The sequence below is a fragment of the Cognatishimia coralii genome, from assembly GCF_037478305.1.
GTDB classification, from domain to species: domain Bacteria; phylum Pseudomonadota; class Alphaproteobacteria; order Rhodobacterales; family Rhodobacteraceae; genus Cognatishimia; species Cognatishimia coralii.
Genome location: NZ_JBBGAZ010000001.1, coordinates 1 through 226,321 on the forward strand (window position 1 = coordinate 1; position 226,321 = coordinate 226,321).

At 57.5% G+C, this 226,321-nt stretch carries 221 protein-coding genes, 2 tRNA genes, 1 other RNA gene and 2 pseudogenes (1 of these 226 cut by a window edge); 131 read left to right on the plus strand and 95 right to left on the minus strand.

All coding sequences use genetic code 11. The annotated features are described in order from the left end of the window. Positions 1-210: pseudogene (locus tag WG622_RS00005) on the plus strand (4-hydroxy-2-oxo-heptane-1,7-dioate aldolase); the annotation flags it as partial. A 24-nt stretch (positions 211-234) separates the two neighbouring features. Here the strand turns inward: WG622_RS00005 and WG622_RS00010 are convergent. Next, positions 235-1,161, minus strand: a complete 927-nt coding sequence (locus WG622_RS00010) for an AEC family transporter (RefSeq protein ID WP_339401705.1) — start codon at positions 1,159-1,161, stop codon at positions 235-237. A 184-nt stretch (positions 1,162-1,345) separates the two neighbouring features. Here WG622_RS00010 and WG622_RS00015 point away from each other — a divergent pair, with 184 nt between their 5' ends. Continuing rightward, positions 1,346-2,713, plus strand: a complete 1,368-nt coding sequence (locus WG622_RS00015) for a DUF3179 domain-containing (seleno)protein (protein ID WP_339401706.1) — start codon at positions 1,346-1,348, stop codon at positions 2,711-2,713. Positions 2,714-2,783: 70 nt separating this feature from the next. Here WG622_RS00015 and WG622_RS00020 read toward each other — a convergent pair whose 3' ends face one another. Beyond that, positions 2,784-3,947 (minus strand): M20 aminoacylase family protein, encoded by a 1,164-nt coding sequence (locus WG622_RS00020; RefSeq protein ID WP_209355878.1) that lies wholly within the window; start codon positions 3,945-3,947, stop codon positions 2,784-2,786. 41 nt (positions 3,948-3,988) lie between these two features. Continuing rightward, a complete protein-coding gene (locus WG622_RS00025) occupies positions 3,989-5,821 on the minus strand; it encodes an ABC transporter ATP-binding protein (protein ID WP_339401707.1) in 1,833 nt (610 codons plus the stop codon). A gap of 425 nt (positions 5,822-6,246) precedes the next feature. Here WG622_RS00025 and WG622_RS00030 point away from each other — a divergent pair, with 425 nt between their 5' ends. From WG622_RS00030 to rfbD, 6 genes are all read left to right on the plus strand, one after another. Continuing rightward, the gene (locus tag WG622_RS00030; protein ID WP_339401708.1) at positions 6,247-7,944 is read left to right on the plus strand and encodes a peptide ABC transporter substrate-binding protein; all 1,698 of its coding nucleotides are present in this window, start codon (positions 6,247-6,249) and stop codon (positions 7,942-7,944) included. Positions 7,945-8,051: 107 nt separating this feature from the next. Beyond that, the gene (locus WG622_RS00035; protein ID WP_339401709.1) at positions 8,052-9,059 is read left to right on the plus strand and encodes an ABC transporter permease; all 1,008 of its coding nucleotides are present in this window, start codon (positions 8,052-8,054) and stop codon (positions 9,057-9,059) included. Next, positions 9,052-10,032 carry an ABC transporter permease gene (locus WG622_RS00040; RefSeq protein ID WP_209355882.1) on the plus strand — a complete coding sequence of 327 codons (981 nt, stop codon included), beginning with the start codon at positions 9,052-9,054 and terminating at the stop codon, positions 10,030-10,032. Before WG622_RS00035 ends, WG622_RS00040 begins: the two co-directional genes overlap by 8 nt. 67 nt (positions 10,033-10,099) lie before the next feature. Next, a complete protein-coding gene (gene rfbC, locus WG622_RS00045; protein ID WP_339402673.1) occupies positions 10,100-10,666 on the plus strand; it encodes a dTDP-4-dehydrorhamnose 3,5-epimerase in 567 nt (188 codons plus the stop codon). Then, positions 10,663-11,703 carry a dTDP-glucose 4,6-dehydratase gene (rfbB, locus tag WG622_RS00050; protein WP_339401710.1) on the plus strand — a complete coding sequence of 347 codons (1,041 nt, stop codon included), beginning with the start codon at positions 10,663-10,665 and terminating at the stop codon, positions 11,701-11,703. Before rfbC ends, rfbB begins: the two co-directional genes overlap by 4 nt. Further along, positions 11,700-12,548, plus strand: a complete 849-nt coding sequence (rfbD, locus tag WG622_RS00055) for a dTDP-4-dehydrorhamnose reductase (RefSeq protein ID WP_339401711.1) — start codon at positions 11,700-11,702, stop codon at positions 12,546-12,548. The genes rfbB and rfbD overlap by 4 nt, the downstream gene beginning before the upstream one ends. On the opposite strand, the gene WG622_RS00060 is transcribed toward rfbD, so the two are convergent. After that, positions 12,545-13,921: a phosphomannomutase gene (locus WG622_RS00060; protein WP_339401712.1), complete on the minus strand. Its 1,377-nt coding sequence runs from the start codon at positions 13,919-13,921 to the stop codon at positions 12,545-12,547. The genes rfbD and WG622_RS00060 overlap by 4 nt on opposite strands. Before the next feature lie 86 nt (positions 13,922-14,007). Beyond that, complete coding sequence (locus WG622_RS00065) at positions 14,008-15,057, minus strand: DUF2793 domain-containing protein (RefSeq protein WP_339401713.1); 1,050 nt, start codon at positions 15,055-15,057, stop codon at positions 14,008-14,010. Positions 15,058-15,244: 187 nt separating this feature from the next. Between WG622_RS00065 and rfbA the strand changes: the two genes are divergently transcribed. Next, entirely contained in the window at positions 15,245-16,135 is an 891-nt protein-coding gene (rfbA, locus tag WG622_RS00070; RefSeq protein ID WP_339401714.1) for a glucose-1-phosphate thymidylyltransferase RfbA, read from the plus strand. A gap of 71 nt (positions 16,136-16,206) precedes the next feature. On the opposite strand, the gene WG622_RS00075 is transcribed toward rfbA, so the two are convergent. The 5 genes from WG622_RS00075 to WG622_RS00095 all read right to left on the minus strand — a co-directional run bounded on the left by WG622_RS00075 (position 16,207) and on the right by WG622_RS00095 (position 22,552). Beyond that, positions 16,207-17,601, minus strand: a complete 1,395-nt coding sequence (locus WG622_RS00075) for a TRAP transporter large permease (protein WP_339401715.1) — start codon at positions 17,599-17,601, stop codon at positions 16,207-16,209. A gap of 6 nt (positions 17,602-17,607) precedes the next feature. Continuing rightward, a complete protein-coding gene (locus WG622_RS00080) occupies positions 17,608-18,273 on the minus strand; it encodes a TRAP transporter small permease (protein ID WP_339401716.1) in 666 nt (221 codons plus the stop codon). A 91-nt stretch (positions 18,274-18,364) separates the two neighbouring features. Continuing rightward, positions 18,365-19,369: a DctP family TRAP transporter solute-binding subunit gene (locus tag WG622_RS00085; protein WP_339401717.1), complete on the minus strand. Its 1,005-nt coding sequence runs from the start codon at positions 19,367-19,369 to the stop codon at positions 18,365-18,367. A 241-nt stretch (positions 19,370-19,610) separates the two neighbouring features. Further along, positions 19,611-20,834: a sigma-54-dependent transcriptional regulator gene (locus WG622_RS00090; RefSeq protein WP_339401718.1), complete on the minus strand. Its 1,224-nt coding sequence runs from the start codon at positions 20,832-20,834 to the stop codon at positions 19,611-19,613. Then, positions 20,831-22,552, minus strand: coding sequence for a sensor histidine kinase (locus WG622_RS00095; RefSeq protein WP_339401719.1), 1,722 nt, complete (start codon positions 22,550-22,552; stop codon positions 20,831-20,833). The genes WG622_RS00090 and WG622_RS00095 overlap by 4 nt, the downstream gene beginning before the upstream one ends. 106 nt (positions 22,553-22,658) lie before the next feature. On the opposite strand from WG622_RS00095, the gene WG622_RS00100 reads away from it, so the two are divergent. Further along, complete coding sequence (locus WG622_RS00100) at positions 22,659-24,044, plus strand: FAD-binding oxidoreductase (RefSeq protein WP_339401720.1); 1,386 nt, start codon at positions 22,659-22,661, stop codon at positions 24,042-24,044. Between the two features lie 43 nt (positions 24,045-24,087). Here the strand turns inward: WG622_RS00100 and amaB are convergent, their stop codons facing one another. Genes amaB through WG622_RS00120 form a run of 4 tightly spaced genes read right to left on the minus strand, consistent with a single transcriptional unit; the run spans position 24,088 to position 30,038 of the window. Then, the gene (gene amaB, locus WG622_RS00105; RefSeq protein WP_339401721.1) at positions 24,088-25,590 is read right to left on the minus strand and encodes an L-piperidine-6-carboxylate dehydrogenase; all 1,503 of its coding nucleotides are present in this window, start codon (positions 25,588-25,590) and stop codon (positions 24,088-24,090) included. A 12-nt stretch (positions 25,591-25,602) separates the two neighbouring features. Further along, a complete protein-coding gene (locus WG622_RS00110; RefSeq protein WP_339401722.1) occupies positions 25,603-26,628 on the minus strand; it encodes an ACP S-malonyltransferase in 1,026 nt (341 codons plus the stop codon). After that, complete coding sequence (locus tag WG622_RS00115; protein ID WP_339401723.1) at positions 26,625-28,814, minus strand: dehydrogenase E1 component subunit alpha/beta; 2,190 nt, start codon at positions 28,812-28,814, stop codon at positions 26,625-26,627. The genes WG622_RS00110 and WG622_RS00115 overlap by 4 nt, the downstream gene beginning before the upstream one ends. Positions 28,815-28,823: 9 nt before the next feature. Then, entirely contained in the window at positions 28,824-30,038 is a 1,215-nt protein-coding gene (locus tag WG622_RS00120; RefSeq protein ID WP_339401724.1) for an acyl-CoA dehydrogenase, read from the minus strand. A 121-nt stretch (positions 30,039-30,159) separates the two neighbouring features. On the opposite strand from WG622_RS00120, the gene WG622_RS00125 reads away from it, so the two are divergent. Continuing rightward, complete coding sequence (locus tag WG622_RS00125) at positions 30,160-31,071, plus strand: LysR substrate-binding domain-containing protein (protein ID WP_339401725.1); 912 nt, start codon at positions 30,160-30,162, stop codon at positions 31,069-31,071. A 38-nt stretch (positions 31,072-31,109) separates the two neighbouring features. Here the strand turns inward: WG622_RS00125 and WG622_RS00130 are convergent. After that, a tRNA-Gly gene (locus WG622_RS00130) sits at positions 31,110-31,183 on the minus strand. Between the two features lie 157 nt (positions 31,184-31,340). Continuing rightward, positions 31,341-32,231, minus strand: a complete 891-nt coding sequence (locus WG622_RS00135) for a LysR family transcriptional regulator (RefSeq protein ID WP_339401726.1) — start codon at positions 32,229-32,231, stop codon at positions 31,341-31,343. 138 nt (positions 32,232-32,369) lie between these two features. Here WG622_RS00135 and WG622_RS00140 point away from each other — a divergent pair, with 138 nt between their 5' ends. Beyond that, complete coding sequence (locus tag WG622_RS00140; protein ID WP_339401727.1) at positions 32,370-33,365, plus strand: phytanoyl-CoA dioxygenase family protein; 996 nt, start codon at positions 32,370-32,372, stop codon at positions 33,363-33,365. Positions 33,366-33,380: 15 nt separating this feature from the next. Here the strand turns inward: WG622_RS00140 and WG622_RS00145 are convergent, their stop codons facing one another. The 6 genes from WG622_RS00145 to urtA all read right to left on the minus strand — a co-directional run bounded on the left by WG622_RS00145 (position 33,381) and on the right by urtA (position 40,409). Beyond that, a complete protein-coding gene (locus tag WG622_RS00145) occupies positions 33,381-34,328 on the minus strand; it encodes an NAD(P)-dependent oxidoreductase (protein ID WP_339401728.1) in 948 nt (315 codons plus the stop codon). A 191-nt stretch (positions 34,329-34,519) separates the two neighbouring features. Next, a complete protein-coding gene (gene urtE / locus WG622_RS00150; RefSeq protein ID WP_339401729.1) occupies positions 34,520-35,215 on the minus strand; it encodes an urea ABC transporter ATP-binding subunit UrtE in 696 nt (231 codons plus the stop codon). A gap of 1 nt (position 35,216) precedes the next feature. Continuing rightward, positions 35,217-35,957: an urea ABC transporter ATP-binding protein UrtD gene (urtD, locus tag WG622_RS00155; RefSeq protein WP_339401730.1), complete on the minus strand. Its 741-nt coding sequence runs from the start codon at positions 35,955-35,957 to the stop codon at positions 35,217-35,219. Further along, positions 35,957-37,135, minus strand: a complete 1,179-nt coding sequence (gene urtC, locus WG622_RS00160; protein ID WP_339401731.1) for an urea ABC transporter permease subunit UrtC — start codon at positions 37,133-37,135, stop codon at positions 35,957-35,959. Before urtC ends, urtD begins: the two co-directional genes overlap by 1 nt. A gap of 4 nt (positions 37,136-37,139) precedes the next feature. Then, positions 37,140-39,083 carry an urea ABC transporter permease subunit UrtB gene (urtB, locus tag WG622_RS00165; protein WP_339401732.1) on the minus strand — a complete coding sequence of 648 codons (1,944 nt, stop codon included), beginning with the start codon at positions 39,081-39,083 and terminating at the stop codon, positions 37,140-37,142. 63 nt (positions 39,084-39,146) lie between these two features. Further along, the gene (gene urtA, locus WG622_RS00170) at positions 39,147-40,409 is read right to left on the minus strand and encodes an urea ABC transporter substrate-binding protein (RefSeq protein WP_339401733.1); all 1,263 of its coding nucleotides are present in this window, start codon (positions 40,407-40,409) and stop codon (positions 39,147-39,149) included. A gap of 173 nt (positions 40,410-40,582) precedes the next feature. Between urtA and WG622_RS00175 the strand changes: the two genes are divergently transcribed. Further along, positions 40,583-41,476: a LysR family transcriptional regulator gene (locus WG622_RS00175; RefSeq protein ID WP_339401734.1), complete on the plus strand. Its 894-nt coding sequence runs from the start codon at positions 40,583-40,585 to the stop codon at positions 41,474-41,476. 34 nt (positions 41,477-41,510) lie between these two features. Here the strand turns inward: WG622_RS00175 and WG622_RS00180 are convergent, their stop codons facing one another. The 4 genes from WG622_RS00180 to WG622_RS00195 all read right to left on the minus strand — a co-directional run bounded on the left by WG622_RS00180 (position 41,511) and on the right by WG622_RS00195 (position 44,924). Then, positions 41,511-41,996 carry an SRPBCC family protein gene (locus tag WG622_RS00180; protein ID WP_339401735.1) on the minus strand — a complete coding sequence of 162 codons (486 nt, stop codon included), beginning with the start codon at positions 41,994-41,996 and terminating at the stop codon, positions 41,511-41,513. Continuing rightward, positions 41,997-42,872: an alpha/beta hydrolase gene (locus WG622_RS00185; protein WP_339401736.1), complete on the minus strand. Its 876-nt coding sequence runs from the start codon at positions 42,870-42,872 to the stop codon at positions 41,997-41,999. 30 nt (positions 42,873-42,902) lie between these two features. Further along, entirely contained in the window at positions 42,903-43,958 is a 1,056-nt protein-coding gene (locus WG622_RS00190; RefSeq protein ID WP_339401737.1) for an alpha/beta hydrolase, read from the minus strand. A 69-nt stretch (positions 43,959-44,027) separates the two neighbouring features. Further along, positions 44,028-44,924, minus strand: a complete 897-nt coding sequence (locus WG622_RS00195; RefSeq protein WP_339401738.1) for an alpha/beta hydrolase family protein — start codon at positions 44,922-44,924, stop codon at positions 44,028-44,030. A gap of 199 nt (positions 44,925-45,123) precedes the next feature. Between WG622_RS00195 and WG622_RS00200 the strand changes: the two genes are divergently transcribed. Next, the gene (locus WG622_RS00200) at positions 45,124-45,708 is read left to right on the plus strand and encodes a TetR/AcrR family transcriptional regulator (protein ID WP_339401739.1); all 585 of its coding nucleotides are present in this window, start codon (positions 45,124-45,126) and stop codon (positions 45,706-45,708) included. Positions 45,709-45,714: 6 nt separating this feature from the next. Here the strand turns inward: WG622_RS00200 and WG622_RS00205 are convergent, their stop codons facing one another. Continuing rightward, the gene (locus tag WG622_RS00205; RefSeq protein ID WP_339401740.1) at positions 45,715-46,449 is read right to left on the minus strand and encodes a GntR family transcriptional regulator; all 735 of its coding nucleotides are present in this window, start codon (positions 46,447-46,449) and stop codon (positions 45,715-45,717) included. 184 nt (positions 46,450-46,633) lie between these two features. Between WG622_RS00205 and WG622_RS00210 the strand changes: the two genes are divergently transcribed. The 7 genes from WG622_RS00210 to WG622_RS00240 all read left to right on the plus strand — a co-directional run bounded on the left by WG622_RS00210 (position 46,634) and on the right by WG622_RS00240 (position 53,674). Next, positions 46,634-47,650: a transporter substrate-binding domain-containing protein gene (locus tag WG622_RS00210; RefSeq protein ID WP_209355911.1), complete on the plus strand. Its 1,017-nt coding sequence runs from the start codon at positions 46,634-46,636 to the stop codon at positions 47,648-47,650. A gap of 87 nt (positions 47,651-47,737) precedes the next feature. Continuing rightward, positions 47,738-48,907, plus strand: a complete 1,170-nt coding sequence (locus WG622_RS00215) for an amino acid ABC transporter permease (RefSeq protein WP_339401741.1) — start codon at positions 47,738-47,740, stop codon at positions 48,905-48,907. A gap of 4 nt (positions 48,908-48,911) precedes the next feature. Continuing rightward, positions 48,912-49,982: an amino acid ABC transporter permease gene (locus tag WG622_RS00220; RefSeq protein ID WP_339401742.1), complete on the plus strand. Its 1,071-nt coding sequence runs from the start codon at positions 48,912-48,914 to the stop codon at positions 49,980-49,982. A gap of 12 nt (positions 49,983-49,994) precedes the next feature. Then, entirely contained in the window at positions 49,995-50,738 is a 744-nt protein-coding gene (locus WG622_RS00225; RefSeq protein WP_339401743.1) for an amino acid ABC transporter ATP-binding protein, read from the plus strand. 5 nt (positions 50,739-50,743) lie between these two features. Further along, on the plus strand, positions 50,744-51,697 hold the full coding sequence (locus WG622_RS00230) for an aminotransferase class IV (protein WP_339401744.1): 954 nt from the start codon (positions 50,744-50,746) through the stop codon (positions 51,695-51,697). After that, on the plus strand, positions 51,694-52,521 hold the full coding sequence (gene proC / locus WG622_RS00235; RefSeq protein ID WP_339401745.1) for a pyrroline-5-carboxylate reductase: 828 nt from the start codon (positions 51,694-51,696) through the stop codon (positions 52,519-52,521). The genes WG622_RS00230 and proC overlap by 4 nt, the downstream gene beginning before the upstream one ends. A gap of 106 nt (positions 52,522-52,627) precedes the next feature. Then, positions 52,628-53,674 (plus strand): Hint domain-containing protein, encoded by a 1,047-nt coding sequence (locus WG622_RS00240; protein WP_339401746.1) that lies wholly within the window; start codon positions 52,628-52,630, stop codon positions 53,672-53,674. Here the strand turns inward: WG622_RS00240 and WG622_RS00245 are convergent. Beyond that, positions 53,671-54,561, minus strand: coding sequence for a LysR family transcriptional regulator (locus WG622_RS00245; RefSeq protein ID WP_339401747.1), 891 nt, complete (start codon positions 54,559-54,561; stop codon positions 53,671-53,673). The two genes, WG622_RS00240 and WG622_RS00245, sit on opposite strands and share 4 nt — an antisense overlap. 109 nt (positions 54,562-54,670) lie before the next feature. Between WG622_RS00245 and WG622_RS00250 the strand changes: the two genes are divergently transcribed. The 5 genes from WG622_RS00250 (at position 54,671) to cueR (ending at position 60,003) form a co-directional block, all read left to right on the plus strand. Then, the gene (locus tag WG622_RS00250) at positions 54,671-55,426 is read left to right on the plus strand and encodes a class II aldolase and adducin N-terminal domain-containing protein (protein WP_339401748.1); all 756 of its coding nucleotides are present in this window, start codon (positions 54,671-54,673) and stop codon (positions 55,424-55,426) included. A gap of 24 nt (positions 55,427-55,450) precedes the next feature. Continuing rightward, positions 55,451-56,437: a sterol desaturase family protein gene (locus WG622_RS00255; RefSeq protein ID WP_339401749.1), complete on the plus strand. Its 987-nt coding sequence runs from the start codon at positions 55,451-55,453 to the stop codon at positions 56,435-56,437. Positions 56,438-56,443: 6 nt separating this feature from the next. Further along, positions 56,444-57,292 (plus strand): 3-methyl-2-oxobutanoate hydroxymethyltransferase, encoded by an 849-nt coding sequence (locus WG622_RS00260; RefSeq protein WP_339401750.1) that lies wholly within the window; start codon positions 56,444-56,446, stop codon positions 57,290-57,292. Positions 57,293-57,358: 66 nt separating this feature from the next. Further along, positions 57,359-59,620, plus strand: a complete 2,262-nt coding sequence (locus tag WG622_RS00265; RefSeq protein ID WP_339401751.1) for a heavy metal translocating P-type ATPase — start codon at positions 57,359-57,361, stop codon at positions 59,618-59,620. Next, positions 59,617-60,003, plus strand: a complete 387-nt coding sequence (gene cueR / locus WG622_RS00270; protein WP_209355922.1) for a Cu(I)-responsive transcriptional regulator — start codon at positions 59,617-59,619, stop codon at positions 60,001-60,003. The genes WG622_RS00265 and cueR overlap by 4 nt, the downstream gene beginning before the upstream one ends. Here the strand turns inward: cueR and WG622_RS00275 are convergent. Together WG622_RS00275 and nrtS are read right to left on the minus strand one after the other, a co-directional pair. Next, positions 60,000-61,634 carry a sulfatase-like hydrolase/transferase gene (locus WG622_RS00275; protein WP_339401752.1) on the minus strand — a complete coding sequence of 545 codons (1,635 nt, stop codon included), beginning with the start codon at positions 61,632-61,634 and terminating at the stop codon, positions 60,000-60,002. The genes cueR and WG622_RS00275 overlap by 4 nt on opposite strands. 72 nt (positions 61,635-61,706) lie before the next feature. Beyond that, positions 61,707-61,955, minus strand: coding sequence for a nitrate/nitrite transporter NrtS (nrtS, locus tag WG622_RS00280; protein WP_339401753.1), 249 nt, complete (start codon positions 61,953-61,955; stop codon positions 61,707-61,709). Between the two features lie 170 nt (positions 61,956-62,125). Here nrtS and WG622_RS00285 point away from each other — a divergent pair, with 170 nt between their 5' ends. The 15 genes from WG622_RS00285 (at position 62,126) to glpK (ending at position 82,713) form a co-directional block, all read left to right on the plus strand. Further along, positions 62,126-62,992: a ribokinase gene (locus tag WG622_RS00285; protein WP_339401754.1), complete on the plus strand. Its 867-nt coding sequence runs from the start codon at positions 62,126-62,128 to the stop codon at positions 62,990-62,992. Positions 62,993-63,421: 429 nt separating this feature from the next. Then, the gene (locus WG622_RS00290) at positions 63,422-64,738 is read left to right on the plus strand and encodes a nucleotide sugar dehydrogenase (protein ID WP_339401755.1); all 1,317 of its coding nucleotides are present in this window, start codon (positions 63,422-63,424) and stop codon (positions 64,736-64,738) included. 30 nt (positions 64,739-64,768) lie between these two features. After that, entirely contained in the window at positions 64,769-66,232 is a 1,464-nt protein-coding gene (locus WG622_RS00295; protein WP_339401756.1) for a glycosyltransferase, read from the plus strand. Continuing rightward, complete coding sequence (locus WG622_RS00300; RefSeq protein ID WP_339401757.1) at positions 66,229-67,326, plus strand: hypothetical protein; 1,098 nt, start codon at positions 66,229-66,231, stop codon at positions 67,324-67,326. The genes WG622_RS00295 and WG622_RS00300 overlap by 4 nt, the downstream gene beginning before the upstream one ends. Before the next feature lie 45 nt (positions 67,327-67,371). Then, on the plus strand, positions 67,372-68,805 hold the full coding sequence (locus tag WG622_RS00305) for a mannose-1-phosphate guanylyltransferase (protein WP_339401758.1): 1,434 nt from the start codon (positions 67,372-67,374) through the stop codon (positions 68,803-68,805). Next, positions 68,805-70,235, plus strand: coding sequence for an MBOAT family O-acyltransferase (locus tag WG622_RS00310; RefSeq protein WP_339401759.1), 1,431 nt, complete (start codon positions 68,805-68,807; stop codon positions 70,233-70,235). Before WG622_RS00305 ends, WG622_RS00310 begins: the two co-directional genes overlap by 1 nt. Positions 70,236-70,242: 7 nt before the next feature. Further along, positions 70,243-71,262, plus strand: coding sequence for an alginate O-acetyltransferase AlgX-related protein (locus WG622_RS00315; protein ID WP_339401760.1), 1,020 nt, complete (start codon positions 70,243-70,245; stop codon positions 71,260-71,262). 104 nt (positions 71,263-71,366) lie between these two features. Continuing rightward, positions 71,367-72,563 carry an alginate O-acetyltransferase AlgX-related protein gene (locus WG622_RS00320; protein ID WP_339401761.1) on the plus strand — a complete coding sequence of 399 codons (1,197 nt, stop codon included), beginning with the start codon at positions 71,367-71,369 and terminating at the stop codon, positions 72,561-72,563. A gap of 19 nt (positions 72,564-72,582) precedes the next feature. Then, the gene (locus tag WG622_RS00325; protein ID WP_339401762.1) at positions 72,583-73,200 is read left to right on the plus strand and encodes an alginate O-acetyltransferase AlgF; all 618 of its coding nucleotides are present in this window, start codon (positions 72,583-72,585) and stop codon (positions 73,198-73,200) included. A 130-nt stretch (positions 73,201-73,330) separates the two neighbouring features. Then, positions 73,331-75,451, plus strand: coding sequence for a tetratricopeptide repeat protein (locus tag WG622_RS00330; RefSeq protein WP_339401763.1), 2,121 nt, complete (start codon positions 73,331-73,333; stop codon positions 75,449-75,451). Further along, positions 75,451-76,422, plus strand: a complete 972-nt coding sequence (locus tag WG622_RS00335) for an alginate lyase family protein (RefSeq protein WP_339401764.1) — start codon at positions 75,451-75,453, stop codon at positions 76,420-76,422. Before WG622_RS00330 ends, WG622_RS00335 begins: the two co-directional genes overlap by 1 nt. A 65-nt stretch (positions 76,423-76,487) precedes the next feature. Next, positions 76,488-77,102 (plus strand): LuxR C-terminal-related transcriptional regulator, encoded by a 615-nt coding sequence (locus WG622_RS00340; RefSeq protein WP_339401765.1) that lies wholly within the window; start codon positions 76,488-76,490, stop codon positions 77,100-77,102. A gap of 89 nt (positions 77,103-77,191) precedes the next feature. Beyond that, entirely contained in the window at positions 77,192-78,988 is a 1,797-nt protein-coding gene (locus tag WG622_RS00345; protein ID WP_339401766.1) for an ABC transporter transmembrane domain-containing protein, read from the plus strand. 224 nt (positions 78,989-79,212) lie between these two features. Next, positions 79,213-81,090 carry an acyl-CoA synthetase gene (locus WG622_RS00350; RefSeq protein ID WP_339401767.1) on the plus strand — a complete coding sequence of 626 codons (1,878 nt, stop codon included), beginning with the start codon at positions 79,213-79,215 and terminating at the stop codon, positions 81,088-81,090. Positions 81,091-81,225: 135 nt separating this feature from the next. Further along, positions 81,226-82,713 carry a glycerol kinase GlpK gene (gene glpK / locus WG622_RS00355; RefSeq protein WP_339401768.1) on the plus strand — a complete coding sequence of 496 codons (1,488 nt, stop codon included), beginning with the start codon at positions 81,226-81,228 and terminating at the stop codon, positions 82,711-82,713. Between the two features lie 25 nt (positions 82,714-82,738). Here glpK and dtd read toward each other — a convergent pair whose 3' ends face one another. The 7 genes from dtd to WG622_RS00390 form a co-directional block, all read right to left on the minus strand. Then, positions 82,739-83,188: a D-aminoacyl-tRNA deacylase gene (gene dtd / locus WG622_RS00360; RefSeq protein ID WP_339401769.1), complete on the minus strand. Its 450-nt coding sequence runs from the start codon at positions 83,186-83,188 to the stop codon at positions 82,739-82,741. A 9-nt stretch (positions 83,189-83,197) separates the two neighbouring features. Beyond that, positions 83,198-84,325, minus strand: coding sequence for a TFIIB-type zinc ribbon-containing protein (locus tag WG622_RS00365; RefSeq protein ID WP_339401771.1), 1,128 nt, complete (start codon positions 84,323-84,325; stop codon positions 83,198-83,200). Beyond that, on the minus strand, positions 84,326-85,456 hold the full coding sequence (locus WG622_RS00370) for an SPFH domain-containing protein (protein WP_339401772.1): 1,131 nt from the start codon (positions 85,454-85,456) through the stop codon (positions 84,326-84,328). A 10-nt stretch (positions 85,457-85,466) separates the two neighbouring features. Beyond that, positions 85,467-86,264 (minus strand): DUF2927 domain-containing protein, encoded by a 798-nt coding sequence (locus WG622_RS00375; protein ID WP_339401773.1) that lies wholly within the window; start codon positions 86,262-86,264, stop codon positions 85,467-85,469. A 141-nt stretch (positions 86,265-86,405) separates the two neighbouring features. Beyond that, on the minus strand, positions 86,406-87,599 hold the full coding sequence (locus WG622_RS00380; RefSeq protein WP_339401774.1) for a toxic anion resistance protein: 1,194 nt from the start codon (positions 87,597-87,599) through the stop codon (positions 86,406-86,408). Positions 87,600-87,623: 24 nt separating this feature from the next. Continuing rightward, positions 87,624-88,514, minus strand: coding sequence for a 5-bromo-4-chloroindolyl phosphate hydrolysis family protein (locus tag WG622_RS00385; protein WP_339401775.1), 891 nt, complete (start codon positions 88,512-88,514; stop codon positions 87,624-87,626). A gap of 199 nt (positions 88,515-88,713) precedes the next feature. Continuing rightward, the gene (locus WG622_RS00390) at positions 88,714-89,685 is read right to left on the minus strand and encodes a pseudouridine synthase (protein WP_339401776.1); all 972 of its coding nucleotides are present in this window, start codon (positions 89,683-89,685) and stop codon (positions 88,714-88,716) included. A 63-nt stretch (positions 89,686-89,748) separates the two neighbouring features. Between WG622_RS00390 and WG622_RS00395 the strand changes: the two genes are divergently transcribed. Continuing rightward, positions 89,749-90,201, plus strand: a complete 453-nt coding sequence (locus WG622_RS00395) for a nucleoside deaminase (protein WP_339401777.1) — start codon at positions 89,749-89,751, stop codon at positions 90,199-90,201. Between the two features lie 74 nt (positions 90,202-90,275). Here the strand turns inward: WG622_RS00395 and WG622_RS00400 are convergent, their stop codons facing one another. Next, a complete protein-coding gene (locus tag WG622_RS00400) occupies positions 90,276-90,968 on the minus strand; it encodes a metal-dependent hydrolase (RefSeq protein WP_339401778.1) in 693 nt (230 codons plus the stop codon). A 53-nt stretch (positions 90,969-91,021) separates the two neighbouring features. On the opposite strand from WG622_RS00400, the gene WG622_RS00405 reads away from it, so the two are divergent. The 6 genes from WG622_RS00405 to rnpB all read left to right on the plus strand — a co-directional run bounded on the left by WG622_RS00405 (position 91,022) and on the right by rnpB (position 95,119). Then, on the plus strand, positions 91,022-91,678 hold the full coding sequence (locus WG622_RS00405; protein ID WP_339401779.1) for a ceramidase domain-containing protein: 657 nt from the start codon (positions 91,022-91,024) through the stop codon (positions 91,676-91,678). Positions 91,679-91,708: 30 nt separating this feature from the next. Then, entirely contained in the window at positions 91,709-91,996 is a 288-nt protein-coding gene (gene gatC / locus WG622_RS00410; protein ID WP_339401780.1) for an Asp-tRNA(Asn)/Glu-tRNA(Gln) amidotransferase subunit GatC, read from the plus strand. After that, positions 91,996-93,483: an Asp-tRNA(Asn)/Glu-tRNA(Gln) amidotransferase subunit GatA gene (gatA, locus tag WG622_RS00415; RefSeq protein WP_209355943.1), complete on the plus strand. Its 1,488-nt coding sequence runs from the start codon at positions 91,996-91,998 to the stop codon at positions 93,481-93,483. The genes gatC and gatA overlap by 1 nt, the downstream gene beginning before the upstream one ends. A gap of 35 nt (positions 93,484-93,518) precedes the next feature. Beyond that, on the plus strand, positions 93,519-94,190 hold the full coding sequence (locus tag WG622_RS00420) for a hypothetical protein (RefSeq protein ID WP_339401781.1): 672 nt from the start codon (positions 93,519-93,521) through the stop codon (positions 94,188-94,190). Continuing rightward, positions 94,190-94,666, plus strand: a complete 477-nt coding sequence (locus tag WG622_RS00425) for an N-acetylmuramoyl-L-alanine amidase (protein ID WP_438838698.1) — start codon at positions 94,190-94,192, stop codon at positions 94,664-94,666. The genes WG622_RS00420 and WG622_RS00425 overlap by 1 nt, the downstream gene beginning before the upstream one ends. Positions 94,667-94,757: 91 nt before the next feature. Beyond that, positions 94,758-95,119, plus strand: an RNA gene (gene rnpB / locus WG622_RS00430) — RNase P RNA component class A. Here rnpB and WG622_RS00435 read toward each other — a convergent pair. Further along, entirely contained in the window at positions 95,118-96,272 is a 1,155-nt protein-coding gene (locus WG622_RS00435; protein WP_339401782.1) for a phytanoyl-CoA dioxygenase family protein, read from the minus strand. The genes rnpB and WG622_RS00435 overlap by 2 nt on opposite strands. A gap of 92 nt (positions 96,273-96,364) precedes the next feature. Between WG622_RS00435 and WG622_RS00440 the strand changes: the two genes are divergently transcribed. From WG622_RS00440 to WG622_RS00450, 3 genes are all read left to right on the plus strand, one after another. Further along, the gene (locus WG622_RS00440) at positions 96,365-97,420 is read left to right on the plus strand and encodes a LacI family DNA-binding transcriptional regulator (protein WP_339401783.1); all 1,056 of its coding nucleotides are present in this window, start codon (positions 96,365-96,367) and stop codon (positions 97,418-97,420) included. Positions 97,421-97,550: 130 nt separating this feature from the next. Next, complete coding sequence (gene rpmG, locus WG622_RS00445) at positions 97,551-97,718, plus strand: 50S ribosomal protein L33 (protein WP_007814563.1); 168 nt, start codon at positions 97,551-97,553, stop codon at positions 97,716-97,718. 99 nt (positions 97,719-97,817) lie between these two features. Then, entirely contained in the window at positions 97,818-98,339 is a 522-nt protein-coding gene (locus WG622_RS00450; RefSeq protein WP_339401788.1) for a GNAT family N-acetyltransferase, read from the plus strand. 15 nt (positions 98,340-98,354) lie between these two features. Here WG622_RS00450 and WG622_RS00455 read toward each other — a convergent pair whose 3' ends face one another. The 3 genes from WG622_RS00455 to WG622_RS00465 all read right to left on the minus strand — a co-directional run bounded on the left by WG622_RS00455 (position 98,355) and on the right by WG622_RS00465 (position 100,030). Then, positions 98,355-98,807, minus strand: coding sequence for a hypothetical protein (locus WG622_RS00455; protein WP_339401789.1), 453 nt, complete (start codon positions 98,805-98,807; stop codon positions 98,355-98,357). Positions 98,808-98,960: 153 nt separating this feature from the next. Then, positions 98,961-99,698: a Bax inhibitor-1/YccA family protein gene (locus WG622_RS00460; protein ID WP_209355950.1), complete on the minus strand. Its 738-nt coding sequence runs from the start codon at positions 99,696-99,698 to the stop codon at positions 98,961-98,963. 122 nt (positions 99,699-99,820) lie between these two features. Continuing rightward, positions 99,821-100,030 carry a DUF1127 domain-containing protein gene (locus tag WG622_RS00465; RefSeq protein ID WP_339401791.1) on the minus strand — a complete coding sequence of 70 codons (210 nt, stop codon included), beginning with the start codon at positions 100,028-100,030 and terminating at the stop codon, positions 99,821-99,823. 126 nt (positions 100,031-100,156) lie between these two features. On the opposite strand from WG622_RS00465, the gene WG622_RS00470 reads away from it, so the two are divergent. Then, the gene (locus tag WG622_RS00470; RefSeq protein WP_209355952.1) at positions 100,157-101,044 is read left to right on the plus strand and encodes a LysR family transcriptional regulator; all 888 of its coding nucleotides are present in this window, start codon (positions 100,157-100,159) and stop codon (positions 101,042-101,044) included. On the opposite strand, the gene WG622_RS00475 is transcribed toward WG622_RS00470, so the two are convergent. After that, the gene (locus tag WG622_RS00475; RefSeq protein WP_339401792.1) at positions 101,041-102,003 is read right to left on the minus strand and encodes an NADPH:quinone oxidoreductase family protein; all 963 of its coding nucleotides are present in this window, start codon (positions 102,001-102,003) and stop codon (positions 101,041-101,043) included. The two genes, WG622_RS00470 and WG622_RS00475, sit on opposite strands and share 4 nt — an antisense overlap. A gap of 304 nt (positions 102,004-102,307) precedes the next feature. Between WG622_RS00475 and WG622_RS00480 the strand changes: the two genes are divergently transcribed. From WG622_RS00480 to WG622_RS00495, 4 genes are all read left to right on the plus strand, one after another. Continuing rightward, the gene (locus WG622_RS00480; protein WP_339401793.1) at positions 102,308-102,673 is read left to right on the plus strand and encodes a helix-turn-helix domain-containing protein; all 366 of its coding nucleotides are present in this window, start codon (positions 102,308-102,310) and stop codon (positions 102,671-102,673) included. 52 nt (positions 102,674-102,725) lie between these two features. Continuing rightward, on the plus strand, positions 102,726-103,523 hold the full coding sequence (hisN, locus tag WG622_RS00485; protein ID WP_339401794.1) for a histidinol-phosphatase: 798 nt from the start codon (positions 102,726-102,728) through the stop codon (positions 103,521-103,523). A gap of 133 nt (positions 103,524-103,656) precedes the next feature. After that, positions 103,657-104,991 carry an 8-oxoguanine deaminase gene (locus tag WG622_RS00490; RefSeq protein ID WP_339401795.1) on the plus strand — a complete coding sequence of 445 codons (1,335 nt, stop codon included), beginning with the start codon at positions 103,657-103,659 and terminating at the stop codon, positions 104,989-104,991. A gap of 4 nt (positions 104,992-104,995) precedes the next feature. Then, complete coding sequence (locus tag WG622_RS00495) at positions 104,996-105,439, plus strand: CAP domain-containing protein (protein ID WP_339401796.1); 444 nt, start codon at positions 104,996-104,998, stop codon at positions 105,437-105,439. Here the strand turns inward: WG622_RS00495 and guaD are convergent. After that, positions 105,436-106,725, minus strand: coding sequence for a guanine deaminase (gene guaD, locus WG622_RS00500; RefSeq protein WP_339401797.1), 1,290 nt, complete (start codon positions 106,723-106,725; stop codon positions 105,436-105,438). The genes WG622_RS00495 and guaD overlap by 4 nt on opposite strands. A 132-nt stretch (positions 106,726-106,857) precedes the next feature. Here guaD and mgtE point away from each other — a divergent pair, with 132 nt between their 5' ends. From mgtE to WG622_RS00520, 4 genes are all read left to right on the plus strand, one after another. Continuing rightward, positions 106,858-108,249, plus strand: coding sequence for a magnesium transporter (gene mgtE / locus WG622_RS00505; RefSeq protein ID WP_339401798.1), 1,392 nt, complete (start codon positions 106,858-106,860; stop codon positions 108,247-108,249). Between the two features lie 9 nt (positions 108,250-108,258). Then, a complete protein-coding gene (locus tag WG622_RS00510; protein ID WP_339401799.1) occupies positions 108,259-108,825 on the plus strand; it encodes a 5-formyltetrahydrofolate cyclo-ligase in 567 nt (188 codons plus the stop codon). 78 nt (positions 108,826-108,903) lie between these two features. Next, on the plus strand, positions 108,904-109,725 hold the full coding sequence (locus WG622_RS00515; RefSeq protein WP_339401800.1) for a TIGR00282 family metallophosphoesterase: 822 nt from the start codon (positions 108,904-108,906) through the stop codon (positions 109,723-109,725). 57 nt (positions 109,726-109,782) lie between these two features. Beyond that, positions 109,783-111,561 (plus strand): SLC13 family permease, encoded by a 1,779-nt coding sequence (locus WG622_RS00520; RefSeq protein ID WP_339401801.1) that lies wholly within the window; start codon positions 109,783-109,785, stop codon positions 111,559-111,561. 62 nt (positions 111,562-111,623) lie between these two features. Here WG622_RS00520 and WG622_RS00525 read toward each other — a convergent pair whose 3' ends face one another. Beyond that, entirely contained in the window at positions 111,624-113,396 is a 1,773-nt protein-coding gene (locus WG622_RS00525; RefSeq protein WP_339402674.1) for an SLC13 family permease, read from the minus strand. Between the two features lie 153 nt (positions 113,397-113,549). On the opposite strand from WG622_RS00525, the gene WG622_RS00530 reads away from it, so the two are divergent. Continuing rightward, complete coding sequence (locus tag WG622_RS00530; protein ID WP_339401803.1) at positions 113,550-114,290, plus strand: YebC/PmpR family DNA-binding transcriptional regulator; 741 nt, start codon at positions 113,550-113,552, stop codon at positions 114,288-114,290. A gap of 45 nt (positions 114,291-114,335) precedes the next feature. On the opposite strand, the gene WG622_RS00535 is transcribed toward WG622_RS00530, so the two are convergent. Both WG622_RS00535 and WG622_RS00540 read right to left on the minus strand, forming a co-directional pair. Next, positions 114,336-115,238: a COG3904 family protein gene (locus WG622_RS00535; RefSeq protein WP_339401804.1), complete on the minus strand. Its 903-nt coding sequence runs from the start codon at positions 115,236-115,238 to the stop codon at positions 114,336-114,338. Positions 115,239-115,292: 54 nt separating this feature from the next. Then, positions 115,293-116,177: an ArgP/LysG family DNA-binding transcriptional regulator gene (locus WG622_RS00540; protein WP_339401805.1), complete on the minus strand. Its 885-nt coding sequence runs from the start codon at positions 116,175-116,177 to the stop codon at positions 115,293-115,295. 84 nt (positions 116,178-116,261) lie between these two features. Here WG622_RS00540 and WG622_RS00545 point away from each other — a divergent pair, with 84 nt between their 5' ends. Then, positions 116,262-116,864 (plus strand): LysE/ArgO family amino acid transporter, encoded by a 603-nt coding sequence (locus WG622_RS00545; protein WP_339401806.1) that lies wholly within the window; start codon positions 116,262-116,264, stop codon positions 116,862-116,864. On the opposite strand, the gene betI is transcribed toward WG622_RS00545, so the two are convergent. After that, positions 116,861-117,442 carry a choline-binding transcriptional repressor BetI gene (gene betI / locus WG622_RS00550; protein ID WP_339401807.1) on the minus strand — a complete coding sequence of 194 codons (582 nt, stop codon included), beginning with the start codon at positions 117,440-117,442 and terminating at the stop codon, positions 116,861-116,863. The genes WG622_RS00545 and betI overlap by 4 nt on opposite strands. A 186-nt stretch (positions 117,443-117,628) precedes the next feature. Here betI and betB point away from each other — a divergent pair, with 186 nt between their 5' ends. After that, the gene (gene betB, locus WG622_RS00555; RefSeq protein WP_339401808.1) at positions 117,629-119,080 is read left to right on the plus strand and encodes a betaine-aldehyde dehydrogenase; all 1,452 of its coding nucleotides are present in this window, start codon (positions 117,629-117,631) and stop codon (positions 119,078-119,080) included. 11 nt (positions 119,081-119,091) lie between these two features. Then, a complete protein-coding gene (betA, locus tag WG622_RS00560) occupies positions 119,092-120,747 on the plus strand; it encodes a choline dehydrogenase (RefSeq protein WP_339401809.1) in 1,656 nt (551 codons plus the stop codon). Here betA and WG622_RS00565 read toward each other — a convergent pair. From WG622_RS00565 to WG622_RS00575, 3 genes are all read right to left on the minus strand, one after another. Beyond that, a complete protein-coding gene (locus WG622_RS00565) occupies positions 120,744-121,574 on the minus strand; it encodes an alpha/beta hydrolase (RefSeq protein WP_339401810.1) in 831 nt (276 codons plus the stop codon). The genes betA and WG622_RS00565 overlap by 4 nt on opposite strands. 66 nt (positions 121,575-121,640) lie before the next feature. Further along, the gene (locus WG622_RS00570) at positions 121,641-123,041 is read right to left on the minus strand and encodes a helix-turn-helix domain-containing protein (RefSeq protein WP_339401811.1); all 1,401 of its coding nucleotides are present in this window, start codon (positions 123,039-123,041) and stop codon (positions 121,641-121,643) included. 61 nt (positions 123,042-123,102) lie between these two features. After that, the gene (locus WG622_RS00575; protein ID WP_339401812.1) at positions 123,103-124,296 is read right to left on the minus strand and encodes a multidrug effflux MFS transporter; all 1,194 of its coding nucleotides are present in this window, start codon (positions 124,294-124,296) and stop codon (positions 123,103-123,105) included. A 219-nt stretch (positions 124,297-124,515) separates the two neighbouring features. On the opposite strand from WG622_RS00575, the gene WG622_RS00580 reads away from it, so the two are divergent. The 7 genes from WG622_RS00580 to WG622_RS00610 all read left to right on the plus strand — a co-directional run bounded on the left by WG622_RS00580 (position 124,516) and on the right by WG622_RS00610 (position 130,121). Then, positions 124,516-126,048 carry an acyl-CoA carboxylase subunit beta gene (locus WG622_RS00580; protein WP_339401813.1) on the plus strand — a complete coding sequence of 511 codons (1,533 nt, stop codon included), beginning with the start codon at positions 124,516-124,518 and terminating at the stop codon, positions 126,046-126,048. Positions 126,049-126,081: 33 nt separating this feature from the next. After that, complete coding sequence (locus tag WG622_RS00585; protein ID WP_339401814.1) at positions 126,082-126,438, plus strand: hypothetical protein; 357 nt, start codon at positions 126,082-126,084, stop codon at positions 126,436-126,438. Continuing rightward, the gene (locus WG622_RS00590; protein ID WP_339401815.1) at positions 126,431-126,823 is read left to right on the plus strand and encodes a DUF6497 family protein; all 393 of its coding nucleotides are present in this window, start codon (positions 126,431-126,433) and stop codon (positions 126,821-126,823) included. Before WG622_RS00585 ends, WG622_RS00590 begins: the two co-directional genes overlap by 8 nt. A 214-nt stretch (positions 126,824-127,037) precedes the next feature. Beyond that, positions 127,038-127,181: a hypothetical protein gene (locus WG622_RS00595; RefSeq protein WP_209355976.1), complete on the plus strand. Its 144-nt coding sequence runs from the start codon at positions 127,038-127,040 to the stop codon at positions 127,179-127,181. Between the two features lie 84 nt (positions 127,182-127,265). Continuing rightward, positions 127,266-127,628 (plus strand): hypothetical protein, encoded by a 363-nt coding sequence (locus tag WG622_RS00600; protein ID WP_339401816.1) that lies wholly within the window; start codon positions 127,266-127,268, stop codon positions 127,626-127,628. 139 nt (positions 127,629-127,767) lie between these two features. Next, complete coding sequence (locus tag WG622_RS00605) at positions 127,768-127,974, plus strand: hypothetical protein (protein ID WP_339401817.1); 207 nt, start codon at positions 127,768-127,770, stop codon at positions 127,972-127,974. 116 nt (positions 127,975-128,090) lie between these two features. After that, complete coding sequence (locus tag WG622_RS00610; protein ID WP_339401818.1) at positions 128,091-130,121, plus strand: acetyl-CoA carboxylase biotin carboxylase subunit; 2,031 nt, start codon at positions 128,091-128,093, stop codon at positions 130,119-130,121. A 47-nt stretch (positions 130,122-130,168) separates the two neighbouring features. Here WG622_RS00610 and WG622_RS00615 read toward each other — a convergent pair whose 3' ends face one another. Further along, a complete protein-coding gene (locus WG622_RS00615; protein ID WP_339401819.1) occupies positions 130,169-130,618 on the minus strand; it encodes a DUF4174 domain-containing protein in 450 nt (149 codons plus the stop codon). 99 nt (positions 130,619-130,717) lie between these two features. On the opposite strand from WG622_RS00615, the gene scpA reads away from it, so the two are divergent. The 5 genes from scpA (at position 130,718) to WG622_RS00640 (ending at position 135,795) form a co-directional block, all read left to right on the plus strand. Then, the gene (gene scpA / locus WG622_RS00620) at positions 130,718-132,844 is read left to right on the plus strand and encodes a methylmalonyl-CoA mutase (RefSeq protein WP_339401820.1); all 2,127 of its coding nucleotides are present in this window, start codon (positions 130,718-130,720) and stop codon (positions 132,842-132,844) included. A 145-nt stretch (positions 132,845-132,989) separates the two neighbouring features. Then, entirely contained in the window at positions 132,990-133,595 is a 606-nt protein-coding gene (locus WG622_RS00625; RefSeq protein ID WP_339401821.1) for a VOC family protein, read from the plus strand. Next, the gene (locus WG622_RS00630; protein ID WP_339401822.1) at positions 133,592-134,071 is read left to right on the plus strand and encodes a GNAT family N-acetyltransferase; all 480 of its coding nucleotides are present in this window, start codon (positions 133,592-133,594) and stop codon (positions 134,069-134,071) included. The genes WG622_RS00625 and WG622_RS00630 overlap by 4 nt, the downstream gene beginning before the upstream one ends. A gap of 39 nt (positions 134,072-134,110) precedes the next feature. Continuing rightward, the gene (locus tag WG622_RS00635; RefSeq protein WP_339401823.1) at positions 134,111-134,791 is read left to right on the plus strand and encodes a TerB family tellurite resistance protein; all 681 of its coding nucleotides are present in this window, start codon (positions 134,111-134,113) and stop codon (positions 134,789-134,791) included. Continuing rightward, positions 134,791-135,795 carry an endonuclease/exonuclease/phosphatase family protein gene (locus tag WG622_RS00640; protein ID WP_339401824.1) on the plus strand — a complete coding sequence of 335 codons (1,005 nt, stop codon included), beginning with the start codon at positions 134,791-134,793 and terminating at the stop codon, positions 135,793-135,795. The genes WG622_RS00635 and WG622_RS00640 overlap by 1 nt, the downstream gene beginning before the upstream one ends. Here WG622_RS00640 and WG622_RS00645 read toward each other — a convergent pair. The 6 genes from WG622_RS00645 to WG622_RS00670 form a co-directional block, all read right to left on the minus strand. Next, entirely contained in the window at positions 135,792-137,330 is a 1,539-nt protein-coding gene (locus WG622_RS00645; protein WP_339401825.1) for a Ppx/GppA family phosphatase, read from the minus strand. The two genes, WG622_RS00640 and WG622_RS00645, sit on opposite strands and share 4 nt — an antisense overlap. 77 nt (positions 137,331-137,407) lie before the next feature. Continuing rightward, positions 137,408-139,594, minus strand: coding sequence for an RNA degradosome polyphosphate kinase (locus WG622_RS00650; protein ID WP_339401826.1), 2,187 nt, complete (start codon positions 139,592-139,594; stop codon positions 137,408-137,410). A gap of 73 nt (positions 139,595-139,667) precedes the next feature. Further along, the gene (locus tag WG622_RS00655) at positions 139,668-140,333 is read right to left on the minus strand and encodes a P-loop NTPase family protein (RefSeq protein ID WP_339401827.1); all 666 of its coding nucleotides are present in this window, start codon (positions 140,331-140,333) and stop codon (positions 139,668-139,670) included. A 1-nt stretch (position 140,334) separates the two neighbouring features. Continuing rightward, positions 140,335-141,408, minus strand: a complete 1,074-nt coding sequence (locus tag WG622_RS00660) for an AI-2E family transporter (RefSeq protein ID WP_339401828.1) — start codon at positions 141,406-141,408, stop codon at positions 140,335-140,337. Positions 141,409-141,613: 205 nt separating this feature from the next. Beyond that, positions 141,614-142,129: a fasciclin domain-containing protein gene (locus WG622_RS00665; RefSeq protein WP_339401829.1), complete on the minus strand. Its 516-nt coding sequence runs from the start codon at positions 142,127-142,129 to the stop codon at positions 141,614-141,616. A gap of 120 nt (positions 142,130-142,249) precedes the next feature. Further along, complete coding sequence (locus tag WG622_RS00670) at positions 142,250-143,683, minus strand: Hint domain-containing protein (protein WP_339401830.1); 1,434 nt, start codon at positions 143,681-143,683, stop codon at positions 142,250-142,252. Between the two features lie 193 nt (positions 143,684-143,876). On the opposite strand from WG622_RS00670, the gene proS reads away from it, so the two are divergent. The 5 genes from proS (at position 143,877) to WG622_RS00695 (ending at position 148,489) form a co-directional block, all read left to right on the plus strand. Continuing rightward, on the plus strand, positions 143,877-145,229 hold the full coding sequence (gene proS / locus WG622_RS00675; RefSeq protein WP_339401831.1) for a proline--tRNA ligase: 1,353 nt from the start codon (positions 143,877-143,879) through the stop codon (positions 145,227-145,229). A gap of 5 nt (positions 145,230-145,234) precedes the next feature. After that, on the plus strand, positions 145,235-145,855 hold the full coding sequence (locus tag WG622_RS00680; protein ID WP_339401832.1) for a GDSL-type esterase/lipase family protein: 621 nt from the start codon (positions 145,235-145,237) through the stop codon (positions 145,853-145,855). Between the two features lie 122 nt (positions 145,856-145,977). Continuing rightward, on the plus strand, positions 145,978-146,484 hold the full coding sequence (locus tag WG622_RS00685) for a DUF2937 family protein (protein WP_339401833.1): 507 nt from the start codon (positions 145,978-145,980) through the stop codon (positions 146,482-146,484). A 51-nt stretch (positions 146,485-146,535) separates the two neighbouring features. Beyond that, the gene (locus WG622_RS00690; protein WP_339401834.1) at positions 146,536-147,819 is read left to right on the plus strand and encodes a lipoprotein-releasing ABC transporter permease subunit; all 1,284 of its coding nucleotides are present in this window, start codon (positions 146,536-146,538) and stop codon (positions 147,817-147,819) included. Next, positions 147,812-148,489 carry an ABC transporter ATP-binding protein gene (locus WG622_RS00695; protein ID WP_339401835.1) on the plus strand — a complete coding sequence of 226 codons (678 nt, stop codon included), beginning with the start codon at positions 147,812-147,814 and terminating at the stop codon, positions 148,487-148,489. The genes WG622_RS00690 and WG622_RS00695 overlap by 8 nt, the downstream gene beginning before the upstream one ends. Here WG622_RS00695 and WG622_RS00700 read toward each other — a convergent pair. Together WG622_RS00700 and WG622_RS00705 are read right to left on the minus strand one after the other, a co-directional pair. Beyond that, entirely contained in the window at positions 148,486-148,923 is a 438-nt protein-coding gene (locus WG622_RS00700) for a DMT family transporter (RefSeq protein ID WP_209355997.1), read from the minus strand. The two genes, WG622_RS00695 and WG622_RS00700, sit on opposite strands and share 4 nt — an antisense overlap. A gap of 85 nt (positions 148,924-149,008) precedes the next feature. Further along, a complete protein-coding gene (locus WG622_RS00705; RefSeq protein ID WP_339401836.1) occupies positions 149,009-149,671 on the minus strand; it encodes a DNA-3-methyladenine glycosylase I in 663 nt (220 codons plus the stop codon). A gap of 213 nt (positions 149,672-149,884) precedes the next feature. Here WG622_RS00705 and WG622_RS00710 point away from each other — a divergent pair, with 213 nt between their 5' ends. The 3 genes from WG622_RS00710 (at position 149,885) to WG622_RS00720 (ending at position 152,368) form a co-directional block, all read left to right on the plus strand. Beyond that, positions 149,885-150,508 (plus strand): ATP-dependent Clp protease proteolytic subunit, encoded by a 624-nt coding sequence (locus tag WG622_RS00710; protein WP_339401837.1) that lies wholly within the window; start codon positions 149,885-149,887, stop codon positions 150,506-150,508. 150 nt (positions 150,509-150,658) lie between these two features. Further along, a complete protein-coding gene (clpX, locus tag WG622_RS00715) occupies positions 150,659-151,927 on the plus strand; it encodes an ATP-dependent Clp protease ATP-binding subunit ClpX (protein WP_339401838.1) in 1,269 nt (422 codons plus the stop codon). Positions 151,928-152,011: 84 nt separating this feature from the next. After that, positions 152,012-152,368: a RidA family protein gene (locus WG622_RS00720; protein WP_209356001.1), complete on the plus strand. Its 357-nt coding sequence runs from the start codon at positions 152,012-152,014 to the stop codon at positions 152,366-152,368. A 17-nt stretch (positions 152,369-152,385) separates the two neighbouring features. Here WG622_RS00720 and ureG read toward each other — a convergent pair whose 3' ends face one another. The 9 genes from ureG to WG622_RS00765 form a co-directional block, all read right to left on the minus strand. Beyond that, complete coding sequence (gene ureG / locus WG622_RS00725; RefSeq protein ID WP_339401839.1) at positions 152,386-153,027, minus strand: urease accessory protein UreG; 642 nt, start codon at positions 153,025-153,027, stop codon at positions 152,386-152,388. After that, complete coding sequence (locus tag WG622_RS00730) at positions 153,024-153,701, minus strand: urease accessory protein UreF (protein ID WP_339401840.1); 678 nt, start codon at positions 153,699-153,701, stop codon at positions 153,024-153,026. Before WG622_RS00730 ends, ureG begins: the two co-directional genes overlap by 4 nt. After that, on the minus strand, positions 153,652-154,155 hold the full coding sequence (locus tag WG622_RS00735) for an urease accessory protein UreE (RefSeq protein ID WP_339401841.1): 504 nt from the start codon (positions 154,153-154,155) through the stop codon (positions 153,652-153,654). The genes WG622_RS00730 and WG622_RS00735 overlap by 50 nt, the downstream gene beginning before the upstream one ends. 1 nt (position 154,156) lies before the next feature. Then, the gene (ureC, locus tag WG622_RS00740) at positions 154,157-155,917 is read right to left on the minus strand and encodes an urease subunit alpha (RefSeq protein WP_339401842.1); all 1,761 of its coding nucleotides are present in this window, start codon (positions 155,915-155,917) and stop codon (positions 154,157-154,159) included. A 188-nt stretch (positions 155,918-156,105) separates the two neighbouring features. Then, a complete protein-coding gene (locus WG622_RS00745; RefSeq protein ID WP_209356005.1) occupies positions 156,106-156,411 on the minus strand; it encodes an urease subunit beta in 306 nt (101 codons plus the stop codon). Further along, on the minus strand, positions 156,408-156,575 hold the full coding sequence (locus WG622_RS00750) for a peptidase M23 (RefSeq protein ID WP_209356006.1): 168 nt from the start codon (positions 156,573-156,575) through the stop codon (positions 156,408-156,410). Before WG622_RS00750 ends, WG622_RS00745 begins: the two co-directional genes overlap by 4 nt. Before the next feature lie 10 nt (positions 156,576-156,585). Beyond that, on the minus strand, positions 156,586-156,888 hold the full coding sequence (locus tag WG622_RS00755) for an urease subunit gamma (RefSeq protein WP_339401843.1): 303 nt from the start codon (positions 156,886-156,888) through the stop codon (positions 156,586-156,588). A gap of 3 nt (positions 156,889-156,891) precedes the next feature. Beyond that, positions 156,892-157,656, minus strand: a complete 765-nt coding sequence (locus tag WG622_RS00760) for an urease accessory protein UreD (protein WP_339401844.1) — start codon at positions 157,654-157,656, stop codon at positions 156,892-156,894. A 304-nt stretch (positions 157,657-157,960) separates the two neighbouring features. Next, positions 157,961-158,590, minus strand: coding sequence for a Hint domain-containing protein (locus WG622_RS00765; RefSeq protein WP_339401845.1), 630 nt, complete (start codon positions 158,588-158,590; stop codon positions 157,961-157,963). Positions 158,591-159,175: 585 nt separating this feature from the next. Here WG622_RS00765 and dusA point away from each other — a divergent pair. The 5 genes from dusA (at position 159,176) to WG622_RS00790 (ending at position 164,130) form a co-directional block, all read left to right on the plus strand. Then, positions 159,176-160,183, plus strand: coding sequence for a tRNA dihydrouridine(20/20a) synthase DusA (dusA, locus tag WG622_RS00770; protein ID WP_339401846.1), 1,008 nt, complete (start codon positions 159,176-159,178; stop codon positions 160,181-160,183). Position 160,184: 1 nt separating this feature from the next. Next, positions 160,185-161,009 (plus strand): sulfite exporter TauE/SafE family protein, encoded by an 825-nt coding sequence (locus WG622_RS00775; protein WP_339401847.1) that lies wholly within the window; start codon positions 160,185-160,187, stop codon positions 161,007-161,009. After that, the gene (locus tag WG622_RS00780) at positions 160,999-161,799 is read left to right on the plus strand and encodes a hypothetical protein (RefSeq protein WP_339401848.1); all 801 of its coding nucleotides are present in this window, start codon (positions 160,999-161,001) and stop codon (positions 161,797-161,799) included. The genes WG622_RS00775 and WG622_RS00780 overlap by 11 nt, the downstream gene beginning before the upstream one ends. Positions 161,800-161,968: 169 nt before the next feature. Next, positions 161,969-162,925 carry a calcium-binding protein gene (locus tag WG622_RS00785; RefSeq protein ID WP_339401849.1) on the plus strand — a complete coding sequence of 319 codons (957 nt, stop codon included), beginning with the start codon at positions 161,969-161,971 and terminating at the stop codon, positions 162,923-162,925. A gap of 374 nt (positions 162,926-163,299) precedes the next feature. Further along, positions 163,300-164,130: a calcium-binding protein gene (locus tag WG622_RS00790; RefSeq protein ID WP_339401850.1), complete on the plus strand. Its 831-nt coding sequence runs from the start codon at positions 163,300-163,302 to the stop codon at positions 164,128-164,130. Between the two features lie 75 nt (positions 164,131-164,205). On the opposite strand, the gene WG622_RS00795 is transcribed toward WG622_RS00790, so the two are convergent. The 3 genes from WG622_RS00795 to ccmI are packed head-to-tail and all read right to left on the minus strand — an operon-like array spanning position 164,206 to position 166,146. Next, a complete protein-coding gene (locus tag WG622_RS00795) occupies positions 164,206-164,439 on the minus strand; it encodes a DUF1289 domain-containing protein (RefSeq protein WP_209356013.1) in 234 nt (77 codons plus the stop codon). Positions 164,440-164,454: 15 nt separating this feature from the next. Further along, the gene (ruvX, locus tag WG622_RS00800) at positions 164,455-164,928 is read right to left on the minus strand and encodes a Holliday junction resolvase RuvX (protein WP_339401851.1); all 474 of its coding nucleotides are present in this window, start codon (positions 164,926-164,928) and stop codon (positions 164,455-164,457) included. Further along, a complete protein-coding gene (gene ccmI, locus WG622_RS00805) occupies positions 164,929-166,146 on the minus strand; it encodes a c-type cytochrome biogenesis protein CcmI (RefSeq protein WP_339401852.1) in 1,218 nt (405 codons plus the stop codon). Between the two features lie 173 nt (positions 166,147-166,319). On the opposite strand from ccmI, the gene WG622_RS00810 reads away from it, so the two are divergent. The 7 genes from WG622_RS00810 (at position 166,320) to WG622_RS00840 (ending at position 172,989) form a co-directional block, all read left to right on the plus strand. Next, the gene (locus WG622_RS00810; protein WP_339401853.1) at positions 166,320-167,567 is read left to right on the plus strand and encodes a sarcosine oxidase subunit beta family protein; all 1,248 of its coding nucleotides are present in this window, start codon (positions 166,320-166,322) and stop codon (positions 167,565-167,567) included. Then, entirely contained in the window at positions 167,567-167,749 is a 183-nt protein-coding gene (locus WG622_RS00815) for a hypothetical protein (protein ID WP_209356017.1), read from the plus strand. Before WG622_RS00810 ends, WG622_RS00815 begins: the two co-directional genes overlap by 1 nt. Beyond that, positions 167,749-168,081 carry a sarcosine oxidase subunit delta gene (locus WG622_RS00820; protein ID WP_339401854.1) on the plus strand — a complete coding sequence of 111 codons (333 nt, stop codon included), beginning with the start codon at positions 167,749-167,751 and terminating at the stop codon, positions 168,079-168,081. Before WG622_RS00815 ends, WG622_RS00820 begins: the two co-directional genes overlap by 1 nt. 71 nt (positions 168,082-168,152) lie before the next feature. After that, complete coding sequence (locus WG622_RS00825; RefSeq protein WP_339401855.1) at positions 168,153-171,164, plus strand: sarcosine oxidase subunit alpha family protein; 3,012 nt, start codon at positions 168,153-168,155, stop codon at positions 171,162-171,164. Then, on the plus strand, positions 171,157-171,714 hold the full coding sequence (locus WG622_RS00830; protein ID WP_339401856.1) for a sarcosine oxidase subunit gamma: 558 nt from the start codon (positions 171,157-171,159) through the stop codon (positions 171,712-171,714). The genes WG622_RS00825 and WG622_RS00830 overlap by 8 nt, the downstream gene beginning before the upstream one ends. Positions 171,715-171,867: 153 nt before the next feature. Then, positions 171,868-172,269, plus strand: coding sequence for a lysozyme inhibitor LprI family protein (locus WG622_RS00835; protein WP_339401857.1), 402 nt, complete (start codon positions 171,868-171,870; stop codon positions 172,267-172,269). Between the two features lie 120 nt (positions 172,270-172,389). Beyond that, a complete protein-coding gene (locus WG622_RS00840; protein ID WP_339401858.1) occupies positions 172,390-172,989 on the plus strand; it encodes a superoxide dismutase in 600 nt (199 codons plus the stop codon). 81 nt (positions 172,990-173,070) lie between these two features. Here the strand turns inward: WG622_RS00840 and WG622_RS00845 are convergent, their stop codons facing one another. Beyond that, complete coding sequence (locus WG622_RS00845) at positions 173,071-173,613, minus strand: LOG family protein (RefSeq protein WP_339401859.1); 543 nt, start codon at positions 173,611-173,613, stop codon at positions 173,071-173,073. A gap of 99 nt (positions 173,614-173,712) precedes the next feature. On the opposite strand from WG622_RS00845, the gene WG622_RS00850 reads away from it, so the two are divergent. Then, on the plus strand, positions 173,713-175,185 hold the full coding sequence (locus tag WG622_RS00850; protein ID WP_339401860.1) for a LysM peptidoglycan-binding domain-containing protein: 1,473 nt from the start codon (positions 173,713-173,715) through the stop codon (positions 175,183-175,185). A gap of 109 nt (positions 175,186-175,294) precedes the next feature. Further along, a complete protein-coding gene (locus tag WG622_RS00855) occupies positions 175,295-177,133 on the plus strand; it encodes an ABCB family ABC transporter ATP-binding protein/permease (RefSeq protein ID WP_339402675.1) in 1,839 nt (612 codons plus the stop codon). On the opposite strand, the gene WG622_RS00860 is transcribed toward WG622_RS00855, so the two are convergent. Beyond that, a complete protein-coding gene (locus tag WG622_RS00860; RefSeq protein ID WP_339401861.1) occupies positions 177,103-177,477 on the minus strand; it encodes a hypothetical protein in 375 nt (124 codons plus the stop codon). The two genes, WG622_RS00855 and WG622_RS00860, sit on opposite strands and share 31 nt — an antisense overlap. Positions 177,478-177,718: 241 nt before the next feature. On the opposite strand from WG622_RS00860, the gene WG622_RS00865 reads away from it, so the two are divergent. Continuing rightward, positions 177,719-178,351 carry a LysE family translocator gene (locus WG622_RS00865; RefSeq protein WP_339401862.1) on the plus strand — a complete coding sequence of 211 codons (633 nt, stop codon included), beginning with the start codon at positions 177,719-177,721 and terminating at the stop codon, positions 178,349-178,351. 184 nt (positions 178,352-178,535) lie between these two features. Here the strand turns inward: WG622_RS00865 and WG622_RS00870 are convergent, their stop codons facing one another. Together WG622_RS00870 and WG622_RS00875 are read right to left on the minus strand one after the other, a co-directional pair. Further along, positions 178,536-182,243: an efflux RND transporter permease subunit gene (locus WG622_RS00870; RefSeq protein ID WP_339401863.1), complete on the minus strand. Its 3,708-nt coding sequence runs from the start codon at positions 182,241-182,243 to the stop codon at positions 178,536-178,538. Beyond that, positions 182,240-183,490 carry an efflux RND transporter periplasmic adaptor subunit gene (locus tag WG622_RS00875; protein ID WP_339401864.1) on the minus strand — a complete coding sequence of 417 codons (1,251 nt, stop codon included), beginning with the start codon at positions 183,488-183,490 and terminating at the stop codon, positions 182,240-182,242. Before WG622_RS00875 ends, WG622_RS00870 begins: the two co-directional genes overlap by 4 nt. A 206-nt stretch (positions 183,491-183,696) precedes the next feature. Between WG622_RS00875 and WG622_RS00880 the strand changes: the two genes are divergently transcribed. The 4 genes from WG622_RS00880 (at position 183,697) to WG622_RS00895 (ending at position 188,462) form a co-directional block, all read left to right on the plus strand. Further along, on the plus strand, positions 183,697-184,371 hold the full coding sequence (locus WG622_RS00880; protein WP_339401865.1) for a tetratricopeptide repeat protein: 675 nt from the start codon (positions 183,697-183,699) through the stop codon (positions 184,369-184,371). Between the two features lie 34 nt (positions 184,372-184,405). Then, positions 184,406-185,710, plus strand: a complete 1,305-nt coding sequence (locus WG622_RS00885) for a PQQ-like beta-propeller repeat protein (protein ID WP_339401866.1) — start codon at positions 184,406-184,408, stop codon at positions 185,708-185,710. A 46-nt stretch (positions 185,711-185,756) separates the two neighbouring features. Next, positions 185,757-187,220 carry a ribosome biogenesis GTPase Der gene (gene der, locus WG622_RS00890; protein ID WP_339401867.1) on the plus strand — a complete coding sequence of 488 codons (1,464 nt, stop codon included), beginning with the start codon at positions 185,757-185,759 and terminating at the stop codon, positions 187,218-187,220. Between the two features lie 105 nt (positions 187,221-187,325). Then, the gene (locus WG622_RS00895) at positions 187,326-188,462 is read left to right on the plus strand and encodes a T6SS phospholipase effector Tle1-like catalytic domain-containing protein (RefSeq protein ID WP_339401868.1); all 1,137 of its coding nucleotides are present in this window, start codon (positions 187,326-187,328) and stop codon (positions 188,460-188,462) included. Here the strand turns inward: WG622_RS00895 and serS are convergent. Further along, positions 188,459-189,751, minus strand: coding sequence for a serine--tRNA ligase (gene serS, locus WG622_RS00900; RefSeq protein WP_339401869.1), 1,293 nt, complete (start codon positions 189,749-189,751; stop codon positions 188,459-188,461). The genes WG622_RS00895 and serS overlap by 4 nt on opposite strands. A gap of 217 nt (positions 189,752-189,968) precedes the next feature. Between serS and yajC the strand changes: the two genes are divergently transcribed. From yajC to WG622_RS00950, 10 genes are read left to right on the plus strand one after another with little or no spacing between them, the layout of a single operon-like run. Next, complete coding sequence (gene yajC / locus WG622_RS00905; protein WP_209356032.1) at positions 189,969-190,253, plus strand: preprotein translocase subunit YajC; 285 nt, start codon at positions 189,969-189,971, stop codon at positions 190,251-190,253. A 21-nt stretch (positions 190,254-190,274) separates the two neighbouring features. Beyond that, on the plus strand, positions 190,275-191,936 hold the full coding sequence (gene secD / locus WG622_RS00910) for a protein translocase subunit SecD (RefSeq protein WP_339401870.1): 1,662 nt from the start codon (positions 190,275-190,277) through the stop codon (positions 191,934-191,936). A gap of 3 nt (positions 191,937-191,939) precedes the next feature. Then, a complete protein-coding gene (gene secF, locus WG622_RS00915) occupies positions 191,940-192,908 on the plus strand; it encodes a protein translocase subunit SecF (protein WP_339401871.1) in 969 nt (322 codons plus the stop codon). Beyond that, a complete protein-coding gene (locus WG622_RS00920; protein ID WP_339401872.1) occupies positions 192,901-193,653 on the plus strand; it encodes a sulfite exporter TauE/SafE family protein in 753 nt (250 codons plus the stop codon). Before secF ends, WG622_RS00920 begins: the two co-directional genes overlap by 8 nt. A gap of 10 nt (positions 193,654-193,663) precedes the next feature. Beyond that, complete coding sequence (locus tag WG622_RS00925) at positions 193,664-194,026, plus strand: Mth938-like domain-containing protein (RefSeq protein ID WP_339401873.1); 363 nt, start codon at positions 193,664-193,666, stop codon at positions 194,024-194,026. Continuing rightward, positions 194,027-194,641, plus strand: a complete 615-nt coding sequence (ccmA, locus tag WG622_RS00930) for a heme ABC exporter ATP-binding protein CcmA (protein WP_339401874.1) — start codon at positions 194,027-194,029, stop codon at positions 194,639-194,641. It abuts the gene before it with no gap. Next, positions 194,638-195,294 (plus strand): heme exporter protein CcmB, encoded by a 657-nt coding sequence (gene ccmB, locus WG622_RS00935; protein WP_209356039.1) that lies wholly within the window; start codon positions 194,638-194,640, stop codon positions 195,292-195,294. The genes ccmA and ccmB overlap by 4 nt, the downstream gene beginning before the upstream one ends. A gap of 37 nt (positions 195,295-195,331) precedes the next feature. Further along, positions 195,332-196,087 (plus strand): heme ABC transporter permease, encoded by a 756-nt coding sequence (locus WG622_RS00940; RefSeq protein ID WP_339401875.1) that lies wholly within the window; start codon positions 195,332-195,334, stop codon positions 196,085-196,087. Further along, positions 196,084-196,239: a heme exporter protein CcmD gene (ccmD, locus tag WG622_RS00945; protein ID WP_339401876.1), complete on the plus strand. Its 156-nt coding sequence runs from the start codon at positions 196,084-196,086 to the stop codon at positions 196,237-196,239. The genes WG622_RS00940 and ccmD overlap by 4 nt, the downstream gene beginning before the upstream one ends. A 13-nt stretch (positions 196,240-196,252) precedes the next feature. Continuing rightward, positions 196,253-196,762 (plus strand): DsbE family thiol:disulfide interchange protein, encoded by a 510-nt coding sequence (locus WG622_RS00950; protein ID WP_339401877.1) that lies wholly within the window; start codon positions 196,253-196,255, stop codon positions 196,760-196,762. On the opposite strand, the gene WG622_RS00955 is transcribed toward WG622_RS00950, so the two are convergent. After that, a complete protein-coding gene (locus WG622_RS00955) occupies positions 196,759-197,103 on the minus strand; it encodes a DOPA 4,5-dioxygenase family protein (protein WP_339401878.1) in 345 nt (114 codons plus the stop codon). The two genes, WG622_RS00950 and WG622_RS00955, sit on opposite strands and share 4 nt — an antisense overlap. Positions 197,104-197,287: 184 nt before the next feature. On the opposite strand from WG622_RS00955, the gene WG622_RS00960 reads away from it, so the two are divergent. Continuing rightward, the gene (locus WG622_RS00960; RefSeq protein WP_339401879.1) at positions 197,288-198,001 is read left to right on the plus strand and encodes a DUF1223 domain-containing protein; all 714 of its coding nucleotides are present in this window, start codon (positions 197,288-197,290) and stop codon (positions 197,999-198,001) included. On the opposite strand, the gene WG622_RS00965 is transcribed toward WG622_RS00960, so the two are convergent. From WG622_RS00965 to purB, 3 genes are all read right to left on the minus strand, one after another. Beyond that, a complete protein-coding gene (locus WG622_RS00965; protein ID WP_339401880.1) occupies positions 197,993-198,922 on the minus strand; it encodes a lysophospholipid acyltransferase family protein in 930 nt (309 codons plus the stop codon). The two genes, WG622_RS00960 and WG622_RS00965, sit on opposite strands and share 9 nt — an antisense overlap. Before the next feature lie 60 nt (positions 198,923-198,982). Next, a complete protein-coding gene (locus WG622_RS00970) occupies positions 198,983-199,510 on the minus strand; it encodes a tetratricopeptide repeat protein (protein WP_339401881.1) in 528 nt (175 codons plus the stop codon). Positions 199,511-199,643: 133 nt separating this feature from the next. After that, complete coding sequence (gene purB, locus WG622_RS00975; protein WP_339401882.1) at positions 199,644-200,951, minus strand: adenylosuccinate lyase; 1,308 nt, start codon at positions 200,949-200,951, stop codon at positions 199,644-199,646. A gap of 48 nt (positions 200,952-200,999) precedes the next feature. On the opposite strand from purB, the gene WG622_RS00980 reads away from it, so the two are divergent. After that, positions 201,000-201,362 carry a hypothetical protein gene (locus WG622_RS00980; RefSeq protein ID WP_339401883.1) on the plus strand — a complete coding sequence of 121 codons (363 nt, stop codon included), beginning with the start codon at positions 201,000-201,002 and terminating at the stop codon, positions 201,360-201,362. A 60-nt stretch (positions 201,363-201,422) separates the two neighbouring features. Here WG622_RS00980 and WG622_RS00985 read toward each other — a convergent pair whose 3' ends face one another. Both WG622_RS00985 and dddP read right to left on the minus strand, forming a co-directional pair. Beyond that, on the minus strand, positions 201,423-202,640 hold the full coding sequence (locus WG622_RS00985; protein ID WP_339401884.1) for a bifunctional alpha/beta hydrolase/OsmC family protein: 1,218 nt from the start codon (positions 202,638-202,640) through the stop codon (positions 201,423-201,425). 99 nt (positions 202,641-202,739) lie between these two features. Further along, entirely contained in the window at positions 202,740-204,080 is a 1,341-nt protein-coding gene (gene dddP, locus WG622_RS00990) for a dimethylsulfonioproprionate lyase DddP (protein ID WP_339401885.1), read from the minus strand. A 43-nt stretch (positions 204,081-204,123) separates the two neighbouring features. Here dddP and WG622_RS00995 point away from each other — a divergent pair, with 43 nt between their 5' ends. Further along, on the plus strand, positions 204,124-204,969 hold the full coding sequence (locus WG622_RS00995; protein ID WP_339401886.1) for a heme-dependent oxidative N-demethylase family protein: 846 nt from the start codon (positions 204,124-204,126) through the stop codon (positions 204,967-204,969). Between the two features lie 223 nt (positions 204,970-205,192). Here WG622_RS00995 and glnA read toward each other — a convergent pair whose 3' ends face one another. After that, complete coding sequence (gene glnA, locus WG622_RS01000; RefSeq protein ID WP_339401887.1) at positions 205,193-206,599, minus strand: type I glutamate--ammonia ligase; 1,407 nt, start codon at positions 206,597-206,599, stop codon at positions 205,193-205,195. Between the two features lie 35 nt (positions 206,600-206,634). Beyond that, positions 206,635-206,973 (minus strand): P-II family nitrogen regulator, encoded by a 339-nt coding sequence (locus WG622_RS01005; protein ID WP_209356060.1) that lies wholly within the window; start codon positions 206,971-206,973, stop codon positions 206,635-206,637. A gap of 303 nt (positions 206,974-207,276) precedes the next feature. Between WG622_RS01005 and WG622_RS01010 the strand changes: the two genes are divergently transcribed. The 4 genes from WG622_RS01010 to tig all read left to right on the plus strand — a co-directional run bounded on the left by WG622_RS01010 (position 207,277) and on the right by tig (position 210,482). Further along, positions 207,277-207,361: transfer RNA gene (locus WG622_RS01010), tRNA-Leu, on the plus strand. Positions 207,362-207,479: 118 nt separating this feature from the next. After that, positions 207,480-207,752 (plus strand): spike base protein, RCAP_Rcc01079 family, encoded by a 273-nt coding sequence (locus WG622_RS01015; protein WP_339401889.1) that lies wholly within the window; start codon positions 207,480-207,482, stop codon positions 207,750-207,752. Positions 207,753-207,766: 14 nt separating this feature from the next. After that, complete coding sequence (locus WG622_RS01020; RefSeq protein ID WP_339401890.1) at positions 207,767-208,957, plus strand: sialate O-acetylesterase; 1,191 nt, start codon at positions 207,767-207,769, stop codon at positions 208,955-208,957. Positions 208,958-209,147: 190 nt separating this feature from the next. Beyond that, positions 209,148-210,482, plus strand: coding sequence for a trigger factor (gene tig, locus WG622_RS01025; RefSeq protein ID WP_339401891.1), 1,335 nt, complete (start codon positions 209,148-209,150; stop codon positions 210,480-210,482). A 243-nt stretch (positions 210,483-210,725) separates the two neighbouring features. Here tig and WG622_RS01030 read toward each other — a convergent pair whose 3' ends face one another. The 7 genes and pseudogenes from WG622_RS01030 to rpsF all read right to left on the minus strand — a co-directional run bounded on the left by WG622_RS01030 (position 210,726) and on the right by rpsF (position 214,316). Then, the gene (locus tag WG622_RS01030) at positions 210,726-211,538 is read right to left on the minus strand and encodes an acyl-homoserine-lactone synthase (protein ID WP_339401892.1); all 813 of its coding nucleotides are present in this window, start codon (positions 211,536-211,538) and stop codon (positions 210,726-210,728) included. A 207-nt stretch (positions 211,539-211,745) separates the two neighbouring features. Beyond that, positions 211,746-211,931 (minus strand): annotated as a pseudogene (locus WG622_RS01035) (response regulator transcription factor); the annotation flags it as partial. 24 nt (positions 211,932-211,955) lie between these two features. Then, positions 211,956-212,447, minus strand: coding sequence for an autoinducer binding domain-containing protein (locus WG622_RS01040; RefSeq protein ID WP_339401893.1), 492 nt, complete (start codon positions 212,445-212,447; stop codon positions 211,956-211,958). Positions 212,448-212,478: 31 nt separating this feature from the next. Then, entirely contained in the window at positions 212,479-212,877 is a 399-nt protein-coding gene (locus WG622_RS01045) for a helix-turn-helix domain-containing protein (protein ID WP_209356067.1), read from the minus strand. 199 nt (positions 212,878-213,076) lie between these two features. Next, complete coding sequence (rplI, locus tag WG622_RS01050) at positions 213,077-213,694, minus strand: 50S ribosomal protein L9 (protein WP_339401894.1); 618 nt, start codon at positions 213,692-213,694, stop codon at positions 213,077-213,079. A 12-nt stretch (positions 213,695-213,706) separates the two neighbouring features. Then, positions 213,707-213,934: a 30S ribosomal protein S18 gene (rpsR, locus tag WG622_RS01055; protein ID WP_009805008.1), complete on the minus strand. Its 228-nt coding sequence runs from the start codon at positions 213,932-213,934 to the stop codon at positions 213,707-213,709. Between the two features lie 25 nt (positions 213,935-213,959). Further along, entirely contained in the window at positions 213,960-214,316 is a 357-nt protein-coding gene (gene rpsF / locus WG622_RS01060; protein ID WP_339401895.1) for a 30S ribosomal protein S6, read from the minus strand. Positions 214,317-214,694: 378 nt separating this feature from the next. Between rpsF and WG622_RS01065 the strand changes: the two genes are divergently transcribed. Both WG622_RS01065 and WG622_RS01070 read left to right on the plus strand, forming a co-directional pair. Further along, positions 214,695-215,048 (plus strand): hypothetical protein, encoded by a 354-nt coding sequence (locus tag WG622_RS01065; RefSeq protein WP_339401896.1) that lies wholly within the window; start codon positions 214,695-214,697, stop codon positions 215,046-215,048. Positions 215,049-215,151: 103 nt separating this feature from the next. Continuing rightward, a complete protein-coding gene (locus tag WG622_RS01070; protein WP_339401897.1) occupies positions 215,152-215,724 on the plus strand; it encodes a YceI family protein in 573 nt (190 codons plus the stop codon). Between the two features lie 52 nt (positions 215,725-215,776). Here the strand turns inward: WG622_RS01070 and WG622_RS01075 are convergent, their stop codons facing one another. Further along, positions 215,777-216,961, minus strand: coding sequence for a cytochrome b/b6 domain-containing protein (locus WG622_RS01075; protein WP_339401898.1), 1,185 nt, complete (start codon positions 216,959-216,961; stop codon positions 215,777-215,779). A 157-nt stretch (positions 216,962-217,118) separates the two neighbouring features. Here WG622_RS01075 and fabD point away from each other — a divergent pair, with 157 nt between their 5' ends. The 6 genes from fabD to mltG all read left to right on the plus strand — a co-directional run bounded on the left by fabD (position 217,119) and on the right by mltG (position 222,821). Then, positions 217,119-218,057 (plus strand): ACP S-malonyltransferase, encoded by a 939-nt coding sequence (gene fabD, locus WG622_RS01080; RefSeq protein ID WP_339401899.1) that lies wholly within the window; start codon positions 217,119-217,121, stop codon positions 218,055-218,057. A 30-nt stretch (positions 218,058-218,087) separates the two neighbouring features. After that, positions 218,088-218,825 carry a 3-oxoacyl-[acyl-carrier-protein] reductase gene (gene fabG / locus WG622_RS01085; protein ID WP_339401900.1) on the plus strand — a complete coding sequence of 246 codons (738 nt, stop codon included), beginning with the start codon at positions 218,088-218,090 and terminating at the stop codon, positions 218,823-218,825. 229 nt (positions 218,826-219,054) lie between these two features. Next, the gene (locus tag WG622_RS01090; protein ID WP_209356079.1) at positions 219,055-219,288 is read left to right on the plus strand and encodes an acyl carrier protein; all 234 of its coding nucleotides are present in this window, start codon (positions 219,055-219,057) and stop codon (positions 219,286-219,288) included. Positions 219,289-219,516: 228 nt separating this feature from the next. Next, complete coding sequence (locus WG622_RS01095) at positions 219,517-220,260, plus strand: 1-(5-phosphoribosyl)-5-[(5-phosphoribosylamino)methylideneamino]imidazole-4-carboxamide isomerase (RefSeq protein WP_339401902.1); 744 nt, start codon at positions 219,517-219,519, stop codon at positions 220,258-220,260. Between the two features lie 149 nt (positions 220,261-220,409). Then, a complete protein-coding gene (gene fabF, locus WG622_RS01100) occupies positions 220,410-221,666 on the plus strand; it encodes a beta-ketoacyl-ACP synthase II (protein WP_339401903.1) in 1,257 nt (418 codons plus the stop codon). 3 nt (positions 221,667-221,669) lie between these two features. Beyond that, complete coding sequence (gene mltG, locus WG622_RS01105) at positions 221,670-222,821, plus strand: endolytic transglycosylase MltG (RefSeq protein ID WP_339401904.1); 1,152 nt, start codon at positions 221,670-221,672, stop codon at positions 222,819-222,821. A 6-nt stretch (positions 222,822-222,827) separates the two neighbouring features. Here mltG and WG622_RS01110 read toward each other — a convergent pair whose 3' ends face one another. Then, positions 222,828-223,616 (minus strand): siderophore-interacting protein, encoded by a 789-nt coding sequence (locus WG622_RS01110; protein ID WP_339401905.1) that lies wholly within the window; start codon positions 223,614-223,616, stop codon positions 222,828-222,830. Positions 223,617-223,687: 71 nt separating this feature from the next. Beyond that, complete coding sequence (locus tag WG622_RS01115; protein ID WP_339401906.1) at positions 223,688-224,101, minus strand: VOC family protein; 414 nt, start codon at positions 224,099-224,101, stop codon at positions 223,688-223,690. 237 nt (positions 224,102-224,338) lie between these two features. Between WG622_RS01115 and WG622_RS01120 the strand changes: the two genes are divergently transcribed. The 3 genes from WG622_RS01120 to WG622_RS01130 form a co-directional block, all read left to right on the plus strand. Then, positions 224,339-224,677 carry a hypothetical protein gene (locus tag WG622_RS01120; RefSeq protein WP_339401907.1) on the plus strand — a complete coding sequence of 113 codons (339 nt, stop codon included), beginning with the start codon at positions 224,339-224,341 and terminating at the stop codon, positions 224,675-224,677. Beyond that, complete coding sequence (locus WG622_RS01125) at positions 224,586-225,956, plus strand: DNA-packaging protein (RefSeq protein WP_438839012.1); 1,371 nt, start codon at positions 224,586-224,588, stop codon at positions 225,954-225,956. Before WG622_RS01120 ends, WG622_RS01125 begins: the two co-directional genes overlap by 92 nt. A gap of 168 nt (positions 225,957-226,124) precedes the next feature. After that, positions 226,125-226,321, plus strand: partial view of a phage portal protein gene (locus WG622_RS01130; protein ID WP_339401909.1) — the start only. The gene runs 955 nt beyond the window's last position; 197 of the gene's 1,152 nt are visible here — the first part of the coding sequence; the start codon lies at positions 226,125-226,127; its stop codon lies off the right edge, out of view.

Sequence of the window (226,321 nt, forward strand, 5' to 3'; positions counted from 1 at the left end):
TATCCGGGTCAGTTCGATCATCCTGAGGTCGTGAAAACCATCGAGCAGGCCTTTGAGAGGTGCAAGGCCATCGGCATGCCCATTGGGCTCATGGATCTCAATGTAGAAGCCGCGAAGCGCTGGATCGCATTGGGCTCAAGCTTTACGGCTGTGGCTGTAGATCAAGTTTTGCTCAGCCAGTCCATACACGCGCTTCGTGCTGAGTTTTAAATCCGCGAAACCCCATGTGCTCAACTAGGGGAGAACCAATAGCCAGACTGATGCGGTGATCACGGTCAGTGTGGTCCCGATCAAAACAGACGACGCAATCACGCGCCGTGCCACCCCATACATATCTGCAAAGAGATAGGCGTTGATCCCGGGCGCCATTGCGGCGGTCACGACCACCGACCGGAGCTTGGCGGTTTCCAGCCCGCCCAAATGCGCAAGTCCAAAAGCCATCGCAGGCTGAACCATCAGGGACAGACCACAGAGGAATAAGATCGTTCGCAGATCTCCCTCAGGCTTATAGCGAAACAGAACACCACCCATGCCAAAGAGCGCGGCTGGCAGGGCGGCGCGGATCATAAGGTCCAGCGCGTCGGCAAAGATCAAAGGAATAGGGAGGCCGCTGACGTTGACCAAAAGGCCAAGCGCGATGCCGATCATAATGGAATTATGGAACATGGCGTTGGCCACGGTAAAGACCAGAGCGCGGCCGCGCGTTTTGGCCTGAATGAATTCCATGGTGGAAATGCCAATCAGATAGCAGGTTGCGGCGTTCAAGGCGACGATGGTGAAATTGGCCTCTAAGGCGTCGACGCCATAGGCGCGCTCCATAACCGGCAGGCCAAGCAAGACGGTATTGGCAAACATCGCCGCAAAGCCAATCGCGACACTGTCTGGCCAAGGGCGCGAGAAGATGTGGCGGGCGACAGCAATGCCGATGCAAAAACATCCAATCGCGCTGGCGAAATAGGCGAAGAGGACCTTCGGGTCAAAAGCGGTGCTCAAATCCAGCTGCGCCATGGCCGCAAAAAGCAGACAGGGAATGGCGAACTTCTGGGAAAACACCATCAGCCCGTCGACTGCTTGATCAGAAAATAGCCCCTGCCACACAGCGACATAGCCCGCGCCGACCACCAGAAAGACCGGTGCAACAATCGTGAAAATATCCAACATATGCGTAGCCTCAGTTTCTGCGCGATCTTCGCGAAGACCATGCGCCATTGGCAGGGAAAGGTCTACCTGAGGCCGTTAAAATAGCACGCCGCCAAACCTCTCACCGCTTGTTGAGGTAAACGTGATTGGCTCTGTGAACGGAATCTATGGATGCTCTGGGCAACGAACCCTCCGAGGAAGATCCATGACGTTCAAACAGCTCACCGCATCTCTTTTGGCCGGAGCCCTGGCGCTTGCCCCCATCGCCGGGGCCGCTCAGGCGCAAGAAAGGGTGACAGACTACGCGATCGCGCAATTTGGCGAACCACCTGCCATTCCCACAGGCGACCTCTCACCCGAGTTGCAAGAGGCGGTGCGTGTGGTCTTTGTCGAGAGCCTCGAGAATGGCCGCTGGGGCACCGATCAAAGCGAGGCGTTGGACGTCATCGCAGCGTCTGGCGACCCGCGTCTGGCGTGGACAATTGCTGACATGATGCGCTTTACATGGCGGCTCGAGTTCCACAATGCGCTCTCTGATACTGCAGGCGAGCTGCTTGGCATTTCATTTGACAGCTTTGATCGCTGGAACAAGATCACAAACCACCTGATCGCTTGGGATGTGCCGTCTTATCCGGGCTATCTCAATGAAAAGCGGACGATTTTTACCCGCTTTGTCCCCGGATGGGACCGCATCTTTGTTGAAGGCGACATTGACTGGCGGCTTGTCTCATGGGGAGGGGTTTTGATCGATGACAGACCGTTCGGGCTGGAAGAGATCTGCAACAACTGTATCCCCGCCGCCGATGATCCGGCCGTCAGCACTGCGGAAGAGGCGACGTGGCTCAAGGACAGCGACATCGTCTTTGGTGTCGAAGTAAACGGCGAAACCCGCGCCTATCCGCGCCGCATCATGGAAGTGCGCGAGATGGTCAATGATACGCTGGGCGGGCGTCAGTTGGGCATTCCTTATTGCACCCTCTGCGGCGCGATGCAGGCTTATTTCACGGACAATATGCCAGCGGGTGTCGAGCGTCCGGTGCTGAGGACCTCGGGTCTTTTGATCCGCTCGAACAAAGTCATGTATGACCACAATACCTACTCCGTCTTTGACACCTTCCTGGGTCACGCAGTCACCGGCCCCTTGGCCGAGATCGGCCTGAAACTGGATCAGGCCACGGTCATCACCACCGACTGGGGCACATGGAAGGCACAACATCCTGACACCACCGTCCTCGTCGAAGAACTGGCGCTGGGCCGAGACTTTGACTTCCGCAACAACCGCGACAAAGACGGGCCGATCTTTCCCGTCGGAGACGTCGACCCGCGTCTACCCATCCACGAAGACATCATCGGTGTGACCACGGCCTCGGGCAAACCGGTGGCTTTCCAGCGTGCGACCGCCTTCCTTGCGCTGCAAGCAGGCGAAGAGATCGGTTTTGAAAATGTGCGCCTGAAATTAGAGGCAGGCGGGATCAAAGCCGTCGATGCGGATGGGTCCGACCTTGGCAGCCATCAGGCGTTTTGGTTCGCTTGGTCTCAGTTTCATCCAGACACAGAGCTGTGGACCCAATAGAGAATAGCAAGACAGGCAAAGAAAAAGGCGCGCCAACCCTCGGGCGCGCCTTTTTTTATTTGTGAGCGACTTAGCTGGCGATAGGCATCCGCTGTTCAATCATTTCAGCGAACCAGCTGCAGCCCATCGGGATCACGTCATCGTTGAAGTTGTATTCCGGATGGTGCACCGCCGCGGTGTCTCCATTGCCCATCAGGATATAAGCACCGGGGCGTTCCTCGAGCATATAGGCAAAGTCCTCGCCGCCCATGACCAGAGGCGCGTCAGAGCAAGAGCCAGCCACATCCGCCGCCGCCTTCGCCGCGTATTCGGTTTCGGTCTCGTGGTTGGCCATAATCGGATAGCCGCGCATATAGTTCACATGGGCCACGCCACCAAAAGTGGTCGCGATGCCTTCGCAGATCTCGGTGATGCGTTTTTCTGCCAAATCACGGTTTTCTTTGGACAAAGTCCGTGCCGTCCCGCGAATGGTCACCGTCTGAGCGATCACGTTAAACGGCATGGTCGGCGTTTGAATGCCGGTGACAGAGACCACGATCTGCTCGACCGGATCTGCGTTGCGGCTGGCGATGGATTGCAACGCCACGATGGCCTGTGCGGTCATCAAAGTGGTGTCGATGGTCTCATGAGGCTTGGCCGCGTGGCCGCCTTTGCCCTCAAACACCACCTCAAACTGATCGGCCGCCGCAAAAAACGCGCCCGGACGGATCGAGAAGGACCCCGCCGGAGCCCCTGGCCAATTGTGCATGCCGTAAACCTCTTGGATGTTCCAACGGTCCATCATGCCGTCCTCGCACATCTCACGACCTCCGCCGCCGCCTTCTTCGGCAGGTTGGAAGATCACCACAGCGGTGCCGTCGAAATTGCGGGTTTCAGCCAGATATTGCGCCGCGCCCAAGAGCATCGCCGTATGGCCGTCGTGCCCACAGGCATGCATTGCGCCCTCGTTTTTGGAGGCATACTCAAGCCCCGTCGCCTCATGGATCGGCAGCGCATCCATGTCGGCACGTAGACCCACGACCTTGCCGCTGTCCGTGCGGCCTTTGATCACGCCGACAACGCCCGTGCGGCCAATGCCTTCGACCACCTCATCACAGCCAAAGGCGCGCAGTTTTTCAGCGACCAAGGCAGAGGTGCGGTGGGTTTCAAACAGGATTTCAGGATGGGCATGAATGTCGCGTCGCCATTCGGTGATATCCGCGTGCAACTCGGCAAAACGGTTCTTTACTGGCATATTTCTGGTCCTCGCAAAATCAGATCAAGCAGTGGGGCGGATCAATAGCCGCTGTCGGTGGTCAGAACGAAATGGCCGGGGGCGACTTCGTCGTATTTGGATGGCTCGGGCTCGTGGCCAATCGGATGAATAGGGGAGGGGATCGGCTTGAAATTCAAGTCTTTTTCCTCTTTGCGCTGGCGCGGATCGGCGATGGGAACGGCCTTCATCAAAGCTCGCGTATAAGCGTGTTGCGGGTTCTCAAAGACCTGCGCGCGCGAGCCCATTTCAACGATGCGGCCCAGATACATGACGCCAACTTGGTGGCTGACACGTTCCACGACCGCCATGTCGTGAGAGATAAAGAGATAGCTCACACCAAGTTCTGCCTGAAGCTCCATCATCAGGTTCAGAACCTGCGCTTGCACGGACACATCCAGCGCCGAGACCGCTTCGTCCGCAACGATCAGTTTCGGGTTCAGGGCCAAGGCGCGCGCGATGGCGACACGCTGGCGCTGACCACCCGAAAGCTCATGCGGGAAACGGCGCATAAAGCTGCGGGGCAGTTCCACGCGATCAAAAAGCATCGAGACACGATCCGAAATCGCGGAGCCTTTGAGCGTGCCAAAGTTATGGATCGGCTCGGCCACCTGTTCGGCGAGTTGCATTTGCGGGTTCAGGCTTGCGAAGGGATCCTGAAAGATCATCTGCATATCGCGACGCATGTCCCGCAGATCGCCGGGGTTCAGCGCCATCACATCGGTGTCGCCAAGAGTGACTTTGCCCGACATCGGCTCGACCAACCTTAGGATTGAACGCCCCGCCGTGGACTTACCACAGCCGGATTCCCCAACCAGCGACAGGGTCTGGCCCTTGTTCAATGTAAAGCTCAGATCCTCAACAGCGTGAACATTCGCCACTGTCCGGCGGAAGAACCCGCCTTTGACGGCAAAGCGCGTGGTGAGGTTCTCGACCTTGAGCAGAGGTTCTTGTGTGCCAATGATCGGTTCGATCTTGCCTTGCTCGCGACCCAAGAGCTTCATGGGTTCTGGATTAGCCTTCTCGCGCATTTCGCCCAGCTTGGGGACTGCGGCCAGAAGCGCTTTGGTATAAGGGTGTTGCGGGTTCTCGAAGATCTCTTCGACGGTGCCTTCTTCGACCTTATTGCCGCGGAACATGACGACCACGCGGTCAGCCATCTGGGCAACCACGGCCATATCGTGCGTAATGAACATCACCGCCGTACCAGTCTCGCGTTTCAGACGGTCCATCAAAGCAAGAATCTCGGCCTGAATGGTTACATCCAGCGCTGTGGTCGGTTCATCCGCGATCAGAAGGCGCGGTTCACAGGCCAGAGCCATCGCGATCACGACCCGTTGGCGCATGCCGCCCGACAATTCATGCGGATATTGCGCCAAACGCCGCTCAGGTTCCGGGATTCGTACCTGCCGCAGTAATTCCAACGCGCGCTCATCGGCCTCAGATTTGCTGAGACCTTTGTGCAGACGCAGCCCTTCTGTCAGCTGTCGCCCCACTGTGAAAACCGGGTTCAGCGCCGTCATCGGCTCTTGGAAAATCATGCCGATTTCGTTGCCGCGGATCGACCGCATCAGATCTTGAGGTGCTTTGGACAGGTCCATTGGCTCCGACTCACCGCGGTCAAACAACAGCCGTCCGCCCGCAATATCACCGCCGCCAAACTCGACCAGCCGCATCAAAGACAGAGACGACACCGACTTGCCAGAGCCCGACTCACCAACGACACAAACCGTCTCTCCGGGGTTGATTTTAAAGGAAACATCTTCGACGCCGACCACCGGGCCGTCTTTGGTTTGAAACTCCACACGCAGGTTTTCAATCTGCGCGATTGGCGCGGAGTCTTGGACATCAAGCATTAGGTACCCTCACTGAATTGAGCTCAGGCTACGCCTCATTTCGTCGAACTGTCAAACAAAGTGACCTTGGGTCCAAGATGACCTTACGGCGTCTGGTCAGAACAGAATTTTCTGACTTATTTTCGCGAAGAAAAGAAACAAAAGGCTAAAAATTTGACCAAAAAGGAAAGAAGTTGATCCTCTGAATGCCCGTATTTCGGCAGTTCGTCGGGAAATCCTCCTAAGTCGGCGGAAAAAGGGGAATGATTGTTTTTTGACCGCTTGCTTTTTTCTTAATTTGTGCTTCGATGGCTATGCAACTTGAGGGGTAAAAGTATTAAACGAATGTTCTTATTAGCGTTTGATCTTTCTCGGGGTTTGCGCGGAGACGATCCATCTAGAGACGTCCCAACCGGCACACGCATGTGTCCAACTAGGAGTATGATATGAAAATTAAGACCCTGTTAATGGGAGCAATTGCTGCAACAGCATTTGCGCCAGCTGCCTTTGCTGAACGCGGAAGCGATGGCAATGTCAGCATCATCTATTGGCAAGCGCCATCCATCCTGAACCCGTTCCTGTCGGGCGGTACCAAGGATGTTGAATCCGCTTCCATGATCATCGAGCCTCTGGCCCGCTACAACCAAGATGGCCAGCTCGTTCCTTGGCTGGTGACAGAGATCCCAACAACCGGGAATGGTGGCGTGTCCTCTGACCTGACTTCCATCACCTGGAACATCACCCCAGGTCTGAAATGGTCTGACGGCTCTGACTTCACCTCGGCAGACGTGAAATTCACCTATGACTATTGTACCCACCCAGAAGGTGGCTGTGCGCAGGTGACCAAGTTTGAGGGCGTTTCCTCTGTTGAAACTCCAGACGCGACCACAGTTGTTGTGAACTTTGCAGCGCCGACGCCAAACCCATACGGCCCGTTTGTTGGTGGCGAAAGCCCAATCATTCAAGCGGCGCAATTCGCAGACTGTCTCGGTGCCAAAGCGCCTGAGTGTACAGACGCGAACTTTGGCCCAATCGGCACCGGCCCATTCGTTGTCACCGAGTTCCGCCCGAACGACGTGATCACCATGGAAGCCAACCCGAACTACCGTGACCCAGCGAAGCCTGCCTTTGCGTCCGTGACCTTCAAAGGTGGCGGCTCTGCAGAAGATTCCGGTCGTGCGGTTATGGAAACCGGCGAATTTGACTATGGCTGGAACCTGCAGCTGGCACCTGACGTGATCGCAAAGATGGCAGAAGGCGGCAAAGGTACACCGGTTGCGGGCTTTGGCCCACTGGTTGAGCGTCTGATGCTGAACCAAACCAACCCATCGCCAGATCTGGCGGAAGGCGTGCGCTCTACGGCTGCAGAACCACACCCATTCCTGCGTGATCCAGCGGTTTACAAAGCGATGTCCATGGCGCTTGACCGCCCACTTCTGGTTGAAGTCGGCTACGGCACCGCAGGCAACGTGACCTGTAACTGGGTTCCAGCGCCAGCGGCGTTCAACTCTGACACCTTCACCTGCGACACCCAAGACATCGCGGGCGCGAACGCAATGCTGGATGCAGCAGGTGTCGTGGATACCGATGGCGACGGCGTGCGTGAAAAAGACGGTGTGCCTCTGAAGATCCTCTATCAGACCTCAACCAACGCTGTGCGTCAGGACTTCCAAGCTCTGATCAAAGCATGGTGGGCTGAGATCGGTATTGAAACCGAACTGCGTAACATCAACGCATCTGTATTCTTCGGTGGTGACCCAGGCTCCCCTGACACCTTCCAGAAGTTCTACGCAGACGTTCAGATGTATGCGAACACCTTCAACGGCACCGATCCTCAGGCGTATCTGGGTAACGGTCTCTGCGACAAGGCACCAAAGCCTGAGTCCCAGTGGCAGGGTGAGAACATCTCTCGCTTCTGTATGCCAGAATATGACGCTCTGCATGCTCAGCTGACCACCACAGCAGGCATTGATGAGCGCGCCAAGATCGGCAAGCAGTTGAACGACATGCTCGTGTCCAACGGCGGTATGATCCCGCTGGTGCAGCGTGGTCGTGTCTCTGCACACGCAAATTCCCTCGGCGGTGTTGTCCTGAACGTATGGGACTCCGAGCTGTGGAATGTGGCCGACTGGTACCGCAAGTAATCTACACTTGATCTGACAAAGCCCGCGAGGCGCAACCATATTGCGCCTCGCGGATCTTTCGTCCTAACGTACCCAATAGTTAATAATGCTTGCGTAAGGGGAAGCGTATGCTGACCTATACCATTCGCCGCTTGGTTCTGGCCGTACCGACGCTGATCTTCATCAGCCTGGCGATTTTCCTGCTTTTGCAGTTGGCCCCTGGAGACCCGATGGCCCAGGTACCTCTGACCGTCCCCCCCGAAGTCAAACAAAAGATGCGCGAGGCGTTGGGACTGGGTCAGCCTGTTCATGTTCAATACTACAAATGGCTGGTGCAGATGTTCTGGGTCGAACCTCAGGTTCTGATCGATTACTACTTTGGCACCGGATTTGCCGAGGGCAAACTGCGGGTGATTTCCTGGCAGACGCGTTCTCCGGTGATGGACATCGTTGTGCAGCGTATCCCCCAGACGCTCTGGGTTGTGGGCACCGCTTATGTGGTTGCGATCCTGATTGCTCTGCCGATCGGGATTTACTCGGCCTACAAACAATATTCTGTCTTTGACAACGTCGGCACCTTTGTGTCGATGATCGGCTTTTCAATCCCGCCGTTCTTCACCGGTCCTCTGTTGATCGTGATCTTTGCGGTCCAGCTTGAATGGCTGCCTTCGGTCTATAACACGGTCCATAAAGTCGTGGATTGGGACAGTTTTGTCATACAGCTCAAACAGATGGTCTTGCCGGTGATGGTGCTGGCCTTGCAGATCACGGCGCAGCTCAACCGCTTTATGCGGGCCTCGACGCTGGATAATCTCAACCAGGACTATGTGCGGACGGCGCGCGCCAAGGGCCTGCGGGAACGCACGGTGGTTCTGGCCCATGTGGTTCGCAACTCGATGATCCCTGTTGTGACGGTGATCGCGCTGAACGTGCCGCAGATCTTTGGCGGAGCGATCATCACCGAGGTGATCTTTAAGGTGAACGGCATTGGTCAGCTTCTGATCACGGCGCTTTTCGCGAACGATCTGCCGATGGTTATGACCCTGACCTTCATCTTTGCAATCCTGATCGTTGTCTTCAACATCATCGCGGACGTGCTTTACGGCGTCCTAGACCCGAGGATCCGCTATGACTGAGACCTCTGAAAACACCGTGGAAACCTACGGCGCGCTGCAGGACAAAGTGCCGGATCAGCCGCCCACCAGCCAATGGAAGGACGTCTGGCACCAGTTCCGCAAACACAAAGGCGCGGTCTGGGGCGGGGGGTTCCTGCTGTTCATCACTTTGGCGGTGATCGTCGGGCCTTATGTCTGGACCATAGACGCGCAGAAACTGGACATCCGCGCCAAGGACATGCGTCCGATCTATGTTGCACTCTGGGATGGAGACGCCAAGACCGGGTGGAACCATCCCTTTGGCACCGACCAACTGGGCCGCGATATCCTCGCAAACCTCTTGGAAGGTGGCCGTGTGTCCATGGCCGTCGGCTGGCTCGCCATGGCGCTGACCATGGTGATCGGCACCTTTGTGGGTGTGACCGCGGGTTTCTTCCGCCGCGCAGACGGCCTCTTGATGCGATTCACCGATCTGGTGCTGTCCCTGCCGATCCTGCCGATTACTCTGGTGGCTGTGACGCTGTTCCGCCAACCTTTGGTCAGCCGTTTCGGCCCCGAAGGTGGCATGTTCATTATGATCGTCGGCATCATTGGCATCACGTCATGGATGCAAACCGCACGGATCGTGCGCGGCGAAGTGCTTGCGCTAAAGGAACGAGAATTCGTTCTGGCCGCGCGCTCTATCGGCACGTCGTCTAGCGCGATCATCCGTCGGCATCTTCTGCCCAATGTGATCTCGCCGATCATGGTCTCGGCCACGCTGGGCCTCGCCGCGGCGATCATTACCGAATCCGCGCTCTCATTTCTGGGCGTCGGCTTCCCCTCAGACTTCCCCACCTGGGGCAAACTCTTGGCGGATGCTGTATCGCGGATGGAGGCCTTCCCCGAACGCGTCATGCTCCCGGGCATCGCGATTTCCCTGACGGTTCTGTCGGTGAACTACCTCGGAGACGGTCTGCGCGACGCATTGGACCCAAGAATCCGCGGAAGGTAAGCAAAACCTACTGTCCTTCAGCACGCGCATTGCCTAGATTGCGAAAAACAATCGAGGGCAGCGCGTGCTGGAGATTTCCAAGACAAAGCTTGATGGCGTTCTATTGCTAACGCCCAAACGCCACGGCGACGCCCGTGGCTATTTTTGTGAGACATGGAACAAGGCGCGGATGGCCGAGCAGGGGCTCGACTATGACTTTGTGCAGGACAATCAAAGCCTTTCGGCTGAAGTCGGCACGGTCCGTGGTCTGCATTTCCAATCGCCGCCCCACGCGCAGGCGAAACTGGTGCGCTGCGGGCGCGGGGCGCTCCTCGATGTGGCCGTAGACATTCGCAAAGGCAGCCCAACCTATGGGCAGTGGATCTCTGAGGAACTCAGCGCCGAAAACGGCCGGCAGCTCTTGATCCCCGAAGGCTTTCTGCATGGGTTCATCACACTGATGCCCGACACAGAAATCCTTTATAAATGTAACGATTACTACAGCCCAGAATGTGACGGGGCCGTGCGCTTTGATGATCCCGATATCGGGGTCGACTGGGGCAGCGACACCTCCGGCGCAACGCTGAGCACCAAAGACGCGAACGCCCAGAGCTTTGCAGATTTCAATTCCCCATTTGAATGGACCGCATCATGAAACTTCTCGTCACCGGCGGGGCCGGATTTATTGGATCTGCCGTTGTGCGCCTCGCCATCGAACGCGGCCATGAAGTGATCAACCTAGACGCGCTGACCTATGCCGCCTGTCTGGACAATGTGGCCCCTGTGGCGCTCTCGCCAAACTACACTTTCGTGCAAGCCGACATTCGCGATGCACTGGCCATTCAGACCGCGATCAATGGCCATAAACCCGACGCCATCATGCATTTGGCCGCTGAATCCCACGTCGACCGCTCCATCGACGGACCCGGCGATTTCATCGAGACCAACGTCAACGGCACCTATGTGATGCTCGAGGCCGCGCGCGCGTACTGGGAGGCTCAAGGGCGGCCCGACAGCTTCCGTTTCCACCATGTCTCAACCGACGAAGTCTATGGCACCCTCGGCGCAACCGGCATGTTCACCGAGGACACGCCCTACGCACCCAACAGCCCGTATTCCGCGTCCAAAGCCGCCTCCGACCACCTTGTGCGTGCATGGGGCGAAACCTATGGCCTGCCGGTTGTCATAACCAATTGCTCCAACAACTACGGGCCTTATCAGTTCCCCGAAAAACTGATCCCCGTGGTGATCCTAAACGCCCTCGCAGGCCAGCCGATCCCGGTCTATGGCAAAGGCGAGAACATCCGCGATTGGCTCTATGTCGAAGACCACGCCGACGCGCTTTTGCTGGCGCTTGAAAAGGGCGAGCTGGGCCGCAGCTACAACATCGGCGGCGAGAACGAAGCCACCAATATCGACCTCGTCCGCCAGATTTGCGCGATCCTGGACGATCTGCGCCCGGGGGACGCGCCCTATGCAGATCAGATCACCTTTGTCACCGACCGCCCCGGCCACGATCTGCGCTACGCCATCGACCCGACCCGCATGCGTGAAGAACTCGGCTGGCGGCCCTCCGTGACCGTCGAGGAAGGCCTGCGCAAGACGGTTCAATGGTACCTCGAAAACGGCGACTGGCTCGAAGCGCTCATGGCGCGTCACGGTGTCGGAGAACGGCTCGGGCAGGGCGGATGAAGCTCCTCGTCTTTGGCAAGACCGGACAAGTCGCGCGGGAATTGATCCTGCAAGGCGGTGCGCATGAGATCATGGCTTTGGGCCGCGATCAGGCGGATCTATCAGACTCCGAGGCCTGCGCCGCAATCATCGCCCAAAGTGACGCAGACGCAGTGATCAACGCCGCGGCCTACACGGCGGTCGACAAGGCCGAAGAGGAAGAAGCCCTCGCCACGATTATCAACGGCGACACCCCCGGGGCCATGGCGCGGGCCTGTGCGGTCAAGGGTATCCCGTTTCTGCATGTCTCAACCGACTATGTGTTTGACGGAGAAGGGGAAAAGCCTTGGTCGCCAAATGATCCCGTAGCACCCCAAAACGCCTATGGCCGCAGTAAACTGGCCGGCGAAGAGGCCGTGCGCGCGGCAGGTGGAGCGCATCTCATTCTGCGCACATCCTGGGTGTTTTCGGCCCATGGCAATAACTTCGTCAAAACCATGCTGAGGCTATCTGAAACACGCGACCAACTCACCGTCGTCGCCGATCAAATCGGAGGCCCAACCGCCGCACGCGACATCGCAAAAGCGCTACTCGCGATTGCGCCCCAGCTCGGGGCCCGCAAGGGCGGCACCTTTCATTTCGCAGGTCATCCCGCCGTCAGCTGGGCCGATTTCGCCCGCGAGATTTTCGAGAAATCAGGTCGCGACACGCAGGTCGCGGATATCCCAACCTCGGACTATCCAACCCCCGCCAAACGACCGCTCAATTCCCGCATGGAATGCAGCGATCTGACCAAAGATTTCGATGTCGACATCCCCGATTGGCGCGAGGCTTTGGACGAGGTTTTGCGCGACCTAGAGGCCTAAGCCAAACGCGCCTTGAGCGATTCCAGATGCCTTGTGACCAAAGCCGTCGCGGCATCGGCGCTGTCACTTTCGGCATAGCATCGAAACTCTGGCGCATTGCCTGAGGGCCGCAGATGCACAATATCACCGCCTTCAAACGTAACGCGAAGCCCGTCCGTTTGGTCCACAGCCGTTTCCATTGGCATACCCTCAAAAAACGAAGCCCGAGCGGTCGCGTCGGTGCTGAGTTCCGCCAGAAACACCTGCGAGGCCTCCGTCGCGATCCCTTGCAAGCGATCTGCGGCTGTGAACCGCGGTGGCAGATCCGCCACCAAATCCCCCAGTGAAACACCTTGGGACTTGGCCAACGCCAAAGGCGCAAGGATCGGCAAGACGCAATCGCGCGTCATCAACGGCGCGAGGCCTTTGGCCTCAAACCCCAACAAAAAGCCCCCATTGGCCTCATAGCCTACAACTCGGGCGGCTCTGTCATCCGCCAAAGCCTCTTCCATCGCTGCAATCACATAGGGCGAACCGATGCGGGTCCGGTGGATGGTGGAAAACCCCTCCATCGCTTCGATCATCGTATTGCTGGAAACAGGAGTCACCAACACATCCGCCTCAACATAATCCGCCGTCAGCGCGCCAAGCACGTCGCCAGGCACGATCTCTCCCGGAGCAATCGCCAGCATCGGACGGTCTGCGTCCCCGTCAGTTGAGACAATGGCATCAAGACCATGTGCACGTACCCAGCCCGTCAACATACCTCGGGTCTCTGGATCGACCGCTTCGGTGTCCACCGGAATAAAGACTTCGGAACGCGCCAGCGGCGTGACCTCTGCTCCCAAGGCCTCAAGGATGGTCATCAAGAGATCGCGCGCGACCGAACTGTGTTGATAGACCCCTATGCGCAAGCCGCTTAGTGCATCTTTCGCGAAAGCATCGGTGTAGCGAGCCACAAAGGCCGCGGCGCTATCCTGCTGAGAACGCGCGCCTTTTGCCGCCTTCGACACGCCGCCCAAAGCCGCAACAATCGCCGTCTCGTCAGCCTTGCTGATCTCGCCGCTTGTCACATAGAATTTCAACCCGTTGCGATCTGCCGGGATGTGGCTGCCGGTGATCATAATCGCGCCATGCCCCTGCGCCATCGCCGAAAAGGCCAGAGCAGGCGTCGGCAGCACCCCGCAATCAACGGCCTCAAGTCCCGCAGCCTCAACGGCTTTCAAGACCTCGGATGCAATCTCAGGAGACGAAGGCCTCAGATCTTGCCCCACATGCACAGCACCGCCGGTGTCACAGCTCGCGATGAACGCCTGTGTGTAGTCTTGCACCAAGTCAGCGGTCAGTTCCGTCACCAACCCGCGCAAGCCGCTCGTACCAAATTTCGGAGCCATAATTCCACCCAATCCAAATACTTGCTTGGGTTTTAGCGCCTCAGGTCAAGTGGTGCGAGGGGAAATCCCCCTGAGGTCAGGAAAACCTAGAACCAGCGGCCAAAGGCGATCAGATGCACGGTTTCTGCCTGTCGCGTGCCGGAGATATCCCAGCAGTCGACGTCGGTCTGAGTGGTGCTAGACGCGCCTGTCGTGGTGAACCTTGGCACGCTGGCTTGGGCACTTGCGACACCGCTTGGAGGCGTCGAAAACGCGATCGGAAAGCTCCAAGTTGTCACGCCCGTGCCACTTGTGGTCAGGGTCTGCGCACAAATTTGCGTGCCGTCCGCAAAGCGCGTGTAGCTACCATTCGCGGTTGATCCGGTCTCGATCACAGCGCCAGTCGGCACGCCGGCCGCCTCCGCGACACTGCCAACCAAATTGCCTGGCCCATATCCGTAATCCGCCCGCATCAACCGACCCGCCGTCGTATCGGTCGCTGAGGCCATCACCGCAGCCCCCGTCACATACCCGTTGCTGCCATCCACCCGCAAAGCATCCACCCAAGTGCTGCCATCTGCCGAGACCTTGATCGTCAGATCATCGTTTCCGGTCGTCCCAACCTCGGCGCGCCCGCCATATCCGGTTTGAAACAGAAAGCTTGCGGTGTCGCGCGCTGTGGCCTTGTTCAACGTCAGCCGATGCCCCGCACCATCATGGGTGAACAGCGTCGACGCCCCGCTGAGGATCATCTGATTGTTGGCATCAGGCGTTGCATTCACGCCAAGGCGTTCGATTTCCAAGGGCAAATCGCGGGCGGTCTCCCACAGGTTACTTGTGCTCAAGACCGCAATCTCCGCCTCATCCACCACATAGGCCCGCCAACCGGGCTGGGGCGCGATAAACCAATAGGCTCCGCCCTCATAGATCGCGATCTCTCCGTCATGGCCCACCCAAGCGCCAGTCGCCGAAGCCGCGACAATATAACGATGTCCCTCAGCGTCCGAGGCAGGTGGCGTCGTCAAGGAACGACTTTGCACCACCAGTTGCACCGCAATATCCAACAGCCGAATGCCCTCATTATGGGTCACATGTTTCTGCGCCTGTGCTGCTTGAATATAGGGCAGGGCGAGGATCGGGGATGTTTCTATAGGCATGACATAGCTCCGGCTTGGTTTCGCCAAAGCTGCGCAAAGCATCTTGCGATCTCCTTGGCACGGCGCACGCTGGTCAGGCAAAATGCGCAACGCCTGCCGCCGTGCCTGCGGGTTTTCGCAGTTTTCCTTGCCAAACCGGGGCGTTACTGGGCACAAGAAGAAAAGACATTAAAAGCAGGCACAGATCATGACGAAGCGCAAAGGCATTATTCTTGCAGGTGGCACGGGGTCTCGCCTGTTCCCCATCACTAGCGGCGTCTCAAAACAGCTCTTGCCTGTTTATGATAAGCCTATGATTTATTACCCGATTTCGGTTCTGATGCTGTCAGGCATCCGAGAAATCGCGATGATCACCACGCCGCAAGACCGTGCGCAATTTGAACGGGCTTTGGGCGATGGCAGCCATTGGGGTGTGTCGCTTACCTATATCGAACAACCCAGCCCCGACGGCCTCGCGCAGGCTTATATTCTGGCTGAGGATTTCCTGAATGGTGCGCCAAGTGCGATGATTTTGGGCGACAACCTGTTTTTCGGCCATGGCCTGCCAGATCACCTCGAAGAGGCCGCAAAACAGGCGCAGGGCGGCACGGTCTTTGGCTACCGCGTCACCGATCCCGAACGCTATGGCGTCGTAGATATCGATGCCGACGGCAAAGTTACCGCCATCGTCGAAAAACCCGAGGTCGCGCCGTCACCTTATGCAGTCACGGGCCTTTATTTCCTCGACGGCACAGCGCCTGCAAAAGCCAAATCGGTTAAACCTTCGGCGCGCGGTGAGCTTGAGATCACCTCGCTTTTAGAACTCTATTTGGACGAAGGCTCGCTCACCGTTCAGCAACTTGGCCGAGGTTTTGCATGGCTCGATACGGGCACCTACGCCAGTCTTCTGGACGCAGGAAACTTCGTTCGTACCTTGTCAGAGCGTCAGGGGATGCAGGTTGGCTGCCTTGAGGAAATCGCCTTCGACGCTGGCTGGATCGACCGTGATGCCTTGGCAGAACGCGCCGAATACTATTCCAAGAACGCCTATGGTGCCTACCTGAAAGGCCTTCTAACCGAGACCTCGAAAATCAAATAAGCCACTCTTCTAAAAACAAAAAAGCCGCGCAAAGTCTCCTCTGCGCGGCTTAAGTTTGAGTGGGAGTGTTATTAGTTTAGTATCAGCTCCGGTCCCATGATCGAGTTCGGCAGGAATGTCGAAATCGCTGGGATATAGGTGATCATGATCAGGAAGATGAACAGCACACCGAGGAACGGAAGGGCCGCACGGACAACGCTCATCATTGGCATGCCAGCCACACCCGAGGTCACAAAGAGGTTGAGACCAACTGGCGGCGTGATCATACCGATCTCCATGTTCACAACCATGATGATACCCAAGTGGATCGGATCAATGCCCAGCTCGATCGCGATTGGGAAAACCAGCGGTGCCACGATCACCAAGAGACCCGAGGGCTCCATGAACTGGCCACCAATCAGCAAGATGATATTGACCACCACAAGGAACATCACCGGACCAAAGCCTGCGGACAGCATGGCGTTTGCCACCGCCTGAGGGATCTGCTCTTCGGTCAGAACATGCTTGAGGATCAGGGCGTTGGCGATCACGAACAACAGGGTGACCGTCAGCTTGCCTGCTTCAAACAGGGTCTTGCGGGTGTCTTCGTGGAACCAAGCCGTGACGATCGCCTGAGGCGCCTGCAGCAGCGACTTGCGCTCTTGCCCGTCGCGTGCGGCCAGCGGCCCCATATCGCGATAGATGAAGCAGGCCACAAAGAAGGCATAGACAGAGGACACAGCCGCCGCCTCAGTCGGCGTAAAGAACGCGCCTGTGACGCCCGGAATGCCGTAGATCCCAACCATGATGATCACGATCAGCAAGAGACCCCAGGACGCATCGCGGAAGGACGCTCCGATCTCGCCCCAGCCTTTCCACTCACCTTTTGGCATATTCTTGATACGCGCCATCACATAGATCGCGATCATCAACATCAGCCCTGCAAGGATCCCAGGAATAACGCCTGCGAGGAACATCCGGCCAACAGAAACCTCAACAGCCGCTGCGTAAACCACCATCACGATAGACGGGGGAATAAGAATACCCAAAGTACCTGCATTACAGATCACGCCTGCTGCAAATTCTTTGGTGTACCCCGCCTGTCGCATAGCAGCAATGACGATAGTACCGATAGCGACGACGGTTGCAGGGGATGATCCTGAGAGGGCTGCAAACATCATGCAGGCAAATACACCCGCAATCGCCAAGCCTCCGCGCAGATGTCCCACGCAGGCAATCGAAAAGCGGATGATGCGTTGGGCAACACCGCCAGTCGACATGAACGACGACGCCAAAATAAAGAATGGGATCGCCAGAAGAGTGAAGTGACCTACGAATGCCTGCATCAGCGTCTGTGCAATAGAGGCCAGGGAGGTGTCACTAAAGATCAGCAGAAACAGGATTGAGGACATGCCAAGCGATACAGCGATAGGGACGCCGATCAGCAAAAAGCCAATGACCAGTAGGAATAGAAATAGGACTGACATGGTCAATTAGTCTCCGATTTTTTCGCGTGCTTCATCGATTTCGTCTTCGACTTCGTGGCTTGCGACGATTCGATCTGTTTCGCCTTTCCAGATGGCGATGCCAGCTTGGATGAAGCGGAAGAGCAGAAGGGCAGAGGAAATAGGCAGAACCACATAGGGAATAAGACGTGGCATTTTGTTATAGGCTTCGCCTTCGTTAAAGACGTCTTCCATCCACTTCAGGATCGTCGGATGTGGGATGTCATCAAGCTCGTACCAGCCTTTGGCGAGGAACTTGTCTTCAAAGCCCAGTGGGAACCAACGGCCTTCTGTTTTCGGAAGGTTTGCGAAGTTCGCCCAATAGTCCCAGCTGCCCTTCAACAGAAGGAAAGAGAAGGCAATACAGACGCTTATGGCAATCAGTCCGGTCACGCGACGCGCGCTCTCGGACATGCCGTTGATCATGACGTCAACGCCCAGATGCGCGCCTTTCTTGACCGCATAAGATGCGCCCAGCAGGACCAGCCAGCCGAACAGGAAAACCGTCGCCTCAAGCCCCCAGAGAATGTTTGAATTGAACCCTTTGCGCGCAACAACATTGGCAAATGTCAGCAATGTCATGGCACCCAGCAGAGCAGCGATGAGGTTTTCTTCGAGCTTGTCGACGAACCCGGAAGAAGGTTTCGACTGCATGTCCCAGCTCCTTTTCAGTGTGGCCTATCTTGCGATCAGGCATAAAAAAAGAGCCCACCCAAAGGATGGGCTCTTTCAACGTTACATCAAATTACATGCTTGCGTTAATCGCTTGCGCTGCATCGATGTTGTCTTGGCCTACGTCATCTTTGAACTGTGCCCAGACAGGTTTCATAACTTCAACCCATGCCTGACGCTGCTCAGGTGTCAGCTGGCGCACAACGCCGCCTGCTGCGATGACAGCTGCTTTGGCTTCTTCGTTCACGGCAGTGGATTCCGCGTTACGAGTCGCTGTGACTTCGTCCAGGATGGTCATGAACTGGTCACGAACGTCCGCATCCAGACCGTCGAGCCATTCTGTGGAGGTCACAACCAGATAGTCGATGATACCGTGGTTGGTCTCGGTGGTGCCGTCCTGAACTTCGAAGAATTTCTTGCCGAAGATGTTGGACCAGGTGTTTTCCTGACCGTCCACAACGCCCTGTTGCAACGCGCCGTAAACTTCGGAGAAGGCCATTTTCTGTGGGCTACCACCGATGGCTTCCATCTGAGCAACCAAAACGTCAGAGGACTGAACGCGGAAGCGCAGGCCGTTTGCGTCAGATGGCTCAATCAGAGGCACGTTCGCAGACATCTGCTTCATGCCGTTGTGCCAGAACGCCAGACCTTGCAGGCCGCGGCGCTGCATGGAGTCTTTCATCGCTTGGCCTGCGTCCGACGCTTGGAACGCGTCAACTGCGTCGACATTTGCGAACATGAACGGCAGGTCAAACAGGCGGAACTGCTTGGTGAAAGCTTCAAACTTGGACAGTGAAGGCGCCGCCAGTTGAACGTCGCCCTGAAGCAGCGCTTCGAGAACTTTGTTGTCATCGTAAAGGGTAGAGTTCGGGAAGACTTCCATACAAGCCTTGCCGTTCATCTCTTCGTTTACGCGCGCTTCCAGCAGGGATGCCGCGATGCCTTTAGGGTGTTTGTCGGTGTTGGTGACGTGGCTGAATTTGATAACCACTTCGCCTGGATCACATGCGCCGGACGCGGATGCTGTGGTTGCGCCAAACGCGATGGTGGCCGCAACGGCTGCGGTGATGAATTTCATAGTGTTTCCTCCCAAGTGTTAAACACTGTTAGCAGACAGGAAGTCTGTCCCTGCCTTAATGAAAAGCAGGCAGGTTGAGCGAACAAGAGAAACTCTAAATTTTTTGTGAACTTCGGAAAAAATTAAAGAAAACAAAGGGTAGGGCGCGGTTTTCGCGTGGTCACGCATATCCGTATTTCTACTGTGTGCGGATTTTCGCACATGGTGCTTTAGGAGCTGTGCGAAAATCCGCACAAATCCGTTAGCGGTAAAGCTCTGCGCGAATCTCGTGGCGCGTCAGCTTGTCATAAAACGTCTTGCGCGGCAGCTTCAGCGCCTTGGCCGCTTCGGTCGCATTCCCACGGAAACGCTTGAGCGCATCTGTCAGCAAAGAGCGCTCAACGCGCGCCAGTTGTTCTGCCAGCCCAAGGTCTTCGCCGCTCTCGCCATCCGAGACCCCAAGCGTAAATCGCATCGCCGCATTCATCAGCGCCCGCGCATTGCCGGGCCAATCTTGGGCCATCAATGTGCTGATCGTTTCGGGCGTGACCTCGGGGGCAGGGGTGCCGGCCTGCTCAGCGGCGATATTCACATAGTGGCGGAACAGGTCGGGAATGTCCTCGGGGCGTTCCTTGAGCGAGGGTACCCGCAAGGTCATCACGTTCAGGCGATAAAACAAATCGCTGTTAAAATTCCCACCCTCATGGAAAAATTCAGGACTCTCATAAGTGCCCCCGATGATTGTCGGAGCATTCGGCGCGTCCAGCGCATCGTTTAGGGCAAACTGCACGTCCTGGGGCAGGGTCGAGATCTCATCCAGAAACAACGTGCCGCCTTCTGCGGTTTTCAACGCCTCTGACAAAGTCTCAGGCGTCAGCCCCGCCGCCGTGCGTTTCTCAAACGCCGCAGAGGAGGCATCTGACAACAAATGCACCACCTCGGCCACTTTGAAATTTCCAGACCCCGGCGCACCAAAGATCATGGCATTTGTCCCAGCCTTGGCCGTCTTGCGGGCCTGCGCCCTCAGACCTTCGGCCAGATCCGATGTGCCAAACAACAGTCGAGAGGCCGCATCGCCCTGTTCCAGTTTCTGCTTAAGGACGCGGTTCTCCATCACCATCCGGCGCGACCGCAGAGCGTTTTCGACCACTGATAGGAAATCCTGCGTCTCACACGGTTTCTCAAGGAAATTGAAGGCCCCGGCCTGCAGCCCTCGGACAGCCATCGGGATGTCACCCTCGCCGGTTAAAAGAACCACAGGCAGATCGGCGTCTACCCCACGCGCAAAGGCCAATAGGTCAAAGCCATCTTTGCCCGGCATGCGAATATCGCTGACAATCACGCCGCCAAAGTCGGGCGTGATATGGTCTTTGGCCTCGATATAGCTCGCCGCCAACGTGACGTCATAGCCATCCAGCATGAGGGTCTGAGCCAAAGCATCCCGCACCGCGCGATCATCATCCACCAAAAGCACCGATTTGCTCACGCCACACCCTCACTTGCCGCCAGTTCCACCGTAAAGACCGCGCCACCTTCGGGGCGGTTTTTCCCGTTGATCGCCCCGCCAAAGCTCTGAACCAAACCATAGGAAATGGAAAGCCCAAGCCCCATGCCTTCGGATTGCCCCACCTCTTTCGTGGTGTAAAACGGATCAAAGATCTTATCCGCATCGTCCAGCCCGGGGCCCGTGTCACTGACCGAAACATGCACAGCGGATCCGTCCCGCATCACCTTGATATCAAGCTGCTTTGTGTCGCTTTGCAACATGGCATCCGCCGCGTTGGACACGAGGTTCATAAAGACCTGCTGCAGGCGCACCTCACCGCCACGCACCCAAACATCCCGAGACGGGCCACTTCGGTTCACCACAACATTCTCGGTATTCAGCCGAGGCTCCGACAGCTCCATAACCGCATCCAGAACGCTATTGATGTTCACATCCGTAACCGGCTCGCTCTCCTGCCGTGCAAAGGCGCGCAGGTTCTTGATGATCCGCCCCATGCGATGGCTCAGCGCGCTGATGCGAGAGAAGTTCTCTGCCGCCTGCGTCGGGTTTTGTCTCTCCAAAAACAGCGAGCCATTGTCCGCAAAGGACCGGATCGCCATCAGCGGCTGATTGAGTTCATGGCTAATGCCGGCAGACATCTGCCCCAAAGCCGTCAGCTTGCCCGCCTGAATCAAATCCGCCTGCGCCTTTCGCAAAGCTTCTTCGGCCTCCTGCCGTTCTGCAATTTCATGCCGAAGGTTCACGTTCACCGCCGTCAACTGTGCCGTCCGCGCCGTCACACGTTGCTCCAGCAACAGGTTATCCCGCGCCAAAACCCGCCGCCGTTCCCGCGCCAGATAAAGAAACGCGCCAAAGGTGATACAGACCGCCGCGGCCACCAATGCCTGCAGTGACGCCAGCCGCTCTGCCGGAGCTGTCGAAATCAAAGTATGCCCTGTCATCCCAACAACCGGCCGCGGCAATTCCATATAAAGCGCGCGGTTCGGCAGATACCGTGCGTCCGGCAGAGTCCAGACTGTATTCGTTCCGGCTGCACGCACGCGCATCGGTGCAAAAACACCTTCTGTCGGCTCGGTAGAAAACCCCTCAAACAGAACTTCGGAGCGGTTCGTAACAAAGACCCGCGCGTCCTCGTCTGTGAACAAAACCACTTGCGGGGCAGAGCGCCAGTCGGACTCCTCGATGGTCTCCATATCCACCTGCACCATCACAGCGCCCGCAGGTTTACCGTCTACCCGCACCGGTGCCATGAACGAGAAAATCCGCCGGTCTGCCTCGTCGACAAAATGCTCAAACCCCATGGCGCCGGTCATGGCACGCTCGAAATGGTCGCGGTCGCTCCAGTCTTGCCCCGAGGCGCTGTCGGCGGACGCCAGTACCAACCGCCCATCGGCATCCAAAAGCCCAACCTCCAAGGCCCCCGTACTGTCCGCAGAGCGCGTAAACAGCGGCAGGATATCCTCGGGTGGGATCTCTCCGCTGGTCACTGCAATGGCTTCGGGGTGGTGCGCAATCAGGTCGGCCAACTGGCGAAACCGTTCCAGTTGTCCCACCAAACGATCCGAGGCCGACTGCAGGTAAACCCGCCCTTGATCCGCCACGCCCGTCAGCGCCGTGCGGTAGCCAATATTCCAGATCGCGCCGGAAAAAATCGCCACTGCGAGCAAAAATAATATGATTGTCAGGCTTCTACGCACGGCTCTCCCCTATGCGCGCCACATTAGGGGTAAGCGCAATCCGGGCACAAGGCCCCTTGTTTTTGCCGTGTCGATGGCCATGATCGCCCACAAGAGGGAGACACGCATGGCACTTGATTCAATCGAAACGGTGATTTCAGAGCTCAAGGCTCTGCTGGGTGAACGCCTGTCCACAGGCAGCTCGATCCGCAATCTGCACAGTCATGATGCGGCCTATGCTACGCCTGCTCAGCCTGACGCGGTGGCCTTTCCTGAAACCACCGAAGAGGTCTCACAGATCGTGAAAGTCTGCGCGCGCTATAAATGCCCAGTGGTGCCTTATGGGGTCGGGACCTCTCTGGAAGGGCAGGTGATACCAATCCAAGGCGGCATCTCGATCGACACCAGCCGCATGAACAAGGTTCTCGCGGTTAACCCCGAGGATCTGGACGCCGTGGTGCAACCAGGCGTCACGCGCAAGCAGCTCAACACCGAGCTGCGCGCAACCGGCCTTATGTTCACCGTCGATCCCGGAGCCGATGCCACCCTCGGCGGCATGGCGGCGACGCGTGCATCCGGCACGAATACGGTGCGCTACGGCACAATGCGCGAGAACACCTTGGCGCTAGAGGTCGTTTTGGCGGATGGCACAATCATCGAAACCGGCTCCCGCGCGCGGAAATCTTCGGCTGGGTATGATTTGACTAAGCTGATGATCGGCTCGGAAGGCACCCTTGGGATCATCACCAAGCTGACTGTTCGGCTCTATGGTCAGCCAGAGGCGATCTCAGCCGCAACCTGCGCCTTTCCAACGGTTGATGATGCGGTGAACTCGGTGATCCTCGCCATTCAATCCGGCCTGCCCATGGCGCGGATTGAGCTTTTGGACGAGGTGCAGATGAAGGGGATGAATATCTATAACCCCGACTTGAGCTTCCCCGAAAAGCCGCATCTTTTCCTAGAGTTCCATGGATCAGACGCCGGTGTCGCCGAGCAAGTCGAAGCCTTCGGTGACATCGCATCCGAATTCGGCGGAGAGGCCTTTCAATGGGCCACCAAAACCGAGGACCGCAACCGCCTTTGGGAAGCCCGCCACAACGCCTATTACGCCGCCATGAGCCTGCGTCAGGGCGCGCGCCCCGTTGTGACAGACGTTTGTGTGCCGATTTCCGCGCTGGCCGAAGCCATCAACCGCACCAAAGCCGAGATCGCAGAGGCTGGCCTTCTGGCCCCGGTTGTCGGTCACGTTGGGGATGGAAACTTCCACCTTTCCATCCTGATTGATCCCGAAGACCCAGGGGAATTGGCAAAGGCGAAATCGCTGGCCTCGTCGCTGAACAAGATGGCGCTGGAACTCGAAGGCACCGTAACCGGAGAGCACGGGGTCGGCACAGGCAAAATGCCCTATCTGATCGAGGAACATGGCGCAGCGATGAATGTCATGGCGACAATCAAAAAAGCACTTGATCCAGACAACATCATGAACCCAGGCAAAATGGTTCAGATCAATTGAAAAAGGCCCGCAGTGCGCGGGCCTTTCTTTTTATTACAAGGGTTTAGAAGTCGAACTTGATCCCCTGAGCCAGTGGCAGCTCTCGGGAATAATTCACTGTATTGGTTTGACGCCGCATATAGGCTTTCCACGCGTCCGACCCACTTTCACGTCCACCACCGGTGTCTTTTTCCCCGCCGAAAGCCCCACCAATTTCCGCACCCGAAGGCCCGATATTCACATTGGCAATCCCGCAATCAGACCCCGCAGCGGATAGGAACAATTCCGTCTCGCGCACGTCAGTTGAGAAGATGCAGGAACTCAGACCCTGCGGGACTTCGTTCTGCATCTCAATCGCCTGTTCCAGCGTCTTGTATTTCACCACATAGAGGATCGGCGCGAAGGTCTCGTGATGCATGATTTCGCTCTGGCTCGGCATCTCGACAATCGCCGGATTGGCATAGGCCGCGGCCCCGTGGCTGTCGCTCAGAGCCTGGCCGCCGCCATGCACCGTGCCGCCTTCTGATTTCGCCTTCTCAAGTGCCGCATCCATTGCACGCAGCGCCTGATCATCGATCAGAGGCCCGACAAGCGTGCCATCCGCCAGAGGATCTCCGATGGGCAGCCCTTCGTAGGCTTTGATCAGACGCGGTACCAAAGCGTCATAGACGTCCTCATGCACGATCAAACGGCGTAGCGTAGTGCATCGCTGCCCCGCAGTGCCAACGGCCGAGAACACAATCGCCCGCAAAGCCATCTCCAGATCCGCTGAAGGGGCCACGATCATGGCATTGTTGCCACCCAGTTCCAGAATGGTTTTGCCAAGACGTTTGGACATATCCGCCGCCACCGCGCGGCCCATGGGCACAGAACCCGTCGCCGAAATGATCGCGACCTTCTTGTGCGCGGTCATTGCTTCGCCGAGCTCGCGTTCGCCAACCAAGACTTGGGTCAGCCCGTCGGGTGCGTCATCACCAAATTGCGCAGAGACCCGCTCGCAGATTTTTTGCACCGCCAGCGCTGTCAGCGGGGTTTTTTCCGAAGGCTTCCAGATCACCGGATCCCCGCAGACCAGCGCCAAAGCCGCATTCCAGCACCATGGCGCAACAGGGAAGTTAAAGGCGGTAATCACGCCACAGACCCCCATCGGATGCCAGGTCTCGCGCATGGAATGCCCCGGGCGCTCTGAGGCAATCGTCAACCCGTAAAGCTGACGCGACAGACCCACCGCAAAGTCGCAAATATCAATCATTTCCTGCACTTCGCCGAGGCCTTCCTGAAGGATCTTCCCGCATTCCAGCGTCACCAAAGCACCCAGATTGTCCTTCTCGCGCCGCAGTTCTTCGCCCAGCAGACGCACATATTCACCACGCCGCGGGGCAGGGACCGTGCGCCATTTCAGGAAGGCGTCATGGGCCTTATCGATCATCGCATTGGCCTCAGCCACCGAATGCTCAGACAGCTTGGCGATCTCGGACCCATCCACGGGGGTTGCGACCGACAAAGTGCCGCCACCAAGCTCTGCCTCGCCAAAACCAGAGGCCTTCAGGATTTCCATATGAGACATGTTTTTCTCCTCTTAGGTGACCAGCGCGCGCTGGCTCTCCATTCCCATGGACACAAGCAGAGGGCCTGCGTCCTGTTTCTCTTTGAAATCGGTTTTGTTGCGCATGCCCTGCCAATCGGCTTGGATCAGCGATTGCGCAATGGCGCCGCCCAGCGTGGTGCCGGGGCCGGTCACGATGAACATATCCGGCGCGAATTCACGCGCAGCGGTGGTGATCGCGGCGGTAAAGTCATAAGTTTCAGTGACTTGGTGTCCCAGGGTATAGTCCCACAATCCGCTCGGATCGCTCGCACCGGGCCACCAGATATGTCCGCGCCCGTCGATCATCGGCAGATCCGGCTGCCCGAAAAGCGCAGCGTGCAGGGCAGCCCGCCCGCGCTCGGACACAGGAGCCTGAAGCGCGGAATGAAACCCCGCATGATTGCCCAATCGCATCGGAAACCGCTCCTGCGCGGGCTCAACCGCCTGCTCAAAAGCCTCGAGCCCCTTGGCATTCCCAGCCAGCACCAACATGCCACCCAGATCAATCGAGACGCTCAGAACGTGATCCGCGCGCGCATCAATCTCGGCTACCAAACCCAACAGCGTTTGACGCAACGCAGGCAGAGGCACCCAGTTCTCATCCACCCAGGGGTATATCAACTGCCCGCCAATCATCGCCTCTTGCATGAAGCTGCCCATCGTATTGGCTATCTTGAACCCGTCCTCAGCCGTCACGGCCCCCGCACAGGCCAGCGCGGAATACCAGCCCATCGAATTCCCCGTCACCGCGACCACCTCGATGTCGCCCTTGATCGATACAAAGTCCCCATAGGTCGCGGCATAGATCAGACCCGAGGCATTGTCCCCCCGCGTATGTTTGGACAGGGTGAAACGATCCGCACCATCCAACGCACGCAGACTTTCCTGTCCCAAACCCGCGCGTTGCGCATCAAAAGCGTCCAACAGACCCGCGTCGGGGAAATTGCGTGCCAAATACCCCAGCTCCGCCGCATTATAGGTCCCGCGTCCAGGGCAAATCACTACAACGGTCGTCATCGCGCGCCCTCCACCAAGGCCAGAGCTGCTTCCGCAATGCTCTCCGCCGATGGCATGGTGGCTGCAAAGGCCGGCCCTGTCGCAATAAAACTGTCCTCAGAGGTTTCCCGCGCCAGTCGCGCAACGCCGATCTCATGGAAATGCGCCATCAGGGCCTCGGCCACACCGCCAGAATGACGGGTTTCGTCGACGATCAATACGTTCTTACAGCCCTCAACCGCCGCAGTCAGCGCGTCTTTCGGCAGGGGAGATATCCAGCGCAGGTCGATAATCCGGGTTTTGATCCCCCTGGCCTCAAGAACTTTACGCGCTTGGTGGCTAAGGTAGGTGCCATTCCCGAAGGTGACGATGGCCAAGTCAGCTCCATCCCCATCCAAGCCCACTTCGCCAAGCGCGATGGTCTCATCCGGAGCGGGGTAGGTCTGCATCCAGCCCCCGTCTTTGTCCTCATGCAGATCCCGCATCGGATAGAGCGCAATCGGCTCGAGGAAGGCCACAACCCGCTGCTCTTCGCGCGCCAACCGCACGCATTCCCGCAGCATTTTCGCGGCATCCGCGCCATTCGACGGGATCGCCAGGACCACCCCGGGAATGTCGCGCAGAACCGCAATCGAGTTGTCATTGTGGAAATGCCCGCCAAAACCCTTTTGATAGCCAAGCCCCGCAATCCGCAGCACCATCGGGTTGGTGAACTGTCCCTTGGAAAAGAACGACAGGGTCGCGGCCTCTCCGCGGATCTGGTCCTCGGCGTTGTGCAGATAGGCCAGAAACTGGATTTCAGGCATCGGCGTAAAACCGTTCTGCCCCATGCCAATCGCCAGCCCAAGGATGCTCTGCTCATCCAGCAGCGTGTCGATCATCCGGTCCGCTCCAAACCGCTGTTGCAGCTTTTGCGTCACGCCATAGACGCCGCCTTTCAGGCCCACATCCTCGCCCATCATGACGATATCTGGATGGGTCAGCATCAGATCTGTCATCGCCCAGTTGATGAGCTTGGACATGATCTGCGGCTCGCCCATGGCGCGCAGGTCAGAACCAAAAGCCTCAGCCCGCGCGGCCTCAGAGGGCCCGTTGGTCGACGCGCAGTGGCGTTTGGGTGGGATCAGCGAGCCCATGACGTCCCTGGCGGTTTTCAAATGCGGGCGGGTGACGACTTCGCCAGCGATCCGAGCCACGCGTTTGCGGGTGTCTTGATAGATCTTTAGGCAGTCGCTCGGCGCGGCCGCGTCTCGCTCTTTGAGCAGGCGCACCGAATGCAACAGAGGGTCATTGGCCTCCTGCGCCTCAACCTCGGCTTTGGGCAAGTAAGAGGTCGCGACATCGGCACCGGCGTGGCCGTAAAGGCGGATGGTTTTGACATGCAAAAGCGCGGGTTTGCGCAGGCTGCGCACATAGGCGGCGGCCTCTTGCGCGACACGGTAGGTCTCGAAGATGTCGAGCCCGTTGCAATGGAAATACTTGATCCCCGGGCGGTTCTGGAAATTCGCGGCAATCCAGCCCGTGGGCGTTTTGGTCGAAATCCCGATCCCATTGTCTTCACAGCAAAACAACAGAGGCATCGGCACCGACTGATAAGCCGCCCAGCCCGCCGCATTGAACGCACCTTGGGCTGTGGAATGGTTTGCGGAGGCATCGCCAAAGCTACAGTAGACGATTGAATCCTCAGGGAATTCCGTATGTTCGGGCCTCAGCCGCTTTGCCGCCCCAATCGCATAGGCCGCGCCCACCGCCTTAGGCAGATGACTGGCAATCGTCGAGGTCTGTGGCGGGATATTCAGCGCCTTGGACCCCAACACCTTATGCCGCCCACCAGAGATCGGATCCTCGGACGAGCAGGCAAAGGACAAGAGCATATCCCACGCTGGATTTTGCCCCGGCACCTGCATAGACCGCGCGATCTGAAAGGCCGCATCGCGATAATGCAAAAAGGCCGTGTCGGTGGGGCGCAAGGCCCATGCAATGGCCGATAAACCTTCGTGGCCCGAGGAGCCAATCGTGTAAAACCCCTGCCGCTTGCTCTGCATGGCACGGCTCTGCAGATCCAGCGCTCGGCTCAGACATTGCGCATGAAACAGGCCAACCGCATCCGCATTCCCCAGCGGCCCTGCGGCAGGCGCGCCCTCCGGCATATCGCCCGCTGCCACGCGCCTCAGGAAGTTCTCTTCGACAATCGCCGCGCGATCCATCAAAGCCTCCTAGAAAAACGCCTGCAGGCCCGTCTGCGCGCGGCCAAGGATCAACGCATGCACATCGTGAGTGCCTTCATAGGTGTTCACCGTCTCGAGGTTGGCCGCATGGCGGATCACATGGAATTCCTGGCTAATGCCATTGCCGCCATGCATGTCTCGTGCATGGCGCGCGATGTCCAATGCCTTGCCACAATTGTTGCGTTTGATCAGGCTGATCATCTCAGGCGCGGCCTTGCCCTGATCCATCAAACGCCCCACACGCAGTGCTGCCTGAAGGCCCAAGGTGATCTCTGTCTGCATATCTGCGAGCTTTTTCTGAAACAGTTGCGTCTGCGCCAGAGGCTTGCCGAACTGCTTGCGATCCAGACCGTATGAACGCGCCCGATGCCAGCAATCCTCTGCGGCCCCCATCGAGCCCCAGCCGATCCCGTACCGCGCCCGGTTCAAACATCCAAACGGCCCCTTAAGCCCTTGAACTCCGGGCAAAAGCGCATCTTCGCCGACCTCGACACCCTCCATGACAATCTCGCCCGTGACCGACGCGCGCAGCGAGAGTTTGCCCTCGATTTTCGGCGCAGACAGCCCCTTCATGCCCTTTTCCAGAACGAAGCCACGGATCTTGCCGTCATGGGCATCAGACTTGGCCCAAACCACAAAAACATCCGCAATCGGGCTGTTGGAGATCCACATCTTGGAGCCGTTCAGCACATAGCCGCCATCGACCTTGGTCGCGCGGGTCTTCATTCCAGCAGGGTCTGATCCCGCGTCTGGTTCCGTCAGGCCAAAACATCCGATCCATTCACCCGAGGCGAGCTTCGGTAGGTATTTCTGGCGCTGGGCGTCCGATCCATAGGCGTCAATCGGATACATCACCAAAGAGCTCTGCACCGACATCATCGACCGGTACCCGCTATCGACCCGCTCAACCTCGCGCGCGATCAGGCCGTAAGTCACGTAATTTGCGCCCAAGCCGCCCAGATCCTCGGAAATCGTGGCGCCCAAAAGCCCAGCCTCACCCATTTCGGCAAAGATTTCAGGCTGGACCCGTTCCTCGGCATAGGCCGCTGTCACGCGCGGCAACAGCTTCTCCTGCGCGAATACATGCGCGGCTTCTGACAGCATCCGCTCGTCTTCATCCAGCTGATCTTTCAGCAGAAAAGGATCCTCCCAATCAAAACTTGCAAGGTCGGGACCGAAACCAGGTTGATCAGAATGCGCCACGCCTATCTCCCTTTTGGCTGAACATCTTGCGCCCTCTCGGGCGCGTCGTGGGGATCTTACGTGCGCCTTTCATGTATAAAAATACTGGTATTTTGCATAAATGCGTGAGTATTACTCATGAATGAAGCCCGATAACCTGCCATCTACCTCGGTCCTCCGCTGTTTTGAGGCGGCCGCAAAACACCAAAGCTACACCGTCGCGGCCGAAGAGCTGCAGGTGACCCAAGGCGCGATCAGCCGTCAGATCAAAGAGCTGGAGGCCCTGATGGGCGTGACGCTCTTTCGCCGCGAAGGACGCGGGATTGCCCTGACGGACGCGGGCCGCAGTTTTGCAGATCGCCTGTCGCCGGACTTGGAGCGCCTCAGGCAGTCGATCACACTGGCCCGCGCGGCTGGGCAGGGGGGCAAGATCCTGTCCATCGCAGTGCTGCCCACCTTCGCGACCCGTTGGCTGGTGCCGCGTCTTCCGAGTTTCCAAAAGCAATACCCGGACGTGCAGCTCACCTTCTACAGCCGCGCCGAACCCTTTGATCTGGCCGCCGAAGGCATTGATCTGGCAATCCAGTTTGGCCGCGAGGAATGGGGCGGCATCACGCTTGCCGAACTCTGCCCAGAGGACCTTGCCGTCGTCGCCGCGCCGGACTTGGTCGCGCGGTTTCAGGTGACGTCTCCCAAAGACATTATTCGCTTACCCCGCCTGCACCTTCTCAGCCGCAAGAGCGCCTGGCCTCAGTACGTCGCGGATCTCGGGCTCACGCGGGATGATATCATGCGGGGGACGCTCTTTGATCAGTTCTCAACTATGATTGCCGCCGCAATCGAGGGTATGGGCGCAGCAATTGTGCCCAGTTACCTGATTGAAACCGAACTCACCGGGGGCGCTCTGAAAGTTCTGGGGCGGCCAAAATCGCAAGGGCAATCCTATTTCGTAGCAACACGTGCAGGTGAGGTGAATCTCATGGCCGAGGCCTTCAAGACCTGGATTCGCCGCGAAGCCCGTGCGTCGTTCAAACAGCGTAGCACTGCAAGCTAAGAGCTTGGCAAATATCGCTTAATTCATTGGGGAGTTTCTGGAGCGGGTAGCGGGAATCGAACCCGCACCTTAAGCTTGGAAGGCTCTTATGATACCATTTCACCATACCCGCTCAGTAGGATGACGAAGTATTTTATCCGCAAATTGAGGTCAACACCTATTCGCCAGAAATCTGGGTCTTTGCCATGCAAGAGTAAGTTTGGTCAGATTCCCTCGGTTTTTCTATGCGCTCTGGGTGTAGTTTGAACGCTGCGCTTTAGTGGCTTGCGCTAAGGCACCAACCTGTCTTTTAGCCAGTTTTCAAACAGCACCGCGCTGGCATTGCGCGGCTCCGTTGTAACCGGTGTCAACAAATACATGGCCTCGTCCGGCAGCACGCTCAGATGTGATAAAGCGACGAGCCGACCGCTCGAATGTACCCGCGCCGCGAGCTTTTCCTGCATTAGAGTCACGCGATTGCTGGTCAGGGTGATCTCTGAGGCCCCCATGGAAGAATCCACGCCGATATCCGTGGGGTTGGTTGGACGATCCACGTCGTAGTGGGCAAAGAACTTGGACCATTGATCCTCGGGGCCCATCACATGCACCAGCGGGTGCTGGGCAATGGCTTGCGGCGTCGCAGGGATACCCAGTTCCTTCGCCGTCTCGGCAGAACAGACTGGCACCAACGCATCATGGAACAAGGGTCGCGCCTCATAGCCCGGCCAATGACCGCGCCCAAGGCGCAGCTCGATATCGGTGCCTCCAACTGCAAGCCGATCCACCCATATGGAACTGGACAGATTGACCCGGATGCTCGGAAATTCCCGCGTGAATTCCGTGACCAAAGGCCCAAGCCACAGCGCCGTATAGCTGACCGGTGCCCGCAGATGCAGTGTCTTGCCGCCGCGATGGCCAAAGACGCCGGATGTGGCGCTGAGAATATCCTCAAACGCCCGCCGCACCGATGGCAAATAGGCCTTGGCGGCCTCGGTCAGTCGCAACCCGCGGGGCAGGCGTTCAAACAGCGGATAGCCCAAATGATGCTCGAGCCCACGCACCCGATGACTGACCGCCGATTGCGAGAGGTTCAGCTCTTGCGCAGCGGCGGCGAAGTTCTCATGGCGGGCCGCAGCCTCAAAGGCCTGAAGAGCGGGAAGAGGGGGCAGTTTATTGGGCATTGGGCGTGTGCACTCTGACAGAGCCTCCAATTTTTGGGGGTCTTTTGGGTGAAAGATTACGTTTGATTAGCTGCGGAGGCAATGCCACGCTTTATTCAAGACAGAACGCCACATCGAAGCCCGCGCAAGGAGATCGACATGTCCGAACCTTCAGCCCTGACGTCCGCCCAAATCGCCGCTTTCGAAGAAGATGGGTTTCTCGCCATCGACAGCCTTGTGCCGCCCGAGGATCTTGTTGCGATTGAAGAGGAATATGAGGCGCTGCTGGATCGACTGGCATCGGAACTTTTTCAAAAGGGCAAGATCAGCAAGACCTATGAAGACCTTGATTTTGGGGTGCGATACGCCGCGATGATTGCGGAGTATCCCGACCTGACCAACTATTTGAACATATCATTGCCCTTGCTCAACGAAGGCATTGATCCGGAAACCTTCCATGTACACGCGGGCCCTGCAGTCTTTGATTTGATGCGCCATCCCAAGGTGCTCGATGTGGTTGAGGCTCTGATTGGGCCCGAGATTTACGCAAGCCCGGTCCAGCAAATGCGGATGAAGCCGCCTGCCAAAGGCCTGCATGATGCGGTAGCGGGCCACTCCAACGTGGGCGCAACAACTTGGCATCAGGACATCGTCGCCTTGTTTGAAGAGGCTGATGACACGCATCAGATCACGGTCTGGTTGGCGATCACAGAGGCGACGATTGAAAACGGCTGCCTTACGTCCATTCCGGCGTCGCATCGTGAGGGGCCGAAAGTGCATTGCTCCAACGCCGCCATCGCGCGCGAACCTCAAGTGCCTGACAAAGTCATGGGTGGCCGCGAAGGTACGCCTTTACCTGTGAAAAAGGGTGGCGCGGTTCTGTTTCACAAGATGAACGTGCATCGCGCCTTGCCCAACCTCTCAAACGGTCTGCGCTGGAGCATGGATCTGCGTTATCACCCGACGGGTCAGGCCAGCGGACGCCCGGCTTTTCCCGGGTTTGTTGCGCGCAGTGCTGAGCGCCCTGATCAGGTGCTTACCGATGCCGCGGCATGGGCTGCGTCATGGGAGGCCGCGCGACAAAGAATTCTCACGGGCCAGCACAAGGGCCGGTTGTTTGAGGACACTCGTTGGAACGACGCGGCGGTGTGTTAAGCCGCCGCGCTTGGGTCATTTGCCCTGAGGCACGACCTCATAGCCTGGCTCTTCGGGTTCATCGTCCGTCATTTCCGGCGGGAAGCCCGGCGCGCGGATGTCCAGACCCGTGGCCTCTTCGAGCCGTTTGATGATGTTCGGAGAAAGCTCGCGTTCCCCATAGCGCGCGATCCCGTCGTCAAAAATATTGATCAGCATCGGCGAAATTTCCAACGGCACATTGGCGCGATCCGCGACCTCTTGAAAGAGGCCTACGTCCTTTTTCACAAGGTCCATGGTAAAGGAAATGTCACGCGAGCCGTTCAGGATGACCTGACTTTCTGTTTCATGCACAAATGAGGTGCCCGAGCTGATTTTGATCGCCTCATACGCGGTGTTCAAATCCATTCCCGCCGCCTTCGCGGTCACCAAAGCCTCGCAGCAGGTCACAAGGTTCGCCGTCGCCAGATAGTTGGTCACGACCTTGAGGATTGAGGCAGAGCCAAGCTCGCCCGTATGCAAAATCCGCCGACCCATGGTTTTTAGAAAGGGTAGGATCCGGTCAAATGTCGCGCGATCACAACCCGCGAATATGGCGATATTGCCGGTGTCCGCGCGGTGGCATCCGCCAGAGACCGGACAATCCACCGCCGCGCCCCCGCGTTCGATCACCTTGGCGCCCAGACGTTTGACTTCGGCCTCATCAGTCGTGGACATCTCCATCCAGATTTTGCCGTCAGTGACCTCTGGCAGCATTTCGTCCATGACGGCCGCCGAGGCTGCGGGCGAGGGCAGGCAGGTGATCACCGCATCACAATCGGCCATAAGTTGTGCAGGCCCTTCGGCCTTTTTGGCACCTTTTGCCACAAAGGCATCAACCAATTCCGAGTTCAGGTCATGAACCGTCAGATCGACCCCATTGCGCAACAAAGACCCCGATAGCTTTCCCCCGACATTGCCGAGGCCAATAAACCCAACTTTCAATTTCGCACTCCCTTGTCTGGCTCACGCGCGTGACTCATTTGTATTTTGTGTCAGCGTTGCACAGGGACGGGTCTTAAAGAAATGCATTTTGCATGTGCTAAGGCCCAAGATAATTGGCCGATCGATGAGGCTACAAAAAACGCCCTCTTGGCGAGGCCAAGAGGGCGCGGAAATTTTGTTTTTCGCAAGCCTTAAACGCTCAGTGTTTTCAAGACTTTGGACTTTGGAACTGATCCTTTGGCGGCGTCCAGAATGATCTCACCGCGGCGCATCGAGTAAAAATGATCCGCAAGCCCATAGGCGAACTCGAAATATTGCTCCACGAGAACAATCGCCATTTCGCCTTGGTCCTTGAGATAGGAAATCACCCGGCCGATCTGTTGGATGATGTTGGGCTGAATGCCCTCTGTGGGTTCATCCAACAAAAGGAGCTTAGGCCGGGTGATCAGCGCGCGCGCAATAGCGAGCTGCTGTTGTTGGCCGCCGGAGAGGTCTCCGCCGCGACGGTGTTGCATTTCCTTGAGCACAGGGAAAAGTTCAAACATCTGCTCGGGCAGGCTGTGTTCGGATTTATCGAGACAGGCAAAGCCGATTTCCATGTTCTCGCGCACAGTGAGCAGGGGGAAAATGTCGCGCCCCTGAGGCACATAGCCCACGCCACGTCGTGCCAGAACATGTGCGGCTGCGCGACCTTGGTCTTCGCCATCCAACTTATAGGTGCCGCCGGAGTGGGCGTGGGTGCCCGAGATGACTTTCATCAAAGAAGTTTTGCCGACGCCATTCGTGCCCATGAGGCAGGTGATCTTGCCGGTCTCGGCCTGCAGGTTCACATCGTAGAGGATTTGGCTCTGACCATAATGCAGAGTGATATTTTGCAGATCCAGCATGTCAGCGTCCCAGATAGACGTCGATGACGTCCTTGTTAGAGGTCACGAAATCCAGCGAGCCTTCGGCCAGCACTGAACCTTCGTGCAAGCAAGTCACTTTGCAGTCGAGGTTACGGATGAATTCCATGTCATGTTCCACCACCACAACGGCGCGTGTCTTAGCGGCGCGCTTGAGGATTTCTGTGGTCTTGTTGCGCTCATCCACGGTCATGCCGGCGGCGGGTTCGTCCACCAGCAAGAGCTGTGGGTCTTGCGCCAGAAGCATGCCGATTTCCAGCCATTGCTTTTGCCCGTGAGAGAGGTCTCCGGCGCGGCGGTCCAGCGCGTCTTTGAGGCCGATCTCGGCTGCAAGCTCTTCGATCCGTGCCGTCTCGCCATCGCTGCCGCGGTGAAACAGAACCGCCCAAGGGGTGCGTTTGGCTTTCAGCGCCATCATCAGGTTGTCGCGGACGGATTGGTCTTCAAAAACCGTGGGCTTTTGGAATTTGCGGCCAATGCCGAGGTTGGCGATCTGGCTTTCGGATTTCGACAAAAGCGAGATGGATTTCTCACCCCAAAGCACGGAGCCTTCATCAGGCCGCGTTTTGCCTGTCACGATATCCATGAAGGTGGTTTTGCCAGCCCCATTCGGTCCAATGATCGCGCGCAACTCGGCATAGCCAATGCTAAAGGCCAGATTGTTGATCGCCTTAAAGCCGTCAAAGGTGACAGAGATGCCGTTCACTTCGAGAAGTTCAGCCATTATGCGTCTCCTTTGCGGACGAGCCGGTCAAACAGGCCGCCGATGCCTTTGGGGAAGTAGAGGGTGACGATGACAAAGCTGAGGCCCAAGAGGACGAGCCACCAGTCGACCCATTTGATGGTGTAGAAGCCCAGCGGGATGTCGGGCGCTTGACCGCCCGTGAACCAGGTGGACAAGAGCGAGACAAAAGCCGCGCCAATAACCGCGCCATAGATGCGGCCACGCCCGCCGATTGCGACCCAAACCGCCAGATAGATCGAGGCGATCGGTGCGATTTCCGCCGGGTTGATGATCCCCGCCTGCGGGTAATAGAGCGCGCCTGCAATGCCAGCGATAATCGCCGTTAGCACGAAGACAAAGAGCTTATAGCCTTCGACGTTATAGCCCAGGAATCGCACCCGTGCCTCGTCATCCCGAATGCCGCGCACAATATTGCCGAGTTTGCTTTCGGTGATCAGTTTGACCAACAGGTAACTCAGACCCAGTGCAAAGGCGGACGCCCAGAAGAACCACATGGACACGATGTCTTGGGAGACATCATCCAGACCAGGCAGGTTTTGCAGGCCTGAGAGACCGTTGTTGCCTCTCAGGCCGCTGTCGTTCTGAAACAGGTAAAGCGAGAGTGCCAGGGTCATCGCCTGAGTCAGAATGGACAGATAAACCCCGGTCACGCGGGAACGGAAAGCAAGCCAGCCAAAGACCAGCGCCAGAATGCCGGGCACCAGCACAACCAGCGCTAGCTGCACCCAGAAGAGATGCGCAAAGGCCCAGATCATCGGAAAGTCGGATCCACCCACAACACCAAAAATCTGCGTGCCGATGGCGTCGATGACCTCTTGATCGGTGGGGGGAATGACCTCGTTGGACATTGCAGTCTGCACGATGATCTCGGTGCGGGCATACATCAGCCACATGCCCAGCATATAGCCGCCCAGCCCAAAGAAGGCGAAATGCCCGAGGCTGAGGATGCCGCAATAGCCCCAGATCAGATCCATCGCGATGGCAATCAGGCAGAAGCAGAGCGTCTTGCCTAAGGTCTTGACGAAAGAGGTCGAGATAAAGCCCCAGCCAAAGGCCTCTGATCCAACAGAGACAAAGGCGGTGAAGAGAGCGAGGGCGCCAAGGAACACCAGGACTGAGGGGTTCTTCAGCAGGAATTTGGTGAGAAGTCCGTTCATTGGATCAATCTCCTGCCGCGCGGCCTTTGAGGGCGATGATGCCCCGCGGCCGGAATTGAATGAAGATGATGATGAAGATGATCATATAGGTCTGCGCCGCCAATGTGTTGGACGGGTTGAACCATTCGATGCCCTTCTGAAGGAAGCCGATCATTGTGGCACCTGCGAGCGTGCCAAAGATATTGCCGACGCCGCCGACAACCACGGTCATAAAGCTCTGGACGATATAGTCCGAGCCAAGCTCCGAGGTCACTTTGGCGAAAAGGCCGATGGCGATGCCAGCGATGCCCGCGATGCCAGAGCCGAGCCCAAAGGTCAGCATATTGATGCGATCCGGGTTGATGCCCATGGCAGCTGCCATACGCGGATTTTGCGTGACCGCGCGGGTTTCAAGGCCCAGACGGGTGCGGTTCAGCACGAACAGAAGGCCAAGGAAGAAGATCACCGACAGCACAAAGATCGCAATACGGATCCATGAGATGGCGATCACATCGTTAAACACCAGCGCTCCATCCAGCCAGCCCGGAGAGGTGAGGGGGCGCGCTTGTGTGCCAAAGATGTTCTTGGCGATCTGTTGCAGCGCAATCGAGATGCCGAAAGTCGCTAGCAGAGTTTCCAGAGGACGGTGATAGAGGTGACGGATCACCAGACGCTCCATCGCGACACCAACTGCGAAGGTGATCACGAATGCCGCCGGGATCGCGACGATCAGAGATACGGTGTAGTTCGGGATGATCTGCTGCACGACGTAGCCCGTGTAAGCGCCCATCATGATGAATTCACCATGAGCCATGTTGATCACGCGCATGACGCCAAAGGTGATCGCCAGACCAATCGCTGCAAGGAAATAGATCGACGCGAGTGAGATCCCATCGAGCACAAGGTCTATGAATTGCGAAACACCCACGGCCGTGCTGATAGAGCTCAGCGCCTCTACAGCGGCGGCTGTCACGGCGGGGTCAGCCTCGGCATAGACCTCGTAATAGGTGGCGCTCGCCAAAAGTTCGGCTTTGGCCTCAGAGGTGAGGATCGCGGGCACTTCGCCAGAAGCGGCCAGGGCCATATAGGCCGCCAGACGGGCCTCATCGGTGCCAAGGTCTGCGACCATCACCCCCCCAACAGTGTCGCCATCGATATTGGCTTTCAGAGCAGCTTTGATGTCGTCCTTAGTTGGCTGGGCCTGAGCAAGACCAGATGCTACCAAAAGGGCAAAGGCCTCCTCTTCGCTGATGTCATTGCCAAGTCGCAAGGTTTTAGCGACGTTTTCATCCACGCCGACTTCGGGCGCCGCCTTAAGCTTTGTTGTAACCAGAGGGTTCAGAACCGCGCGGGCATCGAGACCCAGATCGCCGTCAAAACTTTCGATAGCTGCGACGCGGGCCTCGGTTGTGTCGCCAAAACTCACGGTCAGAATGCGCGACAGGCGCTCCATGCGCGCTTTCAGGTCGGGGTCCGTTTCGCTCGCGAGAGCTGCAGTCAAAGGCGCAAGATCTTTCGCCTTGGGATCGCGGCTGATGCCGACCAAAGCCGCATCGCGCACCGCAGGGTCTGCGTCGGTCAGACGAAAGGCGACCAAAGCCCCGTCGATCTTGGCACGCACGCCAGAGTTCGGTTTGATCTGTTTGATCTCTTTCTTTGCGACCTCGGCCACGACCTCACCGCTTTCGATATCGATCAGGCGGTAGGTCTTTTTGTCGTCGGTCGCGACAAAGAAAAATTTGTCATCAGACTTGCGGTACCAGACCTCTTTGCTTTGCAGCTTGGTCAGGAAATTCGCGACACCAGGGGCGCCGCTGTCTTGCAGACCCGAGATCACAGTCTCGATGGTCTTGGAGGACGGTTTTTTAAGGCCAGCTGTCTGGTCAGCCAGAGCGTCGTAAAGGGAGGATTGCGCGAAGGCAGGGACGGCCAGCAGCAAGCCCAAGAAAAGCGTCAGGACACGGAGCATAGGGGAGTATTCCAAGAAAAAGGCCCCGGGGATCGCGCCCCCGGGGCCAGAGGTCAGGTCAGATTAGTAGTTGGATTTGATCTGAACACAGGTCTCGGTTTCGGTGTTGTACATACCGCAACCCAGGTCTTTCCAGTCAGACTTCAGTACCGCAGATTCTGGCAGGAAGTCGGTCCATGCGTCGCCTGGAACTTCTGCAGTCTGCGAGATGATATCGAATTGGCCGTCTTCTTGGATTTCACCAATCAGAACTGGTTTCGCCAGGTGGTGGTTTGGCAGCATAACCGCTGTACCGCCGGTCAGGTTCGGGAATTCCTGGCCGTACATTGCGGAACGAACTGCGTCCACGTCAGTGGTGCCTGCTTCTTTGACCGCGTTCACCCACATGTTGAAGCCGATGTAGTGTGCTTCCATTGGGTCGTTGGTCACGCGCTCTGCACCCATGGTTTCTTTCCATGTGTCGATGAAGTCCGCGTTCGCGTCACCTTCTGCGGACTGGAAGTAGTTCCATGCTGCGAGGTGGCCAACGAGGTTGGTGGTGTCCAGACCTGCGAGCTCTTCTTCACCCACAGAGAAGGCGACTACTGGGATATCATCTGCAGAGATGCCAGCCGCTGCCAGCTCTTTGTAGAAGCCGATGTTCGCGTCACCGTTGATGGTGGAGATCACGCCAACTTTTTTGCCGTCTGCACCCAGAGCCACAACGTCAGCAACGATCTTGGACCAGTCGGAGTGACCGAATGGGGTGTAGTTCACGAAGATGTCTTCAGCTGCGATACCTTTGTCTTTCAGGTACTGCTCGAGGATCTTGTTGGTGGTGCGTGGGTAAACATAGTCGGTGCCCAGCAGCGCGAATTTCTCAACACCCAGTTCTTCCAGGTAGTAGTCAGTCGCTGGGATCGCCTGTTGGTTTGGCGCAGCACCGGTGTAGAAGACGTTCTTGGAAGACTCTTCGCCTTCGTACTGAACAGGGTAGAACAGCAGGCCGTTCAGTTCTTCGATCACAGGCAGAACGGACTTACGGGAAACAGACGTCCAGTTGCCGAAGATCACGTCGACTTCGTGGACGGTCAGCAGCTCACGTGCTTTTTCAGCAAACAGTGGCCAGTCAGACGCAGGGTCCACAACGACCGCTTCCAGCATCTCGCCGTTGATGCCGCCTTTTGCGTTTTGCTGGTCGATCAGCATCAGCATGGTGTCTTTCAGAGTGGTCTCGGAAATCGCCATGGTGCCGGACAGAGAGTGCAGAACACCGACTTTGATGTCAGCGGTTGCAGCGGATGCGGCGACTGCGGAAATGGCAGAAGCGAGCAGTAGTTTTTTCATCACATGTACCTCCTTGGGGGCATTTTCGTAGTTCGTCAGAAGCGCCGCCTTCGGGATAGAAAGGACTGGTGGCGTTCCCCAAAAGCTTCATTAATTCGTTAATGTGCGTCGGTCTGCCTCAAAGATTTGCGCAAGGTGTTGCGTTTTTTGCACCACTTTGGCAGCTAGATCACATGAAACACCTGCAAAGCTTCAAATATGTAAGGGCCATCGCCGCATCTGGCTCGATCCGAAAAGCGGCTGAAACTCTGGCAATTTCGCCCTCTGCGCTGAACAGACATATCCAAACTTTAGAGTTGGATCTGGATATTCAGATCTTTGAGAGGGTCACAAAGGGCGTGCGACTCACCTCGGAAGGGGAGCTGTTTTTGAACTTCGCAATGAACCAATTGTCGGGGTTTAATCGCGTACGCCAACAAATCTCGGCGATGAAAGGTCTGCGAGTCGGTGAACTGCGGGTCGGCATCAGTGAGGACTTTGATCAGTCGATCCTGCATGACATGATCGCCAAATTTCAGCGCGACCATTCCCAGATCGATGTGACCATCGAGCGGCTGATGTCGCAAGATGCCCTCTATCGCGCGCTGGACACGCAAAGCATCGAGCTGGCGCTTTTTGTGAATCCTGTTCTGCGCAAAGGCATTCAGATCCTCCATGGCGCAGACGTGGATATCGCGGCTTTTGTGCCATTGGGTCTGGGATTGGGCAAAAACGACGAGCTGAGGATCTTCGAGTTTCAAGGCATTCGACTGGCCCTGCCGCCGGCCAATACTGAAGTCACCAAGAGGATCGAAGCCGCCATTGACAAGAACCGGATCGACACGCTGATCCATTACCGAGGCCCCGATATGTCGCGCTTTCTTGAACATGCGTTTTCGGCGGTGATCGGGATTTCTGTTGTGGTCAATCCGGGGCCGGCACCTCTACAGATTTCGGGCTACAAACGCACAAGCTTGCTGCGCCGAGAGATCGGGACCTGTAACTTCTGTCTCGTGGGATCAGATGATCACGGGTTAAGTTTCGCAGCCCACGCCTTTCAGGAAATCTTTAGCGAGGCGTTTCAATAAAAAGAAACGCGCCGTTTCGGGCGCGCTTCGTGTGTTATTGTGCCTCAACCCGCGCCTTTAAGGCTGCGCTGGTTTTGGCATAGGCTGGCTCGATCCAGTCGGAATTCCAGAACCAGAGGTAAAGCCCACGGTCGACCTCGTGTTGGGTGACTTTTGTGCCGCCTTCAACGGGTTCCAAAATCCAGCGATGGTCAAAGGTGATGACCAAAGGCACGCCCCCTTTTTGACGCAGCTCGCGCGCGGGCACTAAAGTGGCCACAGTGGCGGTCATCTCAAGCACGCTGCCCGAAGGATCCTGAACCTTGTTTAGAACCTTGCCGCCTTGTGCATATGCGCCCTGAACTTCAACAAAAGTCGGGTTCCAGTCAGGGTAGGCCGCGGTATCCGTCAGAACGTCCCAGATCTGCTCGGCGGGGGCTGCGATCACCGTTTCCACATGGAACGTCTTGGTGGTCAAAGCACCAACCGCCGCCGCCAAAGCGACGGCGATTGCGCCATAGGTTAGGATGTTGGCCAGCATTTACAGATGCTTGTCAAACCAAGCCTGAACGTCGGCCGCATTGGTGCCAACCCAGTTATAGGCGGCAAAGCGGCTTTTCTCGATGTCCAGCATCTTCAGCTCTTTGGTGGTGTTCAGACGATTGTAATAGTCGTTCACCATGTCCAGTTGAGTCCAAGGGTCATTCTGGTTTTGCACAACCATCGTTGGGATGTTGATGTTTGGCACATGATCCAAAAAATTTGGCTCGGCCAGATCAAAACCCAGACGTTCTTTGGTCACCTTGGCACCTGCACGTTGCAAGAAACCAGGCATACCAAGCGCGTCGACAAAGCAGCTATAGAGCAGCGGCTGAACCGCTACCAAAGCCTTGACGTTCTTGCGCGTCTGCATGCCGTCTTCCAGACCATAAGAATAGGTGGTCGCACCCGAGCCCATGCAGATCGACAAAAGGCCGATCGAGGCATTGGCAAACTCCGGACGGCCCGAAATATAGTCGACCGCGCCCAGAACGTCTTTGGCTTCTTCTGGGCCCCAGCTGACCCATGGTTTTGGTCCAAGGTCGCTTTCGCCGTGACCGCGCAGGTCATACATCAGGAAGGAATAGCCATTGTCGACGAAGTGCTTCGCCTGACGCAGGAACTTGATGTCTTCTTTCCAAGGCTTGATCGGGCCTTTGCCTTCGGGGCTCCAGCCGCCGCGGTTGCATTGCACACCAAAGTGGCTTTCGACGATCACCTTGTCGGTGCCGCCTTTGATCAACCAGCCGCGCAGGATCGTGCCGTCTGTCGCTGGGAATTCTACGTTTTCATAGTCCAGACCATATGCCTCTGGGCTGTCAAACAGCGGAGACTGATAGGGTTTGGTCATCATATTTGAGATCATATTGCCGAACATGGGGAGTGTCCTTTCTGTGGGGAGCGCTGCCTACAGCAGCCTGTCAAACGCGGCTGCCAAGTCTCGCGCGAATTGGGTGGTTAGGTTTGTTCCCGGGAATCCGTCAAAGGCGTGGACTGCACCGGGATATATATGGAATTCACAGGGTACGCGGGCACGGGTTAGCGTCATCGCATAGGCTGTGTCTTCTTCAAGAAAGAGGTCAAGGTTGCCGACGGCCATAAAACAAGGCGGCAAGCCTTCGTGCGAGACCGCATGTGTTGGCGAGAAGTGCCCGATCCGGTTGTCATCGATGGCGTAGTCCCCGCGTAGACTGTCCCAGCCAAAACGGTTGGCCGCTCGGACCCAGATGAATTCGCCCGTCGTCAGGTTGTTGACGGGAGCCTCTGTGGTGGCTGTGCGGTAATCCAGCATTGGATAGATCGGGAATTGCGCTTTCACCGGTACTTCACCGCGGTCGCGGGCCAGGATTGCCAGGGACGCACAGAGACCTCCGCCGGCGGAATGCCCCATGATGCTGATCCGCGTGGGGTCGATGCCAAGGCTGGCAGCATTCTGATAGGCATAAGTGAGCACATCGTAACAATCCTCAACCGGGCCAGGGAATGGGGTTTCTGGCGCCAGTCGATATTCCACGTTCAGAACAACAGCCCCTGAGGTCTGCGCGAGATCATAGCAATAGCCATCATATTGCTCTGCTGTGCCAAAGACATAGCCGCCGCCATGGATGTAGATAATCGCAGGCGCAGGTGTCGCGCGCGGCGTTTCCGGGCGGAACAGGTTGAAGCTGGCCGTGCTTCCAGGCATCTCAAAATGTTCCAGCGTTGGATTTTGTGTGCCTTGCCTTGGGCCATTCTCAAGCGCCTGGCGCAAAACTGCAAGGGAGTTAGAGTCCGGTACAAAACCCGCCATAGACTGCGCGAATTCGCGGTACTGAGGATCTACCAAATCCAGTGTAGAGGCTGTGATTTCAGCAGCGGCCGGAGCCGAACTTGCAAGGGTGATCTGCGGAAACCCAAAGGCTGCACCAGCGGCAAGCCCACTGGTTGCGGTCAAAAAGCCTCGGCGCGTTGTGGTCTTGGTCATGGGATATCTCTCTGTCTGAATGCGATGGGAGCTGATCCCATTGGGATCAGTCGATTTTCTAGGTATAACCTAAAGGTGCGCGTCGTACCAAGCGACCATCTCAGCTGGGTTCTTGCTGAAATAGCGATAGCCTTCGTAGCGCACAGGGGTTCCTTCGATCCAAAGCAGTTTCTTGTCTGGGTTTGGCAACAAGTCGTGGATGCCCTGCGCGTCAGATGGTTTTGTGGTCATGTCGTCTTTGACCTGAACAACCATAGTCGGCACTGTCACCTTGTCCGCACGTGCAATCGCGTTGGAATCTGTGTGACGGAAGCTGCAGTAATAGCTGTAGCGCTCGTTAAACCGCTCAACCGCGTTCTCAACACCCTGATCAGACAACGCACGTTCGATGAAAGGTGCGGCAGACAAAGGCTGAAGCGCGATCATGCAAGAGATGTGCTCGAATTCCTCTGGGTGTTTTTCCATCGCAATGAAGGTGGAGTTGCAGCCCATGCACTGGCTGTGCAGCGCGACTTTGGCATTCGGGAAACGCTCTTTTGCATAGCGCACAGAGCCGATCACGTCGCGCCATTCAATTGCGCCAACGCCGGTGATGTTGTCGGCACCAGCTGCGGAATGGCCGTGGCCGCGCAAATCATAGGCCAGAACGCTGTAGCCTGCGTCATGCAAAGCTTTATAGGCCTCGATAAAGTTGACTTCAAAACCGCCTTGGCCGGTCCATGGCTCCAGATGGCCGGGATAGCCATAGCGGTTCGCACCAATGAAATGGTTCACAATGATCAGCTTGTCGCCTTTGCCGGCAGGAATATACCAGCCGTCCAGCATCACGCCGTCCATGGCCGGGAAGAACACATCCTCATATGCCATGCCGAAATCAGACGGGCGGCGCAGAATTGGGGTGCGGAAAGAATAGCTCACGCCTTTGGCGATAGCGTCGATCATTGCGTCTTCTTGTGCCGTGTCCATTTTAGGTCCTTTCACTGTGTCAGCCATCAGGCTGCGATAGGGCAACACACCTGCTACGACTGCAGCGGTGCTTGATTGAAGAAAGTGTCGCCGGGTTTGGGTCATATCGTTAACTTTACAATTGGAGTAAACGTGTCCAATTGTATTTTACACTATTACCCCACTTGTCAAGTGGTAAAGTGTGAATTATTTTAGACCCATGACAGTTTTACAGCCAGATACCCCGACCGAGACCGAAGCCAAGATCGTCGCCGCTGCGATCCAATGCTTTGTGCGTTACGGTGCCCGCAAGACGTCCATGGCGGATATCGCCTCGGCCGCCGGCGTGTCACGACAGACGCTTTACGATTCCTTTGATGGCAAGGATGGGCTCATCCGCGCCGCGATCCGCTTTGTGACGGATCAGAACTTGCAGAAAGTGCGCGAGGGCGTTGCAGGGCTAAGTGATTTCGCGGATCAACTGGATGTCTATTTCCAACACACCGTGATCGAAAGCTTTGAGCTGTTGCAAACCGCAGCAGACATGGAAGACCTCATGGCTGGCCATAACGCTGCTGGGAAAGAAGAAATTAAAGCGTCGCATCAACGTCATGAGGCTCTGATGACCGAGCTTTTGATACCCTATGCGGTACCGCTGAAATCGCATGGTTTGTCGCCAGAGGCCCAAGCACATTATCTGATCGTTGTGATCATGAACCTGAAATACAGCGCTCAGACGCGGGCGGATCTGGATGGTCTCTTGGCAACGTTGAAAACCGGAACGCTTTCCGTGCTCAAAGGGTAGGGCGGTCTAAAGCTCTAACTCAAAATCGTCCTGATATTTCGCGCGCAGGAATTCAAAGAAGCGGTCGTGGAACAGAGCGGTGTGTTCATGCGCCAACCGGTCTGCATCTGCGACATCGCGCCGTTCTATTGCATCAATCATGGTGAAATGCTCGGGGCCCAGACTGCGCCCCTTTGCGCTGTCGCGGGTAAATTCAAAGTGCATATGAAGGATTCTGCGCCCTTCATCCAACAGTCGTCCGTAGCCTGCGGTGAAATAGGGGTTCTTGCCCGCGCGCGCCACGGCCATATGGAAATCCTTATTGGTCGCGGACATCGCCAGATGGTCTTCTTCAAGGCAGGCCGCATCATAGGCGGCCGCGCGGGATTTCATCTCGAGGATGTCGTCCGCCGTGCGATGCTGGGCCGCGAGGCGGGTGGTCATGCGCTGCAACAGATCCAGCGCTTCGACATAACGCGGGAACTCCATCAGGTTGATAGGGGCAACAAGAGTGGTGCGATTGGACAGCATTTCGACCATGCCTTCAGCCGACAAACGCACCAGAGCCTCGCGAATTGGCGAGCGTGACATAGAGAATCGCTCGGCCAATGCAGCCTCGTCCAAAGGCTGTGCCGGGGCGAGTTTCAGTTCGAGGATCTCGCGTTTCAGCGTTTCATAGACAAAACGACCGCCACCACCTCGCGCTGGCTTGGTTGAAGGGGAGGATTTGCTATTTTTCGTTGCCCCAAGGTCAGTTGCCATGACGCCCTCTGATGAATTTTTGAACATGTGCATCCTGAATCTACAGAATTTTCCTGCAATCCAGAGCGCCTAATTGAAATATATTGACGAGTCGACGAACTGTCGACTATTTTCCCAGCATCATTCACGTCGACACTTTGTCGACAAATGATCCCGACATTCGGGTCAACAGAGGAGAACACCTATGAAACTTAAAATGCTTGGCCTTGCCGCTGCTGGCCTTCTGGCTGCAGGCGCTGCTGCAGCTGATAGCCGTCTGGACGCGGCTCTGGACCGTGGCAAGCTGCTTTGCTCTGGCCACAACGGCTCTTTCCTTGGCTTCGCGGAAGTCGACGACAAGGGCAACTGGAAGGGTATGGACATCGACCTGTGTAAAGGTCTGGCCGCATCCCTGTTCGGCAAGTCCGAAGGCAACCTGGAAATCGTTCCTATTTCCTGGGCGCAACGTTGGCCTGCGCTGCAGTCCGGCGACATCGATGTGGTTATCAAACTGTCCGGCTGGACCCAGTCCCGCGACACCGAGCTGAACCTCGCATACTCTCTGCCTTACTTCGTTGGCGCATTCCACGTGATGGCGCACGCTGAACTGGGCGCAGAATCTGTGGCAGATCTGGACGGCGGTTCCATCTGCGTATCCGCAGGTACCTCCACCGAGCGCGTTCTGGCGTCCTACCTTGAAAACAACAACATCGACGCAGAAGTCGTTGTTTTCGAAAAAGGCGACGAAGTTAAGACCGCCTATTTCAACCAGCGTTGCGACGGACTGATCCTGTTCGCTCCGCCACTGGCCGCAACCCGCGCAACCTCTGACAACCCAGAAGCACACGTTATCCTCCCTGACGTGCTGGGTCTGGAGCCAGAAGCGATCATCGTCCCTGAAAATGATCCAAAATGGCTCGACGTTCAGAACTGGATGCTCTCCTCCCTGTGGTTTGCTGAAATCAACGGCATCACCCAAGCGAACGTTGACGAGATCCGCGCAAACCCTGGTTCCGCGCAAATCGGCAAATTCCTGGGCGTAACTCCAGGCTATGGCGAGCGTCTGGGTCTGTCTGATGACTGGGCTTACAACCTCATCAAAGAAGTCGGCAACTATGGCGAAATCTTTGAGCGCAACATCGCGACACCATACGCGCTTCCACGCGGTATGAACGAGCTCTACACAAACGGCGGTGTTTTCTATCCGCTGACTGTGGACTAAGTTGCTCCCTGCTCTGGGGCCAGACTATCGGCCCCGGAGCCCCTTTGAGTTCCAAATAAATGAACGTTCTGGCTTTAGGAGATGCGGATGCTATCGCTTCTCAGAAATAAAACTGTCCGTGACAATGCCATGCAGATTGGCTTCGTCGGTGGTCTGGTCTTGTTGATCTTGATCTTTATCATCACCGCGCGCACCAATCTTGAAGCACAGGGCATGACGTCGGGCTTCGGCTTCCTCAATCGCGCCACGGGCTGGGGCGTTAACTTTTCCCTGATCGAGTTCACCACGTCGGACACCTATTTCAAGGTGATCTGGGTCGGGATCCTGAACTCTATGTTCCTAGGGGCGATCGCGCTGACCATTGCGACTTTCCTTGGCACTTTGGTCGGCATCATGCGGGTGTCGGGCAATAAAATGGCCGAGCTGATCGGCACGACATTCGTTGAGATTTTTCGCAACCTGCCGCTGCTTCTGCAGCTGTTCTTTTGGTATTCGCTGCTGACCAGTCTGCCAAAACCAAAGCAGGGCATTTCTATCTTTGACGTGGCCTTCATTAGTGGCCGTGGGTTTTATCTTCCGGGGCTGAACGTCTCGGGTGGGTATGTGTTTGTTGTGTTCCTGATCCTTGTCGCGACCATCTCCCTGGCACTCTGGATTCGGCTGGCGAAACGCTTCAAGCGCATACCCGAGGTTCGCAAGACCATGATCACACGGATGTTGTGGCTGGGCTTTGTGGTGCTGACTGTTGTGATCTTCTGGCTCGGCCGGATCCCTGACACGCCGCTTCTTAATATCCCGTATCTCAAGGGTCTGAACTTCCGCGATGGCATCCGTGTCTCACCCGAGTTGCTGGCCTGTATCATCGCAATCTCCCTATACGGTGCCGCCTATATCGGTGAGATCGTGCGCGCAGGTTTCAATTCTGTCTCTAAAGGGCAGGGCGAGGCCGGTCACGCGCTGGGTCTGAGCCCCTGGCAGAACTTCAGCCGGATCAAACTGCCTCTGGCGATCCGGGCGGTGATGCCGACGCTGATCAACCAATATGTCTGGCTGTTTAAAGCCACCACCATTGGTATCGCGATTGGCTTCGTTGACTTCTTCATGGTGATCTCTACCTCGATCAACCAATCCGGTCAGACACTCGAACTGATCGCGATCCTGATGGGGGGCTTCCTGATCATCAACTACTCCATGGCCTGGGTTCTGAACCGCGTGAACGACGCGATCAAACTCAAAGGCAATCAGTTGCGGACCTAAGATCATGGCAAAGACTTATGTAGAACCAACCCTGATCGACCGCATTCGCGCCGATTACTTCTCGTCCCGCATGGACACGGCGATGACCACCGTCTTTGGCGCGCTGGCTCTGTGGGTGATCTATAACCTCGTCAGCTGGGGTATCGTGAACGCTGTGTGGTCCGCGGAAAACCGTGACCTCTGTGCCCATGGCTCTGGCGGAGCCTGCTGGGGCGTGATCGACAGCCGTTGGCGTCTGATCCTCTTTGGCCTTTACCCATACGAGGAACAATGGCGATCGGCACTGGCCTGTCTGGCGATTGTTCTGGTGGGCGGCCTGTCCTGCGTGCCGTATTTCTGGAACGCTAAACGGATCACCGCACTTTGGCTGACAGGTTTCGTAACCTTCTATGTTCTGATGCGTGGCGGCTATTTCGGCCTGACACCTGTCTTTGAACAGAACTGGGGCGGGCTGTCGCTGACGATCTTTATCTTTGCGGCAACGTCCTTGCTGGGCATGCCCCTGGCGATCATCTTCGCGCTCTTGCGTCGCTCTGAACTGCCGGTGATCGCCAAAACCATGGGCATCATCATCGACACCATCCGCTCGCTGCCATTGTTGTCGATCATGTTCACCTTTGCGATTGTCTTGCCTTTCGTGCTGCCCGACTGGCTGACTGGCGACAAGCTCTACCGCGTCATCGTTGGCTATGCGCTCTTCTTTGCCTGCTATCAGGCCGAGATCATCCGAGGTGGCATGCAAGCGCTGCCGGCTGGTCAGGAAGAGGCCGCCAAGGCGCTCGGCATGGGATACTGGCACCGCATCGGCTATATCGTGCTGCCACAGGCCTTCCGCAACGCGCTGCCGCCAACCATCAACCAGTTCGTGATCACCTTTAAGGAAACATCCCTTGTGGCGATCATCGGCTTCTTTGAAGTGGTCAAATCGGGCGATGCAGCCTTTGGCAACGCAGAATGGAATTTCGCCCATGTCGAAGTCTATAGCTTCGTCGCCCTGATCTATTTCGTCTTTGTTTTCGCGCTGTCCCGCTATGGCGCTTATCTCGAGCGGCGCTTGGCCGTGGCTGAACGCTAGGAGGTTACCCTAATGTCTACTCAAACCGCCGTCCAAATCTCTGATATGGACAAATACTACGGCAGCTTCCACGCGCTGAAGAACATCAACCTCGAGATCAAAAAGGGTGAGAAAATCGTGGTCTGCGGCCCATCTGGGTCCGGTAAATCCACCCTGATCCGTTGCCTGAACAAGCTCGAAGACTACCACGGTGGTTCGATCAATGTTCTGGGCACAGAACTGGATGATAACCTCGACAATATCGACGAGATTCGCCGCGAAACGGGCATGGTGTTTCAGCACTTTAACCTCTTTCCGCATATGACGATCCTGGAAAACTGCACCCTCGCGCCGATGCTCGTGCGCAAGCAGTCTCAGGCCGAGGCGGAAAAGATCGCGATGGAGTATCTGACCAAGGTCAAGATCCCAGAGCAGGCCGACAAATACCCAGGCCAACTTTCCGGCGGTCAGCAGCAACGTGTGGCCATTGCCCGCGCGCTTTGCATGAAGCCCGAGATCATGCTCTTTGACGAGCCGACCTCTGCTCTGGACCCCGAGATGATCTCTGAGGTGCTGGACACAATGGTCGAGCTTGCCAAAGAGGGTATGACCATGATCTGTGTCACCCATGAGATGGGCTTTGCCCGTCAGGTTGCAGATCGTGTGGTCTTTATGGCCGACGGTGAAATCGTTGAAGAGGCCGACCCACAAACTTTCTTTGATGCGCCCAAGCAAGAGCGCACAAAAACCTTCCTGAGCCAAATTCTAGGACACTAAGAACAATGAACGCAGAAGCTGTACACAGCCACTCAACCCACGACGCCCAAGCTGATGATCGCAACGAGAACATCAAGATCTGGGTGAACGGAGAGCTCGTCCATAAGGATGAGGCCAAAGTGTCGGTCTATGACTCTGGTTTCATGCTGGGCGACGGCATGTGGGAAGGCATGCGTCTTTATGACGGTGAGTGGGCCTTCTTTGACGAACATATGGACCGCCTGTTTAACTCGCTGAAATCCGTCTCTATTGATCTGGATATGGGCCCACAGGACATCCACAACCTGCTGAACGAAACCGCGGCCGCCAATGGTATGACTGACAACGCCCATGTGCGTTTGATGATCACCCGGGGCCGCAAAGCAAAGCCGTTCCAGCACCCGGGTCTGTCCCGTTTTGGTCCAACCGTTGTAGCGATCATCGAGCATTCCAAACCGGCCGAAAGCCTGATGGGGCAGGGCATCCGTCTAGCAACTGTGCCGCAGGTGCGCGGTTTGCCGATGTCTCAGGACGCAAAATACAACAGCCACTCTAAGCTGAACTGCATCATCGCCTGCCTTCAGGCAGAACAGGCCGGCGCTGATGAGGCGCTGATGCTGGATCCCAATGGCTTTGTGAACACCACGAATGCGTGTAACTTCTTCATCGTGCGTCGTGGCGAGGTTTGGACCTCGACTGGTGACTACTGCATGAACGGCGTGACCCGTCAGAAGGTCATCGACCTCTGCCGCGCGAACGACATTCCTGTGAAAGAGAAAAACTATTCCCTTTACGAGGCTTACGGCGCGGACGAGGCATTCCTGACCGGCACATTCGGGGCACAAACCCCGGTTGCTGAGATTGACGGCAAACGTATCGGAACCCATGATGGCGCGGGACCAATGACCCTGAAACTGCGCGCGCTGTATAAAGAGCTCGTCGCGCAGGATGTGGCGAAACAAAAGGCAGCGCGTGCATGAGCATAGGTGAGAAAATCGGGAATGGCGGCCTCTTGCTGCTGGGATGCGGCAAGATGGGCGGCGCGATGCTGCGCGGTTGGCTTGCGCAGGGTCTGGCGGCCGATCAGGTCACGGTTCTCGATCCTTATCCAGCGGATTGGTTGGTGGCGCTTGAAGCAGACGGTCTGCGTCTGAACAAACAGCCAGAGACCGCGCCCGATATCGCTGTGATCGCGACCAAACCGCAGATTATGGCCGACGCTATTCCTGGCGTTGCCGCCTTTGGCAATGGCCCGACCATGTTCATCTCTGTGGCGGCAGGTACGCTGATCTCGACCTTTGAAGAGATGCTTGGCGATAAAACTCCGATCATCCGCGTGATGCCAAACACACCTGCGGCCATTGGGGCAGGGATCTCGGCGTTGGTGTCCAATCACTCTGTGTCTGGCGACCAAATGGCTTTGGCCGAAGAACTCTTGGCCGCTGTGGGTCAAACAGTCCTCTTGGACAACGAGGACCAGATGCATGCGGTTACGGCCCTTTCGGGCTCTGGCCCGGCCTATGTCTTTGCCATGGCAGAGGCGATGACCTCTGCTGGTGAAAAGCTTGGCTTGCCGTCTGATATGGCGAAAAAGCTCGCGCTTGGCACCATCGCCGGCGCAGGACGGCTGATGCTGGAAAGCGGCACAGAGCCTGCCACCCTGCGCGAACAGGTGACCTCACCCAATGGCACGACGTATGCCGGGCTTCAGGTGTTGCAACAAACGCCTGAAGGGCTGCAAGACTTGATCGACGCGACGCTCAAGGCTGCGTCTGATCGCAGCGAGGATCTGGCGAAAGGTTGACGAAACGGGCCCTTCGGGGCCCTTTTCTTTAACCTTTGTTTAGCCCCAAAAGCCTCGACCCTCACTTGTTTTCAGGTCATACTTGGGCCAATGCTGGAGAATTGGTGTGCCCTTTCTATACGTCTATAGCCCAAGCGATTTCGTAGAGACTCCACCTGCAGAGTCCGGCGCGATGGCCGCAGGGTCTGGCACGTTCACGCTCGAGCTTGCGCCCGGCGCGACGCCCACGCTGATCGAGGTCAACGACGCCGACGGCGTGCTAGACGAAGTCGATTATAGTCAAACACTCGACAGTGGCGTGAACATCGACGGCACAGAATACGCCGAAGGCACAACGATCCATTCGGCCTATGACCTTCTGAACACCGACACGGGCCACAAAGTCACCAGCCTGCATTTCGGCGGAGACGGCTATGAGCAGGGTGCCATCCACGGCATGGTCTCGACTGTACGGTTTGAGCCCGGCCAAACCTATACATTCAACGTCGAACGCACCTCGCACAGGAAGAACAACCAATACGAGGACTATGTTGCCTGTTTTGCTGCTGATACGCTGATCAGAACCATAAAGGGCGACATCCGCGCCATCGACCTGAACGCCGGTGACATGGTGGAAACGCAAGACGCCGCGGCGCAGGTTTTGCGCATGAAGCTGTCTCGCGAGGTAGGGGCCGAGGAACTTGCCAAGCGTCCCAATCTACGCCCGATCTGCATCACCGCAGGGGCTTTGGGGCAGGGGCTGCCGAAACGCGATCTCTGGGTCTCGCCTCAGCATCGGATGTTGGTAGACGGCCCTTTGTGTGAACGCATGTTTGGTCGCGCCTCAGTGCTGATCCCTGCGCGGAAAATGTGCGCGTTGCCAGGGGTTTACGAAGATACATCCTGCACATCCGTCACTTATGTGCATCTGGTCTTCGACAGTCACCAACTGGTGTTCGCCGAAGGCGCGCCGTCCGAGAGTTTCTTTAACGGAGCCAAGGAATTGGCCGGCATGACGGACGAAGCGCGCCAAGAGTTCCTGTCGCTTTTCCCTCAGGCCGAGACGCGCCGCATCAACTCTAACGCCGTGCGCCCGATCCTTGAAGGTGCGCAGGCGCGGGCTTTGGCGCGGCGGCTTGGCAAAAACAACCAGCGTGTTCTGAAACAGGGCTAGCCCGCCTGAAACGCCGTCATTTCCTCTTCGATCCACCCTTGAAACGCGCGGGACGCAGGGGTGCTGCCGTGTTCTGGGGCAGGTTGCAGGAAATAGCCCTCGGAGAGTTCCGGACGATGATCGAAGGGCTCTAACAGGTCGCCGCGTGCCAGAATATCGCGCGCAAGCGTGTTATGCGACATGGTGATCCCCGCGCCATATATGGCCGCTTGCATGGAAATGTTGAACGTCGAGGTCAAATTCACCGCGCGGGGGGGCAGGGATTGCGGGCTTTTTGATTTCAGCCACTTGCCCCATGACCCTGTCACGCCAGCACAGTCAAAAAGAGTCGCTGTCGTAAGATCGATGTCGCCGTCTTGATAACTCGGCGCACAAACCGGGAAGAATTGCTCGCGCGTCAGCCGGATTGACGCGCGCGACATATCCTCGGACCGGCCAAAGCGGATGTCGATGGTGGCACCGGCCGCATGACGATCTGGATCCCAGATGGGGGTGACGATGTTCAGCACAAGCCAAGGATGCTGTGCATAAAGCCGCGCCAGACGGGGTGCCAACCAGAACACCGAAAACGCCAGATTGCATTGCAAGACCATGCTGCGGCCTCGGTCGCCTCCAATGAAGGCTTGCGTACCACTTGCCAGCAAATCGAAGGCTTCGCGCACCACGGGCAGATAATTGCTGCCGTCTTCGGTCAGTTCCAGCGCCCGCGTTTTACGCACAAAGAGCGCGCGATTGAGGAAACTCTCAAGGCTGCGCACATGCTGGCTGACCGCAGATTGGGTCAAGTTCAACTCACTCGCGGCGCGTGTAAACGACAGATGCCGCGCACTTGCTTCAAAGGCACGCAGCCAGGTCAAAGGGGGCAGGGATTGCGTCGTGTCGGCCATATGCGATGCACCTATAAGTTTTCTTAATGCATTAGCCGCAAATTCATCGTTTGTCAGCAGGGGCTTTCCTGAACAGAGTAGAGGCAAGCTAAGATCAAAGGACTTTCCCATGCGCGACGAACACCATTCAGCCAACCTCACTCATTGGGATGAAAGGGTGGATATGGCCGCAGCCTTCCGCTGGACCGCGCGACTGGGCATGCATGAGGCCGTGGCGAACCATTTCAGCCTCGCGGTGAATGAGGACGGCACCCAGTTTCTGATGAACCCGAACCAGCGCCATTTCAGCCGGATCAAAGCTTCTGATATGCTGCTTTTGGACGCCAACGATCCAACCACCATGGATCAACCCGATGCGCCCGATCCAACCGCTTGGGGGCTGCATGGCTCGATCCACCGCGCCTGCCCACATGCGCGCTGTGTGATGCATGTGCATTCCATCCACGCCACAGTTCTGGCCTGTCTGGCAGACAGCACCCTGCCGCCAATTGACCAGAACTGTGCGGCGTTCTTTAACCGTTATGTGGTGGATGACCAATATGCGGGACTAGCCTTTGAAGAAGAGGGCACGCGTTGCGCGGCCATGCTCAGCGATCCCAAGATCAAGACCATGATCATGGGCAACCATGGCGTGCTGATCATTGGCGATACCGTCGCCGATGCCTTCAACCGGCTTTATTATTTCGAACGCGCCGCCGAGACCTATATCCGCGCGCTGCAAACCGGACAGCCTTTGCGCGTCCTTTCGGACGAAATTGCTGAGAAAACCGCGCAGGAACTGGATGACTATCCGGATCAAAGCGGGCGTCACCTAGCCGAGCTTAAGGCGATCTTGGACGAAGAGGGCAGCACCTACGCCAATTAACACTGCGACCATGGAGGAGGAGACATGACCGCAACAGATCCAGAAAGCGACCGCTGGCATTATCGGCCAGACCACCTGGTGCCGCTAAATCCGCTGTTCAGCTGGCCGCCCAGCCCCCGCGCCGTGTGGAACTGGTATCGCGGGGCGTGGTTGCAGATCACGTCATTGACGCTCTGTATGGTCATGGCGCTGGTGGTATACTTTGCGGTTTTGCCGCCGCTTGAGAGCATGCAAAGTTTCGCCTTTGGCTGGATGTTTCGCATCTGGCTGATCAATATGGTCGCTCAGACCCTGGTGGCGGGCACCCTGCATTGGTGGCTTTACATCCGCAAAGGTCAGGACATGAAGACCAAGTTCGACCGGCGAGATCTGACGCGGAACAACGGTGTCTTTACCTTCAACAATCAGGTCTATGACAACATCTTCTGGACGCTTGGCAGCGCCATGACCGTGGCGACCGTCTATCAATGGATCATCTGGTGGGCGATGGCGAATGGCTTTGTGGCGACGGTGACCTTTGCGGAAAACCCAATCTGGTGTTTTGTCTGGATGGCCTTTATCCCAATGTGGTCAGGCCTGCACTTTTACTGGGTGCATCGGCTGTCCCATCACCCAAAGCTCTATAAATACGTCCATGCTGTGCATCACCGGAATGTTAACGTGGGGCCATGGTCGGGGATCTCGAACCATTGGTACGAAAACATCCTCTACTTCACGACCTATTTCATCCATCTGATCGTGCCCAGCCACCCTCTGCATCTGTTGTTTCACAATATGTTCCAACAGGTTAGCCCGATCCTGTCGCATTCAGGGTTCGAAAAGCTGATCGTAAAGGAAAGCGAGGCCGCGCGGTCCGGGGATTTCTTCCATCAGCTGCATCACCGCTATTTCGAGTGCAACTATGGCACCTCGGAAATCCCTTTTGATCGCTGGTTTGGCACCTATCACGACGGCACGGCCGAGGCGACGACGCGCACGCGCGCCTTCAAGAAACAGATGTATACCAAGTGAGTGCCCATGAAACGGATCTATGATTTCAGCCGCAGCCCCGCCGAGCGGAACTACACCATCGCCGATCTGCAGGCTTTGAAAGGCTCGGGCAAAAAGCTCTCGATGTCCAATCCCGCCAATGCCGACGAGCTGCGCGCCTGTATCGAGGCGGGGATCGACCTTTTGGTTGTCTGGGAGAGCCAGATCGAAGAAGTCCGCCAGATCGCGCCCACGCATTTCGCAGGCGTCAGCTCGACCTGGGCGCAGTTCGGCTCGGCGCAGGAAATCATGGACCATGCTTTTGATATGATGCGCAAAGGCGGGGACATGTATTATACGCTCCGGTCCTTTGATGTGATGGAGATGCTCGCCAAAGAGGGCATTCCGGTGCAAAGCCACATCGGCCTGATCCCGACCTTCAGCCACTATTGCGGTGGCCTGCGCGGGTTTGGTCGCAAGGCGGATGAGGCGATGGAGATCTATAAGACGCTGAAACGTATGGAAGACGTGGGTGTCTTTGCGGTCGAGGCCGAATGCATCGCCGAAGAAGTTCTTGAGGCGGTGAACGACAAGACCTCGATCGTGACCTTTTCGTTGGGATCGGGCATGGCGGGCGATGTGATTATGTCCTTTGTGGCAGATGTCTGCGGTGAGGCCAGCGAAGAAGACACGCCGCCCAAACACGCCCATGCCTTTGGCAATGTTGGGCGCTTGCACAAGCAAATCCACGAAGAACGTGTCGCAGCCCTTGGTGAATTCCACCGCGAAGTCGTGGCCGAGAAATTCCCCTATGCCAGCACCAACATCGGCATGCATGCAGGCGAGAAAGAAAAATTCCTAGAAGCCTTGGACAAATGGACGCCCACGCATCAATAAAGGCCCCTTGACCTTCCAGTAACTGGAGGCCCTATTTAGTCATGGACGTCACTCAATGAGGATCCCATGGCACAGGCAACGCGTGTTCAAATTGACATCACCGGTATGAACTGCGGCTCTTGCGTGGGCCGGGTGGAGCGGGCTTTGACCGACGTGCCAGACGTCGCTGAGGCCTCGGTCAACCTTGCGAGCGAAAGCGCACTAGTGTCGCTTGCCTCCAAAGGGCATGTGGATCGAGTGCTCGCGGCTTTAAATGAGGCGGGCTACCCCGGAAGCGTCCGTCAGGCAGAAGCGCCGAGACGGGATAAATCCGAGGAAATTGAAAACCTTAGGCGGTCGGTCATCCTGGCGGCAATTCTGGCCGCTCCGGTGTTCTTTGCCGAAATGGGCGGGCATCTTTATCCACCGTTGCACCATTGGATCGCAGCTAACATCGGGCTTGGGACATCTCACGTTCTTCAGTTTCTGTTGACCGCGCTCATCCTTATTGGGCCGGGGCGTCAGTTCTATCAGCTTGGCATCCCATCCCTCTTGAAGGGGGCGCCAGACATGAACGCTTTGGTGGCGCTTGGCACTTTGGCGGCCTTTGGGTTTTCTGTGGTGGCCACCTTCGCACCGTCAATTCTGCCTGCCGGAAGCGCCAATGTGTATTATGAGGCCGCCGCCGTCATCGTGGTTTTGATCCTGTTTGGACGTTATCTTGAGGCCCGCGCCAAGGGCCGCGCCGGAGATGCCATCGCCGAATTGGTCGGCCTCGCCCCCAAAACCGCGCGCGTTTTGCGAGGGGGTGGGCATAAGGATGTTCCCATTTCAGACATCGCAGTCGGAGACCTGCTGCAAGCCCGACCCGGTGAACGGATCGCTGTGGATGGCGTGGTGACAAAGGGCAGCTCTTATGTGGATGAGGCCATGTTGACCGGAGAGCCTGTGCCCGCTGCCAAGGGCGCGGGCGATGATGTGATCGCGGGCACTATAAACGGTCAGGGCGTTCTGACCTATCGCGCCGAAAAGATCGGGGCAGAGACAGTTCTGGCGCGGATTGTAGCGATGGTCGAAGAGGCGCAGGGGGCGAAGCTGCCCATACAGGCCTTGGTGGATCGCATCACGCTGTGGTTTGTTCCCGCAATCATCGGAGTGGCCGTGGTCACGTTTGGGATCTGGCTGCTCTTCGGTCCGTCTCCGTCCCTCATCTCAGCGATTGTGGCGTCGGTATCGGTTCTGATTATTGCCTGCCCCTGCGCCATGGGGTTAGCGACGCCCACCTCGATTGTTGTCGGAACGGGGAGGGCCGCGCAGTGGCACGTTCTTTTTCGGCGCGGAGATGCGCTGCAGCGTTTGCAGAACGTGGATGTTGTGGCTTTGGACAAAACCGGGACGCTTACTATGGGGCGTCCAGAAGTGTCGGGAATTTTCGTTGCAGAAGGTCTAGAGGAAGACGAGGTCCTGAAGGTCGCGGCCTCTGTCGAGCAACATTCCGAACACCCTCTGGCCCGCGCCATTGTCGATGCAGCGCAGGCGCGAGGTCTTGCGCTCTGTCAATCCACCGTTGTGACCGCCCACACAGGACGCGGCATCGAAGCACGCACGGATGAGCATCACATTCACTTGGGATCAGGCCGTTTCATGGCAGACATCGGGGCCAGCACGCAGGACTTTGAGCAGCAGGCTCAAACAGCGGCGCTTGCGGGGCAAACTCCTATCTTTCTTGCGGTGGCGGGGCGCTGTCTCGCCCTCATTCTCGTGTCTGATCAACTGCGAGACACCACACCCGCGGCGATTGGAAACCTCAAGGCGCGTGGCCTTGAGGTGGTCATGATCACTGGTGACACAGAGGCGACGGCTCAGGCGATTGCGCGGGATCTCGGCATCGATCGCGTCATTGCGGGCGTTTTGCCCGAAGGCAAATCAGAGGCCATCCGTGCGCTGCAATCAGGCCAACGCTCTGTGGCCTTCGTCGGAGACGGTATCAACGACGCACCCGCTTTGGCGCAAGCTGACGTAGGGATTGCGATTGGGACAGGGACCGACGTGGCGATTGAAACCGCTGACGTGGTTCCGATGTCGCCGGATCTGAACGGTGTGATCAATGCGCTGGACGTCAGCAAGGCCACCATGCGCAACATTCGCCAGAACCTGGGCTGGGCCTTTGGCTATAACGTCTTGCTGATCCCGGTGGCGGCAGGCGTTCTTGTGCCCTTCGGGGGGCCGCTCTTGTCGCCCATGCTTGCGGCTGGCGCGATGGCACTGTCCAGCGTCTTTGTCGTCACCAATGCGCTGCGGTTGCGCCTGTTGCGCCCCGCGCTGCCCTCGAAAGGAACCCTGTCATGAACATCGGACAAGTTGCGAAGTCCTCGGGGATCCCGGTGAAAACCATTCGCTACTACGAAGAGATCGGCTTTATCCGCCCGGATCGCGACGCCAATGGCTATCGGAATTTCGACGACAGAGACCTGCATAAACTGGCCTTTATCGGTCGCGCGCGGTCTTTGGGGTTCACCATCGAGGAATGCCGCGCGCTATTGGCGCTCTATGAGGACCAATCCCGCGCCAGTGCCGATGTGAAACGCCTTGCCATGGATCACCTGAAGGACATCGACGCCAAGATCGCCGCGCTGAAATCCATGCGGGACACGCTGTCTGACCTTGTGACCTCTTGCGCGGGTGATGACCGTCCCGATTGCCCGATCCTGAATGATCTTGCAGGGCGCTAATCAGGCCATTTTGGCGCGGGGCCCACGTATTTCTGGATCCACTCTTCAGGCACCTCAGAGCCATCATAGAGGAACGGCAAAATCCCGCGCCGTCCGCTTTTGCCGCGCATGGCTTTGATGTCGTCTTCAGACTTTGTCACCCGCTGCGACAACCTCCGCCCCCATTGTGCGAGATAGCCATAAAGCCGGTCAATCTCAGCCTGATGCGCATCGGTTTTGGCGAGGTCATGGAATTCCTCGGGATCGGTTTCCAGATCAAACAGCATAGGGCGGAAGCCACCCTCGGCGTGGATCAGTTTGAACCGCCCGTCAAAGACCATGAACAGCCGCGCATCCCGCGGCTCCAGCCCCAGTTTTACACAGACAGAGGTCGCCGAAAAATCATATTCGCTGATCGCATAGCTGCGCCAATCAGGCGTTTCCCCGTGCAGCCAAGGGGTTAAGGCGCGTCCCTCTAGGATGTGATCCGCCACCTTGCCCCCAGCGGCTTCGACAAAGGTTGGGGCAAGGTCGATGGATTCCACCAAAGCGTCACAGACCGTACCCCGCGTGGCGTCAGCCTGTCGACGTGGGTCATAGACAATGAGAGGCACCTTCACAGACTGCTCGTGGAACAGTTCCTTCTCGCCCATCCAGTGATCGCCAAGATAGTCGCCATGATCCGAGGTCAGCACGATCATCGTTTCTTTCATACGATCGGTTTGTTCCAAATAGTCCAGCAAACGTCCAAGCTGATCATCGCATTGCTTGATCAGCCCCATATAGGCAGGGATCACCTTTTGGCGGACCTCATCACGCTGAAACGCGCTTGAGATCGCGTTCTGCATATAGGCCCCAAAGACAGGATGGGCGTCCTCGCGTTCAACATCGTGGCGCAGCGGGGCTGGCACGTGATTTTCGCCATACATATCGTGATAGGGTGCGGGCACGATAAACGGCCAATGGGGTTTGATATAGCTGACATGAGCGCACCATGGCCCCTCGGCCTGTTCGATGAAATCGATGGTGCGGTCGGTCAGCCAGGGCGTCTCGCTGTGTTCCTCGCGAATGTTGGCAGGCTTGTCGGCGTTCTGAAACATCCAGCCTGAGGCGATTTGCCCGTCTGTGACCCCTGCATTGGCGAAGTCGGCCCAGGGGTTTTCGCCCTCATAGCCCTGCGCCTTCAGGTATTCATTATAGGGGCTGCGTTTCTCGTCATAGAACCCGTCAGGCCCATAGCCCCATAGCCCATCGTCTCTGATCCAGACGTCAAACCCGCATTCCGCCTGCCGCGCGCCGATCACAGAGTCAGGCGCAAGGCCCAGCCGCGCCATACCCTCGGCATCGGCCTTCATATGGGTCTTGCCGATCAGCCAACACGCCATCCCTGCTTTGCGCAGATGATCGCCCATGGTCAGCTCTCCGACCCGCAGGGGATAGCCATTCCACGCCGCTCCGTGGGACGAGACATAGCGGCCCGTATAGCTGCTCATGCGCGAAGAGCCGCAGATGGGGGACTGAATATAAGCGTTGGAGAACCGCACGCCCATCGCCGCCACGCGGTCGAAATTCGGCGTATGCAGATGCGGATGGCCCGCACAGCTTAGGTAATCAAACCGTAGCTGATCATACATGATGTAAAGGATGTTCATGCTCTGAGGACCTTTTATCCGCGCGGCTTTAACCGCCTTGGGCCCAGTCCTAACATTTGAGCCTGCCCGAGGCTACTGCGCCTCGCGCATGCGCTCGCGGATCGTCAGGACCGCGGAATAGGTCGAGACGCAATAGGGCACCAAATAGGTCATCAGGATTTTGATCACGACCTCTGAAGAGATATCACCAGAAATCAACCTGTCCCCATGGTTGATAATCGCCAAGATCGTGCCGACCACCAAAGCAATTATCGCAGCGCGGCGCATGACGGCACGCCGCGTGCAAAGGGCGATCAGGCTTGGCTCTTGCTCGGTGGTCATAACTCTGTCCCCTGGTCTATTGCCAATCTATGGCAAGCCGCGCGCCGTGGCACCAGCCACTTTCCGGTGAACCTCGCGGAATTTACAAAGACTGCTTCGCCCAAAGCGCAATTGTCAGGCAGCGTGCTTCATGGCATGCAACATATTCGGCCCACCCTAAGGAGCGCAGGATGACCGTCTATAATCTGGGATCTATCAATATCGACCACGTCTATACGATGGAGGACTTCCCGCGCCCAGGCCAAACCCTCAGCGCGGAGAGCATGGTCACGAACCTCGGTGGCAAGGGTTTGAACATTTCAGTTGCGCTTAGCCGGGCGGGTGCAGATGTGCGCCATATCGGGGCTGTTGGGGCAGGGGATGCACTGGTGCAGACGCTGCTCGCGCCGTTTGATCTGAATCTGGACAGTGTCGCCTTGCTTGAGGCCCCCACGGGCCATGCCATTATCTATCTGGACAAGACCCGCGAAAATCAGATCGTAATCTTTCCAGGCGCCAATGGGGCAATCACGCAGGCGCATGTTGAAGCCTCTTTGGCGGATGCAGGCCCGGGTGACTGGCTGGTTCTGCAAAATGAAACCAACGCCAATGAGATCGGCCTTTCGGTCGCACGCGCCAAGGGCATGAAGGTCGCGCTTGTGGCCGCGCCCTTTGACGACAGCATGCCCGATCTGATGCGGCGGGTGGATTTGGTGTCGGTCAACGAAGAGGAACTGCGCGATTTTGAGGCCGCCATGGGCGGCTCCTTCCGCGATCACCGCGACATGTCTTTCCTTGTGACCTATGGGGCTGAGGGCGCTGAATTCGTCTCTGGTGATGAAACCTACCGAGTGGACGCCCATAAGGTTCAGGTCGCTGATACAACCGGAGCGGGTGATACCTTCTTTGGCGGTTTCATGGCGCATTATGCGGCTGGTGCGAGTGTCCCTGAGGCTCTGGAGTTCGCCTCGGCGATGGCGGCCTTACAAGTCCAAGCGCTGGGCGCGGCGGTGGCCATTCCGGCGCGCGATGATGTTTTGGCCTTCTTGAAAGGTTAAATTCGCGGCTGCCGCCCGTTCAAAATGCGGGCGGGTTTATCCACAGATAGGTGAGTCTCTGTCTTGGGGTATCTGCGCCCAATTGACCTGCCCAAGTGGTTAACTGTTGCGGATTTTGGGTACAGGCTCAGAGCCTTCTGCCACTGTTTCCAGTATTGTAACACAAGGCGAAAAAAACTCTGACTCGATCTGCGGGGCTCGTCAAATATCGGTCATAGATATTAATGCACTGTGAATAAGTTAAATTAAATAAAAACAAATATTTAAGTCGAATTTTCGCCTGTCCGCTGTGCCTGCTAGCCACATTTGCTGACAGCTTGTAGGCAAAACCCCTACAAGGTCCCGTTTTTTCCCGACTTATCGGCGCGCCGTGCCAGCGCCACGCTTTCCTCAAATCTGGTTAATCGCCTCACGAGGATTTCTCTAAAAATGGCTCGAATTAGTGTATTTGGAATTGGGTATGTTGGCGCAGTTGCAGCAGCCTGTTTGGCGCGTGATGGACATAAGGTCATCGCGGTCGATGTCGATGAAGACAAGGTCGATCTGATCAACCGCGGACAATCTCCGATTGTGGAGGAAGGTCTTGGCGCTCTGATCGCCAAGGGCATTGACAATGACCGGCTCTTTGCCACCAGCGACGCGAGCTTTGCCATTGATCAAACCGACGTCAGCCTGGTCTGCGTGGGCACGCCCAGTGACCCGAGCGGTGCTTTGGATCTGACCTATATCAAAGAGGTAAGTCGCCAGATCGGCCAGGAAATGCGCGAGAAAGAGACGCTGCATTCCGTGATTCTGCGCTCCACCGTCTTGCCCGGCACGTCTGAGGACATCTGCATTCCTCTGATCGAGCGTCATTCGGGCAAGACCGCCGGACGGGGCTTTGGCTTTGGCTATTACCCCGAGTTCCTGCGCGAAGGCAGCGCGATTGACGATTACGACGACGCGGGCCTCGTGGTCTTTGGCGCGCTGGATGAGGCGACGCGGAATTTCCTGCATATGGTGAACGCGACACAGGACTGCTGCCTGCATGAGGTCGGATTGCGCACCGCCGAGATGGTGAAGTATACCTCTAACAGCTGGCGTGCGACCAAAGTCACATTTGCCAATGAAATCGGCAATATTTCAAAGGCTTGCGGCCTTGACGGGCAAGAAGTGATGGATGTGCTGTGCGCCGACCACAAAGTCTCGATGTCGCCGAAATTTCTGCGTCCGGGCTTTGCTTTCGGAGGCTCTTGCCTGCCCAAGGATATCCGCGCGTTGAAACATCTCGCGGATCGCACACAAACGCCGACCCCGCTTTTGAGCGCGGTTCTGGATGCCAATGACGCGCAGGTGGCGCGGGCGGAACGTATGGTGCGAGACTCTGGCGCGCGCCACGTCGGTTTTGTCGGCATTTCCTTTAAGCCCGGCACCGATGATCTGCGCGAGAGCCCTCTGGTGGAACTGGCCGCGCGGCTGGTGATGCAGGGTATCACTGTCTCGGTTTTTGATCCCTATGTGGCGCAATTGGCGGCGCAACAGGATGGCGATCCGTTTCGCAACAGCAAGCTGCCCTATCTGAAGCAGATGCTAGTGCAAGAGCTGCCCGCGCTGGTCGCGGCGACAGATGCGCTTGTGATCGGCAATTTCTATGCGGAAACTGTTGAAATTCTGGGTGCAGCCTCGGTGACCAAGCCCACGATCGATCTGACGCGCTTGCGGCGCGATATGGTCAGCACGGGCACCTATGAAGGCATCTGCTGGTAAGTCTTGATGCTGGGTCACGCGACATATCTCATGAGCCTTGCGCTTTTGACGATCCTTGTCAGCGCGACGGATTTGTCCGGCGCACGCGAGGCATTTGTCGTGATCGGAGCGCTCGGGATCTGGCGCTATAGCTGGGCGGTTTTGAATTTCTCCCGCGCCATTTGGTTTCGTCGGGTCGCTTACCCGCGTCGCAAGGCGCGCGCGCTCGCGGCCTATGCCGAACGCGGACGCTCCGCGCGGGCACATTTTCTCGTGACCTCTTACCGTATCCCCACCGACGTCACTCTTCGCGTCTATCGCAGCGTCTTTGCCGCAGCGATGGCCGCGAAGGGTGGTGCGCAGGTGGTGGCCTCGGTTGTGGATGCCGCTGATGCGCGGCTCATCCGAACCTTGTTTGATCGCCAATGTGCGGGGGCACACTCCGTCAGTCTGGTGATGGATCGCATTCCCGGAACCGGCAAGCGTGATGCTTTGGCAGCCGGGCTGCGCCACATAGCCAAAACCTGCCCAACCAGAGAGGACGTTGTCCTGCTCGTGGATGGGGATAGCTGTGTGCCCGTTGATATCGTTGAAAAATCTGCGCCGTTCTTCACGGATCATAGGGTGGGGGCCCTGACCACGGATGAGGCGGCAGAGATCGAGGAAGCGGGTCTTTTTCAGGACTGGTTCCGCCTGAGGTTTGATCAGCGTCAGGTGATGATGTGCTCGATGGCGCTGGCGCGGCGGGTCTTGACCCTGACGGGGCGTATGTCTGTCTTTCGCGCGGATCTGGCCACCAATCCCGATTTCATTCGCCTTGTGCAGCATGACCACATCGACCACTGGCGTTTTGGCCGCCTTGCCTTCCTGACCGGAGACGACAAATCCACCTGGTTCTGGCTGCTGAAGCAGGGGTTTGAGATGACCTATCTGCCGGACGTCCAATCGATCTCGATGGAGAGCCAGCCAAAGGCGGGGTTTGTGACGAGCGCCGTGACCCTGATGACCCGCTGGTTTGGCAATATGCTGCGCACCAATGCGCGCGCTTTGGCATTGCCGCGCAAGGACATCGGCACCTTTGTGTGGTGGTCGCTGCTGGATCAACGCATCTCGATCTGGACGACGCTTGCGGGCCCAAGCGCTGCGGTGCTGGCTGCGCTTTTGTATGATCCGATGATCCTTGTGGCCTATGCGGCCTGGGTTCTGTTCACCCGATATGTCTTTTGCACGGCGCTCAGCGCCTTTCGCGGGCGTGGTTTTCCGGTCACCTATCCGGTCTTGCTTTACTTCAGCCAGCTCATGGGGGCTTTGGTCAAAAGCTATGTCACATTCCGTTTGGACCGTCAGAAATGGACGCGCCAGACCACAGTTTCCAGTTTCGGGGTGGGGGCACCCCAAGGGCCCGGCTGGCGTAAAATCACCCGCCAGCTGGGCACCGGCTATCTGCACGCGCTAGCGGTTGGATGGCTTTTGTTGGGGGTCTTTTATCTTGTTGGATTTGAGGGTGCCCTATGACAACCGATACGCTTCTGAGGGAGCAAGATTTAGGCTATGAGTCCGAGGACGTTGACGCGGAACTGGCGTTCCACAGCGAGTTTCCGCAGGTCCACCTGCCGTTTCAGATCACCATAGGCGGTCTGACGATGGAGGGGATCAGCATATCCTTGACCAAAGCGCTGGTCGCTGGCCGTCTGCCGCCGGATCTGGAATATCAGGACGAGCTGGTCTCGCTGAGGTTTGATTTCGACGGGTTTTCGGTGACCCTATTTGCCGATGCGATCCTGTCTCAGGACGTCCAAGATCCGCAAGCGCCGGTGTCGGTGTTCTTCACCCATCCCACCGACGGGCATCTGTCGCCGCTGCGCTATCTGGTCAACAGTTTTATTGCGGGTGATACGATCACCTTGGGCCAGTTGCTCAGCACAGGGGCGACGCACTCGCATGTCACACCGCATGTGGCGCGCAAGGCCAAGGGCGGGTCATTGGTTTCCTGGACCACAGTGATGCTGGCTCTGCTTGGCTTGCTTTTCGGATTTGCCGCGGCGGATCTGGTCTATCAACGAGTGATCCTGACACAGGAAGCGCGCCCCTTGGTGATCACACAGGATGTGCAAACCCTACGCGCCACGGCCTCGGGCCAGATCGCCATGGTCAACCCCGACGCCGCCGAGGGCGAGGTTGCCTATACTCTGATCACAAACCGAGGCGATTTTCTCAGCCTGCGGATGCCCTGCGACTGCGCCAGCGAACTGGCCGATGGAGCCTTTGCAGGGGCCACGGTTCTGGGCGGAGACCCTATTCTCACGCTTTTGCCTCAGGACAGCACGCCTGTGGCCCATGCGCTGCTGTCTCAACGCGGTCTAGAACGCTATCTCGCCGGAGACCAGGCCGAGGTGGTCTTTGCAACTGGCCAGGTCGTTCAGGTGGCGCTTCGGATGGACACCTCAAAGGCGCAGCCCACGGCCACAATCGTCTGGCCACAAGGCGCCCCTGTGCCCTCGGACGGCACCATCGCGCGTCTTCGCTTTAATAAACTCAACGGTCGCATGGCCCGCTCTGTGAAATCCCGTCTTTCAGAGCTAGCCGCGCTGGCCTCAGAAAGGAACTGACCCCCTAGAAACGCCAACACGTGGCACTCACATCGGAGACCCGATATGAAAGACATTACTCCAGTTATCCTTTGCGGCGGGTCAGGGGCGCGGCTTTGGCCGATGTCGCGGGATTTGAATCCCAAGCAATTTCAGCCAGTTGAGGGCGTGGGGTCTCAGACCTTCTTTCAGCAAACCTTGCTGCGCCACGTGGCGCCGGGGTTCGGTGTGCCCTTTGTTGTATCGGGCAGCCGATACGCACATGTGGTGACGCAGCAATTAGCGGCACTCGGCCGAAAGGCGCATGTGCTGCTAGAGCCATTGCCCCGGGGAACTGGCCCCGCGGTGCTTGCTGCGGCGCTGACACTGGCGCGCAAAGACCCCAAAGCGCTTATGTTGGTCGCGCCTTCAGACCATGTGATCAGAGGCGATGTGACCAAGGCCATCAAAACCGCCGCGACTGCGGCCCAAAGTGGCCATATCGTGGTCTTTGGAGTCACGCCCCGCTACGCAGAAACCGGTTTTGGTTATATCTTGGACACAGGACGCGTCGCTGGATTGGACGGCGTACGGCGCTGTGGCGGCTTTGTTGAAAAACCTTCTCACTTCAAAGCCTCGCAGTTGATCGCGTCGGGGTCAGCCTATTGGGCCAGCGGGATTTCGCTTTTTACTGCGGAAACCCTGATCACAGAGTTCGCCCGCTTTGCACCTGAAACGCTCGAGGCCGTGAAGGCCGCTGTTTGCGGCGCACAGGAAAACCTTCTGAGCCGTCCGTCTTATGCACGAGCAGCAAATGGCTCGACAGAGCAGATGATCTTTGAACGCTCTGATCGCATGCTGATGATGCCGCTGGACGTAGAATGGGATGACGTCGGCTGTTGGACTTCGATGCATGCGATTGGCGATCAGGACGCCGAGGGCAATCTCTTGCATGGGGATGTCCTGAGCGTCGAGACCAAGAACTCGATGGTGCGCGCGGATGGTAAGCTTGTCGCGGTGGTTGGTGTTTCTGATCTGATCGTCGTGGATACGCCCGATGCTCTGCTGGTTACAAAACGCGGCCGCTGCCAAAGCGTGCGCCATGTTGTGGAACGTCTGAAAAAGACCCGACGCCAGGAAGCGCGCAGTTTTCCGCATGATCCCACCCAAAGCGCGCCGTCCGATTTCAGTTGGGGCGAAAGTCTGAGGCTGAAGCAAGCAGGGCAGGTAGATATGTCCCTTCTGCGCATTGCCGGAGGCAGCGCGATAAACCTGAAGGGCACGCCAGATCGTCAGATCGTCTTGTTGGCAGGGCGTTTGAACGTGATGCAGAACGGCAAAAGTTCCTGGCTTAGCACCAAAGACCAATTGGTGCTTGAACAGGGCGCGCAGGCCCATCTTGAAAACCCCGATGACAGCGAAGTCGAAGCCCTGATGATGACCCATCGCGGTTCAGCGCAGGTTCATGCTGTACCGGAGGTGACCCATGTGGCCTTAGACCTGCACCGCGAGGTTCAGTAATGGTTTTCTCATCTGAAACCTTCCTGTTCCTGTTTTTGCCTGTGTTTATGGCAGTTTACTTCCTGACCCCCAGCCGATGGAGGTCCCTTACGATCCTGATCGGCAGCTATGTGTTTTATGGCTGGTGGCGGATGGATTTCCTGCTGCTTTTGATCGCCACGACGGGGTTTACATTCTGGATCGGCCAACGGATCGCTTTTTACCGAGCCTTGCCGCTGGGGCGGCTCTATCTGGCCATAGGCGTGATCGGATGCCTCGGGGTTCTGGCCACCTTTAAGTATCTGAATTTCTTCATCGATAGCGCAACAGCCTTGGTCGGAAGAACGCCCGAAGAGATCGGCGTCCACTGGCGCCTGATCCTGCCGATTGGCATTTCCTTTTATGTGTTTCAGGCCATCAGCTATCTGGTGGATGTCCACCGCAGCGACGCCCGTGCAGCGCATCGCTTGCTGGATTTCGCGGCCTTCATCGCGCTGTTCCCGCAGCTGATTGCTGGACCTATTCTGCGCTACAAAGACCTAGAGGCTCAGTTTCAACATCGCAGCCATTCCGTCACGCAATTCAGCGAAGGTCTGGCGCGGTTCTTGATCGGTCTGGGCAAAAAGGTGCTGCTGGCGGATTCCATCGCGCCTTTGGTGGATGCAGGGTTTGCGGCTGACAGCCCTTCTGCGACGCTCGCCTGGCTCGCGGCCATTGCCTATGCCCTGCAGCTCTATTTTGACTTTTCGGGTTATAGCGACATGGCTATCGGGCTAGGACGCATGATGGGCTTCACCTTCCCTGAAAACTTCCGCTTTCCCTATATCTCGCGCTCAATCACCGAGTTCTGGCGCCGCTGGCACATCTCTTTGTCGACCTGGCTTAGGGATTATCTCTATATCCCCTTAGGCGGCAATCAGCTTGGGACAGGGCGCACCTATGTCAACTTGATGATCGTCATGCTTTTGGGAGGGCTCTGGCACGGCGCCAATTGGACGTTTGTTTTATGGGGCGCATGGCATGGGGGGCTGCTGGCGCTCGAGCGCAAGATTGATTGGGCACGGCGCGCTAAACATATTGCCGGGGCGCGCGTAGTGACGCTTTTGGCAGTTTTGGTCGGTTGGGTCATGTTTCGCGCAGCCACCGTGCCGGACGCCGTCTCGATGTATGCCGGGATGGCCGGGCTCAACGGCATCGAGCTAACCTTTGAAAAAGTCCTCACGATCACGCGGGAAAGCTTGGTGATGACGGTGCTTGCCGCCTTTGTCGTCTGTCTTGAACCAAATATCGTCGCGCGCCCAACCCGTCGTGATGCCGGCAGTCGGCATTCCACGCCGCAAGGACAGACCATCGCGCTCTGGGTCACGCCGACTGTGCTTTTGATCGGAGCAGCGGCTGTGTTGAAGCTGGCCGAGCAAAGTTTCTCGCCGTTCCTCTATTTCCAGTTTTGAGGTCTCAATGCCCTTGAAGAAATTGCATATCACTTTGATCCCGATCATTTTTTTCGGATACGCGGTTCTGGTGAATATGATGCTTTTGGTTCCCAATGCCTCTGCACCCAAACCTCTCGTTTGGGATCATTCTTTGAGCCACTCACTCGATCAACTCTATGCGGATCAGCAATTGCACGCCCCCTTTGCTCAGGCCGCTATCGGAGCGCTGCGCTATGCCCTGCTGCGAGAAGGCCGAGAGGGCGTGCGCGTTGCGCCTGAAGGGTGGCTTTTGTCGGAAGAGGAATTTCGCCCCCCTCTGCCCGAGGAGTCGGCGCGTGGTCTGCGACATCAGATCGTTGATTTCGCTCAACACATTCAGGCCCAGGGCGGGCAGGTCATCGTTGTCTTGTTGCCACCCAAAGCCGAGAGTCTGGGGCTCACGCTGTCGCCGGAAGTGGCGCGGCAAAAACATCGCTTGGTTGCGGCATTGCGCGCGGGCGGTGTCGCCTATTTGGACGCAGCGCCTGCTTTAGAGGGGCAAAACAGCTTTTTTAAAACGGACACGCATTGGACACCCAAAGGCGCGCGGTTTGTTGCAGATCTCATGGCTCGGAGTTTTCCATCCCTTACAGGCAACGCAGATGTCCAAGTCACTGTGCCCACACCCGACCATTTCACCGGAGACCTTATTCCCTTCGTAACCCACGCAAGGTTGGCCCCATTCGTAGGTTTGCCGCGCGAAACAGCGAATGTGTTTCGGGCGAGGATCAAACTCGGTGAATCCAAGGATCTGTTCGCCGAACCTCGGGGCGCGCATGCGTTGGTGGGCACCAGCTATTCGGCAAATCCACGTTGGGGATTTGAGGATGCTTTGAAAGTTGCACTGGCCCGCGACATTCTGAATTTTGCGACCGCAGGGCAGGGGCCTTTGGTGCCGATGAAAGCCTATCTGGAGCGAAAGGATCGCGACCCGCAGGCCACGGTGATCTGGGAATTTCCGGTCAGATATCTGACAGACCCGAATGTCCTGGAGCGCGTGCAATGAGGAGGCTCGCCGGCTGGCTTACGTGGGCTTCTATGCCGCTTTGGGTTCTTGCATGTGTCCTTTGGGCCAGCAGTGCCGCTGCCTCGCAATATGGGTGTAAGGGTTTGGCACTACTCAAGGAAACGGCGGTGCTTGAGGGCAACGACGGCGTGTTCTATCGCATCCAGTCGGATCTGCGCATGGATCATCGTGTATCGCAGCAAGCCATCGAATATATGGCAGAGCTGTCGCGCGCCTTGGCAGAAAATGGCACGCTGCTTGTCTATTTGCCTGTTCCGACAAAAGGGCTTGCGATGCCCCAGATGTTGCCAAGAGATGCGCGGCTCTATGGCTATGACGCAGCCCTTGCTGGGCGTGTGTTTCAAGGCCTCATCGCAAGATTTGAGGCCGCCGGGGTCGCGACAGTCGATGCACTGCCGCAGATGACCAGCCTTGCCTCGGCAACGCCACCATTTTTCAAAGCGGATTTTCACTGGACTAGTTTTGGCGCGCGTGCCGCCGCCATGGCTGTGGCTGAACGCTTGCAGCGCGAGCCCAACTATCAAGCGATGGAGAAAGCCCGCTATACCAGTCAGTCCGTGGGCCCAAAAACCGCCTTTTCTGGCTTAAGGCGGCTTTTGCAACTTTCCTGCCATGACGCTCTGCCACCCGTGGTTACAACGGGTTTTGAAACGGACAAAACGCCGGAGGGCGAAACTGCGTCGGTAGACTTGTTCGCAGAGGCGGAGAGTGCCCAGATCGCTTTGGTCGGCACGAGCTTTTCTGACAGCGACATCAATAACTTCGCGGGGTTTATTTCAGAGGCAACGGGGCTTGATGTGGTCAACTATGCGCTGACGGGTGGCAATCAGTTTGGGGCAATTCAAGACTACCTGACGTCTCGCGAGTTTCACGAAAACCCGCCCGCAATATTGCTCTGGGAAAACCCTATCTACAATTCCCTAACACGGTTTGGAGATCAGCCGATGCGCGAGCTTATTGCGGCGGCGCGGGGCAAGTGTCGCAAGGAATTGGTCGGCTCTGATGGCGGAGGCCCGGAGGTGGACATACCGCAAGATGCGACTACGCGAGATACCGTTCTGCTGGATCTTGGTATGGCTGATGCGCGCCGCGTGGCGTTCAATTTTGAGATGCCAGATGGCTCAACCCGACGGCGGGTTGTCCAGCGCAGTTCCCGCCAGACCCCGACCGGACGCTTTTTCATGCCGTTGTCAGGCTTTGGGACCGAATTTCCGACACAACTGCGCGTGGAGGCGCCAAATGCCAACACCACATCGGCGCGCTTTTTCTTGTGCAATTAGCCCAAAAAAGGAGACGACAATGACCCGATTTTTCAAACTGGCGTTGCTTTGCCTTTTCACGAATCCGCTGAATGCAGGCGATGTGGGTCTTTATCCTGAGGCGATTGATCCCGACGCGGGTTTTCTGCGCGTTCTGATGACGGGTACAGGTTTCGTGAATATCGCGGGCAAGTCCCACAGGATCGACGCGCCAGGGCTCAGCCCATTTCATATTTTACCCTCTGGACGCACAGAGGTTGCATGGGCTGAGGGCCAAACCTGGGTCGATCTACCGTCGGGACGCCATGTGAACCTATTGATCCGTGAAGGCGGGCAGGCCGAGGCTGTCGAGGATCCCATCGCCAATCACCCCGCCAAGGCGGATGTGACTTTGATCAACCTGTCAGACGTCGAGGATCTGGCGCTCTTTGTTCCGCAGGCCAAGACCGAAGTGTTCACAGATGTTGCACCCGAAAAATTCGCGACCCGTGCGGTACGCGCGCCATTGACGCTGGACTTCGAGTTCCGCGCGAGCGATCGAACGCTGGCCGTCTTGTCGGGTGTCGACCTAGCCCGTAAATCGGGCGTCACGTTTTTGCTGACAGGATCGGGCGGAGACTACACTGCACAAGCTCTGCCGAACCGCTATGAACGCTAGGGCATTTCTTCTGGTCTTGATCTGCGGCTTGCCAGAGTTCGGCTCGGCCCAGCCCATAGATCTGTCTTTCCCTCCGCCGTATGTGCCCAAGCAAGACCAATGTGCTAACGGGCGCAGACTTGATCAGATCATGGACACGTGGGCGGTGCAGGGATGGCCAGAAGGCCTATCTTCAGCAACGGCATCGCGCGACATAGCAACTTTGCGTAAAGAAAACGCAGCGGAGCATGTGGCGCTCATTCTGAGGATCATCGCTGAACTGGCCAAACGCGATCCGAAGTTTGTGGGAAAACGCGCTTTGTTGGCCGAGATCGAGGTTTTGCGCGCAGCAGGTGCGGATCAGGACATTCGTGCGCGGCAATTGGTGCCAGAGCTCGCAGCGCTCAGCAATGGAACCTCGGCGCAGGTGTCTCGGGCTTTGGCACGCTACTATGGCGATGGGCTAGGGGTGAAAACCGACCCGGTTTTGGCGGATCAGTATCTGGTGACAGCAGCGCGCTTGGGACATCCTGATGCACTACTGACGCTCGCCAGCCGCCACAGCAAAGGGACCGCGCCAGTTCAGTGGGACATGCCGGCCAAAGACAGTGTCCTGACGGCCTTTAAAACCTTGATCACACCTCTGAATTCTGGCGTCTGCGATCGCAGCAGTCGTATCGCGCGGGCCTATCTCACTGGCGACCTTGTGCAGCAGAATGCTGAATTGGGACAGGCCTGGCTGCGCTTTGCGGCCGATCTCGGAGATGCCAATGCGGCTTGGAAGGTCTATGAATTGCAGCGCCTGGCCGAAGAGGTCCTTCCCGACACGCAGGTGCGCATAAGATACCTTACACAGGCGGCCGAGGCGGGTTTGCCATTCGCGCAAGTGGCTTTAGGGCGAGTTTATGAGCGCGGCGCATTGGTGGCGCAGGATCTGGAGCGCGCGAAAGAGCTTTTTACCCGAGCGGCGGATCAAGGATATCGCGCGGGTTTGGTGCGACTGGCCTTGTTTCTTGAAGATCACAATGAGTCTTTTCCCAATTCCGGTCCGCACTGGCACTCCGCCTTAGAACGCCTAAGCGAAACAGAGGATCCGCCCGCCTGGGTCTTTACCAGATTGGCCAACGCGCGTCTGAAAGCAGAGAAAAGCCCGGATGCTAAAATCATTGGTCTCTATCGAAAAGCTGCGGATCTCGGAGATCGCGAAGCCATGACACGTCTTGCCGAATTGTTGCTGTCAGATCGCTCGATAGCTGACGGGTTTGGGCAAGCGGTGGATTTGCTTGCAGAGGCCGTTGCTGTTCACGGCAGTACGGGCGAGGCCAAAAAGCTGTTTGACGCTTATATGTGTAAATCAGCAGACAGCCCACATGTGGATGAGGCCTTGTATTGGCGCGCGCAATATGAGGCCGCAGATCCGCCTTTGCCTCAAAGCGAGGGTGATTTGATCGCGGCCCTCCAATCGCAAGCGCTTTATCGTCGGCACTCTGCCCTAGAGCTTTGGTTCCCGCATGTGAAAGCCCAAAACGACATCGCATCTGTCGCGTTCTGGGATCTGTATACGCAGGGTTTCGGACAGCTTTTGGAGCAGCAGGCCGCTGTTGAAGCGGATCGTCTTGCCTCGGCGCAATGGCGAGAGGATGCCAAGCGGTTGCTCACCCAAATCCACGACAGGGATGGCACAGCCGCGATGATGGCCTTCTCAAATGCGATAATCATGGAAGGCCCCGCGCTTGAGGCTCGTTTGATCCAGGAAACCTCACAGGGATCTGGCGCTGCTCTGAGAATGCTGGCCTCTGTGCGCGGCGAGGGTGTTCACAAGATCTTGCCGCCGCATTTGAACGACCTTTTGCGAAAAGGCGACTTTGATGCCCTGCTATTGGCGACGCCCAACGCGGATAGGCCGCTTAGGGTTCTGGACCTTGCGATCGGCAAAATGCCCTGTGACTTCAAGTCTGCAATGGCCGTCGCGCGCGTGTCAGGTCGTGTCGGGGCCTTTGAACGACTTGCTCAGTTCCTTGAGATCGCAGAACATCTGCACGGCGACAAACCCTGGGCATTGATGCATCTCGGCGAAGCTCGGCTGAAGTGGTTGGGGATGCAAGAGGCACAGTCCGCCGTACAATTATTTTCTGCGGCCTTTCAAGGTGGAGAGCTGACAGCGGGAAAACGCCTGCTCGCGCTTTTGCAAAACCCCGAGACGCCGCTCTATGACCCTATCGAAGCTGGGATACTCCAGAGCAAAATCGCAGAGCTAACCGAGTCATTGTGATGCGCTTCCTTTGGGTTCTGTTTCTCGGGGTCGCGGATCCCTTGGTTGCATGTCCGGACTTTACGGATGTGCCCAGCACTCTCAGCTATCCAAGCCCCTACGTGGCAGGAGATCCGACGAAGTCTCAGATATCAAAATCGCAACATGCGCAGATGAAAGCTGCGGTGGCACCTATAGATGATGCTCTGCGGGCTTTGGCGCGTGTTGCGGATGATTTGCCAGATCCAGATGCACAGGGGTGTTTGATATCGCACTTGCAGCATTGGGCGCAGCAGGATGGGTTTGCAGAGCTTCAAACACTACAGGCCCGTTTGACAATCGGGGCGCGCCTTGCCGGTTTTGCCATCCTTGCGCGGCGCTTGAAGGCGGCTGGCGCGACGGAGGCTGACTTGAGAGATGCCACGCAATGGCTTTCGCGACGCGCTCGGGCGCAGGTGTCATTCTGGGAGGCCGAAGCCCCACCTTTGGCCCGTAAAGGCAACTTGCGGGCTTGGGCCAGCCTAGCGGTTTGGGTGATCGGAGAGCTACAGGGATCAACGATTTTGATGGAGTGGCCCAGGGCCGGGCAAGCGCAAGTCATTTGCGCTGCCAACGCGGATGGCAGCCTGCCAATCGAGATGCGTCGCGGGCAATTTAGTTTACATTATCAACTGCATGCGGTTGCGCCGCTTGTTGTCTTGGCGGCGTTTCAAAAACAGGCGCAGGTGCCAGTGCCGTGCGAGGCGGCGCTACGGCGCGCGGCGGAATACGCGCTTTCGGACATAGAGAGTGGCGCAAAAACCGCGGCTCGCACCGGCGTTATTCAGAGTTACTTTAATGGAACGGAAACGCTCGCGCAGCATGAACTCGCATGGATCGAGGCATACTTTACACTAGAGGCCTCGGGACCTGCACGAGAGCTTGCGCGTGATTTGCGCCCGCTAGGCAATTCAAAACTCGGAGGAAATCAGACCAAACTCTGGGGTCATTAACCGACCATAAAGAATTTCCTGAGAGTTTTGGGAAAAATAAAAAGAGCAGTTTTAGGAAGTTATTTGTGCAAACGGTTTTAATCATAGATCGGAATCCGTCTTTGGCAGAGGCTCTCGCCGCACAGCTTTCGGTGCCAGGCGAACGTATGTGCATGGGGTCGGCTTCGGACAACCCAATCGCCCGCATTCGTGAGGCAGAGGTCGATCTGGTTATTCTGGACCCCTGCGATCTGGAAGAGGATCTGGAGCAGTTTTGCACAACGCTTCTGAATGGTTCCGGGAAACCTCGGTTGCTGTCCTATAGTTTCACCGTCTCGCGCCCTGCGATCCAAGAGGCTTTGGCCGCAGGGTTTCACGGTTGCATGTCAAAATACTCGACCCTCATCCAGCTAGAGGCAGCGATTGCAGCGGTGCTTGGGGGCGGCGTTTATTTTGACCCAAGGTTCGCGGAACTTTTGTGGCCCGCTCAGAATAAATTGCCCGACGACGTGCTGAGCCTGCGCGAGAAAGAAGTGCTGGTGCGCACAGCCAAGGGGCTTGCGAGCAAGCAAATCGCGATGGATCTGGATATCAGTGCCAAGACGGTCGAAACCTATAAGGCGCGCGCGGTGCAGAAACTGGGGCTGTCTGATCGCTCCAAGGTATTTGACTATGCACTCGAGCAGGGCTGGATCAACTAAACTGCTTCCAATTGGCGCGCAGGCCCTTTGCCTCTTGACCCGCGTCCGCTTTGTGACCACTTACGCTTGCACCAGCAAGCGAGGACTCTATGGCGCGCCAACCCACCCCCTATGCCAGCGACGAAGAGCGCGAGAAATCCAAGCGCATCGGCGCTTTGCGCGAACTTGCGCCATTTCTGGCCCCTTATAAGTGGCTCGTGTTCTTTGCGGGTGTCGCGCTGGTTCTGACAGCCAGCGTGTCGCTGGTGCTGCCAATTGCCGTGCGCCGCGTGGTGGACAATTTCAACACAGCCAATGCGGAACTTTTGAACGGCTATTTCCTTGCCGCTATTGGCGTCGCAGGCTTGCTCGCCGTGGGCACGGCGCTGCGCTATATGCTCGTGACGAAACTCGGCGAAAGCGTTGTGGCCGACATCCGCAAAGCGGTGTTTGATCGCGTGATCGGCATGAGTCCCGCGTTCTATGAGCGCATCATGACCGGCGAAGTCCTGTCTCGGATCACCACTGACACCACACTGATCCTCTCGGTCATCGGCAGCTCGATTTCCGTGGCGTTGCGCAATGTTCTGATTTTCGCAGGCGGTTTGGCCCTGATGCTTTGGACCTCGGCCAAGCTGACAGGCCTCGTTTTGCTGATCGTCCCTCTGGTCATCGTGCCGATTGTGGTATTGGGCCGTCGCCTGCGCGTGATCAGCCGCGAGAACCAGGACAAGATCGCCGAAAGCTCTGGCAACGCCTCTGAGGCTTTGCTGGCTGTCCAAACCGTGCAGGCCTTTACCCATGAGGCGCAGTCTCGCAAGAGCTTCTCGGATGTGACGGACCAGTCCCTTGTGGCAGCCTACAAACGGATTACCACCCGCGCGGTCATGACGATGATCGTGATTTTCCTGATCTTCTCCGGCGTGGTCGGCGTCCTGTGGATTGGCGCCAATGACGTGCGCACAGATGTCATGAGCGCAGGTGCTTTGATCCAATTCGTGATCTATGCGGTGATGGTCGCGGGCTCTGTCGCGGCGTTGTCCGAAATCTGGGGAGAGTTGCAGCGCGCAGCGGGCGCGACCGAGCGTCTGGTTGAACTCTTGCAGGTCGAAGACCGCGTGAAAGATCCCCAAGCGGCCAAAGCCCTGCCCAAACCCGCGCGTGGTCAGATCGACTTTGACGCGGTCAGCTTCAACTACCCCGCGCGGCCCGATATCCCGGCGCTCAAGGACGTGACGCTGTCCATTCAGCCCGGAGAAACCGTGGCCTTTGTCGGCCCCTCAGGCGCGGGCAAGACCACGATCATTCAGATGCTGCAGCGCTTCTATGATCCTCTGGCGGGCGAGATCCGCATTGACGATGTGGCGCTGACCGATATGGAGCGCTCCGATTTCCGCTCGGAAATCGCGCTGGTGCCGCAGGATCCGGTGATCTTTGCAACCACGGCGCGTGAAAACATTCGTTTTGGCCGCCCTGAGGCCACAGACGCCGAAGTTGACGCCGCCGCCAAAGCCGCCGCGGCCTATGACTTTATCTCGGCCTTGCCCGAAGGCTTTGACAGCTATGTCGGCGAGCGCGGTGTGATGTTGTCTGGTGGTCAAAAGCAACGCATTGCTATCGCCCGCGCCATCCTTCGCGACGCACCGATCCTGTTGTTGGACGAAGCCACCTCGGCGCTGGATGCGGAAAGCGAACGTCTGGTGCAGCAGGCCGTCGATGGCCTGTCTAAGGACCGCACGACCCTAATTGTGGCCCACCGTCTGGCGACCGTTAAGAAAGCCGACCGCATCATCGTGATGGAGGCCGGTCAGATCGTCGCGCAAGGCACGCATGCGGAATTGGTCGCCCAAGGCGGGCTTTACGCGAAACTGGCGCGTTTGCAATTTACAGCCGAAGACGCCGCTTAATCGCGAATTTTTGAACTTTCGCACCGCGCGGTTCTTTAGATTTGTTGCGCGGTGCCTAAATCTCTGTAACCCTGTGAAAAGAGGGGCGTCGGACAAACCGACGCAGCGTCTTTTGTCAGATCGGCCAAGGTTGACCCAAAGGTAACCTTGATCCGCAAAAGTCGCATATGGTGAAAGTCCAAGGCGCGCAAACGTCTAAGAATAGGGCGCTAGGGGAGGAATATATGAGTTTCGACAATATTGGTGACATCCAGCAGATCAACGCAACGCCGCTTGCGGATCGCAATCTGCCCACCACCATCCACGAGATGCTGCTGCGGTCCAAAGAGACCCACGGCAGTCGTCGCGCGGTCAGCTATCAGATCACCTCTGGCCCCAAAGACAAGGCCGAGACCATCACCTGGTCCGAGTTCTATGACAAATCCGTACAGGCGGCGAACCTGTTCCGTAGCCTGGGCGTCGGGGAAAACGATGCGGTGGCGTATATTACGCCGAACACCAACGAGACGCTCTATACGCTCTTTGGGGGTATGATCGCGGGTATCGCGAACCCGATTAACCCGCTCCTGGATCCGGAACAGATCGCGGGCATCCTGCGTGAGACCGGCTGTAAGGTCGTTGTCACCATCAAGGCCTTCCCCAAGACCGACGTGCCTCAGAAAGTGGCCGAGGCGATTGCCATGGCGCCAGACGTGCACACGGTTCTGGAAATCGACATGCTGCGCTATCTGACGCCGCCCAAAAGCTGGATCGTGCCGCTGATCCGTCCAAAGAACCCGGTGACCCACAAGGCCAAGGTGCTGGATTTCGTCACCGAGATGAACAAGCACAATAAAACGCTGGATTTCGCGGACAGTACCGGCGACCGCGTTGGCGCTTATTTCCACACCGGTGGTACCACGGGAACGCCTAAGGTGGCGCAACACCAGTATAGCGGCATGATCTACAACGGCTGGATCGGCAATCATTTATTGTTCACCAATGAGGACAACATCATGTGTCCTCTGCCGCTGTTCCACGTTTTTGCTGTTCACGTTATCATGATGGCCGCCATTCAGGCAGGCTCTCATGTGGTCTTCCCAACGCCTGCGGGCTATCGCGGCGACGGGGTATTCGACAATTTCTGGAAGCTGATCGAACGCTGGAAGATCTCTTTTATCATTACTGTTCCCACGGCGGTTGCCGCCCTGATGCAGCGCGAAGTGAATGCGGATATCTCCTCAGTGAAAACCGCCTTCTCAGGCTCGGCCCCAATGCCGATGGAGCTGTTCAAGCGTTTTGAGAGCGTCTCTGATGTGGCCATCGTCGAAGGCTATGGCCTGACCGAAGCAACCACGCTTGTGTCCTGTAACCCTCCGGGTGGTGAGAAGAAAGTCGGCTCTGTCGGCGTGCCGCTGCCCTATGTGGACGTCAAGATTTACAACACTGACGCTGACGGCAAACCGGTGGATGTGCCGACCAATGAGATCGGCGAGATCTGTGTCTCGAGCCCCGGTGTCTATGTGGGCAACACCTATACTGAGGCCGAGAAAAACGCAGATCTATATCATGGCGACTACCTGCGCACGGGCGACTTGGGTCGTATTGATGAGGACGGCTATGTCTGGATCACGGGCCGCGCCAAAGACCTGATCATCCGCGGCGGTCACAACATTGACCCAGCCGAGATCGAAGAGGCTCTTGTGCAGCACCCTGCTGTCGCCGTGACCGGCGCCATTGGTCAGCCTGACGCCTATGCAGGTGAGATCCCCTGCGTCTACGTCGAGCTGGTTGAAGGCGCGTCTGCGAGTGTTGACGAGCTGATGGAGCACTGCAAATCCACCGTCATGGAAAAAGCGGCAATGCCGAAATACGTCGAGATCCTGCCCGAGGTTCCAAAGACTGCGGTCGGCAAGGTCTTTAAGCCTGATCTGCGGAAAATGGCGATCGAGCGCATCTATAATGAAGCGCTTGAGGCGGCGGGCTCTCCGGCGCGCGTGGTGAGCGTCTCTGACGACAAGAAACGCGGTCTTGTGGCGCAAATTCAGCGCAATGACGCGACTGAAGAAGACATGACCCGCATCCTTGGGGCCTTCACACGCCCGTGGGAGTGGGCGGCTTAGCGCCTCGCAAATAATTTGCGACAAGGGCGAAGGTCGGTGCGGCCTTCGCCCTTTTCTTTTGAATTTGTTCGCGCTAACGGTTTTGGATCAGCGAAATCTCACGTGCGTATGTACTTGTTCCAATAGGTGAAACTCATGACCCATATCCTCGCAATCGACCAAGGCACCACCTCTACACGGGCGATCATCTTTGACGCGGATATGAAGATCACTGCGGTGGCGCAGGAAGAGTTTAAACAACATTTTCCGGCCTCTGGCTGGGTGGAGCACGCGCCAGAGGATCTGTGGGACACGACGTTGTCGACCTGCAAAGCTGTGTTGGAAAAGGCTGGGCTGGCCGCAACTGACGTCACTGCGATTGGCATCACCAACCAGCGCGAAACGACGTTGGTCTGGGACCGCGCAACGGGCAAGCCCGTGCACAAAGCGATTGTTTGGCAGGACCGGCGGACGGCCGACACTTGCCGCGCTTTGAAAGAGGCGGGGCATGAAGAGCTGGTGACTGATGTCACCGGGCTATTGCTTGATCCCTATTTCTCGTCCACCAAGATCAAGTGGATTTTGGACCAAGACGACACCCTGCGAGACCGAGCGCGGGCAGGGGAGCTGGCCTTTGGCACCGTGGACACTTGGGTCATCTGGAACCTCACCGGCGGCGCGCGCCATGTGACGGACGCGACCAATGCCGCGCGCACGATGCTCTATGACATCCATAAGGGGAAGTGGAGCAGCCGCATCTGTGATCTGCTTGATATTCCTATGGAAATGCTGCCCGAAGTGCTAGATTGCGCCGCTGATTTCGGCGTGACCGATGCGGGCATTCTGGGCGCAGAGATCCCAATTCTTGGTGTCGCGGGCGATCAGCAGGCCGCCACCATCGGGCAGGCTTGTTTTGAGCCGGGCATGATGAAATCCACCTATGGCACGGGATGTTTTGCGCTGATGAACACCGGCGGCATGTCGGTGAAATCTCACAACCGTTTGTTAACGACAATCGCTTATCAATTGGATGGTAAGACGACCTATGCTCTGGAAGGCGCGATCTTTATCGCGGGCGCTGTGGTGCAATGGCTGCGCGATGGGCTGGGGATCATCGAGAATGCCTCAGAAACGCAGGCTTTGGCGGAACAGGCCGATCCGGCGCAGGATTTGGTGCTTGTGCCTGCTTTTGTAGGTCTCGGCGCGCCATACTGGGCGCCGGATTGCCGCGGTGCGGTCTTTGGGCTGACACGCGGCTCTGGCCCTGCGGAATTCGCACGCGCGGCGTTGGAAAGCGTTGGCTACCAGACCCGTGATCTGATGGAGGCAATGAAAGGCGATATGGGCGAACGCGCGCAATCCGGCGTGTTGCGCGTGGACGGCGGCATGACGGCGAGCGATTGGACGATGCAGTTTCTCTCGGACATCATCGGCGCACCTGTAGACCGCCCAGAGGTGCTCGAGAGCACCGCGACCGGCGCTGCCTGGCTCGCGGGCATGCGGGCAGGGGTCTATCCGTCGATGGAAGATTTCGCGAAGTCCTGGGCGCGGGATCGGCAGTTTGAGCCCGCGATGGACCGTGACACCCGTGATGCGAAATATGCGGGCTGGAAAAAGGCCGTAGATGCGACCTTGTCGGTGTAGTGCTGCGGTGGAGTAAAACCCCACCCTACGACCATTGATCTGTGTCCATCCAGATGGTCACGGGTCCATCGTTCAACAGCGAGACCTTCATATCCGCCCCAAAGCGCCCTTTGGCGATAGGCACGCCTGTTGCGGCCAGTTGATCGGCAAAGAACTCATAGAACTTGTTGCCTTCCTCCGGCCCGCAAGCGGTTGAAAACCCGGGCCGGTTACCGCTTTTAGTGTCCGCTGCGAGGGTGAACTGGCTGACAACCAAAGCCGATCCTCCAATATCCAGAACCGACTTGTTCATTTTGCCCGCCGCATCCTGAAAAATCCGCAGTTTGCTGATTTTTCCGGCCAGCTTCACGGCCTCAGCCTCGCTATCCCCACGCATCGCGCAGATCAGCACCAAGAGGCCTTGGCCAATCTCGCCAACAACGTCACCGTCCACACGAACAGAGGCCTCCGAGACCCGCTGGATCAAAGCTCGCATATAACTACCTTATTGATTTTGAGCTACAAAATAGCCTATTACACCTGCCACGATCAGCCCCAAAACAACCGCAAAGCCGATCTTCCAGGCGGACCAAGGCCGCTCGCCCTGAACCCGTCCAGTGCGGCCGTTCACGACAAAACGATAGGTCTCGCCACGGTATTTATAGGCGGCCATCCAGACCGGCAGCAGGATATGTTTGAAGGTCACATCCGAGATCGTGGTGTCCACGTCATGCACACGTTGGCGATCCCCTCCAATGTCGAATTTCACATCGCGTAGGATGACGCGGTCCATATGGGCGCGGGCTTCGACAAAGCCCTCATCCAGCTCCACCGCATAGGCCTCGGCACGGAAGCCGGCGAGGAATTCCGGTCGATAAGGCTCAAGCGCTGCCAAATCCCAAGGCGCGAGCGCGTCGGTGTATTTCTTGGGCAGGCTTTTGGACGCCAGCACCAGCACATCGTCAAAGAACCGCGCCACGCGGCCCGAGACCGCGCGCCAGCGGACTTTGACCTCGCTGATGGTCTCGGTCTTGCCGTTGCGCGTCACGGTGCGGTTGACGCGATACTCGGTGCCGCGCTCGCCGCGATAGCTGGATTTCGTGTCCGCATCAAAAGTCCAATAGGGCACATAGATGCCGTCCATCTTGCGGCCCTTGCGGGCGTATTCCTGCAAGCCATTGGGCGCAAACCACAATTTGCCTAGCCAGTCTTCCATGGCCTTATGTGCGGAACGCTCGTTCAGGTGGAACGGCAGCACGCCACGGGGTTTGATGTGGCGGTGCATGCCGGTGTCGGTGACCACGGGCGTGGCGCAGAACGGGCATTCTTTGGAATGGGTGATCGAGTCAAATTCCACCTGTGCTGCGCAGTTCGGGCATTTGGAGACCCGCGTTTCTTCGATCTCTTGCGCGGGCAGCTGGTTTTCAATCGCGCGGCGGAAATCCAGTTCCTTGATCGAGCCTTTCCAGGGGCCGACCTCGTCGATCTGGCTTTCGTTGCCGCAATGGTCACAGACCAGTTTCGAGGCGGCCGGATCAAACCGAAAATCCGCCCCGCAATTGTCGCAAGGAAAACGGTGCTGGCTGCTCGGCTCGGCGGGAACAGTTGGCGGTGGAGGAGGGGCGTCCTGCATTTATGCGCCCGGCGGAGGTGGTGGTGGCATGATGGTGAAGAGCTGCGCCAGCTCGGCCACGTCTTCGGCCTTTTTCCAGCCATCCTGACCAGCCGTCCAGACATAGGTCTCGCGGGTCAGCCCGCCTTCTTCGGCCATGCGTCCCAGACGCGCTTTGGAGAACGGCCCGGAAGTCTGTCCATTTTCCGCAATGTGCCACACATGCTCCACGGGCGGAGGCGGCGGGGCCGGTGCCGCCGTTGCAGGCGCCGTCGCCTGACCCGCCGCGCCCCAGGGTCCGGAATTCGTGGCACCGGTCGCCATCGCGCCCATCTGCATGCCAAGCGCTGCGCCCATGCCGGCTTCCATAGCACCACCAGCCATGCCGCCTTGGCCCAGGGCTTCGGCGGCTTTCCATTTCATGTGGTCATTGAGGTTGCCCGCGATGCCGCGCGAGGTGCGGTCATCGAGAGCCGCTTCAACAGCAGGCGGTAAGCTTATGTTTTCAATATAAAGTTCAGGAATGGATAGCCCATATTGCGCGACCACAGGATCAATCGCCTCTGCAACGACCTTGCCGAATTCCCCGGTATTCGCGGCCATATCCAGCACCGGAATACCAGAGCCCGCGATAACCTTAGAAAACTCCTGCACGATGATATTACGGATCTGAAAAGAGATCTCATCCATGGTGAATTCACCATCGGTCCCAACGATCTCGGTCAGGAAACGCGCCGGGTCGGTCACACGGATCGAATAGGTGCCGTAAGACCGCAGACGCACCGGCCCAAACTCTGGATCCCGCGCCATGATCGGGTTTTTCGTGCCCCATTTCAGGTCATTAAAGCGCGTCGTGTTGACGAAATAGATCTCGGATTTGAATGGGCTTTTGAAGCCGTGATCCCAATGCTGCAACGTCGTCATGATTGGCATGTTGTTGGTCTCAAGCATGTAGAGACCGGGCGTAAACACATCCGCCAGCTGACCCTCATGAACAAAGACCGCGGCCTGGCCTTCGCGGACCGTCAGCTTGGCGCCATATTTGATCTCATGGCCCTCGCGTTCAAACCGCCAGACCATCGTGTCGCGCGTGTCATCGACCCAATGGATGACGTCGATAAACTCTCCGGACAGAAAATCAAAAATACCCATGGGATCTCCTTTAGGTTTCGGCACCGTCGCCCATTCTTTCGCGGGCGAGGGTTTGAACAGTTGGGCGGGCCTCGGCTGCGCTCATACCGATGCGCAACCGAGGGTCATATAGCATAGCCAGGAGCGCTTCGTCATGGCTGGTGAGCAGGGCGAATTCGTCGTCATCGTTGAAAATGGACGGCCGCGCGAAGGGGCTGTCGTTTACGATGCCGAGGCCTTGCGCGATTTCCTCGTGGTAGCAGGCGCGGCGCAGCAAATCAGGGTGCTCTGCGCGCACAACGGCAACGGCGGAAAGGATGCGCGGGGCGGGGCCTTCGGCGTGGCTGACGACCACCAGACAATGGGTGGCGCGCGGTGGCGAGATGATCTGGGCCAGCGCCGAAGCACTCAGGCTGGGCAGCAGGGCGCGGACGCGCGCCGTCATGGCGCTTTTGTCGTCTTCGCCAATCACGAGAATATGGAAATTCGGGCGCAGGCGGCCTGCAGAAATCGGATGGCCCGTGATACGGGACAGGCGGCCTGCGTATTCGCGGATCATCGCTGTGTCCTGCGCGCGGACCTCGTCAGAGACGCTCGGGCCATATTCGACGTTGATGCGCACAGGCTGATCCCAGCGGCTCAGCAGCCGTTCCTGACCCGTGCCACGCTGGACGCGTGTTCCGATGGTGTGTTCGTCGTAAAACGTCACTTTCTCGAAGTTTCGGGCAAGCATGGCCGACGTGTAGGGCGTGTCCGGCCCGCCACCATCGACCCGCAATAGGCCGCGTACCAAGAGGTCACTTTCCACACGCTGGTAGTAGCGTGCCATGTCGGCGCTCTTGAGGCTTTGCTTCGGGCCCTGAGGTGCAGACGCGGATTGTGGCACCGGCTGGGCAACCGGAACGAGCTGACAGGCCGCGAGGCCTGTCATGAGGGCAAAAGCCGTTATGCGTTTGAAAACACGCACCAATTAGCCAGCAGAGGTCCCGACCGTATCGCCCAGGCCAGTCTTTTTGGCCTTGGCCGCCGCGAGCGTCTCGCGCAGTTCGGATTCCATCTTTTTCAGCTCTTCTTCGGCTTCGGCACGTTTGGCTTTGCCTTCGTCCGCGATCTGCAGGCTTTCCTCAATCGTGCCGATCAGGTCCGCATTCGCCTGTTTCACCGCCTCGATGTCAAAGACGCCACGCTCCATTTCCTCGCGGATCATCTTGTTGCTCTCGCGCAGGTTCGCGGCGTTGGCAGTCAGAAGCTCGTTGGTCAGATCATTCGCATCACGCACCGCAGCGGCTGCTTCGGCAGAACGCTGAATGGTCACCGCCTGCGCCAGTTGGGTTTCCCAAAGCGGCACGGTGTTGACCAAAGTCGAGTTGATCTTGGTGACCAAGGATTTGTCGTTTTCCTGCACCAGACGGATCGAGGGCAGGGATTGCATCGTCACCTGACGGGTCAGTTTCAGATCGTGCACCCGGCGTTCCAGATCATCGCGCGCGGCGCGCAGGTCGCGCAATTCCTGCGCCACCATGACCTTGTCTTTTTCCTCAGCGGCCTCGACCGCGGCCTCTTTTGCTGGAATATCATTGGCATCCAGATCCGCGATCTTGGCTTCGCCCGCCGCAATATAGAGCGCCAGCTCGTCATAGAAGTTGAGCGTCTTTTCATAGAGCAGATCGAGGGACTTAATGTCCTTCATCAGCGTGTGCTCGTGATCCAAGAGGTTGTCGGTGATCCGGTCGATCTGGCCCTGCACCTCTTCAAATCGGGCGGTGAATTTCGCAAATGGCGCGGCGCGGCCCAACAGTTTCTCCCAGAAACTGGTCTTGCGGCGCGTGTCGAGTTCGCTGACAGAGAACCCTCGGATCGTCGTCACGATATCGCGTAGGCTGTCGCCCGCAGGACCAACGTCCTTGTTGCGCACGCCGTCCAGCATGGATTGGCTGATGGTTTGCAACTCCGCTTGCGCAGCAGAGCCGAAAGAGACGATGGAATTCGTGTCGCTCATATCAAGTTCCGCGATACGCTTTGTGATCTCTGCAGAGGTCGCTTTATCGGCCTGTTCCAACGGCACAATCTCGGTCGACCCTACGGGTTCCGGCAGGATTACAGCGTTGATGGCTTCGACTTCGGCCAGCGCGGCCTCGGCTTTTTGACGAACAGTGTCAGACATTAAAATTCCCTCGTTTACAGTGTGTTACGCATCGTCGCGGATGTCTTCGCGTTGCAACCTTTCGCGCAACACATCGATTTCGACCGTTAGGTCAGAATGGTCATTCAATAGGAGCTTCTGAGTGCGGGAGGCGAAGTTTTGCTCCAGATCATCCAGCAGCGCCTCATAGTCCGAACGCGCCTGAGCGTCTCTGTTCCGCGCGTAGATATCGGAAAACTTCGCGGTCGCGTCACGCGCGCCTTTCAAATAGACCGACAGATATTTGCGCGCCGAACTCAGATCGAGTGGGTCATCTTCGATGGTGCGAAAGAGATCCCGCGCTGTGGTGCCAAACTGCGCAACTCTGCGTTCCAAGGCACGATCTCCGGCGCGCAGAATGGACTCTTTCATAGCCTCAAGGTGCTTTTCCGCCTCGTCCACAGCCCGCGCGACACGGTCTGTCTGGAAAGTGTCGATGCCATCCATCCCTTTGTCGCGCATAGGATCAATGCCAAAGGCAAAGCTGTGCAAAACCGCGCCCAGAACCGCAAAGATCACCGCATCGATCAGACCATGGCCGGCAATGCCAACCAGACCAAGTCCCACGCCCGTCAGAACAGATCCCGCCAGCTTGCGTGGCATAGCCGGACGCCGTGCGACTTTGCGCGCCTCATAGGCCTCTTCAGCAATCAGACCTTCGCGGGTCAGCCAGCCAGCCAAGAGCAGCACACCAAGGGCTGCCAGATATTGCGCCATGACAATTGGCTCAGAGGTGAAGGCCTTCCAGATCAAGGGCAGAGGCGCGAGGAACAGAAGGTTGACGCGAAATCCGACCTTGCTGCGTTTTGCGTTTTGAAAGCCGCCCTTGGGTGTCGACGCCGCCGCAGTGTCGCTCGCACTGTCAGGGCTGAATTTACCACCATATCGCTGAGCCATCACGCACCTCCTGTGAAAGAGACGTAAAGGATCAATATGACAAGCAGCACAAAGGACAGGCGCTGCAATCCGTTTGCTGACATTAACAATTTACCCCCAAAGACCTTTGACAGGAATCTAGGGGCTAAAGGGCGTTCTTGCTAGGGGGAACTCTGGTGAAAGCGCATCAAAGCTGAGGTTTGCCGAAGCTTTGGTCAGGTTAGCGTGACTTACGCGGCCCGCGCGCCTGTGGCTTGCCGCTCCGACTGGGCGAGGGGCGCTTGCCGGGCTCTCCCATAGGTTTTTTGCCGGGCTTGCCGCTGGCTGCGAAAGGCTTGCCGCCCGGTTTGCCAGCTGGCTTTCCAGAGGTCTTGCGATTTCGCGAGGGTTTCTTGCGGTCCTCTATGGGAGTGACGTCCTCTAGGCCGAGATGCGCCCGTACCGCGCGGCGACGGATCTCATCGACCTCGCCGGGTTTCAGATCACCCAGTTGGAACGGCCCATAAGACACGCGGATCAGCCGGTTCACCGTCAAGCCAACCGCGCCCATCGCACGCCGGATCTCGCGGTTCTTGCCTTCCTTCAGAGACACAGTCACCCAGGCATTCGCCCCTTGCTGGCGGTCCAGAGAAATCACCATCGGCGCAAATTTCTCGCCATCAACCTCAATACCACGACGCAGCGGCGCAAAGGTATCCTCAGTCGGCCGCCCATTCACCCGCACACGGTATTTGCGGATCCAACCTGTTGAGGGCAGCTCCAGCTTGCGTTTGACCGCGCCGTCATTGGTCAGCAACAACAGACCTTCAGAGTTCAAATCCAAACGCCCGACGGTCATCACTCGTGGCAGGTCCTCGGGCAGCTCATCAAAGATCGTCTTGCGGCCTTGCTCGTCTTTGTGGGTCGTGACCAATCCCAGCGGCTTGTGATACAGCCAGATGCGCTCTGGCTCGGCGTCCGCAATCGGCGCATCATCCACGGTGATCTTCTCATGCCCCATGATGTTGAGGGCTGGGGACGTCAGCACCTTGCCATCGACCGCAACACGACCCGCCTCGATCATACGTTCGGCTTCACGGCGCGAGGCGACCCCTGCGCGGGCGAGAACCTTAGCAATGCGGTCACCTTTAGAGGTGTCTTTGCTCTTGCCTTTAGTGGCGGCTTTGGGCTTGGGGGGCTGTTTCTTGGTCATGCAGGGGCTTTAACCGCCAATTGACGCTTGCGAAAGGGGGAATGCGCGGGCATCTGAGGGGGTATGCAGTTTAAAAGCCACATGGATAAGGCCCTTGAGGCGGCCCGAGACGCCGGTGCACGCGGCGAAGTGCCTGTAGGCGCGGTGCTCGTCGCCTCTGACGGGGTTCTCCTTGCTGTGGCAGGCAACCGCACGCGTGAGCTGAATGATCCGACGGCGCATGCCGAGATGCTGGTGATCCGTGAGGCCTGCGCCAAGCTGGGCAATGAACGCCTAACCGGCTGTGATCTCTATGTGACGCTCGAGCCATGCCCTATGTGTGCCAGCGCCATCAGCCACGCCCGTATTGCGCGGGTGTACTACGGCGCCTCCGATCCAAAATCCGGCGGCGTCGCCCAAGGCCCGCGGGTCTTTGACCACAGCCAAAGCCACCACACCCCAGAGGTCTACGATGGCATTGCTGCTGAGGCCTGCGAGACCTTGCTCACAGATTTCTTCGTAAACAAACGCCGGTAGGATTTCTCTTGCCTAAAGTATCCTGGGGTGAATTCGAGCGATTGCTTGCAATCGCGGGAAGAGGGGCAAAGCCCCTAAAGCGTGATCGCCTCCATCACCTCTGGCTCAATGACATCCACACCCGGTAAGGCATCCACCAGCGCCTCCGCCGATTGTTCCAGCAACGGAAATGTCCGGTAGTGGCAAGGGATCACCACCTTGAAATCAAAGAACTTCTTGGCCGCATAGGCTGCGCGTTTCATATCCATGGTAAAATGCCCGCCCGCACAGAGGATCCCAATGTCGGGCCTATGCAAATCATTAAAGATCTCCATATCCGCCATCACATCCGTGTCGCCCGAGACATAGATCGTGCGTCCTTCACCTGAAATCATGAAACCACATTCGGTACCCGGCACAATCGGCCCATCTGGCCCACGGAAACTCGTGGAATGCACCGCATGCACCATGGTCACAGCCACATTGCCAAGCTGTACGGTACCGCCTTTGTTAAAACCAATCGTGGTCAGCTCTTCATGCTCGGCCCAATAGCCCATGAGGTCATATTGCCCAACCAACGTCGCGCCGATCTCGCGCGCGATGTCGCGACAGTCGGCGACATGGTCAGAATGCGCATGCGTCAGCAGGATGTGGTTCACGCCCTCAATGGCCTCGGCACGGCGGTCTTCTGGAAAGACCGGATTGCCGGTGATCCAAGGATCGATCAGCAGGACTTGCCCATCGATCTCGATGCGAAAACTTCCGTGTCCCAGCCAGATGACTTTCATGATTTGCTCCTTATGTTTCCTGCAACCTTATCAAAGAAAGCGAGTCGGCAAAGATGGATCTGACAGCCCAACTGGATGGCTATTGCGAACGCATTGACCCGAGTTTCTGGTCCGAGCCCGTGAACGCCATCACAAACGCCGCATTTTTAATCGCGGCACTTTATATGTGGCGCAAATCGCGCGGCCTGCCTATGGCGCAGGCGCTTTGCGTTGTGCTCTTTGCAATCGGCGTGGGCAGCTTCCTCTTTCACACCTATGCAACCACTTGGGCCGCAATCGCGGATGTCGCCCCGATTGCCGTCTATGTTCTGCTCTATATCTTCCTCGCGACCCGCGACTTCTGGGGGCAGAACACGCTTACCTCCTTGGGCGCAGTTTTGCTGTTCTTTCCCTATGCCTATGTGACCTTGCCACTGTTTGAGATGCTCCCCATACTCAACGTCTCCGCAGGCTATGGCCCAGTGCCATTACTCATTCTGATCTACGCCTTCGGCCTGCGCCATCGCGCGCCTGAAACGGCTCGCGGCTTGGCCATTGGCGCGACGATCATCCTCATCTCTCTGACCTTCCGTTCGCTCGACATGCCTGTCTGCGAAAACCTGCCATTGGGCACGCATTTCATGTGGCATATCCTCAACGGTATCGCGCTGGGCTGGATGATCGAGGTCTACCGTCGCCACATGCTTGCACAGCCTGCCAAGCAAGGCTAAACGCATTGCAAGTTTAATCGGAGTTTTCGCATGTCCATTGACAGGGATACCGCTGCGCGCGTGGCCAAACTGGCGCGCATCAAGGTCGAAGAAGACGCGCTGCCGGCGCTGGCTGAGGAATTCAACAATATCCTTGGCTTTATCGAGCAGCTCAATGAGGTGGATGTCGAGGGCGTCGAGCCGATGACCTCTGTCACGCCGCAACGTCTGAAGCGTCGCGTGGACGAAGTCACCCAGGGCGATATGCCAGAGGCGGTGCTGAAGAACGCGCCAGATTCCCGCGAAGGCTTCTTTGCCGTGCCGAAGGTGGTTGAATAATGTCTGATCTGAACAAACTCACCCTGGCCGAAGCGCGCGACAAACTGCGCGCGAAAGACGTGACATCGGTTGAGCTGACCGAGGCCTGCCTGACCGCGATTGAAGGGTCCAGCGCGCTGAACGCCTTCGTGCACAACACGCCAGAGATCGCGATGGAGCAGGCCAAAGCCGCCGATGCGCGTTTGGCTGCTGGCGATGCGCCTGCCATGTGCGGCCTGCCCATCGGCATAAAAGACCTCTTCTGCACCAAAGGCGTTCCCTCTCAGGCGGCCAGCGGCATTCTTGAGGGTTTCAAACCAGAATACGAAAGCACCGTCAGCCAGAACCTGTTTGACGACGGCGCGGTCATGCTGGGCAAGCTCAACATGGACGAATTCGCCATGGGCAGCTCGAACGAAACTTCGGTCTATGGCAACGCGGTCAACCCATGGCGTCGTGGCAATGACGATGCCGAACTGACACCGGGCGGCTCTTCTGGGGGCTCGGCGTCTGCGGTTTCTGCCGATCTTTGCCTCGCCGCCACCGGCACCGACACCGGCGGCTCGATCCGCCAGCCGGCAGCTTTCACCGGCATCACCGGCATCAAGCCGACCTACGGCCGTTGCTCTCGCTGGGGCATCGTGGCCTTCGCGTCCTCTCTGGACCAAGCGGGCCCTATGACCAAAGACGTGCGCGATGCGGCGATCATGCTGGAAACAATGTGCGGCCATGACCCAAAGGACAGCACATCGGCAGACCTCGCCGTGCCTAATTTCGAAGCCATGCTGACCGGCGATATCAAAGGCAAAAAAATCGGCATTCCAAAGGAATACCGTATGGACGGCATGCCAGAGGAAATCGAAAAGCTCTGGGCCGATGGCACCGCCATGATGAAAGACGCGGGCGCCGAGATCGTGGATATCTCGCTGCCGCATACGAAATACGCTTTGCCAGCCTACTACGTAATCGCGCCTGCCGAGGCCTCCTCAAACCTCGCGCGCTATGACGGTGTGAAATACGGCCACCGCGCCAAGCTGGAGGCAGGGGACGGCATCACCGAGATGTATGAAAAGACCCGCGCCGAAGGCTTTGGCCCCGAGGTGCAGCGCCGTGTGATGATCGGCACCTATGTGCTGTCGGCAGGCTTTTATGACGCCTATTACAACCGCGCCCGTCGTGTGCGTGCGCTGATCAAGAAAGACTTCGACGATGTCTTTGCAGCAGGTGTGGACGCGATCCTAACGCCAGCCACGCCTTCCGCCGCCTTCGGTCTCGGAGAGATGGCCGATGCGGACCCGGTGCAAATGTATCTGAATGACGTCTTCACCGTCACCGTGAACCTCGCAGGCCTGCCGGGTATCTCGATCCCAACGGGTCTGGATAAACAGGGTTTGCCTTTGGGTCTGCAACTGATCGGCCGCCCTTGGGAAGAGGGCGATCTGCTGAATTGCGCCTATGCGCTTGAAAACGCAGCCGGTTACGTAGCAAAACCGAACAAATGGTGGTAAAACGCCGCCAACGATAAGGCGAAAGAGGCGTTAAAATGCGGGTGATCTTAGGCTTCGGAGTGGCTCTGGCCCTGACGGCGTGTGACGTGCCGGTTCCCGATAGCGGCGTCGGTTTCGACAATGGCAACTTCAAGCCCCGCATCTCGGACGAGCCTCTGGGCGCAACGGCGACGAGCTTGCCGCCCGCGGAATCCGTCAGCAGCGAGACGCTGGATGTCCTCGCAGCCACTGCGCCTGTGCCTAGCCAGCCAACCGGAGGCGAGTCCGCTTTCGTTGAGGCCAGCCCATCTAATCCAGCGCCCGTTCGGGTCGAGAACTCTGGCATCTCGGATGAAAACGATTTCGCTGCTGTCGACGCGCGCCGCTCAATTGAGGATGACGCACAGCGTCGCCAACAAATTGCGGCGCAGTATCAACAGGTTGAGGCCACAGATCTGCCAGAACGCGATGGCGGAGCAGGGCCCAACATCGTCGAATATGCAGTGCTTAGCAAAAACCCAGTGGGCAACCGCATCTACCGTCGCATTGGCCTGAATGCCGCCAACCGCTTTGCCCGCAACTGCCGCGCCTATCCAAGCTCGGATCAGGCGCAGATCGATTTCCTGTCGCGCGGTGGCCCTGAACGAGATCCTCGCGGCCTGGACCCAGATGGCGACGGCTATGCATGCGCCTGGGACCCAACGCCCTTCCAAAAGCTCGGCGGCTGATGGGCCCTCAGCCCGACATCATTCAAACCCCCTCGCCGAACTTCGGCCCCCGCAAAGGCGGCGCAACGCCCAGCCTTATTGTCTTGCACTACACGGCCATGGACACGGCCACGGCAGCACTTAAGCGGCTCTGTGACCCTCAGTTCGAGGTCTCAGCCCACTATCTGATCTCAGCCCAAGGAGAGATCCACCAGCTGGTCGCGGAAGAGATGCGCGCTTGGCATGCCGGGGCAGGGCAGTGGGGCGATATCACGGACGTCAATTCCCACTCCATTGGCATCGAGTTGGACAATCGCGGCGACCACCCCTTTGCCCATCCTCAAATCGAAGCCCTCTGCGCTTTGCTGCCCGCCATCATGACCCGCTGGAATATCCCCTTTGAAAACATCATCGGTCATTCCGACAGCGCGCCCGGGCGGAAAATCGACCCGGGTCCGCGTTTTGACTGGCAGCGCCTGAGGCGCGCGCTCACCTGATTTCATCTTGCCAAAAATACTCAAAATCCGACCCGCGCCCCACGCGCCTTCGATTGACGCATGCCCCAAACCATCGTAACCACGCCTTCACGCAGGGGGCTGGATGACCGCGCAAATGCGAGGAAAGTCCGGACTCCACAAGGCAACGGTGCCGGGTAACGCCCGGCCGGGGAAACCCGAGGGACAGCGCCACAGAAATCAAACTACCCGACTTGTTTGGGTAAAGGTGAAACGGCGAGGTAAGAGCTCACCGCGTCCTTGGTAACAAGGATGGCACGGCAAGCCCCACCGGGAGCAATGCCAAATAGGGACCGCACGCCGCAAGGCAAGGACGTCTTGGCCCAGTGGTCCGGGTTGGCAGCTAGAGGGGCCTTGGTAACAAGGTCTCAAGATGAATGGTCATCCAGGAGGGCAACCTCTGGACAGAATCCGGCTTATAGGCCCCCTGCGTTCATGCTTTTTGTCGTTCGGCCATGGCGGCGAGCTCAGTCGCCAAGGTGGTCTTATCCCAGCCAGAAAGCACGGCCTCTTTCAGCAAGGCTTGCTGCGTTCTAGGCGCAAGCCCACCGACCGGAGGATCACTATCCAGATTGGTCGGAAAAGAATAGCCCTCTGCTGTTGAGGCAATCACCGCATCGAGCGACACCTCATCCATCTGTGCGGCCTTGAGCGCGTCAAACACTGCGAGGCACATGGCTGTGCGGTCTACAGTCTCCATCGCCCGCCCAAAGGCCGACGAGATCTGCAAGAGGTTCACCATTCGCTCTATATCTGCCGAACGGTTCTCGCCCGCCGCATGAAACAGCGCAGGGTTGAAAAAGATCGCATCGCCTTTTTCGAGCGGTAACTGGATATACCTTTCCTCAAAATCCGCCCGAAAATCCTCGCGCCGCCAGGCTGCATAGCCGGGGCGATAGAGCTGAGAGTAGGGCAAAAGCTTGGTCGGCCCGCTCTCAATCGGCACATCGCAATGGGCGATGCCACCTTGTAGGGTCATCAATGGCGAGAGGTCATGCACATGCGCCGGATAGGTGGCCGAAACCTCGGCCGTCTGAAACCCCAGATGATAATCCCGATGTGCCTGCTGCGCTTGCCCGCCCGGATGCACCAGATTGACCTGCGCGGTCATTTGATAGTTCGGCCCCAACCACGCCTCACAGGCAGCATCTATCATCGGGGACGCAAAATACTGCGCAAATACCTCAGGCGCGGTCAGGCAGAGCTTTTGCAGAGAGTTCCAGATGCGGTCATTGCTCCCCGCCGCAGCGAAATGGTCCGCCCCTGATCCAGATGCTGCCTTTTCCTTGGCGATGATCTGCAAATAGGTCTCGGTGGCTTGATCGATTGCTGCAAGGTTGGGCTGCGCGCCTTTGATGACAAAGACGCCGGGGCCTTGCCCCAAGACCCACGCCCATTCGCTGAGCACTCTTCGGCGCTCTTGCGCAAGGTCAGAGGCCAAGGATTGGGCCGCATAGATCGGGACATTCTTCTGAACGTCTGATGCCAATGGCACATCTGCGTGCGAGGTCTGCTGCGTTGTCAGCTCTTGGAAGTCTTTCAGGCTGCAAACGGCTGGATCGTAAAATCCGATGTGATCTTGGGGCATATCATTTCCTCCATCATGAAATGCGTGGTCTTGACCTACTCTACCCAACCGCGCGCATTGATTGCCGCACAAAACACATCAATAATACATCAATGACCCATCGCTTCCCGATCAAAGAAATCGCACTTCAGTCTGGTCTCAGCACGGCGACCATCGACCGGGCCCTCAATGGGCGCGCGCATGTCAGCCCGCAAACGCAGGAGCGCGTGAAGGCGGCGATCTCTGAACTAGAGGCGCAGGAACAGCAGTTGTCCGCGCGCGGACGGCGACTCTTTGTCGATATCATCGTCGAGGCGCCCCAGCGGTTCACGACAGAGGTGAGGGCAGCTTGTGAGGCAGTTCTCACTGAAACCCGCTCTGCGGTGTTTCGACCTCGGTTTCATTTCTTTGAGACCTTGGCGGAGCCTGAGCTGCTGACCCTGCTTCACCGGATCGAAAAACGTGGCACGCAAGGGATTTGTATCAAGGCCAGAAACGCGCCCGCGATCCAGACAGAGATCGACCGGTTGGTTACGCGAGGCCTCCCGATCTTCACTCTGGTCACCGACATTCTCCCGTCGCAGCGTTTGGGGTATCTCGGCCTGAACAATCTGCGCGCGGGCCAGACCGCCGCCTATTTGATGGCGCGGTCTTTAGTGGGGCAAACAGGCGTGGTCCTGACCACGCGCAGTCGCGATGAATTCTTTGGCGAGGCAGAACGTCATGACGGGTTCCTAGCCACGCTAGGAGACTTGCGCCCTGATCTGCGGATCATTGATGTTTCAGGAGGAGGGGGGCTGTTTTCGAACACGCTCGGCCAAATGGCCGATGTAGCCACCACAGAAGAGATCCTCGGTGTCTATTCCATGGGCGGTGGCAATCGCGCGATCCTAACAGAACTTTCACGCGGCGCGCGCAGGCGGCCGTTCTTCATTGCGCATGACCTCGACAAAGAAAACCTCAGCCTGTTGGACGCAGGGCAGCTGGACTTTGTCCTTTATCACGACTTGGGGCAGGATATGCGTTACCTGTTCCAACGTTTTGCCGCCGCACATGGGCTAGCACGCGACCACGACGCCCCCTATAGCAGCGACATTCAGGTGGTCACGCCGTTCAATGTCCCGCGCCATGGTCGCGCGTCGACAGAGACACGAACCCCGACCCTCTAAAAATATCTCAATATCGCAGCTATTTCCCCCGAACCCCATTGACTCGGCCCGCTACACCAGTAAAAGGCGTGCTTCATAGAGATTTCACGGGCTCCTTGCCGATCAGGGACCTCGTAGTAGGAGAAAAAAAATGGCGAAGCCGACGACAATCAAGATCCGTCTGAACTCGACCGCGGGCACAGGCCATTTCTACGTGACCAAAAAGAACGCCCGTACCATGACCGAAAAGATGGTCGTGCGTAAATACGACCCGGTTGTGCGCAAGCATGTCGAGTACAAAGAAGGCAAGATCAAGTAAGATCAAAGACTTCTTTAAAATGACAGAGCCGCGCAGCTAGAGCGCGGCTTTTTCTTTTGGGGCCGCGCAAAAATTCCCAAGCGTTCAGGACCCAGAAAAATGTCCAGATATCACCCCCCTGCAATTATCGCAGAACCCGCATGCCCCTCTGATGCCGCCAGCATCTCGGCCATGATGCAGCGCTCCTATGGCCAGCTCTTGGCCAAGGACTATTCCGACGACGTGTTGGAATGTGCCCTGCCGATGATGACCAAGGCGCAGCCCGACCTTTTGGCGACCGGCACTTATTTCGTCGTGCGCAACGCAAAGCGTGAGGTTGTCGGGGCAGGCGGTTGGACGGATCTTAGCCCAACCCGAGGCCTTGGGGCCTTTGGTGAGGGGCATGTGCGTCACGTGGCCGTGGACCCCAGCGCATTGGGGCAGGGTGTCGGCCGTGCTTTGATGGAAGAGGTTTTTCTGTCAGCCCAGAGCTTTGGGATCTCGTCCCTGCGCTGCAACAGCACGCTGACCGCTGAGCCGTTTTATGCAGCCCTTGGCTTTGAGCGGCTGCATGAGATCGACGTCACCTTTGCGCCGGATGTACATTTTCCGGCGGTCGAGATGCGTAAGGTTTTGAATTAAGCAGAGAGGCGGGGATCAGCCTTCAACGATGATCGTCGCGTCTTCCATGATCGCGGACTGCCAGGTCTCGGGGTCGGTCACCGCTTTGAAATTGCCCCGCAACGTGATGCGGATGCTTTCGTCAAAATTGGTGATTGGCTCAGCCAGAGTGACCTGCAGGTTCGCGCCGTGGTCGCCATTTCCGCACAGTGGGCAGAGGCCCATGTCGGACACCAGGATCAGTTCTTTGATGGTCTCACCAGGCAGCATTGGGAAAGCATAGCCAGAGATCAGGATATCCTTGCCGCGCTCTTCCATTTTCTCAGGGAAGGTCTTTTGCACCTCATAGGTGGTCTCGGTGACGATCTCTTTGATCTTGATCTCTTCCAAGAGCTGCCACGCGTCAGTCGTTTCGGCCTGCGCAAATGTTGCGGTGGTGCCTACGGCTGTGCCCATCGCGGCGAAAAGAGCGAATTTGCTGGTTTGCATTGGTCGTCCCTGTTGTCGTCCCTGAGGCGTAGAATGCCTATAAATGCCAAGTTTGTTAATAGTTTATTTGCCAAGTTGCGGATTTTTGCCATCACAAAAAAGTAAGGGCCGGAACAATGTCCGGCCCTTCTGTATCACTGTTTCCAAAACTGCTTACTCGCGGTTGCCCAGCAACTGCAGCAGGAACATGAACATGTTGATGAAATCAAGGTAGAGGCTCAGCGCGCCCATGATGGCGGCTTTGCCCAGCCATTCCTCATCCATCGCATGCGCATGGGCAAGGTAGGTGTTCTTGATGTTCTGCGTGTCATAAGCGGTCAGGCCTGCAAAGATCAGAACGCCCAGAACCGAGATCGCCAGGCTCATAACGCCGGACCCAAGGAAGATGTTCACAATGGATGCGACCAGAATACCGATCACGCCCATGATCAGGAAAGAGCCCCAACCAGAGATGTCACGCTTGGTGGTATAGCCCCAGAGCGACAGACCCGCGAAGGCGATCGATGTCACGAGGAAGACCTGCGCGATGGAAAACCCTGTAAAGGCTACGAAAATCCACGCCAAAGACAGACCCATGAGGGACGCAAAGACGTAAAAGAACGTCTGCGCGCCAGCGGCGGACAGGCGGTTGATCGCGGCGCCAAACAGGAACACCATGCCCAGAGGGGCAAACATAATGATCCAGCCAAGGATGTTTGGCTGAAGCGTTGCAGGATCGCGGAACACGCTCAGCAGAGCAGGGCTTGTGCCCACGGCCCAAGCCACAGCGAAGGTCAGCAACATGCCGATCGACATGGTGCCATACACTTTGTTCATATGGGTGCGAAGACCCGCATCAATCTCGGCAGCGCGGGCACCGGCCACACCACGGATTGCATCATACTCAGCCATTAAAGCCTCCAAGTTTATCTGAGTGGGCCCCTAACAAAGGGTCAGAGGCCGTCACAGCAGAATATTGGTCACTTGGCGCTGATTTTCAAGAATTTCCCGCGCAAAATCGGCGGGAATTCGCATCATTTGTACCAGAAACTCGGCGCGTCCCAGAGCGGGCGCATAGCTTCACGATGCGCCTCGGCCTGAGTGACGCCGATGTCCTCAAGCTGGGATGGGGTCAGCTGCGCCAAATCCTTGCGTTGTTTCGCGAGGTTCAGGTGGCGCGTGAACGCGGTTTTGGAAATGCGGCCAAAACCCGAGAAACGAGACAGAGTTGCGAGAAGAGTCATAGTCAGATCCTTTCTTGTTCCTGATGTAGGTTTGGGTATTCATCAAATGTGTTGATATATATGGCGGAGTGTGGTGTATTTTGAAAACGAATGTTTGTTGAGTGATACATCACAAGGATTGATGATATGAGGAACCTGGATATTACGACCCTGCGCAGTTTCGTCGCTGTGGCTGACTTGGGCGGTGTGACCAAAGCCGCGGGGTTTCTCAATCTGACGCAATCAGCCGTTTCCATGCAGTTAAAGCGGCTGGAAGAGATGATGGGGATCGACTTTCTGGACCGTTCGGGCAGGGGGATCGCTCTGACTCCCGCCGGAGAGCAATTGCTTGGCTATGCCCGCCGTATGATTGCGCTGAACGATGAGATCGTGCGTCGTCTGGCGGATGAGGAATATGAGGGAGAGATCTCGATCGGCGTCCCGCACGACATCATTTACCCGGCGATTCCGGCGGTTCTGAAACAACTTCGTTCGGCCTATCCGCGCATTCAGGTCAATATGGTCTCGAGCAATACAAGCGAGCTGATCCCTCAGTTTCAAAAGGGAGAGTTTGACCTGATCCTCACAACAGAACCCACCCGAGGCGGAGAGCAACTCTGCAGCCTGCCGCTGACCTGGATGGGTGCCAAAGGCGGCGCGACCTGGCGGCGTCGTCCGCTGCGCATTGCGGGTGGGCGCATTTGTTCATTCCGGCCTCGCATGCTCGCGGCACTGGAAGAGGCGGGGATTGAGTGGGAGAATGCAGTCGATACCGCGTCTGATCGCACCGTCGAAGTCACCGTGGCCGCCGATATGGCCGTCTGCGTGATGATTGAGGGCACCGAGCCGCCGCATCTGGAAATCATCGACCACGGCGGCGCATTGCCTGAGGTCGGGACGCAGTTCATCAATATGTATGGGGCCGAACCGAGCAAAGGCGAAGTGATCAACCATTTTGCAGATCTCTTGCGGCAAGGTTTTGGGGCGTTCCAGCATCGCAACGACCCCAATATTGCTCAACGACGGATCGGTTAATCCATCGTCACCACGACTTTACCGGTGGACTTGCGCGCTTTGAGCGTTGCGAGCGCCTCGGCCGTGTCCTCCAGCGGGAAGCGGTGGCTGATGTGCGGTTTGAGTTTGCCTTGGCTATACCAGTCAAACAGGTCACGCAGGCTGTCTGTGACCACTTCGGGCTTGAATTTGAGATACGCGCCCCAATAGACCCCGAGGATTGTCAGGTTTTTAACCATCACGTGATTGGCCGGGATCTGAGGCACTTCGCCGCCCGCAAACCCAATCGGGATCAGCCGCGCATCAGGCTTGCAGGCGCGAAAGGCGGCTTTCCAAAGGTCGCCGCCAATCGGGTCATACACCACGTCTGCACCGCCAAGAGCGAGGACTTCTTCGCGCAAGTCCTGCGTGTCTGAGTCTATCAGTTGGTCGGCCCCGGCCTTCCGTGCAATCTCGAGTTTCTCGGCCCCACGCGCACATGCGATGACCCGAGCGCCCATCAGTTTTCCAACCTCAATGGCCGTCAAGCCAACGCCACCCGCAGCCCCCAAAACCAAGAGCGTTTCGCCAGGTTGCATTTTCGCGCGATAGTTGAGTGCGACATGACTGGTGCCATAGGCCACCTGAAAGGCAGCGGCCTCTTCAAAACTCATGTTGTCAGGAATGACCACCATTCTGTTCGCATCGAAGCAGCCATATTCCGCGAATCCCCCTTGGCCTCCAAATACGGCCACCCGGGCACCTATAGTGGGTCTATCGGTCTCTGGCCCCAAATCATCGACAACTCCCGATATTTCCAGACCGCCCACAAAGGGCAGTTCAGGTGTGTCCTGGTAGGTTCCCTTCTGCATTAGAATGTCTGCAAAATTCAGAGCGCAGGCTTTGATTTTAATGCGCACTTCGCCTTTCGAGGGAATCGGCATTTGGATGTTTTGCAATTTCGCAGGAGAGTCGAAGGCTTCTGTCAGGAAAGCACGCATGATTTTTTACCGTAGTTTAACGTTTCTGCCGCACAAGAGCAGGATATCTAAGTGGTTACAAATCGCCTTAATGTCTGACAATCAACAGTTTTCGAATGAGTTGCAACCTATGGTAAAGTCCAAATTTAGAATTTCTCAAAAAACTTGATAACGAAATTGTTCATGGTATTGTGTGCTGGTCGCTGTAGGGATGCGTAGTGACACACTATTGTCGTAACCAGTATGGGAGCTGGCCGACGCCTTCGATCACGAGATGTGGGTTTTCGTGGTTGGATGAAATGGTTTGTAATAAGGAGCCTTTAGTATGACGCACCCCGTTGACGTCCACGTTGGCAAACGTATCCGGCACCGCCGGTGGTTAATTGGTATGACGCAACAGCAGCTGGCCGAACAGGTTGGCATCAAATTCCAGCAAATCCAAAAGTATGAGACCGGCGCAAACCGCGTAAGTGCGTCTCGGCTTTGGGATATTGCTGAAGCGCTGGATATCCCGGTTAGTTTCTTCTTTGAAGGCATCAGCGACAGTCAACTGTCGGATGGTGTGGATGCACCATCGGATCTGATGGGTGACAAAGAGGCTCTGGATTTGGTGCGCTCGTATTATTCCAACCCGGAAAACCAACGCCGTCGTTTGTTCGAATTGGCAAGGGTCCTGAGCGACGTCGCTTGAGATTTTGTCTGCCCTGCGTTAGGCGAAGCCGTGCAGGGCAGAGGATACATCAATGCGGAAAGACCTTAATGGCACCGAGCTACTCGATATCGCGTCACGCCTAGCGGACGCGGCAGGACAGGCAATCCTTCCATACTTTCGCGGTGATGCGCTTTCCACCTCTAACAAGTTGGAAGGTGGGTTCGACCCTGTGACGGTCGCCGATCGCGCAGCCGAGCGCGCCATGCGGGATGTGCTGGACGAATTGCGTCCCGACGACGGTATTTTGGGCGAGGAATATGGCACCAAAGCGGGCACTTCGGGCCTGACCTGGGTGCTTGATCCCATTGACGGCACGCGCGGATTTATCAGCGGGACCCCGACATGGGGCACTCTGATCGCTGTGTCGGACGACAAGGGTCCGATGATGGGCGTGATCGATCAGCCCTATATCGGCGAACGCTTTATCGGAGGTTTCGGCACAGCGCGGGTCGATGGTCCGCATGGGTCTCGTGATCTGGGAACCAAGACGACAACCGCTCTGAGGGATGCGATCTTGTTCACGACCTTTCCCGAAGTCGGCTCGCAAGAAGAACGCTCTGGCTTTGAAACGGTGGCCGAACAGGTCAAGCTGACCCGTTTTGGAATGGATTGCTACGCCTATGGTCTTTTGGCGGCGGGGCAGGTGGATCTGGTGATCGAAGCCGGTCTGCAACCCTATGATATCCAAGCGCCAATCGCAGTGATCGAAGCGGCTGGTGGCATCGTCACCGACTGGCAGGGCGGTCCGGCCCACAACGGCGGACGGTGTTTGGCTGCTGCGAATACGACGCTGCATGCCGAGGCGCTCAAATTCTTGTCCCGCGTGTAGAAAGAGCTTCAATAAAACCTTAGCTTGCAAATCTGTCCAGATCTTCTAGACTGGCCTCACGCCGAGTAGTTTGCCCGTATTCCGTCGGCGGTTGTCTCACATCTATGAAACGGGCCTTAAGGATGTGGGATAAATGCGTGATACTTTGATCAAAAATGCGGCCTTTATTGCGACGATGGATGATGCATCGCGTGAGTTGCGCGACGTGGATATTCTTGTTTCAGGTGGGGTGATTGCCGAGATCGGCGCGGGGTTGACGGCAGATGCCGAAATCATTGATGCCAAAGGGTTTTTGGTGACCCCTGGCCTGGTCAACACGCACCATCACCTGTTTCAAACCCTGACTCGCGCGGTGCCGGGCGCGCAGGATTCGCTGCTGTTTGGCTGGCTGCAACGACTCTATCCGATCTGGTCAGGGCTGACGCCTGAGGACATGTACCTCTCGGCGCAAATTGGCCTCGCCGAACTGGCACTTAGCGGCTGCAGCACAGTGGCAGATCACATGTATCTCTTCCCGAATGGGTCTCGGCTTGACGACACCATTGCCGCGGCTGCGGATATGGGGATGCGCTTCCACCCGACGCGGGGCTCTATGAGCATCGGTGTTTCGGATGGAGGCCTGCCGCCTGATTCACTTGTAGAACGCGAAGCGGACATTCTTGAAGACAGCATTCGCCTGATTGACCAGTTCCACGACGCCTCTGAGGGCAGCATGTGCCGCGTGTCGCTTGCGCCGTGTTCGCCCTTTTCTGTAAGCCAAGACCTGATGCGCGACAGCGCGCTTTTGGCTCGCGACAAGCGCGTGATGCTGCATACGCATTTGGCTGAGAACAACGAAGACATCCGCTATTCACTGGAAAAATTCGGCTGTCGTCCAGGCCAATATGCCGAGGATTTGGGCTGGGTTGGCGATGACGTCTGGTTCGCCCATGCGGTGAAACTGGACGCGCAAGAGATTGATCTCTTTGCCAAACATCAGACCGGCGTCGCGCATTGCCCTTGTTCCAATTGCCGCCTCGGGTCCGGCATCGCGCCCATCCGCGAGATGCGGGACGCAGGCGTGCCGGTTGGTCTCGGCGTAGATGGATCGGCCAGCAATGACAGCGGCAATCTGATGGCCGAAGCCCGTCAAGCGATGCTCATGCAACGTGTGTCCAAGGGCGCGGATGCCATGTCCGCCCGCGAGGCTCTGCATATTGCGACGCGGGGCGGGGCCGAGGTTCTTGGACGGGATGACTGCGGTCAGATCGCCGTCGGTAAACGTGCGGATATTGCCATGTGGGACATCACCTCCATTGAAATGGCCGGCAGTTGGGACCCGATTGCGGTTTTGCTCGCGGGGCCTCAGAAAGTGCACAATCTCTTGGTAGAAGGCCGTCAGATCGTGCGTGACGGAATTTTAACAACCGTTGACCTTCCGTTAGCAATTGAACGTCAGAATAACAGAGTGGGGGCCTTGCAGGAGTAACATCATGCGGGCCATGGGTCTAAAAACTATTCTTCTCGGGGCCGTTCTGGTCACCGGTCACTTTTCGTATGCGCAGGCGGGGTCTGGGCGGGATGTGGTCAAATTGACCAATGAATTTCGCACGTCCAACAATCTGCCCGCGCTTCGGCTATCGCCATTGCTGGAATCAATTGCCGCGACCCATGGCAGCGACATGCGCCATCACGGGTTCTTCTCGCATATGGGGACGGATGGAACGTCGGTCGCGGATCGGGCTTTGCGGCAGGGGTATAATTATTGCCTGATCGCCGAAAATATCGCGGTGGGGCAGAGGTCCGCGAAGCGGGTCACCAAAGACTGGATCAAGTCGCGCGGCCATCGCGAGAACCTCTTGAACATCGGCGTCACCGAGATCGGCGTGATTCAAGAGGGCAACTACTGGGTGATGGTCCTAGGCCGCCGCTGCTAGGCGCGTTTGCCGTTGATCCAAACGGCTTCGATGGCGCGGTCGTCTCCCATCATGATCGTAGGGAAAACGGTTTCCCAGAACTCATTGGCATTGTCGACACGCTGGGAAATCGCGTCAGTAGATGAGAGGTTCAAGACAACCAAATCGGCCTCAAGCCCAGCCTTAACATTGCCGATCTTATCGTCCAGATGCAGCGTCATGGCGGATCCCTGCGTCGCCAGCCACAAGAGCTGTGCCGCGTGCAGAGGGGTGTGGCGCAACTGGCCGATCTCATAGGCCGCCGCCATAGTGCGCAGCATCGAGAAGCTGGAGCCTCCTCCGGTGTCTGTCGCCAGACCCACGGAAACTCGCTTTGATTTCAGGCCGCTCATGTCAAACAGGCCAGAACCGATGAAGGTATTGGACGTCGGGCAATGCACCACACCTGCGCCGACGTCATGCAGCCGGTCGATCTCGCGGTCCGTTAGATGGATTGCGTGCCCATAGACCCCGCGCGCACCGATCAGGCCGAATTGCTCGTAGGTGTCCAGATAGTCCCGCGCGTCGGGATATAGCCCCAAGACCCACTCAATTTCGTCAGTTTGCTCAGACAGATGGGTCTGCATCAAGCAATCGGAATGTTCGGCCCAGAGGTCGCCCAACATCTGCAGTTGCTCGGGCGTGGAGGTTGGCGAAAACCGCGGCGTGATCGCATAGGTGATCCGGTCGACCCCATGCCAGTTCCCGATCAGATATTTGCTCTGGTCATAGGCCTCTTGCGCGGTATCGCTCAGCCCCTCAGGCGCATTGCGATCCATACAGGTTTTGCCCGCCACGATCCTTTGCCCTCGCGCCTGTGCGGCCTCAAACAAGGCCTCAACCGACCCGGGATGGATCGTCGCATAGCTCGCGACAGTGGTGGTGCCATGCTGCTTTGTCAGATCCAGATAGCGGTTCGCGATGTCGCTAGCGTAGGCGCGATTTCCAAACCGCATTTCCTCGGGGAAGGTATAGGAATTCAGCCAATCGATCAGCCGCTTGCCCCAGCTCGCAATCATCGCGGTTTGGGGATAATGCACATGGGCATCCACAAACCCCGCCATGATCAGGCCCTGGCCATAGTCCACGGTTTCGGCGAGTGGATGCAGCGCCCGCAGGGTCTCGCGTTCTCCGACAGCCGCGATTTTGCCATCCCGCAACAGCACCGCGCCCTGACGCAGATGCTGGGCCGCGTCGTTAATAGGCACCTCAAACGGATCCGCGGTGAAACTCAGCACCTGTCCCAAAAGCAAAGTCGTGTCGGTCATGGTCAAAACCCTTTCGCAGGCAATTTAACTTGGCCCGAGCTGGGCGTAAATTGCGGCGTTGGCATTGAATTTCCGACACAGCTTCAACTATGGTCTGAAAATAAGACCATCCGGGGCAAAAGGAGGCGCACCATGACCGAGACCGACCAACTCACGCCCCCAATCCCCTCTGACGACGAAGACTATAGCCTGGATGCCAAAAACGTCTCGGCGATCCTGTTTGCGGTGGAAACCGGCAATCGCGACCAGCTGGTAGATTTGCTTGAGGATATGCACGCCGCAGACATCGCGGATTTGCTGGAACAGGTGAACGCCTATGATCGGCGCCGTCTGATCCAGCTCTATGATCGCGAGTTTGATGGCGAGATTCTTTCCGAGCTTGAGGAAAGCCTGCGCGAGGACGTGATTTCGGTCCTGCGGCCTGAAACGCTGGCCGAAGCCGTGCGGGACATGGAATCTGACGACGTTGTCGACCTTGTCGAAGATCTTGATGACGCCCAGCAAGAAGCCATTCTTGAGGTGCTTGAGGACGCAGACCGCGTCGCGGTCGAGCAGGCGCTGAGCTATCCGGAGTTTTCGGCTGGCCGTCTGATGCAGCGCGAAACTGTCTGGGCACCAGAGCATTGGACTGTCGGCGATGCCATTGATTACATGAGGAATTCCGAAGAACTGCCCGAGCAGTTCTATCACGTGATCCTCGTTGATCCGCGCATGCGTCCGGTGGCGAATGTGACCTTGGGCAAGATCATGGGGTCTCCGCGCGAGGCGCCTTTGAAGAACCTCTCGGAAGAGATGTTCCAGGTCATTCCGGTCGCTCAGGACGAAGGCGAGGTGGCCTATGCGTTCAACCAATATCACCTGATATCGGCCCCTGTCGTGGATGAGGATGAGCGGCTCATTGGTGTTATTACGATCGATGACGCGATGGCGGTTCTGGATGAGGAACACGAAGAAGATATCTTGCGTCTGGCCGGTGTTGGCGACGAAAGCTCTCTGTCGGACAGTGTGATGGAGACGACGAAACAGCGAATCCCGTGGTTGGCTGTAAACCTTGTGACCTCGATCCTTGCGTCCTTGGTTATCGCGCAGTTTGAGGAAACCCTCGCACAATTCGTGGCGTTGGCGATCCTGATGCCCATCGTGGCCTCGATGGGTGGCAACGCGGGCACGCAATCCCTGACGGTCGCCGTGCGCGCCTTGGCGACCAAAGACCTCACGAGCTCCAACCTCTGGCGCGTTGTCTCGAGGGAGGCTTTGGTGGGGCTGTTTAACGGCATCGTCTTTGCGATTGTGATGGGCATCGTGGGCGTCATTTGGTTCGGCACACCGATGCTGGGCGTTGTGATCGCCGTCGCGATGGTGATCAATCTGGTCGTGGCTGGGCTTGCGGGCACGGGCATTCCGGTGCTTTTGGAAAAGATAGGCGTAGACCCGGCGCTGGCCTCTGGGGCCTTTGTGACCACGGTCACGGATGTCGTTGGTTTCTTTGCCTTTTTGGCGCTTGCGGGCGCGGTACTGCTGTAAGGATGTCTCATGGATTTGACCGAGATCAAAGCCGCCGCGCGCAAGGCGGCTTTCGCGCGCCGTAAAGAGGCGTTTGACGCAGGCTACCCCGCACAATCGGCCTATTTGTCCGAAGTCCTCGCAGGCTATCGTGGCGTGCCTCTGGCGGGTTACATGCCGATCCGAACCGAGATCAATCCGCTCCCCGCAATGGCCGAAGCGGCGGCCCATGGGCCAGTCGGAGTGCCGGTCATTCAGGCTGCGGGGCAGCCGTTGAAGTTTTCGCGTTGGGAACCCGAAGGCGCGCTGAAAGACGGCCCCTTTGGCGCGAAAGTGCCTGTGGTGGATGACTACTTCGAGCCAGAGATCCTGATTGTTCCACTTGTGGGCTTTGACGCGAAGGGTGGGCGTTTGGGCTATGGCGGCGGGTTTTATGATCGCACGCTCGAGCTCTTGCGCAGCAAGCGCGCGACTTTGGCGATTGGCTTTGCGTTTGAAGCGCAAGAGGCCGAGGAGTTGCCGCTTGAACCAACGGACCAGCCGCTCGACCTGATGGTCACAGAGACCGGTATTCGTGAATTTAACCGGGGGATTTGAGTATTTTTGGCAAGATGAATCCCGCTTGCGCAACTGAGCCCTTGCTCTGAGCGGTTAGGGCGGATAGGGCAAACCCCCATGAAAATACTGTTTTTAGGCGATGTTGTCGGGCGCGCAGGGCGGGCTGCCCTGACCGAGCATCTTCCACGGCTGCGCAAAGACTGGCGTTTGGATTTTGTCATCGTGAATGGCGAGAACGCGAGCAATGGCATGGGGCTCTCTGCGCAGCATGCCAAAGTGATCTTTGACGCGGGGGCGGATTGCGTCACCTTGGGCGATCATGCTTTTGATCAGAAAGACATGATGCAGCATATTCAGGAAGACAGCCGCATCATTCGGCCGCTGAACTATGCCTCGGGCGATGTGCCCGGGCGAGGGCACCGGATTTTTGATGTGCGCGGTAAGAAGATCCTTGTTTTGCAGGCGCTTGGGCAGGTTTTCATGAAGCGGCCCTATGCGGATCCGTTCTCGGCTGTGGATCGCGTTCTCAAGGCCCATCCGCGCGGTGGTCTGGTGCAGGCCATTGTGGTCGACATGCATTGCGAGGCCACCAGCGAGAAGATGGGCATGGCGCATTACTGCGATGGGCGCGCGAGCCTTGTTGTTGGCACGCATACGCATGTGCCGACGGCGGATGCTCAGATTTTGGACAAGGGCACGGCAATGCTCTCGGATGCGGGCATGTGTGGGGATTATAATTCCGTCATTGGCATGGAAAAGGCCGAGCCGATGCGCCGTTTTGTAACCGGCATGCCAAAGGCGCGGTTTACGCCGGCATTGGGCGAAGCAACGCTCAGCGGGGTTTATGTCGAAACTGATGACAAATCAGGCGCAGCGACCCGGATCGAGATGGTGCGGCAGGGCGGACGGTTGCAACAGGCGGGTCCCGCACCGGTTTAGGCTTGCTCAGGGACTAAGCTTGCGGAATGCTTAGGGGGTGTAAGCCCCGAGGACTACATGGACTTTTTTGAATTTACGCAGACCCAACAGGCGGTGATCACCTTGGTGACGGTTGGGGTGATGTTTGGGTTGTTTGTGCGTGAGGTGTTCCCGACCGAGGTGGTTGCGATCTCGGGTGTGGCGACCTTGTTGGTTTTGGGCGTCCTGCCGTATGAGGGCGCGCTGACGGTTTTGTCCAATCCCGCTCCCTGGACGATCGGCGCGATGTTCATCGTCATGAGCGCCTTGGTGCGCACGGGCGCCTTGTCGAGCTTCACCCATCTGGCGGATCGGCAGGCGAGGTCTAATCCTAAGGTTGCGATTGCCATGTTGATGGTCTTTGTGATCGTCGCCTCGGCGGTGGTGTCCAATACGCCGGTGGTCGTGGTGATGATCCCAGTGTTTATTCAGCTTGCGGGAACCTTGGGCGTTGCGCCGAGTAAGCTGCTGATTCCGTTGAGCTATGCGGCCATTCTGGGCGGGACTTTGACCTTGATCGGGACCTCGACGAACCTCTTGGTGGATGGGGTTGCGCGGGCGCAAGGCTTAGAAGGGTTCTCGATCTTTGAAGTGACGCCTTTGGGTGTCATTCTGGTGATTTGGGGTATGATCTATTTGCGCTTTATCGGGCCAAAGCTGCTGCCGGATCGGGATTCTATGGCCGGATTGCTGGGCAATCGTAAGGATATGAAGTTTTTCACCGAGGCGGTAATTCCGCCGGAGTCCAACCTGATTGGCCGCGAAGTAACGGGCGTGCAGCTGTTTAAGCGCGATGGGGTGCGGTTGATCGACGTTCTGCGGGGTGATGCCTCTTTGCGGCGCAATCTGAAGGGCGTGGAGCTGCAAGTAGGCGACCGCGTTGTGCTGAGGACCAAGATGGCAGAGCTTTTGAGCCTGCAGCGCGACAAGTCGTTGAAACGTGTCGATCAGGTTTCAGCGGTGGAGACCACCACGGTTGAGGTGTTGATTACACCGGGCTGCCGCATGGTGGGGCGGGCTTTGGGCGCGATGCGTCTGCGGCGGCGCTATGGCGTCTATACGATTGCGGTGCATCGTTCGAACCAGAATATCGGCATGCAGTTGGATGATCTTGTGGTGCGCGTTGGGGATACGTTGCTGCTGGAAGGTGCGCCGGAGGATATTCAACGTTTGGCCGCAGATATGGATATGGTGCAGGTCAACCAGCCGGTGGAGCGGGAATACCGTCGGGGGCAGGCTCCGATTGCCATGGCGGCTTTGTTTGGGATTGTGGCTTTGGCGGGCTTTGGCGTTGCGCCGATTTTCCTGTTGTCGGTGATTGCTGTGGCTGTGGTTCTGGTCACGCGCTGCATTGATGCGGATGAGGCATTTGCGGCAGTGGACGGGCGTTTGCTGGCCTTGATTTTCTCGATGCTGGCGATTGGTGTGGCGTTACAGACCTCGGGGGCTGTGACGCTGATTGTCGAGGCGATTGCGCCGTGGCTGCAGGGATTGCCGCCGTTCTTTTTGGTTTGGGCGATTTATTTGCTGACCTCGGTTCTGACAGAGATGCTATCCAACAACGCGGTGGCCGTGGTGGTGACGCCGATTGCCATGGGGCTCGGGGACGCGATGGGCTTTGACGTGCGGCCATTGGTGATTGCGGTGATGGTCGCGGCGTCGGCGAGTTTTGCCACGCCGATCGGCTATCAGACCAATATGCTGGTCTATGGCCCCGGCGGGTATCGGTTCACGGATTTCATGCGGGTTGGAATTCCGCTGAACCTCTCAGTTGGCCTGCTGGCGAGCGCGCTTATTCCGCTGATGTGGCCGCTTTAAGGGGCTTTGCCCCTCGAAGGCGGGGCCTGCTCACCCCAGGATATTTTGCGCAAGAGAAAGGCTTAGAGCGGCCAGAAAAGCAGGATTGAGGGGATCGAGACCGCGACCACGAGGATTTCCAGGGGTAGGCCCATGCGCCAATAGTCTCCGAAACGGTAGCCGCCGGGGCCGAGGATCAGTGTGTTGTTCTTATGGCCGATGGGGGTGAGGAAGGCCGCGGAGGCTGCGACGGCGACGGCCATGAGGAAGGGGTCGGGCGAGGCATCTAGAGAGTTGGCCATATGGATGCCGACGGGGGCTGCGACGATGGCCGTGGCGGTGTTGTTGAGCACGTCACTGAGCGTCATAGTGACGACCATCAGGACGGTCAGGATGGCCCAGGCCGGGAGGCCTTCGGTGAGGCTGACGAGCGAGCCTGCGATGAGTTCGGTGCCGCCTGCGTCTTCGAGTGCTGCGCCCAGCGGGATCATGGAGCCAAGTAGGACGACGACGGGCCATTCGATCTGGGTGTAGAGTTCCGAGAGCGGCACGATTTTCGTGAGCACATAGGCGGCCACGACAATGCCAAGGGCGATGGGCAGGTAGAGCAGACCGACGGCAGAGGCCGCGATAGCACCTGCGAAGAGGCCAATGGCGAGCCAGGATTTTTGGTCTGCGGTGACTTGCAGGCCTCGGTCCGCGAGAGGCAGGCAGCCGAGCCAGTCGGTGATATCCGCGCCTCGGTCTTTGGGGGTCAGTAGCAATAGGATATCGCCCGCTTTGATCTCGGTCTTGCGCAGGTGTTTGGTGATGCGTTGGCCATTGCGCGACAGTCCCATCAGGATTGCGCCTTGGCGCCAGTTGAGGCCGATGCGCTCGGCGGTTCTGCCGGTGATGCGGGAGGTTTCAGAGACCACGACTTCGACCATGTCCAACCCGTCGCCGGTGGCTTTCAGACGTTCCTCGCGTTTTTCTTCGGCAAAGCGTAGGCCTGTGGCGGTGCGGAATTCATCGAGTGCGTCGGGGGTGCCTTCCAGCAGCAGCGTGTCGCCTGCGCGCAGTTCTGTGTTGCGCGCAGAGCCATAGCGGCGACGGCCTTCGCGGCTGAGGCCGATCACGGCGACATCTGCTTGGGTAGCTTGCGTGTCGAGTTCTGCGAGCCGTTTGCTGAGAAGTTTGCTGTCTTCCGGCACGGTAAGCTCGGCGAGATAGGCGGTGAGGTCAGACAGCGCGCTGCCCGCATCGTCGCGCTTTGGGATGAAGCGCCAGCCGATCAGCGCCACAAACGCAAGACCAGCAAGCGCCGTCAGACCGCCCACTGGCGCGAAGTCGAACATCCGAAACGGCGCACCAAGGGTGTCTTCGCGGATAGAGGCGATGATGATGTTGGGCGGCGTGCCGATCAGGGTTGCCATTCCGCCAAGGATGGTTGCAAAGGAGAGGGGCATGAGCGACAGTCCTGGGCTGCGGCCTGCTTTGCGCGCGGTTTGCACGTCGACAGGCATCAGAAGGGCAAGGGCTGCGACATTGTTCATGAAGGCCGAGAGCACGCCGCCGACGCCACCCATGATGGCGATATGGGTGCCAAGGGCTCGGGAACTGTCCACCAGCGTTCGGGTGATCAGAAATACCGCACCTGACCGCACTAACCCTGCCGAGACCACAAGGACCAACGCGACGACCAATGTGGCTGGATGTCCAAAGCCCGAGAATGCATCTTTTTCGGGCACCACACCCAGAACCACACCCGCCAAAAGCGCGCAGAAGGCGACCAGATCGTACCGAAACCGTCCCCAAAGCAAGAGGCCAAAAACCACGCCGAAGAGGGTGAAAAGAATAATCTGCTCTTGGGTCAACGCGCTGCTCATGAAGGCCTCAATCTATCTGTCCCCTGAGTTTGCCAAGACCGCCCGCCCATGCAAGGGAAAAAGGCAGCTAAGGGCCGCCTTGAGACCGTGGATTGGTTGCGCTATAGGAGGCGAAACGAGATCTTTGAGGGGGCATCCGCCATGGCTGGCCATAGTAAATGGGCAAATATTCAGCACCGCAAAGGGCGTCAGGATGCTGCGCGCTCTAAGCTATTTTCCAAACTCGCCAAGGAAATCACCGTGGCGGCGAAAATGGGTGACCCGGACCCCGATAAAAACCCGCGCCTGCGTCTGGCCGTGAAAGAAGCCAAGAGCCAGTCCGTGCCGAAGGACGTTATCGAACGCGCGATCAAAAAGGCGATTGGTGGCGATGCGGAGAACTATGACGAGATCCGCTATGAAGGCTATGGCCCCAATGGTGTGGCGGTGATCGTCGAGACCATGACCGACAATAAAAACCGTACTGCGTCGACGGTGCGCTCTACGTTTTCCAAGAATGGCGGCAATCTTGGCGAGACCGGCTCTGTTGGGTTCATGTTCGAACGTAAAGGCGAGGTGGTCTATCCGGCGGACGCTGGTGATGCCGATGACATCATGATGGCCGCGATTGAAGCAGGGGCAGAGGATGTCGAAAGCTCTGAGGACGGACATATCATCTATTGCGCGGACACGGATCTGAACGATGTGTCTAACGCTTTGGAATCTGATCTAGGTGAATCTGAATCCACCAAGCTGATCTGGAAGCCGACCACCACGACAGAGCTTGGCCTTGAGGACATGCAAAAGCTGATGAAGCTGGTGGATGCGCTTGAGGACGATGATGACGTGCAGCGCGTCACGACCAATTTTGAAGCCTCTGACGAGGTTATGGCGCAGCTCTAAGCCACGCCAGTCCTCTTTTGAAATCCCCTCCTGTCCGGGGCGGCTTTATCTTTTGGTGGTGATGCCTGCTTGGAACAATTCGTTCTTGTGCGGGTACCAGAGCGTGCGTCGGTCGTCGCTGAAGTAGCGGTCGATGAAGGCAGGTGAGACCTGTTGCTGCTCGTAAAAGCTCTGGTCTTGTAGCCGCTCAACGTCCACTTCTGCAAAGGGCATGAGCTGTTTGAAATCAAGGCCATAGCGGTGAAAACCCAGTTGCGCGCCAGGGCCCAAGGTGCGGTTCGCGCCAGCCGTGAAGGCCAGAAGGCAGCTTGCGCTACATTCTACGTCGACATGGGTGTCCAGACCCAATTGCAGGACCTGCTGTGCCAGTCTGCGGGCTTCGTAGAGATTGCCGCCTGGGCTGTTTAACGAGATTTGCTGCAAGTCGGGAGATTGTCTCAATAGTGGATTGAGTTCGCTCATCATCCCTGAAGCCATAATGCCGTCATAGGTTAAGGTGCGCCCATCCACGGACAGGTGCACGCGGAACCGTTTGGGGGGTGCGCGAGACTCCAGAACTGCTGGCCCGGTCTCGGGGCTTGTTCTGAAATTGGCGTCAGCACGCAGACCTGACAGCGCCTTATCAACGACGGTGAAAGCCAAGAACCAGAAGTAAAACGTAACGATGCCAGCCGCTACAAATCCCAATGTTGCCCCTACAATCGTCCAGAAGCGTCCCGTGTCCTGCATATAAAGGCTTGCTGCGTTTGCATAGCGGACAACCTGATAAGCAAAGACAAACAGATCCAGAAATAACAGGAAAGCAAAAGGCCAAGCCGCGTTCGGGGCAATCATAAGCAAAATCACAAATAGGCTGATCATGCCCATACGCAGCAGTAAGCCAGTCACCCAAACCGCGCTGGAAAAACTGGGGCCCATTCTTTCGGCATAGGGATTTATCGTACTCATAGAGCACCTTTCAGAATCCGAGTTTCGTCACTCTCGATTCTGCATGGTGATCTGTCAGGATTGTGGCAAGTTTTTGCGCGCAGTTTGACAAATATGACGGGTGAAGTCAGCCAGCGTCTCGCGCCAGATGCGGCTGGTCTGCCAGTAAATTGGCATGCGGAAATCACTGTCTTGTCGCAACAGTACCAAGTTTCCCTTTTTAAGATCGTCGCGCGCCAAAGCAATATACTCCATGCCCCAACCGAGCCCAGCCACAAGGGCTTTGTTCAAGGCGGGCTTTGACGCGATCGAGTGATAGGGCGGGGTGACGGTCGATCCGAACTCTTGTCGTATCCAATCCGACCAATTGTGGTCCTTTGAGTTGAACCTGACGACAGGTGCAGTGGCCAGAGCCGACGGCGAAACGCCTTCTGGAAAGTGCTTTTTAACGAATTTCGGAGATGCCACAGGAAGATAGACCATGTCTCCCAGAGGGAAAACGTCACAGCCCGGCACTGGTTTCTTCTGGATCGTAACGGCGCCAACGACTTGACCGCTTTCCAGCAAACTGTCCGTGTAGGCGGGATGATTGAGCTGAAAGTTAAAGAGCAAATCATGATGCTCGCCAAAGCAGTCTCCAAACCACGAACACATCGAATCGACATTCACAGAGATGTTGACGGGAACCGGTTCGTCACCCACTTCGTGCCCCAGATTGCGGGCCAGGATTTTTTCCAGCGCCTCGACCTGATCCGCATGTGCGGACAATTTAAGGCCTGCTTCTGTGCCGACGCATGGGATCTCGCGTTTTACAAGTCGCGCGCCGACGTTTTCTTCAAGCAGCTTAATCCGTTGCGAAACAGCAGACTGGGTGATACGCATTTCGCTCGCGGCTGTCTCAAAGCTGCCGGTACGTAGCACAGTCGACAGTGTCCTAAGTCTTTCCGGATCGAGCTTCATAAGAGTCTCTAATTTGGAATAAGATTTATTAATTTGTGTAATGTCACGATGTTGATATTACAAGTCATACCAAGAGAGGCTTTTATGATCTCTTCGTTAACAGCCGGATTTGCGCTCGGCTTGTCACTTATCCTGGCGATCGGCGCTCAGAATTCGTTTGTATTGCGTCAGGGATTAAGGGGAGAATTCGTTCTCCCTGTGGTTCTGACCTGCGCCATTTCGGACGCGATCTTGATCGTAGCGGGCGTGGCAGGGTTCGGTGCTCTGGTCGATGCGGCTCCATTGGCCGTGGATATCGCAAGATGGGGTGGGGCAGCTTTCTTGGTGGTATATGGCGCTCTAAATTTCGCGTCTGCTTACAGAGGCGGCAGCTCCCTGGCATCAGAGGGCGCCAATGCACCAAAGTTGAGCAAGGCAATTGGGACGTGCCTTGTTCTAACTTGGTTAAACCCCCATGTTTATCTGGACACAGTCGTGTTGCTGGGGGGCATTTCAGCGACTTATGACAGCCCTTGGGTGTTTGCCGTGGGTGCCGTTTGCGCGAGCTTTACCTTCTTTTTCTCTTTGGGATATGGGGCGGCCTTGCTGCGCGGTTTTTTCACCAATCCGCTGTCGTGGCGCATTCTGGATGTGCTCGTGGGCGTGACGATGTGGGCGATTGCAGCGAGCTTATTGCTGAACCATTAACCGCCTTTCAGCAACAGATCGGCCACCCGGCGCGCTTCAAGGCGCGCGGCTTTGGCGTCCACAGGACCGGGGTTCATTGCGGCCTCGATCCAGACTCCGTCAATATAGTTCTGCAAAGCTTGTTGTACTGTCGCCATACGGTTTTCCGGCAAAAGTTGCCGCAGCTCGGCGCGGAAATGGCTGGTGACACGCAACCGGTTTACGCGCTGTAACCGTGCCAGACCTTCGTGATAGGGCGCGTTGGCCCAGAACTGCAGCCAGATCGAGCAGGTCGCCGAGGTAAACAGCGTCTCATCAAAATTCGCATCCAGCCCGGCCATCAAACGATCATAGGGGGTTTCTGCCATCTTAAGATGACGCAAGTTCGCTGCCTTCAAAGTGCGCAGAACCAGCTGCATCACCGCTTGGATCAGCTGATCCTTGGAGCCGAAATAATAGTTGATACTCGCCGCCGTAGATCCTGCCTGTTTGGCGATATCGGTCATCGTGACCTGCGCATAGCCATGCTCTGCAATCGCTTGGATTGCGGCATCAATCAGCTCTTCATGGCGAATGTCACGGATGCGTTTCTTGCTCATAGCTCGTCTATAGCGTGGTTTGCGCATCGGGAAAGGCTTTTTTGGCGCGGGAATGCTAAAAAATTAAATGATCATTTAATTTTTTGTTTTGCTGTTTAAGTTCCGCATTGCTAGGGTCGCGAACGCTTGGACGCGCCCATTTGGATTCGCGCGACCCGGTAAGTTTGAAGGCAAAGCAGAACGACAATGACCACACAGCCCACCGCCAGCCATTTCATCAATGGCGCCTATGTCGAGGACACCTCAGGCACCGAAATCCCCGTGATCTTCCCGGCCACCGGAGAAGTGATCGCGACGGTCTATTCCGCGACGCCTGCAATCATCGATCAGGCGCTGGATGCGGCGAAAGCGGCGCAAAAGGCCTGGGCCAAGATGACCGGTACGGAACGCGGCCGCATTTTGCGACGCGCGGCCGACATGATCCGCGAGCGCAATCACGAGCTCTCGGTTCTCGAGACCTATGACACAGGCAAACCTTTGCAGGAAACGCTTGTGGCCGACGCCACATCCGGCGCCGACGCGCTGGAATATTTCGGAGGCCTCGCAGCCACACTCACGGGCGAGCATATTCCGATGGGCGAGGACTGGGTCTACACCGTACGCGAAGCGTTGGGCGTTTGCGTGGGGATCGGAGCATGGAATTACCCAACCCAGATCGCCTGCTGGAAAGGCGCGCCGGCCTTGGCTTGCGGCAATGCGATGATTTTTAAGCCTTCGGAAACCACACCGCTTTGCGCTTTGAAGGTCGCCGAGATCCTGCACGAAGCGGGCCTGCCTGCGGGGCTTTACAATGTGGTGCAAGGTCTGGGCGACGTGGGCGCGTCTCTGGTGAATGACCCGCGCGTGGACAAGGTCTCGCTGACAGGATCCGTGCCGACGGGCAAAAAGGTCTATGCCGCTGCCGCCTCGGGCATGAAACACGTCACGATGGAGCTGGGGGGAAAGTCGCCTCTGATCATCTTTGACGATGCGGATATCGAGAATGCCGTCGGCGGGGCCATTAACGGGAATTTCTATTCCTCGGGGCAGGTTTGCTCCAACGGCACGCGGGTCTTCGTGCATAAAAACATCAAAGAGGTCTTCCTCAAGCGTCTGTCCGAACGCCTTGAAGGCGCGGTTCTCGGCAACCCTCTGGATGAGGCAGTGAACTTTGGCCCGATGGTCAGCGAACGGCAGATGGGGATCGTTCTGGATTATATCGCCAAAGGCAAAGAAGAAGGCGCAAGGCTGATCTCAGGCGGCGAGCGCGTTGATATGGAAGGGTTTTTCGTCGCTCCCACGGTCTTTGCCGATGTCACTGACGAGATGACCATCGCCCAAGAAGAGATCTTTGGTCCAGTCATGGCCGTGCTTGATTTCGACGACGAAGACGATGTGATCGCCCGCGCCAATGCGACCGACTTCGGCCTGTCGGCTGGCGTCTTCACCCGCGATCTCACCCGTGCCCACCGCGTCATCGGCGCGCTTGAGGCGGGAAGCTGTTTCATCAATTCCTACAACGACGCGCCGGTCGAAGCCCCTTTCGGCGGGGTCAAAGCCTCGGGCGTGGGGCGCGAAAACAGCAAGGAAGCGATCCAGCACTATAGCCAGGTCAAATCCGTCTACGTCCGCATGGGCGACGTCGAAGCGGCATTCTAGGAGGGGCGTTCATGCGAGCAGATTATGTGATCGTCGGCGCGGGCTCTGCGGGATGCGCCATGGCCTATCGACTGTCGGAGGCAGGCAAATCCGTGATCGTCATCGAACACGGTGGCACCGACGCGGGCCCTCTGATCCAGATGCCCGCCGCTCTGAGCTATCCGATGAACATGAGCCTTTACGACTGGGGCTACAGCACGCTGCCCGAGCCGCATCTGAATGGTCGCCGTCTGGTCACGCCACGCGGTAAAGTTATCGGCGGATCCAGCTCGATCAACGGCATGGTCTATGTGCGCGGCCACGCGGGGGACTATGACCACTGGGCCGAAAGCGGCGCGCAGGGGTGGTCCTATGCCGATGTGCTGCCCTATTTCAAACGCATGGAGACCTGGCACGAAAGTGGGCAGGGCGGAGACCCGGATTGGCGCGGCAAAACCGGCCCTCTGCATATCTCGCGCGGGCCTCGGGACAACCCTCTGCATGCGGCGTTCGTCGAGGCTGGCCGTCAGGCGGGCTATCCGGTCACCAGCGATTATAACGGCGAGCAGCAAGAGGGCTTTGGCCCGATGGAGATGACCGTTCACAAGGGGCGGCGCTGGTCTGCGGCGAATGCCTATCTGAAGCCTGCTTTGAAACGCGAGAACTGTACGCTTGTGCGGGGGCTGGCCTGCAAAGTCGTCACCGACGAAGGCCGCGCCACAGGGGTCGAGATCGAGCGCAATGGGCGCAAAGAGGTCATTCATGCCTCGGGTGAGGTGATCCTCGCGGCCAGCTCGCTGAATTCCCCGAAACTCTTGATGCTGTCGGGGATTGGCCCCGCAGCGCATTTGGCGCAACATGGCATCGACGTCGTCGCAGATCGTCCCGGTGTGGGCCAAAACCTGCAGGACCATCTGGAGCTTTATCTGCAGATGGCCTCCAAGCAGCCGATCACGCTCTATAAATACTGGAACCTCTTCGGGAAGGCTTTGATCGGGGCGCAGTGGCTGTTTACAAAAACCGGTCTTGGCGCGTCCAACCAGTTTGAATCCGCAGCCTTCATTCGCAGTAAGGCGGGCGTGCAATACCCTGATATTCAATATCATTTCTTGCCAATCGCCGTGCGCTACGACGGCAAAGTCGCCGCCGAGGGCCACGGATTCCAAGCCCATGTCGGCCCAATGCGCAGCGGCTCTCGGGGCGAGGTCACATTGGCGAGCGCCGACCCCAAGGCTGCGCCCAATATCCTGTTTAACTATATGTCGACCGAACAGGACTGGATCGATTTCCGCCAGTGCATTCGCCTCACGCGTGAGATCTTTGACCAAGATGCCTTCGCGCCTTTCGTCAAACATGAAATACAACCCGGTGCAGCGCTGCAAACGGATGATGAGTTGGACGGTTTCATCCGCGAACACGTCGAAAGCGCCTATCACCCTTGTGGCACCTGCCGCATGGGCGCGCTTGAGGATCCGATGAGCGTGGTGGATTCCGATTGCCGCGTGATTGGCGTGGATAATTTGCGTGTGGCCGACAGCTCGATCTTTCCGCGGATCACCAATGGCAACCTCAATGGGCCGTCGATCATGACCGGCGAAAAGGCTTCAGATCACATCCTTGGGCGCAGCCTGCCTGCCGCCAATGATCAGCCTTGGTTCAACCCGAATTGGGAAAGATCTCAGCGCTAAAGCCCGACGTCTTTCAGTGCCATATGGCCAAACATCTGCGTCAGGATCCCGCTGGCCCAGAGGTTCACGTGATTGGCATCCGGCACGCGCATGATCTTTTTCTTCGCCGAGCCCGCTGCGTCGTAAACCGCTTGCCCTTGGGCAATTGGCACAACGCGGTCTTGCTTGCCGTGGATCACCAAAAGGGGCAGGGACATAGCGGCCGCGCGCTCGGCGCTGTTCCAGGAGTCCATGAAAATCGGGGCGATCTGACCGATATCACCGACGGCGGCCTGAGCCATATCTGAGATCGATGAAAACGGCGCTTCAAGGACGATGCCAGTGGGCAGATCCTGATCGCCTGAGGCCTCAAGCGCTTCGATCAACCCAAGGCCAACCGCCGATCCCAAACTTTCGCCATAGATCACCACGGGGCCGTCAAAGGCTGCGAACTGATCGTCACTTTTTAGGCTGTCATAGGCGAATTTCACGGTCGAAATGAGCGCGGCTTCAGAAGGCCGACCTTCACTACCTGAACTGCCCGGATAGGCCGGGGCAAAGACACCAAAGCCCGACTGCCTAAGGCGACGAAACCTGCCATCGCGATGTGCAAGGTTGCCGGCATTGCCATGCAGATAGAACACCGTCGGCTTGTTCCCTCGCGGAGGCACGGCCCAGACAACCACGCGACCTTCAGGTCCTTCCAGATCATAGGCTCGCAAGCCAGCGCTGTAAGCTGCAGGGCTAGGGGCCTGCTCAGTCGCATCATAGGGGTAGATGAGCAGGGGATTGGCCTGCTCCAGCGTCAAAGCGCCAAGGCCGAGGAACAGAAAAAGAAATGCCAACATTCGGATCATTGTAATTAAATACTCGTGTGAAATCTTTGCAGGCCGCGTGCAGCAAACTCTGCAAACTTACCCGACCTCATAGGGCAAAACGCCCCGTTCATTTTCCTTAATCATCAATTTGCGTTCCAGCGGCGGTACCGAGCGTTGATGGCAGTCAGGCCGCTCACAGATCCGGCATGAAATCCCGATGGGCTGGAAGGCGGCGGCGTTGCTGATGTCCATATTGTCGGCATAGACCATACGATCCGCGTGTTTGATCTCGCACCCCAAGGCAATCGCATAGCGGCGCACAGGCGCACCATAGTGCCCGCCCGATTTCGACACATCCCGCGCCAAAGAGAAATAGCGCACCCCGTCAGGTGTTTCCGCCAGCTGTCGCAAAAACCGCCCCGGCGTTTCAAAGGCGCGGTGGACGTTCCACAGGGGGCAGGCCCCTCCGAAACGGGCAAATTGCAGACGTGTGGCGGAATGGCGTTTGGTGATCGTGCCCGCCTGATCGACGCGGACGAAAAAGAACGGGATGCCCTTGTTGCCGGGCCGCTGCAGAGTGGAAAGCCGATGGGCGACCTGCTCAATCGAGGCTCCGAATTGGTTGGACAAAAGCTCCAGATCATGGCGATGCTCCTGCGCCGCCGCGTGGAATTTGCCGTAGGGCATTAAGGCTGCTCCGGCGAAGTAATTCGCAAGCCCGATCTTGGCGATATCCCGCGCGGTCTCAGACTGGAATTTCGCCAGATCCAATGTTGCTTCCAGCAAAGAATTCCTTTGTAAAAGAGCGACTTGCAGCAGCATCTGAAAGCACTGTGTTTCTGGCGACGCATGGGCGGACAAGGTCAGTGACTTATTCGCATGGTCATAGTGCCTGAGAGGCCCAGTATCGGACAACCGAACCGAGACGCCGACATGCGCCAAAGCATCTTCAGCAGCAATGCGCATCGACGGTTTCTGCTCGGCGCTTTTGGCGAAATTCTCGGCAGCGTGGTCGACCGCATCGATATAGTTGTCGCAATAATGGAAGAAATCGCGCACCTCATCCCAGGGGCTGGGCTGCATGCGGAACTCTTGGCGCCCCAAAGCATCATCCAGCGAGGCGAGCCGTTCGTGGGTCTCGCGGTACGTATGGTGCAGTTTCAGAAACGCGCGGGCCAAAGCTGGAGCATTGGACGCGGACAGCCGAATATCGGCCAAAGGCACGTCACTCTCAGCGAGGGCTGGGTCCGCGAGGGCTTCGCGCAGATCGCTCACGAGGCGCTCGGAATCCCCGGTGGACAGCTCGGTGACATCAATGCCGAACTCTTGTGCAAGGGCAAGAACCACCGTTGTCGACACAGGGCGGTTGTTGTTTTCCATCTGGTTCAAATAGGGAAGGGACACGCCAAGCTTGGTCGCGAATTCCCGCTGTGTGAGGGCCACGCGGTTGCGGATCTCGCGCAGTTTCGCGCCGGCATAGAGTTTTTGCGTGGCCATGGCTGTCCCTTGGTTTGCAAGTTAGCTTTCATGTAAGCATAGTTTTGCAAACCACCGGGCGCTAGCCCCGAAGGCGTCTTTCGCGACGAATTGTCAGGGTGATCGCGACGAGCGCTGCGACAGCGGTGGCCAGCATCAGGGACAAAAGCGGGTAGGGTGTCGGCCAGATTTCAAGCAACACGCCCGCCAAAGCCGACAAGCCCGCGCCGCCCCCGATCATGATCGCGCTGGCGAGGCCAGAGGCAGTGCCTGCCAGATGCGGGCGTACGGACAAAGCGCCAGCAGTGGCGTTCGGGATCACCATACCATTGCCCAGCCCGACAAATGTCATGAAGGCGAAAAAGCTGAAGGCGGTTCCGATGCCAGCCGCAAATAACAGCAAAGACAATCCGACACCGATGGCGTTCACGAAGGATCCCCAAAGCACCATATTGTTCACGCCAATCCGCTGAGAATAGGCGCCAGAGACGTAGTTGCCAGCGAAGTACCCGATGGCGGGCGCGCCGAAATACACCCCGACTTCGGTCGGATCGAGTGCGAAATAGCCGCTCGCCACAAAAGGTGCGCCGCCGAGATATGCAAAAAACGCACCAGACGCGAAGCCAGAGGCGAGGCTATAGCCCCAAAAGCGTGGGCTCATCAGCAGCTCGGGATATTGTTTGAATTGCGCGCCCAGCGTGAGGCCGCTGCGACGTTTGGTTTCGCCAAGGTCAAAATAGACCAGCGCCAGTGCCAGACTGCCCGCCCCAAACATCAACCAAAAACTCGCGCGCCAGTCCCATGTTTCCTCAAGCAGGCCTCCAAGGGCAGGGGCGACCATCGGCACCACCGACATACCCATCGTGACAAAGCCGATTTTAGACGCGGCCTCGCTGTCTTCGACCACGTCACGCACGATCGCGCGGCTGAGCACGAGGCAGGTTGCGATGACTGCTTGTGCAATCCGGAAAATCAGGAAAATCGTCGCGTTTGGCGCGTAGATGCATCCTAAGGTGCTGACAAGGAATAGAAAAATCCCCCAAAGCAAAACCGGCCTGCGTCCGATTTGGTCTGATATTGGCCCAATGAGGATCTGCAGAACAGCGCTTGCGCCAAGATAGCCCGCGACCGCCAATTGCATGACGCTGTAGTCCGTGTCGAAGTAGACAGTCATGCCAGGCAGGCTGGGCAGAAAGATATTCATGACCATGGCGCTAAGGCCTGCCAAGAGGATCAGGGTCGAGATATGTGGAGGGGATTTACGACTGAAATACATAATAGGCACGCAGAGTTGACCCGTCTTGTTTAGGCTTGGGATGGAGGGATGAACAGGGGTATTGCGACCATAAGTTGAAAAAATGAACCAATTGGTTCAAAATTTGCTGATTTGCAATTTGCTTGCGTTGTGCGCGCTTGGGTTTGCAAATTTGCCGGAAAATCCTTTCCGCACCGCAGCACACGGGCTATCACTCCTTAACAGACCAGAGGGTGTGACATGGACAATATTCTTCAAGAACTCGAAGCCCGCCGCGAAACCGCGCGCCTTGGTGGCGGTCAGCGCCGCATTGATAGCCAACACGCACGGGCGAAATTGACCGCGCGCGAACGGATTGAACTGCTGCTGGATGAGGGCAGTTTCGAAGAGTTCGATATGTTCAAAACCCACCGCTGTGTTGAATTTGGCATGGAAGAACAGAAACCTGCGGGCGACGGGGTTGTCACCGGTTGGGGTACGATCAATGGCCGTATGGTCTATGTGTTCTCGCAGGACTTTACGGTGTTCGGCGGCTCTTTGTCTGAAACCCACGCGCAGAAGATCTGCAAAATCCAGGATATGGCCGTGCAGAACGGCGCGCCGATCATTGGTCTGAATGACTCAGGTGGCGCACGGATCCAAGAGGGGGTGGACTCTCTGGCAGGCTACGCCGAGGTGTTCCAGCGCAATATCATGGCCTCGGGCGTTGTGCCTCAGATCTCTGTGATCATGGGCCCATGCGCGGGTGGGGCGGTCTATAGCCCTGCGATGACTGACTTTATCTTTATGGTCAAAGACACGTCCTATATGTTCGTCACAGGCCCTGATGTTGTGAAAACCGTCACCAACGAAGTCGTTACGGCCGAAGAACTGGGCGGGGCCTCGACCCATACCAAGAAATCCTCCGTTGCAGATGGTGCCTTTGAAAACGACGTCGAAGCTCTGCGCGAAGTACGCAACCTCGTGGACTTCCTGCCGCTGAACAACCGCGAGAAACCTCCGGTGCGTCCGTTCTTTGACGATCCGGCGCGGATTGATGCGTCGCTCGATACTCTGGTGCCGGAAAACCCGAACACCCCGTATGACATGAAAGAGCTGATCCATAAGATCGCGGATGAAAGCGATTTTTATGAGATCCAGGAAGACTACGCCAAGAACATCATCACCGGTTTCATCCGCATGGAAGGCCAGACCGTGGGTGTGGTTGCCAACCAGCCGATGGTTCTGGCGGGCTGTCTGGATATCGACAGCTCTCGCAAAGCGGCACGGTTTGTAAGGTTCTGTGATTGCTTTGAAATTCCGATTCTGACCCTTGTGGATGTTCCGGGCTTCCTGCCGGGCACATCGCAGGAATACGGCGGTGTGATCAAACACGGTGCGAAGCTCTTGTTTGCCTATGGCGAAGCGACGGTGCCGAAGGTGACCGTGATCACCCGCAAGGCCTATGGCGGTGCCTATGACGTTATGGCCTCCAAACACCTGCGGGGCGATTTCAACTATGCCTGGCCATCCGCCGAGATCGCTGTGATGGGCGCAAAAGGCGCGACCGAGATTATCCACCGCGCCGATCTGGGCGATGCGGATAAGATCGCAGCGCACACCAAGAACTATGAAGACCGGTTCGCCAACCCATTTGTGGCCGCCGAGCGGGGCTTTATTGACGAGGTGATCATGCCGCAATCCACACGTCGACGTGTGGCCCGGGCTTTCGCGTCCTTGCGCAATAAGAAACTCGAGAACCCTTGGAAAAAGCACGACAATATCCCGCTCTAAGCGGCTGATATTGTAGCGAAAAGGACTGAACCTGTGGCCCGAGCCAAGTGGCATACCCTAAAGGACGGAGACGTGCTGACCCTCGCGCGTCATCTGCCGGCGCGTTTCGACGTCGCGGCGGAAACCACCGTGCGTGCGGGCTCTGCCATGCGGCTGGCGCATCAGGTGCGTCAGGACATATGGCGCGCGCTGCAGTCCTTGCGCGGCTTCTCTCCGGTGGTTCAGGTCACGCGTCAGGATGGGGCGATGCACATCAAAGCCGGTGGCGCGGTCAATGGTGCGCTGCCCAAGGCTGCGACCGAGGCCAAGATCGCCGCGTTGCTGGCGTCCCCTGACTACATCCGCCGCTGGGAGCGTTTCGCGACCAAGAAGGGGGCCACCCATGCGTAGCCTTGCCCTCATCGCCGCGGTCCCCATGCTCATGCAAAGCTGTGAGACAGAGGTCGAGACCACCTCGGATATCCCCTCTGGGTTAAATCACAGCTTGTTTGAGACGCTTGATGACGTCATGCCCGACGGCAAGCGCGTGATGCGTCTGCGCTATGTCGCAGAGGATATGACAGCCGAGGATCACCAAAAGGTCGCCGATGATTTCGCAGCACTTTGCGTCCGCGATGCCTTGCCACGTCAGGCCGAGGCGCAGCCGCCGTTTGATCAGGCCGTGATCTCTCTGGCTAATAAAAAATCTGAATTCGGAGTGTTCAATCCAGACGTCACCCAGTATTTCGAGGCTTTCACCTTGGAAAACGACACCTGTATCTGGGAGGCATTCTGATGCGGACACAAAACCTAGGGGTCAAAACCCCAAATCGGCGCGTTCTTGCGTCTTTCGCACCACAGGGCAGAGCCTCTCTGTCTAAATGTTTTATTTTCGGGCTAAAATCCGGTATATTCGGCCTTGGATACGTACGACTTACCTCGTGCTCCAATCTGAGGCAGGCAGGGGAACACTCCTCTGTTCAAAATAAAAGATATACTAGGAGAAACAGATGTCTAAGAGCATCAAGTCCATTCTGGCGCTCAGCGTCGTTGTCGTTGTCGCAGCCTGCGCCAAAGAGCCGGTTGACGAATTCGTTGTGGTCGACCCGGCCCCAATCTCGACCGAGCCAACCCACACGGGTAAATACAAGTAAGACTTTCGGGCGGGCGGCTGGCCATTTTGGTCAGGCTCCTGCCCACCTCGCACCTCGCGTCGCGCTGGCGCTTGGAGGTGCAGCATGATCAAGCATCGTGGTTTCCCAAGCCGTCTTCCCGGCACGGATTTTCAGTTCACCATTCGTCGTCCCAACCCCAAAGGCGTCACCGCCATCATCAAGCGTGAGCGCTTTAAGGATCGCAAATACGCGGATCGCCGTGCGGATCTTGGCTTTATGCAGGCGCTCTGGGAGGCCTTTGGCACCGAGCCTTTTGAGCGTGGCAATCTGGATGCGGGGCGTTTGTCGTGGCTGTTTGGGCGCGAAGTCAAAGCCTATGATCCCGAGACATTTGATCCCGAAGACTACGAAGCGCTTTTGATCATCGACGAAAACGTCGCACGGTCGTCTTTCCCTGATGCAATCGACGGGGACGGTATCCTGTGACCTTTGGTGCGCGCATATCCTTTGGGCCTCGGCACAGTCTTGCCGATCTCGCTTTGGTTGCGCGCAAAGGCTTGCGCAAGGGCATGGCATCTCTGACGCTGGGCTCAGATTTGGGCAATCACAAAGGGGCAGATCAGACATGCGACTTCTCAAAATCACAGCCGTCCTCGGCTTTGGGCTGGCACTTACCGCCTGTGGCGACACGGCGTTGGAACAAGGCCTGCTTGGCGCGGGCGCAGGCGCGGCGGGCGCAATCATCACGGGCGGTGACGCTGCCACGGGCGCAGTCATCGGCGGCGCAGGCAACCTTGCCTACTGCCAGACCTACCCGGACCGTTGTAGGTAAACAGACACCAGTCTTCGGACGCAGATTATCGTATTTGGCTGTCGGCACCGCGCGTGCCGATGGCCTTTTTTGTTTCGGCGCGCGAGGCGCGTCGGCTCGAACAGGAAGGACCCCTAATGTTTGATAAGATCCTGATCGCCAACCGCGGCGAAATCGCCTGCCGCGTCATCAAGACCGCGCGCAAGATGGGCATCAAGACCGTGGCGATCTATTCGGACGCCGACAAAAACGCGCTGCATGTGAAGATGGCAGACGAAGCGGTCCACATCGGCCCGCCGCCAGCGAACCAGTCCTATATCGTGATCGACAAGGTCATGGCCGCGATCAAGGAAAGCGGCGCGCAGGCCGTGCATCCGGGCTATGGCTTCCTGTCTGAGAACGCGAAATTCGCCGAGGCGCTTGAGGCGGCGGGCGTTGCTTTCATCGGCCCGCCTAAGGGCGCGATCGAGGCGATGGGCGACAAGATCACCTCTAAGAAAATCGCGCAGGACGCCAATGTTTCCACGGTTCCGGGCTATATGGGCCTGATCGAGGACGCGGATGAAGCGGTAAAGATCTCCAATGAAATCGGCTATCCGGTGATGATCAAAGCCTCTGCTGGCGGCGGCGGCAAAGGCATGCGGATTGCCTGGAACGACGAAGAAGCACGTGAAGGCTTTCAGTCGTCTAAGAACGAAGCGGCCAATAGCTTTGGCGATGACCGGATCTTTATCGAGAAATTCGTGACCCAGCCGCGCCACATCGAGATTCAGGTGCTTTGTGACGCCCATGGCAATGGCGTCTATCTGGGCGAGCGCGAATGCTCGATCCAGCGCCGTAACCAGAAGGTTGTCGAAGAAGCGCCGTCTCCGTTCCTTGACGAAGCCACCCGCAAAGCCATGGGTGAACAATCCGTCGCCCTGGCCAAGGCCGTGGGTTATGCCTCGGCGGGCACCGTGGAATTCATCGTCGATGGCGACAAGAACTTCTACTTCCTTGAGATGAACACCCGTCTGCAGGTGGAACACCCTGTGACCGAACTGATCACCGGCGTCGACCTCGTGGAACAGATGATCCGCGTCGCCAATGGCGAGCCGCTGACCATCACGCAGGACGATGTGACCCTGACCGGTTGGGCGATTGAAAACCGCCTCTATGCCGAGGATCCCTATCGCAACTTCTTGCCTTCCATTGGCCGTCTGACCCGCTACCGTCCGCCCGCTGAAAACCCCGACTACACCCCGGGCACCGCAGCCGGATCCGTCGGCGATGTGGTCGTGCGCAACGACACCGGCGTCTATGAAGGCGGTGAGATCTCGATGTATTACGACCCGATGATCGCGAAACTCTGCACATGGGCGCCAACCCGTGAGGCAGCGATCGAAGCGATGCGCGTGGCGCTGGATAGCTTTGAGGTCGAAGGCATCGGCCACAACCTGCCGTTTGTGGCGGCTGTAATGGATCACCCGAAGTTTGTGTCGGGCGACATGACCACGGCCTTTATCGCCGAAGAATATCCTGACGGCTTTGAAGGCGTCGAACTGCCCGAGGGCGATCTGCGCAAGATCGCAGCCGCGGCTGCGGCGATGAACCGTGTCAGCGAAATCCGCTCGACCCGCGTCTCTGGCCGCATGGACAACCACGAACGCCGCGTAGGTACCGAGTGGGTTGTGTCCCTGCAAGGCAATGATTTCCCAGTGGAAATTTCCGCAGACGCCGAGGGCTCTTCGGTCAAATTCGAAGATGGCGAGACCCTACGTGTGGCGTCAGACTGGACGCCCGGCGATCAGCTGGCCGAGTTGACGGTCAATGGCGCGCCTCTGGTTCTGAAGGTCGGCGCGATCACCTGTGGCTTCCGCATTCGCAGCCGTGGCGCAGACTTGAAGGTCCATGTGCGCAGCCCACGAGAGGCAGAGCTGGTCAAATACATGCCAGAAAAACTGCCGCCGGATACCTCGAAACTTCTGCTCTGCCCAATGCCGGGTCTGATCGTGAAGGTCGATGTTGAGGTCGGCGACGAGGTCCAAGAAGGTCAGGCGCTCTGCACCGTTGAGGCGATGAAGATGGAAAACATCCTGCGCGCCGAAAAGACCACTGTGGTGACGAAAATCAACGCGGCGGCTGGTGACAGCCTGGCGGTCGATGACGTGATTATGGAGTTCGAGTAAGGACTTATGGCGACGCCAGCGACATATCAAAGACAAGCGCGCGGGGGTTACTCATCCCCGCGACGGTCTCTGATTTCCTGCTGGCGCATGGGCATTTTGTCGATGACACGGCCCAGTTCGCGCACATCCCACGGGAAGGGTTTGCGCAGCTTGACGCCGCCGTCTTTGCCAATGAGTACCATCATGAACCCGCGCGGGCGCAGCTCTGTGCGGAGGTCGGATTTTGCAGCGGGATCGGTGTCGGTCAGAACCACGACATCCCGCTCGCGCAGCGCGTCGATTTGCTCCTCAAGCAGCGAGATTTGCTCGATGAACCGCGGATCGGCCGGGCTGTCGGCAAAGACAATCACCGGACGGTTTGTCCAGAGAAAGCTCTCGATCGGGGCGGGATCCGTCAAAAAGACGGGGGCCTCTTCGGTGACCTCATCGGCGGATGCGGTGGACCCTAAGAGGGCTGCGAAAACAACGGCTAAGCCATGGCGTACAGAAGTGCTCATGACTGCCAATATAGGCGCATTTGATACGATTGCGATGGTTTCGACCTGCGCCTCACAGAAATTTATGAAGACGCGGATCCCCGCGCAGAGGATGGTCACATGACGACGAAAAAAGACTGGGAAGCGCTGGCGGAGAAAGAACTGCGGGGCAAGCCGCTGGAGGCTCTGACCTGGGACACGCTGGAAGGCATTCAGGTCAAGCCGCTTTATACGGCTGAGGACACCGCAGAGATCGACCATATGGGTGGTCTGCCGGGCTTTGGGCCGTTCACACGCGGCGTTAAGGCGACGATGTATGCGGGCCGTCCTTGGACGATCCGTCAATATGCGGGCTTTTCCACCGCCGAGGAATCCAACGCTTTTTATCGCCGCAACCTGGCGGCGGGGCAGCAGGGTGTCTCTGTCGCTTTCGATCTGGCGACGCACCGGGGGTATGACTCTGATCACCCGCGTGTAGAGGGCGATGTTGGCAAGGCGGGCGTTGCGATTGACTCTGTTGAGGACATGAAGATCCTCTTTGACGGCATTCCGCTAGACAAGGTTTCCGTGTCCATGACCATGAACGGGGCCGTGATCCCGATCCTCGCGAATTTCATCGTCGCAGGCGAAGAGCAGGGGCATGACAAGGCGCTGCTCGCAGGCACCATTCAGAACGACATTCTGAAAGAATTCATGGTGCGCAACACCTATATCTACCCGCCAGAGCCGTCGATGCGGATCATTTCGGACATCATCGAATATACCTCTAACGAGATGCCGAAATTTAACTCGATCTCGATCTCGGGCTATCACATGCAAGAGGCGGGGGCGAACCTTGTCCAAGAGCTTGCCTATACGCTGGCCGATGGTCGTGAATATGTGCGTGCGGCGATTGAAGCTGGTATGGATGTGGACAAATTCGCGGGCCGCCTGAGCTTCTTCTTTGCGATTGGCATGAACTTCTTCATGGAAGCCGCGAAACTGCGCGCCGCGCGTCAGCTGTGGCATCGCATTATGACGGAGTTCGGCGCGAAATCAGAACGCTCCAAGATGCTGCGCACCCACTGCCAGACCTCGGGCGTTTCTTTGCAGGAACAAGACCCCTATAACAACGTCATCCGCACGGCGTATGAGGCGATGGCGGCGGCTTTGGGCGGCACACAATCCCTGCACACCAATGCTTTGGATGAGGCAATCGCGCTGCCAACCGATTTCTCGGCGCGGATTGCCCGCAACACCCAGCTGATCCTGCAAGAAGAGACCGGGATCACCAATGTCGTCGATCCTCTGGCGGGCTCTTACTATGTGGAAAGCCTGACGGATGAGCTGGCGACCAAGGCCTGGGAACTCATTGAAGAAGTTGAGGAAATGGGCGGCATGACCAAGGCCGTGGCCTCTGGCATGCCTAAACTGCGCATCGAGGAAACCGCCGCGCGGCGTCAGGCGATGATCGACCGGGGCGAAGAGGTCGTCGTGGGCGTGAACAAATACCGCAAAGAAAGCGAAGAGGCGATCGACATTCTGGACGTCGACAATATCGCCGTGCGTGAAAGCCAGATCAAACGTCTGGAAGAGATCCGCGCCAGCCGTGATGACGCAGCCTGCACGGCTGCTTTGGCGGAACTGACCCGCCGTGCCAAAGAAGGCGGCAACCTCTTGGAAGCCGCGGTCGAAGCCGCCCGCGCCCGGGCCTCTGTCGGAGAAATCAGCATGGCAATGGAAGACGAATTCGGCCGCCACCGCGCCGAAGTAAAGACCCTCGCAGGCGTCTATGGCGCGGCTTATGAAGGTGATGAGGGCTTTGCTAAGATCCAGAAATCTATCGAAGATTTCGCCGAGGAAGAGGGGCGTCGTCCACGCCTATTGGTAGTTAAAATGGGACAGGACGGCCACGATCGTGGAGCCAAGGTGATCGCGACGGCCTTTGCGGATATTGGCTTTGACGTGGACGTCGGGCCTCTGTTCCAGACACCCGCTGAGGCCGCGCAGGACGCGATTGACAATGACGTGCATGTGGTTGGGATCTCGTCTCAGGCGGCGGGGCACAAAACGCTGGCGCCACAGCTGATCAAAGAGCTTCAGGCCAATGATGCGGGCGACATTATCGTGATCTGTGGCGGGGTCATCCCGCAGCAGGATTATGAGTTCCTGAAAGAGGCCGGCGTGAAGGCGATCTTTGGGCCCGGGACGAATATTCCTGAGGCGGCTGAGGATATCCTGAACCTGATCCGCGAAGCGCGGAGCTGATAGGCTGGGGGGCGCTGCCCCCCAAACCGCACGATTGATGGGGGGCTTTGCCCCCCAAACCCCCCAGGGATATTTCCTGCAAGAGAAAAGACGTTGTCTTTGATCTGACGAATTGTATGCTGAGCCTTCGCTTGTCGGAGCCAACATGCAGTTTGACCATATCGCTATTGCTGGAGAGACCCTTGAGGCCGCTGTTGCCCATGTTGAAGATGCCCTTGGCGTGGCACTCTTGCCCGGTGGCAAACATGCGCATTTTGGTACACATAACCAGCTCTTGGGGCTGGCTGACGGGCTCTATTTGGAAGCCATTTCCATCGATCGAGATGCGCCTACGCCTGACTATCCACGTTGGTTTGATCTGGACCGTTTTGCGGGTGCGCCTCGCATCAGCAATTGGATCTGCCGGAGCGAAGATTTGCTCGCGGAACTTGAAACCCTTCCAGATGGCGCGGGTGTTCCTGTGGCTTTGACTCGCGGAGATTTGGCCTGGCGGATGGCGGTGCCTGCGGATGGTATTCTGCCCTGCGACGGATGTTTTCCAGCGTTAATTCAATGGGATGTCGCAAAAATTCCGGGAGACATCCTGCCTGGGTCAGGTTGTAAGTTGACCAGATATGAGATCGCTCATCCTGAGGCGCTGTGGTTGCGTGAAACGATCTCTTTGGACGATCCGAGAGTGCAGTTTGTCGAAGGCCCCCGTGAGATGCGCGCAACCTTTGAAACGCCCCACGGCACGCGGGTCTTGTCATGATCATCAGGCAAGCCAGCACGCAAGACGCGGTAGATATCGCTGCCGTCTGGAACGCTGAAATCCGCGATGGCGTGAGCACGTTCAACTCGGTCGAGAAAACGCTGACCGAGGTCGAAGAGATGATCGCGCAGCGCGAAGCCGCGACGCAGGTGGCCCATGAAGGCGAGAGTTTTTTGGGTTTTGTCACCTATGGCCAGTTTCGCGGCGGGATCGGCTATCGTCATTCCGTGGAACACACGATCTATTTGACGCCGGCCGCAAAGGGGCGCGGCGTGGGGCGGGCCTTGATGGCGCGGATTTATGAGGTCGCACGTGGCGAAGGCCATCATATTATGGTGGCGGGCATAGGTGGCGAGAACGCAGATGCTATTGGCTTTCACACAGCGCTTGGGTTTAAGGAAGTCGGACGTATGCCCGAGGCCGGACGTAAGTTTGATCGCTGGATGACGCTCGTATTGATGCAAAGGGAATTATGACGCGGTGACACTCCGTTAGCGCTCTCGTATACTTGAATTATGTCGATTTGGACCAGAATTAGCGATGCGATCGAAGCACTTGTGCAGGGGCAACCCCTGTCTGAGGTCTTTGACCGCTTGCGCACGCCGCCAGAGCGCTCGATTGCCTTTACAATTGCCGTGATTGCCCTGGGGGCCAAGATGGCCAAGGCCGATGGCTTGGTGACCCGCGACGAGGTCACTGCCTTTCGTGAGGTCTTTCACATCCGGCCTGAGGATGAGGCGGGGGCCGCGCGGGTCTTTAATCTGGCGCGGCAGGATGCTGCGGGTTTTGAGGAATATGCCGCGCGTATTCATCGCTTGTTTGGGGCCGATCACCCGACCTATTGCGATTTGGTGGAGGGGCTCTTTCATATCTCGTTGGCGGATGGGGAATTTCATCCCAATGAGAATGTGTTCCTTGAGCGGGTTGCCGAGATTTTTGAGATGTCGCCGGCCAGATATCAGGCGATCAAAACGCGCTTTGTGCCAGATGCAGAGCCAGATCCCTACACGGTTTTGGGCGTGGACCCGAATGCCTCGATGGACGAGATGCGTAAGGCTTGGCGACAGCTGGTTCGTGAGACCCATCCCGATGCGATGGTCGCGCGTGGCGTGCCCGAAGAGGCTGTGAAGATTGCCGAGAAGAAGATGATCGACATCAACCGCGCCTGGGACACCATCAACGGCAAGGCAGCGTAATGCGGATTGCGACCTACAATATCGAGTGGTTCGCAAATCTGTTTGATGAAGAAAATCAATTGGTACTGGACGACTCATGGTCCTCGCGTCGGGATGTGACCAAAGGCCAGCAGGCGGCGGCTGTGGCGCATGTTCTGCGGTCTATGGATGCGGATGCAATTCTTGTGGTCGAGGCGCCTGATCAGAACGGGAAACGCTCAACCGTCGCCGCTTTGGAGGACTTTGCCGCGCATTTTGAACTTCGCACAAGCGACGCGATCATCGGGTTTTCCAATGACACGCAACAGGAATTGGCGCTGCTTTATGATCCACATGTTTTAAAGACGCGGCATGATCCCAAAAGTTCGCTGGATGCGCCGCGATTTGATCAAGAGCTGGGCATTGATCTGGACGTGGATGAACGCAGCGATACGGTGCGGTTTTCCAAACCACCTTTGGAACTCGCGGTGACGACGAAATTCGGCAGCGAATTTCGTCTCATCGGCGCGCATTTGAAATCCAAAGCCCCGCATGGCGCGCGTAATCGCGACGAGGTCATGCGGATCTCGATTGCCAATCGGCGCAAGCAATTGGCGCAAGCGATTTGGCTTCGGCGTCGGATCGTGGAGCTCCTGAAAAATGGCGACTCTCTGATGGTGCTCGGAGATCTCAATGACGGCCCCGGTCTGGATGAATACGAGGGGCTCTTTGGGCGTTCGTCGGTTGAGATCGTGATGGGAGAGCAGGGCGAGAACTGTCTGACCGATCCCCATGCGCGACAGGCTTTAGGGCCTCGGCTGGGTGCGCGGCCGACCACATCACGGTTCTATTTGCGCCATGAGGGGCGGTATCTGCAGGCGCTTTTGGACTACATCATGGTCTCACACGACCTTGCGGCCAAATCCCCGAAATGGCGGATCTGGCATCCGTTTGATGATCATGATTGCTGGGCCGATGAAGCCTTGCGCGCAGCCTTGCTGGATGCCTCAGACCACTTCCCGGTCACGCTGGATATCGATCTTTAGGAAAAGCTCACAAAGAGCTCTGCCTCAAGCGCGCTGGCGAGTGATTGCAGCCGAGCCTCAGCCACCTCGCCATAGAGCGCGCGGGCGCGATCCGGCAGTTCCAGATGCAGTTCGGCGGACGCGGCCTTATACGTCAGTTTGCCCAGATCCGTGCCCGCCTGCATCCACAACATCGCGCCAAAGCGCATGGCTTTGCCAAGGATTTCAGCCTGTTTCTGGTCTTCGAGGTTTAGAAGGTCATAGAGCTCTTCAAACCGCGTGCCTTCGCGTTTGTTGCGATAGCGGTGCAGTAAGGCCAGCCCGAGAAACACACGCTCGGAATGCTTAAGCCCACCCAAGTTCGCGCGCGTCGCGTTGTCAAAACAGGTTTCCGCGCGATAGTCGGGATGCGCGCGCCAGCTGACGTCGTGCAAAAGGCAAGCGGCCTTGACCAAACGTTTGCGGTCTTTGCTGCCGTCTTTGAACAGAGGCTTCACGAAATCATAAAGCGTCCGCCCAAACCCCGGCAGACGCGCGTCCTTGGATTCCGCATGGCGACAGGCTTCGATCAGGGGATCACGTCGACGCAACTCGTCTGGCATTTGCTCGTAAAGCATGCCCTCGCGGATGCCGTAGCTCGAGATCGCGATATCATAGGGGGTGAAACGGTCAAGCAGGCCGATCAGGACCTCGATCGCAAAAGGCACCAGCGCCATCCGTTGGGCGGATAGTCCACAACGCTGGCGCAGCTCTTCCAGATCATTCTCGGCGATAAACGCGGCCGTTGCCGCCACATCTTCGGCGGTCATACGGTATTCATGCAGCACGTTCAGCGGATAGGCGCGGCGTTCCATGTCAACGCGTGCAATGGCCCGCCAAGAGCCGCCCACAAGGAACAGGCGGTTCTCCTGATCGCCCATTTTCACATAGAGCTTGTCGAGCGTTTTCTGGATGTAAGCCTGACGCCCCTCGGCTCCGCCTTCGATGTCTTGCAACTTCAGAGGGCCGAGTTTCGAGGTCACACGCTCGCCGACCTCTCCGTCGTTGATTTCCGCGAGTTCCATGGACGAGCCGCCGATGTCACAAACCAGACCATAGGACCCGGGCCAGCCCAGCAATACACCTTGGGCTGACAGTCGGGCTTCTTCTTTGCCGTCGATGACGTGGATTTCTAGGCCGGTCTTGTCCAGCACTTCGGCACAGAACTCGGGGCCGTCTTCGGCCTCGCGGACTGCGGCCGTGGCGACGGCGGTCAGGGGGCCGTTGCAGATTTGCGCAGCGATCTCTTGGAAACGGGCGATGGCGGACAGGGCACGCGCGCGGCCCTCGGGGTTCAGGCGGCCTGTGTCGGATAATCCCGCGCCCAAGGCACACATGATCTTTTCGTTAAAGAAATAGGCAGGGCTGCGCGCCGCGCCGTCAAACACCACCAGCCGGACAGAGTTTGACCCCACATCCACAACGCCCACGCGTTTCAGCTTTCGAGAGGATGGGTCGTTAAAGAGCGGGCGTCCAAAGATATCCGCGTCTTCTAGGCTGTCGATGGTTACATTCATGAATCGCCCCAGGGTCTTGGCTTGCAAGATGCGGCACGGGGCAGGGTGGGTCAATGGATCAGAACGAACTGCGCGGTTTATGTCGCGGCTTCATCATCCGTGTGCGTCAGTTTCGGCACATCCGAGGCCCCCGCCGATCCGCGCCCTGATAGCGACGGGTTTTCCATAAAGAAACGGTGGCAGTTGAACGAAAACTCGCCCTGAGGCACCTGCGCGCGATCAAAGCTGCCGTCGGCCTTCATGACCCAGCTTTGCGCCGTATCGGCCATATTCGCGGCCATGATCTGGCTTACGATCTGCGCTTTCACGGTCGGGTTGTCGATCCGGACCAGTGTTTCCACTCGCCGGTTCAGGTTGCGGCCCATCCAGTCGGCGGAGGAAATATAGACCTTGGCCTTCTTGCTGGGCAGCCCATGGCCATTACCGAAGCAGGCGATCCGGGAATGTTCCAGAAAGCGCCCGACCACGGATTTCACACGGATATTGTCCGAGAGCCCTTTGATCCCGGGACGCAGCCCACAGATGCCACGCACGACAAGGCTGATTTTCACACCGGCCTGGCTCGCCTCATAAAGCGCGTCGATGACCTCGGATTCGATCAGGGAATTCATCTTGGCCCAGATCTCGGCAGGCTTTCCTGCCCGCGCGAACTCGGCCTCTTTGCGGATGTTCTCGATAAGGGTTTTCTTTAAGGAAAGCGGTGAAATCGCAAGGTTTTCAAGGCTTTCTGGCTGCACATAGCCTGAGAGATAGTTGAAGATCTTGGTGGCATCCCGCCCCAGGCCATCGTCGCAGGTAAAGAAGCTGAGGTCGGTATACACCTTGGCCGTGATTGGGTGGTAGTTACCGGTGCCATAGTGGGTATAGGTCACCAACCGATTGCCCTCGCGCCGCACAACGGTCGAGATCTTGGCGTGGGTTTTCCAATCGGTGAACCCGTAAACAACATGCGCACCCGCGCGTTCCAGACGGCGGGACTGGCGGATATTGGCGGCTTCGTCAAAGCGGGCTTTGAGTTCGACCAAAGCGGTCACGGATTTCCCGTCCTCCGCCGCCTCACAAAGCGCTTCGACGATGGGCGAACGTTTGGACGTGCGATAAAGCGTCTGTTTGATCGCCACCACATTTGGGTCGCGCGCCGCCTGGCTGATGAAGCGCACCACCATATCGAACGTCTCATAAGGGTGGTGCAGCAGCATGTCTTTCTGCTTGATCGCGGCAAACATATCGCCGTCGTGGTCTTGGACACGTTCAGGCACGCGTGGCGCGAAAGGCGTCCACAGCAGGTCAGGGCGGTTATCCAGAACCAGCTCTTTGAGGTCCGCAATCCCGATCATTCCGTCAAATTCGATGATCTCTTGTGGATTCACATGCAGCTCGCGGCTGATCATGTTGCGCAGGCTTTTGGGTGCGCCGCGCGACAATTGCAGACGCACGACTTCACCGCGACGCCGCCGTTTCAGGGCGGTTTCAAACTCGCGCACGAGGTCTTCGGCCTCTTCTTCGACCTCCATATCGCTGTCGCGCAAGACGCGGAAGGTACAGTGGCCCTTGGCCTTATAGCCGGGGAACAGAATTTCCAGATGCAGGATCAAGAGATCCTCAAGCATCAGGAACCGTTGCGTGCCATTGGTGCCGGGCAGGGCGACAAAGCGATCGATCTGATGTGGGATCGGCAAGAGCGCTTGCAGCGGGCGTTTGTCTTTTTTGCGTTCAAGCTCCAGCGCCAGCGAATAGCCGGTGTTGGGGATGAACGGAAACGGGTGCGCGGGATCAATCGCGAGCGGCGAGAGAACCGGGAAGACTTGATTGAGGAAGACGTCTTGCAAAAAGACCGCATCGTCCTCTGTGATTTCCTCGCGGTTCAGAACGAGAATATCCGAAGCCGTCAGCTCTTCGCGCAGCTGCGCAAAGATCGCCTGTTGCCGTGTCATCAGCTTGCGGGCGTCTTCGTCGATCAGAACCAACTGCTCGGCAGGGGATAGACCGTCTTGGCCGGGGGTCACATTGCCTTCACGCGCCAATTCGCGCAGACCCGCGACGCGGACGGTGTAGAACTCGTCCAAGTTGGTCGCGGAAATCGACAGGAACCGCAGCCGTTCCAGCAAGGGCACGCGGGTGTTTTCTGCCTCTTCCAAGACGCGCCAGTTAAAGGCCAGCCAGCTCAGCTCACGATTAAAGAACCGGTCAGGGCCGGTCAGGTCCATCTCTGGGATTTCTATCGGAGTTTGGAAGTCTGACTTCAGGAAATCGGCGTTGGTCATAAAGGGTCGGTTATCAGCACTCTGTCACAGGAAGATGACAGTATCGCGCCAACGGGCCGGACTGTCCAGAGACCTAGGAATTCATGACTTCGGCGGCTAAGGCGCGGCTGACTTTGCGTTTTTTCGCGAGCGAGGCTTGGTCGATATCGCGCACGAGGCGGCGCGCTTCGGCAAAGCTGCGGTCCATATGCTTGACCATATAGGCGATGGTTTCGGTATTCGGCGTGAGTTGGCGATCCACGAAGAGTTTCGCCAAGAGGATCGACAAAAGCGCGTCATCGGGTTCCTTGAGGACGGCGGTCGTCGTCCCCTCAAGGCGGCTTTTCAGGTCGGGTAGGGTGAGGCCCCAATGTTTGGGCTCTGAGATGCCGGTGACCAAGAGGGAATGACCCTCGGCCAAGGTCAGGTTATGCAGGTGAAAGAGCGCGTCTTGCGCGGCGGCGTCCTCTGCAATGGCCGGGACGTTTTCCACGGCAATCGGTGATTGTGCCAGATCCGGCACTGCGTCTTTGGTGAGGCTTGCCGCATCCATTATCCGCGCGCCCGATTGCGCGGCCCAGACATGCGCCAGATGCGTTTTGCCGCTACCTTCAGGGCCAATGATCGCAAGCTTGTTGCCCGCCCAATTGGGCCAGCTGTCAACCAGAGCCAAGGCCATCGCATTGGCGTCAGACACAAAGAAGTCGTCACGGCCCAAGGCTGCCCGCGCGGGCAGGTCAAAGCCTAGCTGTTCAGCCATCTTAGCTGTCGTCCTCGGTGGTGGATTCAAGCCCTTTGTAAAGGCGGGATTCAACGTATTGGCTGGAGGCATAGCGCACGAGGACGCCGATGGCTGCTGCAACAGGGACGGCCACGAGCATGCCCACAAAGCCAAAGAGCGAGCCAAAGAGCGATAGGGCGAACAAGAGCCACACGGGGTGGAGGCCCACCGAGCTGCCAACGAGTTTCGGCGTCAGATAGTTGCCCTCCAACATCTGGCCTGTGATGAAGATGCCGCCCACAAGGCCCAAAGACACCCAATCGCCCCAGAACTGGAATAGTCCGAGGCCTACTGCCAGGGCGCCTCCCACGAGGGCACCGACATAGGGAATGAAGGTGATCAGACCAGCAATTGCGCCGACGACGAGGCCAAATTGCAGACCCACCAGCATAAGCGCCACCGCATAGTAGGTGCCAAGGATTAGACAGACGGTGCCCATCCCGCGGACAAAGCCTGCAAGCACGCGGTCCACTTCTTTGGCAAGGCGGCGAATGACAGGCGCATGATCGCGAGGCAAAAGTTGGTCTACACGGGCGACCATATTGTCCCAGTCCAGCAGCAGGTAGAAAGCCACAACCGGCACGACGACGATCAGGACCAACACGTTTACCAAACCAGCAGCAGACGTCAGAGCGGACTGCAGGAATGCGCCGCCATGGGCTTGGATCTGATCCCCAATGGATGCAAGCGCCTGATAGGCCGCGCTTTCCGGGTTCAGAAGCTGCGGGAAACGTTCGCTGATAAAGGCCTGTAGGTCTCGGACCAGTTCCGGTGCGATTTGCACAAGCGACGTGGCTTGGGCGATCAGAGTCGGCACAACGGCTAGGATCATGACCACAAAGATCAGGATCGCGACGATGGTGATCAGTGCAGTGGCAGCAGCTCGCGACAATCCCATGGCCTCAAGCCGATCTGCGACCGGATCCATGAAATAGGCGATCGCGCCTCCCAGCACGAAAGGCAGAACCACATCGCCCAGCTGCCAGAGCGCCACAAATAAGACGACCGTGGCAATGCCCCAGTATTTCGCTTGTTCTTGAACCGGAAGAGCCATTGGTACCTCGCCTCACGTGTTGCCCTAGACATCGCGTATTGAGAGACGGGATTCAAGAGGCCGACCCGATGGGGACGGGCCGGCCTTATAACCATTTGACTGGTTACTGGGGGCAACATCCGAGGGGCTGAAGCCTCAGATGCCGGTTACAGGGGGGAAGTAGGGCAACACCGATCCGTGTCAAACCCACTCCCGCCTTGGGGTCTTAGTGACAATCCGGACGAGTGCCCGGCAGCAGAACTTTGTCGATCACGTGGATCACGCCATTGTCGGCTTGGATATCTGCGATGATGACGTTCGCCATCTCACCAGTACCATCCGCGATCATCACGCCGTCTTGCGAACGCGTAATGCAGAGGCGTTCAGAGGCCAGCACCGGCTTAAAGTAATTCGACCCATGCGGGATCATGCCAGCGGTCAGATTGCGGTCGTCTACGTGGTAAAGCAGAACATTGGTCAGCTGACCTTTGTTGGCGGGCTCCAGTAGGGTTTCGACTGTGCCTGCAGGCAGAGCCGCGAAAGCGTCATTCACGGGCGCATAGACGGTAAAGGGGCCTTCGCCCTGAAGGGTTTCAACCAGACCGGCGGCGCTCACGGCAGCCACGAGGGTTGAGAAGCGGTCGTCGCCCACGGCAATGTCGACGATGGTGTTAGACGCCATTGCAGACGTGCCAAGAGTGGCGGCAACTAAGGTCGCCGCAAGAGTGCTTGCGCGTTTCATTGATAAGTTCCTCACTGTTACGTTGCACAAGTACCCCGGGGTGCAAGTACTAAGGGGTACGGGGCGACACGCGCTTTGGATCACGCGGCAGATAACAAGTGGATCACGGTTTCGTGGGGTTCAGAGCGTCAGGACGGGCTGTGCGTTCTGAGCCAGCCGTGCAACAACGGCCTTTTGCAGCCGAGGCGTAGGGATCGGGCAGGCCTCGGGCGGTAGATTGTCCCGTATGTCAGGAAACAGCGCTTTGATCTCGCGGCGCGCGGCAAGGGGAAGTGCGTTCAAAGACTGCCGGCCCATATAAAGGCTCTCGGTCGGCGCGCCTTCGGCCATGATGACTTCGTGACGGTCAAACAGAAGGTGGATATAGGTCACGCTTTGCACGGAGGTATCGACAAAAATGCCGGGCAAAAGCGTGAGCTTATTTGCCGGTATCAATACATCGCGGGCGCCGGTGATACGCTTGGCAATCTTGGAAGAGACCAACATCCGGTGCTGGCGCGAGACCAAAAGGTCTTGCTTGGGTAAACCCTGACCCAAAGCACCCGCGACAATGCGGATAGGGCGCAGAGAGGGTGCGGCCTCTAGCTCTTTGGCGCTGAGGGTTCGCTTATAAGCACGCAGAAGCGAGGTTGCACCACGCTGGTCGTCATAGAGTGCGACCACATCGCCGGTCGCCAAGTCCTCGACGGCGCGCAGGCCATCAGGGGTATTGATCATTGTGCCGGCGGTGAAACACGGCACATAGGTCGTTCCCGAGATCACGCCGCTGGGAAAAGCGACGATGCCGACTGTTTCTTCGACGTGGTCTCGTTCTGAATCCGCGGATTGTTCCTCGTTGACATAGACACCGACGTTGTCGTCTGTCTGACCGTTGATCGCCACATGCGCGGTATCCGTGCCATTCATGGTCTGGGTTTTGGCAATCACGACAGCATCGTTGATCGTGGATCCAAAGCCAATCGTATCGGTTGCCTCATCAACACCATCAGCCGTCAGAGCCGTGCCGAAATCGCCGCTGCCTCCGGGCTCAATCGCGATCCAGCCGACGCTCTCTTGTGCATGGGTTCCGTCCTGACCTTCTTCCTCTTGCAAAGAGAGGTCAAAGCCATCGGCCGTGATATTAAACCCATCACTGTCCACGGTGGTTGTGTCATTGTTGGACATCACAGACGTCATCACCACAGGCGGGCTGTCAAAGTCTCCGTTCAGATCCACAGAAGAGGTGCTGTCATCCGCCGCCGTATGCCCAGCTTCAATGATTCGCCCATCGGGGAGCGTGTGAATGCCTTCCTCAATCGCGAGCCAGTTGATGTCTTCAGAGACGGGATGGTTACCGTCCAGATATTCCCATTCTTCGATATAGAAGCTGAAAGAGGTGGTGTTGCCGTCTTCGTCATATTCTTGATCGACGATGCGGAACGTGTAGGGATGGCCACCGTTTTGCGTGCCAGTCATTACAATCACGGGATCGGTCAGCGGTTCGGTCAAGGTAACCGTAATCGCCTGATTGGCGACACCCGCAGTGTGGAGGCTGCCTGCTTCTCCGATTGCCATGCTCTTACCCAAAAACGCGTTAACACTGCCCTCTATGGAGCCTTAGATCTGAACATAGCATGAAGATAAGGCAAAATTAAGGAAGGTTGCCAGTTTGAGGCTTTGACTTGTAACGCCTTGCGTGCTGCCCTCACTTGCCTGCCTCGAAAGAACCGCCTAAACGGGATGAAACACGACATCCCACGGAGCTCTTATGCGCCTTTCTCGCTATTTCCTTCCTGTTCTGAAAGAGACCCCTTCAGAGGCTCAGATCGTCAGCCACCGCTATATGCTGCGGGCCGGTATGATCAAACAATCCTCGGCAGGGATTTATTCCTGGCTGCCACTGGGCTTTAAGGTGCTGCGCAAGATCGAGAATATCGTGCATGAAGAGCAGATCCGCGCTGGGCACATCCCGATGCAGATGCCGACGATTCAATCGGCGGACCTGTGGCGGGAAAGCGGGCGCTATGATGCCTATGGCGAAGAGATGCTGCGCATCAAAGATCGTCATGATCGCGATATGCTGTTTACGCCCACGGCTGAGGAACTGATCACAGATATCTTCCGCGGCCATGTGAACAGCTACAAAGACCTGCCGCTGACCATGTATCAGATCCAGTGGAAATTCCGCGATGAACGCCGCCCACGTTTTGGCGTTATGCGGGGTCGTGAGTTCTATATGAAGGACGGCTATAACTTTGATCTCACCAAAGAGGATGCGCTGCACGCCTATAACCGCCATCTGGTGAGCTATCTGCGCACCTATGAACGCATGGGGTTGCAAGCGATCCCAATGCGCGCGGACGGCGGGCCGATTGGGGGCGATTACACTCATGAGTTCCTGGTGCTGGCCGAGACCGGGGAATCTGAGGTGTTCTACGATAGCGCTGTGACAGACCTGACCTTTGGAGATCGCGAGATCGACTATGACTCGGTTGAACAATGTCAGGGTGTTCTCGAGGAATTCACCAGCCGCTATGCGCGGACTGACGAAACCCATGACGAAGCGCTGTTTAACGAGATCCCAGAAGAGCGCCGTCGCACGGCGCGCGGGATCGAAGTCGGTCAGATCTTCTATTTCGGCACCAAATACTCGGAGTCGATGAATGCAACGGTTCAGGGCCCCGACGGTAAGAATGTCGAGGTTCATATGGGCAGCCATGGCATCGGTGTGTCGCGTCTTTTGGGTGCGATCATCGAAGCCTCTCATGATGATAAGGGGATCATCTGGCCAGAGGGCGTCACGCCGTTCCATGTTGGCATCGTGAACCTTAAGCAAGGTGATGAAGAAGCCGATGCAGCCTGTGATGCTTTGTATAAGAGCCTGACGGCCGTTGGCCTTGAGCCGCTCTATGATGACCGCAAAGAGCGTGCGGGGGGCAAATTCGCGACGATGGATCTGATCGGTCTGCCATGGCGGATCACCGTTGGGCCGCGTGGTCTGAAAAACGGCGTTGTAGAACTGACCAGCCGTCGCACCGGCGAAAGCGAAGAGATCACGCCTGAGGCGGCTGTTGCGAAGATCGTCGAGATCTATGCAGATCACCGCGTTACTGGGATCTAAAGCGCATGAAAACGGTCCTCGCTTTTGGTGACAGCCTCACTTGGGGGTCTTGCCCCCATGGCACGGGGCGTCATCCCAAAGAGGACCGTTGGCCTGACGCCATGGCTGCGGGAATTCCGCAGGTCGAGGTGATCACCGAAGGCCTAAGGGGGCGCACTACGGCCTATTACCGCGCTGGGCCAACCGAGATGCGCGGCGATCTTTTGTTGCCGAGCCTTCTGCACAGCCATGCGCCTTTGGATCTGGTGATGGTCATGCTGGGCACAAACGATGTCTATTCGCGCGTGCCGGTGACCGAGAGTTACTGGGGGCTGCGCAAACTGGTCGAGATTGTGCGCGGCCATCCCTATGGGATTGAGGGATACGCAGGCCCCAGGGTCTTGCTGATCGCACCGCCTGGCTTTGTGGCAGGGCAGTGTTTTGGCGTAGATGAAGGCGTTGTTGAGGCGGGACATCAATTGCGCGAGATCGTGCAGGATGTTGCCACTGAGTATGACACCGCCTTTTTTGACGCCTCGACCGTGGCGACTGCCGAAGCAGGGGATGGGCTGCACCTTGAGGCCCATGTGTCCCGCGCGCTGGGCGAGGCCTTGCAAGCGCCTGTGGCTGAGGTTTTGGACCTCTAGTCGGTTGAGTCCGGTTGCGCGCGGGGGAGCCTCCGGCGGGAGTATTTCGGGCAAGATGAATGCCGGTTTGGTGTTCTCGGCCCGCCCGTGTTAAACTCTTTGCAAAAGCGGCGGAGAGCAGAATGATCGCACGTGTCCTGGCATTAACGGGCGGCTTGGCCGGCGGGCTGAGCCTGTCGCAATTCCCCGAGTATTCTCAACAGTATATCCAGCGTCTGGCCGGCGCGGTTGATGAGTTGACCCTGTTTGTCGAGGGTTTTGACGCGGATGCCACATCGGTGGGCATGACGCGGGAGGCCGCTCTTGAAGAGATGGCTGCGAGTGGGGATCTGGGGGCTGCGCGGGCAGAGACCATCGGGTCGACAATTGTCCGCTATGAGAAGATGAGCGCCGCGCTTGAGGTGCTGCAAAGCTCGGGGCCGTTCACGCGGGCCTATAACGCCATTCAGTTCAATGACTTAGATGTGGCGCGTGCCGCAGCGGATGATTTCAAGCCTGCGGTTCCGGTCAGTTTCGAAGGCGTAGTTTTCACAGGCTTCGGCTTTGTCGGCGGCTGGCTCGCGATTGCCTTGATATTCGGCATTTTGCGCCGCCTGATCTTTGGGCGAAGACGCGCTGGCGTGGCTTGACCCCCCTATGAGCCCCTCATAGGGTGCGCGCAACAAGAGCCCGGAGCAGATATGGCAGGCACACCTCCTTTTTCGCGATTTGAATGGATGATCGCCTGGCGCTATTTGCGTGCGCGGCGCGCCGAGGGTGGCGTGTCGGTGATGACGTGGATCAGCCTGATTGGGATCACGCTGGCGGTCTTTGCGCTGATCGCGACATTGGCTGTAAGAAGCGGTTTTCGAACGGAATTTGTGGACACCATTCTGGGCGCAAATGCCCATGTGACGGTTTACAATAGTGCTGTGGTGACCGAACGCGGGCAATTGGATCGCACGATCAAGAATTTTGACGAGCTGGCCGCGACCTTGCAAACTGTTGAAGGTGTTGTGCGCGCGGCACCTTTGGTCAAGGGGCAGGTCATGGCGAACCTGCGTAATCGTAACGCGGGGGTCGAAGTCTTTGGGATTTCGGCTGAAAACCTCGCGACCTTGCCACGCATCGCGAACCCCGAGACCTCCAGCGGCGACATCGCCCGCTTTGATGAGGGGATAGCGATTGGGTCCGGTGTTGCGCGAGAACTGGGTGTGTCTCTGGGCGATAAGATCAAGCTGATCTCGCCCAATGGGGTGCGGACGGCCTTTGGGGTCAGCCCGCGGGTTGTCAGCTTTGACGTGGTCTATATTTTCACCGCGGGGCGTTATGACATTGATCGCACGCGGGTCTATTTGCCCTTTGAGGCTGCGCAGAGCTTTTTCAACATGGAAGGCGCGGCCAATGAGATCGAGGTGATGGTCGAAGATCCTGAAAACGTGGATCTTTTGGCGCTGGATCTCTTGCGTGTCGCCGGAGATCGCGCGCTTTTGTGGACCTGGCGGGATACGTCTGGCGGGTTTCTGAGGGCCTTGGAAATCGAGGATAACGTGATGTTCATCATCCTCTCGATCCTCGTTCTGATTGCAGCGATGAACATCGTTTCGGGCCTGATTATGTTGGTGAAAAACAAGGGCAGTGACATCGGTATCCTGCGCACCATGGGGCTGTCGGAGGGATCGGTGCTGCGCGTGTTCTTTATCTGCGGAGCGTTCACGGGTGTGATCGGCACGGTGATGGGAGTGATCCTTGGGTGCCTCTTTGCGATCTACATCGACCCGATCTTCTCTTTCGTGAATTTTGTCGCAGGCGGTGGCGTCTGGGATCCGGCGGTGCGCGGGATCTATCATTTGCCCGCAGAATTGCGGCTTGAAGACGTGCTTAGGGCCGTCTTCCTGAGCCTTGGATTGTCCTTTGTGGTGACCATCTTCCCAGCCCGTCGCGCGGCGCGGATGAACCCGGTGGAGGCTTTGCGGTATGAGTGATGCTGTGCTGAGCCTTGCGGGCGTAAAAAAGTCTTATAACAAAGGCTTGGCGAATGAAGTCAATGTGCTTCAGGGCTGTGATCTGACGCTGAATGCCGGCGAAGTCGTGGCCTTGGTGGCCCCCTCTGGGTCAGGCAAATCGACACTATTACACATCGCGGGCCTCTTGGATGAGGCCGACGAAGGCTCGGTCACGCTCGCTGGTACCGATATGGCGGGCCAATCTGATCGCAGACGCACAGCCGCGCGGCGTGAGGACGTGGGCTTTGTCTATCAGTTCCACCATCTGCTGCCTGAATTCACAGCGCTTGAGAACATCACCCTGCCGCAATTCGCCAATGGGGTATCACCTGAGGCGGCTGAGGCACGCGCCATGGAGCTGCTGACCTCGGTCGACGTCGCGCATCGCGCGTCCCACCGTCCAGCAGAACTGTCTGGCGGCGAGCAGCAGCGCGTTGCCTTCTGTCGCGCGCTGGCCAATGCGCCGCGGGTTTTGCTGGCCGATGAGCCGACGGGAAACTTGGATCCTGCGACCTCTGACACGGTGTTTGAGGCGCTTATGACGCTTGTACGCGGCTCGGGCATGGCGGCTTTGATCGCGACTCATAACCTTGATCTGGCCGCGCGTATGGATCGCATTGTGCGCCTCGAGGACGGGGTGCTCGTTTAGGCCTTTTGGATTAGCCAAAGACCGAAGGCCATGATCGCGATGCCGCTGGCGCGGGTGAGTGTCAGGGGGGAGATCTGCGCATTGAAGAGGCCAAAGTGGTCAATGGCCGCAGCAGATATCATCTGTCCCAAGAGGACGAAAAACACTGCATTTCCAATGCCAAAGCGGGGACCTATATAGGTCACGCTAAGCACATAAAAGACGATCAGTGAGCCCGCCAACAAGAGATGCTTGGGCGCGGAGGCAAGGCCCGAAAGATGGGCCCAGGGGTTGGTGATCACGCCTGCGATCAGGATCAAGACAAAGGCCACTGCAAAAAGGATCACCGAGGCCGCCACCGGATGGCCAAGATGTTGGCCTAGGGCGGCATTAAGAGCGGCGAGGATGGGAATGCCGACCCCGGTCAGCAGCATGATCAGAGCATATGTGGTCATCTGTGGCATCTTATCCCTCGGTTTTTCACCACTCTGCGCGAGGCATCGGCCTTCTGTCACCCGTGAAAATATGTGACGTGGCGCGCTAGACGCTCATTGCGAGGGTGCGGCTGATCTCGGTGAGGCCACGTCCGGATTGCTCCATCCAGGTGTTAAACGCTGCCTGAACCGCGCGCATAGCGGTTTTGGAGGTTGCAGGTTTGTCGATCACCCCTTCGGCGATCAATCTGGCGGTCACATCTTGGGACAAAAGGAAACTGTCTTTGCCTTGGAACCTTAACGAATAGCCCGCCGCAAAGCCTCCTAGCCGCGATCCGCGTTTTTTCAAGAGCTCAAGAAGGGAGATGTACTCAGTCGACGGCCACTCGGCGATGACTTTGGAAATACCGCCGTCTTCGCGCATCTCTTGAATAAAGATCGCATTGTCGATCACTGACCGCAGTTTGGTGCCGTTGCGCACGACTGCTTTGTTGGTCAGCAGGGCGTCAAACTCCTCGTCATTGAAAAAGGCCACGCGATTGACGTCAAAGCCGGAAAACGCAGCTTCGAACCCATCCCATTTGGCCTCGATCACTTTCCAGTTAAACCCTGCCTGAAAGATGCTTTTGGTGAATTGCGACAGCCAACGGTCCTCGGGGATTTTCAGTAACTCAGCAGCGGGGAGGGGTTTGTCGATCAGAGCCTCCAGCGCCTCAGCCCCGCCTTTGCGTGCGGCGGCAATATCAAAAATCTCTTCATAGCTGCGCATCTGGGGCTCCTTGCGTTCACAATTCTTAATGCCAAGCCTAGAAACAAAGCAAAATCACGCCAAGGGATTGTTTTGGCCTTTTCCTCAATTAAATCGGGCTTACGATGTGGTTAGGGAATTAACCAACGACGTCTTGCAGGTGCCCGCGCGCGCCACTAAGACTCTTTTTAGGCAATGGCCCAGATGCTGGGCGACATCAGAAAGCAGGCAAAGATGAACGATCCAGTCGAGACATATATGAATTTGGTCCCCATGGTGGTTGAGCAAACCAGCCGGGGCGAACGCGCCTATGATATTTTCAGCCGCCTGCTGAAAGAGCGCATCATCTTTTTGAACGGCCCCGTGCATGACGGCATGTCGAGCCTCATCGTCGCGCAGCTCTTGCATCTTGAGGCGGAAAACCCCTCCAAAGAGATCTCGATGTATATCAACAGCCCCGGCGGTGTCGTGACCTCTGGTCTGTCGATTTATGATACAATGCAATACATTAAGCCCAAAGTGAGCACGCTTGTGATTGGTCAGGCGGCCTCTATGGGCTCGCTTTTGTTGACCGCGGGCGAGCAGGGCATGCGCTTCTCTCTGCCGAACTCTCGTGTGATGGTGCACCAGCCGTCGGGCGGCTATCAGGGTCAGGCAACCGACATCATGATCCATGCGCAAGAGACGCAGAAACTGAAAACGCGCCTCAATGAGATCTACGTCAAACACACCGGCAAAGACCTCGCGACCGTGGAAGCGGCGCTGGAGCGCGATAACTTCATGTCGCCTGAAGAAGCCAAGGAATTTGGCCTGATCGACGAGATCGTGGAAAACCGTTCCGCAGGCGATGAAGAATAATTGATCAAAGTGGCCCCTCCGAATGGATAGGGGGGCCACTTTCGCATTGTATGCGGAAAAAGGCTGGCCTAAGCTGGCACGAAAGTCGGTAACGACGGACTTGGGCAACGACCCAAAGGGCATAGGCTGACGGCCTGAAAGGACGACCATATGGCGAATACTTCCGGTGGTGGAGACAGCAAGAACACTCTGTACTGCAGCTTCTGCGGCAAGAGTCAGCACGAGGTGCGCAAGCTGATCGCGGGCCCGACGGTTTTCATCTGCGATGAATGCGTTGAGCTTTGCATGGACATCATCCGCGAAGAGACCAAGTCCGCGGGTCTGAAATCTTCCGAAGGCGTGCCAACCCCGAAAGAGATCTGTCAGGTTCTGGACGATTATGTGATCGGTCAGGGCGTTGCGAAACGGGTTCTGTCTGTGGCGGTGCACAACCACTACAAACGTCTGAATCACGCCCAGAAGTCTGGCGATATTGAGCTGCAGAAATCCAACATCCTGCTGATGGGTCCAACCGGTTGCGGTAAGACGCTGCTGGCGCAGACTTTGGCGCGGATTCTGGATGTGCCGTTTACGATGGCCGATGCGACCACGCTGACCGAAGCGGGCTATGTGGGTGAGGATGTCGAGAACATCATCCTGAAACTTCTGCAGGCGTCTGAGTATAACGTTGAACGCGCACAGCGTGGCATCGTCTATATCGACGAGGTCGACAAGATCACCCGCAAGTCAGAGAACCCGTCGATCACCCGCGATGTCTCGGGCGAGGGCGTGCAACAGGCGCTGCTGAAGCTGATGGAAGGCACGGTTGCGTCGGTTCCTCCTCAAGGTGGCCGCAAGCATCCGCAGCAGGAATTCCTGCAGGTCGACACGACCAATATCCTGTTTATCTGCGGTGGCGCCTTTGCGGGTCTGGATAAAATCATTGCGCAACGTGGCAAAGGCTCTGCCATGGGCTTTGGCGCGGATGTGCGTGACAATGACGAACGCGGCGTTGGCGAGATTTTCCAGGATCTCGAGCCGGAAGATCTGTTGAAATTCGGTCTGATCCCAGAATTCGTCGGCCGTTTGCCGGTTCTGGCGACATTGGAAGATCTGGATGAAGACGCGCTGGTCATCATTCTGACAGAACCAAAGAACGCGCTGGTGAAACAGTATCAACGCCTGTTTGATCTGGAAGACACGCAGCTGACCTTTACGGACGACGCTTTGAAAGCGATCGCGCGCCGTGCGATTGAACGTAAAACCGGCGCACGGGGTCTGCGCTCTATCCTTGAAGAGATCCTGCTGGATACGATGTTTGATCTACCGGGCATGGACAGCGTGACCGAGGTTGTTGTGAACGAAGAGGCCGTGACCTCGGATGCGGCACCTCTGATGATCCACGCGGATGCAGAGAAAGAGACCGCTGAGGCGGGTTAAGCGCCTCAGTTCAAAAGTATGCGTCCCCGTCTGAGGTAGGAGCCTCCGGCGGGGATTTTTTTGGCAAGAGAAAATGAGGGACCTATGACCATCACACGTATTTCATCAGGCGGAGAATTTGAGGCCAAGGTCGGCTATTGCCGTGCTGTTGTCGCGGGCGGCTTTGTCCATGTCGCGGGAACTGTCGGGCAGGGCGACGATGTGGTTGCGCAGTGCAAATCCGCGCTGGAAACCATTGGGGCTGCGCTTGAGAAGGCTGGGTCTGGGTTTGAGAAGGCCGTGCGCGTGAACTACTACCTGCCGGATGCGGCGGAGTTTGAGCCGTGTTTTGAGCTGCTGGCGGAGACCTTTGGCGCAAACCCACCGGCGGCGACGATGATTGAGTGCAATCTGATTGACCCGAAGTTCCGGATTGAGATTGAGCTGACCGCTCTGGCGTAACGCCACAAAAGGCGGGGTTAACCCGCCTTTTGCATGTCAGACGCGGGGATCAGCCCGGCCTGGTCCTCGATCACCGCGATGATTTCATCCACGCTTTGCCCGTGTTTCAATTGCGCAAAGATATGTGGACGCCCGCCGCGTTGCTGGGTCGCGTCGCGGTCCATAACCTCAAGCGATGCGCCGACGTAGGGCGCGAGGTCTGTCTTGTTGATTATCAGCAGATCTGAGCGGGTGAGGGCTGGGCCGCCTTTTCGCGGGATCTCTTCGCCGGCAGCAACGTCGATCACATAGACGGTGAAATCCGCGAGTTCGGGGGAGAAGGTGGCCGAAAGGTTGTCGCCGCCGGACTCAATCAATACGACTTCGACGTCTGGGAAGCGTTCCTGCATCTCGGCCACGGCGGCGAGGTTGATTGAGGCGTCCTCGCGGATCGCTGTATGGGGGCAGCCGCCGGTTTCCACGCCGATGATGCGGTCAGAGGGCAGGATCTGCATCCGCGTCAGCGCCTCGGCGTCTTCCTGGGTGTAGATGTCATTGGTGATCACACCGATGGAATACCGTTCCTTCAGGCGTTCAGAGAGGCGGGCGGTCAGGGTGGTTTTGCCCGCGCCGACGGGGCCTCCGATACCGATGCGAAGCGGGCCGTTGAGTTTTGTCATGATTGGAATAGCCTCGGTTCTTGCACCTCATGGCGCATCGCGGCGATGTCGCTGAGGAAGGCGTTGGAATGGATATCGTCTAGCGTCAGATCACGTGTGTCATCGGCGATCTGGCTGCAGAGCGGGGTCAAGCGGTGCAACACCCGTTGCGCTCCGGTCTGGCCCAGTGGCATCAGGCGTTGGGCGGCCTGCGTAAGGTTGCTGGCGAAGCTGTGCAGATAGAGCGCGACCAGTTCAGACGGGTTGAGATCCGCCAGGTTGGCCGCATGGCCCAAAGCGACGGGGAGCATGAGGTCTGGAAGGTCTATGTTCCAGACTTCGCGGGTAACGCGGGCAAAGGCCGTCCCTTGGCGCTGCGCTTCTCGGAGCCGTTCCGAACTTGGCGCAAAGGCGCGGGCGATGGCGTCGATGTCTTTAATGTTATCAGAATGATAGGCGTTCCAGATCAGGATTGCGTCGCCGCGTCCGGAACCTTGCGACAACACGCCATTTAGCCACTCAAAGAGCGTCTCCTCGTCTTTGACCCAGCCCTCGGCAATCGCCGCCTCAAGCCCATGGGAAAAGGCAAAGGCCCCCATGGGATAGCTTGGCGAGAGCCATTGGGTCAGGGTCAGAAGGCGGGGATCAATGGGCATGGTCGTGCCCGTGATCGTGGTGATGGTGGCTGTGATCATGCGCCGAGTTGCCATGCTCGTGGCTATGGGTGCGCCCGTGGCCATAGGCACCGCCTTCGGGGGTGAAGGGCAGGGTGGTCTTTTCACATGTCGCCCCAACGTGGCTGAGCATATGGGCAATGACCGGATCGTCTTGGATCAGCAGGCGGTCGGCTTCAATCTGGCACGGCGTGTGACGGTTACCGATGTGCCATCCGATGCGCGCGAGGTTTTCGCCGGTGACGATCAGCACGGCCTCAGGCGCGGCTTTGATTTCCACCAAGCGGCCATCGGCCAGCTCGACCGCGTCTCCGTGATCCAGAGACGTGGTCTGTTCCAGATCCAGCACGAAAGCCTCGCCCTGATCGGTTGTCAGTTTCTTGCGACGCAGAAAGCGGCCTTCGTAGTCGAGCGTCACCGAGAGGGCCTCGCCCTGCCAGTCGCCTGCGCGTTTATATGTCTGTGCAATCAACATGTTAGAACAGGAAATAACGCTGAGCCATCGGGAGCTCCGTGGCCGGTTGACAGGTTAGAAGTTCGCCGTCGGCGCGCACCTCATAGGTTTCGGGGTGGACTTCGACCTCTGGCGTTGCGTCGTTGAGCTTGAGGTCCTTTTTGCCGATGTCGCGCGTGTTCTGCACGGCGACGGTTTCTTTCGCGAGGCCGAGGCTTTCGCCGATGTCCATGCTCTGGGCTGCACCGGACACAAAGGTCACAGCCGAGTTCTCAACCGAGCGGCCATAGGCACCCCACATAGGCCGGGAATATACCGGCTGAGGGGTTGGGATCGATGCGTTAGGATCGCCCATCTGTGCAGCGGCAATCGTGCCGCCCAGCAATACCATCTCGGGCTTTACGCCGAAGAAGGCGGGGTTCCAGAGCACGAGGTCGGCGCGTTTGCCTTCCTCAATCGAGCCGATCTCATGGCTGATCCCATGCGCAATCGCCGGGTTGATGGTGTATTTCGCCACATAGCGACGAACGCGGAAGTTGTCGTTGTCGCCGGTTTCCTCGGCCAGCTTCCCGCGTTGTTTCTTCATCTTATCAGCGGTTTGCCAGGTGCGGATGATGACTTCTCCTACGCGGCCCATGGCCTGGCTGTCCGATGCGATAATCGAGAAGGCCCCCATGTCATGCAGAATATCCTCAGCGGCGATGGTCTCGCGCCGGATGCGGCTTTCTGCAAAGGCCACGTCTTCGGGTATCGACTTGTCCAGATGGTGGCAGACCATGAGCATATCGAGGTGTTCCTCGATGGTGTTCACGGTGAAGGGGCGGGTTGGGTTGGTTGACGATGGCAGCACATGGTCTTCGCCGCAGATCTTGATGATGTCGGGGGCGTGCCCGCCGCCAGCGCCTTCGGTGTGGAAAGCGTGGATGGTGCGGCCTTTCATGGCGGCGACGGTGTTTTCGACAAAGCCAGACTCGTTCAGCGTGTCCGTGTGGATCATCACCTGAACGTCCATCGCATCGGCCACCGAGAGGCAGCAGTCGATGGCCGCAGGCGTCGTGCCCCAATCCTCATGCAGCTTCATCGCGCAGGCACCGGCGTTGATCTGTTCTTCGAGCGCTGCGGGCAGGCTTGCGTTGCCCTTGCCTGCGAAGGCCAGGTTCATGGGGAACGCATCTGCCGCCTGCATCATGCGACCAAGGTGCCAGGCACCGGGGGTGCAGGTGGTGGCCAAGGTCCCATGGGCTGGCCCGGTGCCTCCGCCCAGCATTGTGGTGAGGCCCGAGTGCAGGGCATCCTCGATCTGTTGTGGGCAGATGAAGTGGATGTGTGAATCAAAGCCACCTGCCGTCAGGATGCGACCTTCGCCCGCGATGGCCTCGGTGCCGGGGCCGACGATGATGTCGACGCCCGGTTGCGTGTCCGGGTTGCCCGCCTTGCCGATCTTGTGGATACGGCCGTTTTTCAGGCCAACATCGGCTTTGTAGATACCGGTGTGGTCCACGATCAGCGCATTGGTGACAACGGTGTCTACAGCGCCGCCGGCGCGGGTGGTCTGAGCTTGGCCCATGCCGTCGCGGATGACTTTGCCGCCGCCGAATTTGACCTCTTCGCCATAGTGCAGCGCATTGGAGCCGCTGCCGCCCGTCGCGGCAGAGCCTGAGCGTTCTGCAATCAGGTCGCGTTCGACTTCGATGATCAGGTCGGTGTCGGCCAGACGCAGCTTGTCGCCGACGGTGGGGCCGAACATGGCGGCATAATCGGAACGTTTTATGTGTGCGGGCATGTGTTCAGTTCCCTAATTGTATCCATCCGCTCGGCCGAAGGCCGGGCCGCGCCCGGACCTCCCCCATGGGGAGGGCGCGTTTGTTATGTTCTGCGCCAGATCAAGCTGGCAGTGTATTGCAAGGTCATGGCTGTGATTTGCGTCAGAGCGCCCACCCCGAGGTCCGGGCGCGGCCCTCACTGCAGATCTCACAGCTTACCCATAACCTTCTGATTAAACCCATAGACCACGCGGCCGCCCGAAATCGGGATCAGGTTCACTTCACGTTTCTGACCCGGCTCAAACCGCACGGCGGTGCCTGCGGCGATGTCCAGACGCATGCCGTGGGCGGCCTCTCGGTCAAATTCGAGACCCGGATTGGTCTCAGCGAAATGATAGTGGCTGCCGACCTGCACCGGACGGTCTCCGGTGTTGGCGACCATGAGGGTTGTGACTTCTGCTCCGGGGTTCAGCTCTAGCGTGCCTTCGGCTGGGATCAGCTCTCCGGGGATCATTTGCGACCCGCCAGAAGGAAGGCCGCCGCACCGGCCGCTGCGATCAGGGCAAGACCCATATTCAGATTCTCAAATCCATGCGGATGCAGATGTGCACCGGAATGTGCCAAAGCAGGTGCTGCCAGAAAGAGCGTCGCGAATGTCGCGTAAGTGATTGTTTTCATGTGCCTGTCCTCAGCGAATAGGGTTGTGTACGGTCACCAGTTTGGTGCCATCGGGAAAGGTTGCCTCGACCTGAACCTCGTGGATCATCTCGGCGATGCCCTCCATGACTTGATCGCGGGTCACGACTTCGGCACCGGCCTGCATCATGTCCGCTACCGAGCGTCCGTCGCGCGCGCCTTCGACCACCGCATCGGTGATCAAGGCTATGGCTTCGGGGTGGTTCAGTTTGACACCGCGCGCCAGTCGTTTGCGCGCCACTTCGGCAGCCATGGCCACCAGCAGTTTGTCTTTTTCCCGAGGGGTGAGTTGCATGTCTTATAGTCTCCAAGACGTAGGAAGCCCGTCGCCGGAAAGGCGATCGAGGATCGGCAAAAGGGGGCTGCGCAGAGTGTGGCTATCAGAGGCCACTAGGCGCAGGGCAAGAACATCAGGGGCCAGAAGGCTCGCGCCTCCGGTCTGAGGAAGTAGGGCGCGGAGGGGTGCGAGATGGGCCTCAGCGTCGGGGGCCACGTAGAGTAGGCTGACCATGGCACCTGCACGCGCCGCAACAGCGCGGCCGGTGAGTTGGGCGGCCACGTCTCTGGTCAGGTGCATGCCGTCAAAATAGAGCGGTGCCCCTTCGCGCGTCACACGGATTTTGTCTTTGAAGTCAACGTCATTCAGAATCTCACCCATGGCTGTGCGGCCAAAGATCATGGGTTCTACCATCAGGAACTTGGCATCCTCGGCCAGATCCACAGTCAGGCTACGATTAAGTCGCGCGCCTTCAAACAGGATCAACTCCTGAGGCAACCAATGCAATGACCCTCCAGAGGCCACGGACAGATGCGAGTCCATCCGCGCATTACCCTCTTTGGACCGATAGGCACGCTCGGCGGCCTGAGTGGTCAGGGTCAGGTGGCTGCCCGCGCCTGCAGAGGCCTCGATATCCAGCTGATCGCCGCCGGTCAGACCGCCGGAGGTATTGATCATGATCGCCTGCACCCCATGCCCGCGCGGGAACAGGGCCTTCATCGCGCCTGACGTGCGGAATTTATCAATGCCCGACCCAGCCCCAACCACCTTACTCGAGAGGCTCAAAATACCTTGCGTACGCGGCACCGGCCCAATCGCTGTGGGCGGTGTCGGCGGCGTAGGCACGTCAAGATATGCAGGCGCAAGCGGGATGGCTGACCTCGGAACATTGGGTAAAACGAAAGATACCCTCCGAAATTTGGACATTTTCAGATCGTACGAAAGCAAAATGCGGCGTCAGAACCGTTAACTTGCGTGAAAAATGCGCGTGCGCTTAAAAATTAAGCAAATCACATCCCGCCTGAAAAAACAGCAGGCAGAAAAAAACGCGCCCCGAAGGACGCGTCAGTCACTGTTGGGGATAGTGAAGTTAATGCGTCCGCAGAAACACGGCTTCTCGTTTGTTGAGAGTGCGGCGGGCCGAGACAAACATGCCCAGGGTCTCGCGCTCGCGCAGTTCCGGAAAAATCTTGAAGATCTCGTCCTTTTGGGCGGTCTCAAGCGTGCCCAGCGAATAGTCACCGGGCTGAAAGCTTTCGGACCAGGCGCCATTGCCCAGAATGACTTCGTGGTGCTCAAAAAGAACGTGGTGATAGCCCACGCCGCCGATATTGACGCGTTTGACGCCCTTCTTGCCCAATAGATGCTTGGCGGCGACCAGTGTCTCGCGCTCATCAAAGACCAAAGCAGTGATGTCATTGGTGATCAGCATACGGTGGTTCGGCGACACCAGAATATCGGTTTCAGGCGCGTTTGGTCCCAAAGCCCCCGCCTTAATCAGGATCGGGCGCAGATCTTCATTGCGGTCCAGATCCATTGACGAAAACTCACGATGACCTACCCAAGCGATTTCCTGAAGGCCATTGTCACGGGTGATGACTTTGTCACCGGGGCGCAGGGATTCGATAGACCGGGTGCCCTTGCTGGTTGCGATCTGCGTACCTGTGGCAAAGCAAATCGGAGGCCACGTGGTGCTTTCACGGAGATCTTTGTCAGCCATTGTCGTGCCTACCTTTCACCTGACCTCGGGGGCTTGAGGTCGATTTACTCAGACTTGGGGCGCTTGGACGTCCCAGCGCGAAGATGCGATGACTGGCGGACCAGTATGTGCAGCGGCATCGCGCTCGCGCGTTCTTGGGATCAGGTTAGGGGCGAAAGCGCGTTTCCCAAATGGGCAAGTCATCGGTTTTGCCTGCCAAATGACGGGTTTCTGCCCAAGTTTGGCCATATTTGCTTCGCGAGAATTTCGGTTTTGTTTCCAAGGGTTGGACAATTTCACTCGCATTGGGGGTGGTGAAACACGTTCTTGGCGAAACTCTACTTAGAAATGGAAACAATTCATTTGAATCTAGGGGGCGAGCGTTCCGCGTAAGGACTTAGTTAACTATATTTGGCTGATTGTTGCTGGCTTCATGGCAGTGCTGGGTTTTGGGTTTCATTGTTCACGAATTAGCGTTCCTAGGCCGCCACCATACGGGATGAGCCGCGCGTTTGATTCGAAGCTTTCCCTGATCTCTCTTGTCTGAGACCCGACACAGGTGTAACCCCGATCGTTGAACCGGCATCAGCTATTCAGAGGCAAACCGTGACCCACCCCGATCTCTCAAAGTCTGCGCGGCTCTCTGTGGCCCCGATGATGGATTGGACGGATCGTCATTGCCGCTATCTGCATCGTCTCTTATCGCGCGGAACGTTGCTTTACACAGAAATGGTCACCGCACCCGCTTTGGTGCGGGGTGGGGCGCTGCATCTCTTGGACTATTCGCCAGAGGAGCACCCGGTTGCGTTGCAATTAGGCGGATCTGATCCGGCAGAACTGGCCAAGGCTGCAAAATTGGGCGCAGATGTGGGCTATGATGAGATCAATTTGAACGTTGGCTGCCCGTCGGATCGCGTCCAATCGGGCACCTTTGGCGCGGTTCTGATGCGCCAGCCTGACTTGGTCGCAGATTGTGTTGCCGCGATGCAGGATGCTGTGGACGTTGAGGTCACGGTGAAATGCCGGATCGGCGTGGATGATCAAGAGCCAGAAAAGATCCTGCCGCAGTTTCTGGAAACCGTTGCGACGCGGGGAATCACGCGTTTCACGATCCACGCGCGCAAGGCCTGGCTGCAGGGGCTCTCGCCGAAAGAAAATCGGGATATCCCGCCGCTGGACTACCCGCTTGTCCATCGCATGAAAGCGCAGTTCCCAGAGTTGCATCTGTCGATCAACGGCGGCATTGCAACGCTGGATGAGGCGCTTTTGCATCTGGAGGCAGGGCTGGATGGCGTCATGATCGGGCGCGCGGCTTATCACAACCCGTCCGACATTCTGGTGGAGGCCGACACGCGCATCTATGGCACGGATCACCAGATCACATCCCAAGACGCCGTGCGCGCCATGTTGCCTTATATCGAAAGCCACCTAAGTTCTGGCGGGCGGCTGCATCAGGTCACGCGCCATATGTTGGGCCTGTTCGCGGGTCGTCCTGGCGCGCGTTTGTGGCGGCGGGTGTTGTCTGAAGGCGCAAGCAAAGCGGGCGCAGGTCCAGAGCTGGTCCTAGACGCCCTAAGCCACGTCGAAAACGCCGCCCTCGCGGTAGGAGAGTAGAATGCCAGAGATGAGTTTACTATTGCCCTTGCTGGCCTTCCTGCTTGCCATCGGAGCCTTTGCCGGCGTGCTCGCAGGTCTCTTGGGCGTCGGCGGTGGCATCGTTCTGGTGCCTGCGTTTTTCTATAGCTTTCAGGTGCTTGGCTATGAAGGGCCGCAGTTGATGCAGGTCTGCCTCGCGACCTCTTTGGCGACGATTGTCGTGACCTCTGTGCGCTCTGTTTTGAGCCACAACAAGAAAGGCGCGGTGGATTGGGAGATCCTCAAAAGCTGGGCGCCGGGCATTGCAATTGGCGCTGTTGTTGGCGTGGCTGTGGCGTCAAATCTGCGGTCTGATGTGTTGCAGGGAATCTTTGGCGTGCTCGCGATGATCGTCGGGCTTTATATGGGGTTTGGCCGGTCTGAATGGCGTTTGGGTCCTGAAATGCCTAAGGGGCCGCGCCGCGCGGTCATGAGCCCCTCGGTTGGCTTTCTGTCGGTTTTGATGGGTATTGGCGGCGGCAGTTTCGGCGTGCCGCTTATGTCTCTGCACAACGTGCCAATTCACCGCGCGGTGGCGACGGCAGCGGGCTTTGGCCTTGTGATCGCAGTGCCGGGCGTTATCGGTTTTCTGATGCTCGAGGTCGATCCGGCCTCTAGACCGCCATTCTCCATCGGCGCGGTAAACCTCATCGCCTTTGCTATCATCGTGGCCATGACACTGATCACCGCGCCTTGGGGCGTGAAGCTGGCCCATAGCTTGGATCCTAAGCCGTTGAAACGCGTGTTTGCTGTTTTCCTTGTGCTTGTTTCCATCAACATGCTGCGGCGAAGCTTTGGGTTCTGATCTTAGCCCACAAGACCAATTCGCGCAGCGCGGTTGGCTGCGGTTTCCCTATGATCCTCAGTTGGCGGTTTGGGCCACAGCGGCCCGTCGCGCGGGGCAAGCGGCAGCGCAGGATCCCAAGCACGTGCACTGGTGGCAATGCGGCGACACGTGGTTCGTTGGGGTCGATGTGCTTGAAAATGATACCGCTGGAGCGATCAACGGCGTCGCCCTGGGCGAGACATTGCTACAGCACCTCAGCACCCTCTTCGGGGATCTTCCGGATTTCCACCCCGCGCAGGTTTCGATCATCACTCCCGGTTACCCTAAGCCCCGAGAGGGAGAGACTGAGGCCGCCTTCGGCTATCGTCTAAAACGCGATGCGGCCCATGTGGACGGGCTGCGCTTGAACAGAGACACCGGTGCGCGCGTCTGCGACGAATATCATCAGTTCATTCTTGGTCTGCCCTTGAACGAGGCCAGCGCCACCGCGAGTCCGATGGTTCTCTGGGATGGCAGCCACCACATCATGCAGCGCGCTTTGGCGGCCGCATTGGCCGAGCATCCGCGCGCCGATTGGGCCAAGGCCGACATTTCCGAACCCTATAAAGCCGCGCGGCGTGAGGTGTTTGAGACATGCGCCCGCATCGAACTCGCGGCCAGACCCGGCGAAGCCTATGTGATCCACCGCCACCTTTTGCATGGTGTCGCACCTTGGGGGCAAGGTGCAACGGCCGATCCGGAAGGGCGTATGATTGCCTATTTTCGTCCCGAGATGGTCGGCGGACTCGGTGACTGGATTACATTCTAAAAATTATATATTTTCAGGGCTTTAGGCCGATTGTCGCGTGCCACGGAACAGTTTCCGGCGGTACCCATTGAGTGTTTCCATTTCACAGGCCGCTTTGAGGCCAAAATTTGTCTTTTGTTAATAATTGCGGCGATTTCGAGGCAGTGGCGTTTTATTAACGAGGATTATCATGCACCACATTATGTACTTATTGTGCTGCCTCACTGTGGGCGCAGGGCTTTTCTTTCTGGTTGATTTCGTAAGTGATGAAATCTCGGACAACAATGACGACGACACCGGCAGCGGTGACGACGACATGCCAATTGATGACGGCACAGGGGATGGTGACGACGGCATGGATGATGACATGGGCGGCGACGACGGCATGGATGATGATATGGGCGACGACACAGGAGACGGTGGCGACGACGATGGTGGTGATGGCGGGGACGACCATGACGACATCACTATCGTGCCGGGCACTGACGGCGACGACACGCTTCAGGGCGGCGCGGGTAACGATCAGTTGCAAGGTGGGCTTGGCAACGATGTGCTCTTTGGCGGCGACTCTGACGACTCGCTCTTTGGGGCACGTGGTCAGGACTCACTTTATGGCGAAGGTGGTCAGGATCACCTCTATGGCGGTGTTGGCAACGACCTCTTGGACGGCGGCACCGAGGGCGACACGCTCGTGGGCGGTCTTGGCGAGGACACAATGATGGGCGGCGCAGGGGATGACGTGCTCGTCGGCTTCATGGACTCGCGGATCGATGACGTCAAAGACGCCTCAGACCTTCTGGATCGAGACATCTTGGATGGTGGCGATGGTATGGACCGTCTGCTCATGGGCAGCGGAGATACGGCCACAGGTGGCGCGGATGCGGATGTCTTTGTGACTGGTTCTTATGTCGACGCGGCTAATGTGCCTGTGGTCACGGACTTCACTCCGGGCGAAGACGTGCTTGAGGTCGAGATCCTGCCGGGGGCTGATTACACAATCAGCGTAGAGCCTGCGTCCTCTGCAGGAGGCTCTGTGATCCTTCTGGATGGGGTGCCCGTGGCACGGCTGAATGTCGCCCCGACAGATATCACTGCAACGAATGTGGTGGCCGTTGAGAATCCAAATCTCACCTCGGACGCGGCCTAACCATGCGTGGCCGAATTTGTTGGAATTTGTAAAGAAATCCGCAAATTCGGCCAAAATACACACGTTTAGCGTGTAAATATGTGGATGATGTAAAAGAATGCTGTGGGCCGATGGCCCGCTTTCGCATGTGCTGAGGCGCTGAGATCAGCGTTTTTCAGCGCATGTCATGCCTCTGCCTCGACCTTTATACATCAGAGTTAACATATCATTTCTGCATTCCCGAAACTTGGTGGTGCATTGTTCGCCTCAGGTAAACAGTTCGCCGACGAGCCGTCATTCGTTTCATCACTCTGCATCGAATTCGCCAAAAGCTTGCAGGACTGCCGAAAGTAAGGTGAAACCTATCCAAAGGCATATTTTAGAAAGAGATTGCTATGGAGCTTTTGGTATTGCTCGGCCTCGTGGCCGTAGGTGTTACGCTATCCTCTCTTGTTGATTTTGGAAGCGACGAAGAAGAAACGATCACCCGGACTGATGGAACAGAGGGCGATGATAGGCTCACCGGCGGAGACGGCCGGGATCTGCTTCTTGGCGCTGCGGGTGCAGACATTCTGGACGGCGGCGCAGGCAATGACCAACTGGAGGGCGGCATTGGCGACGACCTTTTGCGGGGTGGTGCAGGCGATGACGTGCTTTTGGCGGCACGCGGTGAGGATACTCTGTTTGGTGGAGATGGCGTGGACCTGCTGTACGGTGGCGTCGGCGATGATTCCTTGTCCGGTGATGCCGGTGATGCCGGTGATGACCTCCTAGAAGGAGGGCGGGGCGCGGATACTCTAAATGGAGGAGCCGGAAGTGACCTCTTGTGGGGGATTCTCGATTCTAGTCGCGCCGATGATGTGATTGATGCAACCGACATCGTAGATGCGGATCGCCTAGAGGGCGGTGCTGGAAGTGATCTTCTATTCCTGGGCAGTGGAGACGTCGCAAATGGCGGAGCCGATCGCGATGCTTTCCTAACTGGGGTTTACGTCGATGGCTCAGCACCGCCGGTGATTGAAGACTTTGTTCCCGGTGAAGATATTCTGGCCATTCAAGTCCCAACAGCGGCAACTGTGAGCGTGGCTATCACCACTGACGCTGGTGCGGCCGTCGTGAGCGCCAACGGACAGGTTGTCGCTCGTCTTGATGGGGCTGCTGGAACCGTGACTCTTGCTGATATCCGCGTTGTTGAAAACGAAGCTATCCAGTCAATTGTGGCTTAAGTTCTTGAAAATGTTTAAAATATAGAACGCACGCGTGGAGCCGGTTTCACGTTATACTTGGCTCTTGCCTGTGCTTCACTTAAGCCGCGCCGCGCGTCCACCGCGGCGTTTTTTCAGCCGGGGCGCGCGATCTGGCAGCTCTGCCATGATCTCGGCGCGTTCATCGTCCGAAAATTTCGACCAGGCGCCAATCTCGTCGATAGACCGATAGCAACCGGTGCAAATCCGTTCCGTCGGATGGATCACGCAGATCTGAATACAAGGGCTGTCAATTTCGTTGCGTTTCCAGACCCGAGATTTCTCGTTCATTAGGGCATTCCCATCCTAGCTGCGGCGCAGGTGACCCAAACGGTCCAGCACACCTTGAAGGATATAGGACGCCGCCACGTGATCGATAACCTCTGAGCGACGTTTTCGTGACGTATCCCCCTCTAAAAGTGCGCGTTCTGCGGCCACGGTGGACAGGCGTTCGTCCCAGAAGGTGATCGGGATCGTGATCAGTTTCTCCAGATTGCGGGCAAAAGCGCGGGTGGATTGGGCGCGCGGGCCTTCGGTGCCGTCCATGTTCAATGGCAAGCCTAGAACAACAGCGCCGATATTGCGTTCTGCGATAATCTGCAAAAGACGCTCGGCGTCCTGCGTGAATTTCTTGCGCTTTACGGTTTCCAGAGGCGTGGCAACAGATTGCATCCCGTCTGACACGGCGACCCCGATGGTTTTGGTGCCAAGATCCAAGCCCATCATCGCCTGCATCACAGGGATTTCCTGCGCCTGTGCGTTCAGATCGTCTAAAATCATCTATTCTTCCGTAAGGCCCGCATTGGCAGCGGCTTGGTTGATCATGGCCAAGCCTTCCGGCGTCTCATTAAAAAGTTCCTGCGCCTCTGTCCAAATGTCTTTTGCATCGCCTGTGCGGCCCAAAACGCCCAAAGCGGTGATCAACTGCGCCCATTCCTGCGCGGATCCACCTTCCGAGGCCAGCCTGTCCGACAGGCTCGCCACCATACCCTCGATCATCGCAGCCCGATCCGTCGCACTAAGCGACTCGGCGGCGGCGATATCCTCTGCGGATGGGCCGCGCGGGGCAGGCGGGTCGTAACGCACGCCCGCAATCCAGGCGAGGTCGTCGATATTGGCCCTGATGGGCGCGATCCAGGGCGCGTTTTCGGGCCCTTCTTCCAGCAAAGCGCGCCAGAAGCGGAAGGTCAGATCAGGACGTCCGGTCTGCATCATCAACAGGCCCGTGTAATAGCGGGCAAACCCGTTCTGAGGCTCACGCCGGATTGCCTCGCTCAGCGCGTCCTCGGCTTCGGGCGATATATAGCCCTGAGCGGCGATCATGTAATAATCTGCCAAGGTGAGATAATCGTTGGTCTCAACCGCGTCGCCCTTGAGCTCAATGATGCGGTTCTGGGCCGCATAAGCACGGGTATAATTGCCCAATGAAGCCTCATTGCGCGCCAATAGCTGAAAGCCCCGCAGATCGTCGGGGCGTTCTTTAACAACGTCTCGTAACTGCTCGACAAGGTTCAACAAACTTGGATCAGGTTCTGGCAAAATTGCCACAGGCATTTGCGCTTCAAACGCGGCCTGAGACAGCCGAGTGCTGGCCAGATCGCGCGCTTCTTGGAGCCGGTTTTCCAACGGCATATCGGCCATCTGAGGTTTGCCCAGATAGCTATAGAGCCCAAGCCCGCCAGCCGTTACAAGAATGGCAGCGAGGGTTAGCCCGCCCCAGGTTTCCACACCCGTCCGCGCGCCCTTGGAAGTCACCGACTGTGCCGCCGCATCTGCGGCCAAAAGACGACGGGAAATCTCGGTTCTGGTGCGCTCGGCCTCAGCCTCGCCCAAGACGCCACGGGCCACGTCGCGATCCACCTCGCTTAGCTGGTCGCGATAGACCTGCACATCATAGGCCGCCGCATCCACCACGCCGTCCTGACCACGCAGCAGGCTGCGCCCCAAAAGCGCCGCCACCAAAGCCGAGATCAATCCCGCGATCAGCCAGAATTCCATCGTTCATCCTCGTGTTGTGCCCCCATCATGTAACCTCGCGGGGCTCGACAAAAAAGAGGAAGCGCTATTTGTCGTCACAATGTCGCAACTTGGCGCAAAAGGGACGGTTTGACTGGGGCCGATTTCTTGCCCATGAGTCACATGGATAAAAACACCACAATTGGATGCTTTGGATGAAACGCTACTCTGCATTTGCCATCGCCCGCGAGGCCCTGCGCTTTCACAGCGGCTGGGAACGCGCCTGGCGCAGCCCCGAGCCGAAAAAGAAATACGACGTCATCATTGTCGGCGCTGGCGGCCATGGCCTGGCCACGGCCTACTATTTGGGCAAGAATTTCGGCATCACCAATGTGGCGATCATCGAAAAAGGCTGGCTGGGCGGCGGCAACACGGGTCGGAACACCACGATCATCCGCTCGAACTATCTGCAGGACAGCTCGGCCGCGCTCTATGAAAAGGCGCGCAGCCTTTATGAGACCCTGTCTCAAGACCTGAACTACAACGTCATGTTCTCCCCGCGCGGCGTGATGATGCTGGCCCAGACGGAACATGAGGTGCGCGGCTATCAGCGCACAGCGCATGCGAACGCGCTTCAGGGTGTGCAGACCGAATTTATCGGACCGGAAAAGGTCAAAGAACTCTGCCCGATCATGAATATCTCAGGCCCGCGCTATCCGGTTCTGGGTGCCTTGTGGCAGGCCCGCGGCGGCACGGGCCGTCACGATGCGGTGGCCTGGGGCTATGCGCGTGCCTGTTCCGATATGGGCATGGACATCATCCAGAAATGCGAAGTCATTGGCGTGCGCTCGGAAAATGGCAAGGTCAAAGGCGTGGACACCACCAAAGGCGCGATTGATTGCGACAAGCTGGGTCTTGTGGTTGCGGGCAACTCCGGCGCGCTAGCTGAAATGGCGGGCTTCCGTCTGCCGATGGAGTCCGTCGCCCTGCAGGCGCTGGTGTCTGAGCCGATCAAACCTTGCATGGACGTGGTGGTCATGGCCAACACCGTGCATGGATACATGAGCCAATCAGACAAAGGCGAAATGGTCATCGGCGGCGGCACCGACGGGTTTAACAACTACACCCAGCGCGGCTCCTTCCATCACATCGAGGAAACCGTCCGCGCGCTGGTCGAGACCTTCCCGATGATCTCACGCCTCAAAATGCTGCGCCAATGGGGCGGCATCGTGGATGTGACCGGCGACCGCTCGCCAGTGATTGGCAAAACGCCTCTGGGCAACTGCTTTATCAACGCAGGCTGGGGCACCGGCGGCTTCAAAGCAATTCCGGGCGGCGGCTGGGCCACAGCGGAACTGATCGCCAAGGGCGAGCCAGGACCACTGAGCGCCGAATTCGGCATGGAACGTTTCATCGAAGGCCGCTTCATCGACGAGAGCGTCGCAGCAGGGGTGGCACACTGATGGAAACCCCAATCGCTGGCGCAACACTGGGTGTCATGATCGGCGCCATTTTCGGCAACGGAAGCCGTATTGTCGGCGGCCTGATCGGAGGCGTCTCCGGTTTCTGGCTATGCGTCGCTCTTGCGGGCTGCATTGGCGGCCTGCTTGGCGAGATTGTAAGACTTAGAAAGGAGGCCCGCTGATGCTCGTCCTTACCTGCCCATACTGCGGCGTCACCGCCGAAGAAACCGAATTCCACGCCGAGGGCGAAGCGCATCTGAAACGCTTTGGTCCAGGCTCCAAGGACGAGGACTTCGAGGCCTATCTCTTCATGCGCGAAAACCCAAAGGGCGCGCATCTGGAACGCTGGCGTCACCAGAACGGCTGCGGCAAATACTTCCATGCCGCGCGCTGCACCATGACGCTTGAGGTGTTCGGCACATACCCTGCCCAGACCTATGAGCCGCCCCAAGAGATCAAAGACAAGATCGCCGCCAAACACCCCAATTGGACCTGGCGCGAGTTCTCGCTGTGATCCTTTCTCTTGCGAAAAACATCCCCGCCGGAGGCAATCCGGCCTCTCAACCCGAAGCAAAGGGCTGACACATGAGCACAAGACTTTCCACAGGCGGCAGCCTCCTCAATCGGGGCAAAGCCATCGAATTCACCTTCAACGGCAAACGCCTGAAGGGCTTTGAAGGCGACACGCTCGCCTCAGCTCTTCTGGCTAATGACCAGATGCTGGTGGGCCGCTCGTTCAAATACCACCGCCCGCGCGGGATCGTGGCGAGCGGGGCCGAAGAACCCAATGCTCTGGTGAACCTGGGCGAAGGCGGCAAGTTTGAACCCAACCAACGCGCCACCACGACCGAGCTGTTTCATGGCCTCGCTGCCACCAGCCAGAACCACTGGCCAAGCCTCGAGTTCGACATCGGTGCGCTCAACAGCTTTGCGTCGCGCTTTATGCCGGCAGGGTTCTACTACAAAACATTCCTTTTCCCGCGCTTTGCGTGGAAACACCTCTTTGAGCCCTTCATCCGTCAGGCCGCAGGCCTCGGCAAAGCGCCCAAAGAGCGCGATGCGGACACCTATGAGCATTTCTATGCCTTCTATGACGTCGTGGTCATCGGCGGCGGCGTTGCGGGTCTGCAGGCGGCGAAGGTAGCGGCCAAGGGCGGTGCTAAGGTTCTGTTGATCGAGCAAGACGCCTCTTGGGGTGGTCGCGCGGTCATTGACGGTGGCGAGATCGACGGCAAATCCGCTGAGGATTTCGTGGCCGAGACGCTGAATGAACTGAAAGCCAACGAAAACGTCACGTTGCGCACCCGCATGATGGGGGCAGGGGTCTATGATCATGGCTACGTGCTGGGCTATGAACGTGTGGCCGACCACGCGCCAAATCAAAATGGCCCACGTCACCGTTTGTGGCGTATCCGTGCGGGTCAAATCGTGACCGCAACCGGTGCCATCGAACGCCCTCTCTCCTTTGCGGGCAACGACATCCCGGGCGTCATGCTGGCCTCTGCCGTGCGCGATTATGTGAACGGTTACGGCGTTTCCATCGGAGACCGCACCGTCGTCGTCACCAACAATGACGACGCCTATCGCACTGCGATTGCTCTGAAAAACGCAGGCCTCGAGGTGCCCGCGATCATCGACGCACGCCCTGCAGGCGGCGGTGCTTTGATGGAAGAAGCGAAGGCGCTCGGCATTCGTGTTGAGACCGGCAAGGGCATCGCCAAGGTCAAGGGCGGCAAACGCGTCACCGGCGTGGCGATCTGTGCGCAGGCCGGCGAGGGCTCGGTTCTGGAAGAGATCAAATGTGATGCGGTCGCCATGTCTGGCGGCTGGTCGCCTGTGGTGCACCTCTGGTCCCATTGCGGCGGCAAGCTGAACTGGGATGAGGTGCAGAACCACTTTGCACCCGATGCCGCGCGCGGCCCGACCAACCAAGACGGCGATGTTTTCGTGATCCCAGCGGGGGCGGCCAATGGCCCGATTTCTCTCGGAGACGTGCTGGCGGACGCCACCGAGGCAGGCAAACAGGCGGCCAAAATGGTCGGCAAGCCTGCGAAATCGGTAAAAGCGCCGAAGGTTGAGAGCGTTGATGAGGCCGCGATGGAACCCGTCTGGCTCATGCCACAGGGTGCCTCTGCCAAGCTGCGTGCGAAATCCTGGCTGGATTATCAGAACGACGTCAAAGTCTCTGACGTGCGCCTCGCGGCCCAAGAGGGCTATGAAAGCGTCGAGCACACCAAGCGCTACACCACGCTGGGTATGGCGACCGATCAAGGTAAACTCAGCAATATCAACGGTCTGGCGACCCTTGCAGGTCAGCTAAACGCACCAATCCCGGCGGTGGGAACGACTACCTTCCGCCCGCCCTATACTCCGATCTCGATGGGGTCTATCGGTGGCGAAGCGCGTGGCGAGATCTTCCAACCAATCCGCCGCACCCCGATCCACGACTGGCACGAAGAGCAGAACGCGTTCTTTGAGCCGGTGGGCCAATGGCGTCGCCCTTACTGCTTCCCCAAAGCTGGCGAGAGCCACGCCGATGCTGTGAAACGCGAGATCAACCAGACCCGCAACTCTTTGGGGATGCTCGATGCATCCACCCTCGGCAAGCTCGTGGTCAAGGGCCCCGATGCGGGCAAGTTCCTCGACATGCTCTACACCAATATGATGAGCACGCTGAAGGTCGGCAAATGCCGCTACGGCCTGATGTGTAACGAGAACGGCTTCCTGATCGACGATGGCGTGGTCGCGCGCATCGACGAAGAAACCTTCCTCTGTCACACCACCACCGGCGGGGCCGAACGCATTCACGGTTGGATGGAAGACTGGCTGCAATGCGAGTGGTGGGACTGGAACGTCTACGTGGCCAATGTCACCGAGCAACTGGCGCAGATTGCCGTGGTCGGCCCGAACGCCCGTAAGGTCTTGGAAAAGCTGGGAGGTATGGATGTCTCGGCCGAGGCGCTGCCCTTCATGGAATGGCGTGACGGTAAGATCGGCGATTTCGATGCGCGGGCCTACCGGATCTCTTTCTCTGGCGAGCTGTCTTACGAGATCGCGGTTCCAGCCAGCCAAGGTCGTGCCTTCTGGGACGCGCTGCTTGCGGCGGGTGAAGAGTTCGGCGTGATGCCTTATGGCACCGAAGCGCTCCACGTGATGCGGGCCGAGAAGGGCTTTATCATGATCGGAGACGAGACCGATGGCACTGTGATCCCGCAGGATCTGAACATGCAATGGGCGATTTCCAAGAAGAAAGAGGATTTCCTCGGCAAACGCGCGCAAGAACGCGCGCATATGGCCTCGGGCGATCGCTGGAAACTGGTTGGACTGGAAACTCTGGATGGGTCGGTTATTCCTGACGGGGCGTATATCCCGTCGTCAGGGGACAACGCCAATGGGCAGCGCAATGTACAGGGTCGGGTCACTTCGACCTACTACTCGCCAACTCTGGATCGCGGCATCGCGATGGCTCTGGTGCACAAAGGACCAGATCGCATGGGCGAAGTTCTGGATATTCCAAAGCTTGACGGCACCAGCGTGAAAGCACGCATCGTCGATCAGGTCTTCTTTGACAAGGACGGAGAAAAGCAAAATGTCTAATCTTGTCAGCGCATTGAATGGCGTCAAAGCCAAAGGCTTCGCCGAAGTTTCTGAACTTGGGCTGTCCGGCATGATCACCCTGCGTGGGGATCTGGCCAGCAAAGAAATGGCGAAAGCCATCAAAGACGCAACCGGCGCGAAGGTGCCGGCCACACGGAAGGTCTCTTTTGGTGACAATGGCTCTGTGGCCTGGATGTCGCCGGATGAGTTGCTGGTTCTGGTGGACTATGCGGCGACCGGTGAGGCGAAAGCAGCGCTTGAGGCGGCTTTGGCGGGTCAGCATTTCCTGGCCGAAGTCGTCTCTGATGCCCGTGCGCATTTCCGTATCAACGGCGATGCGGCGCACGAGGCTCTGTCCAAAGTCATGCCTGTGGATTTCAGCGCCTTTGAGGCCGGAGACTTCCGCCGGTCTCGCCTGTCTCAGGTTGCGGCGGCAGTTTGGAAAACAGAAAATGGAGACTTTGAGCTCGTCTGCTTCCGCTCGGTAGCGCAATATGTTTTCGACGTGTTGAAAACGGCGGCTGCAGAGGGAAGTCGGGTTTCCGTCTAAGGCGCACCCAAGGAGGGGATGGTTTAGCCTTTGGACTATTTCGAAACCTAGGGAAAACCTGACCTTTGCCAATATCTGGAAAGTCTCGCTTGTGACAGGCGAGGCTTTTTTCGTACGCATGATGTTGAATTCTTTTAGGTATTGGAGATAGTTATGAAACGTATTTTGACCGCAGCCGTATTGTCTTTGGCTGCAACTGCTGCACATGCGGAAATCTATGAATGTGATTTTTCCCGTGGTGGCGCAGGTGGCTGGGTCGCACCGGTCATTGCCGTCAATGTCGATCTGGACTCAAATTCTGCGCAAGTCGTGGATGGCTTTACGTTGCAGCGACAAGACGGGTGGTTTGACGCAAGACTGACCTCTAAAACCAAGAAACGCTTTACCGTAAAGTGGCGTCTTCCCCGGCAAAAAGACCGACTGAACCAAAACGCGCACCTTGATTACCGTCTGACCGTCTTGCTGCCGTCCCTAAAAGCCAATGCCTCGATGAGCCCTGTTGGCTACGACAATAACTTTAATACGCATGGCACCTGTAAGCTCGTTCAAAGCTGAGATTTGCTTAAAACGGGAAACAAGTTGCTTCTGAGTGATTTCTGACGCTTTTGCCTTGACCTTTCAGTGCAAAAGCTCACATCTAGCGTCAGAGACCGCTTGAACTTTTAGGAGGCCGAAATGGCATTTGAACTCCCCGATCTTCCTTACGCACATGACGCTCTGGCCGAGTTTGGCATGTCCGCGGAAACCCTGGAATACCACCACGATCTGCACCACAACGCCTATGTGACCAATGGCAACGCAGCCATCGCGGGCACCGAGTGGGACGGCAAATCGCTCGAAGAGATCATCGTCGGCACCTACGACAAAGCTGCGGTCGCGCAGAACGGCATCTTCAACAACATCTCTCAGCTGTGGAACCACAATCAGTTCTGGGAAATGATGGGCCCTGGCAAATCCGCGATGCCTTCCGAGCTGGAAGCGGCGCTGGTTGAGAACTTTGGCTCTGTTGACGACTTCAAATCCCAATTCTCTGCCGCAGGCGCAGGTCAGTTCGGTTCCGGCTGGGCGTGGCTCGTGAAAAACGCAGACGGCTCGCTGGCTGTCACCAAAACCGAGAACGGCGTGAACCCGCTGTGCTTTGGTCAAACCGCGCTCTTGGGTTGCGACGTGTGGGAGCACTCCTACTACATCGATTTCCGCAACAAGCGTCCGGCTTACCTGACCAACTTCCTGGACAACCTGGTCAACTGGGAAAATGTTGCGTCCCGTATGTGATTTCGGGTCACTTGAATAGAAGAAACGCCCTGCCATTTGGTGGGGCGTTTCTTTTTTGGATATTTATAGCAAGAGAAAAAGCTATGCGTTGAGATCTTCAACGATCTCAGCGGGTGTTGAGACCGGTTTGATAAGCGTTTTCAAGCTGTTGCTCGCAAAGCCTTGGTCGATCACATGATCGATTAGGTCTAGAAGTTTGTCCCAATAGCCCTCGGTATTCACGACATAGATCGGCTTTTCGTGCAGGCCGAGCTGCCGCCAGGTGAGCACTTCAAAGAGCTCGTCCAGTGACCCCGCGCCGCCGGGCAGCACGACAATCACATCGCCTTCCTCGTACATGCGTGTCTTGCGCGCGTGCATGTCTTTGGTGACCACATATTCGGTCAGATCGCGCTTGCCGACCTCAGCCTTTTCCAAATGCTCTGGGATCACGCCAAAGGTTTCGGCCCCGGCCTCCTGAGCTGCGCGGGCGACGGTGCCCATAAGCCCCACGTCTCCGGCGCCATAGACCAGCCGCCAGCCGTTTTCACCAATCGCTTGGCCCATCTCTATCGCCGCCGCCTCATATTCGGGCGCGGCGCCCAAGCGAGAGCCGCAAAAAACGCAAATCGACAGTTTTGCCATGGTTGATCTCAAATTAAGGAATCTGTTTTGACCACCGTATCCCTTGTTGATACTGTCCCTCAACCGAGGGGACTGCAAAAATTACTGGGAAGACCGTGAATGTCTAAAATGGGATCAGCTGCGTCTGGGCAGACGCTGTTATTGGCGGGGATTGCCGTGGTCGTCGTGTCTGGCGCGGTCTACACCTCGGGCGTTTTCGCGCCCGCCAGCCTGCCGCAGCAAAACGCACCGGTCGAGCCTGTGGTTCAGGTAGAACCTGAGGCGCCTGTCGAAGCGCCTGTGGTGGTTGAAGCGACGCCTGAGGTGGTTGAAGAAGCCGCACCAGAACCCGAGGTGGTGGCGCTGATCAAGCCGAGTTTTGATCTGGTGCGCATTGCGCCGGATGGGGCGGGACAGGTGGCCGGAACAGCGGAGCCGGGTGCTGTCGTTGCGATCCTTTTGGACGGGGCCACGCTGAGCGAAGTTGAAGTTGGCCGCGATGGAAAGTTCTTTGGTTTCATTGCCTTGGAGGCGAGCCTTGAGCCACGCGTCATGAGCCTTTTGCAGACCATTGATGGCGAGGAGCTGTATTCTGACGCCACCGTGATCATTGCGCCAAGCGCGCCTGTTGTGGCTGGAACTCTTGAGGAGAGCACCGAAGAAACGGTTCTTGCCTTAGCGGAACCGGCGGCGACGGCGCAGCCTGAATCTGCCGAGACCGAGCCTGAGGCGGAGGTCGCTGCCGCCGCACCTCTGGTGGAAAACGGCTCGGAAGAGGCACCTGTTGTTGCTGAGACAGTCGAGGCTGCCACGACCAGCGTAGAAACCGCTGTTGCTGAAGTGGAAGACACCGTCGAGACCACTGTCGAGACCGCGGTCGAAACCGTTGCGGCGGCTGTCGAAACAGCGCCTGCAGTGACTGTCGAAACAGCACCTGCAGTGACTGTCGAGACGAGTGAAGAGACACCAACAGAAGTAGCGGTTGTGACTGAGGAGGTTGCAACGCCAGAAGCGCTTGCCGAGCCAGAGCAACCTGCAGCCTCTCCGGTTGTGATCATCGCGGACAGCAGTGGCGCGCGTGTATTGCAAAGCCCAACAGCGCCTGAGCTCGCACCAGAGGTGCAGGCCACTGTGGCGATAGACTCGATCAGCTATTCCGATTTGGGCGAAGTGCAGGTGGCCGGGACCTCTCCGAGCGGCGACTTTGTGCGGATCTATCTGGACAATGAACTCAGCTCGACCGCGCGGATTGCGCAAAGCGGCCTTTGGGAGTTGAAGCTGCCGGATGTGGCACCAGGCGTTTATACGCTGCGGGTGGATCAGGTGTCTGATGCGGGTGAAGTGGTGTCTCGGGTTGAGACGCCGTTCAAGCGCGAGCCGAGTGAGAAGCTGGTTGAGGCCACGCAAGAGATCGACATCAAAAAGGTTCTCGCGGTCACAGTACAGCCGGGCATGACGCTTTGGGCGATTTCAAAGGAAAACTACGGCGACGGACGTCTTTACGTGCAGGTCTTTGAGGCCAACAAAGACCGGATCCGCAACCCGGATCTGATTTATCCGGGGCAGGTTTTCACCGTTCCGGAACAGAACTAAAGCCAGCGCCGCCCCCTGAGGCGGCGTTTGCTTTTGAGTATTTTTAGCAAGATGAAATATGGAGCGTTCGGGGCTGGCAATCCGCCGCCGAGAGGACTACCTATGGGCCATGGCACGAGGCAATACCCAGCGCTGGCGCACCGCTTCTGACGAAGAACTGGCCCGCCACGAACAGAGATCCGGCTGGAAAATTATCCGCCGCGTTATTCCCTATCTATGGCCCGAGGGGCGCAGCGACATTAAGGCCCGTGTGGTCCTGTCGATGGCGGCCTTGCTTGTGTCGCAGTTGATGGCCGTGGGCGTGCCGCAGCTTTATGGGATGGCGGTGGATGCTCTGGCCGAAGAAGGGGCCTCTGTGCTGATGCTTGGCGCGGTTGGCCTGACCGTGGCCTATGGTGTTGCACGTGTCATGCAGATCGGCTTTCAGAACCTGCGCGATGTTATCTTTGCCCGCGTCGGGCAACGCGCACTGAGGCAGTTGGCGCTTGAGACCTTCACCCATATTCACCGCCTTTCGATGCGCTATCACATCTCGCGCAAGACCGGCGGGCTGAGCCGGATTGTCGAGCGGGGTGTCAAAGGCGTCGAGTTTCTCTTGCGATTTTTGCTGTTCTCGATCGGGCCGCTGGTGCTGCAGCTTGTGTTGATCATGGGCATTCTCGCCTATCAGTTGGACGCTTGGTATCTGCTGGTCATTCTGGTCACGATCGCGCTCTATGTTTGGTTTACCTTCAAGGTCACCGAATGGCGCGTGAAGCTGCGCAAAGAGATGAATGATCAGGACACGGATGCAAACCAGAAGGCCATCGACAGCCTGCTGAACTTTGAAACCGTGAAGTATTTTGGCGCCGAGAAGCGCGAAGCGGCGCGCTATGATGTCTCGATGAAAGGCTATGAGCGCGCGGCTTTGAAAACGGCCTATTCCCTCGCAGGTTTGAATGTTGGGCAGTCGTTCATCATCACCTCGGGCCTTGTGATTGTCATGATCATGGCGGCTGTGGGCGTAGAAAACGGCACGCTGACGGTGGGCGATTTTGTGATGGTGAACGCCTATATGGTGCAGATCACCATGCCACTGAACTTCCTTGGCACGGTTTATCGTGAGATCCGTCAGGCGTTGGTGGATATGGGCGAGATGTTTGATCTGCTGGAGCAGCCGGCAGAGATCAAGGACAAGCCAAATGCCAAGCCCATTGAGATCGACAAGGGCCATATCGAGCTGCGCAATGTCGTCTTTGGCTATGAGGCCGAACGTGTGATCCTCAAAGGCGTTGATATCGACGTAGAGGGGGGGCAGACGGTTGCCATTGTCGGGGCCTCAGGCTCTGGCAAATCCACCATTGGGCGGCTCTTGTTCCGCTTTTACGACGTGCAATCCGGCGGGTTGTTCATCGATGGCCAGGACGTGCGGGATGTGACGCAGGAAAGTCTGCATAAATCCATTGGCGTCGTGCCGCAGGATACGGTGCTGTTTAACGACACCATCCGCTACAACATTGCCTATGGTCGCGATGGGGCCACGCAGGCGGATGTGGAAGCTGCGGCTAAAGCGGCGCAGATCCATGACTTTGTGGAGAGCCTGCCCGAGGGCTATGACACGATGGTCGGCGAGCGGGGGCTTAAGCTGTCGGGTGGTGAAAAGCAGCGGGTCGGCATTGCGCGCACGCTGTTGAAGGATCCACCGCTTCTGTTGCTGGATGAGGCGACCTCCGCGCTGGACACGGAAACCGAACAGTCCATCAAAGAAGCGTTGGCGCATGCGGGCCATGGGCGCACGGTGATCACCATCGCGCACCGTCTGTCCACCATTGCCGAAGCGGATCGGATCGTTGTGCTAGAGGCCGGAGAGGTCGTGGAGCAGGGCAAGCACGAGGAATTGCTGGCGCGCGAAGGGCGCTATGCGCAGTTATGGCATCGTCAGCTCAATGAAACCGATTTGGCTTCGTAAAGCGGGAAACCAAGCTCTGTCATGGCTCGGTTTTGATCGGTTGAGTCTGCTTTTACCAGTTTAACGCCATTTGGTGTGCGTTTGACATAAAAGCTGGTACGCCAGGACGTGACAACGTCGCCCTTTGCATTGTGAGCGGTGTCGAGCGTAAAGGCTAAGGCTTCATCCGCATGAGTTTGGTGCACTGTGACCACTTCGCGCGAAATTGTGGCGATCCCCAGTTTTTTGTGAATCGCACGAAAGGTCTCAAGCCGGGCCATCATTTGTGCCTGGTTTTGATAAAAGTGCTTTTTGCGGCCTTTCACGATGACTTCGAAAGGGAACGCCATAAGGTTCGCAATCACAGCGTTATCCTTGCTGGCGATTGCGGCTTCATATTCTGCGATGATCTTTAAGACTTCTGTCTCAAGGTCCAAAGCGAGTGCTCTCCTGTTTAAGCTGAGCGTATGCTAGCGTTTATAAATGGTTTTGAGTAGGGCGAATTCCGTTGATCTAGCTTGAACCTGTTTCATTACGCTAAATCATAGTGTTTCAAATGGTCGCGTTTTCGTTCAACCTGACATAAATCCCAATCAGGAGGCCCCCATGACGTTTGAAACTTGGTTGATTTATGTTGCGACCGTTCTGGCTTTGATGAGCACTCCGGGGCCGAGCCAGCTTTTGATGCTCTCTAACAGTGGAGCACATGGGTTTCGCCGGGCGCTTTCTACCGCGGCAGGCGATCTGAGCGCGAATATGTTGCAGATGTTGGCCGCTGGATTGGGTTTGGCAGCCGTGATCGCGGCCTCAGCCACTGCGCTGTCGGTGATCAAATGGGCGGGGGTGGCTTATCTGATCTGGTTGGGCGCGCGAATGATTTTGAAGGCAAAAGCGAATGATCCCAATACGCGGGCAGAGCAGTCAGACGTGTCCGCCCGTGCCTTGTGGATGCAGGGGTTTATCACCTCGGCGGCGAACCCAAAGGCCGTCGTGTTTTTCGCAGCGCTCTTTCCGCAATTCATTTCAGCAGAGGCAGCCTTCTGGCCCCAATTCCTGATCTTGTCTGCCACCTATCTTGCGATGGATGGTGCATTCCTTTGCGCCTATGGCGGTAGCGCAAGTTGGATCGCGGCACGGTTCAAAGGCGCGGCAAAGCTTTGGATTGAACGCTTGGGCGGTGGGTTCATGATCGCGGCCGCCGTGCTGTTGGGTCTCAAATCGGTCACAGACCGCACATAGACCCGGCACAAAGCTTACTTTTACGTAAGGTTCCGCTTGAGATTGAATGAGGTCGCCCAGCATAGTCCTGATTGGGAGCAGGGGGGCTCTGGTGCGGTATGACGCGCAAGGGAACTCCAAAGCCTATATGCTGGGCGGACCTCAGAGCTTGCGGCGGCGTTTACGCCGCAAGCGTTCCGCGAACTTATTCTGCAGCGCGCAAGTCTCCCTTCGAGGGCTGCAGGGGTTCAATCACATCCTGACCATCATCCCAGAGGATCTCTGGCGCACGGAATTTCTTGGCCTCACGGCGCAGTGCCCAGTCGCGCGCGACACGACTGCCACGGCCCCGGGTGATGCGTGCCAGCAGGCGCAAGAACCAAGCCGCGTAGGTGGTTGCCCAAACGCGTAGTGCGAGCATCGACGGGGTGAAGACCAGCGTCAGCACCGTCGCGATGCCAAGGCCAAAGACCACAGCCGTCGCCAGTTGTTTCCACCAGAGCGCGGTTGGGCTGTCGATGGAATAGCCCCCGTTCACGAAGTCCAGCGAGAGGCCGAACATCATCGGAGCAAGGCCTGCCATTGTGGTGATGGTGGTCAGCAAAACGGGGCGCAGACGGTCTTGCGCCGTGCGAATGATCGCCTCGATGCGCGGCATATATTGGCTGTATTCCTGATAGGTATCGATCAGAACAATATTGTTGTTCACCACGATCCCCGCCAAAGCCACGATGCCGGTGCCGGTCATAATGATCGAGAAGGCCTGATCCATCACCAGCATCCCGATCAGAACACCCGTGGTCGATAGGATCACCGCCAAGAGCACCAGGACCGAGTTATAGAAGCTGTTGAACTGCGCTAGCAGGATGATGAACATCAGCCCCAGCGCGCCCAGGAAGGCATTGCCAAGGAAGGCCTGACTTTCTGCCTCATCCTCTTGGTCACCGGTCCACTCCCATTCGATGCCATGCGCAAACGGAGAGGTTTCCAGCCACGAGGTGATCAGCGTGATTTGTTCCGCAGGGGTCAGCGGGACTGCTGTGAAACCGGCTTCAGTCAGTTCGGCTTGGAGCGCTGTGTCCGCTTCATAGTCCACCGCGGGTATCACGCGGGTTTCCCCGGTGGTCTCGTTTTTCAAAAGCATTTGCGCTGTTGCAACGCCCGCTTTCACGTCGAAATAACGGGTTTGATCGACGCGGTTGATTTCGGCCAGTTTGGGCACCGGCTGACGGGTGATGAAGTTGGACAACGGCACCAGACCGCCTTGGGTGCGCACCTTGAGCGTATCCAGAGTGCTCAGGACACGGTCCTCTTCGGGCAGGCGCACGCGGATCTCGCTTTCCTCGTCTGATCCGTCCTGCGTGTAGGTGTCCAAGAGGATGCCACGGGTCACAAGCTGCACCATCGCGCCAACGGTTGCCACGTCCGCGCCATAGCGGCCCGCGCGTTCTACATCGACTTCGATCTCCCAATCGATGCCGGGCAGGGGCAGGGTGTCCTCAATCAGCGTTAACCCGTCGGTCGCGTCAAACTGCGCGCGCGCCATGCGCGTTGCGGCCAGAAGGTCTTCCCAATTGTCGCCTTTCAAGCGCAAGTGCACAGGCTTGGCCGAGGCAGGACCACGGTCAGCCGCAAGGATCTCGACCTGCGCGCCGGGGATGGTTTCAAGCTCTGCGGTCAGCTCGTCGATGATAGTATCGCCGTCGAAATCAAAGTCCTTGATCTCGCGCATCACCGTGTAGTCGACGAACGGGATAGTGAACCATGGCTCTTGGTTGTCGGGACGATCTTCCCAAGGGATGGTCTCAAACTGGATTTGACCGATTGTGTCTTTCGGAGGCTGCGCCCCGCCGGTGTTGTTGTTCAACCCCCCTTCGCCTGCAAAGGCAAAGGCGGTTTGGACGCCGGGGTGGGAGAGCACGATCTCTTCGGCGCGTTCCACGAGGCCGTCTTTTTGTTCCAGCGACAGGTTACCCCGCGCTTTGACATAAACGATGGCCATTTCAGGCTCGGATTCCACGAAGAACTCGACGCCTTTGTTGTTCGCGCCAAAATAGGTGAAGACCGAGACCACAAAGAAGGCAACGGCGACGATCGAGACAATCGGCATGATCGGGTTGCCCGCGATCAGTTTGATGAACCAGCCAAAGGGTGACAGACGGAGACCTGAGCGCACGCGTTTCTGGCGGCGGGTGAACATAACGGCGTCCACGGTGATCGAACCGGCGAAGGCTCCGCCCAAGAACATCACAAAGCCCAGAATAAAGCCGACCATGGCCGGGAAGGGGGCTTCTCCGCCAAAGAGGTAGCCGGGGTTTAGAATGGTCATTGCACCCGCAAACACGAGGAACAGCGATGGCGGCACCAAAATTGCGCGCACCAACCAAGGGGTGCGTTTGCGCAGCACGTCAGAGGCGCGCTGGAAGCTGCGGCTGAGACGGCCAGACACGCCACCCATGACGGGCAGATAGATCAATGCCACGACCAGAGAAGCCGACAGAACAAAGATCAATGTCACAGGCAACATACCCATGAACTGCCCCGGAACCCCCGGCCAGAAGAGCATCGGCAAGAAGGCACAGAGCGTTGTCGCAGTGGAGGACACAATCGGCCAGAACATGCGTTTGGCGGCTTCGGTGTAGGCGTGCATCGGGCCGACGCCGGATTTGATGCGTTTGTCGGCGTATTCCACGACCACAATCGCGCCGTCGACCAACATACCGACCGCAAGGATCAGGCCGAACATGACGATGTTTGAAACCGTCACGCCCATCAATGCGAGGAGGACGAAACACAAGAGGAACGACGTCGGGATCGCGAAACCAACCAGCAACGCAGCGCGCGTGCCCAAGGCAGCCAAGACCACGATCATCACAAGCGCAATCGCGGTCATGACCGAGCCCTCAAGCTGGCTAACCATAGAGCCAACGATCCGGCTTTGGTCATTCGATGTACCAAGCTCAACCGAGGCTTTCAGTTCAGGCGGCCAATCGGCTGAGGCTTCCTCGACCGCAAGCTTCACCTCTTCGGCCGTGCCTATGAGGTTAAATCCGCGCCGTTTCACGACCTGCAAAGCAACCGTGTTCACGCCGTTAAACCGCGCGGTGCCGACACGGTCTTCGAATGTCAGTTTGATCTGCGCCAGATCGCCCAAGGTCACGATCCGGTCGCCATTGGTTTTCACCGGCAGGCCGTAGACGTCTGTCGCGTCACTAAAGGAGGACGGGATTTTGACTGCGAAAGTACCCTGCGAGGTTTCAACTTCGCCTGCCGCAATCAGCTGGTTGTTGTTGCGCACGACATTGATTAGCTCAGAGGCGGTGACGTTGTAAGCCTCAAGCCGCAAGGGGTCGATCAGAACCTCAAGCATCTCTTCGCGCTTGCCCGCGATGCCGGCTTCCAGAACAGCATCCATGCTCTCGAGCATTTCTTGCAGATCTTCGGCCACACGCGACATGGTGCGTTCAGGCACTTGGCCTGTGAGGTTCACGATGATGATCGGGAACTCAGAGAAGTTGATTTCGTTGACAGAATAGCTGTCAAACCCGTCGGGAAACTGGCTTTCGGCGGTGCCCATGGCGTCGCGCACATCGGCCATGATCTTGGTTTTGTCCCAGCCGAACTCGAATTCCAGCCCGACACCGGCATAGCCTTCGGCCGCAGTGGCTGTCATTTCCTTAAGGCCATCCAGATCGGCGAATTCGGTTTCCATTGGCTTAACGAGAAGGGTTTCTGCGTCGCTGGCGGAAATGCCGGGGAAGGGGACAGAGACAAAGAGCGCCGGGATCTCAATATCCGGCTCGCCCTCTTTGGGCAGCGTGAAATAGGCGAACCCGCCTGCCACGAGCGATAAGATAATGAATGCAATGACCATGCGGGCGCGCGAGGCGGCCCAGTCTACGATCCCAGTCATTCGTTCGTCTCCTGATAACTCGCCTCCACGGGAACGCCGGGGATGACGTACTCTTGACCAATGACAATAACGTCGGCGGCCTCTGGGAGGCCCGCCAGCCAGACACCGTCGATGGTGTCACGCAACATTGTGACAGGGACGAAGTCTGCTTTCTTTTCCGCAGTGACCGTGCGCACGCCCAAGGTGCCTTCGTCATTCAGCGTCAGAACAGACTGAGGCAACAGATGCGCAGATTTACCGTCCGAGGCGATGATGATCTCGGCGGTTTGACCGTCGCGGATTTTCAGGTCTGCGTTGTCGACGGTGATTTCGACGCGGAACGTACGGGTGGTTTCATCAGCGGCGCGAGACAGGAAGGTCACTTCGCCGATCACCTCATTGCCGTCGGTCAAACGCGCACCAGCGCGTGCGCCGAGCTGAACGCGGTTCACTTCGGTTTCAGGCACAAACCCCACGAGCTTCACAGGGTCTAGCTGAATGATGGTCGCACAATGGGCTCCGTTGGGGCTGTTCACGCTCAACAAGCCGCCGATTTCGGCAGTGTCGGTTTCCAGCAGGCCACCGAATGGAGTGAAGACCTTCAGGCGGTCGATTTCTTTCTGGGCCGAGGCCACACCTGCTTCGGCGGACTCTATATTGGCTTGCGCGCTTTCCAGACCGGACAGCGCCGAAGACACGCCTGCTTCCGCTGCTCGAACGGCAGCTTGGGTCGCTGCGACGCGGGTTTCAGAGGCGAAGCCCTCTTTCGAAAGACGCTCGGCGGCGTTGTCATTGATACGTGCTTCTTCCAAAGCAGCGCGCGCTTGTTCAACAACGGCCTGCGCGGCAGGGGCGGCAGCTTTGGCAGAGGCCAAACGCGCCTGCGCTTCTGCCAAGGACGCCAGACGTGTGCCCGGATCGATTTCACAGAGCAACTGACCTGCTTCAACCAGAGCGCCTTTGCGCAGAGGCTCTGAGATCACGAGACCCGAGGTTTCGGCCATGACATCCAACTGGCGGGTTGCTTCCGTCTCGCCCCGCAGCACAACCGCACTGTCGATCACACGGGCGGTCGACTGGATCGCTACTACGCGCACCACATTTTCAGTTGATTCTACTGTTTCCGCAGGCTCTGCAGTTTCGGTAACCACAGTGTCACTGTCTCCGGATCCACCGGATGCAAATTCCAACAACTGCTCACGTTGGATTACAAAGAAAAACAAAAACGCCGTTACGATTGCGGCAATAATAACTGGTACTGGCTTCATTTCCCCTGCCTTATGTTGGCAACCTCTGATTTGCAGTTAGGGTTAAGGACTCTGATTACAATGGCGCAAACAGATTTTTTTGAACTGACCAGTTTAGTTTACTTTTCTCGTGGAACCGTTGCAAGAGCAGCATAGTTTTGCCGTCAACACTTGGCCTTTGGTGTGGCAAAGGCTATGAGAGAGAAAATCGAATAGGGGTAGGGTCTGTGAGCGATACCGACAGCTTTATTGATGAAGTCACCGAAGAGGTGCGCCGCGATGCTTTGTTCGCGCAGTTCCGCCGCTATGGGTGGATTGCAGTGGTGGCGGTTGTCGCCATTGTGGGCGGGGCGACTTGGAATGAATACAACAAGTCCCAAACCGCAAGTGCCGCGCAAGCCACTGGGGATGCATTGCTTTTTGCGCTTGGAACGCCTGAGGCATCTGAGCAGGCTGCGGCGTTGCAAAATGCGGATCTTCAGTCCTCTGACGCGGAAATCGTGCGTCAACTTCTGTTGAGTGCGGCGCAACTGGATGCGGGCGACGCTGAGGCTGCGGCGGCTACGCTGAACGCGGCGGCCACCACGGATGTCGATGCCGTCTATAAAGACCTGGCTGCCTTTAAAGCGGTACTGGCGCAAAGCGACACATTGTCCGCTCAGGATCGCCGGATTGCCTTTGAAGCGCTGTCGGCACCCGGTCGTCCAATGGCACTCTTTGCCTCAGAACAGATCGCTTTGCTGGAAATTGAGGCAGGAAATACAGAGGCCGCCATCACACGTTTGCAGACAATTTCGCTGGATGCGGGCGCATCTGCGGGCTTGCGTCAACGCGCAAGTCAGTTGATTGTGGCTCTTGGGGGCGAACCAGAAGATTTGCCGGCTGGGACAGAAGGTCAGTAAGATCACGCAAACCACTCGGCGGGAGGGACATCGTATGAAATTCGGGACACTGCTTTTGGCAGCGGCCAGCACGTTGGTTCTGACGGCCTGTGCGCAACGCGAAGTTCTGCTGACGGGCGAACGTGAGAGCATCCGGGGTGACGAGATTGCTCTGGACCTACCTTCTGAAAGTAAAGCGATCCGTCTGCCGGGCGTGACCCGCAACACCAGCTGGACCCATCGTCACGGCACGCCGCGCTATCGCACGAGCCATCCTGCTTTGGGTGCGAGCCCGACATTGGCATGGTCTGCGGACATCGGCGCGGGTGAGGGGCGTCGTGCGCGTATCTCTACCGATCCTGTCATGGCCGATGGGCGTATCTTTACGGTTGATGCAGAATCCAACCTCGTGGCGACTTCGACTGCAGGTGCGCGCATCTGGTCTCGTAGTCTCACACCTGTTGGCGACGATGCGCGGGATGCCTCGGGCGGTGGATTAGCGATTTCCGATGGCGTTCTCTATGTGACCACCGGCTTTGGCCGTCTTTTGGCGGTGAATCCCTCTGACGGCGCTGTGCAATGGGAACAGCGTCTTGGCGCAACTGGCAACGGCGCGCCCGTTGTCTATGGCAACCTGATCTACTTCGTGGCCGGTGACGACGTCGCCTGGGCCGTCAACAAATCCAACGGACGGATCGAGTGGAAACTGACCTCGACTCCCTCTGTGAACAACCTGCAAGTGCCCTCAGCCCCTGCGCTGTCTGATCGCTTTGCGGTCTTTGCCTTTGGCTCTGGCGAAGTGCAAACCGCCTTCCGTCGTGGCGGCGTGCGTTTCTGGGACGCGGGCATCCAAGGCCAACGCATCGGCCGCGCCTTGTCGACGGTCGGAGACATCACTGGCGATCCCGTGATCGTCGGCTCTACGGTCTATGTGGCAAACCACTCTGGCCGCATCGCAGCGCTGGATCTTGAAAGCGGCGAGCGCAAATGGACCACGGCCGAAGGCGCGATTGGTCCGGTTTGGCCTGTGGGTGGTTCTTTGTTTTTCGTCAATGAACAGAACCAGTTGGTGCGTTTGAATGCCTCTGACGGATCGCATGTCTGGATCAAAGGTCTGCCTGACTTCGTCAAAGCACGCCCGCGTCGCCAGGTGGCGCGTTATGCGCATTATGGTCCGGTTCTGGCGGGTGGTCGCCTCTATGTGGCCTCCTCTGATGACACGCTCCGCGCCTTTGATCCGGCCTCGGGCGAGATGGTCTATTCCACCGCAATCCCCGGCGGCGCTGCCTCTGGCCCGATCGTTGCGGACACCACGCTTTATGTTGTCAGCAAAAAGGGCCAATTGTTGGCTTTCCGTTAAGGGAAATATGCTGTAAGGCCGCGTCTTCAGACCTCTGGAGAGTATCATGAGTTTCACACTCGCCATCGTGGGGCGCCCGAATGTGGGCAAATCCACGCTGTTCAATCGCCTTGTGGGCAAGAAACTGGCTTTGGTTGACGACCAGCCGGGCGTCACGCGTGATTTGCGCGAAGGCGAGGCGCGTCTGGGCGATCTGCGGTTCACTGTGATTGATACGGCCGGTCTTGAGGATGCGACGGATGACAGTCTGCAGGGCCGGATGCGTCGCTTGACGGAACGCGCGGTGGATATGGCGGATGTCTGTCTGTTCATGATCGACGCGCGGGCAGGGGTCACGCCGACCGACATGATTTTCGCCGAGATCCTGCGCAAGAAATCCGCCCATGTGATCCTGGCTGCGAACAAGGGCGAAGGCGCGGCCGCCGATGCGGGTGTGATTGAGGCCTATTCATTGGGTCTGGGCGAGCCGATCCGCCTGTCTGCCGAACACGGCGAAGGCATGAATGACCTCTTTGTGCAGCTTTTGCCGGTTGAAGAGAAATTCAAGAAACTGGCCGAGGAAACTGCGCCGGAAACGGATGTGGAATTGGATGAGGACGCCGACGAGGGCGCCGTTCCCAAGCCAACGAATGAAAAACCCCTGCAAATTGCTGTTGTGGGACGTCCGAACGCGGGCAAGTCCACACTGATCAACAAGATCATCGGCGAAGACCGTCTTTTGACAGGCCCCGAGGCTGGCATCACTCGAGATGCGATCTCCTTGCGGACTACGTGGAACGACACGCCGATGCGGATCTTTGACACCGCTGGCATGCGCAAAAAGGCCAAGGTGCAGGATAAGGTCGAGAAACTCTCGGTCTCTGACGGTCTGCGTGCGGTGAAATTCGCTGAGGTCGTGGTGGTCTTGCTCGATGCCGCAATTCCCTTTGAACAACAAGACCTTAGGATCGCAGACCTCGCCGAACGCGAAGGCCGCGCCGTAGTGGTGGCCGTCAACAAATGGGACGTTGAGGACGCCAAGCAGGAAAAACTGCGCGACCTTAAAGAAGCCTTCGGACGTCTGTTGCCACAGCTGCGGGGCGCACCTCTGATTACGGTGTCTGCGAAAACTGGCCGAGGTCTTGAACGCCTGCATGACGCCATCCTGCGCGCCTATGACGTGTGGAACCGTCGTGTCACCACGGCTCAACTGAACCGCTGGCTGACGGGCATGCTGGAACAGCACCCGCCGCCCGCACCACAAGGCAAGCGGATCAAGCTGCGCTATATGACACAGGCCAAATCCCGGCCTCCTGGGTTTGTGGTGATGTGCAGCCATCCCGATAAGATGCCCGACAGCTATTCTCGTTATCTTGTCAACGGGTTACGCGAAGACTTTGACATGCCTGGCACGCCGATCCGGCTGCATATGCGTGGGCAGGGGGATAAAAACCCCTATAAAGGCACGCGCAAGAAGAACGCGGGTGCGCTGAAAAAGCACATCACGCCTCGGGCAAAGCGCGAGAAATAGTTAGCCCCTTGATTTTTAGGGAAAAGACTCGGTATTTGAGGGCAGCTCTATTTGGAGCTGCCTTATTTTTTTGATTTTAAAATCTACGTTTGCTGAGGGTATTTTATGCCGAAGAATATCGCTGTGTTTTGCGACGGAACTTGGAATTCGCCATGGGCACCGAATTCGACCCATGTTCAAAAGCTCTATGAAGCCGCCCACGAGGTCGAACAAGTAAACTCTAAACTTGTCTGCGGGTATTTCCCCGGCGTCGGCGCAGGCGCGCATTTTACCAGCCATTTGGGCAAGGCTTTTGACAAAGTTGGAGGCGGGGCCTTTGGCATGGGTTTGACCAAAAACATCCTGAAGGCTTACGAGTTCTTGGCGCGCACCTATGAGCCCGGCGACCAAATCTTTCTGTTTGGTTTTTCGCGCGGCGCTTTCACAGTGCGATCTCTGGCTGGGATGATCCGGAAATCCGGTCTGCCGGCCGAGGTAACGAAAAGCTCTGTGAAACAGGCGCTAGAGCTCTACCGGATGCGAGGTGAAGAAAATCATCCAGACGCGCCACATATTCAGACCGCGCGCAAGGCACTGTCTCCGAAATTTGCGACGTCCCGGGAGGATCTGGCCTTCCGAGATGGGCAGGGTGATATCATCCAGATTGCCTATCTTGGGGTGTGGGATACTGTTGGCGCGATGGGTGTGCCGAACCTTTTGGGCAAAGTCTCAGAGTTTTTGAACCGCCGACATGCGTTTCACGACATGGTGCTCAGCAGTTCGGTGCAATCCGCGCGTCATGCGATGGCATTGGACGAGCGACGCTATTTCTTTCAGCCGGCGCTTTGGAACAATCTCGCGCGACTTAACTCGGACTTTTCTGAAGACGAGCCAAAACGCTCGTATCAACAGGTTTGGTTCGCGGGAGACCATGGAATGGTTGGGGGCAGTGGAGCCAATGAGGCGCTCGCCTCGCATACATTGGATTGGGTTGTGGAAGGTGCTGTTGAAAAAGGCCTTCAGGTTGACCCATCACTGCTGATGCAGGGCGTCGTGCGCGACCCTTTGAATCGCAAGCCTCTGAAAATAAAAACGAAAGCGATCTACAAGCTAAACAGGAGAAAGCTCTATGCCTGGCGAAAGGGGCCTGAAGCCAAAGCCGTTCACACCCTATCTGCCTCTGCGGACACGTTGTTTGGCAAGGACAGCGGCTACAGACCGAAAAGTCTGAGCCGCCTTTATCCCAACGAGTTTTTTACTTAAGACAAAAGGCCGTCGGACGTCAGCGTCAGCTTGCCACCCAAATAAGGCGCGAGTGCCGCGGGCAACGTCACAGAGCCGTCTTCCTGTTGTCCATTCTCAAGCACAGCAATTAGACAACGACCCACGGCCAGACCTGAGCCATTTAGCGTATGGACATACTCAGGCTTGCCGCCACCGGCGGGCTTGAACCGTGCGTTCATGCGGCGGGCTTGGAAATCGCCTGTCGTGGAAACCGAAGAGATCTCGCGATAGGTTTTCTGACCTGGAATCCAGGCTTCGATGTCGTAAGTGCGACGTGCGCCAAAGCCCATGTCTCCGGTGCAGAGGACCACGGTGCGGTAAGGAATGCCCAGTTTCTCAAGGATCCCTTCGGCACAGCGCAGCATGCGTTTTTGTTCGGCGTCCGACTCGTCTGGATGCACGATCGAAACCATCTCGACCTTTTCAAACTGATGCTGACGCAGCATGCCCGCCGTGTCACGGCCCGCAGAGCCCGCCTCGGAGCGGAAACACAAGGTATGCGCGGTCATGCGGATCGGCAGAGCGCTTTCTTCAAGAACGTCGCCAGCCACTGTATAGGTCAGAGGCACCTCAGAGGTCGGCACCAGCCACCAACCGTTGGTGGTCTGATAGCTGTCTTCGCCAAATTTCGGCAGCTTATCCGTGCCATACATCGCCTCATCGCGCACCAGAACCGGAGAGTTCATCTCGGTCAGGCCATTTTCGTCCACATGGGTGTCGATCATGAACTGCGCCAAAGCGCGGTGGATGCGGGCAACCGCGCCCTTTAGCATCACAAAGCGCGCGCCGGAAATCTTGGCGGCGACGTCGAAGTCCATCGAGGCGGCGACGCCTGCGATCTCATAGTGTTCTTTGGCCGCAAAGGGCAGCTCAACGGCCTCGCCCCAGCGGTTGATTTCGACGTTGTCGTCCTCATCCGCCCCGTCGGGCACGTCTTCGGCGGGTGCATTGGCGATGCGGGCGAGAGCGTCGGTCAGCTGGGCGTCAAGCTCTTTGGCTTCGGCCTGCATGGCGGCGACTTCGGCCTTCTTCTCGGCCACCAGCGCGCGGAGGCGTTCGAACTCGGCCTCGTCTCCGCTGGCCTTTGCGGCCCCGACGGATTTGGAGGCTTTGTTCTGTTCCGCCTGCGCGGTTTCGGCTGCAGTGATTTTGGCGCGTCGTGCGGCGTCCATCTCCAAAAGGGATGAGGACATCGGCGCATCCCCACGGCGGGCGAGGGCGGCATCAAAAGCGGCCGGATTTTCACGGATCGCGCGGATGTCATGCATGGAACTTATCCTTTGAAGTGATTCAGGTTGTGAGCACGCTTATGGCGCATTTTGCAGGTCTTGGTAAACCACAGCACGCGCCATTCCTGCCGCCTGTGGCAGAAGCCTTGTGCAATTGGATAAGAATGCCCAATCCCGCCTTGCATCTGCCCCCCATCACACATAGGTTCCATCCAAATTTCGCGCGGGGGGCCGCGCCAGACAAAGGATCCAAAACATGGAAGCTTTCGCCCAGTTTATGCCGCTTATTCTGATCTTTGCGATCATGTATTTCCTGCTGATCCGTCCGCAGCAGAAAAAAGTCAAAGAGCATCAGGCCATGGTGGCCGCTGTGCGTCGCGGGGACGAAGTGGTCACGCAGGGTGGTCTGATTGGCAAGGTCTCTAAAGTTAAAGACGGCGAGAACGAGCTGGAAGTCGAGATCGCGGATGGTGTCAAAGTGCGCGTTGTGCAGAACACCATCGCGGATGTGAAATCCAAGACCGAACCTGTCAAATCCTAAACGATCAAAGGATCCAGCCCTATGCTGCAAATCGCGCTCTGGAAACGCGTTCTGATCTGGGCGACTTGTGCGCTGGGTCTTTTGCTTGCGATGCCCAACGGGTTTTACACCCGGGTGGAAACGCATAACGACGCCGTCGCCTCGATTGAGGCGGGCTTTAGCGGCAACGGGATCGAAGAGCAGGCGGCCATGTGGCCGTCTTATCTGCCGTCCTCATTGGTGAACCTGGGTCTGGATTTGCGCGGTGGTGCGCATTTGCTGGCCGAGGTGAAGGTTGCGGATGTCTATGCCGCGCGTATGGAAGCGCTCTGGCCTGAGGTGCGCAACCTCTTGCGGGCAGAGCGCGCCACCGTGGGCACCATCCGTTTGCAACCAAGCGCGGATGACGAGCTGCGGGTTAAGATTTCTAAGCCTGAGGCGATTTCTGAAGCCGCCGCGATTGTTGGGACATTGGCGCAGCCGGTTGTTTCTTTGACGGGCGTAGGGTCCAACGATCTGTTGATCAGCACCGATGGCGATACGATTGTTGTCACGCTGTCCGAGGCTGAACGTGTCGCCACAGACGAGCGCACTGTGCAGCAATCCCTTGAAATCATTCGCCGCCGGATCGACGAAGTCGGCACACGTGAGCCGACCATTCAACGTCAGGGCTCGGACCGGATCCTGATCCAAGTGCCGGGCATCGGCTCTGCGAGCGAGCTGAAAGATATCATCGGCACGACGGCGCAACTGACCTTCCAGCCGGTTGTGAGCCGGACATCGGATGCGCAAGCCCCTGCGGGGTCTGGCAATGAGGTCCTGCCGTCCTTGGACGATGAAGGCACCTTCTATATCCTTGAAAGCGCGCCTGTTGTGACGGGCGAAGAACTGGTCGACGCGCAGCCAAGCTTTGACCAGAACGGTCGCCCCGCGGTGTCCTTCAGGTTTAACCCAAGCGGGGCGCGGAAGTTTGGCGACTATACCGCTGAGAATATCGGCTCGCCCTTTGCGATTGTCCTTGACGAAGAGGTGATTTCGGCACCTGTGATCCAAAGCCATATTCCCGGTGGATCAGGCATCATCACCGGTAACTTTGACGTGGTTGAGAGCACGAACCTCGCGGTTCTCTTGCGGGCAGGGGCTCTGCCAGCGGGGCTTGATTTCCTTGAGGAACGTACGATTGGCCCAGAGCTGGGGCAGGATTCAATTGAGGCGGGCCGTATCGCCTGTATCGTGGCTTTCGCCGCTGTGCTGGTCTTTATGCTGCTGAGCTACGGCACCTTCGGGATTTTCGCCAATATCGCGCTGATCATCAACGTGGGCCTGATCTTTGGCTTGCTGTCTCTGGTGGGCGCGACTCTGACCCTGCCGGGCATCGCGGGTATCGTGTTGACCATCGGTATGGCCGTGGACGCCAATGTACTGGTGTTTGAACGGATCCGCGAAGAGATCAAATCCGGCAAAGGGCCGGCAAGATCTATTGACCTTGGCTATGAAAAAGCGCTGAGCGCCATTCTGGACGCCAATATCACGACCTTCATCACCGCTGTGATCCTTTTTGCGATGGGCTCGGGTCCGGTGCGCGGTTTTGCGATCACTCTGGGCGTCGGCATCCTGACCTCGGTCTTTACCGCGATCTTTGTCACGCGCCTGATGGTGATTATCTGGTTTGAACGCCGCCGACCTAAGAAGCTGGAGGTGTAAGAGATGCGCCTGAGACTTGTTCCAAAAGAAACAAACTGGGATTTCTTTAGCAAATCCACGCTGACGCTTGGGTTTTCCGGGTTCCTGATCGTGCTGGCCTTGGTGTCCTTCTTCCTGCAAGGGCTGAACTTTGGCATCGACTTCCGGGGCGGTACGACCATTCGGACCGAAAGCACTATGTCGGTTGACGTCGGCGCCTATCGTGGCGCGATTGAGCCGCTGGGTCTGGGTGATGTCACGATCACCGAAGTCTTTGACCCGACCTTTGAAGAAAACCAGAACGTGTCGATGATCCGCATTCAGGCGCAAGAGGGCCAAGAGTCTGTCTCCGCCGAAGTGGTGCGCGATGTTGAGGCCGCTCTGAAAGAGGTCGCGCCGGATATTGTCTTTGTGCAGGTGGAATCCGTGGGCCCGAAAGTGTCTGGCGAGTTGATCCAGACGGCGGTCATCGCGGTCGTTCTCGCGATTGCGGCGGTGCTTGTCTATATCTGGTTGCGCTTTGAATGGCAGTTTGCTGTGGGCGCGGTGGCTGCGCTGGTGCACGACGTTGTGCTGACCATCGGTGTCTTCTCGGAACTGCAGATCCGGTTTGATCTGGCGATCATCGCGGCGCTGCTGACCATCGTCGGCTACTCGCTCAACGATACTGTGGTTGTGTTTGACCGCGTGCGGGAGAACCTGCGTAAGTATAAGAAGAAAGACCTCAAAGAAGTCTTGAACCTCTCGATCAACGAGACGCTCAGTCGGACCGTGATGACCTCTGTCACCACGCTCTTGGCGCTGATCTCGCTCTTCGTTCTGGGTGGCGACGTGATCCGAGGCTTTGTCTTTGCGATGATCTGGGGTGTGATTGTCGGGACCTATTCGTCCGTCTTCGTCGCCTCGGCAGTCTTGCTGAAACTGGGCGTCAAGCGCGACTGGTCCAAGCCTGATGCCAACGCAGGCAATCAATACGCCAATATTGATGCCTGATCTCATCAGCCAAGCCTTAGCCACCGATGGGCTAGGGTGGTTGGTTCTGACCATGACAGTCGCGGGCATCGTCCGCGGCTTCACTGGTTTTGGGACCGGGATGATCTTTGCGCCGATTGGGTTTCTATTCCTTGAGGTTACCGACGTTGTGCTTCTGCTGGCGATCACAGGTTTTGCGAGCACGGCGGCTTTGCTGCCAAAAGCTGTGCGGGATGGAGATATCAAAGAGGTCTCGAAGCTCGGCATCGCCGCGATCATCACTGTGCCTTTCGGGATCTGGCTGATTTCGCTATTTACGCCCGATGCGATCCGCTGGCTGGCGTGTTTCATCGCCGGAGGACTTGTGGTCGCGCTGCTCTTGGGCTGGCGCTATCGCGGGCCGATCACCACGCCGCGCCTCTTTGGGATCGGCGGCGCAGGCGGCATTTTCGGAGGCCTGACGGGGCTGACGGGCCCAGCGGTGATCCTGTTTTATCTGGCGAATGGCTCTCGCGCGGCCGTCGTGCGCGCCAATACGATCCTGTTTCTGGCTACTCTGGATGTCGCGCTGGCGGCTAATCTCTTTGCCAAAGACCTTATCCGCGCGGAAATCGTCGGGCTCGCCTTAGTGCTGAGCGTGCCGTATTTCCTGACCTCGCTGATCGGGCAGCGCCTGTTCCGCCCCGACTATGAACAGATCTACCGCCTTGCGGCCTATGGTATCATTGCCGCCTCGGTGGTGATTGGGTTACCTCTGTGGGACTGAGGATAAAAACATGCAACTGACTGAAATCGACTACCCTGACGCGCAGCCCATCGAGAGCTATGGGCCAGATTTCTTCCGCATCGGAGACGACAAGATCGCAGCCCCTGCTTTGGTGCATGCCAAGGGCGCGACGGTCTGGAGGGGCTTGGATGATCCCGCCAAGGTGATCGAACTGGCCGCCGAGATTGATTTCATCCTTCTGGGCACAGGCGCTGAGCTGCGCCACGCCCCGAAAGAGTTTCGCGAGGCGCTCGAGGCTGCGGGTATTGGGGTTGAGGTCATGAAGACCTCGTCGGCCTGCCGCACCTACAATGTGCTGGTCTCAGAGGGGCGTCGCGTGGCGGCGGCTCTTTTACCAGCGGGTGAGGGTTAAATGCTGAAAGTCACGGATCTTGCAGTCGCGCGTGGCGGGATTGCCGTTCTAGAAGGCGTGACGTTCGAAGTCGCCAAGGGCCAAGCCGTGATCCTACGCGGGGACAATGGCTCGGGCAAAACGACCTTGCTGCGCACGATTGCGGGTCTGCAGGAGCCACTGGCGGGGCAGGTGGATTGTGCCTCAGACAGCATCGCCTATGCGGCACATCTGGACGGGATCAAAGCCAATCTAACCGTGGAAGAGAACCTCAAGTTCTGGGCGGATGTCTTTCAGTCAGATCAGATGGACAAGGCGGTTGAGGCCTTTGATCTGGGCGGGCTTTTGCAACGCCCCGCAAATACGCTGTCGGCGGGTCAAAAACGCCGTCTGGGCCTCTCGCGTCTGTTGGTGACGGGCCGTGATATCTGGGTGCTAGACGAGCCGACCGTGTCGCTTGATGCCTTCACCGTCAAAGCCTTCGCCGAGATCGTAAAGGCCCATCTGGCCGCCGGAGGCTGCGCCCTGATCGCAACCCATGTGGATCTGGGGCTTGAGGGAGACACCCTCGACGTCATGCAATTCCGCGCCAAAGGTGACAGCACCCTGTCCAGCTTTGACGAGGGCTTTTTATGATCGCGCTTTTGCTGCGGGATCTGAAACTGGCCTTCCGCGCGGGGGGCGGCTTTGGCCTTGGCCTTGCGTTTTTCCTGATTGTGGTCGTGTTGGTGCCCTTTGGCGTTGGCCCACAGACTGAGCTTTTGTCGCGTATCGCGGCGGGCATCCTTTGGGTCGGCGCGCTTTTGGCCTGCCTTCTTTCGCTGGACCGTCTGTTTGCGCTGGATTGGGAGGACGGCTCGCTGGATTTGCTGGCGACCTCTCCGCTGCCGCTTGAGGCGGTCGCTGTCAGCAAAGCGCTCGCCCATTGGCTTACGACCGGACTGCCGCTTGTTGTCGCATCCCCTGTCTTTGGCCTGCTATTGGGCCTACCTGAGGCGGGGTATATCTTTGTGGTTCTGTCGCTCTTGATCGGCACGCCCGCGCTGAGTTTCATCGGCGCTTTCGGCGCGGCGCTCACAGTGGGCATCAAACGCGGTGGGCTGTTGCTGTCGCTTCTTGTGCTGCCGCTCTATGTGCCGACGCTGATCTTTGGCGCAGAGGTCGCACGGCGGGGCAGCGAAGGGCTGGCGGTGCAAACTCCGTTGCTGCTGCTCGCGGGGATCACATTTGGGTCAATGGCGCTTTTGCCCTTTGCGAGCGCCTTGGTCTTGCGGGTGAATTTGAGGTAAGCACGGGATCACCGTGCAAGGAAGGAAGAGTAAGATCATGAGGCTGAACGCTTTGTGGGAATACGCCAACCCAGTAAAGTTCATGCGTCTGACGGACCGTGTGCTGCCTGTGGTGTCTGTGCTGGCTTTGGCTGCGATGGTCGTCGGGCTGGTATGGGGTTTTTTCTTTACGCCCGATGATTTCCGGCAGGGGTCGACGGTTAAGATCATCTATCTGCATGTGCCCTCGGCCATGATGGCGATTTCGGCCTGGTTCATGATGCTGGTGACCTCGCTGATTTGGCTCATTCGTCGACATCACGTCAGCGCCTTGGCCGCGAAGGCCGCAGCGCCCGTGGGTGCGGTTATGACGATCATCGGTCTGGTCACTGGCGCGATCTGGGGGCAGCCCATGTGGGGCACCTGGTGGGCCTGGGATCCGCGTCTGACGTCCTTTCTGATCCTGTTCCTGTTCTACCTCGGCTATATCGCCCTGTGGGAAGCAGTCGAGGACGGGGATACGGCGGCTGATCTGACCTCCGCGCTCTGTCTGGTGGGCTCAGTGTTCGCGTTTCTCAGCCGCTACGCAGTGAACTTCTGGAACCAAGGTCTGCATCAGGGCGCGAGCGTGTTGCGGGCAGGGGCCTTGGTTGGAGACACAGAAGAGCGGGTCAGCAATGTCTTTGCCGTGCCCCTGTTTATCTCGATGGCTGGATTTGTGTTATTTTTCATAGCTTTGGTGCTGTTGCGTACACGGACCGAAATCCGCCTGCGCCGTGCCAAAGCGCTTATCGCGCGGGAGCGTTTGTCATGATGCCAGAACTCGGAAAATACGCAGGCGAAGTGCTGTCGTCCTATGCGGCGTCTTTGGTTTTGCTGGCTGGTTTGGTGATCGTCAGCTTACGTGCCTCGCGCAAAGCCAAGGCGGCACTGGAGGCTTTGGAAAAGGGCCGTCAGGATGGCTAGGATATCGCCTTTGATGATCGCGCCACCGGCTATTTTCTTGGGCCTTGCGACGCTGTTTTTTGTTGGCATGCAAAGGGACAATCCGGACGAGCTGCCAAGTGCTATGGTGGGGCGCCAAGCGCCCGAGGTGGCTGTCGCGCCCGTCAGCTATGCCGAGTCATTTGAGGCAAGTGATTTGCGCGGTGGCGAGCTGACCATGGTGAATTTCTGGGCCAGTTGGTGCGCGCCCTGTCGGACGGAACACCCAACTTTGATGCAACTGAAAGACTCTGGCATCAAGATTATGGGTGTGAACTACAAAGACAACGAAGGGAACGCCGCTGGCTTCATTGAGGAACTCGGCGATCCCTTTGCCAAAGGCGGTGCTGATCCCAACGGTCGTATGGCGCTGGAATGGGGCGTCTATGGCGTCCCCGAGACCTATATCATCGACGGAGATGGCACGGTGCTGATGCGTATCGCAGGCCCACTCACCCAGCGCGAAATGGCTGCACGGGTGCAGCCACTTTTGGACGCGCGCTAGGCGTTTTCAAACATCGAAAGCTTTAACTCGAGCCCCGCGCCCAGCCAGATCGCGTGATCGCGGTGGTCTGCGAGGTCGTCTCCGGTGCTGGGATGGGCAAAGATGATCAACCCGTTGCGATTAAGCGCGCACCAGGGCAGTAGTTCGTTGAACTGCTCGGGCGTTGCGCCGAGCAGGCAGGAATACATCGGATGCGGACCTACGGGGCGCTCATGGACACGCCCCATAGTGACGCCAAACCGGTCTCTGGCGTCTTCGCAAAAGGCGCGGGCCTGATCGACGGTGGCGTCTTCAAAGTAAACATGGACGTGGTAGTCGGTGATGATGTCTGTGTGTTTCATGAGGTTTAGGTGGCTACAATAGGTGCGCAACGCAAGAGACAAAATCGAACAGGCCCTGTGCGGAGCACCGCGTTCGGACAGGCGACCTCACAGTTTTTCGCGGCGATCTCGCGAAGGCTTGATTGGTGTTTCAACGCGAAGTTTTTTATCACGGTCGAGACTTAGCAAGATTTGGATGGAACAAATGGCGCGATTTACTCGGTGGATACAAGCGGCACTCCTGAGCGCGGGGCTTGGCGTTTCTGCAGGTGCAGCTGTTGCTGGCGGGCCTGTTGTGGTCGAGCTTTACACCTCGCAAGGCTGTTCGAGCTGTCCTCCGGCGGATGCGTTTCTGGCCAAAGAGCTGGCAAAACGGGACGACGTGATCGCGCTGGCGCTGCATGTGGATTATTGGGACTATATCGGCTGGAAAGATGATTTCGCAGATCCGGCCTATACCGACCGCCAACGCGGCTATGCCCGCGCAGCGGGGCAGCGGACGATCTACACACCTCAGATGATCATCGGCGGTTTGGATCACGTGATTGGCAGCCACCCGCGTGAAGTGAAACATTTCATCAGTAAACATGCAGAGGCTGCGAATGATGTGTCAGTCTCTTTGACCCGTACTGGGGATGTTTTGGAGATTTCCCTTGATCCCGGCACGGTTAAGCGCTCGCGCATGTCTGTGCAGTTGGTGCGCTATGAGCCTGAGGCCACGCGAAACATCAAACGCGGGGAAAATGCTGGGCGGGAATTGCTTTATGCCAATATCGTGACTGAATGGTTGCGCGTGGGCACCTGGAACATGCGCTCTGATCGCACATTCAAGGCCAATGTCAAAGGTGATCAGCCGATTGTGGTTCTGGTTCAGCACGAAGACCACGGCCAGATCGTAGCCGCCGCGCGCTTATACTGAGATATCCAGTTTCATGTCCTTGCGCTTGTCCAAATGCGCGCGCTCGGGCTTCCACCTTTTGTGTGACCAAAGCCATTGTTCCGGTGACTTGCGGATTTGTTCTTCCAGTCCGTCGTTGATGGCTTGGGTCATAGTCTTTACATCGCTATGCGGGATGGGATCTTCGACAAGAATTTCAAAAGAGATCCCGTCTTTCAAACGGCGACTGTATACGGGCACAACCAGTGCGTCGTATTTCAAAGCAAGTTCCGCAACCGAGGAAGCCGTCGGCGCAGGTTTACCAAAGAAATTCACAATCATTCCACTGCTGTAATATTGATCCGGTAGGATCGCGACCGTGTTGCCTTGTCGCAGAAACTTTACCATCTCTGCCATGCCGCGGCGTGTCCGGCCGAACATTGGACTGGCGATTGCGGCAAGCGCTTCAACGTAGTGAGGGTTGAAGTAAGGGTTAGACATGTCGCGATATAGTGCGCCGATTTTGTGCCCACGTTGCATGATAAGACTGCGCGCTGCGTGGCAATTCCCAAAATGCCCAGAGACCACGATGATCGGCCGATTGTTAACGCGTGCTTCGTCGAGAGCCGTAATGCCAGGGCCAATAGGCGCCAGCTTTGAGACGCGCTCGTTGAATTCCCGCGCGGAGTACTGTTCTAAAAGGCATCTTCCGATATTGTCGGGAACCGCGATGCAGAGTTTATCGACCTCACTCGCAGGCAACTCAGGCCAGACATAGGCCAAGTTCTGCTTTATGCGCTTTCTTGCGCCCGAGAGAGGGCCAAGCACGCGCGCAAAAAGCCAACCCGCTAGATGCATGCGCGGTCCGTAAGGCAGCGCTAGCATCATCAAGATCACAGAACGGCCAACGGCATTCAGAAGCCAATTGCCTGCGCGTTGAGAAAAAGGAGGTTTGTCGGCCATGGTCCCGCTCGTGTTTTCATCAGACTTAATGCCTGCACGGGCGGGACGCAAGAAAAGCGCTTAGCTGTCGTAGGTGCTGCTGCCCGACATCGCTTTCAGCAGAAGGGTTTCGGCACGGCTGCCTGCGCCGCCACGGGCGCGGATTTCGGCCAGTTGCGCCAGAGCGCCGTCGTAGTCACCCATGTTGACCTTGGCCTCACCCAGATAGGAGCGCGCAAGGATATTGTTGGGATCGACTTCAAGTGCTTTGTCATAAAAGGACAGCCCGACCTCGATGTTGCCCATCTTGCGGTGAGTAAAGCCCCAGAGGGCCAGTGTGCGGCTCGCATCCTGGGATTTTACGGCACGCAGAACATTTTGCGCATCGCCATAATCGCCCGCATAAGCATAGCGTTGCGCGGTGTCCAGAAGGTAGGCGTCGTTTTGAGTGGACTCAGAGGGTTCGACACATTCTTTGGTGTCTTTGTCCCAGACCAGCCCGTCGTCGCATTTCTCATCCGCGGTCGGCTCAGGGGTGCTTGGGGCCGTGCCTGCCGCGAGGGCCGTCAGGGGGGCAAGGGTCAGGGCCGCAGCTAAAGCAAGTTTCATGATCTTTCCTCCATGGGATCTGTTGACGTTATCATGAGGTCTACGTCTGACAGCGGGGTTTTATTCCCGAGATCACGAAAATGTTTTCAACTTTCTGCTGCGGCCTTTGTTTTTAAACGAACTTTACTGCGGCTTAGCTCTCGCCAAAGACGCGTTTAAAGATCGTGTCGACATGTTTGGTGTGATAGCCCATGTCGAATTTCTCGTTGATGCCATCAACGCCAAGCGCGTTTACCACGTCCTCATCCGCCAGAAGTTCCTCGCGGAAATCGGTGCGGAACTCCCAGACTTTCAGAGCATTGCGCTGCACCATGACATAGGCGTCCTCGCGGCTGACGCCAGCTTGGGTCAGGGCCAGAAGCACACGCTGAGACATCACGAGGCCTGGGAACTTGTTCATATTGTCGAGCATGTTCTCAGGGAAGATCAGCATCTTGTCGATCACGCCGGTCAGGCGCGCCAGCGCGAAATCAAGCGTCACACAGGCGTCTGGGCCGATCATACGTTCAACGGAGCTGTGCGAGATGTCACGCTCGTGCCAAAGCGCCACGTTCTCCATCGCGGGCACAACAGCCATACGCACCAGACGCGCAAGGCCTGTCAGGTTTTCCGTCAGAACAGGGTTCTTCTTATGCGGCATCGCAGAAGAACCCTTCTGGCCCATCGAGAAGAATTCCGCGCCTTCCAGCACTTCGGTGCGCTGCATGTGGCGGATCTCGATCGCGACGTTTTCGATGGACGACGCAATCACGCCAAGGATCGCAAAGAACATCGCGTGGCGGTCGCGTGGAATAACCTGTGTCGAGATCGGCTCGGGTTTCAGGCCGAGTTTCTCGCAGACATGCTCTTCGACCGCTGGGTCGATATTGGCGAATGTGCCGACGGCGCCAGAGATCGCGCCGGTCGCGATTTCCTCACGCGCAGCTTTCAGACGCTCGAGGTTGCGATCCATTTCCGCGTAAAACCGCGCGAAGGTCAGACCCATCGTGGTCGGCTCTGCGTGGATACCGTGGGAACGGCCCACACGGACGGTGTTCTTATGCTCCATCGCGCGCTTTTTCAGCGCTGCGAGCAGACCGTGCATGTCTTCGATCAGAATGTCCGCGGCGCGCACCAACTGCACGTTCAGGCAGGTGTCCAGAACATCAGAGGATGTCATGCCCTGATGCACAAAACGTGCTTCTTCTGAACCGACATGTTCCGCCAGATGGGTCAGAAAGGCGATGACGTCGTGTTTGGTGACCGCTTCGATCTCGTCAATGCGGGCCACGTCAAATTCGACATCCTTGGCTTTCCAAACCGCTTCCGCGTTTTCGCGCGGGATCACGCCCAAATCCGCTTGTGCATCACAGGCATGCGCCTCGATTTCATACCAAATGCGGAACTTCGTTTCCGGAGACCAGATGGCCACCATCTCGGGGCGGGAATAGCGTGGGATCATGTCACAGCCTTGTGTCTTTTGGGAAGTTGCGGGCGGTATAGACTGCGCATGACGAATGAACAAGTGAAGGACGGGAAAATGTGGCGCAAAGCCCTTGTTTTATTGGTATTGGCCATGCCAGCCGCCGCAGAAGACTGGGTTCCGCTGACGGGGCCGCAGATCCAAGAGGCTCTGACGGGCAAAAAACTGCAATATGAGAACGCCTGGCAGGATTTCCGCGCCACAGGCCGCACGCTTTACAATGCGGGGCGGGATAGCTGGGGATACTGGGTCGTGCGCGATGATCAATACTGCAGCCAATGGCCGCCACAAGCGCCTTGGGATTGCTATGACGTCTCGCAAAAAGGCGATCAGATCCGCTTTACCGGCGCGTTTAATGACGTGAGCGAGGGCACATTCGTGACCGACTAGGCTTTTTCTTGCCAAAAATATCCCGGGGTAAAGCCCATCAGGGCTGAGGGGCAGCGCCCCTTACCCGGGCGCCAACTCTGTCACAACCTGACTGGATTTCTCTAGCGTCCGGTGCACCGGGCATTTGTCAGCTATTTCCAATAGCCGCGCGCGTTCATCGCTGGTGAGCGTGCCTTCGAGGTGGATCACACGCTTGAAACTGTCGATCTTGTCGCCGGATCCGGTCGAAGCGTCCTGCGCGTGGACCTTATTGTGGCTGACATCCACCCAGACGTGGTCCAGTTTCCAGCCTTTACGACGCGCGTACATACGGATCGTCATGGACGTACAAGCGCCTAGGCCAGAGGCTAGAAACCCGTAGGGCGTCATGCCCTTATTGGTGCCGCCATAGGCCAGCGGTTCATCCGCAAGCGTGTGGTGGAAGGGACCAGAGTTCACGTCCTGCAAAAAGCCGTCTGCATCCGCTTCCGAGACGCGCACAACGCCCTCGGGTGCCCCAATTGGCGGGGCAGGCGGGGCAAGGTCCAGATAGCGCGCAGCCCAGGCCGAGATCACTTCGGCCGCATATTCCGCGTCCTCGCCACGGCTGATGAGGTGGTCGGCGTTGTCCAATGTGACAAAGCTTTTGGGGTGTTTGGCGGCGAGGAAAATCTCGGAGGCATTTTCGATCCCTACGATGTCATCTAGCGGCGCATGCATAACGAGCAGCGCTTTTTTCATATTTGCGATCAAAGGCTTGAGGTTTTGCGCCTCAACATCCTGAACAAAGCTCTCGCGGATTTTAAAGGGGCGTCCGCCAAGGCTGACCTGCGCTTCGCCTTTCTCGGTTATCTCTTCTAAGGCGCCGCCAAAATTATGCGTTACATGGGCCGGATCAAAGGGCGCACCCAGCGTGACCACAGCCTTCACGCTCGCAAGATCGCCCGCCGCCCGCAGAACCGCCGCGCCGCCAAGGGAATGGCCGATCAGAAGGCTCGGGGCCATGCCGCGCTCTTTCAGGTAGTCTGCGGCTGCATTCAGATCTTGCACATTGCTGGTGAAATGCGTGTTCGCGAATTCGCCCTCGGAATGCCCGAGCCCTGTGAAATCAAACCGCAAAACGGCCACGCCCATCGCGGCCAATCGCCCGGCAATCCGGCGCGCAGCAGGGATGTCTTTGGAACATGTAAAGCAATGAGCAAAAAGGGCAGTCGCCAGATGCGGCCCTTCGGGCAGATCCAGACGGGCGGCCAGCTTTTCGCCGCTGTGGCCGATAAATGAGACGCGTTCGCTTGGCATGGGGCAGATCCTTGGCTGTGGATGCCTTAACTTGGGGCATCCACTCCGCCGCGCCAACCCCAGCGAAACAAGGGTCACGCCAAGGTGAAGAGCTGCGACTTAGGTCTGGCCCATGAGCGCCGGATCAAACGGATATTTGGTCAGGTTCTCGTAGCCGTCCTCGGTAATCAGCACCTGATCCTCGAGCTTGATCGAGAAATCTCCACCCTCGGGGCTGACCAGGGCCTCGACACAGAGCGTCATGCCCGCCTCGAGTTCATAGTCAAAGGCGTCCTCATGACCTGTGCCCGGATAATCCACATGGGGCCATTCATCACAGAGGCCCACGCCATGCATCATGCAGCTGTATTTCTGTTTCTGGAATTGCGGGTCCAGAACATGGCCATTGGCAGAAAGATCGTTGATAGAGACACCGGCTTTCAGCATCTCCATATTGGTCTGGATATGCTCGACCCCGTGCTGCATCGCGTAGATCATATCGGCTGGGGGTTTCTCGTCGCCGATCCACCAAGACCTTGAAATGTCGATGCAAATTCCATACGCGCCGACGAGGTCGGTGTCGAAACTGACGATCTCATTGTTGCTGATCAGACGCGGGCCGCATTCCTGAAACCATGGGTTTGTTCGGGGGCCAGAGGCGAGCAGGCGTGTTTCGATCCATTCGCCGCCGCGTTCGATATTGGCTTTGTGCAGGATCGCCCAGACGTCGTCCTCAGATACGCCTCCACGAGGGATGGCTTCGCGGGCGAAGTCTTCCATTTCCTTGACGGCGGCCTCACAGGCCACAGACGCGCAGCGCATGGCGAGGATTTCGTCGGGGCCTTTCACGGCGCGGCATTTCTCGGTGAGCTCTTCGCCGGGGAAGACCTCGAGCCCTGCGCTTTCCAGTGCGCGCAGACCGTCGATCATGATTTTGTCGACCGCGAGGCGTTTGTTGCCGGGCGCGTGTTCGTTCAATAGGTCGATGACTTCGTTTGTGAACTTCGTTGCCGCCTCGGTGATCCGGTCGCCGACAGAGAAGTAGAACATTGAGGCACCAGAGCGTTGTTCGCGCACCAAGGGGTTGAATTCACTGAGGAAAGGCGAGTTCTTGTAGTCCCACATCACCATGTAACCGTCCGCACAGATCAGCGTCGCGCGGAAGGGGTTATGGGTGTTCCAGAGCTGCATATTGGTGCTGTCAGTCGCGTAGCGAATGTTCAACGGATCGAACACCAAAAGGCCCGCGTAGTCGCGATCCTGGATGAATTTGGTCAGCCGTTTCAGGCGAAACTCGCGCATGCGGGGAAGATCGGGCAGGGTGAGGCCTGCGGCTTCCCACTCGCGGAAGGCAAGTTGGGTGGGGCCGATCTCGATACGGTCGTTGTCGTTGGGGGTATTGTCCCCCAGCATCACACCTTTGGATGGGTCGATCTTGCGGCGGTCGCGGGAATAATTCATCTGGCTCTCCTCCTAGGGTCAGGATGGGGGGCGGGATACGGCTATGTCCGGTCAAAAAGCGACCTTTGGACAGGGTTTGGGCGGCGCTTTTGGGAAATGGGGTTCTCTTTTGCTGGGAATTGCGAGAGGTTTTGCGTCAAAGACCCTGAAAGGCCGCGCAGTGATGTCTGTCATTTTGCAAACTGAGATTCCCTATGATGTGACGGTGGAAAAATCGCTGCCGGGCGTTGCGCCTTTGGGGGAGGCGAGCTGGTTGCATCTGGATGAAGCCTATGCGGCGCAATTGGCGCGGAAGGCTGAATTGCTTGCGGAGCGGCGGGCCGATGTGGTGGCTTTGGATGCGGGGGCTTTGCCAGCGGCGCAAGAGCTGCTGCGGATGGTTGTTCGCGAACTCGTTGAAAGGCATGGGTTTTCTGGTTTAGGTGACTCGGTGGCGCGCCCTGATGGGCGCGCGGTTGCGCTGGATTTTGAGGATCCGCTTGGGACGCTGGCGCAGTTGGTGCAGGAGGATTTCTGCATTCTGCAAAAACAGGGAGACGAGCATGTACTGACAGGGGCGTTGTTGTGTTTTCCGGCAAGCTGGACCTTGGCCGAGAAGTTCATGCGGCCTTTGGTGCGTATTCATAAGCCGGTTGAGAGCTATGACGCCAATATCGCGAAACGCGTGCAGCGGTTGTTTGATGGGGTGCGCGTGGGGCGACCGGTGTGGCGGTTCAATGCGTTGCACTATGCAGATGCAGAGTTGTTTCATCCGAGGACAGAGGATGCGCCGCGTGAGGATGACTATGAGGTGCAGCGGTTTTTGCGGAGTGAAAAACAGGTGATTTTGCGGTTACCTGAGACGGATGCTGTGGTGTTCGCAATCCATACATTCGTCGTCAAGGCGTAGCGCCCAATGCATGGAACAAGGCCGCAGGCCGCCATGCCAAAGCGGACCCGCCCCTTTGGGGCCGCTTTTTGGGGATGCTTGGAGATCCAGAAATGTCGTTCGGGTTTGGCCGCCATAAAGTGCTTCATTGGATCGGCTCAAACGCGACCCCGCGGGTCCGCTTTGGCTTGGCAACAAAAAAGGGCGCCTCGAGGGGCGCCCTTTTCCGTAATATTCCAGCAGCTTAGCAGCTGTAGTACATACCGAATTCCACTGGGTGTGGGGTATGTTCGTAGGTTTCGATCTCTTCCATTTTGAGCTCGATGTAACCTTCGATCTGGTCTTTGGTGAACACGTCGCCTGCCAGCAGGAAGTCCATGTCCGCTTGCAGTTCTTCCATTGCTTCGCGCAGGGAGCCACAGACAGTTGGGATGCCAGCCAGTTCTTCTGCAGGCAGATCGTACAGGTTCTTGTCGTAAGACGGGCCTGGGTCGATCTTGTTCTTGATGCCGTCGATGCCGGCCATCAGCAGAGCTGCGAAGCAGAGGTATGGGTTCGCGGATGGATCCGGGAAACGTGCCTCAACGCGCTTGGCTTTTGGAGATTCGGTCCAAGGGATACGAACACAGCCGGAACGGTTACGTGCAGAGTAGGTGCGCAGAACTGGGGCTTCGAAGCCTGGGATCAGACGCTTGTAGGAGTTGGTGGATGGGTTGGTGAAGGCATTAAGCGCTTTCGCGTGCTTCAGGATACCACCGATGAAGTACAGAGCTTCTTGGGACAGGTCCGCGTACTGGTCGCCAGCAAACAGAGGCTTGCCGTCTTTCCAGATGGACATGTTGCAGTGCATGCCGGTGCCGTTGTCGCCTGCGATTGGCTTTGGCATGAAGGTTGCAGATTTGCCATAAGACTGTGCCACGTTGTGGATCACATACTTATATTTCTGCAGCTCGTCCGCTTGGTGAGTGAGCGAACCGAAGATCAGGCCCAGCTCGTGCTGACAGGACGCAACCTCGTGGTGGTGCTTGTCAACTTTCATGCCCAGACGCTTCATGGTGGAGAGCATCTCGGAGCGGATGTCTTGACCATCGTCGATTGGGTTTACTGGGAAGTAACCGCCTTTGACACCTGGACGGTGACCGGTGTTGCCCATTTCATATTCAGTGTCAGAATTCCAGGAACCGTCCTGTGCATCAACTTCGTAAGACACTTTGTTGATGGTGTTGGAGAAGCGAACGTCGTCAAACAGGAAGAATTCTGCTTCTGGACCCCAGTAGGAGACATCACCGATGCCGGAGGACTTCAGATATGCTTCTGCTTTTTCAGCAGTGGAACGTGGGTCACGCTCGTAGGCTTCACCGGTGTCTGGCTCAACGATAGAGCAGTGCACACAGATGGTTTTCTCTGCGTAGAAAGGATCTACGTAAGCAGAGTTGGTGTCTGGCATCAGTTTCATGTCAGAAGCTTCGATGGATTTCCAACCAGCGATGGAGGAACCGTCGAACATGAAGCCTTCTTCCAGGAAGTCTTCGTCGACTTCTGTGGACATCACGGTGACGTGCTGAAGTTTACCACGAGGGTCTGTGAAACGGATATCTACGTATTCCGCTTCCTCGTCTTTGATCAGCTTGAGAACTGCATCTGCGCTCATGCTTGCTTTCCTTCTACTAAAAGAGTTCGGAGTGTTTACAGGGCGTCCGCGCCGGATTCACCGGTACGAATGCGGATGGCTTGTTCGACAGAGCTGACAAAGATTTTGCCGTCCCCGATTTTATCGGTTTTCGCTGCGTCGACGATCGCTTCGATTGCCTGGTCTACCATGTCGGCATCCAGAACAACCTCGATTTTGACCTTTGGCAGGAAGTCCACGACATATTCTGCGCCGCGGTAGAGTTCGGTATGGCCTTTTTGACGACCGAAACCCTTGACCTCGATCACCGAAAGACCTTGGACACCTACGTCCTGCAAAGCTTCTTTCACTTCATCAAGTTTAAATGGCTTGATGATGGCTTCGATTTTTTTCATCTCGGGGTCTCCTCACCTGAGTTATGTCGTGCTGATCCCATGTTCCTGAGGGGGCGACAATCGGATAGGGCGTTTTGGGTCGAAAGGCTAGGGTCAGTTTTTGAGTCGTGATTAAAAAATAGGCAAATAGGCGCGAAAAGGGGCGAAATGAAAACTTTGCCACTTTGAGCCTTGTGAATATGGGCGCTGGGTGGGGTGGCGCGCGTGAAAATTTACTGGAACAAAGATGCATTTTCCACTCGCATCCCGCAAATAGCTTTGCTAGAGACACGCGAACTGGCGGCAGCGATGCGCCAGCGATGTGCGGGTGTGGCGAAATTGGTAGACGCACCAGATTTAGGTTCTGGCGCCGCGAGGCGTGGGGGTTCAAGTCCCTCCACCCGCACCACTCTTTCTTACAGCGAAGTTTAATAAAGCATTGCGGAGACGCGCGCTCTGTTGGCGATGCTTTAGTCAATCTTACCTAGCCCTCATCCTTACTCAAAACGCGTATGTGAGGATTGGAAATGGATATTTACGACGAAACTCTGGGCATGAGTCGCAGTTTGGCAGGCACGTTTGGCAATATGGTCGATGTGGTGCCCAATGATGGGGCTGATCTGCCGATACCTGCGATGAAGCTTTATGTCGAGACCGGCGGGGCGTTGGTGGTGATGGGGGTGAACGGGACGGCGAGCGTGACTGTGCAAGTGCCTGACTTTTCAGAGCTTAACCTGAACGTGCGCCGTGTCTACGCAACCGGCACCACGGCCTCTGGAATCAAGGCGTTTGTGGTCTGATGTTGGATCTGGGCGTGAGTATTGGACAGAGCGCAGGCCAAGCAGAGCAGGCGCGGGCACGGATGCCGGCGGGGGTCTTGCCGATCCGGCAGGCGACCCTGCAGGACATGAGCCATGTGACCTCGACTACAGGCGATGTGACGCTGGGCGAGGGTGAGATCCTGATGGGCGCGAATTCTCGGGTCACGATTGCAGGGAATTTCTCAGGCAATCTTTGGGTGCATTCGGTGACGGCGGATGTTACGGGCACAACGCGGGCGCGGTTTTTGAGCCCGACGTACAGCCCTGAAGGCACACGTCAGGCAGAAGGCATGCAGACGTGGAAATTCCCGAACGCCAGCAATCAGGGATCGCTTGATTTTCTGACGGGGAGCAACTTCTCCTGTCGGCTGCTTGGGTTGCAAGTGGTTGATATGGGGGATGTTTTGGCGAAGCCTGCTAAAGTGGTGCTGGCCTTGGGGCAGTCTTTGATGGAGTGCTCGTCGGTGTCTCTGGGCGTCAATCGCAGTTTTGACTATTGGCCAGGGGCGCGGTGTTTGTATTTGCCCGGTGCCAGCTATGTCGGACGAGGAACCACGCGGGCTGTGCCACACGCGATGCATGTGCCGTTACAGTATCAGTCGATTGGACAGGGCGTGTCTCCGGTGGCGGCATTTGCACAGGAGCTGCTGCCCTTTGTGCCAGAGAGCCATAACCTGGTGATTGCCGCAGGCGCGTGGTCGCAGACGTCTTTGGTGGGCGCTGATGGCGATTGGAACCCTGCGGCGACCACGGCGGATCGCGCGGCCTATCAGAATGCGGTGGATCTGGTCACGACGGGGCTCGCGAACCTGCCTGCGGGGTCCGAGGTTATCGGAGCCCTTTGGGCGCAGGGGCAGGGGGATTACAGCGCGACCTTTGATGCGGATTATCCTCCGGCCTTTGCGGCGATGCGCAGTCAGATGCAGGTGGATTTGGGGACGGGTACTATTCCGTGGCTGATCCTTGGCCCGCCACCGGATGGGGTGGCAATCTATCAGGATCTGTTCCGTGAAACCCAGCAAAATATGGATCAAGACAGCGGCCACGCGCTGGCGCAAGGCGGGGTCCATACGATCGCGCATCCCACTGGGTACATCGAAGACGGCACCCATGTGACCGCCTGGGGCAGCCGCGTGATGGGGCGGCTTGCGGCACGGCGATTCATCGCGGAAGGGTATCTGTGACAAGTGGCGGCTTTCGGGCCGCCTTTTCTTTGCGCCTTGCCCTTAGATTATTGGCAAATCCATGCCTTTCACGCGCGCCTTTTGCCTTGTCATTCTGCCCCCTGATCTATAGAGAGCGACGTCAACGCATGAAGAAGTTAAAGGCGGTGCCAATCGGTGCCGCTATTTAGGTTGAAAGAAGGACGATACAATGCAGGTCACCGAGACCCTGAATGAAGGCCTGAAGCGCGGCTATACCATCACGCTGACCGCAGATGAGCTGGACGCGAAGGTCAACGAAAAACTGGCTGAAGCGCAGCCAGACGTTGAAATGAAGGGCTTCCGCAAAGGCAAAGTGCCTATGGCGCTGCTGAAAAAGCAATTCGGCCAGCGTGTTCTGGGCGAAGCGATGCAAGAGTCCATCGACGGCGCGATGAGCAGCCACTTTGAAGAATCCGGTGATCGTCCTGCGCTGCAGCCAAAGATCGAAATGCAGAACGGCGAAGAGTGGAAAGAAGGCGACGATGTTGTTGTCGACATGTCCTACGAAGCTCTGCCAGAGATCCCAGAAGTTGATCTGAAATCCATCGAGCTGGAAAAGCTGGTTGTGAAGCCAGAAGATGCGGACGTGGAAGAAGCGCTTGGCAAGCTGGCCGAGACCGCGCAGAACTTCAAATCCCGCCGCAAGGGCTCCAAAGCGAAAGATGGCGACCAGGTTGTCATGGATTTCGTTGGTAAAATCGACGGCGAAGCCTTTGACGGCGGCGCGGGCGAAGATTTCCCACTGGTTCTGGGTTCCGGTCAGTTCATCCCTGGCTTTGAAGAGCAGCTGGTTGGTGTGAAAGCCGAAGAAGAGAAGGACGTTACTGTATCCTTCCCAGAAGAATACCAAGCCGAACACCTAGCGGGCAAAGAAGCTGTGTTCACATGCACCATCAAAGAAGTCAAAGAGCCGGTTGCGGCTGAACTTGATGACGAGCTGGCCAAACAATTCGGCGCCGAAGATCTGAACGCTCTGAAAGAGCAGATCACTGAACGTCTGGTTGCGGAATACGCAGGTGCTGCACGTCAGGTTCAGAAGCGTGCGCTGCTGGATGCGCTGGACAAGGTTGTGTCCTTCGACCTGCCTCCATCCCTCGTTGAAGCAGAAGCAAACCAAATCGCACACCAGCTGTGGCACGAGGAAAACCCTGAGGTGGAAGGTCACGACCACCCAGAGATCGAGCCAACCGAAGAGCACACCTCTTTGGCAGAGCGCCGCGTGCGTCTGGGTCTGCTGCTCGCAGAGCTGGGCCAGAAAGCCGAAGTCGAAGTGTCCGACGCGGAAATGACCCAAGCGATCATGAACCAGGCGCGCCAGTATCCTGGTCAGGAACGTCAGTTCTTTGAATTCGTTCAGCAGAACCAGCAGATGCAACAGCAGCTGCGCGCGCCTCTGTTTGAAGACAAAGTCGTCGACTATGTGTTTGAACTGGCTCAGGTTTCTGACAAAGAAGTCAGCAAAGCGGATCTGGAAAAAGCCGTTGAGGCACTGGACGAGGAGTAATCCTCGCTTGGGCGCGGCTTAAAGCTGCGCCTCATCCCAAAATCAAAAAGGGGCTGCTCAGAAATATTGAGCAGCCCCTTTTCATTGCGCCACACTCTACGCAACACGCCTTGGGGAATAAGGCGATTTGGGTGGCCAAGGTCACAGGGTAGCAGCCTCGACCGAAGAAAAAACTTTGATCTAAAGGTTTATGAAATGTCGTGACAGGCGACGAATCGCATGCCGTGTTTGTGTAGGGCGACCTTAGATCGTCGCTGTAAGCGCAGAGGGCAGGCGCATCGAAAGTGCGCTGCGCAATGCCAATACCGCCGAGCGTTCCTTGTCCGACGAAGCCTCTGCGATTTGCTCGTCAAAATAGGTCTGCAATTCTTGCGGATCAGTCACACCAGGCATTGGTGGTTGCTTGGCCAGAGCTTCGATTTTCGCAACCGCTGCGTCCTCATCAAGCATGACATCGCCTTCGATACCTGCAAATGCGCGCACTTTGCCGATACGCTCGTCTGTGCAGTCCAAAAGCGCCGCCAGAGCCGAGACCTTGCCCATTGGAACAGTCTTGCCCACATAGCCATGAGGCGCGTTGTCAGAGCGTTTCAGAACGCGGTCCATGACCGGATCGATCACAGTGATGATATCGGTGATACCCGCCGCCTTGGAGTATTCCAGAATGCCCACCATCAGCTCACATGTGGCTTTGGACACTGTGGTCTTGCTGTCTTCGCTTTTGATGCGCTGTGTATCAACGCAGAAGCGGGTGGATTCCCAGATGTTCGGGCTTCGAACCGGAGGCTCTCCGTCCAGAATCGCGTCAAACACATCGGCCAGCATATGCGGCCCCATGGTTTGTAGAACACGTGCGCAGGAAATGACGTTCATCTCGTCATCCAGGCCCACAATGTAGCTAGGATTCATATTGTCGAATTGGTCGATCTCTTTGCCGTCCGTGATGGTCACATCCCATCCCAAACGACCTGCGAAAACCCGCGCGCGAAGCTGGAACATGTCTTCCAGGACCGTCGGGAAGCGATGCATGTTCAATGCGTCTATTGTTAAAATCATGTGCACCCCCAATTGTGCTTTGCCGTGAATGAAGGTTAACGGCGTGCCATTGGGTGCGGGTATTGTGGGAAACCCGTAGTTTTGAATTTCTCACCTTATTTCAGAGGTTTATACGGGATTTCCCTAGGTCTGTGAGCGTGGATACAGCGATTTTGGCGCAGTTTTCCCGCATTTACACACAGAGTTATCCACAGGATGGTAGCGGAATTAACCGGGGAAAATTAGGTTCATCCCAATCGCGCGTCCTACGGCCTGAGATGTGGTCAGGGCGACGAGTTTTTCGCGTGATGAACGAACGTGAACTTCGACAGTGCGCGTAGAGATATTCAGAATATCCGCCACATCCTGCTGTGATTTCCCGGCGGCCAGCCATTGCAGGACTTCGAGCTCTCGCTTGGAGAGGTTCGGGTGGTGTAGCTAGCGCGACAGAGGCTCTGTGCGCATCACGTTGTCATGCATATGAGCTGCGGCTTGCTGCAGCTCGATCATGACGTTGTTGCGCAGTTTGATCCATTCTTCTTTGCTGCAGTCGCGGGTGACGCTGAGCATGCCGAACTCGCCAAATGGGCCACGGATCGGAATGGTGATGCCTTTGTCGCCGATGCCAAATTCGCGGGCTGGGTCAAAGACTTTGCGGAAGTTCTGATCTTTGTTCAGGCGAAGCCAGTCAACTGGTGCGACGCTGCGCATGGCTGAATGCAGAGTAGGGTCGATCGTGTGCAGGTGGTTGTCTTGATAGTAAGTCTGCCATTCATCGCTGTAGGTGACGATGGCATGCATGACGCCACCAACCGGATTTATGCCTGCATAAGCTGCATCGTCAAACTCGTAGGTTTCACAAATATTGTGCAGAAACTTAGTGTAACGATCTTCCGATTCCGGAATGTCGTGCAGGCTTATCAGGTCCAATTGCCACCCCCAATGAAACGTCGCCGGCAGCTTACTTAGCGACGCTTAGATTACCCGTTTTGCTTTCCACGGCCATCGACCGCATGAACGCGAGAACCGCACTGCGCTGCGTTTGAGGCAGCTTGCGATACAGTTCCATCATTTCGATTGTGTCACGGTCCGACAAGAAGTCCATCTTGTCAACCGGATCCACGGCCACCGTCGCGTCAGTTTCGCGGGCGATACCTTCGAAGAAATAGACGACATCCACGCCCAAACGCTCGGCAATAGCCCAGAGGCGAGAGGCGCTGACGCGGTTGGCACCGGTTTCATACTTTTGAATTTGTTGGAATTTAACGCCAATGGCCTCGCCGAGTTCAGACTGGCTGACGCTCAGGGCGTGACGGCGGGCACGAATGCGCTTGCCAACGAGTACGTCAATCTTATTCATTTCTCACCTGCGGTCTTTATTCAACATCCAAACCGGCACACAGGCGCCGACATGGCAAATAGTTAATTTTTGACAAGCACGGGTGCCGAATTCTGGCAGGCGATTTCGTCGCTTTAAATTATTATGACGCTTCTGCGCTTCCTTGCTTGGTGTGCCGATGCGCGGAGACCGCGCATCAACGTTTCATCTTAATATAGTGTTACTCTTCGTCGTTAACAGGTTCGTCAACGATTGGAGCAGAGTCTTCGTCGTCATCAGACGCGGCAGAGCCGATATCGTCGAACAGTTCGGCGATTTCGAATTCTGCAGCCGCTTCTTCTTCCGCCGCCAGCTCTTGGATGGATTTACCGGACTCTTGTAGTTCGGCTTCTTCCTCAGAGCGGGCAACGTTCAGAGTGATTTCAACGGTCACTTCTGGGTGCAGTTTCACCGCAACATTGTGCAGGCCAAGGTCTTTGATCGGTGCGATCAGAGCGACTTGCTTACGGTCCACAGAGAAACCAGCTTCGGTTGCAACTTCGGCGGCGTCACGTGGGGTGACAGAGCCGTAGAGGGAACCGGCGTCAGACGCGGAGCGAATCACGACGAACTTCTGACCGTCGAGTTTCTCTGCCAGCGCTTCGGCTTCTGCTTTGGTTTCCAGGTTGCGGGCTTCCAGCTGAGCTTTTTGCGCTTCGAAGGAAGCAACGTTGCCCTCAGAAGCAGTCAGCGCCTTGCCTTGTGGCAAGAGGAAGTTGCGGGCGTAGCCAGGTTTTACGTCAACGACGTCACCCATTTGGCCCAGTTTCGCAACGCGTTCGAGAAGGATAACTTGCATGTCAGGCTCTCCTTACTTCACAGCGTATGGCAGCAGCGCGAGGAAGCGGGCGCGTTTGATAGCGCGAGCCAGTTCACGTTGCTTTTTCGCGGAAACCGCAGTGATGCGGGATGGAACGATCTTGCCGCGCTCAGAGATGTAGCGTTGCAGCAGTTTCGTGTCTTTGTAGTCGATCTTTGGCGCATTCTCACCAGAGAATGGGCAGACCTTGCGACGACGGAAAAATGGTTTTGCAGCCATGGTTTAGTGTCCTTTCTTCGCGCAATTAAGAGCGACGTTCGCGGCGCTCGCCACGTTCTTCGCGTTTTTGCATTTGGATGGACGGGCCTTCGGCGTGCTCGTCGACTTTGATCGTCAGAACGCGCATGACATCGTCATGCAGGCGCATCAGGCGTTCCATTTCCTGAACCGCCGGCGCAGGGCTGTCGGTTTTCAGAAAGGCGTAGTGCCCTTTGCGGTTCTTGTTGATCTTATAGGCCATTGTTTTAACGCCCCAGTACTCGCTTTCGACGACTTTGCCGCCGTTGTCCGCAAGGACAGTACCGAAGTGCTCAACGAGGCTTTCAGCTTGCGCGTTGGACAGGTCCTGGCGCGAGATAAAGACATGCTCATAAAGTGGCATGTGAGCTCCATTTCATTTCAAGCGCATTTCAAAGGGCGGGATAAAACTCTTTCGCGTCCCACCCACGAGAGACTGCGCGGTTTTTAGATAAGTGCGAAAGATTGCGCGCTATATAGCGAACCCCCCTCGATTCACAAGCATTATCTGATTTGGAAACAGTTAGTTTCCTTATCCAATCGCCCAATTCCTGCCTCAATTCATAGGCAGGGTGCGAAATGTTAACTTCTGTTCTTTTAAGGCGAAACAGAGATGGCGAATGTCACGGAGTCCCGGCCCCTCGATAGGGTCGTGATGCCCGCCCCAACATTAAGTGCCCACTTCTGGGTGCGTTTGCTGGCAGGGAGCTTAGGCACCCTGCTTTGTGCTGTCGGGTCGGCAGTGGCTGTTTTTCCGTTCCCGGGATTGCCAGAAGGGTTTCAACTGGCAAAGTTCACCCTTGGTGTTTTGATTTTCACGACAGGCATCGTTTTTGCCCGAACCGGCAAACGTCCGCCATCCAGCGAGCTACATTTCGATCCAAAGTATGGCGAATTCATTCTAGTTCCCGTCGATGCCGGTTGGGAGGCCGCGCAATGCGTGATGTCCACAGACGTGGCGCAAGTAGACGTCAGTGGAAGGCATTTGTCAGTTGCGTCTGAGGATGCGCGGCTATCGATCAACATCGCGATGCAAGATGCCATGTCGGCCAAACAAGTTTCAGAAACCTGTCAATCCCCGTCCAAGGCGGCTTAACAGAATGTGATGTGCGTTTTCGCACAATAGATGTTGTAAAGCTCAGGTTGTTTTCCCAGCGTCATCTTCGATGTTAGAGCCATCTGAAACTGGAGCTAACCCTATGAAATCTCTTATCCTTGCTGCGGGCCTTGCTGCCGCGGCCACGTCTTCTTTTGCCGAAGCAGAAGCCTATAAACTCGACCCATCTCACAGCCAGATCGTGTTCTCGTATAACCACCTCGGGTTCTCGACCACCTATGGCATGTTCTCGGGTTTTGAAGGCGACATTCAGTTCGACCAAGAAGACCCAGCGAAGTCCTCTGTATCTGTGTCCATGCCTGTGCGCTCTATGCTGACAGGTTGGGAAGCGCGGTTTGGTCACTTTATGAGCCCAGATTTCTTTGACGCGAGCGAAGACGAAATGGTGTCTTTCGTGTCCACTGGCATCGAAGTGACTGGCGACAGCACCGCGCTGATCACCGGTGATCTGACGCTGAACGATGTGACCAAATCTGTTGTTCTGGATGCCAAGCTAAACCAAGCCATGGTGCACCCTATGGCGGGCGTGCCATTCGCGGGTTTTGACGCGACCACGGAACTGAAGCGTACCGACTTCAACCTCGGTCAATTCGCGCCATTCGTAAGCGATGAAGTTCAGGTGGTTATTTCCATCGAGGCAATGAAGGCTGAATAAGCTTTCCTTCGAGACAATTAAAAAAGCCCCCGAGTTTTCGGGGGCTTTTTTGTTAGCGTTTGGCGGTGAAGTTGATGTCTATGATCACCGCAAAGCCCAGTGAGCTTTCATCAGGCATGGATTGCCCCACGTTAAAGTCCTGCCGATTGAGCGTGGTTTGCGCAGAGACCGTGGCTGTGTCGCCTTCGATCGTGAGCTCGTAGGGGAAGGACACGGGAACCGTTGCGCCTTTGACTGTGAGCGTGCCTTGCGCCATGTGCCCGGAATCTCCGGCAAGAAGTTCCGCCGAAAAAGTTGCTGTAGGGAAGGTCGTGGCATCAAAGAAGTCAGGCCCCATGGCTTGTTGTGTGACGGATCCCAGCGACAAAGATCCGATTGCGATCTGAACCTCTGCGCTGCCGTGTTTGCCGTCGGTCGCGGTTTCGTTGAAGGCGATGTCTGCGGTCCAGTCGGCAAAGCTGCCGCGCACGTCAGAGCCGAACTGGCGGATGGTCAGAGCAATCTCTCCGTCTTGGACGGTCCATTCCGACGAGACTTCAGCCAGCGCGGCTTGCTGTGTCTGTTCAGCCTTGGGAGCATCCAATACGCCAATGGTCATGGCGAGCGCCCAAATGCCGAGCGCCGCGAGGAAAGGCAGGCGTGAGTGCTTTTGCGCAGGGGGCGTCGGGGCATCAGACAGACCAGGCATCATGCGGCGTAGCGTGTGGTCTTTGTCGATAATCGCGTGTTTCAGGGCTCCGCCTATATGCGCGAGGATCGTTAGGGCGAGCACCGGCGTGAGTGTCGTGTGGATCGACCCGAAGATCGCCGAGAGCTGCGCGTCCTTGGGAATAAACGGCAGGGCCTGACCAAAAGGCCACCAGATCGGTGCAAAGCCTTCGGCGGCGGCGTGGTGGATCCAGCCGGTCAAAGGGACCAGCAGCATGCAGCCATAAAGCACCCAATGGGCGGTCTCGGCCGCAAAGGCTTCGAGGCGATGCTCTGAGTTCAACAGGCCGGGGCGTTTTTGGGTCAATGCCCAGAGGATACGCAGGAGTGCGGTGAAGAAGGCCATCACGCCGACAGTTTTATGCAGAGAGAACAAGAGCGCCTTACGGGTCAGCTCGTCGCTGGTGTCAAAGGGCGCGTCATGGGCGAGGATGCCCAGCGGAAAGGCTGTGAAAATCAAAAGGGCGGTGAGCCAGTGGAAGGTCTTGGTGACACCGCCATAGGCTCTGTCGGTATTGGTGAGGGCCATGGAATGCTCCTGAATTTGCGAGTTGCGCTGACGTTAGACGCCCCTACGTCACCCGCCAAGGTGAAACGCCCTCGATTTACGTGCAGCAAAGCGCAATAGCGTTGCACCTATGAACAGGGCGGGGTATTGCCATAGAACGCAAAATAAGAGGTCAGAGATGAGCCGAGCATTTGTATTTCCGGGACAAGGGGCGCAGACGATTGGGATGGGGAAGGCCTTGGCCGATGCCTATCCAGAAGCCCGCGCAGTGTTTAATGAGGTCGATGAGGCGCTTGGAGAAAAGCTGAGTGCGCTGATCTGGGAAGGCGAGCAAGAGACGCTCACTTTGACCCAAAATGCCCAGCCCGCACTGATGGCGACGTCTCTGGCGGCGATGCGCGCATTGGAGGCCGAAGGGGTCTCGATTGAAGCAGCCTCTTATGTGGCGGGTCACTCGCTGGGGGAATATTCTGCCCTTGCGGCGGCAGGCGCCTTGAGCGTCGCGGACACGGCGCGCCTGTTGCGCACCCGTGGGGAAGCGATGCAAGCCGCCGTGCCTGTGGGTGTTGGCGCGATGGCGGCTCTGTTGGGTCTGGATTTCGCGGGTGCGACTGAGGTCGCGGAAGAGGCTGCGCAGGGCGAGGTTTGTCAGGCGGCCAATGACAATGATCCGGGGCAGGTGGTTGTGTCTGGTCACAAAGCGGCAGTTGAGCGCGCGGTTGAGATCGCTAAGGAAAAGGGTGCGAAACGCGCGGTGTTGCTACCGGTGTCGGCGCCTTTCCATTGTGCATTGATGCAGCCAGCAGCGGATGTGATGGCGGAGGCCTTGTCCCATGTTGATATCAACGCGCCGAAGGTGCCGGTTGTAGCCAATGTTGTGGCCTCATCCGTCAATGACCCGGCGACGATCCGGTCTTTGCTGGTGGAGCAGGTCACAGGCTCTGTCCGTTGGCGCGAATCGGTGAGCTATATGAGCGAAGCGGGCGTTACGGAGATCTATGAGATCGGCGCGGGCAAAGCCCTGTCGGGCATGGTGCGCCGCATTGATCGCGCGATTGCTTGTACAGCCGTGGGCACGCCTGAGGACGTGAAGGCTGCGGTAGAGAAATTGGCGTAAGCGCCGAAGGTTTAAGGTTGGGGAAAGACTATGTTTGATTTGACAGGCAAAGCGGCGCTGGTCACCGGCGCGTCTGGTGGCATTGGTGGCGAGATCGCCAAGGCTCTGCATGGCGCAGGGGCCAAGGTCGGACTTTCCGGCACGCGGGTGGAGCCGCTTGAGGCTCTGGCGGCAGAGCTGGGTGAGGGGGCGTTCGTGCTGCCCTGTAATCTGGGAGATGCCGAGGCGGTTGCAGAACTGCCGAAACAGGCGATTGCGGCGATGGGGTCTTTGGACATCCTTGTGAACAATGCAGGCATCACCAAAGACCAGATTTTCATGCGCATGTCGGATGAAGAATGGCAGCAAGTTCTGGATGTTAACCTGACGTCCTCTATGCGCCTGTGTCGCGCTGTGATGCGCCCAATGATGAAGGCGCGTTGGGGGCGGATCATCAACATCAGCTCGATTGTTGGTGCGACCGGCAACCCGGGTCAGGTGAACTATGCGGCCTCTAAGGCGGGTATGGTCGGCATGACCAAATCCATCGCCTATGAAGTGGCGAGCCGTGGGATTACCGCAAACGCTGTGGCTCCGGGCTTTATTGCGACCGCGATGACCGACAAGCTGACCGATGATCAGAAAGAGAAGATCAACGTGCAGATCCCAACGGGCCGTATGGGCACACCCGTGGAAATCGCAGCGGCGGTTTTGTACCTAGCAAGCCCAGAAGCCGGCTATGTCACAGGCACGACCTTGCATGTGAACGGCGGTATGGCCATGTTGTAAGCGGAGCCGCACCCGCGGGACGTATTACTGCGGGTGCTGTTTCCTGTCGAAAGCGTTTGCCTTGTTGCGCACTTGTGCTATAGGCGGCGCAGTTTTCCGGGTGGGCCTTTTGGCGCTCCGGTATTCTGGGGTTTCCCAGACATATGAGAGCCGCCCCGTAGGGCACCATCTAATTTCCGCTTCGGCGGAGGACCAAAGGCCACAAGGCCTAAAAGAACGAGGAATAGTTATGAGCGACGTCGCAGACCGCGTAAAAAAGATTGTTGTTGAGCACCTGGGTGTAGAAGAAGGCAAAGTTGTTGAAGCAGCTTCCTTCATTGACGATCTTGGCGCAGACAGCCTGGACACCGTAGAGCTGGTTATGGCTTTCGAAGAAGAGTTCGGCATCGAGATCCCTGATGACGCAGCTGAAACCATCCAAACTTTCGGCGACGCAGTGAAATTCATCACTGAAGCGTCCTAATCTGAAGTTTTCAGGTTAAAGTTTTGAGGCCCCTGCCATTTGGCGGGGGTCTTTTTTGTGTGTTTCTTAAGAATTTATTTCGAATTTTTCTTTTAGGGTCAGAGGGCTTGCCGCCCATGGCGTGAAAAGCGGGTGTTTTGCCGATTTCTGATCAGATCAACCCGTGATAGCATGACAGGTGAGGTTTGATCGGGCAGGCCCTGATGTTTCGCTATTGGTGAGGTTGGTATGATTATTTACCCGACGATTGAACTCAAAGACGGCAAATGTGCGACCCTCTATCGGGGGCGTGAGGAAGAAGCGAGCTATTGGCATGTGGATCCGATTGCCACGGTGCAAAGTTTCGTAGAGGCCGGTGCGCGCTGGATCCATGTGACGGATCTGGATGCGGTTTTTGGCACGGGCGACAATGCTGAATTGGTTCAGGAGATCATTCTGAAAGCCGGTGCGTCGGTGCAATTGGGCGGCGGTATTCGCACGCGCGAACATATCGAGAGCTGGATTGATCGTGGTGCCGGACGCGTGGTCGTGGGGACTTTGGCGGTGCAGGATTCTGCGACGGTCAAAGAGATGGCGATGCGCTATCCGGATCAGATTTCCGTGGCGATTGACGTCTATCAGGGCAAGCTCATGACCGATGGCTGGCGCAATGCCGGGGCACTGGAGCCTGAGGCCTTTGTGACCGCCTATGAGGACGTGCCTTTGTCGGGCATCATTGTCACCGATATTGATGCGGATATTGGCGATCAAGACGGCCAGCTCGGTGTGATCTCGGGCGTAGCGTCGGCGACGCGGCATCCGGTTGTGGCGCGCGGCACTGTGCATACAACCGATGATATCTCGCGCCTGAAATATGTGTCCAATATTGCGGGCACCTTGGTGGGCAAGGCCTTGTTTGCCAAGGACGTGGATCTGGCAGAAGCGCTTGAGATCGCGCAGCCGGTGCCGGAGCCAAAGGCAGAATTCATCTAAAAAACCGCCAAATCGGCGAAATGCGGCCATCCATGGGGGTGGCCGTTTGTATTTCTTTTGCTCAAAGCCGCCTTCGCCCTCGGTTTGGCTTGCCCCTTACCCGAAAGCCAAGGTATGACCGTCAAAAGACCAGAGGAAAGGGCAGCAATATGCGTCGTGTCGTCGTCACAGGATTGGGTTTGGTCACACCGTTGGCCAGCGGTGTTGAAGAAAGCTGGAGCCGGATTCTGGATGGTCAATCCGGAGCAGGGCCGATCACGCGGTTTGATGCCTCGGCTGTTACTACGAAATACGCCTGCGAAGTGCCTTTGGGTGATGGGTCTGACGGCACCTTCAATTCTGATGATTGGATGGAGCCTAAGGAACGTCGCAAGGTCGATGATTTCATCCTGTACGGCATTGCGGCGGCGCAGATGGCTGTCACCGATGCGGGCTGGACGCCTGAAGACGAAGAGAGCCGCCTGCGCACCGGTGTGATGATTGGCTCGGGTATTGGTGGTCTGAACTCGATTGCCGAGACCGCTGTGATGATCAAAGAGCGTGGCCCGCGTCGTGTGTCTCCGTTCTTTATTCCGGGTGCGTTGATCAACCTGATTTCCGGTCAGGTGTCGATCCGCTTTGGCTTTAAGGGTCCGAACCATTCGGTTGTGACCGCCTGTTCGACGGGTGCGCATGCGATTGGCGATGCGTCTCGTCTGATCAAGAACGGCGATGCGGATGTGATGATTGCAGGTGGCGCGGAAGCGGCGATTTGTGAGATCGGGATCGCGGGCTTTAACGCCTGTAAAGCTCTGTCCACCAAACGTGCGGATGATCCAAAGGCGGCGAGCCGGCCTTATGATGCGGACCGTGACGGCTTTGTCATGGGCGAGGGCGCGGGTGTTGTTGTCCTTGAGGAATACGAACACGCAAAAGCACGTGGCGCGACGATCTATGCTGAGGTTCTGGGCTATGGTCTGTCGGGCGATGCCTATCACATCACTGCACCTTCCGAGGACGGTGAGGGCGGCGAGCGTTCTATGCGCGCAGCGCTGAAGGACGCGGGGCTCGAGCCGTCTGCGATTGATTACATCAACGCGCACGGCACATCGACCATGGCTGACAGCATCGAGCTGGGTGCTGTGGAGCGCATGATGGGCGCGGCGGCTGCGAATGCCACCATGTCATCGACCAAATCCATGACCGGCCACTTGCTGGGCGCGGCCGGCGCGATTGAAGCGATCTTCTCGATCCTTGCAATCCGCGATCAGGTGGCGCCTCCGACGATCAACCTGGACAATCCTGCCGTGGAGACCAAGCTGGATCTGGCACCGAATGTCAAGGTTGAGCGTAAGATTGATGTGGCTCTGTCGAACTCCTTCGGGTTTGGCGGCACCAACGCCTCGGTTCTCTTCGGAAAGGTCTAATCCATGTGGCGGGCGATTGCGTCTAACGGGTTCACGATGCTGATCGTGGCGCTGTTTCTTTTCGGGGGGGTGATCCTCTGGGGGCAGGCGCAATATACCGCCAAAGGGCCATTGGCCGAGGCCATGTGTCTGCGCGTGGCTCCGGGGAGCAACATGCGGCGGGTGTCTGATACGCTGGAGAGCCGTGGGGCGTTGAGCAATAGCTCGATTTTCCGCGTGGGTGTGGATTACACCGACAAGGCCAACAAGCTGAAAGCGGGTGCGTTTCTGATCCCGGAAGGCGCGTCCATGGCCGAGATCGCGGATATTGTGACACGGGGCGGCGCGAGCACTTGCGGCACCGAAGTGGTCTATCGTATCGGTGTGACGCGAGCTGCTGTGCAGGTGCGCGAGATGGATCCGTCGACCAATCGTTTTGCTGAGGTCGTAAGTTTTAATCCGGCGACGGAAGAGGTTCCTGCGGATTATACGCGGGTGCGCGGGCAGGCCGATACGCGCTATCGCGTGGCTTTGGCTGAGGGCGTGACCAGCTGGCAAGTTGTTGAAACGCTTAAGGGAATTGAAGTCCTTAAGGGCGAGGCTGCTGTGCCGCTTGAGGGCGTTTTGGCACCTGACAGCTATGAAGTCAGCGTGGGTGACACGGTTCAATCTGTGCTGGACCGTATGGAAACTGCGCAGCAGCGTCTGATCGATACGGCTTGGGAGAACCGTGATCCGGATACGCCTCTGACCTCGAAACAGGATCTGCTGATCCTTGCGTCTATCATCGAGAAAGAAACCGCCGTGGCCGAAGAACGCGGCGTGGTTGCGAGTGTGTTTACGAACCGTCTGAACCGCAGCATTCGTCTGCAGACAGACCCGACGGTGATCTATGGGATTACGCAGGGCCAAGGCACTTTGGGCCGTGGTCTGCGCCAGAGCGAGCTGCGTCGGGATACGCCGTGGAACACGTATACGATTGACGGTCTGCCGATCACGCCGATTGCCAACCCGGGCCGCGCGAGCCTTGAGGCGGCGGCCAATCCTGACACTACGGATTTCATCTATTTTGTGGCAGATGGCACCGGTGGCCACGCCTTCGCGAAAACTCTGGATGAGCACAATCGCAATGTGGCGGCGTGGCGTAAGATCGAGCGTGAGCGCAACAACAATTAACGAGGCCTACGCCTCGGCGCGTTTCTCGATCTGGTGTTCGTCTTCTACAAGGCCGATTTTCCAATAGCCCGCGATGTAGGCGTCCTTTTTGGGCAGCTGTTTTTCCGTCAAAAGGAATTTACGCAGGGCTTTGACGACGCCTGCTTCTCCGGCGATGCAGGTTTGGACGGTGCCGTCGGGCCAGTCCATGGTGCGGATGAAATCGACCTGCGCTTCTGAGGGCGTGTGGGCGTCTTTGTGTATCATCCAATGGATCTCAACGCCCTCGGGCGCGTTGATGGGATAGCGGTCGTCATCGGAAGGGATCTCAAAGATAGCGATGCCTTTGGCGTCGCGCGGCATGGCTTCGAGGGCCGCAGCGGCGACGGGAAGCGCTGAGGGATCGGCGGCCACGAGGTACCAATCGGCGTAGAAGTCTTTGACCTTGACAGGGCCGGGGCCTGCGAAGCCGAGAAATGATCCGGGTTGGGCGTTGATCGCCCAAGCAGAGGCGGGGCCATTCGGTCCGTGGTCGACGAAATCAATGTCGAGTTCCTGCGCCTCGGGACGATAGGCGCGCACTGTATAGGTTCTGCGGCTTGGGGCTGGGCCGTTCGTAAGACGATCTACAAAAGCGTCGCGAGTCTCACCGGGTTCCGGGATCATCAGCTTGCAGTTCGCGCCTTCGCGGCCTTCGGGGAAGCCTTCGAGTTCTGGACCGGAAAAGGTCACGCGGATCATATGGGGCGTGAGATGCCAGGCCTTTTTGACGGTCAAAACGCGGGGCATCGGCTTTTTGGGCTTTGGCGTGGTCATGGCGGTGGCTCTTAAACTTGAATAATTTTGTCGGAAATAAGTCGGTGGGGTCGAAATTGCAAGGGGGTAGGTCAATCGTCGCGACTTGGGTCGTTGGGATTGCTGGAAAACAGGGCGATCTTGTTGCCGTCTGGGTCGCGCAGATAGCCGACATAAAAGCGCGGGCCATAGTCGGCGCGAAAGCCCGGCGCACCTTCGTCAGAGCCTCCGGCAGCGAAGGCGGCGGCATGGAGCGCGCGAACTTGATCTTGGGAGGTCGCTTCAAAGGCGGTCATGCTGCCGTTGCCTTGGGTTGCGGGGCCTTCGTTAAAGGGAGGTTTCACATAGAAGTCGGGTTGGGGGACTTGGCCTTTGGCAATGGGCAGTTCGAAACTGAGGCCTTCAGGGCCTTCGGAAAATGTGTAGCCGAGGGCTGGTAGGAAGGCTGTGTAGAACCGTTTGGAACGTTGGATGTCGTTGGATCCGACTGTGACATAGGCGATCATGAAAGGCTCCTTTGACGTGAGCTTAGGTCAAGCTGGGTGCAGGGGCTATGGGCGTGTTGCGTTTGGTCCGGCGTTTTGGTTAAGTTTTTGTTATAGTTTGAAAATTTGACATGCGTCACGGTCTTTGCTAGGGTTTTTCCATGCTGGAGAGATGTATGAACGGCGCTTGGGCTTGCCTTGGCGCCGTTTTTATTTCGCTCGTGTGGAGGGGATGACTTTGCATGAGAGGCGACAGAAATGACGGACAAGAAACCGCCTGATGAGGCAGGACTGGACGCGGAAATCGAGCAGGTTCGGCGCACGATGACCTATCTGACAGAGCTTTTGGCTTTGATGGAGGATGAGGTCATGGAGGGCGAGCCGGGGGCGATCAAAGAGGCTGCGAAGCTTTTGGGAGAGATCCGCAACTGGTCCAAGCTAGCAATGGAAACGGAGGCACGATTTGAAGAACGCGAGAAACGACGAGAGGGTGTGGCGAATGGCTATGCCCTCGACCTTGAGGAGGCCCGAGCTACGATCGGCTGCCGCATGGCTCGCCTGCGAAGATGCTGCGGTGCAGGAAGAGTTCCTGGGTGAGTTGAGTGAGGGAGAGCTGATGGCTCTCCCTTATTTGTTTGAGGTTTGGGCGATGGAGCATCAGTTACCGCCAGTAGGCGATTGGAAAAGCTGGGTGATTTTGGGCGGTCGCGGCGCAGGCAAGACGCGGGCGGGGTCGGAATGGGTGCGGTCGATGGTTGAGGGCGCAGGGCCCTTGGATGCGGGGATCGCGCGACGGGTGGCCTTGGTTGGCGAGACCATGGATCAGGCGCGAGAGGTGATGGTCTTTGGCGATAGCGGAATTTTGGCCTGCTCGCCGCCGGACCGACGCCCGAAATGGCATGCGTCGCGCAAGATGCTGGAGTGGCCGAATGGGGCCGTGGCTCAAGTGTTTTCGGCCTTTGATCCAGAAAGCCTGAGGGGGCCTCAGTTTGATGCCTGCTGGGTGGATGAACTGGCGAAATGGCCCAAGGCGCGCGAGACCTGGGATATGGTGCAATTTGGACTGCGGCTGGGGGACCATCCGCGGCAGGTGGTGACGACAACGCCGCGGAATGTGCCTGTTTTAAAAGAGATACTGGCGCTTGAGAGCACGGTGATGACGCATGCCGCAACCGAGGCAAATGCGGCGAACCTGGCGGCGAGTTTCCTGAGCGAGGTGCGCGCGCGTTATGCGGGGACATCTTTGGGGCGTCAGGAGTTGGATGGCGAGATGCTTGAGGACGTGGAGGGTGCCCTGTGGTCGCGCGAGGCTCTGGAAGCCGCGCGGGTGGATGTGCCGGGGCCTTTGTCTAGGATTGTGGTGGCGGTGGATCCTCCGGTGTCGTCTGGGGCGAAGGCGGATACCTGTGGGATTGTTGTCGTTGGGGCGATGACAGATGGGCCGCCAAATGAGTGGCGCGCGGTGGTGCTAGAGGACGCTTCGGTGCAGGGGCTGTCTCCGGTGGGATGGGCTGAGGCCGCAATCGCGGCAATGGCGCGTTGGGGGGCGGATCTGATGGTAGCTGAGGTCAATCAGGGCGGTGAATTGGTGCAATCGGTGGTGCGGCAGGTGGATCCACTTGTGGCATTTAAGGCGGTGCATGCACGGGTTGGGAAATCGGCGCGGGCGGAGCCTGTGGCGGCGCTTTATGAGCAGGGACGTGTGAAACATCTAGGCGGGCTGGAACGGCTTGAGGATCAGATGTGTTTGATGACCGTGGCTGGGTTTCAGGGTCAAGGGTCTCCGGATCGAGTGGATGCTTTGGTCTGGGGGCTGCATGAGGTGATCCTGGCTGCGAGCAAAGCCTATCTGCGGCCTGCGGTGCGGGCGTTGTGAAGGTGGGATTTGAGTATTTGGGGCAAGATGAAGCGGGGTTTTTCTCTTGCCGCAAATATCCCCGCCGGAGGCATTCTGGCTGTTGCGCTTGGTGCGGGCGAATGTGTGGGGCGGTGTTAAGGGCAGTTTGAGAAAGTGATCCTCGTCAAAGACAGCGAGGGTTTTTCGATGTTTGAATTTCTACGCCGCAAAGCGCCTGAGCAAAAGGCGAGCGCGACTGCGCCGATGGTGGCTTATGCGAGCGGCGGCCGCGTGGCTTGGTCGGCGCGGGATGTTGTGTCGCTGACCAAGACAGGATTTGCGGGCAATCCGGTGGGCTATCGCTGCGTGAAGATGATTGCCGAGGCGGCCTCGGCTTTGCCCTT

Bases quoted from the DNA above. Each gene is read 5' to 3' on its own strand.
- WG622_RS00010 (WP_339401705.1), bottom strand. From the start codon at position 1,161: ATGTTGGATATTTTCACGATTGTTGCACCGGTCTTTCTGGTGGTCGGC.
- WG622_RS00015 (WP_339401706.1), top strand. From the start codon at position 1,346: ATGACGTTCAAACAGCTCACCGCATCTCTTTTGGCCGGAGCCCTGGCG.
- WG622_RS00020 (WP_209355878.1), bottom strand. From the start codon at position 3,947: ATGCCAGTAAAGAACCGTTTTGCCGAGTTGCACGCGGATATCACCGAA.
- WG622_RS00025 (WP_339401707.1), bottom strand. From the start codon at position 5,821: ATGCTTGATGTCCAAGACTCCGCGCCAATCGCGCAGATTGAAAACCTG.
- WG622_RS00030 (WP_339401708.1), top strand. From the start codon at position 6,247: ATGAAAATTAAGACCCTGTTAATGGGAGCAATTGCTGCAACAGCATTT.
- WG622_RS00035 (WP_339401709.1), top strand. From the start codon at position 8,052: ATGCTGACCTATACCATTCGCCGCTTGGTTCTGGCCGTACCGACGCTG.
- WG622_RS00040 (WP_209355882.1), top strand. From the start codon at position 9,052: ATGACTGAGACCTCTGAAAACACCGTGGAAACCTACGGCGCGCTGCAG.
- rfbB (WP_339401710.1), top strand. From the start codon at position 10,663: ATGAAACTTCTCGTCACCGGCGGGGCCGGATTTATTGGATCTGCCGTT.
- rfbD (WP_339401711.1), top strand. From the start codon at position 11,700: ATGAAGCTCCTCGTCTTTGGCAAGACCGGACAAGTCGCGCGGGAATTG.
- WG622_RS00060 (WP_339401712.1), bottom strand. From the start codon at position 13,921: ATGGCTCCGAAATTTGGTACGAGCGGCTTGCGCGGGTTGGTGACGGAA.
- WG622_RS00065 (WP_339401713.1), bottom strand. From the start codon at position 15,057: ATGCCTATAGAAACATCCCCGATCCTCGCCCTGCCCTATATTCAAGCA.
- rfbA (WP_339401714.1), top strand. From the start codon at position 15,245: ATGACGAAGCGCAAAGGCATTATTCTTGCAGGTGGCACGGGGTCTCGC.
- WG622_RS00075 (WP_339401715.1), bottom strand. From the start codon at position 17,601: ATGTCAGTCCTATTTCTATTCCTACTGGTCATTGGCTTTTTGCTGATC.
- WG622_RS00080 (WP_339401716.1), bottom strand. From the start codon at position 18,273: ATGCAGTCGAAACCTTCTTCCGGGTTCGTCGACAAGCTCGAAGAAAAC.
- WG622_RS00085 (WP_339401717.1), bottom strand. From the start codon at position 19,369: ATGAAATTCATCACCGCAGCCGTTGCGGCCACCATCGCGTTTGGCGCA.
- WG622_RS00100 (WP_339401720.1), top strand. From the start codon at position 22,659: ATGGCACTTGATTCAATCGAAACGGTGATTTCAGAGCTCAAGGCTCTG.
- amaB (WP_339401721.1), bottom strand. From the start codon at position 25,590: ATGTCTCATATGGAAATCCTGAAGGCCTCTGGTTTTGGCGAGGCAGAG.
- WG622_RS00110 (WP_339401722.1), bottom strand. From the start codon at position 26,628: ATGACGACCGTTGTAGTGATTTGCCCTGGACGCGGGACCTATAATGCG.
- WG622_RS00115 (WP_339401723.1), bottom strand. From the start codon at position 28,814: ATGGATCGCGCGGCGATTGTCGAAGAGAACTTCCTGAGGCGCGTGGCA.
- WG622_RS00125 (WP_339401725.1), top strand. From the start codon at position 30,160: ATGAAGCCCGATAACCTGCCATCTACCTCGGTCCTCCGCTGTTTTGAG.
- WG622_RS00135 (WP_339401726.1), bottom strand. From the start codon at position 32,231: ATGCCCAATAAACTGCCCCCTCTTCCCGCTCTTCAGGCCTTTGAGGCT.
- WG622_RS00140 (WP_339401727.1), top strand. From the start codon at position 32,370: ATGTCCGAACCTTCAGCCCTGACGTCCGCCCAAATCGCCGCTTTCGAA.
- urtE (WP_339401729.1), bottom strand. From the start codon at position 35,215: ATGCTGGATCTGCAAAATATCACTCTGCATTATGGTCAGAGCCAAATC.
- urtD (WP_339401730.1), bottom strand. From the start codon at position 35,957: ATGGCTGAACTTCTCGAAGTGAACGGCATCTCTGTCACCTTTGACGGC.
- urtC (WP_339401731.1), bottom strand. From the start codon at position 37,135: ATGAACGGACTTCTCACCAAATTCCTGCTGAAGAACCCCTCAGTCCTG.
- urtB (WP_339401732.1), bottom strand. From the start codon at position 39,083: ATGCTCCGTGTCCTGACGCTTTTCTTGGGCTTGCTGCTGGCCGTCCCT.
- urtA (WP_339401733.1), bottom strand. From the start codon at position 40,409: ATGAAAAAACTACTGCTCGCTTCTGCCATTTCCGCAGTCGCCGCATCC.
- WG622_RS00175 (WP_339401734.1), top strand. From the start codon at position 40,583: ATGAAACACCTGCAAAGCTTCAAATATGTAAGGGCCATCGCCGCATCT.
- WG622_RS00180 (WP_339401735.1), bottom strand. From the start codon at position 41,996: ATGCTGGCCAACATCCTAACCTATGGCGCAATCGCCGTCGCTTTGGCG.
- WG622_RS00185 (WP_339401736.1), bottom strand. From the start codon at position 42,872: ATGTTCGGCAATATGATCTCAAATATGATGACCAAACCCTATCAGTCT.
- WG622_RS00190 (WP_339401737.1), bottom strand. From the start codon at position 43,958: ATGACCAAGACCACAACGCGCCGAGGCTTTTTGACCGCAACCAGTGGG.
- WG622_RS00195 (WP_339401738.1), bottom strand. From the start codon at position 44,924: ATGGACACGGCACAAGAAGACGCAATGATCGACGCTATCGCCAAAGGC.
- WG622_RS00200 (WP_339401739.1), top strand. From the start codon at position 45,124: ATGACAGTTTTACAGCCAGATACCCCGACCGAGACCGAAGCCAAGATC.
- WG622_RS00205 (WP_339401740.1), bottom strand. From the start codon at position 46,449: ATGGCAACTGACCTTGGGGCAACGAAAAATAGCAAATCCTCCCCTTCA.
- WG622_RS00210 (WP_209355911.1), top strand. From the start codon at position 46,634: ATGAAACTTAAAATGCTTGGCCTTGCCGCTGCTGGCCTTCTGGCTGCA.
- WG622_RS00215 (WP_339401741.1), top strand. From the start codon at position 47,738: ATGCTATCGCTTCTCAGAAATAAAACTGTCCGTGACAATGCCATGCAG.
- WG622_RS00220 (WP_339401742.1), top strand. From the start codon at position 48,912: ATGGCAAAGACTTATGTAGAACCAACCCTGATCGACCGCATTCGCGCC.
- WG622_RS00225 (WP_339401743.1), top strand. From the start codon at position 49,995: ATGTCTACTCAAACCGCCGTCCAAATCTCTGATATGGACAAATACTAC.
- WG622_RS00230 (WP_339401744.1), top strand. From the start codon at position 50,744: ATGAACGCAGAAGCTGTACACAGCCACTCAACCCACGACGCCCAAGCT.
- proC (WP_339401745.1), top strand. From the start codon at position 51,694: ATGAGCATAGGTGAGAAAATCGGGAATGGCGGCCTCTTGCTGCTGGGA.
- WG622_RS00245 (WP_339401747.1), bottom strand. From the start codon at position 54,561: ATGGCCGACACGACGCAATCCCTGCCCCCTTTGACCTGGCTGCGTGCC.
- WG622_RS00250 (WP_339401748.1), top strand. From the start codon at position 54,671: ATGCGCGACGAACACCATTCAGCCAACCTCACTCATTGGGATGAAAGG.
- WG622_RS00255 (WP_339401749.1), top strand. From the start codon at position 55,451: ATGACCGCAACAGATCCAGAAAGCGACCGCTGGCATTATCGGCCAGAC.
- WG622_RS00260 (WP_339401750.1), top strand. From the start codon at position 56,444: ATGAAACGGATCTATGATTTCAGCCGCAGCCCCGCCGAGCGGAACTAC.
- WG622_RS00265 (WP_339401751.1), top strand. From the start codon at position 57,359: ATGGCACAGGCAACGCGTGTTCAAATTGACATCACCGGTATGAACTGC.
- cueR (WP_209355922.1), top strand. From the start codon at position 59,617: ATGAACATCGGACAAGTTGCGAAGTCCTCGGGGATCCCGGTGAAAACC.
- WG622_RS00275 (WP_339401752.1), bottom strand. From the start codon at position 61,634: ATGAACATCCTTTACATCATGTATGATCAGCTACGGTTTGATTACCTA.
- nrtS (WP_339401753.1), bottom strand. From the start codon at position 61,955: ATGACCACCGAGCAAGAGCCAAGCCTGATCGCCCTTTGCACGCGGCGT.
- WG622_RS00285 (WP_339401754.1), top strand. From the start codon at position 62,126: ATGACCGTCTATAATCTGGGATCTATCAATATCGACCACGTCTATACG.
- WG622_RS00290 (WP_339401755.1), top strand. From the start codon at position 63,422: ATGGCTCGAATTAGTGTATTTGGAATTGGGTATGTTGGCGCAGTTGCA.
- WG622_RS00295 (WP_339401756.1), top strand. From the start codon at position 64,769: ATGAGCCTTGCGCTTTTGACGATCCTTGTCAGCGCGACGGATTTGTCC.
- WG622_RS00300 (WP_339401757.1), top strand. From the start codon at position 66,229: ATGACAACCGATACGCTTCTGAGGGAGCAAGATTTAGGCTATGAGTCC.
- WG622_RS00305 (WP_339401758.1), top strand. From the start codon at position 67,372: ATGAAAGACATTACTCCAGTTATCCTTTGCGGCGGGTCAGGGGCGCGG.
- WG622_RS00310 (WP_339401759.1), top strand. From the start codon at position 68,805: ATGGTTTTCTCATCTGAAACCTTCCTGTTCCTGTTTTTGCCTGTGTTT.
- WG622_RS00315 (WP_339401760.1), top strand. From the start codon at position 70,243: ATGCCCTTGAAGAAATTGCATATCACTTTGATCCCGATCATTTTTTTC.
- WG622_RS00325 (WP_339401762.1), top strand. From the start codon at position 72,583: ATGACCCGATTTTTCAAACTGGCGTTGCTTTGCCTTTTCACGAATCCG.
- WG622_RS00330 (WP_339401763.1), top strand. From the start codon at position 73,331: ATGGACACGTGGGCGGTGCAGGGATGGCCAGAAGGCCTATCTTCAGCA.
- WG622_RS00335 (WP_339401764.1), top strand. From the start codon at position 75,451: ATGCGCTTCCTTTGGGTTCTGTTTCTCGGGGTCGCGGATCCCTTGGTT.
- WG622_RS00345 (WP_339401766.1), top strand. From the start codon at position 77,192: ATGGCGCGCCAACCCACCCCCTATGCCAGCGACGAAGAGCGCGAGAAA.
- WG622_RS00350 (WP_339401767.1), top strand. From the start codon at position 79,213: ATGAGTTTCGACAATATTGGTGACATCCAGCAGATCAACGCAACGCCG.
- glpK (WP_339401768.1), top strand. From the start codon at position 81,226: ATGACCCATATCCTCGCAATCGACCAAGGCACCACCTCTACACGGGCG.
- dtd (WP_339401769.1), bottom strand. From the start codon at position 83,188: ATGCGAGCTTTGATCCAGCGGGTCTCGGAGGCCTCTGTTCGTGTGGAC.
- WG622_RS00365 (WP_339401771.1), bottom strand. From the start codon at position 84,325: ATGCAGGACGCCCCTCCTCCACCGCCAACTGTTCCCGCCGAGCCGAGC.
- WG622_RS00370 (WP_339401772.1), bottom strand. From the start codon at position 85,456: ATGGGTATTTTTGATTTTCTGTCCGGAGAGTTTATCGACGTCATCCAT.
- WG622_RS00375 (WP_339401773.1), bottom strand. From the start codon at position 86,264: ATGGCACGCTACTACCAGCGTGTGGAAAGTGACCTCTTGGTACGCGGC.
- WG622_RS00380 (WP_339401774.1), bottom strand. From the start codon at position 87,599: ATGTCTGACACTGTTCGTCAAAAAGCCGAGGCCGCGCTGGCCGAAGTC.
- WG622_RS00385 (WP_339401775.1), bottom strand. From the start codon at position 88,514: ATGGCTCAGCGATATGGTGGTAAATTCAGCCCTGACAGTGCGAGCGAC.
- WG622_RS00390 (WP_339401776.1), bottom strand. From the start codon at position 89,685: ATGACCAAGAAACAGCCCCCCAAGCCCAAAGCCGCCACTAAAGGCAAG.
- WG622_RS00395 (WP_339401777.1), top strand. From the start codon at position 89,749: ATGCAGTTTAAAAGCCACATGGATAAGGCCCTTGAGGCGGCCCGAGAC.
- WG622_RS00400 (WP_339401778.1), bottom strand. From the start codon at position 90,968: ATGAAAGTCATCTGGCTGGGACACGGAAGTTTTCGCATCGAGATCGAT.
- WG622_RS00405 (WP_339401779.1), top strand. From the start codon at position 91,022: ATGGATCTGACAGCCCAACTGGATGGCTATTGCGAACGCATTGACCCG.
- gatC (WP_339401780.1), top strand. From the start codon at position 91,709: ATGTCCATTGACAGGGATACCGCTGCGCGCGTGGCCAAACTGGCGCGC.
- gatA (WP_209355943.1), top strand. From the start codon at position 91,996: ATGTCTGATCTGAACAAACTCACCCTGGCCGAAGCGCGCGACAAACTG.
- WG622_RS00420 (WP_339401781.1), top strand. From the start codon at position 93,519: ATGCGGGTGATCTTAGGCTTCGGAGTGGCTCTGGCCCTGACGGCGTGT.
- WG622_RS00425 (WP_438838698.1), top strand. From the start codon at position 94,190: ATGGGCCCTCAGCCCGACATCATTCAAACCCCCTCGCCGAACTTCGGC.
- WG622_RS00435 (WP_339401782.1), bottom strand. From the start codon at position 96,272: ATGCCCCAAGATCACATCGGATTTTACGATCCAGCCGTTTGCAGCCTG.
- WG622_RS00440 (WP_339401783.1), top strand. From the start codon at position 96,365: ATGACCCATCGCTTCCCGATCAAAGAAATCGCACTTCAGTCTGGTCTC.
- rpmG (WP_007814563.1), top strand. From the start codon at position 97,551: ATGGCGAAGCCGACGACAATCAAGATCCGTCTGAACTCGACCGCGGGC.
- WG622_RS00450 (WP_339401788.1), top strand. From the start codon at position 97,818: ATGTCCAGATATCACCCCCCTGCAATTATCGCAGAACCCGCATGCCCC.
- WG622_RS00455 (WP_339401789.1), bottom strand. From the start codon at position 98,807: ATGCAAACCAGCAAATTCGCTCTTTTCGCCGCGATGGGCACAGCCGTA.
- WG622_RS00460 (WP_209355950.1), bottom strand. From the start codon at position 99,698: ATGGCTGAGTATGATGCAATCCGTGGTGTGGCCGGTGCCCGCGCTGCC.
- WG622_RS00465 (WP_339401791.1), bottom strand. From the start codon at position 100,030: ATGACTCTTCTCGCAACTCTGTCTCGTTTCTCGGGTTTTGGCCGCATT.
- WG622_RS00470 (WP_209355952.1), top strand. From the start codon at position 100,157: ATGAGGAACCTGGATATTACGACCCTGCGCAGTTTCGTCGCTGTGGCT.
- WG622_RS00475 (WP_339401792.1), bottom strand. From the start codon at position 102,003: ATGCGTGCTTTCCTGACAGAAGCCTTCGACTCTCCTGCGAAATTGCAA.
- WG622_RS00480 (WP_339401793.1), top strand. From the start codon at position 102,308: ATGACGCACCCCGTTGACGTCCACGTTGGCAAACGTATCCGGCACCGC.
- hisN (WP_339401794.1), top strand. From the start codon at position 102,726: ATGCGGAAAGACCTTAATGGCACCGAGCTACTCGATATCGCGTCACGC.
- WG622_RS00490 (WP_339401795.1), top strand. From the start codon at position 103,657: ATGCGTGATACTTTGATCAAAAATGCGGCCTTTATTGCGACGATGGAT.
- WG622_RS00495 (WP_339401796.1), top strand. From the start codon at position 104,996: ATGCGGGCCATGGGTCTAAAAACTATTCTTCTCGGGGCCGTTCTGGTC.
- guaD (WP_339401797.1), bottom strand. From the start codon at position 106,725: ATGACCGACACGACTTTGCTTTTGGGACAGGTGCTGAGTTTCACCGCG.
- mgtE (WP_339401798.1), top strand. From the start codon at position 106,858: ATGACCGAGACCGACCAACTCACGCCCCCAATCCCCTCTGACGACGAA.
- WG622_RS00510 (WP_339401799.1), top strand. From the start codon at position 108,259: ATGGATTTGACCGAGATCAAAGCCGCCGCGCGCAAGGCGGCTTTCGCG.
- WG622_RS00515 (WP_339401800.1), top strand. From the start codon at position 108,904: ATGAAAATACTGTTTTTAGGCGATGTTGTCGGGCGCGCAGGGCGGGCT.
- WG622_RS00520 (WP_339401801.1), top strand. From the start codon at position 109,783: ATGGACTTTTTTGAATTTACGCAGACCCAACAGGCGGTGATCACCTTG.
- WG622_RS00530 (WP_339401803.1), top strand. From the start codon at position 113,550: ATGGCTGGCCATAGTAAATGGGCAAATATTCAGCACCGCAAAGGGCGT.
- WG622_RS00535 (WP_339401804.1), bottom strand. From the start codon at position 115,238: ATGAGTACGATAAATCCCTATGCCGAAAGAATGGGCCCCAGTTTTTCC.
- WG622_RS00540 (WP_339401805.1), bottom strand. From the start codon at position 116,177: ATGAAGCTCGATCCGGAAAGACTTAGGACACTGTCGACTGTGCTACGT.
- WG622_RS00545 (WP_339401806.1), top strand. From the start codon at position 116,262: ATGATCTCTTCGTTAACAGCCGGATTTGCGCTCGGCTTGTCACTTATC.
- betI (WP_339401807.1), bottom strand. From the start codon at position 117,442: ATGAGCAAGAAACGCATCCGTGACATTCGCCATGAAGAGCTGATTGAT.
- betB (WP_339401808.1), top strand. From the start codon at position 117,629: ATGACCACACAGCCCACCGCCAGCCATTTCATCAATGGCGCCTATGTC.
- betA (WP_339401809.1), top strand. From the start codon at position 119,092: ATGCGAGCAGATTATGTGATCGTCGGCGCGGGCTCTGCGGGATGCGCC.
- WG622_RS00565 (WP_339401810.1), bottom strand. From the start codon at position 121,574: ATGTTGGCATTTCTTTTTCTGTTCCTCGGCCTTGGCGCTTTGACGCTG.
- WG622_RS00570 (WP_339401811.1), bottom strand. From the start codon at position 123,041: ATGGCCACGCAAAAACTCTATGCCGGCGCGAAACTGCGCGAGATCCGC.
- WG622_RS00575 (WP_339401812.1), bottom strand. From the start codon at position 124,296: ATGTATTTCAGTCGTAAATCCCCTCCACATATCTCGACCCTGATCCTC.
- WG622_RS00580 (WP_339401813.1), top strand. From the start codon at position 124,516: ATGGACAATATTCTTCAAGAACTCGAAGCCCGCCGCGAAACCGCGCGC.
- WG622_RS00590 (WP_339401815.1), top strand. From the start codon at position 126,431: ATGCGTAGCCTTGCCCTCATCGCCGCGGTCCCCATGCTCATGCAAAGC.
- WG622_RS00595 (WP_209355976.1), top strand. From the start codon at position 127,038: ATGTCTAAGAGCATCAAGTCCATTCTGGCGCTCAGCGTCGTTGTCGTT.
- WG622_RS00600 (WP_339401816.1), top strand. From the start codon at position 127,266: ATGATCAAGCATCGTGGTTTCCCAAGCCGTCTTCCCGGCACGGATTTT.
- WG622_RS00605 (WP_339401817.1), top strand. From the start codon at position 127,768: ATGCGACTTCTCAAAATCACAGCCGTCCTCGGCTTTGGGCTGGCACTT.
- WG622_RS00610 (WP_339401818.1), top strand. From the start codon at position 128,091: ATGTTTGATAAGATCCTGATCGCCAACCGCGGCGAAATCGCCTGCCGC.
- WG622_RS00615 (WP_339401819.1), bottom strand. From the start codon at position 130,618: ATGAGCACTTCTGTACGCCATGGCTTAGCCGTTGTTTTCGCAGCCCTC.
- scpA (WP_339401820.1), top strand. From the start codon at position 130,718: ATGACGACGAAAAAAGACTGGGAAGCGCTGGCGGAGAAAGAACTGCGG.
- WG622_RS00625 (WP_339401821.1), top strand. From the start codon at position 132,990: ATGCAGTTTGACCATATCGCTATTGCTGGAGAGACCCTTGAGGCCGCT.
- WG622_RS00630 (WP_339401822.1), top strand. From the start codon at position 133,592: ATGATCATCAGGCAAGCCAGCACGCAAGACGCGGTAGATATCGCTGCC.
- WG622_RS00635 (WP_339401823.1), top strand. From the start codon at position 134,111: ATGTCGATTTGGACCAGAATTAGCGATGCGATCGAAGCACTTGTGCAG.
- WG622_RS00640 (WP_339401824.1), top strand. From the start codon at position 134,791: ATGCGGATTGCGACCTACAATATCGAGTGGTTCGCAAATCTGTTTGAT.
- WG622_RS00645 (WP_339401825.1), bottom strand. From the start codon at position 137,330: ATGAATGTAACCATCGACAGCCTAGAAGACGCGGATATCTTTGGACGC.
- WG622_RS00650 (WP_339401826.1), bottom strand. From the start codon at position 139,594: ATGACCAACGCCGATTTCCTGAAGTCAGACTTCCAAACTCCGATAGAA.
- WG622_RS00655 (WP_339401827.1), bottom strand. From the start codon at position 140,333: ATGGCTGAACAGCTAGGCTTTGACCTGCCCGCGCGGGCAGCCTTGGGC.
- WG622_RS00660 (WP_339401828.1), bottom strand. From the start codon at position 141,408: ATGGCTCTTCCGGTTCAAGAACAAGCGAAATACTGGGGCATTGCCACG.
- WG622_RS00665 (WP_339401829.1), bottom strand. From the start codon at position 142,129: ATGAAACGCGCAAGCACTCTTGCGGCGACCTTAGTTGCCGCCACTCTT.
- WG622_RS00670 (WP_339401830.1), bottom strand. From the start codon at position 143,683: ATGGCAATCGGAGAAGCAGGCAGCCTCCACACTGCGGGTGTCGCCAAT.
- proS (WP_339401831.1), top strand. From the start codon at position 143,877: ATGCGCCTTTCTCGCTATTTCCTTCCTGTTCTGAAAGAGACCCCTTCA.
- WG622_RS00680 (WP_339401832.1), top strand. From the start codon at position 145,235: ATGAAAACGGTCCTCGCTTTTGGTGACAGCCTCACTTGGGGGTCTTGC.
- WG622_RS00685 (WP_339401833.1), top strand. From the start codon at position 145,978: ATGATCGCACGTGTCCTGGCATTAACGGGCGGCTTGGCCGGCGGGCTG.
- WG622_RS00690 (WP_339401834.1), top strand. From the start codon at position 146,536: ATGGCAGGCACACCTCCTTTTTCGCGATTTGAATGGATGATCGCCTGG.
- WG622_RS00695 (WP_339401835.1), top strand. From the start codon at position 147,812: ATGAGTGATGCTGTGCTGAGCCTTGCGGGCGTAAAAAAGTCTTATAAC.
- WG622_RS00700 (WP_209355997.1), bottom strand. From the start codon at position 148,923: ATGACCACATATGCTCTGATCATGCTGCTGACCGGGGTCGGCATTCCC.
- WG622_RS00705 (WP_339401836.1), bottom strand. From the start codon at position 149,671: ATGCGCAGCTATGAAGAGATTTTTGATATTGCCGCCGCACGCAAAGGC.
- WG622_RS00710 (WP_339401837.1), top strand. From the start codon at position 149,885: ATGAACGATCCAGTCGAGACATATATGAATTTGGTCCCCATGGTGGTT.
- clpX (WP_339401838.1), top strand. From the start codon at position 150,659: ATGGCGAATACTTCCGGTGGTGGAGACAGCAAGAACACTCTGTACTGC.
- WG622_RS00720 (WP_209356001.1), top strand. From the start codon at position 152,012: ATGACCATCACACGTATTTCATCAGGCGGAGAATTTGAGGCCAAGGTC.
- ureG (WP_339401839.1), bottom strand. From the start codon at position 153,027: ATGACAAAACTCAACGGCCCGCTTCGCATCGGTATCGGAGGCCCCGTC.
- WG622_RS00730 (WP_339401840.1), bottom strand. From the start codon at position 153,701: ATGATCACAGCCACCATCACCACGATCACGGGCACGACCATGCCCATT.
- WG622_RS00735 (WP_339401841.1), bottom strand. From the start codon at position 154,155: ATGTTGATTGCACAGACATATAAACGCGCAGGCGACTGGCAGGGCGAG.
- ureC (WP_339401842.1), bottom strand. From the start codon at position 155,917: ATGCCCGCACACATAAAACGTTCCGATTATGCCGCCATGTTCGGCCCC.
- WG622_RS00745 (WP_209356005.1), bottom strand. From the start codon at position 156,411: ATGATCCCCGGAGAGCTGATCCCAGCCGAAGGCACGCTAGAGCTGAAC.
- WG622_RS00750 (WP_209356006.1), bottom strand. From the start codon at position 156,575: ATGAAAACAATCACTTACGCGACATTCGCGACGCTCTTTCTGGCAGCA.
- WG622_RS00755 (WP_339401843.1), bottom strand. From the start codon at position 156,888: ATGCAACTCACCCCTCGGGAAAAAGACAAACTGCTGGTGGCCATGGCT.
- WG622_RS00765 (WP_339401845.1), bottom strand. From the start codon at position 158,590: ATGGCTGACAAAGATCTCCGTGAAAGCACCACGTGGCCTCCGATTTGC.
- WG622_RS00775 (WP_339401847.1), top strand. From the start codon at position 160,185: ATGCCAGAGATGAGTTTACTATTGCCCTTGCTGGCCTTCCTGCTTGCC.
- WG622_RS00785 (WP_339401849.1), top strand. From the start codon at position 161,969: ATGCACCACATTATGTACTTATTGTGCTGCCTCACTGTGGGCGCAGGG.
- WG622_RS00790 (WP_339401850.1), top strand. From the start codon at position 163,300: ATGGAGCTTTTGGTATTGCTCGGCCTCGTGGCCGTAGGTGTTACGCTA.
- WG622_RS00795 (WP_209356013.1), bottom strand. From the start codon at position 164,439: ATGAACGAGAAATCTCGGGTCTGGAAACGCAACGAAATTGACAGCCCT.
- ruvX (WP_339401851.1), bottom strand. From the start codon at position 164,928: ATGATTTTAGACGATCTGAACGCACAGGCGCAGGAAATCCCTGTGATG.
- ccmI (WP_339401852.1), bottom strand. From the start codon at position 166,146: ATGGAATTCTGGCTGATCGCGGGATTGATCTCGGCTTTGGTGGCGGCG.
- WG622_RS00810 (WP_339401853.1), top strand. From the start codon at position 166,320: ATGAAACGCTACTCTGCATTTGCCATCGCCCGCGAGGCCCTGCGCTTT.
- WG622_RS00815 (WP_209356017.1), top strand. From the start codon at position 167,567: ATGGAAACCCCAATCGCTGGCGCAACACTGGGTGTCATGATCGGCGCC.
- WG622_RS00820 (WP_339401854.1), top strand. From the start codon at position 167,749: ATGCTCGTCCTTACCTGCCCATACTGCGGCGTCACCGCCGAAGAAACC.
- WG622_RS00825 (WP_339401855.1), top strand. From the start codon at position 168,153: ATGAGCACAAGACTTTCCACAGGCGGCAGCCTCCTCAATCGGGGCAAA.
- WG622_RS00830 (WP_339401856.1), top strand. From the start codon at position 171,157: ATGTCTAATCTTGTCAGCGCATTGAATGGCGTCAAAGCCAAAGGCTTC.
- WG622_RS00835 (WP_339401857.1), top strand. From the start codon at position 171,868: ATGAAACGTATTTTGACCGCAGCCGTATTGTCTTTGGCTGCAACTGCT.
- WG622_RS00840 (WP_339401858.1), top strand. From the start codon at position 172,390: ATGGCATTTGAACTCCCCGATCTTCCTTACGCACATGACGCTCTGGCC.
- WG622_RS00845 (WP_339401859.1), bottom strand. From the start codon at position 173,613: ATGGCAAAACTGTCGATTTGCGTTTTTTGCGGCTCTCGCTTGGGCGCC.
- WG622_RS00850 (WP_339401860.1), top strand. From the start codon at position 173,713: ATGTCTAAAATGGGATCAGCTGCGTCTGGGCAGACGCTGTTATTGGCG.
- WG622_RS00855 (WP_339402675.1), top strand. From the start codon at position 175,295: ATGGCACGAGGCAATACCCAGCGCTGGCGCACCGCTTCTGACGAAGAA.
- WG622_RS00865 (WP_339401862.1), top strand. From the start codon at position 177,719: ATGACGTTTGAAACTTGGTTGATTTATGTTGCGACCGTTCTGGCTTTG.
- WG622_RS00870 (WP_339401863.1), bottom strand. From the start codon at position 182,243: ATGACTGGGATCGTAGACTGGGCCGCCTCGCGCGCCCGCATGGTCATT.
- WG622_RS00875 (WP_339401864.1), bottom strand. From the start codon at position 183,490: ATGAAGCCAGTACCAGTTATTATTGCCGCAATCGTAACGGCGTTTTTG.
- WG622_RS00885 (WP_339401866.1), top strand. From the start codon at position 184,406: ATGAAATTCGGGACACTGCTTTTGGCAGCGGCCAGCACGTTGGTTCTG.
- der (WP_339401867.1), top strand. From the start codon at position 185,757: ATGAGTTTCACACTCGCCATCGTGGGGCGCCCGAATGTGGGCAAATCC.
- WG622_RS00895 (WP_339401868.1), top strand. From the start codon at position 187,326: ATGCCGAAGAATATCGCTGTGTTTTGCGACGGAACTTGGAATTCGCCA.
- serS (WP_339401869.1), bottom strand. From the start codon at position 189,751: ATGCATGACATCCGCGCGATCCGTGAAAATCCGGCCGCTTTTGATGCC.
- yajC (WP_209356032.1), top strand. From the start codon at position 189,969: ATGGAAGCTTTCGCCCAGTTTATGCCGCTTATTCTGATCTTTGCGATC.
- secD (WP_339401870.1), top strand. From the start codon at position 190,275: ATGCTGCAAATCGCGCTCTGGAAACGCGTTCTGATCTGGGCGACTTGT.
- secF (WP_339401871.1), top strand. From the start codon at position 191,940: ATGCGCCTGAGACTTGTTCCAAAAGAAACAAACTGGGATTTCTTTAGC.
- WG622_RS00920 (WP_339401872.1), top strand. From the start codon at position 192,901: ATGCCTGATCTCATCAGCCAAGCCTTAGCCACCGATGGGCTAGGGTGG.
- WG622_RS00925 (WP_339401873.1), top strand. From the start codon at position 193,664: ATGCAACTGACTGAAATCGACTACCCTGACGCGCAGCCCATCGAGAGC.
- ccmA (WP_339401874.1), top strand. From the start codon at position 194,027: ATGCTGAAAGTCACGGATCTTGCAGTCGCGCGTGGCGGGATTGCCGTT.
- ccmB (WP_209356039.1), top strand. From the start codon at position 194,638: ATGATCGCGCTTTTGCTGCGGGATCTGAAACTGGCCTTCCGCGCGGGG.
- WG622_RS00940 (WP_339401875.1), top strand. From the start codon at position 195,332: ATGAGGCTGAACGCTTTGTGGGAATACGCCAACCCAGTAAAGTTCATG.
- ccmD (WP_339401876.1), top strand. From the start codon at position 196,084: ATGATGCCAGAACTCGGAAAATACGCAGGCGAAGTGCTGTCGTCCTAT.
- WG622_RS00950 (WP_339401877.1), top strand. From the start codon at position 196,253: ATGATCGCGCCACCGGCTATTTTCTTGGGCCTTGCGACGCTGTTTTTT.
- WG622_RS00955 (WP_339401878.1), bottom strand. From the start codon at position 197,103: ATGAAACACACAGACATCATCACCGACTACCACGTCCATGTTTACTTT.
- WG622_RS00960 (WP_339401879.1), top strand. From the start codon at position 197,288: ATGGCGCGATTTACTCGGTGGATACAAGCGGCACTCCTGAGCGCGGGG.
- WG622_RS00965 (WP_339401880.1), bottom strand. From the start codon at position 198,922: ATGGCCGACAAACCTCCTTTTTCTCAACGCGCAGGCAATTGGCTTCTG.
- WG622_RS00970 (WP_339401881.1), bottom strand. From the start codon at position 199,510: ATGAAACTTGCTTTAGCTGCGGCCCTGACCCTTGCCCCCCTGACGGCC.
- purB (WP_339401882.1), bottom strand. From the start codon at position 200,951: ATGATCCCACGCTATTCCCGCCCCGAGATGGTGGCCATCTGGTCTCCG.
- WG622_RS00980 (WP_339401883.1), top strand. From the start codon at position 201,000: ATGACGAATGAACAAGTGAAGGACGGGAAAATGTGGCGCAAAGCCCTT.
- WG622_RS00985 (WP_339401884.1), bottom strand. From the start codon at position 202,640: ATGCCAAGCGAACGCGTCTCATTTATCGGCCACAGCGGCGAAAAGCTG.
- dddP (WP_339401885.1), bottom strand. From the start codon at position 204,080: ATGAATTATTCCCGCGACCGCCGCAAGATCGACCCATCCAAAGGTGTG.
- WG622_RS00995 (WP_339401886.1), top strand. From the start codon at position 204,124: ATGTCCGGTCAAAAAGCGACCTTTGGACAGGGTTTGGGCGGCGCTTTT.
- glnA (WP_339401887.1), bottom strand. From the start codon at position 206,599: ATGAGCGCAGATGCAGTTCTCAAGCTGATCAAAGACGAGGAAGCGGAA.
- WG622_RS01005 (WP_209356060.1), bottom strand. From the start codon at position 206,973: ATGAAAAAAATCGAAGCCATCATCAAGCCATTTAAACTTGATGAAGTG.
- WG622_RS01015 (WP_339401889.1), top strand. From the start codon at position 207,480: ATGGATATTTACGACGAAACTCTGGGCATGAGTCGCAGTTTGGCAGGC.
- tig (WP_339401891.1), top strand. From the start codon at position 209,148: ATGCAGGTCACCGAGACCCTGAATGAAGGCCTGAAGCGCGGCTATACC.
- WG622_RS01030 (WP_339401892.1), bottom strand. From the start codon at position 211,538: ATGATTTTAACAATAGACGCATTGAACATGCATCGCTTCCCGACGGTC.
- WG622_RS01045 (WP_209356067.1), bottom strand. From the start codon at position 212,877: ATGAATAAGATTGACGTACTCGTTGGCAAGCGCATTCGTGCCCGCCGT.
- rplI (WP_339401894.1), bottom strand. From the start codon at position 213,694: ATGCAAGTTATCCTTCTCGAACGCGTTGCGAAACTGGGCCAAATGGGT.
- rpsR (WP_009805008.1), bottom strand. From the start codon at position 213,934: ATGGCTGCAAAACCATTTTTCCGTCGTCGCAAGGTCTGCCCATTCTCT.
- rpsF (WP_339401895.1), bottom strand. From the start codon at position 214,316: ATGCCACTTTATGAGCATGTCTTTATCTCGCGCCAGGACCTGTCCAAC.
- WG622_RS01070 (WP_339401897.1), top strand. From the start codon at position 215,152: ATGAAATCTCTTATCCTTGCTGCGGGCCTTGCTGCCGCGGCCACGTCT.
- WG622_RS01075 (WP_339401898.1), bottom strand. From the start codon at position 216,961: ATGGCCCTCACCAATACCGACAGAGCCTATGGCGGTGTCACCAAGACC.
- fabD (WP_339401899.1), top strand. From the start codon at position 217,119: ATGAGCCGAGCATTTGTATTTCCGGGACAAGGGGCGCAGACGATTGGG.
- fabG (WP_339401900.1), top strand. From the start codon at position 218,088: ATGTTTGATTTGACAGGCAAAGCGGCGCTGGTCACCGGCGCGTCTGGT.
- WG622_RS01090 (WP_209356079.1), top strand. From the start codon at position 219,055: ATGAGCGACGTCGCAGACCGCGTAAAAAAGATTGTTGTTGAGCACCTG.
- WG622_RS01095 (WP_339401902.1), top strand. From the start codon at position 219,517: ATGATTATTTACCCGACGATTGAACTCAAAGACGGCAAATGTGCGACC.
- fabF (WP_339401903.1), top strand. From the start codon at position 220,410: ATGCGTCGTGTCGTCGTCACAGGATTGGGTTTGGTCACACCGTTGGCC.
- mltG (WP_339401904.1), top strand. From the start codon at position 221,670: ATGTGGCGGGCGATTGCGTCTAACGGGTTCACGATGCTGATCGTGGCG.
- WG622_RS01110 (WP_339401905.1), bottom strand. From the start codon at position 223,616: ATGACCACGCCAAAGCCCAAAAAGCCGATGCCCCGCGTTTTGACCGTC.
- WG622_RS01115 (WP_339401906.1), bottom strand. From the start codon at position 224,101: ATGATCGCCTATGTCACAGTCGGATCCAACGACATCCAACGTTCCAAA.
- WG622_RS01120 (WP_339401907.1), top strand. From the start codon at position 224,339: ATGACGGACAAGAAACCGCCTGATGAGGCAGGACTGGACGCGGAAATC.
- WG622_RS01125 (WP_438839012.1), top strand. From the start codon at position 224,586: ATGCCCTCGACCTTGAGGAGGCCCGAGCTACGATCGGCTGCCGCATGG.